Source organism: Roseobacter cerffii, from assembly GCF_054226325.1.
Genome location: NZ_CM135757.1, coordinates 2,024,274 through 2,244,454 on the forward strand (window position 1 = coordinate 2,024,274; position 220,181 = coordinate 2,244,454).

At 63.4% G+C, this 220,181-nt stretch carries 222 protein-coding genes, 5 tRNA genes and 1 pseudogene (2 of these 228 cut by a window edge); 125 read left to right on the plus strand and 103 right to left on the minus strand.

The annotated features are described in order from the left end of the window. The 5 genes in view from ccmB to ACVC7O_RS09740 are tightly spaced (at most 57 nt apart) and all read left to right on the plus strand, a layout consistent with a single transcriptional unit that may run on beyond the window. Positions 1-303: the 3' portion of a heme exporter protein CcmB gene (ccmB, locus tag ACVC7O_RS09720; RefSeq protein ID WP_458325888.1), read on the plus strand. Its footprint begins 354 nt before the window's first position; 303 of the gene's 657 nt are visible here — the last part of the coding sequence; its start codon lies beyond the left edge, outside the window; it ends in the stop codon at positions 301-303. A gap of 52 nt (positions 304-355) precedes the next feature. Further along, a complete protein-coding gene (locus ACVC7O_RS09725; RefSeq protein WP_458326065.1) occupies positions 356-1,123 on the plus strand; it encodes a heme ABC transporter permease in 768 nt (255 codons plus the stop codon). Then, positions 1,123-1,278, plus strand: a complete 156-nt coding sequence (gene ccmD, locus ACVC7O_RS09730; RefSeq protein ID WP_458326066.1) for a heme exporter protein CcmD — start codon at positions 1,123-1,125, stop codon at positions 1,276-1,278. The genes ACVC7O_RS09725 and ccmD overlap by 1 nt, the downstream gene beginning before the upstream one ends. Then, positions 1,271-1,813, plus strand: coding sequence for a DsbE family thiol:disulfide interchange protein (locus ACVC7O_RS09735; protein ID WP_458325889.1), 543 nt, complete (start codon positions 1,271-1,273; stop codon positions 1,811-1,813). Before ccmD ends, ACVC7O_RS09735 begins: the two co-directional genes overlap by 8 nt. A gap of 57 nt (positions 1,814-1,870) precedes the next feature. Further along, positions 1,871-2,491 carry a class I SAM-dependent DNA methyltransferase gene (locus ACVC7O_RS09740; RefSeq protein WP_458325890.1) on the plus strand — a complete coding sequence of 207 codons (621 nt, stop codon included), beginning with the start codon at positions 1,871-1,873 and terminating at the stop codon, positions 2,489-2,491. A 69-nt stretch (positions 2,492-2,560) separates the two neighbouring features. Here the strand turns inward: ACVC7O_RS09740 and acnA are convergent, their stop codons facing one another. Beyond that, positions 2,561-5,251 carry an aconitate hydratase AcnA gene (gene acnA / locus ACVC7O_RS09745; protein WP_458325891.1) on the minus strand — a complete coding sequence of 897 codons (2,691 nt, stop codon included), beginning with the start codon at positions 5,249-5,251 and terminating at the stop codon, positions 2,561-2,563. A gap of 227 nt (positions 5,252-5,478) precedes the next feature. On the opposite strand from acnA, the gene ACVC7O_RS09750 reads away from it, so the two are divergent. Further along, positions 5,479-6,174 (plus strand): DUF1223 domain-containing protein, encoded by a 696-nt coding sequence (locus ACVC7O_RS09750; protein ID WP_458325892.1) that lies wholly within the window; start codon positions 5,479-5,481, stop codon positions 6,172-6,174. A gap of 252 nt (positions 6,175-6,426) precedes the next feature. Here ACVC7O_RS09750 and ACVC7O_RS09755 read toward each other — a convergent pair whose 3' ends face one another. The 4 genes from ACVC7O_RS09755 to purB form a co-directional block, all read right to left on the minus strand. Next, complete coding sequence (locus ACVC7O_RS09755) at positions 6,427-7,491, minus strand: flagellar motor switch protein FliG (RefSeq protein ID WP_458326067.1); 1,065 nt, start codon at positions 7,489-7,491, stop codon at positions 6,427-6,429. A gap of 105 nt (positions 7,492-7,596) precedes the next feature. Beyond that, entirely contained in the window at positions 7,597-8,118 is a 522-nt protein-coding gene (locus tag ACVC7O_RS09760) for a tetratricopeptide repeat protein (RefSeq protein ID WP_458325893.1), read from the minus strand. A gap of 93 nt (positions 8,119-8,211) precedes the next feature. After that, positions 8,212-8,373: a carbohydrate-binding module family 14 protein gene (locus ACVC7O_RS09765; protein WP_458325894.1), complete on the minus strand. Its 162-nt coding sequence runs from the start codon at positions 8,371-8,373 to the stop codon at positions 8,212-8,214. A 96-nt stretch (positions 8,374-8,469) separates the two neighbouring features. Further along, complete coding sequence (gene purB, locus ACVC7O_RS09770; protein ID WP_458325895.1) at positions 8,470-9,774, minus strand: adenylosuccinate lyase; 1,305 nt, start codon at positions 9,772-9,774, stop codon at positions 8,470-8,472. Positions 9,775-9,877: 103 nt separating this feature from the next. Between purB and ACVC7O_RS09775 the strand changes: the two genes are divergently transcribed. Then, positions 9,878-10,288, plus strand: a complete 411-nt coding sequence (locus ACVC7O_RS09775; protein ID WP_458325896.1) for a DUF6314 family protein — start codon at positions 9,878-9,880, stop codon at positions 10,286-10,288. Positions 10,289-10,362: 74 nt separating this feature from the next. After that, a complete protein-coding gene (locus tag ACVC7O_RS09780) occupies positions 10,363-10,968 on the plus strand; it encodes a biotin transporter BioY (protein WP_458325897.1) in 606 nt (201 codons plus the stop codon). A gap of 120 nt (positions 10,969-11,088) precedes the next feature. Here the strand turns inward: ACVC7O_RS09780 and ACVC7O_RS09785 are convergent, their stop codons facing one another. Continuing rightward, the gene (locus ACVC7O_RS09785) at positions 11,089-12,324 is read right to left on the minus strand and encodes a bifunctional alpha/beta hydrolase/OsmC family protein (protein WP_458325898.1); all 1,236 of its coding nucleotides are present in this window, start codon (positions 12,322-12,324) and stop codon (positions 11,089-11,091) included. Positions 12,325-12,663: 339 nt separating this feature from the next. On the opposite strand from ACVC7O_RS09785, the gene ACVC7O_RS09790 reads away from it, so the two are divergent. Together ACVC7O_RS09790 and ACVC7O_RS09795 are read left to right on the plus strand one after the other, a co-directional pair. Further along, positions 12,664-13,464, plus strand: a complete 801-nt coding sequence (locus ACVC7O_RS09790) for a penicillin-binding transpeptidase domain-containing protein (protein ID WP_458325899.1) — start codon at positions 12,664-12,666, stop codon at positions 13,462-13,464. A gap of 150 nt (positions 13,465-13,614) precedes the next feature. After that, positions 13,615-14,109, plus strand: a complete 495-nt coding sequence (locus ACVC7O_RS09795) for a ClbS/DfsB family four-helix bundle protein (protein ID WP_458325900.1) — start codon at positions 13,615-13,617, stop codon at positions 14,107-14,109. Positions 14,110-14,118: 9 nt separating this feature from the next. Here ACVC7O_RS09795 and dddP read toward each other — a convergent pair whose 3' ends face one another. Then, positions 14,119-15,459 (minus strand): dimethylsulfonioproprionate lyase DddP, encoded by a 1,341-nt coding sequence (gene dddP, locus ACVC7O_RS09800; protein WP_458325901.1) that lies wholly within the window; start codon positions 15,457-15,459, stop codon positions 14,119-14,121. 128 nt (positions 15,460-15,587) lie between these two features. On the opposite strand from dddP, the gene ACVC7O_RS09805 reads away from it, so the two are divergent. Beyond that, positions 15,588-16,322, plus strand: coding sequence for a heme-dependent oxidative N-demethylase family protein (locus ACVC7O_RS09805; protein WP_458325902.1), 735 nt, complete (start codon positions 15,588-15,590; stop codon positions 16,320-16,322). Between the two features lie 17 nt (positions 16,323-16,339). On the opposite strand, the gene ACVC7O_RS09810 is transcribed toward ACVC7O_RS09805, so the two are convergent. From ACVC7O_RS09810 to ACVC7O_RS09825, 4 genes are all read right to left on the minus strand, one after another. Next, positions 16,340-16,783, minus strand: coding sequence for a glyoxalase superfamily protein (locus ACVC7O_RS09810; RefSeq protein ID WP_458325903.1), 444 nt, complete (start codon positions 16,781-16,783; stop codon positions 16,340-16,342). A 185-nt stretch (positions 16,784-16,968) separates the two neighbouring features. Beyond that, positions 16,969-17,892 (minus strand): alpha/beta hydrolase, encoded by a 924-nt coding sequence (locus tag ACVC7O_RS09815; RefSeq protein WP_458325904.1) that lies wholly within the window; start codon positions 17,890-17,892, stop codon positions 16,969-16,971. Between the two features lie 336 nt (positions 17,893-18,228). Continuing rightward, entirely contained in the window at positions 18,229-19,632 is a 1,404-nt protein-coding gene (gene glnA, locus ACVC7O_RS09820) for a type I glutamate--ammonia ligase (RefSeq protein ID WP_458325905.1), read from the minus strand. A 42-nt stretch (positions 19,633-19,674) separates the two neighbouring features. After that, the gene (locus tag ACVC7O_RS09825; RefSeq protein ID WP_263843478.1) at positions 19,675-20,013 is read right to left on the minus strand and encodes a P-II family nitrogen regulator; all 339 of its coding nucleotides are present in this window, start codon (positions 20,011-20,013) and stop codon (positions 19,675-19,677) included. A gap of 167 nt (positions 20,014-20,180) precedes the next feature. Between ACVC7O_RS09825 and ACVC7O_RS09830 the strand changes: the two genes are divergently transcribed. Continuing rightward, positions 20,181-21,707: an NAD(P)H-hydrate dehydratase gene (locus ACVC7O_RS09830; protein WP_458325906.1), complete on the plus strand. Its 1,527-nt coding sequence runs from the start codon at positions 20,181-20,183 to the stop codon at positions 21,705-21,707. On the opposite strand, the gene ACVC7O_RS09835 is transcribed toward ACVC7O_RS09830, so the two are convergent. Further along, on the minus strand, positions 21,704-22,219 hold the full coding sequence (locus ACVC7O_RS09835; protein WP_458325907.1) for a Hint domain-containing protein: 516 nt from the start codon (positions 22,217-22,219) through the stop codon (positions 21,704-21,706). The two genes, ACVC7O_RS09830 and ACVC7O_RS09835, sit on opposite strands and share 4 nt — an antisense overlap. A gap of 145 nt (positions 22,220-22,364) precedes the next feature. Between ACVC7O_RS09835 and ACVC7O_RS09840 the strand changes: the two genes are divergently transcribed. The 5 genes from ACVC7O_RS09840 (at position 22,365) to ACVC7O_RS09860 (ending at position 25,938) form a co-directional block, all read left to right on the plus strand. Next, positions 22,365-22,449: transfer RNA gene (locus ACVC7O_RS09840), tRNA-Leu, on the plus strand. Between the two features lie 121 nt (positions 22,450-22,570). Continuing rightward, a complete protein-coding gene (locus ACVC7O_RS09845; protein ID WP_458325908.1) occupies positions 22,571-23,062 on the plus strand; it encodes a type IV pili methyl-accepting chemotaxis transducer N-terminal domain-containing protein in 492 nt (163 codons plus the stop codon). Positions 23,063-23,156: 94 nt separating this feature from the next. After that, positions 23,157-24,032, plus strand: a complete 876-nt coding sequence (locus ACVC7O_RS09850) for a hypothetical protein (protein ID WP_458325909.1) — start codon at positions 23,157-23,159, stop codon at positions 24,030-24,032. A gap of 148 nt (positions 24,033-24,180) precedes the next feature. Beyond that, positions 24,181-25,512: a trigger factor gene (tig, locus tag ACVC7O_RS09855; protein ID WP_458325910.1), complete on the plus strand. Its 1,332-nt coding sequence runs from the start codon at positions 24,181-24,183 to the stop codon at positions 25,510-25,512. An 81-nt stretch (positions 25,513-25,593) separates the two neighbouring features. After that, positions 25,594-25,938, plus strand: coding sequence for a hypothetical protein (locus ACVC7O_RS09860; RefSeq protein ID WP_458325911.1), 345 nt, complete (start codon positions 25,594-25,596; stop codon positions 25,936-25,938). 3 nt (positions 25,939-25,941) lie between these two features. Here the strand turns inward: ACVC7O_RS09860 and ACVC7O_RS09865 are convergent, their stop codons facing one another. Together ACVC7O_RS09865 and ACVC7O_RS09870 are read right to left on the minus strand one after the other, a co-directional pair. After that, entirely contained in the window at positions 25,942-26,403 is a 462-nt protein-coding gene (locus ACVC7O_RS09865) for a transglycosylase SLT domain-containing protein (RefSeq protein ID WP_458325912.1), read from the minus strand. Positions 26,404-26,500: 97 nt separating this feature from the next. Further along, positions 26,501-27,013 (minus strand): AAA family ATPase, encoded by a 513-nt coding sequence (locus ACVC7O_RS09870; protein WP_458325913.1) that lies wholly within the window; start codon positions 27,011-27,013, stop codon positions 26,501-26,503. A 118-nt stretch (positions 27,014-27,131) separates the two neighbouring features. On the opposite strand from ACVC7O_RS09870, the gene ACVC7O_RS09875 reads away from it, so the two are divergent. Further along, on the plus strand, positions 27,132-27,290 hold the full coding sequence (locus ACVC7O_RS09875) for a hypothetical protein (RefSeq protein ID WP_458325914.1): 159 nt from the start codon (positions 27,132-27,134) through the stop codon (positions 27,288-27,290). Between the two features lie 74 nt (positions 27,291-27,364). Here ACVC7O_RS09875 and rplI read toward each other — a convergent pair whose 3' ends face one another. From rplI to rpsF, 3 genes are read right to left on the minus strand one after another with little or no spacing between them, the layout of a single operon-like run. Beyond that, positions 27,365-28,012, minus strand: a complete 648-nt coding sequence (rplI, locus tag ACVC7O_RS09880) for a 50S ribosomal protein L9 (protein ID WP_458325915.1) — start codon at positions 28,010-28,012, stop codon at positions 27,365-27,367. Between the two features lie 10 nt (positions 28,013-28,022). Then, positions 28,023-28,250: a 30S ribosomal protein S18 gene (gene rpsR, locus ACVC7O_RS09885; RefSeq protein ID WP_005982441.1), complete on the minus strand. Its 228-nt coding sequence runs from the start codon at positions 28,248-28,250 to the stop codon at positions 28,023-28,025. Between the two features lie 26 nt (positions 28,251-28,276). Further along, positions 28,277-28,636, minus strand: a complete 360-nt coding sequence (gene rpsF, locus ACVC7O_RS09890) for a 30S ribosomal protein S6 (RefSeq protein ID WP_458325916.1) — start codon at positions 28,634-28,636, stop codon at positions 28,277-28,279. A 270-nt stretch (positions 28,637-28,906) separates the two neighbouring features. On the opposite strand from rpsF, the gene ACVC7O_RS09895 reads away from it, so the two are divergent. Beyond that, the gene (locus ACVC7O_RS09895; RefSeq protein ID WP_458325917.1) at positions 28,907-29,395 is read left to right on the plus strand and encodes a hypothetical protein; all 489 of its coding nucleotides are present in this window, start codon (positions 28,907-28,909) and stop codon (positions 29,393-29,395) included. Between the two features lie 141 nt (positions 29,396-29,536). Next, positions 29,537-30,109 (plus strand): YceI family protein, encoded by a 573-nt coding sequence (locus tag ACVC7O_RS09900; RefSeq protein WP_458325918.1) that lies wholly within the window; start codon positions 29,537-29,539, stop codon positions 30,107-30,109. A 126-nt stretch (positions 30,110-30,235) separates the two neighbouring features. On the opposite strand, the gene ACVC7O_RS09905 is transcribed toward ACVC7O_RS09900, so the two are convergent. Then, positions 30,236-31,435, minus strand: a complete 1,200-nt coding sequence (locus tag ACVC7O_RS09905) for a cytochrome b/b6 domain-containing protein (protein WP_458325919.1) — start codon at positions 31,433-31,435, stop codon at positions 30,236-30,238. A 194-nt stretch (positions 31,436-31,629) separates the two neighbouring features. Here ACVC7O_RS09905 and fabD point away from each other — a divergent pair, with 194 nt between their 5' ends. The 9 genes from fabD to cysE all read left to right on the plus strand — a co-directional run bounded on the left by fabD (position 31,630) and on the right by cysE (position 40,948). Further along, positions 31,630-32,562: an ACP S-malonyltransferase gene (fabD, locus tag ACVC7O_RS09910; protein ID WP_458325920.1), complete on the plus strand. Its 933-nt coding sequence runs from the start codon at positions 31,630-31,632 to the stop codon at positions 32,560-32,562. 6 nt (positions 32,563-32,568) lie between these two features. Continuing rightward, a complete protein-coding gene (gene fabG / locus ACVC7O_RS09915; protein WP_458325921.1) occupies positions 32,569-33,306 on the plus strand; it encodes a 3-oxoacyl-[acyl-carrier-protein] reductase in 738 nt (245 codons plus the stop codon). 250 nt (positions 33,307-33,556) lie between these two features. Then, entirely contained in the window at positions 33,557-33,790 is a 234-nt protein-coding gene (locus tag ACVC7O_RS09920; protein ID WP_135505123.1) for an acyl carrier protein, read from the plus strand. 166 nt (positions 33,791-33,956) lie between these two features. Next, positions 33,957-34,490 (plus strand): GNAT family N-acetyltransferase, encoded by a 534-nt coding sequence (locus ACVC7O_RS09925; RefSeq protein ID WP_458325922.1) that lies wholly within the window; start codon positions 33,957-33,959, stop codon positions 34,488-34,490. A gap of 90 nt (positions 34,491-34,580) precedes the next feature. Further along, positions 34,581-35,840 carry a beta-ketoacyl-ACP synthase II gene (gene fabF / locus ACVC7O_RS09930; RefSeq protein WP_458325923.1) on the plus strand — a complete coding sequence of 420 codons (1,260 nt, stop codon included), beginning with the start codon at positions 34,581-34,583 and terminating at the stop codon, positions 35,838-35,840. Beyond that, positions 35,840-37,006, plus strand: a complete 1,167-nt coding sequence (gene mltG / locus ACVC7O_RS09935; RefSeq protein WP_458325924.1) for an endolytic transglycosylase MltG — start codon at positions 35,840-35,842, stop codon at positions 37,004-37,006. The genes fabF and mltG overlap by 1 nt, the downstream gene beginning before the upstream one ends. 282 nt (positions 37,007-37,288) lie before the next feature. Next, on the plus strand, positions 37,289-37,621 hold the full coding sequence (locus tag ACVC7O_RS09940) for a hypothetical protein (RefSeq protein ID WP_458325925.1): 333 nt from the start codon (positions 37,289-37,291) through the stop codon (positions 37,619-37,621). After that, a complete protein-coding gene (locus ACVC7O_RS09945; RefSeq protein WP_458325926.1) occupies positions 37,542-40,016 on the plus strand; it encodes a baseplate multidomain protein megatron in 2,475 nt (824 codons plus the stop codon). The genes ACVC7O_RS09940 and ACVC7O_RS09945 overlap by 80 nt, the downstream gene beginning before the upstream one ends. Before the next feature lie 122 nt (positions 40,017-40,138). Next, entirely contained in the window at positions 40,139-40,948 is an 810-nt protein-coding gene (gene cysE / locus ACVC7O_RS09950) for a serine O-acetyltransferase (RefSeq protein WP_458325927.1), read from the plus strand. Between the two features lie 66 nt (positions 40,949-41,014). Here the strand turns inward: cysE and ACVC7O_RS09955 are convergent, their stop codons facing one another. The 5 genes from ACVC7O_RS09955 to ACVC7O_RS09975 form a co-directional block, all read right to left on the minus strand. After that, positions 41,015-42,328, minus strand: a complete 1,314-nt coding sequence (locus ACVC7O_RS09955; protein ID WP_458325928.1) for a pyruvate dehydrogenase complex dihydrolipoamide acetyltransferase — start codon at positions 42,326-42,328, stop codon at positions 41,015-41,017. A 12-nt stretch (positions 42,329-42,340) separates the two neighbouring features. After that, the gene (locus ACVC7O_RS09960; protein WP_458325929.1) at positions 42,341-43,723 is read right to left on the minus strand and encodes a pyruvate dehydrogenase complex E1 component subunit beta; all 1,383 of its coding nucleotides are present in this window, start codon (positions 43,721-43,723) and stop codon (positions 42,341-42,343) included. Positions 43,724-43,726: 3 nt separating this feature from the next. Beyond that, the gene (gene pdhA, locus ACVC7O_RS09965) at positions 43,727-44,737 is read right to left on the minus strand and encodes a pyruvate dehydrogenase (acetyl-transferring) E1 component subunit alpha (protein ID WP_458325930.1); all 1,011 of its coding nucleotides are present in this window, start codon (positions 44,735-44,737) and stop codon (positions 43,727-43,729) included. Between the two features lie 149 nt (positions 44,738-44,886). After that, positions 44,887-45,186 (minus strand): FtsB family cell division protein, encoded by a 300-nt coding sequence (locus tag ACVC7O_RS09970; protein ID WP_458325931.1) that lies wholly within the window; start codon positions 45,184-45,186, stop codon positions 44,887-44,889. Positions 45,187-45,302: 116 nt separating this feature from the next. After that, the gene (locus tag ACVC7O_RS09975; RefSeq protein WP_458325932.1) at positions 45,303-46,490 is read right to left on the minus strand and encodes a phosphoglycerate kinase; all 1,188 of its coding nucleotides are present in this window, start codon (positions 46,488-46,490) and stop codon (positions 45,303-45,305) included. Positions 46,491-46,616: 126 nt separating this feature from the next. On the opposite strand from ACVC7O_RS09975, the gene ACVC7O_RS09980 reads away from it, so the two are divergent. Beyond that, a complete protein-coding gene (locus tag ACVC7O_RS09980) occupies positions 46,617-47,123 on the plus strand; it encodes a peptidylprolyl isomerase (RefSeq protein WP_458325933.1) in 507 nt (168 codons plus the stop codon). Continuing rightward, positions 47,116-47,661: a peptidylprolyl isomerase gene (locus ACVC7O_RS09985; protein WP_458325934.1), complete on the plus strand. Its 546-nt coding sequence runs from the start codon at positions 47,116-47,118 to the stop codon at positions 47,659-47,661. Before ACVC7O_RS09980 ends, ACVC7O_RS09985 begins: the two co-directional genes overlap by 8 nt. Positions 47,662-47,723: 62 nt before the next feature. On the opposite strand, the gene ACVC7O_RS09990 is transcribed toward ACVC7O_RS09985, so the two are convergent. From ACVC7O_RS09990 to ACVC7O_RS10010, 5 genes are all read right to left on the minus strand, one after another. Continuing rightward, on the minus strand, positions 47,724-48,185 hold the full coding sequence (locus ACVC7O_RS09990; RefSeq protein WP_458325935.1) for an N-acetyltransferase family protein: 462 nt from the start codon (positions 48,183-48,185) through the stop codon (positions 47,724-47,726). Between the two features lie 140 nt (positions 48,186-48,325). Beyond that, a complete protein-coding gene (locus ACVC7O_RS09995) occupies positions 48,326-48,829 on the minus strand; it encodes a bactofilin family protein (RefSeq protein ID WP_458325936.1) in 504 nt (167 codons plus the stop codon). Further along, positions 48,819-50,150 carry a DUF5930 domain-containing protein gene (locus tag ACVC7O_RS10000; RefSeq protein ID WP_458325937.1) on the minus strand — a complete coding sequence of 444 codons (1,332 nt, stop codon included), beginning with the start codon at positions 50,148-50,150 and terminating at the stop codon, positions 48,819-48,821. Before ACVC7O_RS10000 ends, ACVC7O_RS09995 begins: the two co-directional genes overlap by 11 nt. A 191-nt stretch (positions 50,151-50,341) precedes the next feature. Then, complete coding sequence (locus ACVC7O_RS10005; RefSeq protein WP_458325938.1) at positions 50,342-51,151, minus strand: ferritin-like domain-containing protein; 810 nt, start codon at positions 51,149-51,151, stop codon at positions 50,342-50,344. Next, entirely contained in the window at positions 51,148-51,609 is a 462-nt protein-coding gene (locus ACVC7O_RS10010) for a peroxiredoxin (protein WP_458325939.1), read from the minus strand. Before ACVC7O_RS10010 ends, ACVC7O_RS10005 begins: the two co-directional genes overlap by 4 nt. 124 nt (positions 51,610-51,733) lie before the next feature. On the opposite strand from ACVC7O_RS10010, the gene ACVC7O_RS10015 reads away from it, so the two are divergent. The 9 genes from ACVC7O_RS10015 to uvrA all read left to right on the plus strand — a co-directional run bounded on the left by ACVC7O_RS10015 (position 51,734) and on the right by uvrA (position 65,291). Further along, positions 51,734-55,075, plus strand: coding sequence for an AsmA-like C-terminal region-containing protein (locus ACVC7O_RS10015; protein ID WP_458325940.1), 3,342 nt, complete (start codon positions 51,734-51,736; stop codon positions 55,073-55,075). Positions 55,076-55,085: 10 nt separating this feature from the next. After that, on the plus strand, positions 55,086-56,135 hold the full coding sequence (gene queA, locus ACVC7O_RS10020; RefSeq protein WP_458325941.1) for a tRNA preQ1(34) S-adenosylmethionine ribosyltransferase-isomerase QueA: 1,050 nt from the start codon (positions 55,086-55,088) through the stop codon (positions 56,133-56,135). 107 nt (positions 56,136-56,242) lie between these two features. Further along, a complete protein-coding gene (locus ACVC7O_RS10025) occupies positions 56,243-57,508 on the plus strand; it encodes an MFS transporter (protein ID WP_458325942.1) in 1,266 nt (421 codons plus the stop codon). Positions 57,509-57,618: 110 nt separating this feature from the next. Continuing rightward, positions 57,619-58,203: a DUF924 family protein gene (locus ACVC7O_RS10030; protein ID WP_458326068.1), complete on the plus strand. Its 585-nt coding sequence runs from the start codon at positions 57,619-57,621 to the stop codon at positions 58,201-58,203. A 128-nt stretch (positions 58,204-58,331) separates the two neighbouring features. Further along, positions 58,332-59,729 carry a dihydrolipoyl dehydrogenase gene (lpdA, locus tag ACVC7O_RS10035; RefSeq protein ID WP_458325943.1) on the plus strand — a complete coding sequence of 466 codons (1,398 nt, stop codon included), beginning with the start codon at positions 58,332-58,334 and terminating at the stop codon, positions 59,727-59,729. Positions 59,730-59,768: 39 nt separating this feature from the next. Continuing rightward, complete coding sequence (locus tag ACVC7O_RS10040) at positions 59,769-60,290, plus strand: hypothetical protein (RefSeq protein ID WP_458325944.1); 522 nt, start codon at positions 59,769-59,771, stop codon at positions 60,288-60,290. 160 nt (positions 60,291-60,450) lie between these two features. Further along, positions 60,451-61,074: a PEP-CTERM sorting domain-containing protein gene (locus ACVC7O_RS10045; RefSeq protein ID WP_458325945.1), complete on the plus strand. Its 624-nt coding sequence runs from the start codon at positions 60,451-60,453 to the stop codon at positions 61,072-61,074. Positions 61,075-61,152: 78 nt separating this feature from the next. Then, positions 61,153-62,328, plus strand: a complete 1,176-nt coding sequence (locus ACVC7O_RS10050) for an MFS transporter (RefSeq protein ID WP_458325946.1) — start codon at positions 61,153-61,155, stop codon at positions 62,326-62,328. Between the two features lie 80 nt (positions 62,329-62,408). Then, positions 62,409-65,291, plus strand: a complete 2,883-nt coding sequence (uvrA, locus tag ACVC7O_RS10055; protein ID WP_458325947.1) for an excinuclease ABC subunit UvrA — start codon at positions 62,409-62,411, stop codon at positions 65,289-65,291. Positions 65,292-65,467: 176 nt separating this feature from the next. Here uvrA and ACVC7O_RS10060 read toward each other — a convergent pair whose 3' ends face one another. The 3 genes and pseudogenes from ACVC7O_RS10060 to ACVC7O_RS10070 all read right to left on the minus strand — a co-directional run. Next, positions 65,468-65,611: a hypothetical protein gene (locus tag ACVC7O_RS10060; RefSeq protein ID WP_458325948.1), complete on the minus strand. Its 144-nt coding sequence runs from the start codon at positions 65,609-65,611 to the stop codon at positions 65,468-65,470. 122 nt (positions 65,612-65,733) lie between these two features. Further along, positions 65,734-66,615, minus strand: a complete 882-nt coding sequence (gene mmsB, locus ACVC7O_RS10065; RefSeq protein WP_458326069.1) for a 3-hydroxyisobutyrate dehydrogenase — start codon at positions 66,613-66,615, stop codon at positions 65,734-65,736. 78 nt (positions 66,616-66,693) lie between these two features. Then, positions 66,694-67,656, minus strand: a pseudogene (locus ACVC7O_RS10070) (enoyl-CoA hydratase/isomerase family protein); the annotation flags it as partial. Between the two features lie 445 nt (positions 67,657-68,101). On the opposite strand from ACVC7O_RS10070, the gene ACVC7O_RS10075 reads away from it, so the two are divergent. After that, a complete protein-coding gene (locus ACVC7O_RS10075) occupies positions 68,102-68,824 on the plus strand; it encodes a VPLPA-CTERM sorting domain-containing protein (protein ID WP_458325949.1) in 723 nt (240 codons plus the stop codon). A gap of 59 nt (positions 68,825-68,883) precedes the next feature. Here ACVC7O_RS10075 and ACVC7O_RS10080 read toward each other — a convergent pair whose 3' ends face one another. Then, complete coding sequence (locus ACVC7O_RS10080) at positions 68,884-70,383, minus strand: CoA-acylating methylmalonate-semialdehyde dehydrogenase (protein ID WP_458325950.1); 1,500 nt, start codon at positions 70,381-70,383, stop codon at positions 68,884-68,886. A 167-nt stretch (positions 70,384-70,550) separates the two neighbouring features. On the opposite strand from ACVC7O_RS10080, the gene ACVC7O_RS10085 reads away from it, so the two are divergent. The 3 genes from ACVC7O_RS10085 (at position 70,551) to coaD (ending at position 72,520) form a co-directional block, all read left to right on the plus strand. Then, positions 70,551-71,447, plus strand: a complete 897-nt coding sequence (locus ACVC7O_RS10085) for a LysR family transcriptional regulator (RefSeq protein WP_458325951.1) — start codon at positions 70,551-70,553, stop codon at positions 71,445-71,447. Positions 71,448-71,505: 58 nt separating this feature from the next. Beyond that, on the plus strand, positions 71,506-71,940 hold the full coding sequence (locus ACVC7O_RS10090) for a CBS domain-containing protein (protein ID WP_458325952.1): 435 nt from the start codon (positions 71,506-71,508) through the stop codon (positions 71,938-71,940). 82 nt (positions 71,941-72,022) lie between these two features. Beyond that, a complete protein-coding gene (gene coaD / locus ACVC7O_RS10095; RefSeq protein ID WP_458325953.1) occupies positions 72,023-72,520 on the plus strand; it encodes a pantetheine-phosphate adenylyltransferase in 498 nt (165 codons plus the stop codon). Here the strand turns inward: coaD and gap (ACVC7O_RS10100) are convergent. From gap (ACVC7O_RS10100) to gap (ACVC7O_RS10110), 3 genes are all read right to left on the minus strand, one after another. After that, a complete protein-coding gene (gap, locus tag ACVC7O_RS10100) occupies positions 72,517-73,518 on the minus strand; it encodes a type I glyceraldehyde-3-phosphate dehydrogenase (RefSeq protein ID WP_458325954.1) in 1,002 nt (333 codons plus the stop codon). The genes coaD and gap (ACVC7O_RS10100) overlap by 4 nt on opposite strands. A gap of 55 nt (positions 73,519-73,573) precedes the next feature. Then, positions 73,574-73,717 carry a hypothetical protein gene (locus ACVC7O_RS10105; RefSeq protein ID WP_458325955.1) on the minus strand — a complete coding sequence of 48 codons (144 nt, stop codon included), beginning with the start codon at positions 73,715-73,717 and terminating at the stop codon, positions 73,574-73,576. Between the two features lie 92 nt (positions 73,718-73,809). Beyond that, positions 73,810-74,811: a type I glyceraldehyde-3-phosphate dehydrogenase gene (gene gap, locus ACVC7O_RS10110; protein WP_458325956.1), complete on the minus strand. Its 1,002-nt coding sequence runs from the start codon at positions 74,809-74,811 to the stop codon at positions 73,810-73,812. Positions 74,812-75,025: 214 nt separating this feature from the next. On the opposite strand from gap (ACVC7O_RS10110), the gene ACVC7O_RS10115 reads away from it, so the two are divergent. Continuing rightward, entirely contained in the window at positions 75,026-75,985 is a 960-nt protein-coding gene (locus tag ACVC7O_RS10115) for a DUF808 domain-containing protein (protein WP_458325957.1), read from the plus strand. Positions 75,986-76,032: 47 nt separating this feature from the next. Here ACVC7O_RS10115 and tkt read toward each other — a convergent pair whose 3' ends face one another. Next, entirely contained in the window at positions 76,033-78,051 is a 2,019-nt protein-coding gene (gene tkt / locus ACVC7O_RS10120) for a transketolase (protein WP_458325958.1), read from the minus strand. A 278-nt stretch (positions 78,052-78,329) separates the two neighbouring features. Here tkt and ACVC7O_RS10125 point away from each other — a divergent pair, with 278 nt between their 5' ends. From ACVC7O_RS10125 to ACVC7O_RS10135, 3 genes are all read left to right on the plus strand, one after another. Continuing rightward, positions 78,330-78,806, plus strand: a complete 477-nt coding sequence (locus tag ACVC7O_RS10125; protein ID WP_458325959.1) for a hypothetical protein — start codon at positions 78,330-78,332, stop codon at positions 78,804-78,806. Beyond that, positions 78,806-79,198, plus strand: coding sequence for a cell division protein ZapA (locus ACVC7O_RS10130; RefSeq protein ID WP_458325960.1), 393 nt, complete (start codon positions 78,806-78,808; stop codon positions 79,196-79,198). Before ACVC7O_RS10125 ends, ACVC7O_RS10130 begins: the two co-directional genes overlap by 1 nt. Positions 79,199-79,462: 264 nt before the next feature. Further along, complete coding sequence (locus ACVC7O_RS10135) at positions 79,463-79,840, plus strand: hypothetical protein (RefSeq protein ID WP_458325961.1); 378 nt, start codon at positions 79,463-79,465, stop codon at positions 79,838-79,840. Between the two features lie 59 nt (positions 79,841-79,899). Here ACVC7O_RS10135 and grxD read toward each other — a convergent pair whose 3' ends face one another. Together grxD and ACVC7O_RS10145 are read right to left on the minus strand one after the other, a co-directional pair. After that, positions 79,900-80,262, minus strand: coding sequence for a Grx4 family monothiol glutaredoxin (gene grxD, locus ACVC7O_RS10140; RefSeq protein WP_458325962.1), 363 nt, complete (start codon positions 80,260-80,262; stop codon positions 79,900-79,902). A gap of 61 nt (positions 80,263-80,323) precedes the next feature. After that, positions 80,324-80,560, minus strand: coding sequence for a BolA family protein (locus ACVC7O_RS10145; protein ID WP_458325963.1), 237 nt, complete (start codon positions 80,558-80,560; stop codon positions 80,324-80,326). Between the two features lie 161 nt (positions 80,561-80,721). Here ACVC7O_RS10145 and ACVC7O_RS10150 point away from each other — a divergent pair, with 161 nt between their 5' ends. Both ACVC7O_RS10150 and ACVC7O_RS10155 read left to right on the plus strand, forming a co-directional pair. Then, the gene (locus tag ACVC7O_RS10150; protein WP_458325964.1) at positions 80,722-81,690 is read left to right on the plus strand and encodes an XdhC family protein; all 969 of its coding nucleotides are present in this window, start codon (positions 80,722-80,724) and stop codon (positions 81,688-81,690) included. Further along, complete coding sequence (locus ACVC7O_RS10155) at positions 81,687-82,691, plus strand: molybdopterin-binding protein (RefSeq protein ID WP_458325965.1); 1,005 nt, start codon at positions 81,687-81,689, stop codon at positions 82,689-82,691. The genes ACVC7O_RS10150 and ACVC7O_RS10155 overlap by 4 nt, the downstream gene beginning before the upstream one ends. A gap of 18 nt (positions 82,692-82,709) precedes the next feature. Here ACVC7O_RS10155 and ACVC7O_RS10160 read toward each other — a convergent pair whose 3' ends face one another. Together ACVC7O_RS10160 and infC are read right to left on the minus strand one after the other, a co-directional pair. Further along, entirely contained in the window at positions 82,710-83,426 is a 717-nt protein-coding gene (locus ACVC7O_RS10160) for a DUF1868 domain-containing protein (RefSeq protein ID WP_458325966.1), read from the minus strand. 140 nt (positions 83,427-83,566) lie between these two features. Beyond that, on the minus strand, positions 83,567-84,061 hold the full coding sequence (gene infC, locus ACVC7O_RS10165; RefSeq protein ID WP_299674696.1) for a translation initiation factor IF-3: 495 nt from the start codon (positions 84,059-84,061) through the stop codon (positions 83,567-83,569). Between the two features lie 255 nt (positions 84,062-84,316). Here infC and ACVC7O_RS10170 point away from each other — a divergent pair, with 255 nt between their 5' ends. Next, positions 84,317-85,111 (plus strand): translation initiation factor 3, encoded by a 795-nt coding sequence (locus tag ACVC7O_RS10170; protein WP_458325967.1) that lies wholly within the window; start codon positions 84,317-84,319, stop codon positions 85,109-85,111. A gap of 57 nt (positions 85,112-85,168) precedes the next feature. On the opposite strand, the gene ACVC7O_RS10175 is transcribed toward ACVC7O_RS10170, so the two are convergent. From ACVC7O_RS10175 to cysG, 6 genes are all read right to left on the minus strand, one after another. Then, positions 85,169-86,017, minus strand: coding sequence for a ferredoxin--NADP reductase (locus ACVC7O_RS10175; RefSeq protein ID WP_458325968.1), 849 nt, complete (start codon positions 86,015-86,017; stop codon positions 85,169-85,171). A 69-nt stretch (positions 86,018-86,086) separates the two neighbouring features. After that, positions 86,087-86,488, minus strand: a complete 402-nt coding sequence (locus ACVC7O_RS10180; RefSeq protein WP_458325969.1) for a DUF934 domain-containing protein — start codon at positions 86,486-86,488, stop codon at positions 86,087-86,089. Continuing rightward, entirely contained in the window at positions 86,485-87,234 is a 750-nt protein-coding gene (locus ACVC7O_RS10185) for a phosphoadenylyl-sulfate reductase (protein ID WP_458325970.1), read from the minus strand. The genes ACVC7O_RS10180 and ACVC7O_RS10185 overlap by 4 nt, the downstream gene beginning before the upstream one ends. After that, positions 87,224-88,888: a nitrite/sulfite reductase gene (locus ACVC7O_RS10190; protein WP_458325971.1), complete on the minus strand. Its 1,665-nt coding sequence runs from the start codon at positions 88,886-88,888 to the stop codon at positions 87,224-87,226. Before ACVC7O_RS10190 ends, ACVC7O_RS10185 begins: the two co-directional genes overlap by 11 nt. After that, entirely contained in the window at positions 88,881-89,186 is a 306-nt protein-coding gene (locus ACVC7O_RS10195) for a DUF2849 domain-containing protein (protein ID WP_458325972.1), read from the minus strand. Before ACVC7O_RS10195 ends, ACVC7O_RS10190 begins: the two co-directional genes overlap by 8 nt. A 1-nt stretch (position 89,187) precedes the next feature. Beyond that, positions 89,188-90,621 carry a siroheme synthase CysG gene (cysG, locus tag ACVC7O_RS10200; protein WP_458325973.1) on the minus strand — a complete coding sequence of 478 codons (1,434 nt, stop codon included), beginning with the start codon at positions 90,619-90,621 and terminating at the stop codon, positions 89,188-89,190. A gap of 141 nt (positions 90,622-90,762) precedes the next feature. Between cysG and ACVC7O_RS10205 the strand changes: the two genes are divergently transcribed. Next, the gene (locus ACVC7O_RS10205; protein ID WP_458325974.1) at positions 90,763-91,230 is read left to right on the plus strand and encodes an Lrp/AsnC family transcriptional regulator; all 468 of its coding nucleotides are present in this window, start codon (positions 90,763-90,765) and stop codon (positions 91,228-91,230) included. A gap of 66 nt (positions 91,231-91,296) precedes the next feature. Here the strand turns inward: ACVC7O_RS10205 and ACVC7O_RS10210 are convergent, their stop codons facing one another. Then, entirely contained in the window at positions 91,297-92,478 is a 1,182-nt protein-coding gene (locus ACVC7O_RS10210; RefSeq protein WP_458325975.1) for a cytochrome P450, read from the minus strand. A 108-nt stretch (positions 92,479-92,586) separates the two neighbouring features. After that, positions 92,587-93,333, minus strand: coding sequence for a triose-phosphate isomerase (gene tpiA, locus ACVC7O_RS10215; RefSeq protein WP_458325976.1), 747 nt, complete (start codon positions 93,331-93,333; stop codon positions 92,587-92,589). Positions 93,334-93,458: 125 nt separating this feature from the next. Here tpiA and ACVC7O_RS10220 point away from each other — a divergent pair, with 125 nt between their 5' ends. Then, positions 93,459-94,364, plus strand: a complete 906-nt coding sequence (locus ACVC7O_RS10220) for an isopenicillin N synthase family dioxygenase (RefSeq protein ID WP_458325977.1) — start codon at positions 93,459-93,461, stop codon at positions 94,362-94,364. 99 nt (positions 94,365-94,463) lie between these two features. Continuing rightward, the gene (locus ACVC7O_RS10225) at positions 94,464-95,141 is read left to right on the plus strand and encodes a VPLPA-CTERM sorting domain-containing protein (RefSeq protein ID WP_458325978.1); all 678 of its coding nucleotides are present in this window, start codon (positions 94,464-94,466) and stop codon (positions 95,139-95,141) included. 26 nt (positions 95,142-95,167) lie between these two features. Here the strand turns inward: ACVC7O_RS10225 and ACVC7O_RS10230 are convergent, their stop codons facing one another. The 4 genes from ACVC7O_RS10230 to ACVC7O_RS10245 all read right to left on the minus strand — a co-directional run bounded on the left by ACVC7O_RS10230 (position 95,168) and on the right by ACVC7O_RS10245 (position 97,561). After that, positions 95,168-95,530: a HesB/IscA family protein gene (locus ACVC7O_RS10230; protein WP_458325979.1), complete on the minus strand. Its 363-nt coding sequence runs from the start codon at positions 95,528-95,530 to the stop codon at positions 95,168-95,170. Between the two features lie 24 nt (positions 95,531-95,554). Then, the gene (locus ACVC7O_RS10235) at positions 95,555-96,121 is read right to left on the minus strand and encodes a sugar O-acetyltransferase (protein WP_458325980.1); all 567 of its coding nucleotides are present in this window, start codon (positions 96,119-96,121) and stop codon (positions 95,555-95,557) included. Positions 96,122-96,129: 8 nt separating this feature from the next. Beyond that, a complete protein-coding gene (locus tag ACVC7O_RS10240) occupies positions 96,130-96,492 on the minus strand; it encodes an SUF system Fe-S cluster assembly protein (protein WP_458325981.1) in 363 nt (120 codons plus the stop codon). Between the two features lie 289 nt (positions 96,493-96,781). Continuing rightward, positions 96,782-97,561, minus strand: coding sequence for a bestrophin-like domain (locus ACVC7O_RS10245; protein WP_458325982.1), 780 nt, complete (start codon positions 97,559-97,561; stop codon positions 96,782-96,784). A 191-nt stretch (positions 97,562-97,752) separates the two neighbouring features. On the opposite strand from ACVC7O_RS10245, the gene ACVC7O_RS10250 reads away from it, so the two are divergent. Continuing rightward, positions 97,753-99,555 (plus strand): NAD(P)/FAD-dependent oxidoreductase, encoded by a 1,803-nt coding sequence (locus ACVC7O_RS10250; RefSeq protein ID WP_458325983.1) that lies wholly within the window; start codon positions 97,753-97,755, stop codon positions 99,553-99,555. Between the two features lie 140 nt (positions 99,556-99,695). On the opposite strand, the gene ACVC7O_RS10255 is transcribed toward ACVC7O_RS10250, so the two are convergent. Next, on the minus strand, positions 99,696-100,604 hold the full coding sequence (locus ACVC7O_RS10255) for a LysR family transcriptional regulator (RefSeq protein WP_458325984.1): 909 nt from the start codon (positions 100,602-100,604) through the stop codon (positions 99,696-99,698). A gap of 306 nt (positions 100,605-100,910) precedes the next feature. On the opposite strand from ACVC7O_RS10255, the gene ACVC7O_RS10260 reads away from it, so the two are divergent. After that, positions 100,911-101,330, plus strand: a complete 420-nt coding sequence (locus tag ACVC7O_RS10260) for a DUF6326 family protein (protein WP_458325985.1) — start codon at positions 100,911-100,913, stop codon at positions 101,328-101,330. Between the two features lie 2 nt (positions 101,331-101,332). Next, entirely contained in the window at positions 101,333-101,995 is a 663-nt protein-coding gene (locus ACVC7O_RS10265) for a class I SAM-dependent methyltransferase (RefSeq protein ID WP_458325986.1), read from the plus strand. Here the strand turns inward: ACVC7O_RS10265 and ACVC7O_RS10270 are convergent. Then, positions 101,989-102,708 (minus strand): helix-turn-helix transcriptional regulator, encoded by a 720-nt coding sequence (locus ACVC7O_RS10270; protein WP_458325987.1) that lies wholly within the window; start codon positions 102,706-102,708, stop codon positions 101,989-101,991. The genes ACVC7O_RS10265 and ACVC7O_RS10270 overlap by 7 nt on opposite strands. A gap of 107 nt (positions 102,709-102,815) precedes the next feature. Between ACVC7O_RS10270 and ACVC7O_RS10275 the strand changes: the two genes are divergently transcribed. Beyond that, positions 102,816-103,232, plus strand: a complete 417-nt coding sequence (locus tag ACVC7O_RS10275) for a GFA family protein (protein WP_458325988.1) — start codon at positions 102,816-102,818, stop codon at positions 103,230-103,232. After that, the gene (locus ACVC7O_RS10280; protein WP_458325989.1) at positions 103,229-103,663 is read left to right on the plus strand and encodes a VOC family protein; all 435 of its coding nucleotides are present in this window, start codon (positions 103,229-103,231) and stop codon (positions 103,661-103,663) included. The genes ACVC7O_RS10275 and ACVC7O_RS10280 overlap by 4 nt, the downstream gene beginning before the upstream one ends. Positions 103,664-103,734: 71 nt before the next feature. Here the strand turns inward: ACVC7O_RS10280 and rimK are convergent, their stop codons facing one another. From rimK to ACVC7O_RS10300, 4 genes are all read right to left on the minus strand, one after another. Further along, a complete protein-coding gene (gene rimK, locus ACVC7O_RS10285; protein ID WP_458325990.1) occupies positions 103,735-105,117 on the minus strand; it encodes a 30S ribosomal protein S6--L-glutamate ligase in 1,383 nt (460 codons plus the stop codon). A 142-nt stretch (positions 105,118-105,259) separates the two neighbouring features. Continuing rightward, entirely contained in the window at positions 105,260-105,535 is a 276-nt protein-coding gene (locus tag ACVC7O_RS10290; protein ID WP_458325991.1) for an NfeD family protein, read from the minus strand. Beyond that, entirely contained in the window at positions 105,532-106,428 is an 897-nt protein-coding gene (locus tag ACVC7O_RS10295) for an SPFH domain-containing protein (protein ID WP_458325992.1), read from the minus strand. The genes ACVC7O_RS10290 and ACVC7O_RS10295 overlap by 4 nt, the downstream gene beginning before the upstream one ends. A 54-nt stretch (positions 106,429-106,482) precedes the next feature. Next, positions 106,483-107,919 (minus strand): esterase/lipase family protein, encoded by a 1,437-nt coding sequence (locus ACVC7O_RS10300; protein ID WP_458325993.1) that lies wholly within the window; start codon positions 107,917-107,919, stop codon positions 106,483-106,485. A gap of 120 nt (positions 107,920-108,039) precedes the next feature. Here ACVC7O_RS10300 and tgt point away from each other — a divergent pair, with 120 nt between their 5' ends. The 12 genes from tgt (at position 108,040) to ACVC7O_RS10360 (ending at position 117,125) form a co-directional block, all read left to right on the plus strand. Beyond that, positions 108,040-109,164 carry a tRNA guanosine(34) transglycosylase Tgt gene (tgt, locus tag ACVC7O_RS10305; RefSeq protein ID WP_458325994.1) on the plus strand — a complete coding sequence of 375 codons (1,125 nt, stop codon included), beginning with the start codon at positions 108,040-108,042 and terminating at the stop codon, positions 109,162-109,164. Positions 109,165-109,267: 103 nt separating this feature from the next. Next, positions 109,268-109,954: a methyl-accepting chemotaxis protein gene (locus ACVC7O_RS10310; protein ID WP_458325995.1), complete on the plus strand. Its 687-nt coding sequence runs from the start codon at positions 109,268-109,270 to the stop codon at positions 109,952-109,954. Between the two features lie 198 nt (positions 109,955-110,152). Continuing rightward, positions 110,153-112,564 carry an endopeptidase La gene (gene lon / locus ACVC7O_RS10315; RefSeq protein ID WP_458325996.1) on the plus strand — a complete coding sequence of 804 codons (2,412 nt, stop codon included), beginning with the start codon at positions 110,153-110,155 and terminating at the stop codon, positions 112,562-112,564. 154 nt (positions 112,565-112,718) lie between these two features. Beyond that, entirely contained in the window at positions 112,719-113,132 is a 414-nt protein-coding gene (locus ACVC7O_RS10320; RefSeq protein WP_458325997.1) for an HU family DNA-binding protein, read from the plus strand. 55 nt (positions 113,133-113,187) lie between these two features. Continuing rightward, positions 113,188-113,262: transfer RNA gene (locus ACVC7O_RS10325), tRNA-Val, on the plus strand. A gap of 237 nt (positions 113,263-113,499) precedes the next feature. Beyond that, on the plus strand, positions 113,500-114,078 hold the full coding sequence (locus tag ACVC7O_RS10330; protein WP_458325998.1) for a histidine phosphatase family protein: 579 nt from the start codon (positions 113,500-113,502) through the stop codon (positions 114,076-114,078). A gap of 34 nt (positions 114,079-114,112) precedes the next feature. Beyond that, positions 114,113-114,188: transfer RNA gene (locus ACVC7O_RS10335), tRNA-Val, on the plus strand. Between the two features lie 159 nt (positions 114,189-114,347). Then, positions 114,348-114,647 carry a hypothetical protein gene (locus ACVC7O_RS10340; protein WP_458325999.1) on the plus strand — a complete coding sequence of 100 codons (300 nt, stop codon included), beginning with the start codon at positions 114,348-114,350 and terminating at the stop codon, positions 114,645-114,647. A gap of 256 nt (positions 114,648-114,903) precedes the next feature. Beyond that, positions 114,904-115,176, plus strand: coding sequence for a hypothetical protein (locus tag ACVC7O_RS10345; protein WP_458326000.1), 273 nt, complete (start codon positions 114,904-114,906; stop codon positions 115,174-115,176). 68 nt (positions 115,177-115,244) lie between these two features. After that, entirely contained in the window at positions 115,245-116,183 is a 939-nt protein-coding gene (locus ACVC7O_RS10350) for a pirin family protein (protein WP_458326001.1), read from the plus strand. 9 nt (positions 116,184-116,192) lie between these two features. After that, on the plus strand, positions 116,193-116,912 hold the full coding sequence (locus ACVC7O_RS10355) for an SGNH/GDSL hydrolase family protein (RefSeq protein ID WP_458326002.1): 720 nt from the start codon (positions 116,193-116,195) through the stop codon (positions 116,910-116,912). A 136-nt stretch (positions 116,913-117,048) separates the two neighbouring features. Continuing rightward, positions 117,049-117,125: transfer RNA gene (locus ACVC7O_RS10360), tRNA-Asp, on the plus strand. 63 nt (positions 117,126-117,188) lie between these two features. On the opposite strand, the gene ACVC7O_RS10365 is transcribed toward ACVC7O_RS10360, so the two are convergent. Both ACVC7O_RS10365 and ACVC7O_RS10370 read right to left on the minus strand, forming a co-directional pair. Then, positions 117,189-118,001 carry an alpha/beta fold hydrolase gene (locus ACVC7O_RS10365; RefSeq protein WP_458326070.1) on the minus strand — a complete coding sequence of 271 codons (813 nt, stop codon included), beginning with the start codon at positions 117,999-118,001 and terminating at the stop codon, positions 117,189-117,191. A gap of 112 nt (positions 118,002-118,113) precedes the next feature. After that, on the minus strand, positions 118,114-119,484 hold the full coding sequence (locus tag ACVC7O_RS10370) for a M20/M25/M40 family metallo-hydrolase (protein ID WP_458326003.1): 1,371 nt from the start codon (positions 119,482-119,484) through the stop codon (positions 118,114-118,116). A gap of 225 nt (positions 119,485-119,709) precedes the next feature. Here ACVC7O_RS10370 and hemA point away from each other — a divergent pair, with 225 nt between their 5' ends. The 3 genes from hemA to ispG all read left to right on the plus strand — a co-directional run bounded on the left by hemA (position 119,710) and on the right by ispG (position 123,523). Beyond that, a complete protein-coding gene (gene hemA / locus ACVC7O_RS10375; protein WP_458326004.1) occupies positions 119,710-120,933 on the plus strand; it encodes a 5-aminolevulinate synthase in 1,224 nt (407 codons plus the stop codon). 130 nt (positions 120,934-121,063) lie between these two features. After that, positions 121,064-122,305 carry a helix-turn-helix domain-containing protein gene (locus ACVC7O_RS10380; protein WP_458326005.1) on the plus strand — a complete coding sequence of 414 codons (1,242 nt, stop codon included), beginning with the start codon at positions 121,064-121,066 and terminating at the stop codon, positions 122,303-122,305. 87 nt (positions 122,306-122,392) lie between these two features. Further along, on the plus strand, positions 122,393-123,523 hold the full coding sequence (gene ispG / locus ACVC7O_RS10385; RefSeq protein ID WP_458326006.1) for a flavodoxin-dependent (E)-4-hydroxy-3-methylbut-2-enyl-diphosphate synthase: 1,131 nt from the start codon (positions 122,393-122,395) through the stop codon (positions 123,521-123,523). A gap of 21 nt (positions 123,524-123,544) precedes the next feature. Here ispG and ACVC7O_RS10390 read toward each other — a convergent pair whose 3' ends face one another. Then, positions 123,545-124,288: a DsbA family protein gene (locus ACVC7O_RS10390; RefSeq protein ID WP_458326007.1), complete on the minus strand. Its 744-nt coding sequence runs from the start codon at positions 124,286-124,288 to the stop codon at positions 123,545-123,547. A 3-nt stretch (positions 124,289-124,291) separates the two neighbouring features. Beyond that, positions 124,292-125,647, minus strand: coding sequence for a M48 family metalloprotease (locus tag ACVC7O_RS10395; RefSeq protein WP_458326008.1), 1,356 nt, complete (start codon positions 125,645-125,647; stop codon positions 124,292-124,294). Here ACVC7O_RS10395 and ACVC7O_RS10400 point away from each other — a divergent pair. From ACVC7O_RS10400 to ACVC7O_RS10420, 5 genes are all read left to right on the plus strand, one after another. Then, a complete protein-coding gene (locus ACVC7O_RS10400) occupies positions 125,646-126,788 on the plus strand; it encodes a pyridoxal phosphate-dependent aminotransferase (RefSeq protein WP_458326009.1) in 1,143 nt (380 codons plus the stop codon). The two genes, ACVC7O_RS10395 and ACVC7O_RS10400, sit on opposite strands and share 2 nt — an antisense overlap. A gap of 66 nt (positions 126,789-126,854) precedes the next feature. After that, on the plus strand, positions 126,855-128,072 hold the full coding sequence (locus ACVC7O_RS10405) for an N-acetylmuramoyl-L-alanine amidase (RefSeq protein ID WP_458326010.1): 1,218 nt from the start codon (positions 126,855-126,857) through the stop codon (positions 128,070-128,072). Between the two features lie 118 nt (positions 128,073-128,190). Next, positions 128,191-130,746, plus strand: coding sequence for a penicillin-binding protein 1A (locus tag ACVC7O_RS10410; protein WP_458326071.1), 2,556 nt, complete (start codon positions 128,191-128,193; stop codon positions 130,744-130,746). Between the two features lie 80 nt (positions 130,747-130,826). After that, on the plus strand, positions 130,827-131,951 hold the full coding sequence (gene prfB, locus ACVC7O_RS10415; protein ID WP_458326011.1) for a peptide chain release factor 2: 1,125 nt from the start codon (positions 130,827-130,829) through the stop codon (positions 131,949-131,951). 67 nt (positions 131,952-132,018) lie between these two features. Further along, positions 132,019-132,804 carry a DUF2189 domain-containing protein gene (locus ACVC7O_RS10420; RefSeq protein ID WP_458326012.1) on the plus strand — a complete coding sequence of 262 codons (786 nt, stop codon included), beginning with the start codon at positions 132,019-132,021 and terminating at the stop codon, positions 132,802-132,804. Here the strand turns inward: ACVC7O_RS10420 and ACVC7O_RS10425 are convergent. The 3 genes from ACVC7O_RS10425 to ACVC7O_RS10435 all read right to left on the minus strand — a co-directional run bounded on the left by ACVC7O_RS10425 (position 132,801) and on the right by ACVC7O_RS10435 (position 135,084). Continuing rightward, positions 132,801-133,019, minus strand: a complete 219-nt coding sequence (locus tag ACVC7O_RS10425; RefSeq protein WP_458326013.1) for a hypothetical protein — start codon at positions 133,017-133,019, stop codon at positions 132,801-132,803. The two genes, ACVC7O_RS10420 and ACVC7O_RS10425, sit on opposite strands and share 4 nt — an antisense overlap. Further along, positions 133,016-134,176 carry an aromatic ring-hydroxylating oxygenase subunit alpha gene (locus ACVC7O_RS10430; protein WP_458326014.1) on the minus strand — a complete coding sequence of 387 codons (1,161 nt, stop codon included), beginning with the start codon at positions 134,174-134,176 and terminating at the stop codon, positions 133,016-133,018. The genes ACVC7O_RS10425 and ACVC7O_RS10430 overlap by 4 nt, the downstream gene beginning before the upstream one ends. Before the next feature lie 110 nt (positions 134,177-134,286). After that, entirely contained in the window at positions 134,287-135,084 is a 798-nt protein-coding gene (locus ACVC7O_RS10435) for a helix-turn-helix domain-containing protein (protein ID WP_458322077.1), read from the minus strand. Positions 135,085-135,318: 234 nt separating this feature from the next. Between ACVC7O_RS10435 and ACVC7O_RS10440 the strand changes: the two genes are divergently transcribed. Further along, positions 135,319-135,663 (plus strand): hypothetical protein, encoded by a 345-nt coding sequence (locus ACVC7O_RS10440; RefSeq protein ID WP_458322078.1) that lies wholly within the window; start codon positions 135,319-135,321, stop codon positions 135,661-135,663. A gap of 6 nt (positions 135,664-135,669) precedes the next feature. Here ACVC7O_RS10440 and ilvN read toward each other — a convergent pair whose 3' ends face one another. From ilvN to ACVC7O_RS10470, 6 genes are all read right to left on the minus strand, one after another. Beyond that, positions 135,670-136,230, minus strand: coding sequence for an acetolactate synthase small subunit (gene ilvN, locus ACVC7O_RS10445; RefSeq protein ID WP_458322079.1), 561 nt, complete (start codon positions 136,228-136,230; stop codon positions 135,670-135,672). A gap of 24 nt (positions 136,231-136,254) precedes the next feature. Then, positions 136,255-136,905, minus strand: coding sequence for a hypothetical protein (locus ACVC7O_RS10450; protein WP_458322080.1), 651 nt, complete (start codon positions 136,903-136,905; stop codon positions 136,255-136,257). Further along, the gene (locus tag ACVC7O_RS10455) at positions 136,902-138,653 is read right to left on the minus strand and encodes an acetolactate synthase 3 large subunit (RefSeq protein WP_458322081.1); all 1,752 of its coding nucleotides are present in this window, start codon (positions 138,651-138,653) and stop codon (positions 136,902-136,904) included. The genes ACVC7O_RS10450 and ACVC7O_RS10455 overlap by 4 nt, the downstream gene beginning before the upstream one ends. 322 nt (positions 138,654-138,975) lie before the next feature. Then, entirely contained in the window at positions 138,976-139,698 is a 723-nt protein-coding gene (locus ACVC7O_RS10460) for a methyl-accepting chemotaxis protein (protein WP_458322082.1), read from the minus strand. Positions 139,699-139,751: 53 nt separating this feature from the next. Beyond that, on the minus strand, positions 139,752-140,402 hold the full coding sequence (locus ACVC7O_RS10465; protein WP_458322083.1) for a response regulator transcription factor: 651 nt from the start codon (positions 140,400-140,402) through the stop codon (positions 139,752-139,754). Continuing rightward, positions 140,399-141,820: a cache domain-containing protein gene (locus ACVC7O_RS10470; RefSeq protein ID WP_458322084.1), complete on the minus strand. Its 1,422-nt coding sequence runs from the start codon at positions 141,818-141,820 to the stop codon at positions 140,399-140,401. Before ACVC7O_RS10470 ends, ACVC7O_RS10465 begins: the two co-directional genes overlap by 4 nt. 251 nt (positions 141,821-142,071) lie before the next feature. On the opposite strand from ACVC7O_RS10470, the gene ACVC7O_RS10475 reads away from it, so the two are divergent. The 3 genes from ACVC7O_RS10475 to ACVC7O_RS10485 all read left to right on the plus strand — a co-directional run bounded on the left by ACVC7O_RS10475 (position 142,072) and on the right by ACVC7O_RS10485 (position 146,615). Then, a complete protein-coding gene (locus ACVC7O_RS10475; RefSeq protein WP_458322085.1) occupies positions 142,072-143,160 on the plus strand; it encodes a TRAP transporter substrate-binding protein in 1,089 nt (362 codons plus the stop codon). Between the two features lie 125 nt (positions 143,161-143,285). Continuing rightward, positions 143,286-144,218, plus strand: a complete 933-nt coding sequence (locus ACVC7O_RS10480) for a TRAP transporter small permease subunit (RefSeq protein ID WP_458322086.1) — start codon at positions 143,286-143,288, stop codon at positions 144,216-144,218. A 42-nt stretch (positions 144,219-144,260) separates the two neighbouring features. Further along, complete coding sequence (locus ACVC7O_RS10485) at positions 144,261-146,615, plus strand: TRAP transporter large permease (protein WP_458322087.1); 2,355 nt, start codon at positions 144,261-144,263, stop codon at positions 146,613-146,615. 67 nt (positions 146,616-146,682) lie between these two features. Here ACVC7O_RS10485 and ACVC7O_RS10490 read toward each other — a convergent pair whose 3' ends face one another. The 4 genes from ACVC7O_RS10490 to ACVC7O_RS10505 form a co-directional block, all read right to left on the minus strand. After that, positions 146,683-148,095, minus strand: a complete 1,413-nt coding sequence (locus tag ACVC7O_RS10490; RefSeq protein WP_458322088.1) for an alpha/beta hydrolase family protein — start codon at positions 148,093-148,095, stop codon at positions 146,683-146,685. Between the two features lie 145 nt (positions 148,096-148,240). Then, positions 148,241-149,059 carry an arginyltransferase gene (locus ACVC7O_RS10495; RefSeq protein ID WP_458322089.1) on the minus strand — a complete coding sequence of 273 codons (819 nt, stop codon included), beginning with the start codon at positions 149,057-149,059 and terminating at the stop codon, positions 148,241-148,243. 68 nt (positions 149,060-149,127) lie between these two features. Next, positions 149,128-149,565 (minus strand): RDD family protein, encoded by a 438-nt coding sequence (locus ACVC7O_RS10500; protein WP_458322090.1) that lies wholly within the window; start codon positions 149,563-149,565, stop codon positions 149,128-149,130. A gap of 69 nt (positions 149,566-149,634) precedes the next feature. After that, positions 149,635-150,051 carry a DUF2852 domain-containing protein gene (locus tag ACVC7O_RS10505; protein WP_458322091.1) on the minus strand — a complete coding sequence of 139 codons (417 nt, stop codon included), beginning with the start codon at positions 150,049-150,051 and terminating at the stop codon, positions 149,635-149,637. 274 nt (positions 150,052-150,325) lie between these two features. Here ACVC7O_RS10505 and ACVC7O_RS10510 point away from each other — a divergent pair, with 274 nt between their 5' ends. The 5 genes from ACVC7O_RS10510 (at position 150,326) to ACVC7O_RS10530 (ending at position 155,954) form a co-directional block, all read left to right on the plus strand. Further along, positions 150,326-153,103, plus strand: coding sequence for a [protein-PII] uridylyltransferase family protein (locus tag ACVC7O_RS10510; RefSeq protein WP_458322092.1), 2,778 nt, complete (start codon positions 150,326-150,328; stop codon positions 153,101-153,103). After that, entirely contained in the window at positions 153,100-153,369 is a 270-nt protein-coding gene (locus tag ACVC7O_RS10515; protein WP_458322093.1) for a hypothetical protein, read from the plus strand. The genes ACVC7O_RS10510 and ACVC7O_RS10515 overlap by 4 nt, the downstream gene beginning before the upstream one ends. Positions 153,370-153,495: 126 nt before the next feature. Next, positions 153,496-154,149 carry a DUF6778 family protein gene (locus ACVC7O_RS10520; protein ID WP_458322094.1) on the plus strand — a complete coding sequence of 218 codons (654 nt, stop codon included), beginning with the start codon at positions 153,496-153,498 and terminating at the stop codon, positions 154,147-154,149. Positions 154,150-154,188: 39 nt separating this feature from the next. Further along, positions 154,189-155,406 (plus strand): RSP_2647 family RNA methyltransferase, encoded by a 1,218-nt coding sequence (locus ACVC7O_RS10525; RefSeq protein WP_458322095.1) that lies wholly within the window; start codon positions 154,189-154,191, stop codon positions 155,404-155,406. Between the two features lie 5 nt (positions 155,407-155,411). Beyond that, positions 155,412-155,954, plus strand: coding sequence for an RSP_2648 family PIN domain-containing protein (locus tag ACVC7O_RS10530; RefSeq protein ID WP_458322096.1), 543 nt, complete (start codon positions 155,412-155,414; stop codon positions 155,952-155,954). A gap of 9 nt (positions 155,955-155,963) precedes the next feature. On the opposite strand, the gene ACVC7O_RS10535 is transcribed toward ACVC7O_RS10530, so the two are convergent. The 6 genes from ACVC7O_RS10535 to ACVC7O_RS10560 all read right to left on the minus strand — a co-directional run bounded on the left by ACVC7O_RS10535 (position 155,964) and on the right by ACVC7O_RS10560 (position 160,909). Then, a complete protein-coding gene (locus ACVC7O_RS10535) occupies positions 155,964-156,653 on the minus strand; it encodes a M48 family metalloprotease (RefSeq protein WP_458322097.1) in 690 nt (229 codons plus the stop codon). A gap of 88 nt (positions 156,654-156,741) precedes the next feature. Further along, positions 156,742-157,929 carry a vWA domain-containing protein gene (locus tag ACVC7O_RS10540; RefSeq protein ID WP_458322098.1) on the minus strand — a complete coding sequence of 396 codons (1,188 nt, stop codon included), beginning with the start codon at positions 157,927-157,929 and terminating at the stop codon, positions 156,742-156,744. A gap of 11 nt (positions 157,930-157,940) precedes the next feature. Further along, on the minus strand, positions 157,941-158,108 hold the full coding sequence (locus ACVC7O_RS10545) for an apolipoprotein acyltransferase (RefSeq protein WP_458322099.1): 168 nt from the start codon (positions 158,106-158,108) through the stop codon (positions 157,941-157,943). Between the two features lie 47 nt (positions 158,109-158,155). Next, positions 158,156-159,520 (minus strand): DUF2927 domain-containing protein, encoded by a 1,365-nt coding sequence (locus ACVC7O_RS10550; RefSeq protein WP_458322100.1) that lies wholly within the window; start codon positions 159,518-159,520, stop codon positions 158,156-158,158. Then, positions 159,517-159,972 carry an N-acetyltransferase family protein gene (locus ACVC7O_RS10555; protein WP_458322101.1) on the minus strand — a complete coding sequence of 152 codons (456 nt, stop codon included), beginning with the start codon at positions 159,970-159,972 and terminating at the stop codon, positions 159,517-159,519. The genes ACVC7O_RS10550 and ACVC7O_RS10555 overlap by 4 nt, the downstream gene beginning before the upstream one ends. A gap of 97 nt (positions 159,973-160,069) precedes the next feature. Then, the gene (locus ACVC7O_RS10560; protein ID WP_458322102.1) at positions 160,070-160,909 is read right to left on the minus strand and encodes an AAA family ATPase; all 840 of its coding nucleotides are present in this window, start codon (positions 160,907-160,909) and stop codon (positions 160,070-160,072) included. 168 nt (positions 160,910-161,077) lie between these two features. On the opposite strand from ACVC7O_RS10560, the gene dksA reads away from it, so the two are divergent. Beyond that, positions 161,078-161,500: an RNA polymerase-binding protein DksA gene (gene dksA, locus ACVC7O_RS10565; RefSeq protein WP_159976436.1), complete on the plus strand. Its 423-nt coding sequence runs from the start codon at positions 161,078-161,080 to the stop codon at positions 161,498-161,500. 76 nt (positions 161,501-161,576) lie between these two features. Further along, positions 161,577-162,725, plus strand: a complete 1,149-nt coding sequence (locus ACVC7O_RS10570) for an FAD-dependent monooxygenase (RefSeq protein ID WP_458322103.1) — start codon at positions 161,577-161,579, stop codon at positions 162,723-162,725. Positions 162,726-162,797: 72 nt separating this feature from the next. Here ACVC7O_RS10570 and ACVC7O_RS10575 read toward each other — a convergent pair whose 3' ends face one another. Continuing rightward, positions 162,798-163,853, minus strand: a complete 1,056-nt coding sequence (locus tag ACVC7O_RS10575; RefSeq protein WP_458322104.1) for an ornithine cyclodeaminase — start codon at positions 163,851-163,853, stop codon at positions 162,798-162,800. Positions 163,854-163,884: 31 nt separating this feature from the next. Continuing rightward, entirely contained in the window at positions 163,885-164,805 is a 921-nt protein-coding gene (gene rocF, locus ACVC7O_RS10580) for an arginase (RefSeq protein ID WP_458322105.1), read from the minus strand. A 110-nt stretch (positions 164,806-164,915) separates the two neighbouring features. Here rocF and ACVC7O_RS10585 point away from each other — a divergent pair, with 110 nt between their 5' ends. Then, entirely contained in the window at positions 164,916-165,341 is a 426-nt protein-coding gene (locus ACVC7O_RS10585; protein WP_458322106.1) for an Lrp/AsnC family transcriptional regulator, read from the plus strand. On the opposite strand, the gene ACVC7O_RS10590 is transcribed toward ACVC7O_RS10585, so the two are convergent. Beyond that, positions 165,338-165,796 (minus strand): disulfide bond formation protein B, encoded by a 459-nt coding sequence (locus ACVC7O_RS10590; protein WP_458322107.1) that lies wholly within the window; start codon positions 165,794-165,796, stop codon positions 165,338-165,340. The genes ACVC7O_RS10585 and ACVC7O_RS10590 overlap by 4 nt on opposite strands. Further along, entirely contained in the window at positions 165,793-166,371 is a 579-nt protein-coding gene (locus ACVC7O_RS10595; protein ID WP_458322108.1) for a YqaA family protein, read from the minus strand. The genes ACVC7O_RS10590 and ACVC7O_RS10595 overlap by 4 nt, the downstream gene beginning before the upstream one ends. Positions 166,372-166,499: 128 nt before the next feature. Here ACVC7O_RS10595 and ACVC7O_RS10600 point away from each other — a divergent pair. Both ACVC7O_RS10600 and ACVC7O_RS10605 read left to right on the plus strand, forming a co-directional pair. After that, positions 166,500-166,583 (plus strand) — tRNA-Leu (locus ACVC7O_RS10600). Positions 166,584-167,164: 581 nt separating this feature from the next. Further along, entirely contained in the window at positions 167,165-169,759 is a 2,595-nt protein-coding gene (locus ACVC7O_RS10605; protein WP_458322109.1) for a Hint domain-containing protein, read from the plus strand. Between the two features lie 5 nt (positions 169,760-169,764). Here the strand turns inward: ACVC7O_RS10605 and ACVC7O_RS10610 are convergent, their stop codons facing one another. From ACVC7O_RS10610 to ACVC7O_RS10630, 5 genes are all read right to left on the minus strand, one after another. Continuing rightward, the gene (locus ACVC7O_RS10610; protein ID WP_458322110.1) at positions 169,765-170,397 is read right to left on the minus strand and encodes a nucleotidyltransferase family protein; all 633 of its coding nucleotides are present in this window, start codon (positions 170,395-170,397) and stop codon (positions 169,765-169,767) included. 41 nt (positions 170,398-170,438) lie between these two features. Then, the gene (locus ACVC7O_RS10615; RefSeq protein ID WP_458322111.1) at positions 170,439-172,856 is read right to left on the minus strand and encodes a GcvT family protein; all 2,418 of its coding nucleotides are present in this window, start codon (positions 172,854-172,856) and stop codon (positions 170,439-170,441) included. 311 nt (positions 172,857-173,167) lie between these two features. Next, a complete protein-coding gene (locus ACVC7O_RS10620; protein WP_458322112.1) occupies positions 173,168-173,623 on the minus strand; it encodes a carboxymuconolactone decarboxylase family protein in 456 nt (151 codons plus the stop codon). Positions 173,624-173,636: 13 nt separating this feature from the next. Then, positions 173,637-174,140 carry an RrF2 family transcriptional regulator gene (locus ACVC7O_RS10625; RefSeq protein WP_458322113.1) on the minus strand — a complete coding sequence of 168 codons (504 nt, stop codon included), beginning with the start codon at positions 174,138-174,140 and terminating at the stop codon, positions 173,637-173,639. A gap of 76 nt (positions 174,141-174,216) precedes the next feature. Then, on the minus strand, positions 174,217-175,230 hold the full coding sequence (locus ACVC7O_RS10630; RefSeq protein ID WP_458322114.1) for a LacI family DNA-binding transcriptional regulator: 1,014 nt from the start codon (positions 175,228-175,230) through the stop codon (positions 174,217-174,219). Between the two features lie 85 nt (positions 175,231-175,315). Between ACVC7O_RS10630 and ACVC7O_RS10635 the strand changes: the two genes are divergently transcribed. The 5 genes from ACVC7O_RS10635 (at position 175,316) to ACVC7O_RS10655 (ending at position 181,315) form a co-directional block, all read left to right on the plus strand. Further along, entirely contained in the window at positions 175,316-176,866 is a 1,551-nt protein-coding gene (locus ACVC7O_RS10635; protein WP_458322115.1) for a tripartite tricarboxylate transporter permease, read from the plus strand. Then, positions 176,863-177,327, plus strand: coding sequence for a tripartite tricarboxylate transporter TctB family protein (locus ACVC7O_RS10640; protein ID WP_458322116.1), 465 nt, complete (start codon positions 176,863-176,865; stop codon positions 177,325-177,327). Before ACVC7O_RS10635 ends, ACVC7O_RS10640 begins: the two co-directional genes overlap by 4 nt. 41 nt (positions 177,328-177,368) lie before the next feature. Continuing rightward, positions 177,369-178,331 carry a Bug family tripartite tricarboxylate transporter substrate binding protein gene (locus ACVC7O_RS10645; protein WP_458322117.1) on the plus strand — a complete coding sequence of 321 codons (963 nt, stop codon included), beginning with the start codon at positions 177,369-177,371 and terminating at the stop codon, positions 178,329-178,331. A 93-nt stretch (positions 178,332-178,424) separates the two neighbouring features. Next, positions 178,425-179,828 carry an acylating sulfoacetaldehyde dehydrogenase gene (gene sauS / locus ACVC7O_RS10650; protein ID WP_458322118.1) on the plus strand — a complete coding sequence of 468 codons (1,404 nt, stop codon included), beginning with the start codon at positions 178,425-178,427 and terminating at the stop codon, positions 179,826-179,828. Continuing rightward, positions 179,825-181,315: an AMP-binding protein gene (locus tag ACVC7O_RS10655; RefSeq protein ID WP_458322119.1), complete on the plus strand. Its 1,491-nt coding sequence runs from the start codon at positions 179,825-179,827 to the stop codon at positions 181,313-181,315. The genes sauS and ACVC7O_RS10655 overlap by 4 nt, the downstream gene beginning before the upstream one ends. Before the next feature lie 20 nt (positions 181,316-181,335). On the opposite strand, the gene ACVC7O_RS10660 is transcribed toward ACVC7O_RS10655, so the two are convergent. Continuing rightward, entirely contained in the window at positions 181,336-181,743 is a 408-nt protein-coding gene (locus ACVC7O_RS10660; RefSeq protein WP_458322120.1) for a RidA family protein, read from the minus strand. 285 nt (positions 181,744-182,028) lie between these two features. Here ACVC7O_RS10660 and ACVC7O_RS10665 point away from each other — a divergent pair, with 285 nt between their 5' ends. The 5 genes from ACVC7O_RS10665 (at position 182,029) to ACVC7O_RS10685 (ending at position 186,880) form a co-directional block, all read left to right on the plus strand. Continuing rightward, a complete protein-coding gene (locus ACVC7O_RS10665) occupies positions 182,029-184,449 on the plus strand; it encodes a GcvT family protein (RefSeq protein ID WP_458322121.1) in 2,421 nt (806 codons plus the stop codon). Between the two features lie 196 nt (positions 184,450-184,645). Next, positions 184,646-184,960 carry an ArsR/SmtB family transcription factor gene (locus ACVC7O_RS10670; RefSeq protein WP_458322122.1) on the plus strand — a complete coding sequence of 105 codons (315 nt, stop codon included), beginning with the start codon at positions 184,646-184,648 and terminating at the stop codon, positions 184,958-184,960. Next, entirely contained in the window at positions 184,957-185,274 is a 318-nt protein-coding gene (locus ACVC7O_RS10675) for an SRPBCC family protein (RefSeq protein ID WP_458322123.1), read from the plus strand. Before ACVC7O_RS10670 ends, ACVC7O_RS10675 begins: the two co-directional genes overlap by 4 nt. Before the next feature lie 42 nt (positions 185,275-185,316). Further along, positions 185,317-185,919 (plus strand): ATP-dependent Clp protease proteolytic subunit, encoded by a 603-nt coding sequence (locus ACVC7O_RS10680; protein WP_458322124.1) that lies wholly within the window; start codon positions 185,317-185,319, stop codon positions 185,917-185,919. Positions 185,920-186,070: 151 nt separating this feature from the next. Continuing rightward, positions 186,071-186,880 carry a hypothetical protein gene (locus ACVC7O_RS10685; RefSeq protein ID WP_458322125.1) on the plus strand — a complete coding sequence of 270 codons (810 nt, stop codon included), beginning with the start codon at positions 186,071-186,073 and terminating at the stop codon, positions 186,878-186,880. Between the two features lie 141 nt (positions 186,881-187,021). Here the strand turns inward: ACVC7O_RS10685 and ACVC7O_RS10690 are convergent, their stop codons facing one another. Continuing rightward, positions 187,022-188,341, minus strand: a complete 1,320-nt coding sequence (locus ACVC7O_RS10690) for an HlyC/CorC family transporter (RefSeq protein WP_458322126.1) — start codon at positions 188,339-188,341, stop codon at positions 187,022-187,024. Between the two features lie 75 nt (positions 188,342-188,416). Here ACVC7O_RS10690 and ACVC7O_RS10695 point away from each other — a divergent pair, with 75 nt between their 5' ends. Continuing rightward, positions 188,417-189,232 (plus strand): metallophosphoesterase family protein, encoded by an 816-nt coding sequence (locus ACVC7O_RS10695; protein ID WP_458322127.1) that lies wholly within the window; start codon positions 188,417-188,419, stop codon positions 189,230-189,232. Here the strand turns inward: ACVC7O_RS10695 and ACVC7O_RS10700 are convergent. Genes ACVC7O_RS10700 through ACVC7O_RS10710 form a run of 3 tightly spaced genes read right to left on the minus strand, consistent with a single transcriptional unit; the run spans position 189,169 to position 191,805 of the window. Continuing rightward, entirely contained in the window at positions 189,169-190,140 is a 972-nt protein-coding gene (locus ACVC7O_RS10700; protein WP_458322128.1) for a site-specific tyrosine recombinase XerD, read from the minus strand. The genes ACVC7O_RS10695 and ACVC7O_RS10700 overlap by 64 nt on opposite strands. Next, entirely contained in the window at positions 190,137-191,666 is a 1,530-nt protein-coding gene (locus tag ACVC7O_RS10705) for a hypothetical protein (protein WP_458322129.1), read from the minus strand. The genes ACVC7O_RS10700 and ACVC7O_RS10705 overlap by 4 nt, the downstream gene beginning before the upstream one ends. Beyond that, positions 191,656-191,805: a hypothetical protein gene (locus ACVC7O_RS10710; RefSeq protein WP_458322130.1), complete on the minus strand. Its 150-nt coding sequence runs from the start codon at positions 191,803-191,805 to the stop codon at positions 191,656-191,658. The genes ACVC7O_RS10705 and ACVC7O_RS10710 overlap by 11 nt, the downstream gene beginning before the upstream one ends. An 81-nt stretch (positions 191,806-191,886) precedes the next feature. Here ACVC7O_RS10710 and ACVC7O_RS10715 point away from each other — a divergent pair, with 81 nt between their 5' ends. After that, on the plus strand, positions 191,887-192,480 hold the full coding sequence (locus ACVC7O_RS10715; RefSeq protein ID WP_458322131.1) for a shikimate kinase: 594 nt from the start codon (positions 191,887-191,889) through the stop codon (positions 192,478-192,480). Further along, positions 192,473-193,588 carry a 3-dehydroquinate synthase gene (aroB, locus tag ACVC7O_RS10720; RefSeq protein WP_458322132.1) on the plus strand — a complete coding sequence of 372 codons (1,116 nt, stop codon included), beginning with the start codon at positions 192,473-192,475 and terminating at the stop codon, positions 193,586-193,588. The genes ACVC7O_RS10715 and aroB overlap by 8 nt, the downstream gene beginning before the upstream one ends. A 277-nt stretch (positions 193,589-193,865) precedes the next feature. Here aroB and ACVC7O_RS10725 read toward each other — a convergent pair whose 3' ends face one another. Together ACVC7O_RS10725 and ssb are read right to left on the minus strand one after the other, a co-directional pair. After that, on the minus strand, positions 193,866-194,312 hold the full coding sequence (locus ACVC7O_RS10725) for a GNAT family N-acetyltransferase (RefSeq protein ID WP_458322133.1): 447 nt from the start codon (positions 194,310-194,312) through the stop codon (positions 193,866-193,868). After that, positions 194,296-194,781 (minus strand): single-stranded DNA-binding protein, encoded by a 486-nt coding sequence (ssb, locus tag ACVC7O_RS10730; protein ID WP_458322134.1) that lies wholly within the window; start codon positions 194,779-194,781, stop codon positions 194,296-194,298. The genes ACVC7O_RS10725 and ssb overlap by 17 nt, the downstream gene beginning before the upstream one ends. Positions 194,782-194,971: 190 nt before the next feature. On the opposite strand from ssb, the gene ACVC7O_RS10735 reads away from it, so the two are divergent. The 3 genes from ACVC7O_RS10735 to ACVC7O_RS10745 all read left to right on the plus strand — a co-directional run bounded on the left by ACVC7O_RS10735 (position 194,972) and on the right by ACVC7O_RS10745 (position 196,903). Further along, the gene (locus ACVC7O_RS10735) at positions 194,972-195,583 is read left to right on the plus strand and encodes a lytic transglycosylase domain-containing protein (RefSeq protein ID WP_458326072.1); all 612 of its coding nucleotides are present in this window, start codon (positions 194,972-194,974) and stop codon (positions 195,581-195,583) included. A 133-nt stretch (positions 195,584-195,716) separates the two neighbouring features. Further along, positions 195,717-196,145, plus strand: a complete 429-nt coding sequence (locus ACVC7O_RS10740; protein WP_458322135.1) for a hypothetical protein — start codon at positions 195,717-195,719, stop codon at positions 196,143-196,145. A 248-nt stretch (positions 196,146-196,393) separates the two neighbouring features. After that, a complete protein-coding gene (locus tag ACVC7O_RS10745; protein WP_458322136.1) occupies positions 196,394-196,903 on the plus strand; it encodes a hypothetical protein in 510 nt (169 codons plus the stop codon). Between the two features lie 127 nt (positions 196,904-197,030). Here the strand turns inward: ACVC7O_RS10745 and ACVC7O_RS10750 are convergent, their stop codons facing one another. The 5 genes from ACVC7O_RS10750 to miaA form a co-directional block, all read right to left on the minus strand. Continuing rightward, on the minus strand, positions 197,031-199,121 hold the full coding sequence (locus ACVC7O_RS10750) for a dipeptide ABC transporter ATP-binding protein (RefSeq protein WP_458326073.1): 2,091 nt from the start codon (positions 199,119-199,121) through the stop codon (positions 197,031-197,033). A 93-nt stretch (positions 199,122-199,214) separates the two neighbouring features. Beyond that, a complete protein-coding gene (locus tag ACVC7O_RS10755) occupies positions 199,215-200,432 on the minus strand; it encodes an ABC transporter permease (RefSeq protein WP_458322137.1) in 1,218 nt (405 codons plus the stop codon). A 13-nt stretch (positions 200,433-200,445) separates the two neighbouring features. Next, positions 200,446-201,489 (minus strand): ABC transporter permease, encoded by a 1,044-nt coding sequence (locus tag ACVC7O_RS10760; RefSeq protein ID WP_458322138.1) that lies wholly within the window; start codon positions 201,487-201,489, stop codon positions 200,446-200,448. Between the two features lie 202 nt (positions 201,490-201,691). After that, positions 201,692-202,498, minus strand: coding sequence for an AraC family transcriptional regulator (locus ACVC7O_RS10765; protein WP_458322139.1), 807 nt, complete (start codon positions 202,496-202,498; stop codon positions 201,692-201,694). Between the two features lie 99 nt (positions 202,499-202,597). Continuing rightward, positions 202,598-203,485 (minus strand): tRNA (adenosine(37)-N6)-dimethylallyltransferase MiaA, encoded by an 888-nt coding sequence (gene miaA, locus ACVC7O_RS10770; RefSeq protein WP_458322140.1) that lies wholly within the window; start codon positions 203,483-203,485, stop codon positions 202,598-202,600. Between the two features lie 93 nt (positions 203,486-203,578). Here miaA and pyrH point away from each other — a divergent pair, with 93 nt between their 5' ends. From pyrH to lpxB, 13 genes are all read left to right on the plus strand, one after another. Next, positions 203,579-204,307: a UMP kinase gene (gene pyrH / locus ACVC7O_RS10775; RefSeq protein ID WP_458322141.1), complete on the plus strand. Its 729-nt coding sequence runs from the start codon at positions 203,579-203,581 to the stop codon at positions 204,305-204,307. Positions 204,308-204,451: 144 nt separating this feature from the next. Next, a complete protein-coding gene (gene frr, locus ACVC7O_RS10780) occupies positions 204,452-205,015 on the plus strand; it encodes a ribosome recycling factor (protein ID WP_458322142.1) in 564 nt (187 codons plus the stop codon). 140 nt (positions 205,016-205,155) lie between these two features. Then, a complete protein-coding gene (gene uppS / locus ACVC7O_RS10785; RefSeq protein ID WP_458322143.1) occupies positions 205,156-205,896 on the plus strand; it encodes a polyprenyl diphosphate synthase in 741 nt (246 codons plus the stop codon). A 67-nt stretch (positions 205,897-205,963) separates the two neighbouring features. Next, positions 205,964-206,698 (plus strand): phosphatidate cytidylyltransferase, encoded by a 735-nt coding sequence (locus ACVC7O_RS10790; RefSeq protein ID WP_458326074.1) that lies wholly within the window; start codon positions 205,964-205,966, stop codon positions 206,696-206,698. 2 nt (positions 206,699-206,700) lie between these two features. Then, complete coding sequence (gene dxr / locus ACVC7O_RS10795; RefSeq protein ID WP_458322144.1) at positions 206,701-207,873, plus strand: 1-deoxy-D-xylulose-5-phosphate reductoisomerase; 1,173 nt, start codon at positions 206,701-206,703, stop codon at positions 207,871-207,873. 3 nt (positions 207,874-207,876) lie between these two features. Beyond that, complete coding sequence (rseP, locus tag ACVC7O_RS10800) at positions 207,877-209,229, plus strand: RIP metalloprotease RseP (RefSeq protein WP_458322145.1); 1,353 nt, start codon at positions 207,877-207,879, stop codon at positions 209,227-209,229. A 96-nt stretch (positions 209,230-209,325) separates the two neighbouring features. Continuing rightward, on the plus strand, positions 209,326-209,457 hold the full coding sequence (locus ACVC7O_RS10805; RefSeq protein ID WP_458322146.1) for a hypothetical protein: 132 nt from the start codon (positions 209,326-209,328) through the stop codon (positions 209,455-209,457). Positions 209,458-209,615: 158 nt separating this feature from the next. Then, positions 209,616-211,973: an outer membrane protein assembly factor BamA gene (gene bamA, locus ACVC7O_RS10810; protein WP_458322147.1), complete on the plus strand. Its 2,358-nt coding sequence runs from the start codon at positions 209,616-209,618 to the stop codon at positions 211,971-211,973. A gap of 4 nt (positions 211,974-211,977) precedes the next feature. Next, positions 211,978-212,535 (plus strand): OmpH family outer membrane protein, encoded by a 558-nt coding sequence (locus tag ACVC7O_RS10815; RefSeq protein WP_458322148.1) that lies wholly within the window; start codon positions 211,978-211,980, stop codon positions 212,533-212,535. A gap of 81 nt (positions 212,536-212,616) precedes the next feature. Next, complete coding sequence (gene fabZ, locus ACVC7O_RS10820) at positions 212,617-213,087, plus strand: 3-hydroxyacyl-ACP dehydratase FabZ (RefSeq protein WP_458322149.1); 471 nt, start codon at positions 212,617-212,619, stop codon at positions 213,085-213,087. A 5-nt stretch (positions 213,088-213,092) separates the two neighbouring features. Beyond that, the gene (gene lpxA / locus ACVC7O_RS10825; protein ID WP_458322150.1) at positions 213,093-213,875 is read left to right on the plus strand and encodes an acyl-ACP--UDP-N-acetylglucosamine O-acyltransferase; all 783 of its coding nucleotides are present in this window, start codon (positions 213,093-213,095) and stop codon (positions 213,873-213,875) included. Beyond that, entirely contained in the window at positions 213,875-214,666 is a 792-nt protein-coding gene (locus tag ACVC7O_RS10830; RefSeq protein WP_458322151.1) for an LpxI family protein, read from the plus strand. The genes lpxA and ACVC7O_RS10830 overlap by 1 nt, the downstream gene beginning before the upstream one ends. Then, complete coding sequence (gene lpxB / locus ACVC7O_RS10835; protein ID WP_458326075.1) at positions 214,666-215,835, plus strand: lipid-A-disaccharide synthase; 1,170 nt, start codon at positions 214,666-214,668, stop codon at positions 215,833-215,835. Before ACVC7O_RS10830 ends, lpxB begins: the two co-directional genes overlap by 1 nt. Positions 215,836-215,901: 66 nt before the next feature. On the opposite strand, the gene mnmA is transcribed toward lpxB, so the two are convergent. After that, positions 215,902-217,044, minus strand: coding sequence for a tRNA 2-thiouridine(34) synthase MnmA (gene mnmA / locus ACVC7O_RS10840; protein WP_458322152.1), 1,143 nt, complete (start codon positions 217,042-217,044; stop codon positions 215,902-215,904). 125 nt (positions 217,045-217,169) lie between these two features. Here mnmA and sciP point away from each other — a divergent pair, with 125 nt between their 5' ends. The 3 genes from sciP to ligA form a co-directional block, all read left to right on the plus strand. Beyond that, on the plus strand, positions 217,170-217,448 hold the full coding sequence (gene sciP, locus ACVC7O_RS10845; protein ID WP_458322153.1) for a CtrA inhibitor SciP: 279 nt from the start codon (positions 217,170-217,172) through the stop codon (positions 217,446-217,448). Positions 217,449-217,546: 98 nt separating this feature from the next. Further along, a complete protein-coding gene (gene ctrA, locus ACVC7O_RS10850; RefSeq protein WP_458322154.1) occupies positions 217,547-218,266 on the plus strand; it encodes a response regulator transcription factor CtrA in 720 nt (239 codons plus the stop codon). 118 nt (positions 218,267-218,384) lie between these two features. Beyond that, positions 218,385-220,181, plus strand: the 5' portion of a protein-coding gene (gene ligA / locus ACVC7O_RS10855) for an NAD-dependent DNA ligase LigA (protein ID WP_458322155.1). The gene runs 342 nt beyond the window's last position; 1,797 of the gene's 2,139 nt are visible here — the first part of the coding sequence; its start codon is at positions 218,385-218,387; its stop codon lies beyond the right edge, outside the window.

Consider the following 220,181-nt stretch of genomic DNA (forward strand, 5'->3'; position numbering starts at 1 on the left):
CTGCCGGGGCCGGGGTATTTCTGGCTGGTGATCTCGCTCGCGCTTGGCACCCCGGCGCTGTCGGTGATCGGAACATTCGGGGCCGCATTGACCGTGGGGGTCAAACGCGGCGGGCTGCTGATGTCGCTGCTGGTGCTGCCGCTCTACGTGCCGACGCTGATCTTTGGCGCCGAGGTTGCGCGGCGCGGCGCGGAAGGCATGCAGACCACGACACCGCTCCTGATGCTCGCGGGCATCACCGCCGGGGTCATCGCGATCATGCCCTTTGCGTCCGCGGCGGCCCTGCGGGTGAACTTGCGGTGAGCGGGACCATTTGCCCATTGAGCGCGCGCGCGCAAGGGCTTACATCTGGCTCATGTCGATGACCGAAGAGACCCCTGCGCCCAAGCGCCCGTCCGGCTTCTGGAGCTATGCCAATCCGGTGAAATTCCTCGGCCTGAGCGAACGCATCCTGCCCGCGCTCTGGTGGTTGTCGGGGCTCTGCCTGGTTGTCGGGCTGATCTGGGGCTTTTTCTTCACGCCGGATGATTTCCGGCAGGGGTCCACCGTCAAGATCATCTACCTGCATGTGCCCTCGGCGCTGATGGCGATCAACGCGTGGTTCATGATGCTGGTCGCCTCGCTCATCTGGATCGTGCGGCGCCACCACGTGAGCGCGCTGGCTGCCAAGGCCGCGGCCCCGGTCGGCGTGGTGATGACGCTGATCGCGCTCTTTACCGGTGCAGTCTGGGGCCAGCCGATGTGGGGCACCTGGTGGGCCTGGGACCCGCGGCTTACGTCCTTCCTGATCCTGTTTCTGTTCTACCTCGGCTATATCGCGCTCTGGGAGGCCATCGAGGACCCTGACACCGCCGCTGATCTGACGTCGGTGCTCTGCCTCGTGGGGTCCGTCTTTGCGGTGCTGTCGCGCTATGCGGTGAACTTCTGGAACCAGGGTCTGCACCAGGGCGCGTCGCTGAGCCTCGATAAGGAAGAGAACGTGGCGGATGTGTTTTACTTCCCGCTGCTGGTCTGCATCGCGGGCTTCGTGCTGATCTTCCTGGCGCTTGTGCTCTACCGCACGGGCACGGAAATCCGCCTGCGCCGAACGCGGGCGCTCCAGGCGCGGGAGGCACGGTTGTGATGCCGGACCTGGGCAAATATGCGGATGCGGTGCTGTCGGCCTATGGGGTGTCGCTGCTGCTGCTCGTCGTGTTGATCGTCTGGACCCTGCGGCAGGGGCGCCGCGCACGCCGGGCGCTGCAGGAGGTCGAGCAGAGGAGCAAGCGCGATGCCTAAAATCTCGCCCCTGATGATCGCGCCGCCGCTGATCTTTGCAGGCTTCGTGGCGCTGGCGGGCATCGGGATGTTCCGCGACAACCCCAACGATCTGCCGTCGACCATGATCGGCCAGCCTGCGCCTGCGATCACGACCGATACGCTGGGCGACTACCCCGGTGTGACGCCTGAGGCGATGGCGACGGGGCAGGTGACGCTGGTGAATTTCTGGGCGAGCTGGTGCCCGCCCTGCCATGCCGAGCACCCCAAGCTGCTCGAGATGGCAGGCGAGGGGATGCCGATCATCGGGGTGAATTTCAAGGACCAGGCGCGCAACGCGTCAAGCTATCTCGACGACGATGGCAACCCGTTTGCCGCCGTGGCCTTCGACCCGCAGGGCCGCACCGCCATCGACTGGGGCGTGACGGCACCACCCGAGACCTTCATTCTGGATGCAGAGGGCACCGTGCTCTTCCGCTTTGCGGGGCCGCTCATTGGCAGCGATTATGAGCAGCGGTTCTTGCCGCAGCTTGAGCAGGCGCTGTCGGCGCAGTGATCCCTTAGGCGGCGGTGGGTACGCCGGGCGATGGCAGGGGGCGTGAGGGAGTGACGCATGTCCGCAGATGCCGACCGGATCATTGGTCTCTACCGTCGTCATGCGAACGTCTGGGCGGACCAGCGCACGGCACGCTTTCCTGAACGCAGGTGGCTCGAGCGGTTTGTGCGCCTTCTGCCTGAGGGCGCGGCGGTCCTTGATTTGGGCTGCGGGTCCGGCAGGCCAATCGGTCACTATCTGGTGGATCACGGCTGTGTGCTGACGGGGGTCGACGCGTCACCGGAGTTGATCGGGATTGCGCAGGCAAGCCTGCCGGAGGCCGACCTGATCACCGCGGATATGCGGGATCTGGATTTGGGCAGGCGGTTCGATGGCATCCTGGCCTGGAACAGCAGCTTTCATCTGACGCCCGAGGATCAGCGCGCGATGTTGCCCGTCTTCGCACGGCATGCAGCCGAAGGGGCGGTGCTGACCTTCACCAGCGGGCCGCGCGCGGGCGTGGCCATGGGGCGGTTTGAGGGGGAGGCGCTCTATCATGCGAGCCTCGCCAGTGACGACTATCGCGAGTTGCTGGAGACACACGATTTCGAGGTGCTGGATCATGTCGCTGAGGATCCTGAGAATGGCGGGCTGACCATCTGGCTGGCCCGCTATCGGCACGCGCCCGGGGCGCCGTGAGACGGTCGCGTACCAAAGACAAAGGCCCCGGAAACCATCCGGGGCCTTTTCAGACGATGTAGGGGGTGATCAGGCTGCTTCTTGCGCGAGGTTTCGCAGCACGTAGTGCAGCACGCCGCCATGCTCGATGTATTCAATCTCGATGGCCGTATCGATCCGGCATTTCAGCGTGATCTCTTTCACCGAGCCATCCGCCATGGTGATGGTGCAGGGCACCTCTTGCAGCGGCTGGATGGTGTCGAGCCCGTGGATCGAGACGGTTTCCTCGCCGGTCAGACCCAGCGACTTGCGGGTGTCGCCGCCGGTGAACTCGAAGGGGATCACGCCCATGCCGACGAGGTTGGAGCGGTGGATGCGCTCGAAGCTCTCAGCGATCACGGCCTTCACGCCCAGAAGTGCGGTGCCCTTCGCGGCCCAGTCGCGGGAAGAGCCCGCGCCGTATTGCTCGCCACCGAAGATCACCAGCGGTGTGCCCTGATCCTGATAGGCCATCGCGGCGTCGAAAATCGACGTCTGATTGCCGTCGGGGCCCTTGGTGTAGCCGCCTTCGACACCATCCAGCATCTCGTTCTTGATGCGGATGTTGGCGAAGGTGCCGCGCATCATCACCTCGTGGTTGCCCCGGCGCGAGCCGTAGGAGTTGAACTCCCGCTGCGGCACCTGCCGTTCGATCAGGTACTGGCCAGCGGGTGTGGTGTCCTTGAAGGAGCCGGCGGGCGAGATGTGGTCGGTGGTGATCATGTCCCCGAGCATCGCCAGCACCTTGGCGCCTTCGATGTTGGTGATCACGCCCGGCTCCTTGCCCATACCTTGGAAATAGGGCGGGTTCTGCACGTAAGTCGAGGCAGCGGGCCAGTCGTAGGTCTTGCTGTCGGTTGTCTCGACACCCTGCCACTTGTCATCGCCTTTGAAGACGTCGGCATATTTGGTCAGGAAGGCCTCGCGCGTCACGGTCGCCTCGACCAGCTCGGCGATTTCCTGACTGGAGGGCCAGATGTCTTTGAGGAAGACGTCGTTGCCGTCCTGGTCTTGCCCCAGCGGCTCGGACGTGAGGTCGATGTCCAGCGTACCGGCCAGCGCGTAGGCCACGACGAGCGGGGGCGAGGCGAGGTAGTTGGCGCGCACGTCCGGGCTGATCCGACCTTCGAAGTTGCGGTTGCCCGAGAGCACAGAGGTCGCGACCAGATCGCCCTCGGCGATGGCGTCCGACAGCTCTTTCTGGATCGGGCCGGAGTTGCCGATGCAGGTGGTGCAGCCGTAGCCCACGAGGTTGAAGCCAATTTTGTCCAGGTCCTCCTGAAGGCCTGCAGCTTCCAGATAGGCGCTGACCACCTGGGACCCCGGCGCGAGCGAGGTCTTCACCCACGGCTTGCGGTCGAGACCCAGAGCGGCGGCCTTGCGCGCGACGAGCCCCGCGCCGATCATCACGTAGGGGTTCGAGGTGTTGGTGCAGGAGGTGATCGAGGCAATCACGACCTTGCCGCTTTCCATCGTGTAGTCTTCGCCCGCGACGGCGACTTCCTTGCCCATGGGGCGCTTGAAGGTCTCGTCCATCTCTTTGGTGAAGGCCGCCTTGGCCTGATCGAGCGCCACATAATCTTGCGGACGCTTCGGACCGGAGATCGCCGGGACGATGGTGTTCATGTCGAGATGCAGCGTGTCGGTGTAGATCGGGCTGTAACCCGCGCCGCGCCAGAACCCGTTCTCCTTCGCGTAGGCCTCGACCAGCGCGATGCGATCCTCATCACGGCCTGTATTCCGCAGGTAGCGCAGGGTCTCATTGTCAATCGGGAAGAAGCCGCAGGTGGCGCCGTACTCGGGGGCCATGTTCGCAATGGTCGCGCGGTCGGCCAGCGGCAGGCGGTCGAGCCCTTCGCCGTAGAATTCCACGAATTTGCCGACCACGCCCTTGGCGCGCAGCATTTCAACAACCTTCAGCACGAGATCGGTGCCGGTGGTGCCTTCCATCAAGGTGCCGGTGAGTTCGAACCCGATGACTTCAGGGATCAGCATCGAGATAGGCTGGCCCAGCATCGCGGCTTCGGCCTCGATCCCGCCGACACCCCAACCCAGAACGGCGGCGCCGTTGACCATGGTGGTGTGGCTGTCGGTACCCACAAGCGTGTCGGGGTAGGCGACTTCAGCGCCAGTCTGGTCGGTGTCCGTCCAGACCGTCTGCGCCAGATACTCCAGGTTCACCTGGTGGCAGATGCCGGTGCCGGGGGGCACCACGCGGAAGTTGTTGAACGCTTTCTGACCCCATTTCAGGAAGGTATACCGCTCCATGTTGCGCTCATACTCGCGGTCGACGTTCATCTGGAAGGCGCGGGGGTTGCCGAACTCGTCGATCATGACCGAGTGGTCGATGACCAGATCAACCGGGTTCAGCGGGTTGATCTTCTCGGGATCGCCGCCCAGGGCCACGATGCCGTCGCGCATGGCGGCGAGATCGACCACCGCGGGCACACCGGTGAAGTCCTGCATCAGCACGCGGGCCGGGCGGTAGGCGATCTCGCGCGGGTTCTTGCCCCCCTGCGCGCCCCATTCCGCGAAGGCCTTGATGTCATCGGTGGTCACGGTCTTGCCGTCCTCGAACCGCAGCATGTTCTCCAGCACCACTTTCAGCACCGCGGGCAGGTTGGCGAAATCGCCAAGCCCGGCCTCGGTGGCGGCGGGGATGGAGTAATAGTCAACGCTCTGGGCGCCGGCGGAGAGGGTTTTGCGGGTTTTGGAGGTGTCGTGACCAACGGTAATGGGCATAGCAGAGGTCCTCTGGCTGTGGCTGGATCATCTTTGGATTGCGCGTTGAATGCCCTATGAAACAGGCCAGTTCAACTCAAATCAACGGGTTTGGTCAAAAATTGTATACCATTGTGTACCGTTTCAGGGAGATTTGGCTCGCAATCTCTCAAGAAACCTTGATTGGTCATTACAAAGGCGACTCTCTAGGGTGCGTGAGGGGCCCAGATGGCCGGAGAAGGAATCACATGAAACGTTTGTCACAGGCGGCCGCCGCGCTCTGGTTGATGGCCGCGCCGGTCTTTGCGCAGGAAAGCCCGGTGGTTGTCGAGCTCTTTACCTCGCAGGGGTGTTCGTCCTGCCCGCCAGCCGATGAGCTGATGCACGCGCTGGCCGAGCGGGACGACGTGATCGCCCTCGCGCTTCATGTGGATTACTGGGACTACATCGGGTGGAAGGACGAGTTTGCCGACCCGCGCAATGCCGAGCGCCAGCGCGCTTATGCCCGCACCGCCGGGCGGCGGTCGATTTACACGCCCGAGATGATCGTGAATGGGCTCACCGATATCGTGGGCGCGCGACCGATGGAAATCTCCAAGGCAATTTCTGAGCATAAGGAAAAAGCACCTGTGGTGGCGCTGAGCCTGTCACGTCAGGGGGATGAGGTGGTGATCGACGCCAAGCTGTTGTCGAGCGCCAAGGGCGCGATGGTGGTGCAGATGCTGCGCTATGTCCCGGAGCGCGAGGCGCGGATCACGCGCGGTGAGAATGCCGGGCGGACAATCACCTATGCCAATGTGACACAGGATTGGAAGGTTCTGCGAGAGTGGGACGGCCGCGCGCCCTTGAAGATGGCCGCGCAAGCACCGGGGAAAGAGCCGGTTGTGGTGCTGGTGCAGGCGTCGAGAATGGGGCCGATCCTCGCGGCGGGTGAGCTCAAGTAGCAGTGGCCGAACCGCGGCGCGTTTGCATCACCTTTGAGGGCGTTTTGCCTATCGGCCTCGGATCCTCACAAGATCTGGCACTTCGCATCTAGTGCCCTCGGTCGACCGTTGCACAACAGTCCGGTTGCGGAGGCTGCTTTCAGATAGATAGCACTGCGAGGTCCGCCAGAGAGGCTAGGCGCGGAGCCATCGGCTCCGCATAGGTATGGCGTGCGAGATAAATGCGATCCTGTGTGGAGCCGACGCGCTGCCCTAGTCTTCGTCGCCGTCCTGAACAACAAGCAGAAGGTCGCCAGCGGCTTCCATCTCGCGGATCTTCGTGACGATCTCTGCTGTGGCCTCTTCGTACTCCGCCGCCTTGACCTTCTCGCGCTCGCCGACTTCCTCGCGCAGCTGATCCGCCATCCGCCCCGACATGTTCTCGAGGATGAAATCGGCGCTCTCCTGCATGCCTGCGGCTTCGGCGCCCGCCAGCGCGGTGATGAGCAGGTCCTGCTCCAGCTCGCGGATGACCCGCGGAATGTCGCGCGGTGCGATCCGCTTGGGGATGTTTGCGAAGGTGAAAATCGCCTTGCGCACCAGATCGGCAAATCCCGCGTCCGTCTCGTCCAGCCCTTCCAGCACATCGTCACGGGTGACGGAGGCGGTTGAGTTGAGGATCGCGCCGACACGCTCCACCGGACCATCATCAAAGGCCTTCAACGGTTCGGCATCGAGCTGCGCCGCCAGCGACAGACCGATCCGGTCCACCGCATCGGGGGTGACGGCGCTGGTCTGTGAGACCGCATAGGTGATGCGGCGCGCCTTGGGCCCCGGCAGCTTGCCCAGAAGCTCGGCCGCGCGCGGCACATCGATCTTGGAGAGCAGCACGGCGGCCACTTCGATGCTCTCATTCTCAAGCACCGGCAGAAGCTTTTCGCTGCTCATGTCGCGCAGCCGGGCCCAGGGGTCGCCGTATTGGCGCACACCGGCTTCCTTGCGCAGGCGCGCTGCTGTCTGCTTGGATATCCGCCCATCCAGCGAGTCCAGCGCGCCTGCGATCCCACCAGGGAAAGACAATCCGATACTGTCGAGTTCATCCGCAAATTCCGCCACCACGCTCGATAGGGTGGTGCGGTCGACCAGGCGCATCGCGCCCATCTGCTTGGTCAGCTGTGCCTGCAGGTCCTCTGGCAGTTCCTCAAGCGGGATATCCGCGCCCTCGTTCAACAACAGCCGGACCACGATGGCCGCCTTGGCCTTCCGGCTGAGATTTGACGGGGTCTGAGGTTGCGCATCCGTCCCCGGCAGGGCCGGGAACGGGGCCATCGGAACCATGTCTGTCATGTTTACTCACCTGTCTTTGGTCTTGTTTTGTTCTGCCAGACAATGGTTAAAGATTGACTGAGAACAAACCAAAAACACGATGAGTCGGGCGCGCAATCAGTAGTTGTAGGTTGTGCCCGTGGCGATGGCGTTTTGCAGCGACGCTTCGGACCAGGTGCCCGCACCGCCGTTGGCACGGATTGCGCGCAGCTGTTCGACCGCGCCCACCATGTCACCCGCGGCGACAAGACCCTGGCCCATGTAAGACCGCGCCAGGATGTTGCGGGGGTTTTCGGCGATGGCCTGTTCATAGAACATGTTGGCGAGCTCGAGATTGCCAAGCTTGCGGTGCGTAAAGCCCATGTAGGTCAGGCGGCCCATGTGGTCTTCGGGCAGCGCCTGGGTCAGCGTCTGGGCATCATCGTAGCGGCCCGCATAGGCCAGTTGCCGCACGGTGAGATAAATCTCTTCGGTCTTGAGGCTGCTTTCCTGCGCATTCACGCAGCTTTTGGTCTTCTTGTCATAGACCTTGGCGCCTTCGCAGCTCACCGCAGGTTTGGGGGGCGGGGCGTCATTGTCACCGCCATTGGCAAAGGCGACGGTGGGGATCAAAAGGGCTGCACTGAATAGAATACGCATGAATGCTCCTTGCTTTGCATTAAACCTAATACGGGGAATACAGAGCAGCCGATGCGTTTATGCGATCACGAGCGCGTGATCGCATAATTTTTTTCAGGTCGTGGTCGCGACGCAGGAATTGGTTGTGCTGTCATAGACTGTGCCAGCGGCGCAGGACATGGTTACTTCCTGCTTGCCATAATTACAGCCAGTGGCGAATGCCAGCGCCGGTACAAAGGTGAGGGCCACCGCGGCGGCCAAGGTCTTGATCGTCATTGCGGGTCTCCTTCTTGTGATGCACTCCAAGGTAGCAGCGCATGACCTTGGGTCAACAAAAAGCACGCTGGTGGCAGGCTCGGTCGGGGCGACTGCCTAGTCCTTGAACACCCGGGCAAAGATCGTATCGACATGTTTCGTGTGATAGCCGAGATCAAACTTCTCTTCGATCTCCGCGGGGCTGAGCGCCGCTGTCACATCCGGGTCGGCGAGCAATTCCTCTTTGAAATCCGTGCGATGCTCCCAGACCTTGAGCGCGTTGCGCTGCACGAAGGTATAGGCATCCTCGCGGCTCACACCGGCCTGGGTCAGGGCCAGGAGCACGCGCTGGCTCATCACCAGACCCGGGAATTTGTTCATGTTCTCCAGCATGTTGTCGGGGAAGATCAGCATCTTGTCGATCACACCGGTCAGCCGGGCAAGCGCGAAATCGAGCGTGATGGTCGCATCTGGCCCGATCATCCGCTCGACCGAGCTGTGCGAGATGTCGCGCTCGTGCCAGAGCGCCACGTTTTCCATCGCCGGAACCACGGCGGAGCGGACCATGCGGGCCAAGCCGGTGAGGTTTTCGGTCAGCACCGGGTTTTTCTTATGCGGCATGGCCGAGGAGCCCTTTTGCCCCATGGAGAAGAACTCCGCGCCTTCCAGCACCTCGGTGCGCTGCATGTGGCGGATTTCCGTTGCGATGTTCTCGATGGAACTGGCCACGACACCGAGGGCGGCGAAGAAGGCTGCGTGCCGGTCGCGCGGTATGACCTGGGTGGAGATCGGCTCCGGTTCCAGCCCCATCTGTGTGCAAACATGATCTTCAACCGCCGGGTCGATGTTGGCGAAGGTGCCGACCGCACCAGAGATGGCGCCGGTGGCAATCTCGTAGCGGGCCTTTTCAAGGCGGTTCAGGTTGCGATCCATCTCGGCATAGAAGCGCGCGAAGGTCAGGCCCATGGTTGTGGGTTCGGCGTGGATGCCATGGCTGCGCCCGATGCGCACGGTGTCCTTATGCTCATAGGCGCGACGCTTCAGGGCGGCGAGCAGGGCCTTGGTGTCGTCGATCAGGATGTCAGCGGCGCGGGTCAGCTGAACGTTGAAGCACGTATCCAGCACGTCCGAGGATGTCATGCCCTGATGCACAAAGCGGGCTTCCTCGCTGCCCACATGTTCGGCCAGATGGGTCAGGAAGGCGATCACGTCATGCTTGGTCACGGCCTCGATCTCGTCGATGCGGGCCACGTCAAACTCAACGTCCTTGGCTTTCCAGACGGCCTCGGCATTCTCGCGCGGGATCACGCCCAGATCGGCCATTGCGTCACAGGCATGGGCCTCGATCTCGAACCAGATGCGGAACTTCGTCTCCGGCGACCAGATGGCAACCATGTCGGGGCGGGAGTAGCGGGGGATCATCAGCGCACCTTTTCGCATTTGTATCGGCTTGGCTGCGCTCATAGACTGCGCGGGTTAGAGCTACAAGGCGGGAGCCCGGTGAATTATGTGCGAGACGGGCCGCATGACAGATGAGACGCTGCGCCGCTTGGACGACTTCGAAGGGGCATGGCATTTGGAGCGGCAGATCCGCCATGGAGCAGGCGCACAGGCCCGGTTTCGCGGTCGGGCCGTTTGGACACCTGTTGCGGACGGGCTGAGCTATCGTGAGACGGGGGTTTTGCAGATGCCCGGCCAGGCACCGATGCAGGCGGAGCGCCGGTATCTGTGGCGCGACGGTCTGGCAGTCTATTTTGACGATGGCCGGTTCTTTCATCAGGTGCCTGCCGAGGGCGGGACGGCGCGGCACTGGTGTGATCCGGACAGCTATGTGGTGCAGTATGACTTTTCGGATTGGCCCGTGTTTTCAACGGCCTGGGAGGTCAGCGGGCCGAAGAAGGCTTACGTGATGACCAGCCGGTATCAGCGCTGTTAGCGCAACAGGGCTTGAACCGGGCGCGGCGCTGCGGCATTGAAGGGCCAAGACAGTCCAAAAGGAGACAGACCCTCATGCAACTGACCGCCTCTCATTCTGTTCTGGCAGATCATCTTGGCCCAAGGGCAGGCACCGCGCGGCGCATCAAGCAGGCGGTTCTCGTTGTCCTGGGCATCGCGCTCCTGACGGTTGCGGCCAACATCAAGGTGCCCGTGCCGGGTTCGCCGGTGTTGATGAACATGGGCACCTTTGCGGTGCTGACGATTGGGGCCGCCTATGGCGCGCGCCTCGGGCTGACGACGATCCTGGGCTACATGATCGTGGGCGCGCTGGGATATGACGTGTTCCAGAGCTCGACTGCGGATCTCAACGGCATCGAGTACATGATGGGCGGCACGGGCGGCTATCTGGTTGGCTACGTGATGGCGACGGTGCTGTTGGGCGCGCTGGCGCAGCGCGGCTGGGACCGGTCGATGGTGTGGATGGCGGTTGCAATGCTGCTGGGCAACATCCTGCTCTATGTGCCGGGTCTGTTGTGGCTGGGGCAGCTTTATGGCTGGGACAAGCCGATCCTCGAATGGGGTCTGACCCCCTTCCTGCTGGGCGATGCGATCAAGCTGGCGCTGGCGGCGCTGATCCTCCCGGCGATCTGGAAGCTGGTGGGCAGCGCGCGCAGCTAGCCCACTGACATATAAGTTAAAATGCGAGGCGCGACCCGATGGGCCGCGCCTCATTCCTTTTCCAGGGACCTGTTGGGGGCGTGAGCCCCGGAGCCCAATGTCGCGGCGGCTTTGAGGCGTCTAGACGGTTGCCGGGACACCGTCCTCGACCAGTTCGGTGATCACAGTCGAGCTGCGCTCGAGCGTGCGGTGCACAGGACATTTGTCGGCGATTTCAAGTAGCCGGGCGCGCTGTTCGCCGTTAAGCGGGCCGGTGAGAGTGATCCGGCGTTTCCAGGTGTCGATCTTCTCGCCGACGGCGGTTTCGGCGTCCTGCGCGTGGACCTTGTTGTGGCTCACATCGACCGAGACATGGGTGAGCGGCCAGCCCTTGCGGCGGGCGTACATGCGCAGGGTCATCGAGGTGCAGGCGCCGAGGCCCGCGGAGAGAAAACCGTATGGACTCAACCCCTTATTGGTCCCGCCATAGGCCAGGGGTTCGTCAGCCAGCAGGTGGTGACCGTCCGAGGAGGTGATGTCGGTGAGGTAGCCATCGGGGTCGGCCTCGGAGACGCGCAGCACGCCTTCGGGCGCACCGGGCGGCGGTGCGGGCGGGGCGAGGGCAATATAGCGGCGCGCCCAGGTGGCGATCACGTCGGCGGCGTATTCGGCATCCTCGGCGCGGGTGACCAGATGGTCGGCGCTGTCGAGGGTCACGAAGCTCTTGGGATGCTTGGCGGCGAGGAAAATCTCGCCCGCATTGTCGATCGAGACGATCTCGTCGCGGGGGGCGTGCAGCACCAGCAGAGCTGCGTGCAGGGCGCCGATGGCAGGGGCGAGCGCCTCTTCAGTCACATCCTCGACAAAGCGCTTGCCGATGCGGAACGGGCGCCCGCCGAGCGAGACCTCGGCGACGCCGGTCTCGTTGATCTCGTCCAGCGCATCGGCGAAATTGTGGGTGACATGACCGGGATCAAAGGGCGCGCCAATGGTGGCCACAGCCTTGATATTGCTGAGTTTTGCGCCCGCCTTTAGCACGGCGGCACCGCCCAGAGAATGGCCGATCATGAGCGCAGGCGCCATGCCGCGCTTGGTCAGATAGGTGTTGGCGGCCAGCAGGTCATCCACATTGGAGGTGAAGGAGGTGTTGGCGAACTCACCCTTGGAATGGCCAAGGCCGGTGAAATCGAACCGCAGCACCGCGATCCCCATGGAGGACAGACGGGCGGCGATCCGGCGGGCGGCGGGGATGTCCTTGCCGCAGGTGAAGCAATGAGCAAAGAGCGCTGTCGCCAGATGCGGGCCGTCGGGCAGATCCAGCCGTGCGGCAAGCTCCGAGCCATCGTGGCCGGGGAAGGTGATCCGTTCTGTGGGCATGGCAGCGCTCCTTTATGGCCTCCAGAGTGGGGCGGGCGGGCGACCCATGCAAGAGGTGTGACAGGAGGATCACGGGGAGGTGACGGATTGCGCGTCGGAGAGGGCAAAACACCGACGTTTTGGAGGCAGTTGCCGCAGAGGACGGATGCGCCATGAAAACAAGGGATCTGCGGGCTCTGTATCACGTCGGTAAAACGTCGGTATCACGTCGGTGCGCAGCGCACGGGGCGGAAAGCTGCCGGTAAGGTTTTGGCGCCCCCGAAACCGCTTTCACGCCGCCTGCGGGCGACGTAAGCCGGAGCTCTCACGAGCAATCAAAAATACAGGAGACATGAGGCAATGACCCTATGGAAATGGGTGGCTATCTGTGCGCTGCTTGCAGGCAGGCTGGCGGCGCAACCCACTGATATCGCAGACTATGTGACCGAAGCAGGCGGTGAGACGACCAGCACCGTGATGGTGGTGCAGCGACTGTCGGACGGGCATCTGTGGAGCAGCAACCCGGCGCGTGCGGCGGAGCGATTCCAGCCCGCCTCCACCTCGAAGATCCCGCACACGCTGATCGCGCTGGAGACCGGCTTTGCCGCGCCCCAGACGGTGTTCACCTGGGATGGTAAAGAGCGGTTCATCGAGTCCTGGAACCAGGATCAGACGCTGACCCGCGCGTTCCAGCGCTCGGCCGTCTGGGTCTATCAGAGCATCACGCGGCAGCTGGGCGGCGCGGTCATGACCGATTGGCTGACGGCGTTTGAGTATGGCAACGCGGACATCGGTGGATCGGGGGACCTGGAGACCTATTGGCTGCGCGGGCCGCTGGCGATCAGCGCCGAGGAGCAGATCGGCTTTCTGGCGCGGCTGGCGCGCGGTGAGTTGCCGCTGTCGGAGCAGACCTATGGGCAGGCGCGCGAGATCATGAGGGCCGAGCAGCAGGGCGACGCGACGCTTTACGCCAAGACCGGGTACAACCTGCGCCGGGGTAAAGAGGACCTGGGCTGGTACGTGGGCTGGATCGAGACCGGCGCGGAAACCTATGTCTTTGCGCTGAACATGGACCTGCCTGGGTTCGATGCAGCGCCCGAGCGGCAGCGCCTGGCCCGCCATGTGCTTGACCGGCTGGAGCTGTTTCCGACAACCGAGTAGGGCGCCCGAGAAACATTGGACCGCGGGCAATGGGGAGATCGCCCGCGGTCCCCAAGGCTGACGGTGAGCGCCTTGGCGGCCCGGGGTTGATACAGGTCAACGACCCGCCGCGCTGAAACGCGTCTGGTGGCGCCAAAGGAAAGGTTTCCCATGGCCGACACCTCAAAATCCGAGTTGCTTGCGATCACCGAAAAGGACTTTGCAAAGCTCAGGACACTGATCGGCTCGATCACCGCCGAGACCGCGCTGCGCAAGCGCGAGGAGGACACGTCGATCAAGGATGTCATCGCGCATCGGGCACATTGGATCACGCTGTTCCTGGGCTGGTATGCGGATGGGCGCGCGGGCAAGACGGTACATTTCCCGGCAGAAGGCTACAAGTGGAACCAGCTGAAGCAGTACAACGCCGATTTGCGCCAGCGCCAGGCGCATCTGGACTGGCCCGGGGCGGTGGCCTTGCTGGAAGAGCAGCACCGCGCGCTTGTCGATTTCATCGAGGCGCGCTCGGAGGCAGAGCTCTATGGCGGGCCGATGCAGGGCGCGCGCAATGCCTGGACGCCGGGCCGGTGGGCGGAAGCGGCGGGGCCCAGCCATTATCGTTCGGCGGCGAAGTACCTGCGCGCCTGTCTCAGGGCCGATGGCTGATCTGGCGGCTCAGGCGCCCATCAGCGCCGCATCAAAGGGATAGCGGGTGAGGTTTTCATAGCCATCCTCGGTGATCAGCACCTGATCTTCGAGCTTGATCGAGAAATCACCGCCCACTTCGCCCACCAGCACCTCGACACAGAGGGTCATGCCCGGTTCCAGCGGATAGTCATAAGCCCCGGGCACCGCCTTGTCGGGGTAGGCGACCATGGGCCATTCGTCACAGAGGCCCACGCCATGCATGAGGCAGCTGTATTTCTGCTGCTGGTATTTGGCGTCGAGCACATGGGTGTTGGCGGTCAGTTCCGGGATGGTCACGCCGGGCTTCAGCATCTGCATGTTGGTCTGGATATGCTCGACGCTGTGCTGCATCGCATAGATCATGTCGGGGCGCGGTTTTTCATCGCCGATCCACCAGCTGCGCGAGATGTCGGTGCAAATGCCGTAGGCGCCCACAAGGTCGGTGTCGAAGGAGATGATCTCGTTTTTCTGGCAGACGCGGGGGCCGCATTCCTGGAACCAGGGGTTGGTGCGGGGGCCGGAGGCGAGCAGGCGGGTTTCGATCCACTCGCCGCCGCGCTTGATGTTTTCGGCGTGCAGCACGGCCCAGATGTCATCCTCGCAGGTTGTGCCGTCGCCGACGTTGGCGCGGGCGAAGTCCTCCATCGCGTACATCGCCGCTTCGCAGGCGTGCACGGCGCAGCGCATGGCCAGGATTTCATCGGGGCCTTTCACGGCGCGGGACTTCTCGGTCACCTCTTCGCCGTCCATCACTTCGAGCCCCAGCGCCTCGAGGCTGCGCAGCCCGTGCACCATGATCTTGTCCACGGCGAGGCGGGTATGCCCGGGGGCGTGAGTGTCAATCAGGTCGCGCACTTCGGCGGCGAAAACATCCGCCTGGGTATGGGTGCGGTCGCCGGTGGCGAAGTAGAACATCGACGCGCCTGAGCGTTGTTCTTGTACCAGCGGGTTGAATTTCGACAGGAAGGGCGAGTTCTTGTAGTCCCACATCACCATGTAGCCATCGGCGCAGAGCAGCACCGCGCGGAAGGGGTTGTGGGTGTTCCAGAGCTGCATGTTGGTGCTGTCGGTGGCGTAGCGGATGTTGAGCGGGTCGAACATGAGCAGACCACCATAGCCACGCTCGACGACATGCCGGGTGAGCCGCGCGTGGCGGTGGGCGCGCATCGCGGGCAGGTCGGGCAAGGCGAGGCCCGCCGCCTCCCATTCGGCGAAGGCGAGCTGGGTCGGGCCGATCTCGATGCGGTTTTGATCGTTGGGCGTGCCATCGCCCAGAAGCGAGCCGCGGGTCGGGTCGATCTTGCGGGTCTCGCTGAAGTGCTGGTTCATCGCGGGTCATCCTGTCGCTGCCGTATGGTCAGATTGCGCGCGATTCGCCGCGCGCGGATGCTTGTCTGCGACATGGGCGCGGGTCGTTTTTTGCGGACGGGGCCGGGATTGGCGGCTAAGGCTTTGCCATGGTTGAGATTTTGCAGAAGGCGATTCCCGACGACATGCGGCAGGCGCGGGGTTTGCCGGGGGTGCAGCCGCTGGCGGAGCCGTGGCTGCGGGTGGATGACGCCTATGCCACGCAGATGGCACACCGCCGCGCGCTGATTGCCGACCGCCGGGCGGAGGTCTATTGGCAGGACGCCGAGGCAGAGGCGGCGGCAGCGGAGGTCCTGGCAGAGGCGCTGGGGCTGTTGCCGGGATTGGGGTTCGAGGTCGCGGGGCGGGAGTGCCGGTGCCCCGATGGGTTGGTGGTTGATCTGGAGGCGGATGCGCCGCTGGTGGTGCTGGGCCATCTGGTGCAGGAGGATATCTGCCTGATGGCGAAGCGCGGGTCGGAGCATGTGCTTGTCGCGGCCTGTCTGTGTTTCCCGGCGAGCTGGCGGCTGAGCGAGAAGGTGGGGCGGCCGCTGGTGGGTATTCACGCGCCCGTCGAGGAGTACGACGAGGGCGTCGCGCGGCGGGTGCAGCGGCTCTTTGACGGGGTGCAGGTGGGGCGCCCGCTCTGGCGGTTCAACCGACTGTGGTACGACGATCCGGAGTTGTTCCAGCCGCGCTCGGCCATGGCGCCGCGACGGATTGCATCCGGGGCTGCGGAAGCGCCCTATCAGCGCGCGGAACGGCAGTGCATCACGCGTATGCCGCAGAGCGGGGCGGTGGTGTTTTCGATCCACACCTATGTGGTGAGACTCGGGCGCCCCTGAAGGCGGCGCCCGGAAGATCAGCTGCGCGCCCAGTGGTCGTGCAGCACCATCTGCGGCACGCCGTCCGAGGTTTTCTGCGGGCTGCGGCCCCGCGCATCGAGCGTGCAGCTGATCTGGCGTCGCAGGCAGGAAAACTGCTCGGAGCGGGCCACATCCACGGCCTCGTCAAGCCGCAGTGTCAGCCGCCAATGGGTGCTGCCGCGCTGTTGTGCTGCCTTGACGACCGCACGGAAGGGGTGCCCGAGATAGCGGCCCGTGACCCGCTGGCCGATCTGCCACGCGGGCGTCGGGGTGTCGCCTGCACGGGCGCAAAGGGTGTTCCAGTCGCGCGCGCCCCATTGGTGGGCGACGGCCTCGAGCGCGGCGGCATGCGTGAGCGTATGCCCGGCCTCGGCCAGTTTGGCCCGCAACCGCCGGGCCTGGGCCTTCAGCGCGTCGCGGGAGGGAAGTGCGATGTCCATCATCATCTCCATCAGGTCGCGGGACGGTCAGGGTGTTCGCATTGCCAGGCCGAGTAGCGACCTCTTGAGATCGACGGTCAGGACAGATGTCCGTGGCTTCACCAGATGCGAACGGCAGGTGCACGGGACCTGGCGGGGCGTTTACGCGCCGTTTCGCATTCTGGCAAGAGGTTTTTCGCGGATGCTCAGCTGATCAGCGCGAGGTCTTCCTCGCCCACATCCTGCCGGGTGGCGAGGCTGCCGGGGGCTTTGCCTGCAAAGGTCTGGGCGAGGTCCGAATAGAAGGCGCTGCTGTCGAACCACCAGCGGTGCGAGCGGGCCTTGCCGCGTTTGCCCGGCGGCACGTCGCGCAGGTATTGCGGGGTGGCGTTCACATCGATGTGGGTCTTTTCGGTGATCGTGGGCAGCCCGTCGCGGCCCACGCGTTTGCGGAAGCCGTCGGTGAAGGCCGAGATTGGCAGGACGCGGTCGCCTTCGCTGTAGTAATTGGTGAAGCGGCGCGCGCGGTGGGCGAGCAGCAGCGCGCCCCAGGCGCCCTTGCCGAGCCAGTTGCGCGCCACATCGCCCGACAGGAACGCCACCTCATTGGCGCGCCAGGTGCCGGCGCCGGGCCCGGCGGCATCGTCGAAGTTGGAAAAGCCGCGCAGGATCACATAGGCGCCCATGGAATGTGCGAGCAGGTTGATCTTGGGCCGCGGCGACATCGCAAGCAGCGGCAGCAGCCCGTCGCGCACGAGGAACTGAGCGGTGTCCTTCACGCGGTTGCGGTCCTGATCGTAAGAGAAGACCTTGCCATCGCTGGGCCAGTCATAGCCGATGACGGCGCCGCGATAGCCCTGGGCGCGCAGGCCCTTCTTGACCTTGTCGAGGCGGCGCAGCATGTCGATCTGGTCGGTGTTGAAGCCGTGCACGTAGATGGTGATCTCGTTCGAGCTGGCCTCCTGTTTCACCGCGCGCAGCCAGTCGGACTGGTTGATGGCGCCGCCGATCCAGCGGCCCTTGCTGTCGGGGCCCTTGGTGATCTGGACAAAACGGGTCAGCGCCGCGGGGTTGTTGGTGAATTTCTTCTTGGCGGCATTGTAGGTGCGGCGGGTGAAAAACAGCGTCATGAAAATGTCTCCGGCAAAATGCATCGTTGAAATGCGGCGATCATGCACCAAAAACGGGAAAACGCAAAATGTTGGGTGATTGATCTGTCATCCGGCGGAGCGCGCCCCGTCCGGCGAGGCCGGACGGGGCGCGCGTTCTCTTCTATTCGACGCCCGCGAGGCGCGGGCGTGCGCCGGCGGCGGGCGGGGTGCGATGTGGTGAGGGTTGGGGGGCTGAGAGGCATGAAAAAAGGCGCGGAAGGTGTCCGCGCCTTTTCGCATTTGATCCACCGGGCCGGCCGCAAGTTTTTTGCAAAAACTCGCTTTCCCGGCTCAGTTGCTAGAGGCCCTTGGCCTCTAGCAACTGTAATACATCCCGAACTCAACTGGGTGGGGGGTGTGCTCGTAAGTTTCGATCTCTTCCATCTTGAGTTCGATGTAGCCTTCGATCTGGTCCTTGGTGAAGACGTCTCCGGCGAGCAGGAAGTCCATATCCGCTTCCAGCTCTTCGACGGCCTCGCGCAAGGAGCCGCAGACGGTCGGGATGCCTTCGAGCTCTTCGGCGGGCAGATCGTAGAGGTTCTTGTCCATCGCCTCGCCCGGGTCGATCTTGTTCTTGATGCCGTCGAGACCGGCCATCAGGAGGGCTGCGAAGCAGAGGTAGGGGTTCGCCGAGGGATCGGGGAAGCGGGCCTCGACGCGCTTGGCTTTCGGGCTTTCGGTCCACGGGATCCGCACGCAGCCCGAGCGGTTGCGGGCGGAGTAGGCGCGCAGAACCGGGGCCTCAAAGCCCGGGATCAGGCGCTTGTAGGAGTTGGTGGAGGGGTTGGTGAAGGCGTTCAGCGCCTTGGCGTGCTTGAGGATGCCGCCGATGTACCACAACGCCTCGTCCGAGAGGTCGGCGTATTTGTCGCCCGCAAAGAGCGGCTTGCCGTCCTTCCAGATCGACATGTTGCAGTGCATGCCGGTGCCGTTGTCGCCGTAGATCGGCTTGGGCATGAAGGTGGCGGATTTGCCATAGGCGTGCGCCACGTTGTGAATCACGTATTTGTACTTCTGCAGCTCATCGGCCTGTTTGGTCAGGCTGTCGAAGATCAGGCCCAGCTCGTGCTGGCAGGAGGCCACTTCGTGGTGGTGCTTGTCGACCTTCATGCCGAGGCGCTTCATGGTCGAGAGCATTTCGGAGCGCAGGTCCTGGCTCTCGTCGGTGGGGTTCACCGGGAAGTAACCGCCCTTGACGCCTGGGCGGTGGCCCATGTTGCCCATCTCGTAATCGGTGTCGGTGTTCCAGGATGCGTCAATCGCATCAACTTCATAGGACACCTTGTTGATTTCGTTCGAGAACTTGACGTTGTCGAAGAGGAAGAATTCCGCCTCGGGGCCGAAGTAGGCCACGTCGCCAATGCCCGAGGATTTCAGGTAGGCCTCGGCCTTTTCGGCGGTCGAGCGCGGGTCGCGTTCGTAGGATTCGCCGGTGTCGGGCTCGACGATGGAGCAGTGCAGACACACGGTTTTTTCGGCGTAAAAGGGATCGACATAGGCGCTGTCCACATCGGGCATCAGCTTCATGTCGGAGGCTTCGATGGATTTCCAACCGGCGATGGAGGAGCCGTCGAACATGAAGCCTTCCTCAAGGAAATCCTCGTCCACCTGGTCGGACATCACTGTCACGTGCTGCAGCTTGCCGCGCGGGTCCGTGAAGCGGATGTCGACGTAGGCCACGTCCTCATCCTTGATCATCTTAAGCAGTTCAGAGCTCATTCTCGTATATCCCTCTTGGTTGGAATGATGTGTTGTGCGCGCTCAGAGCGCGTCGGAACCGGTTTCGCCGGTGCGGATGCGGATCGACTGCTCCACCGGTGTCACGAAGATCTTGCCATCGCCGATCTTCTCGGTCTTGGCGGCGCCGACGATGGCGTCGATGGCCGCATCGACCATATCATCGTCAAGCACGATCTCGATTTTCACCTTGGGCAGGAAATCAACCACATATTCCGCGCCGCGATAGAGTTCGGTGTGACCTTTCTGGCGGCCGAACCCTTTGACTTCGATCACGGAGAGGCCCTGGACACCGACTTCCTGCAAGGCCTCTTTGACTTCGTCGAGTTTGAACGGTTTGATCACCGCTTCGATCTTCTTCATGGGGGCCTCCCTCGCCGTGGTTCTTCAGGGTTCAGATCATTTCGCACTGGTGCGGTCCATGGATCGGCGTAAACTGCTTTTGGTCCGCTGCAAATTTGGCAAACATGCGCTCAATTTGCAGGCAAAACGCACAAAAAGTAATCACAAATGAATCGAGAGGCGGAAAAATGGCTGAAATCCTGACGGCAGCCGAGATGCGCGCGCTCGAAAAAGCGGCCATGGCATCGGGTGCCGTGAGTGGTCTGGAGCTGATGGAGCGGGCCGGTCAGGGGGTCTGCGATGCGGTGTTTGCGCAGTGGCCGGAGCTGCGTGACGGGGTGCATCGGGCGGTGGTGCTCTGCGGGCCGGGCAACAACGGGGGCGACGGCTTCGTGATCGCGCGGTTGCTCGCCGCGCGCGGTTGGGCGGTCGAGGTTTTCCTGCTTGGAGAGGGCGCGCGTCTGCCTCCCGATGCGCAGGCCAATCATGATCGCTGGCAGGAGGGTCATGGGGTGGCGCCTCTGGGGCCGGGCTGTGTCACGGGCGGCGTCGATCTGCTGGTTGATGCGCTCTTCGGCACGGGGCTGACCCGGGCGGTCGCGCTCGATGTGCCGGGGCTTTTTGCCGCTGGCGCAGCGGTGGCTCGGCGTGTGGCGGTGGATATCCCGAGCGGTCTTTGTGCGGACAGCGGGCGCGTGCTGGGGCAGGCACTGCCTGCTGATCTGACGGTGAGCTTTCAGACGGCCAAGCGTGGGCATCATCTGGCGGAGGCGCCGGATCTCTGCGGTGCGCTGGCGGTGGTGGACATCGGGCTGGGGCCGTGGCTCGACGGTGCAGAGGAGGCGGGGCTGTTCGGCCGGCCGCCTGCGCGTCTGATCGAGGTGTCGCGCGACGGGCTGGCCAAGCGCCGCGGGCACAAGTTTGCGCATGGACATGCCTTTGTCGTCTCCGGTGGCGCGGGGCGGACAGGGGCGGCCCGGCTGGCAGCGCGCGGCGCGCTGCGGATCGGTGCGGGGCTGGTGACGCTGGGCGTGCCGCCCAATGCGCAGATGGAGGTGGCCCAGCAGATCACGGCGCTGATGCTGCGGCGAGTGGCGGAGGCGGATGCGCTGAGCGAGGTGCTGGCGGACCGCCGCATCACCGCCCTCTGCCTCGGCCCAGGGCTGGGGCTCGACGCGCGTGCCGCGACGCTGATCGCGGCGGCGCTGGAGGCCGGGACGCCTGTCGTGCTGGATGCCGATGCCTGCACGTTGATCGGGCGCGACGCCTCTCTCTTTGCAGCGCTGCATGAGCGCTGTGTGCTGACCCCGCATGGCGGAGAATTTGCGCGGCTCTTTCCCGAGCGTGCCGCCATGTTGGAGGCGGCGCCTGAGCGCGGCCCGGCTTACTCGAAAATCGATGCGGCGGTCGCGGCGGCGCGGCAGGCGGGCTGCTGTGTCGTCTTCAAGGGCGCGGATACCGTGGTGGCCGCGCCGGATGGGACGGCCTTTGTCAACTCGCCGGAGGCGGCAACCGCCTGGCTGGCGACCGCAGGCTCGGGTGATGTGCTGGCAGGCTTCATCACCGGCCTGCTGGCGCGCGGCTTTGTGCCCCAAGAGGCGGCGACGACCGGGGTCGCGCTCCATGCAGCCTGCGCGCGGCGGTTTGGCCCCGGCCTCATCGCGGAGGACCTGCCAGAGATGCTGCCGGCGGTGTTTCGAGAGATGGGGCTTTAGCGCGCGGGGCGGGCGACCGTGTCCATATCGGCATCGGCGGTGCCGAGATCGAGCCCATCGGCGAAGAGGATTTGCGGCGCGGTGCAATAGAGCCGGTAGAGCGTCACAAGCTGTTGGCCCACATCGCGCACGAATTCGCCATCGATGAGTTGGCGCGCCTGCAACAGGGCTGTACGTTGCCCGCTGAGCGCAGACGCACGCCAGTCGCGCAGAAAGACCATCTGATCGGCGGTGAGCAGGGCGTCGCGATCCGTCCGGCTGTGCCCAAGCGAGCCCGCGATCACGTAAACGGCAGGCACCAGCGCGCTCACCACGTCGATCTGGATGACGGGCATTGCGCCTGCGCGGGTCAGGACATGGTCACCGACGCGCAGGGCATCCACGCTGAGCTCGCCCTTCAGGGTGAGCACCTGCGCGCCCGAGATGAGCCCGGCAAACCCCGGTTGCTCAGCGCTGCTGCGAAGGCTGCTGCGCGTGGCGGCGGCGGGGCGCCCGACCGTTCTCGGCTTCATTAACCCGTCTCCTTGAAGTGACCTCGCCCCGAGTGAACACAGATTTTGATAACGTCTTCTTAAAATCTTCGATGAATTTTGCACTCGCGCTGCCGTGGCGGGTTTGCTAAGCAGCCCGCGGACCGGGGTGCGATCCGGTCATCGTGCGGGTGTGGCGGAATTGGTAGACGCACCAGATTTAGGTTCTGGCGCCGCAAGGCGTGGGGGTTCAAGTCCCTTCACCCGCACCATCCTTCTGGTTTTGAACGGAATTCTCTTCAAAACGCGCGCGTCGGGCGGGTGTCGCTTAACGCATTGTTAACGTGCTGACCCATAGCAGAAAGAGGTTTTGACGCCCGAGAGGTGAGCGGTATGCTTGGGTCCATTCTAGAGAAATGTGCGGCACTGCTCTTGGTTCTCGCGGTCTCCGCGCCGATGACGTTCGGTACAGTGCCTGCGGTGTCTGCCGAGATCACCGCTGAGAGCAATGCCAATACCCGGATGAACTATGCTGGGCGTCAGCGGATGCTGACCCAGAAGGTCTCGAAGGAAGTCTGTTTCAAGATGATCGGGCTGAAAAACCTGGGCGCGCGCGAGCTGGTCGAGGCCACCGTGCAGGACTTCGATAAGGCGATTGCGATGCTGCTCTCCGGTTCGGAGGAGGCGGGCATCCTTCCACCGCCGAACCGCGCGGTCAGACAGCAGTTGGAGCGGGCGCGGGGCGCCTGGCAAGACTTCAAGGAACTGGTGACGCAGATCGAGGATGATCCGAACGTCGATCATGATACGCGGGTCAAGCTGGCGAACATGAGTGACCATGTGCTCAAGGAAATGCATCGGGCGGTCACCCTTTACGTGCAATAGGGCGCCGTGCGACGACCCGTCAAAAGCATCTGGCGGATACCAGCCCTTAACCTTCGGCCGCTAGGGTCGCCGCATCACGGTGTGAAGGTGTTGAATGCGGGCTCTGTTCTATCTGCTGCGGCTGGCTGTGCTCTGCACGCTCGGGCTGAGCGGGACCATGGCGGCGGGCGATCAGCACGTTCAGCATTTGGATGCGCTGGCGCGGATTAAGGTGGCGGCGGAGCAGCGCACGCTGGTGCAGACCATGGCCAAGTCCACCTGCTTTCTGATGGCGGATGTCATGCCACAGGCGCAGGCGGAGCAGGCCTTCATCGCCTCGATGATGTTTGATGACAATGCCGCCGCTCTGCGCAATGGGCAGGCCGAGGGCATCACCGATCCGGAGGCGGATCCGCAGATCCTGGGGCATCTCGATCAGCTGGACGAGCTGTGGCGGGTGTTTGCACCGGCCTCGCGGCAGGTGATGTCGGGCGATTTCCACGCGGTGCCGGTGCAGCAGCTGATCTCGCTCGACCCGGTGGTTTCGAGCACCCTCGAGACGCTGGTGGTGGACGTGGCGCAGACCCACCGCGCCCGGATGGTGACCCGCCAGGATATGATCAGCACGGTGACGCATGCCGCAGGTCAGAGCATGCTGGTGCGCAAGGCCGTGAAGGAGCTGTGCTACATCGGCATTGACCTCACGCCCGGGCGCATGCGGACCGCGCTCCGCACCTCGATCGACAGCTTCGAGACCATTCTGGCCGCGATGGAGCTGGGCGATTTCGATCTGGAAATCGCCGACCCGCCCAGCCTCGCCGCGATCAAGCAGGTGATGGAGATGAAGGATCTGTGGGCGCGGCTGCGCCCCTTGCTGGAGCAGGGGCTGCAGGCGGAGGTGGTGGCGGGACAGACCCTTGTGGAGGCCGCAGCACTCGGTGATGAGATGGTCGGGTTGACCGACGGTATGGTCGTGCTCTACCTCGAATAGGGCGCGGCGCGGTGGTGCTGGCGCGGTTTTTCCCGAGAGCCTGGGCCCCAAGCCCTATTGGGCCTTGCACCGGTCCCGACACACCAATAGAAGGGCGCAAATTTCATGCCCGCGCCCGCCCGGCGCGCCACATTTCTATGGAGCACACATGCAGGTCACCGAGACGCTGAATGAAGGTCTGAAACGCAGCTATGCCATCACGGTCACCGCGGCCGAGCTGGACGAGAAGGTCAACGAGAAGCTGGCCGAAGCGCAGCCCGACGTGGAGATGAAGGGCTTTCGCAAGGGCAAGGTGCCGATGGCGTTGTTGAAGAAACAGTTCGGCCAGCGGGTGATGGGCGAAGCGATGCAGGAGAGCATCGACGGCGCGATGTCCGATCACTTCGAGAAATCCGGTGACCGCCCGGCGCTGCAGCCCGAGGTCAAGATGACTAATGAGGATTGGAAAGAGGGCGACGACGTCGAGGTCTCGATGTCTTACGAGGCGCTGCCGGAGATCCCCGAGGTCGACTATGGCAAGATCAAGCTTGAGAAGCTGGTGGTGAAGGCCGAGGACGCGGCCGTCGACGAGGCGCTGGCGAACCTCGCCGAGACCGCGCAGGACTTCAAGGCGCGCAAGAAGGGCGCCAAGGCGAAGGACGGCGACCAGGTGGTGATGGACTTCGTCGGCAAGGTTGACGGCGAGGCCTTCGAGGGCGGCTCGGCCGAGGATTATCCGCTGGTGCTGGGCTCCAACTCCTTCATCCCCGGCTTTGAAGAGCAGCTGGTGGGCGTGAAGGCGGGCGAAGAGAAAGCCGTGAGCGTGACCTTCCCCGAAGATTACCAGGCGGAGAACCTGAAGGGCAAGGAGGCGACCTTCGACTGTACCATCAAGGAGGTCAAGGAGCCTGTTGCGGCCGAGATCAATGACGAACTAGCGAAGAAATTCGGCGCCGATGATCTCGACGCTCTGAAAGGTCAGATTTCCGAGCGGCTGGAAGCGGAATACGCCGGGGCCGCGCGCGCGGTGATGAAGCGCGGGCTGCTCGATGCGCTTGACGGGCTGGTGTCGTTCGACCTGCCGCCTTCGCTGGTCGAGGCGGAAGCCAAACAGATCGCGCATCAGCTCTGGCACGAGGACAACCCGGATGTGGAAGGCCACGACCACCCGGAGATCGAAACGACGGACGAGCACACCACGCTGGCCACCCGCCGCGTGCGTCTGGGCCTGTTGCTGGCCGAGATCGGCCAGAAGGCCGAGGTCGAGGTGACGGATGCGGAGATGACCCAGGCGATCATGGCGCAGGCGCGCCAGTACCCGGGGCAGGAGCGTCAGTTCTTCGAATTCGTGCAGCAAAACCAGCAGATGCAGCAGCAGCTGCGCGCGCCGCTTTTCGAGGACAAGGTCGTGGACCACGTCTTCGAGCAGGCGACGATCAAGGAGAAAGAGGTCTCCAAGGACGATCTGCAGAAGGCCGTCGAGGCGCTGGAAGACGAATAAGCCGCCCTGGTGGTGGTGTTGAGAGGGCCGCGCCGTGAGGCAGCGGCCCTTTGTTCTGCGCATGACGGGTGAGGGGAGCGGATGACGGGAAGGCGTCTGCTCGGTGTGGCACTTGCGGCGGTCCTGATTGGCGCAACCGCTCTTGGGTTGCCGAATGCGCTCGGCAACCTGTTTCTCACAGTAACCAGCGCGGCGTTTTACATTCCGGCGCAGAGCAGTCTGTGGCGGTTTCGGGCGACCGTGATGAACGAAGGGTCAGGCGACTGGTGGCTCTACGGCGAGGATGCTGCGCATTACTATGCCGTCTCAGACGACGATCATTTCACCTATGTCTATCTGCCGAAGGACGAGGCCCCGGCGTCGATGGACCCGCGTGACACGGCCACTTGGGGGGCCGCGGTGCAACGGGTCGAGGTCGCGCGCTGAGCCTCAGCCCGGGCGCAGGCCGGTTTCGACCAGCATGCCGCGCCGCTTGGCCTCGTAGTAATAGCCGCGCGCGTACCACATAATGGCGGTGTCGTGATCGCCATCCGACAGCAGCCAGGCGCCGCGCAGGTATCTCAGCGCGTATTTCAGGTTGGTCTCGGCATCGAGCAAATCATCGGGCTGGCCGCGAAAGCCCTTGGTGCGCGCGGTCTCGGGCAGGATCTGCAGCAGACCGTAGTAGGGCCCGTTGCGCGCCCAGGGGCGGTGGGTGCTTTCGCGGATGGCGAGCTTGTGCACCAGTGGGCGCGGCAGCTCGTAGAGGTCGGCGTATTGGTTGATGAGCCGCCGCAGCTCGGGCGTCTCGTTGGGGTAGAGCGGCGGGTCGAAATGGGCAGGTTCGCGCGCGCCGCAAGCGGTGAGCAAGCTTGCGCTGAGGCAAAGCAGGGCGGTGCGGCGGGTGAACATCGGGCGGCTCCTTGGCTGTTGGTGGGCGGATATTGACCGCCCGAGAGATGAGGGCAAGGGGAGAAAGCCGCGTGGGCGACGGCGTGCTGATCCCGCGTCAGGCGAGCTGGTCCAGAACGAAATTGGCGCGCGCCTCCGGTGCCGTTTTGGGCAGCAGAACGGTGTCGTAGCCGAGGGCGCGCAGGGCGGTGCTGAGCCGGTCGTATTCGGCACAGGCCGCGCCATAGCCGTGCTGGCGCGCGGCATCCTGGCGGTAAATCTCGGGCCACGGCGGCGTGAGAAAGACGGTGCCGTGATAGACGGGTGGACCTGGCAGATGCGCGGCCACGGGCGCGCCGGTGCAGTGAGCCAGCGCCACGGCAGCATCGATCACACCCCGGTCGAAAAAGACCCAGACGTCCTGTGCCTGCATGCGGGTGAGGTCCTGCCGGGCCATGTGCAGGGCGGCGGTCGCAAAGCCCGCCATGTCGTCGAGCGGTGCGGGGCCGCCCGCGGCGATCACCCGGCGGCCGGGTTCGGGCACCACCGGATATCCGCGTGCGCCAAGCGCGGTGAGCAGCGTGGATTTGCCGCCACCGGAACAGCCTGAAATGAGCACAAAACGGGACATGAGACCTTTCAGGGTGCCGGGTGACCCGACGTCGCCCGGGGAGAGTTGATATGGGTCAAGTCTCGCGATGCGGGACCGCGTTAGGCAGGGGCCATCACGCATCAGGAAAGATATGACGATGAAGAGACTGAGACAAACTCTGCTTGTGCTGGGCCTGCTGGGGGTGGCGGCTTGCACACAGCCCGGCACCTATCCGGTGAGCGGTGAGACCTGCGGGCCCGAAGACCCGGTGCTGGAGCTCGATGCCGCGGATTGCGGGACGCCCGGGCTGATGTGATCCCGGTTGGAGCGCAAGAAAAAAGGCCGGTTGCAGATGCGACCGGCCTTTTTGCTGTGTCTGGAGCCGCGCGATCAGCTGCGCCCGGCTGTGTCTTCCTGATCACCGGAGGCGGGCTCTTCCTCGCTCTCTTCGGCCACGGCCTCGGCGAGGTCCGCATCGTCGGAGGTGGCTGCACCGATGTCGTCGAAGAGCTCGGCGATTTCGAACTCGGCGGCGGCTTCTTCTTCGGCGGCCAGCTCCTGGATGGATTTGCCGGAGGCTTGCAGCTCGGCTTCTTCCTCGGAGCGGGCGACGTTCAGCTCGATGGTGGCATCCACTTCGGGGTGCAGCACCACGGTCACGCTGTGCAGGCCAAGTTCCTTGATCGGCTGCAGGACGACCTGCTTGCGATCCACGGAGAAGCCCGCTTCGGTTGCAGCATCGGCGGCGTCCCGGGTGGTGACGGAGCCATAAAGCGAGCCCGCGTCGGAGGCGGAGCGAATCACGATGAACTGCTGCCCATCGAGTTTCTCGGCCAGCGCTTCGGCTTCTTTCTTGGTTTCCAGGTTGCGCGCTTCAAGCTGGGCTTTCTGCTGCTCGAAGGCTTCGATGTTGGCCTTGGAGGCCGACAGCGCCTTGCCTTGCGGCAGCAGGAAGTTGCGGGCGTAGCCGGGTTTCACATCGACGACTTCGCCCATCTGGCCCAGTTTCGCGACGCGTTCGAGAAGGATAACTTGCATGGTCAGCTCCTTACTTCACGGCGTAGGGCAGAAGGGCCAGGAAGCGGGCGCGTTTGATGGCACGGGCCAGTTCGCGTTGCTTCTTGGCGGAGACTGCGGTGATACGGCTGGGCACGATCTTGCCACGCTCAGAGATGTAGCGCTGCAGCAGACGTGTGTCCTTGTAGTCGATCTTGGGCGCGTTGTCGCCCGAGAAGGGGCAGACCTTGCGGCGGCGGAAAAATGGTTTAGCGGCCATGGGTTATGTCCTTGTCCTAAAGCTGATCAACGGCGTTCGCGGCGCTCACCGCGGTCACGATCATCGCGTTTCTGCATCTGCACCGACGGCAGCTCGGCGTGCTCATCGACCTTGATGGTCAGCACGCGCATCACGTCGTCATGCAGGCGCATCAGGCGTTCCATCTCCTGCACGGCAGGCGCGGGGGCGTCCGAGCGCAGGAAGGCATAGTGGCCCTTGCGGTTTTTGTTGATCTTGTAGGCCATCGTCTTGACGCCCCAGTACTCGTGATCCACGAGATTGCCGCCGTTGTCCGACAGTACGGCGCCAAAATGTTCGATCAGCCCTTCGGCTTGCGTGTTGGACAGGTCCTGACGCGCGATCATGACATGCTCATACAAAGGCATGTGTGGTCCTCATTTCTATCAAGGCGCATTTCAAAGGTGGGGCCAGTTGCCCTTTTGCGGCCCCGCCACGAGAGACTGCGCGGTTCATGTGTTTGCAAAAGGAAGCGTCCGTATACACGCTTTGGCCCATGGCGCAAGTGGGCAGGGCGCGGGCGCGGTTCTGCAAAGTGGAGCGGTGTTTCACGAAATGGCCCAGCGGCTGCCTGAAAGCCGTCTTATTTGCGTCTTGATTGCGCGATTTCCTCACCGTTAACCAAGAGAGGACGTGACATGTCTAGCACAGTTGATCCGGTGAATTTCGAGACCATCGCGCCGCAGCCGGTGCGGACCGCAGACGGCAGCCGCATGGTGATGCGCGGCGTGCAGGGCGTGGTCGGTGCTGCGCTGATCCTGACGGCCCTGGGGCTGTGGGTGGCGCCGGGCGCGAGCTGGGATCATGAGTTGATGTTGCTGAAGCTGCTGGCCTCTGCGGTTGGCGGGATGGCGGGCATTGCGCTTTTGCAGGGCTTCGTGCGCCCGGCTCCGCCGAAGGTGGAGGTCGACACCATCCGCCATGAGGTGCGGCTGGTGCGGACCCGCGGCAAGGATCGGTTCGTGCTGGACCGCTGCACCTTTCAGGACCTGACGCGGGTGGAGAACACCGGCACATATGTGAAGCTCTGGGGCAAGAAGGACGCGCTTCTGGCCGAAGTCGCGGCGAGCGACCGGGTCGCGCATCGCAGCCTGGTGACCGCGCTGCGGGTGGCGGGCAAGCTCTGATCCCGGCGGGGACCTGCCGAAACGAAAGATGACTGCGCGCTGTTCGTCAGCGCGCAGAATTTGTTCGGGCCTGTGGAATTGTCAGCGCGCCAGAAAGACCCACATAACCTTCATGTTTTCAACAAACTGGAGGTTCCCTCGATGAAATCGCTTGTTCTGGCCGCCGCGCTGGCCGCATCCGCCGGCATGGCATCGGCTGCGGCCGAGAAATACGTACTGGATTCCAGCCACAGCCAAGTTCTGTTCAGCTACAACCACTTGGGCTATTCCACGACCTTCGGCATGTTCTCGGGTTTTGAAGGCGAGATCATGTTCGACCAGGAGGACCCCACCGCCTCGTCCGTGACCGTGTCGATGCCTGTAAAAAGCATGTTCACCGGCTGGGAGAAGCGCGAGGAGCACTTCTTTTCGGAAGATTTCTTCGGGGCCGAGGATGGAGACCTGATCACGTTCACGTCAACGGCGATCGAAGTGACCGGTGAAGACACCGCGCAGATCACCGGTGATCTGACCATGAATGATGTGACCAAATCGGTTGTGCTGGACGCGGTGCTGAACCAGACCGGCACGCATCCCATGGCCAACAAGGAATGGGCCGGGTTCGATGCCACCACGACGCTGCTGCGCTCGGACTTCGGGCTGGGCGCCATTGCACCTGCGGTGAGCGACGAGGTGGAGGTGCGCATCTCCATCGAGGCCAGCAAGGCGGAGTAAGCCCCGCGCGTCATTTGATGAAAGAGCCGCGTCCTGCTGTCAGGGCGCGGCTCTTTTCATGTTGGATGCTCCATGTGTGGCGGGCCGTGTGCCGATGAGTATTTCTGGAAGGGTGAAGGGGCGGGGTCAGCCGCCCTGGGCCGCGGTGAGCGAGATGGTGACGCCGACGGAGAAGCCGACGGAGGATTCGTCGGTCTGGCTTTCGCCGATGCCGTAGTTTCGCCGGTCGAGCGTGGTGTCGGCGGTCACGGTGGCCACGCCATCGGTGATCTGCAGATCGAAGGGGAAGGAGACTGGCACGGATTGGTCCTTGATGGTCAGCGTGCCCTCGGCGCGGTCGCCGTCGGGGCTGCGGATCAGCTCGGCGGTGTAGCGGGCGGTGGGAAAGGCCTCGGCGTTGAAGTAATCAGCTCCCAGGGCCTGGCCGGTAACCGAGCCGAGCGTCAGTGAGCCGATGGAGATGGTGACATCGACGCTGCCGGCGGGGCCTTCGGTGACGCTGTCATCGAAAGTGATGGCGGCGGTCCAGTCGGCGAAGCTGCCGGTGACGTCGGAGCCCAGCTGCTTGACGGTGATCGCGATCTCGCCCTCTTGCACGGCCCATTCGGATTGGACCGCTTCGAGCTCGGCGGCGGCGACGGCGGTGGTGTGTTTCTCATAGAGCCCGAGCGCGTTGCCGACGCCGAGCGCGCCCGCCCAGATCACCAGCGCGCTGATCAGCGGCAGGGCCACGTGGTGTGGGGTGAGTGGGGCGGTGATCGCAGGTTTGCCGGGCAGCATGCGCAGCAGCGTTGCGTCCTTGTCGATCACGTGGTGTTTGATGGCACCGGCGAAGTGCAGGATGATCGAGGCCGCGAGCACCCGTTCGAAGACGATGTGCAGCCCGGCCGCCGTGGAGGCGAGGCTTTCGGATTTCGGCACGAAGGGCAGGTTCTGCCCCAGCGGCCACCAGATCGGCGCAAAGCCGTCGGTGGCGGCGTGGTGGATCCAGCCCGAGAGCGGCACCAGCAGCAGCGAGCCGTAGAGCAGCCAGTGCACGGTTTCGGCGGCCAGGCTTTCGAGCTTGCGGTCGGGGTGCAGGAGTGTCGGCTTCGGTTGACTGAACGCCCAGAGGATGCGGGCGAGGGCGACGAAGAAGACCGTGACGCCAAGGGTCTTGTGCAGCGAGAAGAGCCAGGCCTTTTGCGCCAGCTGTTCGGAGGTCTCGTAGGGCAGCCAGTTGGCGTAGATGCCAAGCGGGATCAACGTGAGGATCAGCAGGGCGGTGAGCCAGTGAAAGGTCTTGGTGACCCCGCCGTAATGTGTGCTGGTGTTCGACAGCGCCATGCGCAACCTCCGGAACTTCTTTTGTGTCGCTCTTAGATTAGAGGTCCGGGCCCGCACGACAATGGGGCGGGATGCACAGGGTGTGCGCGAGCGTGCGCAGGAGGCTGCCGGTCGCTTTCGGGCGCCGGGGCCGTTGCGCCCCTGGCGCGGGCAGGCTAAGCCGGGGTTCAAGAACCAGAAACGGGGGGCACATCATGAGCACGGCATTTGTATTTCCGGGGCAGGGCGCGCAGACCATCGGCATGGGCCGGGCGCTGGCCGAGGCCTATCCGGCAGCGCAAGCGGTCTTCGACGAGGTGGATGAGGCCTTGGGCGAAAAGCTGAGCGCGCTGATCTGGGAGGGCGAGATCGAGACGCTGACCATGACGGAGAATGCGCAGCCCGCGCTGATGGCCACATCGATGGCAGCGCTGCGGGCGCTGGAGGCGGAGGGGCTGGGCCTCGACCGCGCGAGCCATGTGGCGGGGCATTCGCTGGGTGAGTATTCGGCGCTGGCCGCGGCGGGTGCGGTTTCGGTGGCCGATGCGGCGCGGCTCTTGCGGACCCGCGGGTTGGCGATGCAGCAGGCGGTGCCCGTGGGTCAGGGCGCCATGGCCGCGGTGCTGGGGCTCGATTTTGACACGGTGACCAGGGTGGCGGAGAACGCTGCCGAAGGTCAGATCTGCCAGGTGGCGAATGAGAACGATCCGGCGCAGAATGTGGTCTCGGGTGACAAAGCGGCGGTGGAGCGGGCCTGTGTTCTGGCCAAGGAGGCGGGTGCCAAGCGAGCCTTGATGCTGCCGGTGTCGGCTCCGTTTCATTGTGCGCTGATGGAGCCTGCGGCGGAGAAGATGGCGGAGGCGCTGGAGGGCGTGGAAATGGCTGCGCCGCAGGTGCCGCTGGTGGCCAATGTGACGGCAGAGGCGGTGAGTGACCCGGCAGAGATCAAGGCGCTGCTGATCCAACAGGTCACCGGGCAGGTGCGCTGGAAGACCTCTGTCGAATGGATGGCGGCAAACGGTGTGACGGCGTTCTGGGAGATCGGGGCAGGCAAGGCGCTGACCGGCATGATCCGGCGCATCGCCAAGGAGGCAGGCGCGCGCAACGTAGGCACGCCCGAGGATATCAAGGCAATTTTGGAAGGCTGAGAGCATATGTTTGATCTGACGGGAAAGAGTGCGCTGATCACCGGCGCATCAGGCGGGATTGGCGCCGAGATTGCGCGGCTGCTGCATGGCGCGGGGGCGACCGTGGGCTTGTCGGGCACGCGGGTGGAGCCCTTGGAGGCGCTGGCCGGAGAGCTGGGAGAACGGGCGCATGTGCTGCCCTGCAACCTGAGCGATATGGAGGCGGTCGAGGCGCTGCCCAAGCAGGCGGCGGAGGCCATGGGCAGCGTCGATATCCTGATCAACAACGCGGGGATCACCCGCGACAATCTCTTCATGCGGATGTCGGACGAGGAATGGCAGTCGGTGCTGGATGTGAACCTCACCGCGACCTTCAAGCTCTGCAAAGGTGTGATGCGCGGGATGATGAAGGCGCGCTGGGGCCGGATCGTGAATATTTCCTCCGTGGTGGGGGCGACGGGCAATCCGGGGCAAGCGAATTACGCGGCGTCGAAGGCGGGCATGGTCGGTATGTCCAAGAGCCTTGCCTATGAGGTGGCGAGCCGCGGGATCACCGTGAACGCGGTGGCGCCCGGGTTTATAGAGACGGCGATGACCGACAAGCTGAGCGATGATCAAAAGTCTGGAATCATGGGACAAATTCCTGCCGGACGCATGGGGACGCCCGCGGAAATCAGCGCCGCGGTGCTCTATCTGGCGAGCCCCGAGGCGGCCTATGTGACAGGCACCACCTTGCATGTGAACGGCGGTATGGCCATGTTGTAGGTCAAATTCGCAGCCCCCAAGCTTGCCATGCACAATGCCTTGCCATCTGTGTCGCTTATGCTAAAGGGGGCGCAGTTTTTGACCCCGTATGCGGTGATTTGCATATGGATCCATCTGAGGCGGCACAGCGACAGGCGTGTTGACCCGGACAGAGCCGCCCCTTTGGGGCACAGGCCCGTTCTCTCCCGTATCACGGGAGGTGCAGGCAACCGAAAGGGGCCAGACCGGCCCGAATGAATGAGGGACTATTATGAGCGACATCGCAGATCGCGTGAAGAAAATCGTTGTGGAGCACCTGGGTGTTGAAGAGGACAAAGTGACCGAAAACGCTTCGTTTATCGACGACCTGGGCGCAGACAGCCTCGACACTGTTGAGCTGGTGATGGCTTTTGAAGAAGAGTTCGGCATCGAGATCCCCGATGACGCGGCAGAGACCATTCAGACGTTTGGCGACGCGGTGAAGTTCATCAGCGAAGCCTCCTGAACGGGCGCCGGGCCCGCCCCGGCTGGGATAGAAAGAGGGCGTCTTTCCGCAAGGAGAGGCGCCTTTTGCTTGGGCGGGTTCTCTCAGGGGTTGAATTGCGGGGGCGTCTTGCGCAAATCTGTGCCCAGAGGGCGCCAAGCCCCGATCCGAGAGCAGAGGCTGCGAGATGTCGCGCACCATACCCACCATCAACACGCATCGCCTGACGTTGCGCGGGATGCGCCCCGAGGACTTCAGGCGCTATGCCGAGATCTGGGCGATGCCGGAGGTCGTGCAGCATATCAACGGTGAGCCCTGGCCGAAGTCGAAAGCCTGGGATGCGTTTCTGCGCAATGCGGGGCATTGGCAGATCACCGGGTTCGGGCAATGGGCGATCCACCGCCACCGGGCGCCGGAGATGTCGGGACAGGTGGGGTTTTTCTATGCCAAGCGCGATCTGGGGGAGGATTTCGACAGCTACCCCGAAGCGGGCTGGGTGCTGTGCCCGGACGCGCATGGGCAGGGTCTGGGCATGGAGGCGGCGCGGGCCGCGCACGACTGGTTTGACCGGGTGGTGACCGGGCATCTGGTCTGCATGATTGCGCCTGAGCACACAGCCTCGCTGCGGATCGCGGAGGCGATGGGCTATGAGGTCATGCGGGATGCCACTTACGCGGACAGCGCCGTGCGGTTGCTGGCGCGCAAGGGGCCGCCGCAGTAGGTCCGATACCGTTCGGCCGGGCGCGAGTGCTCTTGCATCAAAACCGCCGCGCACTGTATGGGGAGGGACGAATTTGGAAGGGGCATTGCGATGCGCAGAGTAGTTGTCACGGGGCTGGGTCTGGTGACCCCATTGGCGGATGGCGTCGAGGCGAGCTGGTCGCGGATTCTGGACGGGCAGTCCGGTGCCGGGCCGATCACACAGTTCGATCCGGCGCGCGTGATCACGCAATATGCCTGCGAGGTGCCGCGCGGCGATGGCTCGGACGGCACGTTCAATGCCGACGCCTATATGGAGCCGAAAGATCAGCGCAAGGTGGACACCTTTATCCTCTTTGGGATGGCTGCCGCACAGCAGGCCGTGGAGGATGCGGGCTGGCAGCCGGAGGATCTGGAGAGCTTGGAGCGCACCGGTGTGCTGATCGGCTCGGGCATTGGCGGGCTGAACTCGATTGCCAACACCGCGATCATGATGAACGAGAAGGGCCCGCGCCGCGTGTCGCCCTTCTTTGTACCGGGCGCGCTGATCAACCTGATCTCGGGTCAGGTGTCGATCAAATACGGGTTCAAGGGACCGAACCATTCAGTGGTGACGGCCTGTTCCACGGGCGCCCATGCGATCGGCGATGCGAGCCGTCTCATTCAGCACGGCGATGCGGATGTGATGATCGCAGGCGGCGCCGAGGCCGCGATCTGCGAGATTGGTATTGCCGGGTTCAACGCCTGTAAGGCGCTGAGCACCAAACGCGGCGATGACCCGCAAAAGGCCAGCCGACCCTATGACGAGGACCGTGATGGCTTCGTCATGGGCGAGGGGGCGGGCATCGTGGTGCTGGAAGAGTATGAGCATGCGAAGGCGCGGGGTGCCAAGATCTACGCCGAGATCCTGGGCTATGGGCTGTCGGGCGACGCCTATCACATCACGGCGCCGTCGGAGGATGGTGAAGGTGGTGAGCGGTCCATGCGCGCGGCGCTGAAGAACGCCGGGCTGGAGCCGAAGGATGTGGACTATATCAATGCGCATGGCACCTCGACCATGGCGGACACCATCGAGTTGGGGGCTGTGGAGCGGTTGATGGGCGAGCATGCGGGTGCGGTGACGATGTCCTCGACGAAATCAGCCACCGGGCATTTGCTGGGGGCGGCGGGGGCGATCGAGGCAATCTTCTCGATCCTCGCGATCCGGGATCAGGTGGCGCCGCCGACGATCAACCTCGACAACCCGGCGGTTGAGACTGCTATCGACCTGGCGCCCAATGCCAAGCGGGAGCGCGAGGTCAATGTGGCCCTGTCGAACTCCTTTGGCTTTGGCGGCACCAATGCGAGCGTCATCTTTGGGAAAGTGAGCTGATGTGGCGGCATATCGCCTCTAATGCAGTGACCATGCTGATCGTGCTGCTGTTCCTGATGGGCGGCGTGATCCTGTGGGGGCGGGGCCAGTACCAGGCCGCGGGGCCGCTGGAAGAGGCGATCTGTCTGCAGGTGGAACGCGGCACCAACATGCGGCGGGTCAGCGTCAACCTGGAAGACCAGGGAGCGGTGACCTCGTCGACGATTTTCCGCATGGGGGCGGATTATGCCGAGAAGACGAGCCAGTTGAAGGCGGGCAGCTATCTGGTCGACCCGGGCGCGTCGATGGAAGAGATCGTGGACATTGTGACGCGCGGCGGCGCGAGCACCTGTGGCACAGAGGTGGTCTACCGGATCGGGGTGAACCGTCTGGGCGTGCAGGTGCGGGAGCTGGACCCGAGCACCAACGCATTTGAGCAGCGCGCGATCTTCACGCCTGCCGAGGACGAAACCCCGGAGATTTACACGGAGAAGAAGGCCGAAGCCGATACGCGGTTCCGCGTGGCGCTCGCCGAAGGTGTGACCAGCTGGCAGGTGGTGGAGAGCCTGAAGGCGATGGATGTACTGGAAGGCGCGGTTGAGGAACTGCCGCCCGAGGGCTCGCTGGCACCAGACAGCTATGAGGTGCAGCCGGGGGATGATCGCGCGGAGATCATTGCGCGGATGCAGGAGGCGCAGGAGCTGCGCGTGGCGCAGGCCTGGTTGAACCGGAACGAGGATTTGCCGATCGAGACGCCAGAGGAGCTCTTGGTGCTGGCCTCGATCATCGAGAAGGAAACCGGGGTGGCGGATGAGCGCGGGCAGGTGGCCAGCGTCTTCGTGAACCGGCTGAACCGGGGCATGCGGCTGCAGACCGACCCGACGGTGATTTACGGCGTGACCGAAGGCAAGGGCGTGCTGGGGCGCGGGCTACGGCAGAGTGAGCTGCGGGCGGCGACGCCGTGGAATACTTATGTGATCGAAGGCTTGCCGCCTACGCCGATTGCGAACCCTGGGACGGCGAGCCTGGAGGCCGCGGCGCGGCCCCTCGAGACGCCCTATGTGTTCTTTGTGGCCGACGGGACAGGTGGCCACGCCTTTGCCGAGACATTGGACGAGCACAATCGGAATGTCGCGAAGTGGCGGGAGATCGAAGCCGAGCGCGCCAATCAATCCTCGGGCAATTGAGGCGGGCGGGGCGGCGGCCTGAAAGCCCGCCGGACCTGTTGGTTTTGCGGGGCTTGCGCCGTTTGACCGGTGCGCCTGTGGCGCGTGCAGCGCCGAAATCGTTAATGGCACCGTACGGTGGGTCGCTCTTAACAATTTGATTTTTCTTGACTTTGCGTGCGGTCACACGTATAACTTGTGACATGCTAGAAGAAGTGGGCGAACGATCCCGGGCTTGGCCCGACGGGTCGTTTTTTCGTTTCTCTCGTGCGGAGACTACGCGCATGAGAGGTAGAAACCTGAATGACCTTAATCACCCCGGAGCACGTAGAGTCGCAGACCGAAGACCTTTTGAACTCGGTCCTCGGTTCCATCAGAGATCTGCGAAAAGAACTGGAAGACCTGAGAGAACGGGTCCGCACATCTGATGGTGCAGTGACGGCGCAGAGCACCAAGACAGTGACGCAAGCCGCGACGCTGCTGGAGACCTGCCAGAAAGTGGAGAACCGCCTTGTCGAATGTCGAAGCAAACATGCCGGGATCGCCCAAGGGGGCTATGCCCTCGATCTCGAAAAAGCACGGGCTACGATTGGGCGCAAGCTGGATCGGCTCCGCATCACGCGACCTGCAGGATGAATTTCTGAATGACCTGGATGAGGGAGAGCTTCTGGCTCTCCCTTTTTTGTTCGAGTTCTGGGCCATGGAGCATCAGTTGCCGCCGGAGGGAGACTGGCGGTCTTGGGTGATCATGGGCGGACGCGGTGCGGGGAAGACGCGCGCGGGTGCGGAATGGGTGCGGGCGCAGGTTGAAGGCGCGCGGCCAATGGATGAGGGGCGGGCGCATCGGGTTGCGCTTGTGGGGGAGACCGTGGACCAGGTCCGCGAAGTGATGATTTTTGGCGACAGCGGCATCCTTGCCTGTTCGCCGCCCGACCGGCGCCCGACCTGGGAAGCCGGGCGGAAACGGCTGGTCTGGCCCAATGGGGCGATTGCCACCGTGCATTCGGCCTATGACCCCGAGGGGTTGCGGGGGCCGCAGTTTGATGCGGCCTGGGTCGATGAAATCGGCTGTGCCTCCGTCGACAAGGGCACGAACCAGCCCAATAAGTTTCTCGACATGAAGTCGTCAGAGAGCAGCTTGCCGAACTTCTCGAACGGTGCGCGGGATGACTTCATCCAGGCGCAATACCTGCGTGCGCTTGCGTCGTTCTGGGGGGACACTGAGAAGAACCCGACCTCGGCGGTCTATGGCGGCCCGATGGTTGATATGAGCCGGGCCTTTGTCTGGGCCTGGGATGCGCGGCCTTACCCATACTTCCCCAACAACGCGGCCCTCTGGAGTGATGCGGAGAACTACGCGCGGGGCCATTGGATCAATGGCCGGACCTCCGCGCGGTCGCTGGCCTCGGTGGTGGCCGAGATTTGCCGCAAGGCGGGTGTCACGAACTACGACACCAGCCGTCTCTATGGAACCGTCCGTGGTTATCTCGTCAATGATGTGAACGATGCGCGGGCGTCGTTGCAGCCGCTGATGCTGCGCTACTCCTTCGATGCCGTCGAGCGAGATGGCGAGTTGGTGTTCCGGATGCGCAACGGCCAGAACCCGCTACAGCTGAACCGCGAGGTGCTTGCGCTCAGTGAGGAGCTCGACGGTGTTATCGAGCAATCGCGGTCGTCTCAGGCCGACATGGCGGGCCGCGTGCGGCTGCGCTTTGTGCAGGCAGATGCGGAGTTCGACGTGCTGGCAGAAGAAGCTGTGCTGGCCGATGAGCGGACGCATTCCGTGTCCACCTCAGAGATTCCCATCGCGCTGACCCGTGGTGAAGGCCGGCAAACCGCAGAGCGCTGGCTCACCGAAGCACGTATTGCGCGGGATGCAATCCGTTTTGCGCTGCCGCCGTCCTGCCTCACCATGGGTGCAGGGGACGTCATTGAGCTGCAGGGCGATCAGGCGGAAGGCCGGGCGCTCTACCGGATCGACCGGGTCGAGCAGGGCGCGTTGCAGATCGTTGAAGCGGTGCGTATCGAGCCCGATGTCTATACCTCTGCCGAGATGATTGACGACGTGCCCAGCCCGCGGCCTTTCGTGCCGCCGGTGCCGGTGACGCCGCTCTTTCTCGATCTGCCGCTGATCACTGGCGATGAAATTCCGCATGCTCCGCATGTGGCGGTGACAGCGCAACCCTGGCAGGGATCGGTTGCCGTCTACCGCTCGCCGAGCGACAGCGATTTCCGCCTGGTGAGCCAACTCTCGGCGCGTTCTATCGTCGGGACCACGCAATCGCCGATGGTAGCCGCGGCCTCTGGGCGACTGGACCGGGGCGCCCCTCTCGAGGTCAAGCTGATCAGCGGGACACTCAGTTCCGTCGAGCTTCAGTCGATGCTCAGCGGTGCGAATCTTGCGGCGATTGGCGATGGCAGCCCGGACAACTGGGAGGTCTTTCAGTTCGCCAATGCTACGTTGGTGGACAAGCAGACCTATCATCTGAGCGCCCGGCTGCGTGGGCAGCTCGGCAGTGACGGTCTGATGCCGGATGTCTGGCCGGAAGGATCGTGGTTTGTGCTGTTGAACGGGTTCCCCGAACAGATTGACCTCGGTCGCAACCTGCGCCGGGTGTCACAGACCTATCGCATTGGCCCGGCGCGCCGCCCCGTGGACGATCTCTCTTACGTTCAGGAGGTGCAGGCCTTCAATGGCAACGGTGAGCGTCCCTACGCACCGGTTCATCTGCGCACGACTCGCGCGACGAATGGCGATGTCACGGTGACCTGGGTGCGACGCACACGGCAAGACGGCGATGGGTGGGACGTGCCGGATGTCCCCTTGGGCGAGGAAAGCGAAGCCTATTCCGTCCGGGTACTGCAAGGTGAGACAGTCGTGCGAGAGGTCACGGTTGCTGCACCTCAGTGGCAGTACACTGTTGCAGATCAGCTGGCCGACGGTGCGACGGGGGAGGTCGAGCTGGAGGTGTCGCAAATCTCAGCAGCCTATGGACCGGGGCTGCCCGGGAGGATCAGCATGGCGCTTTGAGCGCCTCAAGCTGGCCATTTTGCCGTCATTCCGATCCGGAATACTGCCCATCACAGGTTTGCGTTTGGCCTTGGCACCCTAAATGAAGTACAAAGGGGGCCAACCTTAGAAGGACAGGTGTGATGGCTGAACGTAAACCGAATATCACCCCGGTTGATCCTGCCTGGGATCAAATCTGTGCCGAAGCGCGGCAGGCCGCTCTCGACGAGCCGCTGATGGGCGGCTTTCTGCACGCCTGTATCCTGCATCACAAGAACATTGAGAAGGCGCTGTCCTACCGGATTGCGGCCAAGCTTGCCTCGAACGAGATGTCGATGGTGGTCGTGCGTGAAATGGTGGAAGACGCCTATGCGAACGATCCGTCGCTGGTTCAGGCCGCCCGCGCCGATCTGGTCGCCATCTATGAGCGTGACCCAGCCTGCCACCGGCTGCTGCAGCCGATCCTCTATTTCAAGGGGTATCAGGCGATGCAGGCCTACCGGGTCGGGCATCACCTGTGGATGCAAGGCAAGCGTGATCTGGCCTATTTCGTGCAGATGCGTGTTTCGGAGATTTTTGGCGTCGATATCCACCCGGCAGCCAGCATTGGCAAGGGCATCATGATCGACCACGCGCATTCCATTGTGATCGGCGAGACAGCGGTGGTGGGTGATAACGTCTCCATGCTGCATTCGGTAACGCTGGGCGGGACGGGCAAGGAAGAAGAAGACCGCCATCCGAAGATCGGCAATGGCGTGCTGATCGGCGCTGGCGCGAAGGTGCTCGGCAACATCAAGGTGGGTGATTGCAGCCGGATCGCGGCGGGCTCGGTCGTTCTGGAAGAAGTGCCGTCCTGCAAGACGGTCGCCGGTATTCCCGCGCGGATTGTCGGCGAAGCTGGATGCGATCAGCCGTCGATCTCCATGAACCACATGCTTGGGCCGGACGTCTGAGCCACTCAGAAAACAAGAAAAGTCGGGAGCGCTGCCCCCGGCTTTTTTCGTTTCAGGGCCAGATGATCAGGCGAGCATCGTCATCGGGTTTTCAAGGTTTTCCTTGATCGCCTGCAAGAGCTGCGCGCCCAGGGCCCCGTCGATCACCCGGTGATCGACAGACAGCGTCACGGACATGACGGTCGCGACCGACAATTCCCCATCCTTCCCGACAACCGGCTTTTTCACACCCGCGCCTACTGCGAGGATCGCGCCATGGGGCGGGTTGATCACCGCATCGAAGTTGTCGATGCCGAACATTCCGAGGTTCGAAATCGCAAAGCTGCCGCCCTGATATTCATGCGGCGCCAGCTTGCGATCGCGGGCGCGGGTCGCGAGGTCTTTCATTTCGGCGGAGAGTGCGGAGAGCGATTTCATCTCTGCGTCTTTCAGCACTGGGGTGAAAAGGCCGCCTTCGATAGCGACCGCGACAGCCACATCCGACGGTTTCAGCTTCAGCATCCGATCCCCGGCCCAGACGGCATTGGCATCGGGCACGGACTGCAGAGCCAGCGCGCAAGCCTTGATGATGAAGTCATTGACCGAGAGTTTCACGCCTCGGGCTTCAAGCTGCTTGTTCAACTGGCCCCGGAAGGCCAGCAGCGCGTCGAGCTCGATGTCACGGCGCAGGTAGAAATGCGGGATGGATTGCTTGGCCTCGGTCAGGCGGCTGGCGATGGTCTTGCGCATGCCATCGAGGCTGACCTCCTCGTAGTCGCGGCCTTCGTACATCGCCATCACCGTGCTTGCGCTTGGTCCGCTCGCGGCGGGCGCAGGGGCGGCCGGGGCTGCGGCCGCGGGCGCGCTTGCGGCTGCCTTGGGAGCAGCCGACGCGTTCTCCACATCCGCTTTCACGATCCGGCCGTGCGGACCGGAGCCTTTGATGGCCTCGAGATCGAGCCCCTTGTCCTTCGCGATCCGGCGCGCGAGCGGCGAGGCGAAGATGCGGCTGCCGCCCGCGCCTTTCGGTGCTGGCGCGGCGGAGGGGGTAGGGGCGGGCGCCTCGGAGCCTCCGCTGGAGGCCGCCTCGTTACCCGCGTCAGCCGCAGGCGCGGCCTCCGGCGCGGGTGCCGATGTGTCGATATCATCCGCGCTTTCGCCCTCTTCGAGCAGGATCGCGATGGCGGTGTTGACCTTCACGCCTTCACTGCCTTCCGTGACGAGGATCTTGCCAATGGTGCCCTCATCCACGGCTTCGAATTCCATCGTCGCCTTGTCGGTTTCGATCTCGGCCATGATGTCACCGGAGGAGACCGTATCGCCCTCCTTCACGTGCCATTTGGCCAGCGTGCCCTCTTCCATGGTCGGGCTGAGGGCGGGCATGAGAATTTCTGTCGGCATCTTGCGCGCTCCTTAGCTGTAGGTGACTTGTTTCACGGCGGCGATCACCTCATCGGTGGTGACCAGCGCCAGTTTCTCGAGGTTGGCGGCATAGGGCATGGGCACATCCTTGCCGGTGCAGTTGATCACAGGCGCGTCGAGGTAGTCGAAGGCCTCCTGCATGATCACCGAGGTGATGTAATTTCCGACGGAGCCTTGCGGCCAGCCTTCCTCGACCGTGACGCAGCGGTTGGTCTTCATCACCGATTTGAGGATGCTGCCGGTGTCCATCGGGCGCAGGGTGCGCAGATCGATGACCTCGGCGGAGATGCCGTCTTCGGCGAGCTTGTCGGCGGCTTCAAGCGCGTATTGCATGCCGATGCCAAAGCTCACGATGGTCACATCCGAGCCTTCCCGCCAGACTCGCGCTTTTCCGAACGGGACCGTATAGTCATCGAGCTCTGGCACATCAAAGCTGCGGCCATAGAGGATTTCGTTTTCTAGGAAAATGACCGGGTTGGGATCGCGGATCGCGGTTTTCATCAGGCCTTTGTAGTCGGATGCCGAGTAGGGCATCGCAACCTTCAGACCCGGGATCTGCATGTACCAGGCGGCGTAGTCCTGGGAGTGCTGGGCGCCGACGCGGGCGGCAGCACCGTTGGGGCCGCGGAAGACCATGGGCGCACCCATCTGCCCGCCGGACATATAGAGCGTCTTGGCGGCGGAGTTGATGATCTGGTCAATCGCCTGCATGGCGAAGTTGAAGGTCATGAACTCGACGATGGGGCGCAGCCCGCCAAAGGCGGCGCCGGTTGCGATGCCGGCAAAGCCGTGTTCAGTGATCGGCGTGTCAATCACGCGCTTGGCGCCAAACTCGTCGAGCATGCCCTGGCTGATCTTATAGGCGCCCTGGTATTCGGCGACCTCTTCGCCCATCAGGAAGACGCTGTCGTCGCGGCGCATCTCTTCCGCCATGCCATCACGCAAAGCCTCCCGCACAGTTTGCTGTTTCAGCGTGGTGCCTTCGGGCCAGTCGGGCGAGGTGTCTGTTTCGGGAGCCGATGGAGCGGGGGCGGGCGCCTCGGGGGCCGCAGGGGCCGCCTCGTTGCCCGCGTCAGCGGCGGGTGCCGCCTCCGGCGCAGCGGCTGATGTGTCGATATCATCCGCGCTTTCACCCTCTTCGAGTAGCACGGCGATGGCGGTGTTCACTTTCACCCCTTCGGTCCCTTCCGCGACGAGAATTTTGCCGACGATGCCTTCATCGACGGCCTCGAATTCCATGGTCGCCTTGTCGGTCTCAATCTCGGCCATGATGTCACCGGAGGAGACGGTGTCGCCTTCCTTCACAAGCCATTTGGCAAGCGTGCCTTCTTCCATTGTCGGCGAGAGCGCGGGCATGAGAATTTCGGTTGCCATGGATCAAGCCTCCTGCGGGACTTCGGTTGCATAGATATCGGTCCAGAGCTCTTCGACAGCCGGCTCCGGGGAAGTCTTGGCGAATTCGGCGCTCTCGTTCACGATGTCCTTGATCTCCTTGTCGATGGCCTTGAGATCGTCTTCGGACGCATGCTTGCCGGTCAGCAGCAGCGAGCGGACCTGCTCGATGGGGTCGCGCTCATCGCGCATCTTCTGCACTTCTTCGCGGGTGCGATACTTCGCCGGGTCTGACATGGAATGGCCGCGATAGCGATAGGTCTTGATCTCGAGAATGTAAGGGCCTTTGCCCGCGCGGCAGTGCGCGACGGCCTTCTGCCCGGCCTCCTTGACGGCCAGCACGTCCATGCCGTCGACCTCTTCACCGGGGATGCCGTAAGCCGCCCCGCGCTCCCAGTAGCTGGGCGACATGGTGGACCGTTTTGTCGAGGTGCCCATGGCGTACTGGTTGTTTTCAATAACAAAAATGCACGGCAGCATCCACAGCTCAGCCATATTGTAGGACTCGTAGACTTGGCCTTGGTTGGCCGCGCCATCCCCGAAATAGGTAAAGGTCACCCGGTCGTTGCCCTTATATTTGTCCGAGAAGGCGAGGCCGGCGCCCAGTGGCACCTGCGCCGCGACGATCCCGTGACCGCCGTAGAAATGCTTCTCTTTAGAGAACATATGCATGGAGCCGCCCTTGCCCTTGGAATAGCCACCCTCGCGGCCCGTGAGCTCCGCCATCACGCCGTTCGGGTCCATTCCGCAGGCCAGCATGTGACCGTGATCGCGATAGGAGGTGATGCGCTTGTCGCCCTCTTCGGCGGCGGCCTCCAGACCGACCACAACCGCTTCCTGCCCGATGTAGAGGTGACAGAACCCGCCAATCAGACCCATGCCGTAAAGCTGACCCGCCTTCTCTTCAAAGCGTCGGATCAGAAGCATATCGCGGTAGTAGGCCTTGAGCTCCTCCGCAGATACATTGGGTTTTTTGGTGGATTTTCGCGGTGCCATCTGAGCGGTTCTCCCTCGTCACGCCCGGTTCCGGGCAGATAGTTTAGCGTTAAACTATCTCTTATCGGATTCGAGGGCGGAATGCGAGAGGCAATCTGACGCGTGGTCAGCTACATCATAGAGCGTTTTGTTTTTATGGAAAAATCGGCCTAGCGGATGACGATTTCATCGGCGCGGATCATGCCCAGAACCGAGCGCGCCTGCTCGTCCAGCAGATCGAGGTCGAGGAAATCATCTGACAAACGTTGCGTCAGGTTCTCCATCCGCGCGACCTCGGTCTGTACCATTTGCAACTGCTTCTGCAGCGCGTCCGCTTCGGCGGTGATCTCGGCCCGACGGAAGAGGCCAAAGTCGCCTTGCACGGCGGCGAAGGTGAAATAGGTGGCGAGGCCCAACGCAAGGGCGAAGAACACGAATGTGCCAACGGCGGGTCGAGGGGAACGGGTCATCTGCACTGCCTTTTGGTCGCCTCTTTGCGGGCGTGATCAGACTATGGCACAGCGAAAGGCACAAGGGAATCCCCTTTGTCACATTTCCGTTGAAAAACAGGTGGTTTGCCGCTGGTCTACGCAGTCAGAGCCACCACTCCGGGCAATTCCTTGCCCTCCATCCATTCCAGAAAGGCGCCCCCGGCGGTGGAGATATAGGTGAAGGCTTCCGCCGCTCCGGCGGCATTCAGCGCCGCCACCGTGTCGCCGCCGCCCGCAACTGACACTAAACCTCCGGCGTCCGTCAGCCGCGCGGCTTCAATCGCGGCGGCATTGGTCGCCTGGTCGAAAGGAGCAATCTCGAAGGCGCCCAGGGGGCCGTTCCAGATCAGCGTTTTCAGCCCGCCGAAGGCCTCGACCACCGCCGCGACACTCTCAGGCCCCGCATCCAGCACCATCTGGTCTCCGTCCAGCACCGTCTCGGGCCCCAGCGCAATGACCGCGTGATCCGCGCCCGCCTTGAACGCCCGCGCAACGAGGCCATCGACCGGCAACAGGATGCGGCAGCCGGTGCTCTCAGCCTCGGCCATGATCGCCTTGGCGGTGTCGATAAAATCGGGCTCCTGCAGCGAGGCGCCAAGCTGTGCGCCTTGCGCGGCCAGAAACGTATTCGCCATGCCGCCGCCGATCACCAGCACATCGAGCTTACTCACCAGGTTCTCGAGCAGCGCAATCTTGGTCGAGACCTTCGCGCCGCCAACCACCGCACCCACCGGGCGCGTCGGCGTCGAGAGCGCACCTTCCAGAGCTGACAGCTCCGCCTGCATCAGCCGCCCGGCGCAGGAGGGCAACAGATGCGCCACCCCGGTGGTCGAGGCATGGGCCCGGTGCGCCGCAGAGAAAGCGTCATTGCAGAAGACATCGCCCAGCGAGGCGAGAAACTGCGCCATCTGCGGATCGTTTGCCTCTTCCATTGGGCTGAACCGCGTGTTCTCGACCAGCACGACCGATCCGCTAGGCAGGGCGGCCAGCGCCTCCGCATCCGGGCGTTCGACAAAGGTCACCTGCTGCCCCAGCGCGGCTTCCAGCGCGGGCAGGGTCACCCGCAGCGACATCTCGGGCACGACCTTGCCCTTGGGCCGTCCGAAATGCGCCAGCAGGATGGGCAGGCCGCCGCCCGCGAGGATGTCCTTCACCGTCGGCACGATGCGGTCGATCCGCGTGGTGTCCGTGACCCGCCCGTCTTCGACCGGCACGTTGATATCGACCCGCACCAGCACCCGCTTGCCCGCAAGCTCCATGTCGTCCAGCGTCTTCCAGCCCATCACCCGCTCCTTCGTTTTCGGTCGCGCCTTTGTGTTGCGCGTATCACCGCCTGCGTCAATGACCCGCTTGGCATTCAGGGCACCACCAATTAGGAAGTGCGCAACCAAAGAGACAAGGAGCGCCTGATGGCCGAGATCAAAGACCCCGAGAACACCATCCTGATGGAGCTGAAAGGTGGCACCGTGACCATCGAGCTGCTGCCCGATGTGGCGCCGAAACATGTGGAACGGATGAAGGAGCTCGCGCGCGCGGGCGAGTATGACAATGTCGCCTTCCACCGGGTGATCGAAGGGTTCATGGCGCAGACCGGCGATGTGCAGCACGGCGACATGGAAGATGGGTTCAACCTCAGCCGGGCGGGCACCGGCGGCTCCGACCTGCCGAATGTCCCAGCGGAGTTCTCCAAGGTGCCGCATGCGCGTGGCAGCCTGGGCGCCGCCCGCTCGCAAAACCCGGACAGCGCCAACAGCCAGTTCTTCATCAACTTCAAGGACAACGATTTCCTCAACGGCCAGTACACCGTGTACGGCCAGGTGATCGAAGGCATGGAACATGTGGACGCAATCACGCGCGGCGAGCCGCCTGCCGAGCCCGACCGGATGATCTCGGTCAAGGTGGCCGCGGATGTATAAGGCCGCCGTCGCCGCCCTGATGCTCGCCACGCCCGCCGCGGCGACGGGCATTGAAATCACCGTCGCGGGCGAGGCCAACGGCACCATCACCATCGACCTGCTCGAAGACGTGGCCCCGGGTCACGTGGAGCGCATCACCGCGCTTGCGGAAAGCGGCGCCTATGATGGGGTGGTGTTCCACCGGGTCATCGAAGGCTTCATGGCCCAAACCGGCGATGTGGAGTTCGGCAAGTCGGGTGGCGACATGCGCCGCGCGGGCATGGGCGGATCGGATCAACCGGACCTCGCCGCCGAGTTCTCCGACGTGCCCTTCGACCGTGGCGTTGTCGGCATGGCCCGCGCCCAGAGCCCGGACAGCGCCAACAGCCAGTTCTTCATCATGTTCGCCGAAGGCTATTTCCTCAACGGCCAATACACCGTTGTGGGCCGGGTGACCGAAGGGCTCGACGTGCTCGACGCCATCAAGCTCGGCACCGGTGCCAATGGCGCCGTGATTGGCGCGCCGGACGTGATGCAGACGGTCACGGTCACCGACTAGGAACTACTTCGCTTCGGGCCGGCAGCGGTCGGCCCGAAGCCATCAGCCGCTGACCGGCGCGCTCACACGACCTCGAAACACTTGCAGATTTTGCCCTCGGGCGTGCGGTAGGTGCGGAACCCGATCGCCTCGTAATAGGCGAGCCCCTCCGCATTGTCCGCACCGATGGTCGCGTCAATCTTCTTGAGCCCCGCCTCGACGGCAGCTGCACGGGTGACGGCGAAGAGCGCGCGGCCCACGCCGCGCCGCGCCGCGCTCGCCTTCACATGGGTCCCGATAATACCCCAGCCGGGCGTGACGCCCCAGGGGTTGGTCTCGGTCGCATGTGACAGGATCTGAATACCAAGGATCTCGCCGTTGTCGTCTTCGGCAACCGAGCACCGAATGCCATCGGGACCATTGATATAGTGATCGCGGACAAAGGCTTCGTCGTGGGGCCGGGTGCGTTTGCCCAAGGCCTTCAACTCCTCGAGAAGCGCGCTGATCTCGGCGGCGTCCTCCAAAACGGCGTCTCTGACTTTCATGGGCCCTCGGTCCGATCCATGTCACTGCGGATGTGCGCCACGAACTCCACCCCATCCGGCGGTCCGCTCGCGCATCATCGTGCTCAGGAAAAGAAAAGGCGCCGCAGGGCGACGCCTTCCCGCAGTCTCTCGCGCCGGTCTTAGGACGCGGGGTTCGCCTTCGCGGCGGGTGCGGATTTCGCGCCGGGGCTCAGCGGATCGTCCTGCCGCTGGACCGAGCCTTCGAAATGTGCACCGCTCTCGATGGCGATGGTCTTGTGGATGATGTCACCCTCGACGCGCGCCGTCGATGTCAGGCGCACCTTCAGGCCGCGCACGCGGCCCACGATGCGGCCATTCACGACCACGTCGTCGGCGATCACCTCGCCCTTGATGGTCGCGGTCTCGCCGATGGTCAGCAGATGCGCGCGGATGTCGCCTTCGACGGTGCCTTCCACCTGGATATCACCGGTTGTCTTCATGTTGCCCGTGACGTGCAGGTCCGAGGACAGCACGGAGGCTGGCGGCTTGGCCTTCGGGGGCGCCGCCTTGTACTCGGTCGCCGGGGCCGGGGAGGCCGGGGCAGACGAGGACGCTGCCGGTTTTGCTGTGTCCGTCTCTGCCTGCTTCTGGCCCGGTTCGTTGATTTTGCTCTTAGAAAACATCTCTTGCAGCCTTGATATAGATCATTGGGTTTACAGCTTTCCCACCGACACGCACTTCATAGTGCAGGTGCACGCCGGTCACCCGTCCGCTTGCACCCATATCACCGATATGATCCCCGCGCGAGACCCTTTGCCCAACTTTGACGCGAATTTTTGACAGATGCGCATAGCGCGTCTCGATGCCAAAGTCGTGCTGGATTTTGATCAGCCGTCCATAGCCCGACTGCCAACCGGCGTAGATGACAACACCATCGGCGGTGGCATGCAGGTCGGTCCCCACAGGGGCTGCGAAATCGACACCTTTGTGCATGCGCCGCCCGCCGGTCTTCGGGTCGCGCCGGAAGCCATAGTCACTGGTAAAGCGGAAGGAGTCTAACACGGGCAGGGCAAAGGGCGCGCGCTCCGCCGCAATCCGGTAGAGGTTCAGCTCATCCATCTGTTCCAAGATGCGATTGGCCCGCAGGAAATCGGGCGACAGCTCCTCCCCACGGCTCGAGAAGGACAGCGGCGTGAGCGGGCCGCCCTGGCCGGAATAGCCGCTGCGCACCCGGTCGAGAATCCGCTCGGGCGCCATGCCCGCGGCCTTGAACATCTTGTCGAGCGGCTCGACCGAGACGGTCATCGCCTCTTCGAGCTGCCGGAAAATCTGGTCGTTGTTCTCTTTCATCAGCGCTATTTCCAGCGCCAACTCGTCGGCGTGATCCAGCGCGTCCTGGGCATCGGCCACCACCTGATCGCGCTCGGCTGCGGTGCGGGCGAGGGCATCGGCCAGGAAGTCCACCGGCACGCCCGTGTCCTTGGAGGCGAGCAGCGTCGCAGTGCCGTCCTCGGCCGCATCGCTCTGCAGGGCGGCCAGTGCCGTGCGGGCGGCCTCGCGCTCTTCCATCGTGGTGCGCAGCGTGGTCTGCACCACTTCGAGCCCGGTTTCCATCTCGTGCCGCCGGGTCTCCGAGGCCAGAAGCTGCGACTGCATCACCGAAATCTGATCAAGCGCCGCGTTGAACCGCTCCTGTGCGGCGAGCGCCTCGGCGGCGCGCTGGTCGCGCTGCGCCGACAGATCGTTGAGCCGAACCTGATAGGTCGCCTGATCCCGCTTGGCCTGTTCGCGGAAATTGCCCGCGCCAATGCTGTCCATGAGCAGGATCGCCGTGGCGATGATCGACCAGGCCACCAGCAGCGCGGCACCGGAAAAAGCGATGAGCTGGGTCTCAGAGCGGAGGCGGATAAATCGTGTGTCGGTGTCGGATTTCAGAAAGACGCGGCGTTCCGGGAAATAGTGCTCCAGGAGCCCATGGATTTTGATTGCCAAACGTGTCCGCACGAAGCCGTCCCTCTGCTCGTCTCCCCCGATGCGCGCCCTTTCTCCCGAGGGGCAGCACCACACCTGAAAGTGCTTAATGAGCGGGCACACGCGGGGCAAGCAGGATTAACCGTCGATCCACAACTCGCCGTTGAATTGTTGTAAATCGGCAAAAACCTGCTGGTTTTTGGGGATTTTTCGCGGTTTTGGGCTCAAACCTGCTCGGCCAGCGGCCAGTAGAAGTCCGGCGGTATCCCGGCCTCGGCGCGCTTCTCTTCATTGAAGGGTGGCTTCAATGCGCCGTGGAAATAGGTCCGCACCAGCGCGTGGAACCGCTCTTTCGGGTCCTCTTCGTGGCGCCCGCACAGAAAGTGAAACCACTTCGAGCCATAAGCCACATGACTGACTTCCTCGGCGTAAATCGTCTCCAACGCGGCCACCGCGTCCTCTGCCTTGGCCTTGCGGAAAATCTCGATCATGCCCGGCGTCACATCGAGCCCGCGCGCCTCCAACACCATGGGCACAACCGCCAGGCGGCCCATGAAATCCTCGACCGTATCCTCGGCGGCGCGCCACATGCCCGCATGGGCGGGCAGCGCCCCATAATGACTGCCCAGTGCTTCAAGACAGTCGCACATCAGGTTGAAATGTTTGGATTCTTCGTCCGCCGCCTTTACCCAGTCGTCATAGAACCCCATGGGCATCTTCACATGCGCAAAGCGCGCGATGATGTCCCAATGCAGGTCGACGGCATTGAGCTCGATATGCGCCACCGCATGCAGCAGCGCGATGCGCCCCTCCGGCGTGCCGGGGCGACGGCGGGGCACATCGCGCGGGCTCAAAAGCTCCGGCGCCTCAGGCCGGGCAGGGTGCAAAGGTGGGTCGGCGCGTCCGATCTCGGGCGTCTCGCCTCGCTCGCGCGCCGCCTGCCATTCAGCGGCAAACCGGCGCGACAGCGCGGTCTTTTCGCGGCCGTCGGCGGTGCGCAACACCGCCTCGGCCATCTGGGCCAGCGGCGTCACAGCGCCTGCACCGCCTCCAGCACCTCATCCACATGGCCCGGCACCTTCACCTTTGGCCAGATGCGCGCAATCGTGCCATCGGCGGCAATCAGGAAGGTCGAGCGCTCGATCCCCATGAACTTCTTGCCGTACATGCTCTTTTCCTTCCAGACGCCATAGTCCTCGCAGGCCGAGCCATGCTCGTCAGACAGAAGCGGCACCGTCAGCTCCTTCTTGGCCACGAACTTGTCATGGCTCGCCATGCTGTCCTTCGAGATCCCGAACACCTTCGCGCCCGCCGCCTCAAACGCCGCCTTGCTCTCCGAAAAGCCCACGCTCTCCTTGGTGCAGCCCGGCGTGTTGTCGCGGGGGTAGAAGAACAGAACCACGGGCGACCCCTTCAGGCCGGACAGGGTCACATCGTCGCCATCGGTGCTCGGCAGGGTGAAATCGGGGGCAGGGTTGGAAATCTCTGGCATGACACTCTCGTGGGTTTAAAGGTTTGCTTTCCAGTGACATATTAGAACGGTGGGGACCACAGGAAAGGCCCTGCACACCGATTAACCTTTCGAGTTTTCCACGCGCCGAAAGCACCCCTTCGATTTGGACACGGACCCCGCAGATAAGCCGAGAAAGCGCCTCAAGAAGCGGTATGTCCTGCCGCCTCTGGCGCTCATCGTGCTGCTGGTGGCGGCGGTGGCCGGGGCGGTCTTCTGGGTCAAGGACCGCGACATCATCGTGCCCGATTGGGCGCGCAGCCAGATCGAACAGCGCCTGGCGGTCGCCGTGCCCGACGCGCGCATCGCCTTTGGAGAAATGCTGCTGATCGTCGATGAAGGCTGGCGCCCGCGCGCACGGGTGCGCGACGTCCGGGTCTCGACGCCCGACGGCACCGAAATCGTCGCCTTCTCCGAGATGCGCGCCAGCCTGTCGATGACCGGGCTGCTGAAACAGCAGCTGGAACTGAAATCGGTCGACATCAGCGGCGTGTTCCTGACCTTGCGCCGGGGCGCGCAGGGGGTGACGCTCTCGGGCGGCATCGGCGGCCAGGCCGCATCCCGCGCGGCCCCCAACCTCGCCCAGCTTGTGGCGGATCTCGACGATCTCTTGCTGCGCCCCGGCCTTGCCCGCCTTCGCAGCGCCAATCTTCAAGGGCTGACCCTGCGCTATGAGGACGAGCGCGCCAACCGCGCCTGGACAATCGATGGCGGGCGCCTGTCGCTCGACCGCTCCGGCGCCGATCTCACGCTCAGCGTCGATCTTGCGGTGCTGGACGGTGACGCCGATGTGGCCACGGTCACCGCCAGCTATGCCGGGCAGATCGGCGCGCTCGCCTCCGATTTCGGCGTGACCTTCGCCAATGTGGATGCCGAGGATGTGGCGGTTCAGGGTCCGGCCTTCGGCTGGCTGCAGGCGCTTGATGCGCCGATCTCGGGGTCCCTGCGCGGCGGGGTCAATGAAGACGCGAGCTTCGATCCGCTCAACGCGACCTTCCAGATTGGCGCCGGTGTGATCCAGCCCACGCCTGAATCCCGCGCCATCCCGATCAACAGCGCGCGCAGCTACTTCACCTACACGCCCGCCACCCGCACATTGCTTTTCAATGAGCTGTCGGTGGACAGCAAATGGATCAGCGGGCGCCTCGACGGCACCGCACGGCTCGCCGATGATGGCCGCGGCCGCATCGAGGATCTGGTGGGCCAGCTGCGCCTGACCGATCTGCAGATCAACCCCGCTGATTTCTATGAAGAGCCCGTTCGCCTCGCCGAGGCCGAGCTCGATTTCCGCCTCACCCCGCAGCCCTTCGCCCTGCAGCTCGGACGCCTGCAGGTGATCGACCAGGGCCATGTGCTGACCGCCAATGGCACGCTCACCGCGGACGCCCGCGGCTGGGACATCGCGGTCGACGCGCAGATGGACGGCTATGACCCCGACCGGCTGATGGAGCTCTGGCCCGAACAGGTGGTGCCCAAGACCCGCCGCTGGCTGAGCGAAAACCTCTTTGCCGGCGCGCTGCATGACATCGCCGCCGCCCTGCGCTGGCAAGCGGGCGCCGAGCCCGAAACTTACATAGGCTTCGACTTCGACCAGGCCGACGTGCGCTTTCTCAAAGAGATGCCGCATATCCGCGGCGCCAAGGGCCACGCCTCCCTCCTTAAGGACCGCTTTGTGCTGGTCGTCGACGAGGGCGATGTCGAAGCGCCCGCAGGGGGCGCGGTCGATCTCGCGGGCTCCTCCTTCATCATCCCCGATGTGAAGGCCAAGGAGGGCACGCCGGGCGTGATCCGGCTGTTGACAGAATCCTCTGTGACCGCGGCGCTCTCGATGCTCGATCAGCCGCCGCTCAACGTGATGACAAAGGCGGACTTGCCGGTGCAACTGGCCTCCGGGCGCGCCGAGATGGCGGGCACGCTGGCCCTGCCGCTGGTCAAGGATCTGCCCGTGGAGGCGGTGGAGTTCGACGTCACCGGCCAGATCGCCGATGTGCGCAGCACTGAACTCATCAAGGACCGGGTGCTGAGCGCGCCGCTGCTCGACCTCGTGGCCTCCGATGAGGCGGTGGAGGTGGCGGGCCAGGGTGATCTCGATGGCGTGCCCTTCGATGTGGTCTGGGCGCAGCCGCTGAACAGCCCCGGCGCGCCGGGACGCGTGACCGGGCAGATCGAGATCTCGCCCGAGGCGCTCGATGCGCTGAAAATCGGCCTGCCGCCGGAATATGTCAGCGGCCAGGGCAGCGCGGAGATCGAGATCACGCTGGTGAAGGACACGCCGCCCGCGCTGGAGCTGACCTCCGATCTGCGCGGCGTCGGCCTTTCCATCCCGCCCATCGGCTGGGCCAAGGGGGCTGAGACAGCCGCCAGCTTCGCGCTGTCGGGGCAGCTCTCGGATGTGCCCGTGGTCGAACGTATCGCGCTCACCGCGCCGGGGCTCACCGCTGTCGGCGATGTCACGCTGAACGGGCCAGGCGATCTCGACCGGGTGCGGCTCTCGCAGCTGCGCGTCGGTGGCTGGCTGGACGCGCAGGTCGATCTCATCGGTCGCGGCGCGGGCGTGCCCGTAGGCGTCGCGCTGCGCGGGGGCACGCTCGATCTGCGGCGCGCGGATATTCCCGATGGCGCGGCCAGCGGCGAGACCGCACCGCTGACGGTCGCGCTTGACCGGCTGCAGGTGACGGATGCCATCGCGATCACCGCGGTGCGCGGCGAATTCACCACCGGCGCGGGGCTTGATGGCACCTTCTCGGGCCGCATCAACGGCGCCGCGCAGGTCTCGGGCCGGATGATCCCGCAAGGCAGCCGCAGCGCGATCCGCCTCACCGCCGCAGATGCGGGGGCCGTCTTTGCCTCGGCCAATGTGGTCCAACAGGTGCGCGGCGGCGCCTTCGAGTTGGTCCTCTTACCCGTCGGCACCGGCGGCGCGTTCGATGGTAAGCTCCGGGTCCAGAACACCAGCGTCGTCGAGGCCCCCGCCATGGCGGCGCTGCTGAACGCGGTCAGCATCGTCGGTCTCTTCAATATCGAAGGCAGCGACAGCCTGTTCTTCTCGGATGTAAACGCCGATTTCCGCCTCGCCCCGCGCCGCATCACCTTGCGCGAAGGCAGTGCCGTGGGCCCTTCCATGGGCCTCTCCATGGACGGCATCTATGCCACCGACACAGGGCAATTGCAGATGCAGGGGGTGATCACCCCCGTCTATATTCTCAACGGCATCGGCAGCATTTTCACCCGTCCGGGCGAGGGGCTCTTTGCCTTCAACTACTCCATCGGCGGCACCGTGCGCGACCCGGACGTCTTCGTGAACCCGCTCACGGCCCTCACCCCGGGCGGCATCCGCGACCTGTTCCGCGCGCCCCGACCGGATGTGCCACTGGCCGAAGGCGAAGACCCGCCGCCGCCCGCGCCCGAACGCGAAAGACCCACTTTCACCCGCGGCGAAGATCGCTAAAAGGCGCTTCATGAAACTGAGTGATTTCGACTTCGGTTTGCCCGAGCGGCTGATCGCGACCCGCCCTGCGGTGCCGCGCAGCTCGGCGCGCCTGCTGGTGGCGCACGGCGATGCGCTCACCGACGCGGTCGTCTCCGGTATCACCCACTTTCTCCGCCCTGGCGACCGGCTGGTCCTGAACGACACGCGCGTGATCCCCGCGCGGCTCACCGGTCTGCGCCACCGGTTGAGCGTGCAGGGCGAGACACAGGCCAAGATCGAAGTCACCCTGCTGGAGCCGCGTGCCGATGGCACCTGGGCCGCGCTGATCAAGCCGCTGAAGAAGCTGAAACCGGGCGAAGAGGTGATCTTCAGCGCCGATCTGCGCGCGACGTTGCAGGGCGTGAAAGACGGGCAGGGGTATCTCGCCTTCAACCTCAGCGGTGACGACTTCGACGCGGCGCTCAACGCCGCAGGTGCGATGCCGCTGCCGCCTTACATCGCCGCCAAACGCCCGGCGGATGCGCAGGACCTGACCGACTACCAGACCGTCTTCGCCCGCAAAAGCGGCGCGGTGGCGGCCCCCACCGCCTCGCTGCATTTCGACGCGGCACTGCTGCAGCGCATCGCCGATCATGGTGTCGACTTTACCCATGTCACGCTGCACGTGGGCGCGGGCACCTTCCTGCCCGTGAAGGTCGATGATGTGACCGCCCACAAGATGCACGCCGAATGGGGGCAAGTGAGCGCCGCAGCCGCCGCCGAGATCACGGGCACCAAAGCCGCAGGCGGGCGGGTGATCCCGGTGGGCACCACCGCGCTGCGCCTGATCGAGACCGCCGCCCGCGACGGTGAGATCAGGGCGTGGGAGGGCGACACCGATATCTTCATCTACCCCGGCTTCAACTTTCAGGTCACCGACGCCCTGATGACCAACTTCCACCTGCCGAAGTCGACGCTGATGATGCTCGTCTCCGCGCTCATGGGGCCGGACACCGTGCGCCGCATTTACGATCACGCCATCGCGCAGGAGTATCGTTTTTTCTCCTACGGCGATGCATCGCTCTTGTTCCCGGAGTAGGCCCATGTGCCCAAAGCGACTCCCGACGTCGCGCATGAGCGTGACGGGCCCCGCAGCCTGCGGCAAGCAGGGCCTGTCACGCCACCCCAGCCCACCGGGAGGGAGATATGCTTCAGGTTCTGTCTAGCGCTTGGGCGCTCTTGCTGGGCATGTCCCTGCTGATGGTCGGCAACGGCATGCAGGGCACGTTGCTGGGCATCCGGGGTGAGATCGAGGGCTTCTCGACCTTCGAGATGTCGATCGTGATGTCCGCCTATTTCCTCGGCTTCCTTGGTGGGTCGCGCATGGCGCCGGGCATGATCCGCCGCGTCGGCCACGTGCGCGTCTTCGCAGCGCTGGCCTCGCTGATCTCGGCGGTGATGATCCTCTATCCCACGGTGACCGAGGTTTGGCTCTGGACGCTGGGCCGCGTGCTCATCGGGTTCTGCTTCTCCGCCGTCTACGTGACCGCCGAAAGCTGGCTCAACAACGCCGCCACCAATGAAAACCGCGGCCAGGCGCTCTCGCTCTACATGATCGTGCAGACAGCGGGCATCGTGCTCAGCCAGGCGCTGCTGCTCACCGCCGATCCATCCGGATACGTATTGTTTGTGATCCCCTCGATCCTGGTCTCCATCGCGATCACGCCAATCCTGCTGTCGATCAGCCCGACCCCCGCCTTCGAGACCACCAAGCCCATGAGCCTGCGCGAACTCGCCGGTTACTCGCCGCTGGGCTGCGTGGGCATGTTCCTGCTGGGTGGCGTCTTCTCGGCGCAATTCGGCATGGCCTCGGTCTATGGCGCCAAGGCGGGGCTGACCGTCGCGCAGATCTCCACCTTCGTGGCGATGTTCTTCGTCGGTGCCGTCCTGCTTCAGTACCCCATCGGATGGATCTCCGACCGGATGGACCGGCGCTTCCTGATCCTGATCGTCTCGGCCATCGGGGTGGGGGGCTCATTCCTCGGCATGGTGCTGGGCGGCCAGTTCACGCTGCTCCTAGTCTCGGCCTTCGTCGTCGGCGGCATGTCGAACCCGCTCTACTCGCTGCTCATCGCCCACACCAACGACTTCCTCCAGCATGAAGATATGGCTGCCGCATCGGGCGGGCTCATCTTCATCAACGGGCTCGGGGCGATCCTCGGCCCGATCATCACCGGCTACATGATGGACATCGTGGGCCCGGGGGGCTTCTACCTTTTCACCGGCATTCTCTTCGCCGCCCTTGTGCTCTATGCCGCCTATCGCTCCACCGTGCGCAAGTCCATTCCGGTGGACGAGACCGGCGCTTACGTCGCCGTGGCGCCGTCCTACACGCCGGTGGCCATGGAATATGCCCAAGAATACGCCATCGAAGCTGACCTGAGTGAGGAAAATGCCGCAGATACCCGCTGATTTTGCAAGTGACGGTTGAATATGTCGGAATGATGCAAAATGTGACTATGAGAACCCTGTAAATCGAACGTAACATATCCACATGGTGTGTTGATAAGGAGTGTAGAGTGATGGTTGGCCCTGAAGAGATACTGAGCTTCTGGCTGGATGAGATTGGCACCGAGGGCTGGTACAAGCAGTCCGACGCGCTGGATACCGCGATCCGGAACCGGTTCGAAGAGACCTGGCAGGCCGCCTGCGAAGGCCGCTTCTCGCTCTGGCTCACATACCCCTCCGGTGCGCTGGCCTACATCATCCTGATGGACCAATTCTCCCGCAACATGTTCCGCGGCACGGCCAAGGCATTCGCCAGCGACAAGGTGGCGCTTGCGGCGGCGAAATCCGCCATCGACAAGAACTGGGATCTCAAGATCGACGAGCCCGCACGGCAGTTCTTCTACCTGCCGCTGATGCACTCCGAGAACCTCTGCGACCAGGACCGCTGTGTGCGCCTGATGTGCGAGCGGATGCCCGAGCACGGGCGCGAGAACCTGCTGCATGCCCAGGCGCATCGCGCCGTGATCCGGGCCTACGGCCGCTTCCCCTTCCGGAACGATGCTCTGGCGCGCACGCCAACAGCCGCCGAGGTCGAGTTCACGGCCAGTGGCGGCTATGGCGCGATCGTCCGCAATCTGGAGCTGGCCAAAGCGGCCTGACACTCCGCCACTCAAAAGCATGACGTCATTGCGGAGCGCGCATATGTCGCGCTCCTCTTCGTGTTGCTGCGCTGCCGGATATAGTTTAACGGTAAACTATATTTGGGGCTTATCTGCGAGGAGATGTCATGGCTGCGAAATCCTTTGATCTGATTGTGATTGGTGCGGGCCCGGGCGGCTATGTGGCCGCGATCCGTGGCGCCCAGCTCGGCATGTCCGTCGCGATCATCGAACGAGAGCATCTGGGCGGCATCTGCCTCAACTGGGGCTGCATCCCGACGAAGGCGATGCTGCGCTCCTCCGAAGTCTTCCACCTCATGCACCGCGCCAAGGAGTTCGGGCTCAAGGCCGACAACGTTGGCTATGATCTCGACGCCGTCGTCAAACGCTCGCGTCAGGTGGCGGGGCAGCTCTCGGGCGGTATCGGCCATCTGATGAAGAAGAACAAGGTGACCGTCGTGATGGGCGAGGCCACGATCCCCGCCAAGGGCAAGGTCACGGTGAAGACCGAAAAGGGCAGCGAAGAGCTCACCGCCAAGAACATCGTGCTCGCCACCGGCGCGCGGGCGCGCGAACTACCGGGCCTGGAAGCGGATGGCGATCTGGTCTGGACCTACAAGCACGCGCTGCAACCCAAGCACATGCCGAAGAAGCTGCTGGTCATCGGCTCCGGCGCCATCGGCATCGAATTCGCCAGCTTCTACAATACCCTCGGCGCCGACACGACCGTGGTCGAGGTGATGGACCGGGTGCTGCCCGTGGAAGACGCCGAAATCTCCGCCTTCGCGAAGAAAAGCTTCGAGAAGCAGGGCATGAAAATCATGCAGAAGGCCATGGTCAAGCAGCTTGATCGCGGCAAGGGCAAGGTGACCGCCCATATCGAAACGGGCGGCAAGACAGAGAAACACGAATTCGACACCGTCATTTCCGCCGTTGGTATCGTCGGCAACGTGGAAGGCCTCGGGCTCGAAGCGCTCGGCGTCAAGATCGACCGCACCCATGTGGTCACCGATGAGTTCTGCCGCACGGGCGTCGACGGGCTCTATGCCATCGGCGACATCGCCGGTGCCCCGTGGCTCGCGCACAAAGCGTCACACGAAGGTGTCATGGTCGCCGAGCTGATCGCGGGCCATAACGACGTGCACCCCGTGAAGCCCGAGAGCATCGCGGGTTGCACCTACTGCCACCCGCAGGTCGCCTCTGTCGGCTATTCCGAAGCCAAGGCCAAGGAGTTGGGCTACGAGATCAAGGTGGGCCGCTTCCCCTTCATCGGCAACGGCAAGGCCATCGCGCTTGGCGAGCAGGAAGGCATGATCAAGACGGTCTTTGACGCCAAAACGGGCGAGCTTCTGGGCGCCCATATGGTCGGCGCCGAGGTGACCGAGCTCATTCAGGGCTATGTGGTCGGCCGCCAGCTCGAGACCACCGAAGAAGACCTGATGAACACCGTCTTCCCGCACCCGACGCTCAGCGAAATGATGCACGAATCCGTGCTCGACGCCTACGGGCGCGTCATCCATATGTAGATGCGCCGGGCTGTGTTCAGGACGGGAAGCGACAATAGGGTGATCGGCGCGACGGTCGCAAAACGCATGATTGCGATCTGCTGTCTGATGTGCAGCCAGCTTGTTGCGATGACCGGGGCCCTGCACGCTCAGCAGGTGAGCCCAACCGCAGTCTATGGGAATTGGGCGGTGTTTGTGGACGGTGAGAACCGGTCTAAGACCTGTTGGGCGGCGAGCTTCCTCTATGAGGATCTAGAGGCGGCTCAGGAGTACATCTTGGCTGTCACGCAATTCCCTCATCAGGCCAATCCGCAAATATCCATCTTTTCGAACAAACGCATGTCGCGTTCGGTGGGCATCTTCCTCAACGTGGCGGGGCGTGACTATCGGATGAGATCGGACGGCACTAACGCCTGGGTATCGAAGAGGCAGGAAAATTCTGTCGTGGGGAAACTCTTGGAAGCTGCAAATAGTGGAGGCTTGGTGCGTGCTGGGAGCAAGGGCTTCGGATCGGTCGAGGTCAATATGACCGGTTTTTCCGACGCGCTTGGCCTTGTCTTGTCAGAGTGTGGTCGCCGATAGAGCATCGGCTTCACCCGTTCGGGGACTGCCTCGAAACAGTATCCTGCGTTTTTGCAACAGCGTCCTGCGGCGATACGGGTTGTGGCACGGGCCATCTGAACTCATGTTGCGGCCGCCGGTCCGTCGGGCCGGCGCACCTCCTACAGATAGGACCTCCGGTATGAGTATTTCACGTTTCGTCACCGCGCTCTATTTCAGCATCTGGGCCGCATCGGGTCAGGCCGCCTCCATCACATGGACATTTGATATCGAGCTTGAGAACAGCGGCTCCGCGGTCGGCAGCTTTGTTTGGGACAGCGAGGCCAACAGCGTTGCGGCCTGGAACATCAGCGTCTCGGAAGGTTTGGCCTCGGCCAACTCTGGGCCCCTGCCGGGCCAAATCTTCAGTAGCGCCAGCGCCGGGCATGTGGTCAATGCCTACACGCAAAGAGGTTACAGCTTTCTCAACTTTGAAACCGACGATCAGACCTACTGGTTCGGACCTGACAGGCCGCGGCACTTTCGGCTTGGCTTTGGCTACAGCGGATTTGGTGTGCTCGACACGCCCGTGGCGGAGCTTGAGCTGATTGGCGATACCCTCAACATGTTCTCGGCTGCTCCGACTGGCGTTCTCGACTGCGGGGCCTGCTCGCCCTCCCGGAGCGGCAGGCCAGGCTCGGTGATCAGTGCCGAGCCGACGCCCGACCTGACGCCCGTGCCGCTGCCAGGTGCGCTGCCGCTGGCCCTGATGGGCATTGCGACCTTTGGCGCCCTGCACAGGCGGACCCGGCGCGCCCAGGCTTAGAAATACTAAGCTGGACGACCTCCGCCGGCTTCGTCATACCTAGGCAGACCGGGATGGTCCCGGCGGAGATCTTCTCACATGCCGTCCCGTGACACGGAACCGAAAACCCCTTGGGGTCTCGTCCTTGCGCTGTGGGGCGCGGGGCTTGGGGCCGCCGCGCAATACGGCAAGTTCAGCGCGATTTTCGACCAGCTGCCCGTCGTTTACCCGGAGGCGGGGGCCGCGCTGGGGTTGATCGTGTCGGTGGTCGGCTTCCTCGGCATCTTTCTTGGCGTCGCGGCGGGCGTGATGGTCGCCCGCATCCGCTACCGCCGCGCGCTCCTCTGGGCGCTCTGGATCGGCGCCGCGCTCTCGCTCTTTCAGGCGCTCTTGCCGCCGCTGCCCTGGATGCTGCTCAGCCGCGGGCTTGAAGGGCTCTCGCACCTCGCCATCGTCGTCGCCACACCGACGCTCATCGCCCAGATCTGCGCGCCCAAAGACCGCGGCCTCGCGCTCACCCTCTGGGGCACCTTCTTCGGCGTCGCCTTCACCATACTCGCCTGGGCCGGGCTGCCGCTCGTGGCCTGGCAGGGCATCCCGGCACTGCTTGCCGCCCATGGCCTCTACATGGCCGGTTTCGCGCTGCTGCTCGCGTACCGCCTCAAGGCGCTGGAGATCGATACTGACGCCCCGGCGCTCTCGCTCGGCAAGGTCCTGCGCGACCACGTCGAGATCTATCGCTCGCCCTACATCTCGGCACCCGCCATCGGCTGGCTGTTCTATACGTTCTGCTTCGTCTCGATCCTGACCGTTCTGCCCGCCTACATCGCCCCCGAGGTCCGCGCCTTCGTGATGGGTGCCATGCCGCTTGTGAGCATCGCCTCGTCGATGACCCTGGGCGTCTTCCTCCTGCGCTTCGTCCCTGCGATCAACGTCATCCTGATCGGCTTTGCGGGCAGCATCCTCGCGATGATCGGGCTCTGGCTCGCCCCCGGCGCCCCCACCGCCTGCCTTGCGCTCGCCGCCACGATGGGTCTGATCCAGGGCGCCAGCTTTGCCGCCGTGCCCCAGCTCAACCGCACCGCCGACACCCAGGCCCGCGCCAACGGCGCTTTGGCCCAGACCGGCAACATCGGCAACACCCTTGGCACCCCGATCATGGCCATCACCGCAGGCAGCCTCGGCTATGCCGGGCTGCCGCTTCTCGCGGGGCTAGCCTTCGTGCTCGGCGCCTGCGCGCATCTCGCTCTTGCCAGGAAACGTCAGCAGGCGTGAAGTTCCCGCTTCGTTCTCATTTTTTCATTGGCACTCCCGGCCATTCCGCCTATGTCTAGCACGTTGAACGGGGGTGGCTGATGGCCGAGTTGAAACACATCGAAGTGCGCGGTGCGCGCGAGCACAATCTCAAGAGCATCGACGTGGACATCCCGCGCGACAAACTCGTTGTGATTACAGGGCTTTCCGGCTCGGGCAAGTCCTCGCTCGCCTTCGATACGATCTATGCCGAGGGCCAGCGCCGCTATGTCGAATCGCTCAGCGCCTACGCGCGGCAGTTCCTCGACATGATGCAGAAGCCGGATGTGGATCATATCGCCGGATTGTCGCCCGCGATCTCCATTGAGCAGAAAACCACCTCGAAGAACCCGCGCTCCACCGTCGGCACGGTGACCGAGATCTACGACTACATGCGGCTGCTCTTCGCCCGCGTCGGCACGCCGTACTCGCCCGCCACCGGCAAGCCCATCGAGGCGCAGCAGGTGCAGGACATGGTCGACCGGATAATGGCGATGGAGGAGGGGACGCGCGCCTATCTCCTCGCCCCGATCATCCGCGATCGCAAGGGCGAGTACCGCAAGGAATTCCTCGAGCTGCGCAAGCAGGGCTTCCAGCGCGTGAAGGTTGACGGGTCTTTCTACGACCTCGACGAACCACCCACACTCGACAAGAAATTCCGCCATGACATCGACGTGGTGGTCGACCGCATCGTCGTCCGCGAAGGGCTTGAGACGCGGCTTGCGGACTCACTGCGCACCGCGCTCGACCTCGCCGATGGCATCGCGATCTTGGAGACCGCGCCCAGCGAGGGTGACCCGGAACGCACCACCTTCTCGGAAAAATTCGCCTGCCCGGTCAGCGGCTTCACCATCCCCGAGATCGAGCCGCGCCTGTTCTCCTTCAACGCACCCTTCGGCGCCTGCCCGGAGTGCGACGGCCTCGGGGTCGAGCTCTTCTTCGACGAACGGCTCGTTGTGCCGGATCAGAACCTGAAAATCGCCGATGGCGCGCTGGCCCCCTGGCGCAAGGGGAAGTCCCCATACTTCCTGCAAACCATTGAAGCTATTGCGAAACACTACAAGTTCAAGCAATCGACCAAGTGGAAGGACCTGCCGGAAAAGGTCCAGCAGGTCTTCCTCTACGGCTCGGGCGAGGAAGAAATCGCCTTCCGCTATGACGAGGGTGGCCGCGTCTATCAGGTGACCCGCACCTTCGAAGGCGTGATCCCGAACATGGAGCGCCGCTACCGCGAGACCGACAGCAACTGGATCCGCGAGGAATTCGAGCGCTACCAGAACAACCGCCCCTGCGGCGCCTGCGGCGGCTACCGGCTGCGCGACGAGGCGCTGGCGGTGAAGCTTGGCCCCTCCGACGATGCGGAGAAGCTGCTGCACGTGGGGCAGGTGGTTGAAATGTCGATTCGCGAAGCTTTCGACTGGTGCGAGACGGTGCCCGAGCATCTGACCGCGCAGAAGAACGAGATCGCCCGCGCCATCCTCAAGGAAATTCGCGAGCGCCTCGGGTTCCTCAACAATGTGGGCCTCGAATATCTCACGCTCAGCCGCAACGCGGGCACGCTCTCGGGCGGCGAAAGCCAGCGCATCCGGCTCGCCTCGCAGATCGGCTCAGGGCTAACGGGCGTGCTCTACGTGCTCGACGAACCCTCCATCGGGCTGCACCAGCGCGATAATGATCGGCTGCTGCTGACGCTGAAGAACCTGCGCGATCAAGGCAACACGGTGATTGTGGTAGAACATGACGAAGAGGCAATCCGCGAGGCCGATTACGTCTTCGACATCGGCCCGGGTGCCGGTGTGCACGGTGGCGAAGTGGTGGCCCATGGGACCCCCCGCAAGATCGCCGCGTCGAAGAAATCCATCACCGGGCAATACCTCACCGGTGTCCGCGAAATCGCCATTCCCGCGGAACGGCGCGCGGGCAAGAAAAAGGCGATCCAGGTTGTGGGCGCCACCGGCAACAACCTGCAGAATGTGACCGTCGACTACCCGCTGGGCAAATTCGTCTGCGTGACAGGCGTGTCGGGCGGTGGCAAGTCGACCCTGACCATCGAGACACTGTTCAAGACCGCCTCCATGCGCCTCAACGGCGCGCGGCAGACGCCCGCGCCCTGTGAAACGATCAAGGGCTTGGAGCATCTCGACAAGGTCATCGACATCGACCAGCGCCCCATCGGGCGCACCCCGCGCTCCAACCCCGCCACCTACACCGGCGCCTTCACGCCCATCCGTGACTGGTTCGCAGGGCTGCCCGAAGCGAAGGCGCGCGGCTACAAGCCGGGGCGGTTCAGCTTCAACGTGAAGGGTGGGCGCTGCGAGGCCTGTCAGGGCGACGGTGTGATCAAGATCGAGATGCACTTCCTGCCCGACGTCTACGTGGAATGCGAGACCTGCAAGGGCAAGCGCTACAACCGCGAGACGCTGGAGATCAAGTTCAAGGGCAAGAGCATCGCGGATGTGCTCGACATGACCGTGGAGGACGCGCAGGAATTCTTCTCCGCCGTGCCCTCGATCCGCGAGAAGATGGATGCGCTGATGCGCGTTGGCCTCGGCTATATCAAGGTGGGCCAACAGGCCACGACCCTCTCGGGGGGCGAAGCACAGCGAGTGAAGCTGTCAAAGGAGCTCTCAAAGCGCTCGACCGGTCGCACCCTCTATATCCTCGACGAGCCGACCACGGGTCTGCACTTCGAAGACGTCCGCAAACTGCTCGAAGTGCTGCACGAGTTGGTCGATCAGGGGAACTCCGTGATCGTGATCGAGCACAACCTAGATGTTGTGAAAACGGCGGACCATATCATCGACATTGGCCCCGAGGGCGGCGACGGTGGTGGCCAGATCGTGGCGACCGGTACACCGGAAGAAGTGGCGGAGATCGCCGAGAGCTACACGGGAAAATATCTCAAACCGATGCTGTCGCACGCCAAACGCGTAGCGGCCGAATAAGAGCGCCGAGGCCCCGCCGGGCCGCGCGTGCTGCGCACGCCCGGCCCGGCGGGGCTCCCCAGCTCAACCGTTAACGCGGGGCTTACGGCCCGTGCGCTGCGCACCGACGTGATACCGACGTAAAACCGACGCGATACAGACAGGGTACCGACAGCAGACTCATCTCCGCTGCGGTGTCAGTCCAGTGCCGCGCCAATCAGGACCAGCACCGCGACACCAGCGACCGCAAAAACCCATCCGGGCGCGGTCAGGGTCATGTCGGTTTTCAGCTTTTCGATTATCGTGTTGATGGAGGTGGGGGTGCTCTTCTCATCTTGCATGGGGCATCTCCTAAATCTGACGGTTATACTCAGAATTTGGGTGTGCCATGGGCCGCGCGCAATATAGACCCCCGGCATTTTTGCCGGCAACGATCCTCATGGGCGGAGAGATGCCGAGCCCGTTAGTCCCGGGTCTTGGCCGCAAATCTGGGCAGCATCGCCGAGAAATCCTGGCCGAGGCCATCTTCCTCCTCGACGAACTGCCGGTACAACTCCAGGGCCCGCGCGCCCATAGGTGTGTCCGCACCAACGGCCTCGGCCGCCTGTTGCGAAAGGCCCAGGTCTTTCAACATCAACTCCGCCGCAAATCCCGGTTGATACCCGTTGTCCGCGGGACTTTGCGGGCCTACGCCGGGCGCCGGGCAATACGCATTCATCGACCACGAATACCCGGATGAGGTGCTCGCCACGTCGAACATCTTCTGGCGGTTGAGGCCCAATTTGTCAGCCAGAGCAAAGGCTTCACAGGTCGCGATCATCGTCGCCCCGAGGATCATGTTGTTACAGATCTTCGCCGCCTGTCCGGCGCCGGGCGCGCCACAGTGCACCGCTTTCTGTCCCATGATCTCAAAAAGCGGCCGGGCTTTCGCAAAACCCGCGTCAGAGCCGCCCGCCATGAAAGTCAACGTCCCTGCCGCCGCGCCACCGATCCCACCGGAGACCGGCGCGTCGACACAGAGCAGCCCGAGATCTGCAGCCTGATCCGCAACCGCCCGGGCACTCTCCACGTCCACCGTCGAGCAGTCCAGCAACAGCGCTCCCTTGGCCATCGCGGGCAGGATCTCGGCCGCCACCGACCGCAGGATATCGCCATTTGGCAGCATGGTGATCACGATGTCCGCACCCTGCGCCGCGGCGGTCGCGGTCTCGGCCATTGCCACGCCTTCGGCTTCCGTGACAACGGTGTCAAAGCCCGTGACCGCACAGCCCGCCTTGGCGAGGTTCGCCGCCATCGGTGAGCCCATATTGCCCAGCCCGACAAATCCGACCTTGAGTGTCTGCATGCTGTTCTCCTCCAGCGTCAACGCGTTTTTTCCCAGTGGCATCAGCATCTTGCTGACCGCGACGGCGGGGACGCTCTGGTCGGCGTATTGCCAGGCTGGGCGTCGATCCTTGTCGATGATCGCGGCACGGATGCCTTCCAGAAAATCCCCATGCTCCATCGCCCGGTAGGTATAGCGATACTCGAGCTCAAGGGCCTTGGCGATGCTCAGCGACGGCCCGCGCAGCCGGTGCACCATCTCGATCGTGCAGGCCATCGACAGCGGGCTGTTGCGCCCCATTTGTTTCAGCGCCGTGGCGGCAAAGTCGCTGTCATCAGTCCTGAGACTGTTGAGAATATCGGCGAGTTGCTCGCCACCGAAGTGTCTATCAACATCGTCCTGCATGTCCTCCAGCGTGCTTTCGGGGGGCGCGGTGGCCGCATCCGTGAGGCAATCGACCGAGGCGCCCGCCTCGAGGGCCGCGATCAACTGCGGCCATCTCTCCTCATCGATGTAGAGATCGGCGAACCCGGCATAGATCGCATCTGCCGCCGACATGCGGGCCGCGGTGGTCCCGAGATACTCGCCCAACCTGCCGGGGGCCAATGCGAGCATCAGCGATCCGCCTACATCCGGGACAAGGCCGATGCCGCATTCCGGCATGGCGATCTGGCTGCTCTGCCCGACGATCCGGTGGGACCCGTGACAGCCAATGCCCACGCCACCGCCCATGGTGAACCCCTGCAAGAAGGAGACAACCGGCTTGGGATAGTCGAAAATCTTGGCGTTCAGCCGATATTCATCCGCCCAGAAACGCCGTCCGTAGTCAAAATCGCCTGCGGTGCCGGTATGGTACATCTCGGCGATATCACCGCCTGCGCAAAAGGCGCGGTCTCCCTCGGCATCGATGACCACCTGCGTCACATCCGGGTTGCTTCGCCAGTCATCGAGGGCCTGCTCGATGGCGAGACACATCTCGTAGGTCAGCGCGTTCAACGCACTCGGACGGGTAAGGGTAATGCGGCCCGCAGCGCCCGTGTGTCGGATCAGGATATCGGTCATGCTTTCCCCGCGCTGAAGCTTCGCCTTGTGTGTATCGCTTGGCCCGAAGCCGCTTTCAAGCGGCAGTATATGCCTTGGTCGAGGGTCAGGGCCCTTGTGGTGCAGCCGATTCGAGGCACAAGATTCCCGTCAATAGATATTATCGCCATGCGAGAACAGACTGTTTCCATTCAAGATATTAGGGGGAATTGTCGGGTTAGTCTTTGCAAGGAAGCAGTGATTGTTTACAAATTGTGCAAGTCAAATACATTAGGTTTTCACCTTAATGCAATGAAATATAATATTATATTTCGAAATCCAGATATGAGGCACAACGCAGGGTAGCAATTTACTGTTCTCGATTATTCCTTTGCGGCGGAACTTCGCTCACGTTATAAGAATTTTAATAAAGAGTGAGCGTGTGCCCGACGTCGGACCGCGCCAAGACTTTAAAAGGTGTATTGGAATGCTCTTCAAGAAAATTGCTTTGGCAGCCACGTTCTCTGCCCTCTCTGCGGCGGCGACTTACGCGGCGCCGGTTCACGCCTATTTCAACCTCGTCGGCCACGCGGGTCTGCAAGCGACAGGCGAAAGCCTCGAATTCACGAACGGCGATCTGACCCTCTCCGCGACGGGGCACCTGATGAACGAGGATGGCTCCATCGGCGATGTGCGTCGCATCGGACAGTACGGGTACGAATACTACTGGAACCGGCACACCCGCTCCTGGCACGTCAAGGGCGGTGGCCTTGGTGTCACAACCGGATGGGGCGACTCGCACCAGGTGGACAGCCACTCGCATGACGAAGTGATCAAGCTGTCGTTCAACAAGACTGTGACAATCGAGCGTCTGTATTTCAGCCTGGTAGACAGCGACGATGACTTCTCGTTCTCTATGGTCGATGGCGAGGACGCAGGTGCGTTCTATCAGAACGTTGACATCACCGGGCATGGCTACGGTTACTACGACTTCAACAGCGAATGGACCGGCACGATGTTCGGCATCGGTGCCGCTGATCGGATTTGTCACAAGTGGGGCAAGGCCTATGACTGTGACAACTGGGACAACTTCAAGCTCAAGGGCGTGAAGGTCTCCTATGAAGACATCTCGCCCGTGCCTCTGCCGGCGGCGGGCTGGATGCTCATTGCTGCCTTGGGTGGCATGGGCTTGATGCGCCGGCGCAAGTAATTCAAATCGCGTAAAACTTTACACGGTCAGGGGCGGCTCATCGAGCCGCCCCTATTCGTTTATTCCATCGGCTTGAAGTTGAACTCGCCGCCTTCCTTGATGCCCGAGGGCCAGCGCGAGGTGACCGTCTTGGTCCGCGTGTAGAACTTGAAAGCGTCCGGCCCGTGCTGGTTCAGGTCGCCAAAGACCGATTTCTTCCAGCCGCCGAATGTGTGATAGGCCAGCGGCACCGGGATCGGCACATTCACCCCGATCATGCCCACGTTCACGCGGTTCGCGAAGTCCCGCGCCGCGTCGCCATCCCGGGTGAAGATCGCGGTGCCGTTGCCGTATTCATGGTCCATGGCGAGCCCGAGCGCTTCCTCATAGCTCTGCGCGCGCACGGTGGAGAGCACGGGACCAAAGATCTCGGTTGTGTAGATGTCCATGTCCTTGGTGACATTGTCGAAGAGATGCGGGCCGATGAAGAACCCGTCTTCATAGCCCTGCAGGCTGAAATCACGCCCATCGACCACGAGCTTGGCGCCCTGGTTGATACCGGTTTGCACCAGGCGCTCGATATTGGCCTTGGCGGCGGCGGTCACCACGGGGCCATAGTCAATGTCGTTGCCCGCCGTATAGGGGCCGACTTTCAGCTTTTCGATCCGGGGCACCAGCTTTTCGATGAGCCGGTCGGCGGTCTCATCGCCTACGGGCACCGCCACCGAGATCGCCATACACCGCTCGCCTGCAGCGCCATAGCCCGCGCCGACCAGCGCGTCCGCGGCTTGATCCATATCCGCATCGGGCATGACGATCATGTGGTTCTTGGCACCGCCGAAACACTGTACACGCTTGCCCTGCGCGCAGCCGGTGCCATAGATGTACTCGGCAATCGGGGTGGAGCCCACAAAGCCGATGGATTGGATCGTCTGGTCATAGAGGATCGCATCCACCGCTTCTTTGTCGCCATTCACGACCTGCAACACGCCTTTCGGCAGCCCGGCCTCTTCCATGAGTTCTGCGAGCATCAGCGGGACCGACGGGTCCCGCTCGGAGGGCTTGAGGATAAAGGCGTTGCCGCAGGCGATGGCGGGCGCAAACATCCACATGGGGATCATGGCGGGGAAGTTGAACGGGGTGATTCCGGCGGTCACGCCCAGGGCCTGGCGCATGGAATACATGTCGATGCCGGGGCCCGCGCTGTCGGTGTATTCGCCTTTCAGAAGCTGCGGCGCGCCGATGCAGTATTCCACCACCTCAAGGCCCCGCTGCACGTCACCGGCGGCGTCCGGCAGGGTCTTGCCGTGCTCGCGGCTAAGCGCTTCGGCTAGCTTGTCCATGTCGCGGTTCAGCAGATCAACGAACTTCATCAGCACCCGCGCGCGGCGTTGTGGGTTCACGGCCGCCCAGGCGGGTTGAGCGGCAGCGGCATAGGCCACTGCCTGTTCGACTTCGGCCTTGGAGGCGAGCGGGCATTTGGCCTGCACTTCGCCGGTGGCGGGGTTCATCACGTCAGCAAAGCGGCCCGAGGTGCCCTTGACGTGTTCGCCGTTGAGGTAATGGGTGAGTTCTTGCATCAGGGTCCTCCGCGATGATCGCACACGGGCGGGATGCGTGGCCCGGGCACAGCTGTGATTGCGCGCAGCATAGTCTTGCAAAAAGCAGCCTGAAAGGGGGAAGGTGGCAAAGTCATTTTGTGTTTTTGCAAAGCCAGCTGACCTGCGGGCGCTGAAAGGATGGGCGGATGGAGGCAAACTGGGACGATCTGCGGCTGTTTCTCGCCGTGGCGCGCGAGCAGTCGCTCTCTGGCGCGGGGAAGATCCTGCGGCTTGATCCCGCCACCCTGGGCCGCCGGATGCAGCGGCTGGAGCGTGCGCTGCAGGCCACGCTGTTTGCGAAGTCGCCGCAGGGCTATGCGCTGACCGATGCGGGGCAGTCGCTCTTTGCGCGGGCTGAGACGGCTGAGCGGGCGATGCGCAACGCGGTTGCCGAACTGCCTGCCGCCTCGGAAGCGCTGAGCGGGCAAATCCGGATCGGTGCGCCGGATGGCTGCGCCAACTATCTGCTGCCACAGGTCTGTGCGGCGATCTGCGATGACAACCCGGACCTCGACGTGCAGATCGTCGCCTTGCCCCGCGTGTTCAACCTCTCGCGGCGCGAGGCGGACATGGCCATTGCGGTGAGCGCGCCGACCGCCGGGCGCCTCGTGGTGCAGAAAATCACCGACTACCGCCTGCATCTCGCCGCGTCCGAGACCTACCTAGCTGCGCATCCACCGATCGCAGGTCTGGACGACCTGCACGGCCATCGCGTCGTTGGCTACATCCCGGACATGATCTTTGATCGCGAGCTGGATTATCTGAGCGATCTGGGGATCGCCCGTGTGCCCTTGGCGTCGAATTCGGTCTCGGTTCAGATCAACTGGATTCGGCAGGGCGGTGGGATCGGCATCGCCCATGATTTCTCCGTTCCGGCGATGCCTGGAGTACGGCGCATCTTGACCGATCGGCTGAGCCTTGCCCGAGCATTTTACCTCATTCGGCACGCCGATGACCGGCGTAACCTCAGGTTGAGACGCTTTGCGCAGGCACTCACCGCTGGTTTGCGCGCAGAAGTTGCACGGCTGGAAGCGTTGGCTTGACTTGGCGCAGCTTTGCGGAGACGCTGGAGTGACACAACACGGCTTGAGGAGGTGTGGCATGTTGGTGTCTCAAATTCTAAAAACCAAGGCTTTACATGACATTGTGACAGTGTCGCCGACCACACTGGTGGCGGAAGCCGCGAAGGTCCTGTCCGAAAAACGGATCGGCACCGTGGTTGTGTCGCGCGATGGAAATTCCCCTGATGGCATCCTGTCAGAGCGGGATATCGTGCGCGAGATCGGGGCGCGTGGGGCAGGGTGCCTGTCGCATTCGGTCGATACGCTGATGACGACCAAGCTGGTCACCTGCGGCAGCGATGATGCCGCCGATCATGTCCTGCAGAAGATGACCGATGGCCGGTTTCGCCATATGCCGGTTGTGGAAGGCGGCAAGCTGGTGGGTGTGATCTCGCTGGGTGATGTGGTCAAGGCCAAGCTGATGGAGCTGGCGATGGAGAAGGACGCGCTGGAAGGCATGATTATGGGCCACTGAGCCCACCACAGCGCGTTAACGACTTGCAATCGCCCGCCTGAAGTGGTCGGTTGGCCGCAATATCCACGACAGGAGAGCCCACATGCGCGTTGGACTCTATCCAGGCACCTTCGACCCGATCACCCTGGGCCATATCGACATCATCCGACGCGCCGCAGTCCTGCTTGACCGTCTTGTCGTGGGCGTGGCCATCAATCGCGACAAGGGGCCCCTTTTTGATCTCGAAGCCCGGGTGGCGCTGATTGAGGCGGAATGCGCGGAGCTTGCCGACCAGACGGGCATCGAGATCGTCGTGCACCCTTTTGAGAACCTGCTCATTGATTGCGCCCGCGACGTGGGCGCCCAGATCATCGTGCGCGGGCTGCGGGCTGTCGCGGATTTCGAATATGAATATCAGATGGTGGGCATGAACCGGCAGTTGGACGACACCATCGAGACGGTCTTCCTGATGGCCGAGGCCGAGCATCAGGCCATCGCCAGCAAGCTGGTGAAAGAGATTGCGCGGCTGGACGGGGATATCAGCAAGTTCGTCACCCCGCAGGTGCGCACCGCGCTGCTGACCCGGCTCGGCAAGACCTAGGCAAACCGCCCCATCCGCGCCGCGACCTCGATCAGGCGGTTTGAGAAGCCCCATTCGTTGTCATACCACGCCAGGACCCGCACCCAGGTGCCGTCCTGCACGCGCGTCTGGTCTTCGGCGAACATGGCGCTGTGCGGGTCCCGTTTGAAGTCTGATGACACCAGTTTGCGCGCCGTGGTTGATACGATGCCATTGAGGGGGCCCTCAGCTGCCGCCCGGAAGGCGGCATTCACAGTCTCGGGGTCGGTCTCTGTTGCGACCTCCACCGAAAGGTCGATGCAGGAGACATTCGGAACCGGCACACGGATCGCCTGACCGGTGATGCGGCCTGCGAGTTCGGGCAGCACCTCGCCCAGCGTTTGCGCTGCGCCGGTGGTTGTGGGCACCATCGACACCGCCGCTGCGCGGGCGCGGTAGAGATCGGCGTGGGGCGCATCGTGCAGGCTCTGACTGCTGGTGTAGCAATGCACAGTGGTCATCATGCCGCGCTTGATCGTGAAGGCCTCATGCAGGATCTGAGCAATCGGCACGAGGCAGTTGGTGGTGCAGGATCCGTTCGAGATGAAAAAATCCTCCGCCGTAATCAGGTGATCGTTCACGCCAGTGATGATCGTCTTTGCGGCGCCCTTGGCCGGGGCGGAGAGCAGCACGCGACGCGCCCCACGTGACAGGTGTTTTTGTGCGCGCACCGGATCGGTGAAGCGCCCGCTGCATTCCAGCACAATGTCCACATCGGGCCAGGTGATGGCGCCGGGGTCCTGAATGTCAGTCATGCGGATCGGCCCGCGCCCAAGGTCCAGCCCCGCTTTGGAGTAACTCAGCGGGCTTCGGAATGCCCCATGGATGGAATCGAACTCGAAGAGATGCGCCAGCGTCTCGGCGGGCGCCGGATCGTTGATCGCGACGACCTGCATGTCCGTGCGTTCGCTCTCCATCAGAGCGCGCAATACCGTCCGCCCGATGCGGCCAAATCCGTTAATCCCAAGCCTGAGTGCCATCGTTGTTCTTTCACTTGTCGGGGAGCGCGGAGGCGGCGCGCTCACCCGGGATGCCTTATCTCCAGAAGGAGAGCCATTCGATCAGATCAAAGAGTTTTTTGCCGACAAAGACAACATGCTCGGTCCCGAACAGCAGCATGTCCACCATCACAAAGCCGATGATGAGCACGCCCAGGACAAGCGCGATGCGATTTGTCATTGAAAGCCTTCTCCGCCCGATGCTCAACCAGGGCCGCGGCCCCGACGCGCATGGTATGACAGCCTGTTTCGGGGCCCGCAAGCCGCGAGAGACTAGCCGAGGCGGCCCATGCTGACGGCGACATCGGCCATACGTGCCGAGAAGGCCCATTCATTGTCATACCACGCCAGAACCCGCACCGTGCGCCCGCCGACCACCTTGGTCTGTTCAGGTGCGATGATGCAGCTGTGCTCGGTGTGGTTGAAGTCGATGGAGACCTTCGCTTCGGGGTCATAGCCCATGACGCGGGACATCGGCCCGTTGGCAGCGGCCTCAAGGGCGGCGTTGACCTCCTCGACCGTGACATCGCGCGGGGCTTCGAAGGTCAGATCCACCGCCGAGACATTCGGCGTGGGCACGCGCATCGCGGTGCCATCGAGCTTGCCCGCCAGATTGGGCAGAACCTCGCCAAGCGCCTTCGCGGCCCCGGTTGAGGTCGGGATGATCGCCATCGCTGCCGCACGGGCGCGGTAGAGATCATCATGGCGGCGGTCCAGCGTGGGCTGGTCGCCGGTGTAGGAGTGGATGGTGGTCATGATCCCGCGCTCGATGCCGATGGCCTCATCCAGGGCCTTGGCCATCGGCGCAAGGCAGTTGGTGGTGCAGGAGCCGTTGGACACCACCGCGTCGCTGGGCAACAGGTCGCGGTGGTTCACGCCGTAGACGATGGTCCGGTCGACGCGCTTGGCGGGGGCCGAGATCAGCACGCGCTTGGCACCACGGTCGATATGGGTCTTGGCTTTGTCGCCGTCGTTGAACTTGCCGGTGCATTCCAGCACCACGTCGACGCCGGCCCAATCGAGATCGTTCATGTCATAGGTCGACATCATGCGGATCGGCCCGCGCCCCAGATCGAGGGAGTTGGCGCCCACCACCACGTTGCCGGGGAAGCGGCCATGGATTGAGTCGTATTTGATGAGATGAGCGGAGGTTTCCAGCGGGCCGGTCGCGTTGATCGCAACCACGTCGATGTCGTTTCGTCCGGATGTTGCGATATGCGCCAATGTGCAGCGCCCGATGCGTCCGAATCCGTTAATACCGACTTTGATGGTCATGATCACTCTCCAAACCCAACATATGCTGCCTCTATACCCGGAATCGCTGCACCGCGGAATGGTTAAAACGACGTGTTTTCCGCGTGTTAGCGTTAAACCTTGGCAACAGTCTGTTGCGACGCGATCCTGTTAGCGCGACCATCTCCGCATTGCCAAACGGGAACCATCGCTCTACCTCTGCGTTGCATCGGCAGTCTGTGGAGAGGACATCGGGATGAGCGGGTTACTTGCGTTGCTGGACGATGTGGCGGCCATTGCCAAGGTCGCGGCCGCCTCGGTGGACGATGTGGTGGGGCAGGCGGCCAAGGCGGGCTCGAAGGTCGCGGGGGTCGTGATCGATGATGCCGCCGTGACGCCGAAGTATGTGACCGGCTTCGAGGCAGACCGCGAGTTGCCGATCATCTGGAAAATCACCAAGGGCTCGCTTTTCAACAAGCTCATTGTTCTGATGCCTGCGCTGTTGTTGTTGAACGCCTTTGCGCCCTGGGTGATCACCCCGCTGCTGATGCTCGGCGGGGCGTATCTGTGTTTCGAAGGCGCCGAGAAGGTCTTTCACTGGCTCTTTCCCCATGGCGATGCGCATGTGGAGAAGGACATGTCGGTCGGCGACCCGCTGCATCTGGAGGAGACGCGGGTGAAGGGCGCAATCAAGACGGATTTCATCCTGTCCGCGGAGATCATGACGATCATCCTATCGAACATTGAGGCCGACAGCTTCTGGTTCGAGGCGGCGACGCTGGCCTTTGCGGGTGTGGCTGTGACCGCCTTTGTCTATGGCGCCGTCGCGCTCATCGTGAAGATGGATGATGTCGGCGTGTGGTTTGCGGCAAATGGGCGGACGGATGCAGGCCAGGCGCTTGGGGCCGCCCTCGTGAAGGGGATGCCGAAGCTTCTGAAGCTGCTGACCATCGTCGGCACCGCCGCCATGCTCTGGGTCGGTGGGTCGATCATCATCCACGGGCTGGATGTGCTGGGCTTTTCGTGGCTTTACGACACGATCCATGACATCGCGGTCGCAGTCTCTCCAGGCTCAGGCTTCGGCGAATGGCTGGTGACGGCGATCTTTGACGGGATCTTCGGGCTCGTGCTCGGCATGCTGCTGATCCCGGTGGTGACACGGGTGATCGCACCGCTCGTTGCCGCCGTCAGCGGTAAAGAGAGGGTGCCGCATTAGGGTGGGTGGCCTGAAAGTCCACCCCACCTGCCTGCGCAGCCGCGCGTTTATTTGATCAGCGATTTCGCTTTCGCGGCCACGGCCTCGGCAGTGATGCCGAATTCTTCATAGAGTTTTGCAGCGGGTGCCGAGGCGCCGAAATCGTGCATGCCGACAAAGCCGGATTTCTCGCGCCGTCCACGCTCGCCAAAGAGCCAGCGGTCCCATCCGAAGCGGATGCCCGCCTCAACCGCAACGCGGACGGGACCGCCCGGCAGGACGCGTTTGCGATAGCTCTCGTCCTGCTCTTCGAAAAGTTCCCAGCAGGGCATGGACACAACCCGTGTGCCGATGCCCTCGGCCTGCAACAGGTCCCGCGCGGCCAAGGCAATCTCGACCTCGGAGCCAGTGGCGAGCAGGATCGCCTGGCGCTTGCCCTCCGCGTCGGCCAGCACATAGGCGCCCTGAGCGGTCAGGTTCTTCGTCTTGTGCTCGGTCCGTACGGTACTGAGCCCCTGGCGGGTCAGCGACAGGACCGAGGGCGTTTCTTTCGACGTCAGCGCAAGTTCCCAGGCCTCGGCGGTCTCGATGGTATCGGCGGGGCGGAACACATAGGTGTTAGGCGTCGCCCGGCTGATCGCCAGATGCTCGACCGGCTGGTGCGTCGGGCCGTCTTCGCCCAGACCGATGCTGTCGTGGGTCATGACGAAAACCGTGGGGATTTTCATCAGCGCCGCCAGCCGCATCGACGGGCGCGCGTAATCGGTGAAACACATGAAGGTGCCGCCGTAAGGGCGCATCCCGCCGTGCAAGGCCATGCCGTTCATGGCAGCGGCCATCCCGTGCTCGCGCACTCCCCAGTAGACATAGCGCCCGCCGCGGCTCTCCACATCGAAGACTCCCAGATCGGCGGTCTTGGTATTGTTCGAACCGGTGAGATCGGCCGAGCCACCCACGGTTTCCGGCATCACCGGGTTGATGACCTCCAGCACCTTTTCCGAGCTCGCGCGCGTGGCGATCTTCGGCGCGCTTTCCGACATCTGTTTCTTAAACGCCTTGATCACGGCGCTGAGCTTTTTCGGCGCCTCCAGCGCATAGGCGCGGTTGAAGGTCTCGCGCTTGCCGCGGGGCAGGGTGTCGAACCGCTCTTCCCAGGCACGGCGGGTCTCGGCTCCCCGCGCGCCAATCGCCTCCCAGGCCGATTTCACATCTCCCGGGACCTCGAAGGGCCCGGTCTTCCAGCCATAGGCCTCTTTCGCGGCGATCAGCTGGTCGCCGTCGGTGAGCGCGCCGTGCCCCTTGGAGGTATCCTGCGCGGCATGGCCCAAAGCGATATGCGTCTTGCAGGCAATCATCGTGGGCTTGTTGCCCTTCTTGGCCTGTGTCAGGGCGGCATCGATCGCCTCGGGGTCATGGCCGTCGATCTCGAGCACGGCCCAGCCTGCGGATTTGAACCGCCCCACCTGATCGGTCTGATCGGAGAGAGTCACCGGCCCGTCGATGGTGATGTTGTTGTTGTCCCAGAGCACGATCAGCTTGCTCAGCTTGTGCCGCCCGGCCAGCGTGATCGCCTCCTGGCTCACGCCTTCCATCAAACAGCCGTCACCCGCGATGACATAGGTGTGGTGATCGACCACTTTCTTGCCGTAAGTCGCGCGCTGGATTTCCTCGGCCATGGCGAAGCCGACGGAATTGGCGATGCCCTGACCCAGCGGGCCCGTGGTCGTCTCGATCCCTGCGGCGTGGCCGTATTCCGGGTGACCCGCGGTGCGTGAGCCCCATTGGCGGAAATTCTTGATCTCCTCCAGCGTCATGTCCTCGTACCCGGTGAGGTAGAGCAGCGCATAGATCAGCATGGAGCCGTGACCCGCCGACAGGATGAACCGGTCGCGGTCGGGCCATGTCGGTTGCGCGGGGTCGAACTTGAGATGCTTCTCAAACAGCACCGTCGCCACGTCGGCCATGCCCATAGGCATGCCGGAGTGCCCGGAGTTGGCCGCGGCCACGGCGTCCAGCGTCAGGGCGCGGATGGCGGTGGCCTTGGCCCAGTGATCAGGGTGTGCGGCGGCGAGAGCTTTGAGATCCACGAAGAAGGTATCCTTTGTCCGTCAGGCAGCCCTTACCGGGCTTTGGAGTACTGGTCTGGCCAGCGCTTGCAGGCTGCATATCAGCCACTTCGCAAAGATCAAGGGCGGGTGGCGCCTTTGCGAAACGAAGTGCTTCAACAGCGGCGGCCAAGCGCTTGATCCCAAAGCAGAGCCCATTTGTTGCGTCCGATGATTAGAGTTACTCTTGGTCAAATCCGGTGCGATTCGGGCGTCTTTTCAGGCGAATAACGTACCGGGTGCGAAAAAACGAGGTGGGTATGAGCGAAATCGAAGACTTGCACAGCCGGATTATGGCCGCGATGGATCGTGTGGCCCGCGGGCTCGATACCCTCGGGACGGGCGGCGGCGATGATGTCGACGCCCTGACACAAGCGCTGGAAGACGAAAAGACCGCTAACGCGCAGCTCAACGAGCGTATTCGCGTGCTGGGCGAGCGCCAGGATCAGGCGCTTGAAGGGCTGCAGGCGAAGGCGGCCGAGGCCGAAGAGCGGTTGAAAAGCTTCGATCTCGAGCTCCAACGGTTGCGCCGGGCAAACGGTCAGCTGGCCGAGGCTTGCGAAGCTCTGCGGGCGGCCAACGCGGAAGGCGTGGGCGAGCCACATCTGATCAACACGGCGATGATGGCCGAGCTCGAAGCGCTGCGCGCGGCGCGCGCTGCCGAGATCGCCGAAGCCGATGAAATCATCGCGGCGCTCACCCCGCTGCTTGAGCCGACACCCGAGGAGGCGAGCTGATGCCAGAAGTGACGATCATGATCGGCGGACGCCAGTTCGATGTCGCCTGCCAGGCGGGTGAGGAGCACTATCTGCACACGGCCGCCAAGATGCTGGACGACGAGGCACAGGTGCTCGCGGACCAGGTGGGGCGGATGCCCGAGGCGCGCATGCTGCTGATGGCGGGGCTGATGCTGGCCGACAAGACGGCGAGCGTCGAAGACCGGGTGGCCGAGGTGCAGGCCAAGCTGACCGCCTGTGAGGCGGAGCTGGCCAATCTGCGCGAAACCCGGGCCCAGCCCGAGCGCGTGGAGGTGCCGGTGGTGCCGCAAGCCGTGAGCGACACGCTGGCCGAGCTCGCGGCCCGCGCCGAAGCGCTGGCGGCGTCGGTCGAGGAAAAGACCAAGGCCTAGACGCCTCGAAATCGCAGGACCGGGCCCGTGCAGGTTTGCGCGGGCTTTTTTGCGCGACCAAGCCCCGACTGGACGGCGCCAAGGCCGAAAGGTCCCTTGCATCGATGCAGGAAGGTCTTGCGGCTGTTCGGCTTCCGGAGACCCACGCGTTTGATATCCAGCTCCTGCGTTGCCCTGGCCGACATCGGCAGCCAGCGGTTTTGCCGACAGGTGGAGCTTCCGACCCTTCGAGGGGCGCGACGAATAGCGAGTAAAGGATGTAAGATGTTGAATTTGATAAAGCAGCTCAACGCGCTGAGCTGCGCCGTGGCCTTGACGGCCTGCACGACGACCCAAAGCCCCGTGCCCATTCGGTCAGACCCGGTCTATGACAAGCTGGGCAATGCGCTCTGTACGGCGGAGGGTGCGCCCGCCACCCACGCCACGGCTGCAGGCGCGCGGCCTTGCGCCCCCGGCGATGACGGGTGCGTGGGGTCGGTGACCGTGGATGGAGATGTGATCCCCTGCCGCCCGCGAGGCGACTGTTCGTACATCTCTGTGACCGTGCCTTGCGTGGAAGGCGGTGGGCGGGATGACGCATCCTCGAGCAACACGTCGGATGGTGGTCGCGACCCATCTTCCCCAACCGCGGCCCCGATCTGACCGGACAGCAAAAAGGGGCCACGCGGCCCCTTTTTAAGTCTGCAATGGAAAAGACGATATTAGCCGTTGGCTTCGCGGATTTTGTCGGCGGCGTCCTTGTCGAACTGCACACCGTTCTCCTCCAGCAGCGTGTCGAGCTCGCCGGAGAGCGTCATCTCGGTGATGATGTCACAGCCCCCCACAAATTCGCCTTTCACATAGAGCTGCGGGATCGTCGGCCAATCCGAGAAATCCTTGATGCCCTGGCGGACCCCTTCATCGGCCAGCACGTTCACATCGGAGAACTCCACGCCCATGTAGTTCAGCACGCCAGCGACCCGGCTGGAGAACCCGCATTGCGGCATCTCCTTGGTCCCTTTCATGAAGAGCACCACGTCGCTGCCGGAAATGGTCTCTTGAATTTGGCTGTTCACGTCTGACATGTCTCTTCCTTCGTGCTGGGGGCGCGGCTCTCGCTTGAGTGCACCACGATATGGGGGTGTTCTATTCCGGTGCTCGCGTGGTGAGCGCCAGCGCGTGCAACTCGCCATTCGAGCCGTCCATCTTGCCCTTGAGGGCCGCATAGACGGCGCGTTGCTGCTGAACGCGGTTCTTGCCGCGGAAACTCTCATCGATCACCATCGCCGACATATGCACGCCGTCATTGCCCTGGACCTCGATGGTGGCATCGGGGAAGCTGGCACGCAGCAGGTCTTCGATTTCTTGGGCGTGCATCGGCATGCGGCGGCTCCGTTCTTCGGTCTTCCCTCAGATGTAAGGGGCAGGGGGAGCGGGGACAAGATGCCAAATGGTCCATCCTGACAATCGCCCCGGGTAGCGGCCACTTTTGGGCAGACAAGCGGTGAGCGATCAGGAATAGTTGCGCCGCAAGGAGGAGCACCATGGAGGTTTTCGAGAATGCGCCGGAGCAGGCGCTGGCCTGGCACGAGGCGGGCCGCGGTGCAGTTCTGGCCACGGTGGTCGAGACCTGGGGCTCGGCGCCACGCCGGGTGGGCGCGCAGTTGGTGATCGCTGGGGATGGCGAGATGCAGGGGTCCGTCTCGGGCGGCTGCGTCGAAGGCGCCGTGGTGCTCGAGGCAACGGATGCGCTCGAGAAAGGCGAGCAGCGCCTGTTGGAGTACGGCGTCAGCGATGGCGATGCTTTCGCGGTGGGGCTTGCTTGTGGCGGCACGATTCGCATTCTGGTCGAGCCTGTCGGGCCGGTGCTGCCGGTCGAGGTGCTGCGCGACCTGATGGAGGCCCGTGCGGCACGCCAGCCCGTTGCCTATGAAGCCAACCTGGCGACCGGTGAGCGGCGTCTGGTGCGTGAGGACCATGCGGAACGGTTCGCAATGGACCGCTCGGGGTTCGAGGCGGATGGGGAGGTCTTCGTGGCGATCCACAACCCGCCGCTGCGGCTGGTCATTGTCGGCGCGGTGCATATCGCCCAGGCGCTGGTGCCGATGGCGCGGATCGCGGGTTATGATCCCTACATCGTTGACCCGCGCGCCGCCTTTGGCTCGGAGGCGCGATTTCCGGGCGAGCGGATCGTGCCGGATTGGCCAGACGAGGCGCTTGAGGCGATTGGCGTCGACAGCCGCACCGCCGTCGTGCTGCTGACCCATGATCCGAAACTGGATGATCCGGCACTGATGATCGCGCTGAACTCCGAGGCGTTCTACATCGGCGCTCTGGGATCGAAACGGACCCATGCCTCCCGTCAGGAGCGGCTGACCGAGGCGGGGATCACGGCTGACCAGATGGCGCGCATTCGTGGGCCCATCGGGCTCGACATCGGCGCCTCCGGCCCGCCCGAGATTGCCGTCGCGATCCTGTCCGAAATGACGCGTGTGCTGAGGCGCGGGGCGTGAAATTCGGCCCGGTTCCCAGCGCGGAGGCAGAGGGTGCGATCCTGGCCCATTCGGTGTCTCTGAACGGCGCCGGGCGGCTGCGAAAGGGGCGCCTTCTGGCGGCAGAGGATGTCGCAGCGCTTGCCGAGGCTGGCGTCAATGACGTCATCGTCGCGCGCTTGGAGGACGGCGATGTGATCGAGAACGAGGCCGCGCGCCAGCTCGCGGCGGCGCTCGTGCCAGATCCGACGGGCCAGCACCTGCATGTGACGGAGCCCTTCACCGGGCGGGTCAATCTGCTCGCCGAAGGGCCGGGGGTGGTGGTTCTGGATGTCGCGGCCTTGGAGGCGGTGAACCGGGTGCATCCGATGATCACGCTCGCGACGGTGCCGCCTTACCAGCAGATGGCCGCCCGGGGCATGGTCGCGACGATCAAGATCATCTCCTATGCGGTGCCGAAGGAGGACTTGGAGAGGGCCTGTGCCTTGGCCCGAGCCGCAATTCGCCTTGCACCGCCCGTCGTCGACGCGGTTCGGCTGATCATCACCGAAATTCCAGGTGGCGCGGGCTCCAAGGGGCAAAAGGCGATTGCGGATCGGGTGGCCGCCTTTGGTCTACCGCTGGAACCGCCTGCAGTGGTGCCGCATGATGACACGGCCCTGGCGGCGGCGCTGGGTGACGGGAGCACTGGCTTGACCCTTATTCTGACCGGCTCGGCGACCTCCGACATAGATGATGTGGCGCCTACCGCTGTGCGTCGCGCGGGTGGCGATGTGACACGGTTCGGGATGCCGGTGGACCCTGGCAACCTGTTGTTTCTGGGGCATCTGAACGCGCAGCCGGTCATCGGTTTGCCGGGTTGCGCGCGCTCTCCCGCGCTGAATGGTGCCGACTGGGTCTTGGCGCGCGTGATCTGCGGCATTGAGGTGAGCGACGATGATATCGCCGGGATGGGCGTAGGCGGTCTGCTCAAGGAGATTCCGACGCGGCCGCAACCTCGTGCTGGTCGGAAGGCGCGGTAAGGCCGCGTCAGAGACCGGTCAACCCGCCGGCGCGGGCTCCAGCACCAAAACCTCCGGAAAGGCCGTCATATCGGCGAATGTGCAAAAGGCCGGGGACCGCAGTGGGATCTGCGGTGCTGCAGCGACGAGGTCCTTCAGGATCGCCGCGGTTTCGACGGACCACTGCTCGGCAACCGCATCAGGAATCCAGTCAATCGGATAAGCGAAGGTCATGTGAAAGCGGTAGTCGTCGTGGTCGTCATGCCGATAGCCAAACGGCGCGGTCAATGCGTCCCGCCAGGCGCGCATGCAGGCGGTGTCTTCCAGCGTTGCACCGTCCAGGCTGAGCCCGGTGGGATGCAGATCAACAGCCCGCACCGCGAAACCAGGCAGCGGCGCGAAGTCTTGCAGCTTTTCGCGGACCGCCTCGGTCACGCTCTCAATCGGTGCGTTGCGGTCGAGCCCCGCGGGCCAGCCATCTGCTGTCCGGCGCGTCTCGATCGCGCCTTCGAAAAGCGTCATGTGCAGGCTGTCGACGGGCGTGTAGAGAAACCGATCCGCGCCCGGCAGCGCCTGCATGCGTGCCCGCGCCTCGAGGACAGCCTGATGCGCCGGGGCGCTGTGATCAAGATGGCAGACCACGGTGTTTCCAGCCTCAGGCAAAAAACGCTCCGCGCTGTAGCGCTGACCCAACCGCTGTGGCGGTGCAGGGTTCCGGCCTTCCGTAAACTTCACAATGTTTTCGGAAATCCCCATCAGTCCGTCTTCTCCCGAGTCACTGCAGTTGACGCTCCATACCATGGGATGTGTGACATGTGGTGCGTCAATTGACTGGCACGAACAAAAACGCCCTGTCGGATAGATAGGGCGCTGGTTGTTTCGTGGCTATCAGCGCGTCATTTCGGCAGCGGGCCGATCAGCATGACCATCTGCCGGCCTTCCATCTTGGGGAAGTTCTCGACGCGGCCCTTGTCTTTGGTGTCCTCGGCCACGCGTTCCAGCAGCTCGCGTCCGAGGTTCTGGTGCGCCATCTCGCGCCCACGGAACCGCAGCGTGACCTTCACCTTGTCGCCGTTCTCGAGGAACTTGAAGACGTTGCGCATCTTCACGTCATAGTCATTCGTATCCGTATTGGGCCGGAACTTGACCTCTTTGATCTCGATGACCTTCTGTTTCTTGCGCGCTTCGCTCTCGCGTTTTTGCTGTTCGTACTTGAACTTGCCGAAGTCCATGATCTTGCACACAGGCGGATTTGCGTTGGGCGAAATCTCGACCAGGTCCAATCCCGCATCATCGGCCATCGCGAGCGCACGGTCGGGCGAAACAACGCCGACATTCTCGCCGTCAGCGCCGATCAGGCGGATTTCAGGGCTGCGGATTTTTTCGTTCACGCGCGGGCCGGTGTCTCTCTGTGGCGGCGCGTTATGGGGTCTGCGAGCGATGATGGTCGTCCTTGAATTGTTGATAAATATGGGAGTTTAAGTTAACTGCCGCGGGGGCCTTCTTCAAGCCGCAAAATAGGCCGGAATGGGCCGATTGGAACGGTTTTCCCCCTTGATGGTTTTACCAGAGATGCGCAACTGCCATTACCGCACATAAGCGCGGCGTCTTGCCGGGCCCTGCGCGCCATAAAAAGGAAAACTGTGATGCGAAATCTGATCTGGATCCTCCTGGCTGCCGTGATCATCGGGGGTGGGTATCTGCTCTACTCGGGGCAGAATCCGGCCGACATCGTACAGCAATCAACAGAGACCATAGAGGAAGCTGAACCGCTGCAAGCCGCGGAAGAGGCGATTGGCGATGCCGCCGATGTCGCGAATGAGGCCGCCAGCGCGGTAGCCGATGCCGCGAGTGATGCGGTTGAGACAGCGACGGAAGCGGCAACCGACGCGGCGGAAGGTGCTGCAAACCTTGTGGAAGATGCGGCGTCTGCGACGGCAGAGGCAGCCAGCGATGCGGTGGATGCGGTAACCGGTGCGGCGGACGAGGCCACCGATGCAGCGGCGTCCGCGGTTGAGACGGCGGAGGAGACCGCTGCGGAGGCCGTTGAAGGTACCGCCGACGCGGTGGATACGGCTGTGACGGATGCGGCGCAGGCGACCGAAGAGACCGCCGAGGCTGCGGACACTGCGACAGAGACGGCGGTGACAGACGCGGCGACTGCGACGGACGAGGCGGCAACCAGCGCGGAAGAGACGGTCGCAGCGGCCACGGAAGGGGAGTCCTCGGATGCTGCAACCGCTCTCGACGAGGCGAAAGCAGACGAAGAGCTGACGGTCGAAGGGTTCGACTTCGCCAAAGTGTCGGAAATGATCGAAAACTCCGATCTTGCCACGTCGCAGAAACTGGTCCTGACCAATGCGGTCCGCGAAGCCCAGAACAATCCCGAAGTCCTGAAGGCAGCGCTTGAACAGCTGCGCACGGCCTTGGGCGTCGAATAAACGAAAACGCCCGGGTATTTCTGCTCCCGGGCGTCTATCGATCATGTATTGTGGGGATCAGCCAACGAAGGCTTTTTCCACGACGTAATGCTTGGGTTCGGAATTGGCGCCTTCTTCCAGCCCGAAGCCTTCTAGAATCTCTTTCAGATCGGTGTTCAGCCCCATCGAACCGCAGACCATCGCGCGGTCGGTCTCGGGAGAGATGCCGTCAATTCCCAGATCTGCAAAGACCGTTCCGTCTTTCAGAAGCGTTGTGATCCGGCCCATCTTCGGGCTCTCTTCCCGGGTCGTGGTCGGGTAATAGGTGAGCTTGGCCAGGTTCTCTTCGCCAAGCAGCTCCAACATCAGCTCGTCCTTGCGTAGGTTCTCGATCAGCTGACGACCGTATTCCAACTCGGCCACGTCACGGCAGGTATGCGTGATGATCACCTGCTCATAGTCTTCATAGGTCTGCGGGTCGCGCAGCAGCGAGGCGAAGGGCGCAAAGCCGGTGCCAGTGGCGAAGAACCAGATCCGCTTGCCGGGCAACAACGCATCATGCACCAGCGTGCCGACGGGTTTGGGCCGCAGGATGATCTCGTCCCCCGGCTGGATGTGTTGCAGCTTGGAGGTCAGCGGACCATCCTGCACCTTGATCGAGTAGAATTCCAGCTCCTCATCCCAGGACGGCGAGGCAATGGAGTAGGCGCGCAGCAGGGGTTTCTGCTTGCCGGTTTCGGGATGCGGATCACCCATCAGGCCGATCATCACGAATTCGCCCGACCGGAACCGCAAGGACGCGGGCCGCGTCACACGGAAGGAGAACAGACGGTCCGTCCAGTGCCGAACCGAGGTCACGGTCTGCGCGTCGGGTAGCGTGGGGACTTTGATGGCGGATGCTTCGGTCACGGGGGTCTGCTCGGTCATGAATGTGTCAACGCAGGCTTACACCTGCGGCTCCTTTTTAGAAAGAGGTGTTGTGCGGGAAAGCGTCAATCAGCCGCGCAAGCGGGCTTGATAGTTGTGCTGTTGCCAGTTGGCGCGGAATTGCCACTGGTCTTCGGGTTGGCGTGCGGCCAATTCATCCGATATTTCGACCTCGTCAAACCCGGCGCGCCGGGCCATGGCGTATTGATCGGCCAGCACGTGACCCTTGGCACGGAGCCGACCCTTGAAGCCGCGCAGCCGCAGCTGTTTGGCGATGGTAAAGCCGCGCCCATCGGCAGACGATGGAAAGTCCACGCGGATCATCTGCAACCCGTCGCAGAGCGGGATCGTCGCCGGATCGGTGTCGGACGGCACGTCGAGTGCGCTGGCGTCATTGGCCGCGTCGAGCGTGATGAAGGGTTCGGTCCAGTCGTCGGCGCAAAAGCCGGTGTCGGTCACAAGGGTGGTCATGAGGGGGCTCCTGTGCGGATCAGTCGGCCATTCACGAAATGAATGCCACATTCGTCTTTGTCGGTGTCGCGCCAGCGCCCTGCGCGGGGGTCTTCGCCAGCGGAAACGGGAGAGGTGCAGGGCGCACATCCGATGGAGGGGTAGCCTTTGGCCACCAACGGATGCCGCGGCAGGCGATTCTCAGCGATATAGTCGGCCACATCGCCGGGTTGCCAATAGGCCAGCGGGTTGACCTTGATGCGTCCTGTGCCGGGCTCGACCTCGAAGAACTCCAGGTCGGCGCGACGGCCTGACTGGAATCGCTTGCGACCGGTGATCCAGCCGCCATGCTGTTCCAGCGCGCGCTGCAGCGGTTCTGTCTTGCGCAGGGCGCAGCAAGCATCGGTGTCGCGCTTGTGCAGAGTGCCATCCGGATCCCGTTGCGTCAGCTGCGCGCTTCGTATGATCCGCAGGTTGCGCAGGCCCAGTCGTTCCGCGACCTCCTGCTGATAAACCAGCGTTTCGGCAAAGAGCATCTCTGTGTCGATGAAGATCACCGGGGCGTCCCTGTCCACCATCGCGGTCAGGTGCAAGAGGGCAACCGACTCCGCGCCAAAGCTCGAGACCAGCGCAAGATCTGGTACCGCGTCGAACGCCGCGCGCAGTACATCCGTCGCACTGTGGTGACGCAGCCCGTCGTTCAGGCGCGCCACCACAGCGCTCAGGGTGTCATCCTCGACCTGGGGAGCCGGGTGATCAAGCGGCATTGGCCTGTGCCTCAGGGTAGAGGGCGGCTTTGAACGGGGCCAGACCAAGGCGGCGATAGGTTTGCAGGAAGGTCTCGGCGGGCTCATCGCGCAGCTCGAGGTACGCCAGCACCAGCCGTTCAATGGCTGGGATGATCTCATCGGCGGAGAACCCAGGGCCTGCGCGCTCGCCGATGCTCGCATCTTCTGTGCCATCGCCGCCGAGCGTGATCTGGTAGTTCTCCACCCCAGCGCGGTCGAGGCCGAGGATACCGATGTGACCCACGTGGTGATGTCCGCAGGCGTTGATGCAGCCCGAGATCTTGATCTTCAGCGGACCCACGTCGTGCTCCAGCTTCAGCGCGTCAAAGCGGGTCGCGATCTCCTGTGCAATCGGGATCGAGCGGGCCGTGGCGAGCGCGCAATAGTCCATGCCGGGGCAGGCGATGATGTCCGAGATCAGGCCAACGTTTGCGGTGCCGAGACCCTCCGCCTTTAGCGCGGAGTAGATCGAGGGCAGATCGCTCTTATGCACATGTGGCAGGATCACGTTCTGTTCATGGCTGATGCGCAGTTCATCATGGCCGTAGCGCTTGGCCAGATCCGCCATCAGGCGCATCTGGGCTGAGGTGGCATCGCCCGGTGTCGCGCCATGGGCCTTGAGGCTGATCGTCACGATCGCATAGCCGGGCGCGCGGTGCTCGGTCAGGTTGGTGTCGGACCAGGCGCGGAAGGCCGGGTAGTGCTGCCGCGCGTCGTGATAGGCCGTCTCCGGCGCGCTCTTGAATTCGGGCGCTGCGAAGTCCGCCTCGATCCCGGCCAGCAGCTGTTGGTCGACGCCGGTGAACTGCGGGCGGATCAGGGCATAGCGCTCTTCGACGCGGGCTCTGAAATCGTCGAGCCCGTTTTTATGCACGGTGATCTTGATGCGCGCCTTGTATTTGTTGTCGCGGCGGCCCAGCAGGTTGTAGACGCTTACGATGGCTTCGAGATAGGGCAGCAGGTCTTCGCGCGGCAGGAAGTCGCGGATCACCTTGCCAATCATCGGCGTGCGGCCGAGGCCACCGCCAACGATGACTTCAAAACCGATCTCGCCATCGCGCTCGACCATGCGCAGGCCGATGTCGTGGGCCTTGGTCACGGCGCGGTCGTTGGGCGAGCCGGTGACAGCGACCTTGAATTTGCGCGGCAGGAACTGGAACTCCGGGTGGTCGGTGGACCACTGGCGAATGAGTTCAGCCACCGGGCGCGGGTCAGCCAGCTCATCGGCTGCGGCACCGGCGAAATGGTCAGCGGTCACGTTGCGGATGGTGTTGCCTGAGGTCTGGATCGCGTGCATCTGCACCTCACCCAAAGCATCCAGCATATCCGGCACGTCGCGCAGTTGCGGCCAGTTGTACTGGATGTTCTGGCGCGTGGTGAAATGGCCATAGCCCTTGTCCCACTTGTCCGCGATATCCGCGAGCACATGCATCTGGCGGCTCGACAGCGTGCCATAGGGGATCGCCACACGCAGCATATAGGCGTGCAGCTGCAGATAGAGACCATTCATCAGGCGCAGCGGCTTGAATTCATCCTCGGTCAGCGAGCCGTCGATGCGACGCTCCACCTGGGCGCGGAACTGTGCGTTGCGTTCCTTGATGAAGGCGGTGTCGAAGTCTGTGTAATTATACATTGCTCAGTGCCTCTTGTTTGCCATGGGCATAGTTGGACGGGCCCTTGGCGCGGAAGTCTTCGCGGAAATGGGTAGGGGCAGGCGCATCACCGGAGGTGTCGACGTCAGCGAGATAGGCGCCCACGACCAGATCGACCTGTTGTGCCGCCTCGATCAGGCGCAGGTCGGCGTCGGCCTCATCGGTCAGCACCTCGGCGTCTGCAAGCTGGCGGCTCCAACCCGTCTCGGTCTGGTAGATCACGTCCCCCTCGAGCAGGGCGTTTGCGGTCACGACTTTCGGAGTGAATGGCTTCGGCATGTCAAAGGGCCTCCTGTGCCAGGGTGTCACGTCGGTGCGGCGTCGGTATCGTGTCGGTCTCGCGTCGGTGCAGCGCGTCGGTGGCGGCGCGCTGGCTGAGGCCGTAGACCATCAGCGCGGGGCCGGACATCTCGGCGGCGGAAAGCGCGCTTGGCAGCACGTCGAGCGTCGTTTCCAGAATCCGCTGATCGGGGCGAGACGCGTTTTCGATCACGGTGACGGGTGTATGCCGGTCCGCGCCATGCATGATCAGGCGGCCCTGGATGAAGCGCGCGGATTTCTTGCCCATGTAAATGGCGGCGACCTCACCGGGGCGCGCAAGCATGGCCCAGTCATGATCCGCGAAGCCTTTCATGTCGTGGCCTGTCAGCAGGCGGACCGAAGAGTTACGCCCGCGCTTGGTCAGGCTCTGGCCGATCTCGGCAACCGCCGCCGAGGCCGCGGTGATGCCCGGAACGATGCTCCAGGCGAGTTGATGCGTGTCGAGCGCGTCGATCTCTTCGTCGAGGCGGCCAAAGACGGTGGCATCGCCGGATTTCAGACGTACAACCTGCGCACCCTTCTGTGCGTGCTCGACGATCAGATCGTTGATGGTCGCCTGCGGGGTGGAGGGGCCATAAGCCTCTTTGCCCACGTCGATCATGACGGCCTCGCGGCGTGCGAGTTCGAGGATCGGCTGGCTGATCAAGCGATCATAGATCACCACATCCGCCTCATCGAGCAGGCGACGCGCCTTCATGGTCAGAAGGTCCGGATCGCCCGGGCCGCCGCCCACGAAGTGCACATGGCCGGGCCGCTCTTTGCGGACCAGATGATCGGTGAGCAGGCTGTCCAGCGCGCCTTTGACGGCGGTCTCGCCGCCCTTGATCGCGGTCGGACCCGCCGTCAAGTAATAGTCACGCCAGAAATCGCGGCGCGCGCGACCGAAGGGCAGCGCTTCGGCGGCTTTGCGAAAAGCCTTGCCGATGCGGGCAAGGGGGCCGAGGGCTGCGGGCAGGCGTTCTTCGAGGTCGGCCTTGATCGCCCGGGCGAGCACCGGGGCCGCGCCTTCGGTGCCGATGGCGATGGTCACCGGGTCGCGGTCGACAATGGCCGGGGTAATGAACTGGCTGTCTTCGAGGTTGTCGACCACATTGACAAGCGCACCGTCGGCCCGCGCGATGGCAGAGGTGCGCGCGTCTTCCGCATCGTCTTCGTCTGCCGCGTAAAAGAGGGCCGCGCAGAGAGTATCACCAGGCTGCATGGCGCGGCGGATGAGAGACAGCTTGCCGCTCTTGGCCCAGCCCACGATCTCGGGCGCAGGATCGGCGCTGAAGACGGTGATGTGGCCAGCGGTTTTCAGGAGCAGGCGCAGTTTCGCCAGCGCAGCCTCGCCGCCACCGGAAAGCACGATACGGCGCCCTTCGACGCGCAGGAAGATCGGGAAATGGTCCATGGGGCAGGGCCTTTCGAAATTTCTTATGCTCAATATAGGAAAAAGTTCCGCCTATTCGCTAGGTCATGCTGTTGATAAGGACGGGTGTTCTGTTCTACCTCGAAACTGGAACAATCGACCATGATAGAGGGGCAGGCCAGAATGAGCGTCCGGATTGACGAGATGGACAGGAAAATCCTTGGTGAGCTGCAGCGCGACGCAAGCCAGTCACTGGACGAAATCGCCGCAAAAGTGGGCTCATCGAAGACGCCAGTGTGGAACCGGATTCGCAAGATGCGCGAGGGCGGTGTGATCGGTCAGCAGACCGTGATGCTGGATGCGGATGCATTGGGGTTCGAGGCCTGTTTCTTTGTGCTGATCCGCACGTCGGAGCATGAGGCGGAGTGGCAGGCGGCGTTTCTCAAAGCCTTGCGCGACCGCCCGGAGGTGCAGGAGGCGCATCGGCTTGCGGGAGATATCGACTACATTCTTAAAGTGCGGGTGAAGAATGCGCGCGCCTATGACGCCTTCTATCAGGCGCTGATTTCAGAGGTCCGTGTGCACAACGTAACGGCCCTGCTGTCGATGGAGGAGATCAAGTCCACGACGATGTTGCCACTGTGGACGTGATCCAAAGGCGCGGCTGCGCCGCATTCTCCTTCCGGGCACGGCCGCCGGATCAAAGGGCTTTGCGGATCAGACGGTGACGCACAGGCGCTCGAGCCCGTGAAAGTGGTAGGTGTTGGCGTAGCGCGGAGTCTCGGCCAGTTTCAGATGGGGTGCGTGCTCAAAGAGGCGTTGCAGACCCATCTGAAGCTCTAGCCGGGCCAGCGGGGCGCCGACGCAGAAGTGCAGACCACCGCCGAAAGCGGCATGGGCGGCGGGCGGACGGAACGGATCGAACCGGTCGGGTGCATCGAAACGCGTCGGGTCACGGCCCGCCGCGCCCAGCATCAATGCCACCTGGCTGCCCTTTTGCAGCGTGTGACTGCCGACCGCGATATCCTCGTAGGCGTATCGCGTGAACATATGCAGCGGTGGATCGAAGCGCAGTACCTCTTCTACCGTCTGCTCGATGGCATCAGGCCCCAACGCCGCCGCCGGCGTCTGATGTTCCAACAGCGCTTTGACCGCGTTGCCAAGGGTGTGAACGGTCGCCTCGTGCCCGGCATTCAGCAGCAGGATACAGGTGCTGATCATCTCGGCATGGGAGAGTTTGTCGCCATCCTCTTCGGCGGCGATCAAATGGGTGATCAGATCATCGCGGGGGTCGGAGCGGCGCTTCTCGATGTAGCTGGTCAGGAAGATGCTGAACTCTGCCGTGGCGGTGTTTGCGGCAACCTCGGTCTCGTATGTCCGACCGGCTTGGTACATGGCGACCATCGTGTTGGACCACTGCAGAAGCTGGTCGGACATCTCTTCGGGCACCCCCAGAAGGCGCGCAATGACGCGGACGGGCAGGGCGGTGCAGAACGCCGGGATGAGATCAACAGGGCCATCCGGCAAGGCTGTGAGCAGATCGGTGCAGATCTCATTGATGTCCGGCGCCAGCGCTTTGACGCGCCGAGACGTGAAGGCGCGCAACACAAGCCCGCGCAGACGGGTGTGGGTGGGCGGTTCCATGTCGAGCATCGAACAGCGCTCGACCGCGTCCCACTGTTCCAGATGGGCCGGGACGGGCTGCCTTTGGTCCTCTGGCACAGCGCGGCCGAGGCGCCGGTCGCGCAGCAGGGCGTTTACAGTAGCGGCATCAAACACCGCCATCATGCCGTAGTCTTCCCAGTACTGCACCGGATCCTCGGCCAGAACACGCGCGTAGAGGCGATAGGGATCCTGTACGAAGTCCGGATCGAGCGGGGATTGGATGAGCGTTTTCATGTCACTTTTGTTGGCGCGCGTCTCGTTCCAGCGCGGCCACTGGCCGACAGGCCAAATCCGCCTTTGCCGCAAGTCAGTGCACGCTTGCGTTGCTGCCGGATCAGAGTATCAGCTTGCCGCCAACGCTTCGATAATCGGCGAAAAGTCCTCGGCTCTCAAGCTTGCCCCGCCCACAAGTGCGCCGTCGACGTCATCGAGTGCGAAGATGTCGGCGGCGTTGCCCGGCTTGACAGAGCCGCCATAGAGCAGGCGGATATCCTCGGCGTCGTCGCCAAACCGCCCGCGCAGTTCGGCGCGCATCAGCGCGTGCACGTCCGCGATCTGCTCCATGGTCGGGATCTTGCCGGTGCCGATGGCCCAGATTGGCTCGTAGGCGACAACCAGAGAGGCGGCGGTGCTGCCGTCCGGAACGGAGCCTTCCAGCTGCGTCTTGATCACATCGAGCGCCTCGCCCGCTTCACGCTGTGCCAGGCTTTCACCGATGCAGACGATCGCGGTGAGACCGGCCTCCTGGGCCGCGCGGGCCTTCGCGGCCACCTGCGCATCGGTCTCTCCATAGGCCTCGCGCCGCTCGGAGTGGCCGACAATGACGTGGGTGGCACCGATCTCGGCGATCATCCCGGCGGAGTGATCGCCGGTGTGGGCGCCCGTGGTTTCGGCATGGCAGTCCTGTGCACCAATGAAAATTGGGCTGCCGGCCGTGTTCTGCAGCGCATGGGTCAGCAGCGGCGCAGGCGGGCAGAGCAGTACATCGCACGGACATTCCGGGTGCTTCAGCTTGAGCGCGCCGATCATGTCGAGCCCGGGGATCGAGCCGTTCATCTTCCAATTGCCTGCTGCCAGTTTGCGCCGCATGAAACCCTCCTGAAGTTGATGTGCCCTTTGGTAACAGGGGGCGGGCACGGCGGCAATCGGCCAGCCTGCTTGTGTGGGCGCATGGGTCGTGGCATGGCTCGCAATAAGCAGGGATGGAGGGTGGAATGATCCCCAAACTGGACGCCGAGAAGCTTGCAGGCGGCGACGCGGACGCGCTGGAGGTTTTGCGTCACGCGGCGACTGAGATCGGGTTTTTCACGGTGCACAACACCGGGATTTCGGCGGCGCGTATGCACCAGGTCCTCGATCTTTACCGCGCCTTCTTCCAATTACCGGAGGCAGAGAAGGCTCGGGTCGATATGGCGCGGACCGGCGCCAACCGGGGCTGGGGCGCATCGAGATCAGAGCAGGTCGATCCGGCGGCCAACCCCGACTACAAACAGGTCTTCGACTGCGGGGTGACGCTGCCCGAGGGGGACCCACGCAGTTTAATGCCGGTCTATGCACCAAACCGTTGGCCCGACGCGCCCGCGGGTTTTCAAGCGGAAATCGAGGCGTATTATCGCGAGGCATCAGAGGTGGCGATGCAAATCCTGCGCGCGATCGCACGGGCCATCGGGGCGTCGGATACCTATTTCGACGAGGCTTTTGAGACGCCGATGGCCTTATTGCGCGGCAACTACTATCCCGCGCGCCCGGTCTGGGCGACAGAGCGCGATTTTGGCATTGCGATGCACACCGACTATGGCTGCCTGACCTTGCTGGCTACGGATGGCGGGCCAGGGTTGGAGGTGCGCAGGCGGGGTGGCGGTTGGACTCCGGTCGCAGCACCTCCGGGCGCGTTCGTGATCAACTTCGGCGAGATGATGGACATGTGGACCGCCGGGCAGGTGCGCGCCACGCCGCACCGGGTAATCGGCACGGATGCCGAACGCCTTTCGGTCCCGCTGTTCTTCAACCCGTCTTACGACACCAACGTGGCCCCGATGGGGTCGGGTGACACGGTGCTGGCCGGAGACCACCTGACCCGCCGCTTCACCGAGACTTACCGCCATTTGCAACGCGGCTGACAGCCTGTGTTCGGCGGCAGTTTGCCAGCCTCTGCACAGCTCTGACAAATTGAAGCAGAATGTGCTATCCTAGAAACATTGCTTTCAGGAGATTTGATCATGAAGACGTTTTTGCTCGCCGCAGCTCTGAGCTGCTTTTGTGCCCCTGTTTTTGCCGCCTCTGCGGTTTTCGAGGGGTTCGATGCCGGTCCCGGTGCCTGGGAGCCCAACACCATCGAGACCAACACAACCTGGCTCAACTTCGGCGGAAATCCGGACGGCGCGCTCACCACGAATAACTTCGGCGCGGGGGTGTCTTTCGGCGTTGCGGGGGCGAAGGCCGAAGGGGGCGCGTACAGCGGTGCCTTACCGGACGGGGTATGGACGGCGTCGGTAGACCTCTTCTATTTCAACACGCCGATCACCGAAGCGCGGCTCCGCTGGCGATACCGCGATGCGAGTTTCAACGGCTGGTACATCCCGATTGAGCAGAGCACGTTCGACCAGGTCTGGACCACCTATGATGTGACATTCGACACCACCTGGAGCGATGCGACGGCGCTTACCAATGGCTGGGTTCAGGAGACATCCTCCGTGCCTTTCGCCACGCTGTGGGACGACATCTACTGGAGCGAAGTCCGGCTTCTGGGGCCATCCATCCCGGGGTTGTCGGCGTCCATCGACAACTACAGCCTGCAGCCGGCTGCGGTGCCGCTGCCTGCTGGTTTGCTCTTGATGGGCACGGCCATGATGGGGCTCGCGGCGCTGCGGCGCCGACGGGCGTATGATCCGAACTGATCCGGTGATAGGCGGCGGGGTAAAGCTTACTTCGCCGCAATCGCCGTGTCGAACTTGATCGACTCGCCGCAGCCGCAGGCTTCCGTCACATTTGGGTTGCGAAACTTGAACCCGCTCTCCAGCAGAGAGGTTTCGTAGTCGATCTCGGTGCCGAAGAGGAACATCTGCGCCATCGGCGCAATCATCACGCGCGCACCGTCCTGTTCGACCACTTCGTCGTTCGGGTCGGTTTCTTCGACATACTCCATGGTGTATTCCATGCCCGCGCAGCCGCCCTTTTTCACGCCAATGCGCAAACCCGCATGGCCTGCCGAGGACATGAGCTTTGAGACCTGCGCCGCGGCCTTGGGGGTGAGTGTGACGGCTTGCTTGCCGGGAATGCCAAACATCGCAATGCTCCTTTGTCGACCAATTTAGTCAGTCGTGTGCTTCGGGACAAGCGGGCGTGCGGGATTTCCGGCAACTGTCGTGCCTGCGGGCACGTCCCGGGTCACCACAGCGCCAGCACCGATGACGGCATCGTCGCCCACGGTGATACCCGGCAGGATCAGCGCACCGCCTCCGATCCAGACATTTCGCCCGATTTTAACGGGTTGGCCGAACTCGAGGCCGGCATCGCGCGTGGCCGCGTCGCGCGGGTGATCCGCGGTCAGGATTTGTGTCATCGGTCCGATCTGCGTCATATCGCCGATCCGGATCGGGCAGACGTCCAGCAGGACACAGCCGTAGTTGAGGAACACATCATCGCCCAGGTGAATGTTGTAGCCGTAGTCGACATGGAAGGGCGCGCGGATGGCGCAACCTGAGCCTCGACTTCCAAGCCATTGATCAAGAATAGTTTTGCGGTCATCCGTATCAGAAACGATCGTGCCGTTGTAGCGGCGCTGCAGGTCCTGACTTGCGGCGCGCTCGCGTACCAGTTCCCCATCGCCGGGGCGATAGAGCTCTCCCGCGATCATCTTCTGTTTTTCGCTTGTCATGTAGAGGCTTACATAAAGCCCAGTTCGAGCCGCGCCTCGTCTGACATCATGTCCATGCCCCAGGGCGGTTCCCACACCAGCTCGACATTGACGTGTTTGACTCCAGGCAGCGGCTCGACCGCATCGGCGACCCAACCGGGCATTTCACCCGCCACGGGGCAGCCCGGTGCGGTCAGCGACATCTTGATGGCCACTTCGTTTTCATCATTGATGTCAATGGTATAGATCAGACCCAGCTCGTAGATATTGACCGGGATCTCCGGGTCATAGACCGTCCGGCAGGCTTCGACGATCGGCTCGTAGAGCGGATGATCGGTCGAGGAGGGCGCAATCAGCGGCGCGCCTTCAAGCTGTTCGGATGCGTTGGTCATCGAGGGCCTCTCTCGTTTTCTTAGCATTTAAATAAGGATTGGCGGCAGCGGAGTAAAGAGCCGCTTCACAGAGGGTTACCGCAGCGCGCGCGCAACAGCCTTGTCCTTGATCCGGCGCAGGCGCCGGTGATCTGCGGAAGCGCCAATGTTTTAGGGAGAAACCGACGTCGGTATCACGTCGGTAAAACGTCGGTATTGTGTCGGTGCGCGACGTCGGTATTCGGGCGCGACGGTGCAAGTCGCCCGCACGATGACCGCGGGGTTAACCCCGCGGTCGGTGCGGGTGCGCTCAAGGCGTCCGCATGGCGATGGCGATGGCCAGCAGCGGCGACTGATCTACCTGGATGAGCCCGCGCCGTGGGCGGTCGAGGTCGATGATCACGAAGACGAGCGAGACGATCAGCACCGGCATGACCAGCGCGGTCGCCGAGATCTTCGTGCGGCTGACGCCTGACCCATAGCCCAGCAACCCGCCCGAGAGCAGGAAGGTCGCGTAGAGCAGCAGCAAGACCAATTCCGGTACGTGCCGCTCGATCGCGGCGTCGCGGGCCGACAACTCGTCAATCATGTCGTTCAGCGCAGTGGTGAAGGCGACCGTGGCCGGGGAGGGCGCCGATTGCACGATCTCAGCGGCAACCGTCCACAGCTGTGCAAAGGCCGCCTCGGCGGCGGCAATTTGGGCGTCGCGCGCCGCCGCCTCCGATGCGGGGATCGTGGCCGAGGTGGCGCGTTCGGCCACATAGGTTTGCAGAATGGGTTTCACTGCATCGGGGTTGGGCAGCAGGTCGCTGCGCAGCCAGGCGGTGCCGATGGCGTTCGCCTCGGCCACCACCGCCGCCGAGCGCGCGTCATGGCGGCTGAGTGCGACGCTGAAGGTGAAACCCAGCAGCAGGCCGAGGATGCCCAGCAGCGAGGCCTGTGTCGCCGTGATCTGCCCTGTCTCCGCCTCGTCCCGGGACGGGCGGCGTTTGCCGATCCGGCGCCCCAGATACATCGCGCCAAACATTCCGGTCATCAGCCCCAGCACGATCCAGAGGGTGGCGATGTCGTACATAATCTCTTGCTCCATGGTCCCCGGTCTCACTCCCACCTGCGCGGCGCGTTGTGAACGAGGGGAACGTTGGCGAAAACCGCGAGAGGGTGCAAGGCGGCGGAGGCAGGATGCATCGGAAAGCTGCCAGCTTCGCGTTCTGCGCGAAGAAACTCTATCGCAATGGGTCGGAGTGGGGTTACCCTACGTCATCTAACGGGAGGTAGATGATGCTGGACTCAACGATAAACGATCAAGTCACGGAGTTTCTGGACCGCTTTGGAGGGGCGCTGGAGGCGGGGGATATCGACGCGGTGGTGGAGATGTTCCAGGCCGACAGCTATTGGCGTGACCTGGTCAGTTTCACCTGGAACATCAGGACCATGGAAGGCCCTGACCAGGTGCGCGACATGCTGGAGGCGCAACTTTCCAGCACCAAGCCGACGGGGTGGCGCATCGCCGATGGCGAGTTGCCGACGGAGGACGGCGGCATCGTGACCGCGTGGATCAGCTTTGAGACGGCGGTGGCGCGGGGCTATGGGCTTGTGCGGCTGAAGGACGGGCTGATCTGGACCTTGCTGACCACGATGGTGGAGCTGAAGGGCCATGAGGAGCCTTTGGGCTATGAGCGGCCACTGGGCGCCAAGCATGGCGCGGGCAAGCATCGCAAGACCTGGGCCGAGGAGATCGCGGAGGAGCGCGCGACGCTGGGCTATAGCGAGCAGCCCTATACGGTGATCATCGGCGGCGGGCAGGGCGGTATCGCTCTGGGCGCGCGGCTGCGGCAGCTGGGCGTGCCGACGATTATTGTGGAGAAGAACGACAAGCCAGGAGACTCATGGCGGAACCGCTACAAGTCGCTCTGCCTGCATGATCCGGTCTGGTACGACCATCTGCCCTATCTGCCGTTCCCGCCGAACTGGCCCGTCTTTGCGCCGAAGGACAAGATCGGCGACTGGCTGGAGATGTATACGAAGATCATGGAGCTGAACTATTGGACCCGCGCGACCGTGCAGAAGGCCGAGTGGGATGCGGAGGCGGAGACATGGATCGTCAAGGTGGATCGCGGTGGCGAAGAGGTGGTGTTGCGGCCCAAGCAGCTGGTCTTCGCCACCGGCATGTCTGGCAAGGCGAATGTGCCGGACTTCCCAGGCATGGAGACCTTCAAGGGGGATCAGCATCACTCTTCGAAACACCCCGGTCCGGATGCCTACAAAGGCAAGAAGGCAGTGGTCATCGGGTCGAACAACTCGGCCCATGACATCTGTGCAGCACTTTGGGAGAACGACGTGGATGTAACCATGGTGCAGCGCTCGACCACGCATATCGTGCGCTCCGATCCGCTGATGGAGATCGGTCTGGGCGATCTTTACTCCGAGCGCGCCGTCGAGGCCGGGGTCACGCATCACAAGGCGGACCTGATCTTTGCCTCGCTGCCCTACAAGATCCTGCATGAGTTCCAGATCCCCGTGTACGAGAAGATCAAGGAGGTGGACGCAGAGTTCTATGCCGGGCTCGAGAAGGCGGGCTTCCAGCTCGACTGGGGGGCCGATGGCTCGGGGCTCTTCATGAAGTACCTGCGGCGTGGGTCGGGGTACTACATTGATGTGGGTGCGAGCCAGTTGATCATCGACGGCAAGATCAAGCTGAAGGCCGGGCAGGTCACGGAAGTGGTCGAAGATGGCGTGATCCTCGACGATGGCAGCAAGCTGGAGGCGGATGTGATCGTCTATGCCACGGGTTATGGGTCGATGAACGGCTGGGTGGCCGACCTGATCGACCAGGAGACCGCTGATCGCGTTGGCAAGGTTTGGGGGCTTGGCTCGGACACGCCGAAGGACCCGGGGCCCTGGGAGGGCGAGCAGCGCAACATGTGGAAGCCGACCCAAGTGCAGAACCTCTGGATGCACGGCGGCAACCTGCATCAGTCGCGGCATTACTCGCAGTTCTTGTCGCTGCAGATCAAGGCGCGGATGGAGGGCATCGACACGCCGGTCTACGGGTTGCAGGAGGTGCATCACAGCGGGCGCTAGGATCACAGCGGCGGCCCTGCGGGGCCGCCGTTTTGTCCTGTGGAGGTCATTGGGGGGCGGTTGCTCGTGTCCTGTGCCGGTGCGGCCCAGGTGTCTGGTGTTTTTCAGCGCGACATCGGGACGGGCTGTTCGCGGCGTGATCAGGTGAAGATCAGCTTGTCCATGTCCCGGAATCCGCGACCGAGCTGGTCGAACACGATGCGGATGCGCCGGCTGGTCTGCAATTCCCGATGCGTGACCAGCCAGATCGGGAACTGAAAGGGCGGCAGCTCGGGGAGCACGCGCTCGATGTCGGGGTCGGGATCGCACAGCACATCGGGCAGGACGGTGATGCCAAGACCGGCCCGCAACAGCTCCCAGACCACGACGCCGCTGTCGCTGGAGAGAACGAAATTCTCCGGCCGCAGCGGAATGCCGAGGTTGTGCATGGGCGCGATCAACCGCTGGGGGTCCGGGTTGCCAACAAAGGCATGATCTGCCGCCTCTCGGGGCGTGCGCGGGCGCCCGGCGCGGTCGAGGTAGGCTTTCGACGCGTAGAGACCCGCCCGAAAATCGCCGACATGGCGCGCGATCAGGTCTGGCTGATCCGGGCGGACGTGGCGGATGGCGATGTCGGCGTCGCGCTGTAGGAGGTTCTGGATGTTGTTCGACGCGATGATATTGACGCGGATGCCGGGATTGCTGTCGCGGATCGGGGCCAGCAACCCCGGAAGAGTATGAGCCGAGAGCAGATCGGTTGCCGTGACGTTGACCACGCCGGACACCTCCTCTGATCGGGCGGTTGCGGACAGGGAGATCAGCGTTGCCGCATCGGCCATGGCGCGCACGTGATCGAGCAGATCGCGCCCTGCCTCGGTCAGCTGGGGCCGCCGGGCGGCGCGCTCCAGAAGCGTGACCCCAAGCTGCTCTTCGAGATCGGACACCTGCCGCCCGATTGTCGGCTGCGTGGTCTTGAGGGCGCGGGCGGCGGCGCTGAACGAGCCCTCTTCGGCAGTGGCGAGGAAGGCGCGGACCTGGTTCCAGTCAAAGGATATTGCGTCCCAGTTCATGCGCCTGCGTATACCTGATGTAAGGATTTAGGCAATTACCCAGGCGCATGCGCATAGCTAAATGGCCGCACGACATGCGAGGCCAATGATGCACACCACCTTTTTCAACCATCGATATGTACCCGTCGGAGACCCGACGGGGCCGTTCCAAATGCCCGCTCCGACTGCCGGGATGCACCTCGTGCCGGCAGCGTGTCAGACCATGCGCGCCTGGCCTCACCGCTTTGACGCCCGATGCTCCGGTCCTTTCACCCCCCTTAATTATGACCGCGCCTGATCGCGCGTAGTTTCCCAAGAGACAGACCCATGCGTGAGATAGATCCCCACAGCAAGCTCTCGGCCCTTTGGCTTTTCATCCTGCTCAACATCATCTTTCGGGACCTGCACCAATTCGTCATGCCCGGATTTCTTCAGACCATCATGACTGGGCGGTTCAACGGTATGGAGATCACCGAAGAGCTGATGCTGCTCGGCGGGATCGTGGTGTCCGTTCCGATCAGCATGGTCTTGCTTTCAATCTTCCTGTCTCGCCGGATTTTGCGGCCCCTGAGCGTGGTGGCCGCACTCGTCACCACGGTCACGATGGTACCGCCCGCGCCGATGGACCTCGACGATCTCTATCATTTCAGCCTGCAGATGATGGCGATGTTTGCGATCCTTTGGACTGCCTGGAACTGGCCAGCGGACAAGGGCAGAGCCCCCGGGGCTCAGACCGGACAGGTATGATCATGACCATCTTTGCCGCTCCGACGGGTGATCTCGTCTCGATCTATGATCAAATGGCACCGTCCTATGATGCCTCGCATGATCGCTGGCTCAGATATGCGGGCGGCGAGGCGCAGGCGGCGCTGGAGGCGGTGGTCCGGGTGTCGATGACGCCGCAGGCGCGACTTCTGGACGCGGGCTGCGGGACCGGGGCGTTTGCGCGCAGGCTGCTCGCGGAAGGTCATGCCGCGGAAAACCTGACGCTTCTGGATCCCTCCGAGGCCATGCTGCGCCGATGCGGTGACATGCCCTGCGAGGCGGTGCGGGGCCGACTGGAGGATATCCCCTTTCAAGACGACGCCTTCGACATCGTCCTTTGCGCCTGGGCGCTGGAGACCGTGGGGCAGCGCCCCCGCGCCATTCGTGAAATGTGCCGCGTCCTGCGGCCGGGCGGGCTCCTGTGCCTCGCCTTTTGCGCTCAGAAGCCGCCACGCGGCCCGCTGGGCTGGATCGTCAGCCAGGCGCTGTCACTGCGGGGACGCGGACGCTTCCTGGCGGTTGAGGGCGTGCGGTCCCTGATCGAAGCGCAGGACGGGTTTCAAACGCGTGTGGTGCCCCTGGCCGGACCTGCCGCCGTGGTGGTGGCGCGAAAGGCGGCCCCGCGGTCGGCGGGCCCGTCCTATTGATCGGGCGGATCGGGGGCGTCGGCAAACCTGCGGCGCTCGATCTCCATCGCGGCACGCCACTCGGCCTTCAACAGGTCCATCCGGCGGGGAATTTTTGCGTCGAGGATGTCGGCGCGCAAAATGCGCTCGGTGCGAAAGTACCGAAACCCCTGTCGCAGCTCGCACCAGGCCGCCACGATCCGGCCGCTGTCTCTGTAGCCAAGCAGGATCGGCCATATGACACGCTCCGTTTCCGCCTCTCGCGTGTCACGGTAGACCAGCCAGATCTTCCGCCTGTGGCGTATGGCCCGGCGCACATCGGCGGCGCCCAGCGGCTCGACAGGCGGTCTGACAGGCGCGACGCTGACGGCGGGGTCGACGAATGCGGTCTGAAACTCCGCAGGCGCCACGGCCTCGATCTTGGCGATGAGTTTTTCAGCGGCCAGCGCCAGCTCAGGCTCGCCGCGCGACTGGACCCATTGCGCGCCAAGCACCGCAGCCTCGATCTCGTCCGATGAGAGCATGAGCGGCGGCATGTGAAAACCGGCCTCGAGGATATACCCGACGCCGGCCTCGCCCTGGATCGGGACCCCTTGCGCCATCAGGGCGGCCACATCGCGGTAGACGGTGCGCTTGGTCACGCCGAGCTCGGTGCCGATGACCTGCGCCGACAGGGGGCCGCGTGCCCGGCGGAGAATCTCGATGATTTCAAAAAGCCTGTCGCCGCGCCGCATGGGGTCTCCTTTCTCGCAAGCCTAATATGCTGACATGATGCTGACAACGCGCTGTCAGCAGGGGTGCGGTAGTGAGGTGGAAACCCTCGAAAAGGAAAGGACCGACCATGGAGATTACCGGAAGCTGCGTCTGCGGAGCGGTGCGCTTTGTCATCGATGGACCTGCCAGCGGCATGGGCACATGTCACTGTTCGCGGTGCCGCAAGCTGGGCACGTCCACCATCGTTTTTGTCAGCCGCGCCCAGTTCAGATTATTGGACGGGCAGGCGCATATCGAGACCGTGACGCCGGACGCGCCCTTCACCTATCTGCGCTCGTTCTGCCGCACATGCGGCACGTCGCTTGGGGAGCCCTTGTCGCCCGATGCCTCCTTCCCGATCAATGCACAGTGTCTCGACGATGATCCGGGTGTGCGGAACACCTTTCATGAGTTTACGGAGGATCAACCCGCCTGGGCTGTTGGTCTTTATGCGGCTGAACGCTGCCAGGACACGGCGATGGCAGACAAGGAAGGTGCGGCGTGAGACTGGTCTTTGCTTGTGTGCTGTTGCTGCTCATGCCTCTGAGCGCGCAATCGGCGGATCGCCAGCCGGAGGGCGACCCGCTGGCGATGGGCGCCTATGTTCCCACCGATGACATTGCGCGTGCCGAAGCCTTCTATCGCAGGGTTCTGGACCGCGCGCCGGTGATTGCGCTGGAGGACTTCGTGGCCTTTGACGTGGCAGGCGGGTGGTTCGCGATCGTGTCCCGAGCGCGCTATGCGCCCGGGGCTGTCGCGGGCAGCGGTGCGGTGCCCTATCTGCAATCGCGCGACCTGGAGGCTGTGCGTGCCCGAGTCGCAGAGGCGACCGGGGCGCCCGCGCCGGAGATCATCGTCGAGCCGGGAATTGAGCTGCTCAAGGTGCTCGATCCAGACGGTCAGCTGGTCGAGTTCTTTCGGCTGACCGGCGGGTGATGCTGGGCTGCTGCGCCGTCCTCGGTCCCGGTGCCGCTGATGTCGCCTGGTCTGACGGACCCCTGATGAGATCAGGCCCGCGCGCGTTTGCGGGCGGGCTGGGGTTTCACACGGGCTTCGATTTCGTCGTAGAGCTTGCCGACGATATCTTTGCCCGTCGCCGTCTCGATGCCTTCGAAGCCGGGGGAGGAGTTCACCTCCAGAACTTTCGGGCCGGATTCGGAGCGCAGAAGGTCGACGCCCGCCTTGCCGAGGCCGAAGGCGCGGGCGGCGCGCACGGCGGTCTCGCGTTCCTCTTTGGTGATACGCACCACTTTGGCCGAGCCGCCGCGGTGCAGGTTCGAGCGGAAATCGCCCTCCGCGCCAGTGCGTTTCATGGCCGCGACGACCTTGCCCGCGATCACGAGGCAGCGAATGTCCTCGCCTGCGGCTTCCTTGACGAAATCCTGCACGAGGAAGTTGGCCTTGAGGCCGCGGAAGGCGTCGATGACGCTCTCGGCTGCCTTCTTGGTTTCGGCGAGGACCACGCCTTTGCCTTGCGTGGATTCCAGCAGTTTCACGATCAGGGGTGCTGTGCCGACGAGGCCCATGAGGTTCGAGGTGTCTTTCGGCGAGGCGGCAAAAGCGGTCGTGGGCATGCCGATCTTCTTCGACGCGAGGATCTGGTGCGCGTGCAGCTTGTCGCGGCTGGCGGTAATTCCAGCGGAGCCATTCACGCAATATGTGCCGATGGTCTCGAACTGGCGGATAATCGCGGTGCCGTAGGAGGTGATCGAGGCGCCGATGCGCGGGATCACCGCGTCATAGCGCGGCAGGCGCTTGCCGTCGTAATGCACCTCGGGCGCCATGGCGTTGATGGCCATGTAGCAGCGGGTGGTGTTGATCACCTCGACCGTGTGGCCGCGCGCCTCGCCAACCTCGACGAGGCGGCGGGTGGAGTAATTGTCCTCGCGGCTGAGCACGGCGATGCGCAGGGCGCGTTTGGGCGCGCGGCGCTTGAGGGCCGCGGTGTGGTAGTCGTCGTAGCTGAGCTCGGGCTGCAGGTGCTTTTCGGTCGGCGAGATCGAGATGTGATCGGAGAGCGCCTGGCGCCCCAGCAACATGCGCGAGGACATCGACGCGCGGTTGGTGAGCGTGATCTCGATGGGCCAGCTCTGCTCGCCGACGGTGAGGGTGGAGGAGATCACGAAGCGCTGCTCGGCCTCGCCATTCGACGAGGTGACCTCGCGGCGGTCCACCAAGGGGGCGGAGCAGGTGATGGCCATATCGGCGCGGCCTGCGATGGGGTGCACGTTGAAGCGGACTTTGGGGTGCTTGGCAGGGCCGAAGACCTCAATATCGTGGGCGTGTAGGGCGGAGGTGCGCGCGCCGGTGTCGACCTTGGCCTTGATCGCGGGCAGGCCCAGATCAGGCAGCGACACCCACTCCTCCCATCCGAATGTGAGCTTTTCCATGACATCCCCCGGTCTGCTTTTGCTCTTGGGGTAGCAGGAGCCTTGGGTGATCTCAACCGGATGGCTGCAGCGGCCGCGGTGGACCGCCTCCGGCGGGAGTATTTCTGGAAGGGTGAAGACGCGGGCGCGCTGTTATGGGACTTTAGTTGTCGTTAACGTCGTGGTGGACGATCTTGGCGCCTGAGGACTGCTTCCGGAACGCCATGCGCAGCCCGATCCAGGCCAGCAGGGAGAGGCCTGCGAAGATGGCGAGCAGGGCGGGTGCGGTGAGACCTGGCGCGATGAAAATCACCGCGACCATCGCCAGCGCGCCGAGGGCGAAGCCGAGGAAGATGAAGCCCGGCACCAGGACTTCGATGACCGCGAGGGCCAGCGCAGCGGCGGTCCAGACCCACCAGAGGTTCAGCAGATCATTCATGTGCCGCGGCCCTTGAGCATCTTGAAGGCGTCGCCGAAGGCATCAATAGCCTGCGTGGGAACGACGATGGTCTGTTTGCCGTCGCCCGCGCCGAGCGCGTTCAGCGATTCCACCTGTTTCAGGGCGATCTGATACTGCGCGGCTTCGAGGCCGTTTTCGTTGATCGCCTGCGCGACGACCTGTGTGGCGTAGGCTTCCGCATCGGCGAGGATCCGGCGCGCCTTGGCGGTTTGTTCCGAGGCGTAGAGTTCGGCATCGGCGGCGAGTTCCACGGCGCGTTTGGAGCCTTCGGCCTCGGTCACCTGCGCCCGGCGGGCGCGTTCGGCGTTGAGCTGCTGCAACATGGCGTCGCGGGTGGCCTGATCGAGGTTCACGTCCAGGATCTCGGCCCGCGTTACCTCTATGCCCCAGTCATCCACGGCGTCCTCGACCGACGCCTTGATGGTCGAGATCAGCTGCGCACGGTTCGCCTGCACATCGTCGAGGTCCATCTTGCCGATTTCGGCCCGCACGATCCCCGCGACGGTGGTGGCAATCGCCGCATCGACATCGCGGATGCGGTAGACGGTGCGCTCGGGCTCGGTGATGCGGTAGAAGACGGAGGTTTCGACCTGGACCAGCACGTTGTCCTTGGTGATCGCGTCCTGGCTGGCGTTGGGCAGCTGGCGCTCGAGGATCGAGATCTCATGCGCCACGCGGTCGATGAAAGGCACGATGAGGTTGATGCCAGGCCCCAGCACCGAGCGCAGCCGGCCGAAGCGTTCGATCACGTATTTCTCGGATTGCGGGACGATCTTGACCGCCTTCACGATCAGGACGATGAAGAGGGCGGCCAGCAGAAGGAAAACGAGAGAGCTTTCGATCAGCGAGATGATCAGGGTTTCGATGTCCAAGGGGCGGTCCTTTTATAGTGCGCCTCACGTATTTGTGAGCACGCGGCTGTCGCGTCAAGCGTTTGGCGGCCTGAACTCCGTCATCTGACCGTCCGGGGCCGAGACGCTTGGTTGGGCGCTGCGGTCACTGATCCAGCGCTGGATCGTGTAGAGCGCACCTGGGTTAAGATAACTTTGACTGTGTTGCAGCGTAGGGCGCTTTGTGGCCTTCGATGGGTCTGCCTGCGTGTCGAGCTCGCGCGCGATCACCATGGTCCAACTGCCTACGGGCGCAGGTTCGGCGAAGACGTCGACGTAGGTGTTCGCGAGCGCCATCTCGCGGCCCGTGGCCATGGCAAGCAGCGAGAGCAGCGCAAGCACCGGCGCCAGCACGAGGCCGATGACAAAAACGGCGGGGGCGATCACGAGCGCCTGTGAGCCCGAGGCAAAAGCATAGATGAGAAACCGCAGGACGGCAGCGGCCAGGAGCAGAAGTCTGATCGCCACGGCGGTATCGCTCGGGTCGACCGAACCCATCGCAGACATGCCGAATGTAGCGGCGACGATGACTATACTGCTCCACAGAAATCTCGAGCGATGGCGTTGGAGCCTCGCCCGGGCCTCTTCGACCCGTTGATCTGCCGCGGCCAGCAGAGCGAGGGGCACCTCCAGCATCACGTTGGTGGCTCGGCTGATCAGGTTGGCGGCGGCGATGCCCATCGAGGCTTCATCGGCAATGGTGCGCAGGAGAAGGACGTTTCTAGGGGGCAGTCGGGCTGTTTGCGTCTCGTTCATCAAATCTTGTGCGATGCGGCGCGCAGCGCGCGACACGGCCACTGCCACCAGCACCGAGAGGACCACTGCGCCCAGAAGAGACAGGAGGCTCCAGCCGACCGAAGCCGGCGGGCCGAGCCACACATTCAGGGCGCGCAGGGAAAACATGCTGAGAAAGAAGGGCGCCAGCAGGCTGCAGAATTCGAGGATCGGAAGCGCGGGTCGTGGGCGCAGAACCAGAAAAGGGGTCGACAGGCAGATGAGCTGGCAGCGTGCGCGTAGATCGGCGCTGCGCGACAGGGCTTGCATTGCGATATTGCCGCCGTGGCTGTGCGCGACGACCAGATGCCGCCGGTCCGGGTGGCGCTTCAACGAGCGGGCCACGGCCTGCTGCAGGTCGTCGGAGGCGGCACGGCGGGCGGCGACCGAATTGCGACCGGACCAGAGGATGTTGTGAAATGCCACTGGCCCGCCGACGCCACGCGCGACAGCGTCGCGGAGCGGCGAGCCCGGCTGCGTCCAGGCGGCACCTCTGGCAAAGGTCCCGTGGACCAGGAAGACCGAAGCATCGGCGTCGGTTGGTGGCCTTTCTTCCGCGATGCCCGTTCGCATCTTTCTGGTGTGCCAGGCGCGGCGGACCAGGCGCACAGCTTGTACGATCAGCACCACAGCAATGGCAATCACATAGGGGGTGCCCAGAAATATCGGCCCCCAGACGTGCGGCGGAAGGTCGCTCATGTGAACATCACGCACAGCCTTATCGAATTTGGCCGCCATTCTGCGACCGAAGCCCGTTTGCCGCAACGGGTTTGATCTTCCGGGCTTGGAATGGCGCGGGATTTGCGCCAAAGGGGCGGGATGAATTTTTCCTTTGATCTTCACGCCACCGATGGCAAGGCCCGGACCGGAGTGATCTCGACCCCGCGGGGGGAGATCCGCACGCCCGCTTTCATGCCGGTGGGCACGGCGGCGACGGTGAAGGCGATGATGCCGGAGAGCGTTCGGGAGACGGGCGCAGATGTTTTGCTGGGCAACACTTATCACCTGATGCTGCGGCCCACGGCGGAGCGGATTGACCGGCTGGGCGGGCTGCACAGGTTCATGAGCTGGGAGCGGCCGATCCTCACGGATTCCGGTGGGTTTCAGGTGATGAGCCTGGCGGATCTGCGTAAGCTCACCGAACGGGGCGTGACCTTCAAGAGCCATATCGACGGCTCCAAACATGAGATCACGCCGGAACGCTCGATGGAGATTCAGAGGCTTCTGGGCTCGGATATTGTCATGTGTTTCGATGAATGTCCGGCACTGCCTGCGGATCGCGACACAATTGCCGAGAGCATGCGGCTGTCGATGCGGTGGGCGCAGCGCTCGCGGGACGCCTTTGGGGACCGCCCGGGACATGCGCTCTTCGGGATCCAGCAGGGCGGGCTGGAGGAGGATTTCCGGGCTGAAAGCGCCGCGGCGCTGCGAGAGATCGGCTTTGACGGCTACGCGGTGGGCGGGCTGGCCGTGGGCGAGGGGCAGGCGGCGATGTTCGGCTGCCTCGATTTCGCGGCGGATCAACTGCCCGTCGACAAGCCCCGCTATCTGATGGGCGTGGGCAAGCCCGATGACATCGTGGGCGCGGTGAAACGCGGCATCGACATGATGGATTGCGTGTTGCCATCGCGCTCGGGGCGCACGGGGCAGGTCTTCACGCAGCGCGGGGTGGTCAACATCAAGAACGCGCGCCACGCGGATGATCCGCGCCCGCTGGATGAAGCGTGCCGCTGCCCCGCCTGCCGGAGCTATAGCCGGGCCTACCTGCACCATGTGTTCCGCAGCCAGGAGATCATCTCATCGATGCTGCTGACCTGGCACAATCTGACCTACTACCAGGATCTGATGCAGGGCATGCGCGACGCGATCTCGGCAGGGCAGTTTGCGGCCTGGGAGGCGGCCTTTCACGCAGGCCGCGCCGAAGGCGATATCGACCCGCTCTGAGGCGGGCATTTTCGACGAATTTTTTACGCCTGATCTGCTTGGATTAAGACAAGCTTAACCTGCGCGCGCCTACATCGGGCACACGAAGAGTTGGAGGTGCCCGATGTCATCAAAACCCGAAGCCAAGACCCCCGAGGGCGAGATGACACGCGAACGCATCGCACAGATGGTCCAGTCGCAGATCGCACCGCTGCCCGTGGCGGCCATGCAGGTGTTTGTGCATCATCTTGAGGCCGAGTCCGACGACGCAGGTCACGTCACCCCTGCGGAATTCGCCGATGCCATCAACAAGATCCAGATCGGCGGCCGCGCCTTGCAGACCGTGGTCTCGGAGCATCTGACCCCGCAGGACATTGCCTTGCCGGAGCCGCTGGCAGAACAGCTGTCTCATGTGAGCAAGGCGGTTGACGAGTTGATGCGGATTGCGGCGCGCTGCACGGTCACTGCTGACGAGATTCGCGGCTTTCAGCCGGTGGGCGACATGTATGCGCTGTGCTGCACGCGGGTGGCCCAGGGCGTGCGCCAGTTCAGTGACGATTTCGGCGCCTTCTTCCTTGATCTCAATGACAAGGGGCGCGCGGATGTGAGCGATCACACCAGTGCGATCGCCATGGAAATCGGCAAAATCGGTCGGGTGATCAACATGGTCGCTACCAACGCCTCGATCGAGGCAGCTCGCGTGGGCGACGCGGGCAAAGGGTTCACAGTGATCGCGGATGAGGTGAAAACACTCTCATCGCGGGTATCGTCGCTCTCGGTGTCCCTGACGGACAATCAGAACCCGAATTAAGGGCGCTCTGAGAGGCCAAAAGGGGCGATTGAAGGCTTGTGCTTCAGGCGTTCTCTGGCCATGCTGTAGCAAGCCGAAACAACGGTAAGGTTGATTTGTGGGTCAGGGCGCCCCACCTTTGTCATCCGACCCCGGAGATGGTCGAGCGTTGCTGCAGATGCGGGACCAGAACCATCTTGCCAAGAACAAGGATAGAGCATGCAAGAGCCTCTGAACGCCTCTTACCCGGTATTGCCGTTGCGCGATATCGTGGTTTTCCCCCACATGATTGTGCCTCTCTTCGTCGGACGCGAGAAATCGGTTCGCGCACTGGAAGAGGTCATGTCGGACGACAAGCAGATCCTGCTGTCGAGCCAGATCGACCCCGGCGTGGACGATCCCGACAGCGATGGCATCTACAAGGCCGGTGTGCTGGCCAATGTGCTGCAACTGCTGAAACTGCCCGACGGCACCGTGAAGGTGCTGGTCGAGGGGCAGGCGCGGGTGCGCATCACCGAATACCTTGAAAACGACAGCTTCTTCGAGGCCCGCGCCGAGTATCTGACTGAGATGCCGGGCGATCTCGCCACGACCGAAGCGCTGTTGCGCACCGTCTCTGACGAGTTTGAACGCTATGCCAAGGTGAAGAAAAACGTTCCAGAAGAGGCGCTTGCAGCGGTCGGTGAAAGCACCGAACCGGCGAAGCTCGCCGATCTGGTAGCGGGGCACCTCGGTATCGAAGTGCATCAGAAGCAGGACCTGCTGGAGACGCTAAGCGTGAGCGAGCGGCTGGAAAAGGTCTATGGCCTGATGCAGGGCGAGATGTCGGTGCTGCAGGTCGAGAAGAAGATCAAGACCCGCGTGAAGAGCCAGATGGAGCGCACGCAGCGCGAGTATTATCTGAACGAACAGATGAAGGCGATTCAGCAGGAGCTGGGCGACGGCGAGGACGGCAAGAACGAGGTTGCCGAGCTCGAAGCGCGCATTGCCGAGACCAAGTTGAGTAAGGAAGCCAAGGAAAAGGCCGAGGCCGAGATCAAGAAGCTCAAGAACATGAGCCCGATGTCGGCGGAAGCGACCGTGGTGCGCAATTACCTCGACTGGATGCTGTCGATCCCGTGGGGCGTGAAGTCGCGCGTGAAGAAAGACCTTGGCCGCGCGCAGAAGGTGCTGGACGACGATCACTATGGTCTCGAAAAAGTGAAGGAGCGCATTGTCGAGTATCTCGCGGTGCAGCAGCGGTCGTCGAAGCTGAAAGGCCCGATCATGTGCCTGGTCGGCCCACCCGGCGTGGGCAAGACCTCACTCGGCAAGTCTGTGGCGAAGGCGACGGGGCGCGAGTTTATCCGCATCAGCCTGGGCGGTGTGCGCGATGAGAGCGAGATCCGGGGGCACCGGCGCACCTATATTGGCTCGATGCCCGGCAAGATCATCCAGGCGTTGAAGAAGGCGAAGACGACGAACCCTCTCATCCTGCTCGACGAGATCGACAAGATGGGGCAGGATTTCCGGGGCGACCCGGCGTCGGCGATGCTGGAAGTGCTTGATCCGGAGCAAAACTCCACCTTCGTGGACCACTATCTTGAGGTCGAATATGACCTCTCGAACGTGATGTTCCTGACCACGTCCAACAGCTACAACATGCCCGGGCCGCTGCTCGACCGGATGGAGATCATCCCGCTGGCGGGCTACACCGAGGATGAAAAGCGCGAGATCGCCAAGCAGCACCTGGTGCCGAAGCAGATCAAGAACCACGGGTTGAAGGCCAAGGAATTCGCGCTGGAGGATTCCGCGATCACAGAAATGATCCGCACCTACACGCGGGAAGCAGGTGTGCGGAACCTCGAGCGCGAGATCGCGAAAGTGGCGCGGAAGTCGCTGACCAAGATCATCAAGAAGGAGGCCGAGGAGGTCACCGTCACGGATGAGAACATCGACGACTTCCTGGGCGTGAAGAAGTATCGCTATGGTCTGGCCGAGAAAGAGGATCAGATCGGCGTTGTGACTGGTCTGGCTTACACATCGGTCGGCGGCGAGCTTCTGAGCATCGAGGCGCTGCGTCTGCCGGGCAAGGGCCGGATGAAGACCACCGGCAAGCTGGGTGACGTGATGAAGGAGTCGATTGATGCGGCCTCATCCTATGTGCGCTCGATCAGCCCGCAGATCGGGGTGAAACCGCCGCAGTTCGACAAGATCGACATCCACGTGCACGTGCCGGATGGCGCGACGCCCAAGGATGGGCCAAGCGCAGGGCTGGCGATGGTAACCTCGATTGTCTCGGTGCTCACCAAGATCCCGGTGCGCAAGGACATTGCGATGACGGGCGAGGTGTCCTTGCGCGGCAATGCGATGCCGATTGGTGGCTTGAAGGAGAAGCTGCTCGCGGCGTTGCGGGGCGGCATCACGACCGTGCTGATCCCAGAAGAGAACGCGAAGGACCTGCCGGAGATCCCGGACAACGTGAAGGACGGGCTGGAGATCATCCCGGTGACCCATGTCTCGGATGTTCTGAAGCATGCGCTCGTGCGCACACCTGACCCGATCGAATGGGATCAGGAAGCGGAGGAGGCCGCGGCAGCAGCGGCTTTGGCGGGCTCGTCTGATGCGAGTGATGCTGCGACGGCGCACTGATCTGGCGATATGTTGAAAAGAACGCGGTCCCTCGAGGCCGCGTTTTTTGGTTCGGGGGGGGACCAGTGGCTTCGGAAACGCGAACCGTTTCGTCTGTTTCCGAATTGGAAACAGCGGTGACAGTATACAAAGAAGAGCAGGGAAGAGAGGCCTCATGAGCATAGCCAAGCGCCCGACGGGCAAGACCAGCGCGCGCAACGCTTCGTCCCGCCGGAAAGCGACACCCAAGCCGACGCCGGCGATGGAGGAAGGTGCGGGTGAGAGCGCTGCGTCGGAATCGGCGGGCGAATTCGCGGGTGCTCTGCGCAAGAAGGAGTTGATTGATCGCATCGTTGCGCGGACAGGGGTGAAGAAGAGCGCGGCAAGGCCTGTGGTCGAGGCTGTGCTGGCGGAGTTGGGCGAGACACTGGCCGCAGGGCGCAGCCTGGTTTTGCCGCCTCTGGGGCGCCTGAAAGTGACCCGCGAGAAGGCGCAGCCAAACGGGCGGGTCATGGTTGTTCGAATGCGGCAGAGCATGCCGCCCCTGAAAGCCGTCTTGCCACCGCCGAAGACGCCCTCCGAGCGCTGAAATTTCTCTGCGACCTCTTGCATGGGCGCGCGGATTTGGGTAGGTCAGCCGACACGGGTGATTAGCTCAGTGGTAGAGCGCTTCGTTCACATCGAAGATGTCAGGAGTTCAAATCTCTTATCACCCACCATTCTCCTTTTGACCGATGCCCGCGGCGCAATCGCTCTAATAGTGCGCCGACCGGATGCCGCGTTGTGAGGGCAAGGTGTGTTGATCGACAGGAGCGCCCACCGCCGTGGAGCTCGAACGCTGCGGTTGAAGTCACACGCCGGGCCTTCTGTCAGGCCAGCCATTCTTGTGCCGTGACAACGCCGAGCGGTCGTGGCACATGCTGTCGGACGACCCTCGAGCAAGCGACACGGCAGCCATGTTTCCGCCTCTCTACATCCTGCGTCATGGACAGACCGAATGGAATGCGCAGCATCGCATCCAGGGCGGGCTCGATTCGCCTCTGACCGCGTTGGGGCGAGCGCAGGCGCAGACGCAGCGGGAGCTTTTGCGAGACGAGATGCTCGATCGGTTTCAGGCGCTGTGCAGTCCACAGGGCCGCGCGTTTCAGACCGCCGCCATTGCCTTGGAAGGCCTTTTCAGCAGCATCTCAACCGATGCGCGGCTGGCAGAGATCGGAGTGGGCGCATGGGAAGGACTGCCGCGCACCGAACTCGTGATCGACGGCGTGGTCGATGAAAGTGAGGAAAGCGCGCTCGATCTTTACAATCGTGCGCCGGGCGGTGAGGGATTTGTGGCGCTTCATGCACGCTGCAAGGCGTTTCTGGAAGAACTCTCCGGGCCGTCGGTTCTGGTGACCCACGGCATCACCTCGCGGATGCTGCGGCTCATCGTCCTTGATCAGGATATCTGTGAAATCGGCATGTTGCCAGGTGGCCAAGGGGTGATCTACCACCTCGAAAACGGCACGATGCGCCAGCTTTCAATAGGGGCTTGAAGCGGTCGATGACATTGGCTACATGCACCGGAGCGGGTCGTTAGCTCAGTTGGTAGAGCGCTTCGTTTACACCGAAGATGTCGGGAGTTCGAGCCTCTCACGACCCACCATTTTCACCGCCTGCCTCAGAACTCACGCGCGCTTAGGTCAACATCGCCGCCAAAAAACGGTGCGCGGCTGCCACAAACTGTGCCTTGCCAAGACCCCTGGCCTGTGATCCATCCTAAACGAACACGAAAAAGTGTTTGGGATCAGGAAGGGGCACACGTATGTGCGTGAGAAAGGCGAGCAAGCCGCGAAAACGCGTGGCCGTGCAGCAAACGGACGCAGCGGTTGAAACGCTGATCAGCCATTTGCGGAGTTTGCCAGTTTCTGATCGCTCGAGCCGAGCCCTCGGCGTTGCCTCGCGCCTGATCGAATTCGCGGCCTTTGAACTCGCGGGTCGACAGTCGGCCGATGATGTCGCCGACCTGATCAACTGCGCAGCCCAAATGGATTTCGCCTCCAATGACGTTCAGATCACGTCGGTGGCCGAGCCAGTCCGCATGCCTCAACGGCGCCTGCAGTAGCGAAGCGCACAAGTTTTATTTGCCTCAGGTTTTAAAACAGTTTTCCCAAACTACCTTGGGTTGACAGATGCCTATCCTTTAAGGGACAGTGCAGGTGGTGTTTTGGGGAAATGAACTGGGATCAAGGCGCAGCAAAGGGCCCGTATATGGGCCGGGAGAGTGAAATGCGACCCCAACCGGGTCCATTGGGTCGAGGTGAAATCTGACGCGCTGAAGTGTGGTATTGCGTCGGAGCATATTTGAAAGCGGACACGACATGACCGTGCCCACGGATGACATTCCCGCTGAGGTTGTGGACCTGTCGACGGCTTTCGCCGCCCTGGATACGTTGCCCAATCGCGAGAAGGTCCGCTATGCGATGCAGATCGCCGCGCAGTACCTTGAATACGCCGCCTTCGAGATGGCGCTGGAGCAGAGCGCGGGCGATGTGTCCGAGATCATCCACATGGCCGCGCGGCTGGATCAGGCGGCGCGACGGATCGATCAGACTGCGATGGGCGCGCCGGGCCAGGATATGCGCAAAATCTGATCGCCTGGTAATTGCATCCGTGCGCCCGCAGGCTACTCTTTTTGCTGATAGCCAAAGGAGGACGCGCGATGAGTTGGAACCCCGCCCTGGACCCCGATTGCCCCACCGGAGACATGGTTGACGCGATTGAGACCGTCATCGTGCCGCGCGCGCGCGATCTGGGTGGTTTCGAAGTGCGCCGGGCTTTGCCCGCGCCCAAACGTCAGATGGTGGGCCCCTTCATCTTCTTCGACCAGATGGGTCCGGCGGAATTCGTGACCGGCAAGGGCATTGATGTCCGTCCGCATCCGCACATCGGCCTCGCCACGGTGACATATCTTTACAAGGGCAAGATTCACCACCGCGACAGTCTTGGCACGGACCAGTGGATCGAACCCGGCGCGGTGAACTGGATGGTGGCGGGGCATGGCATCACCCATTCCGAACGCACGGATGGTGAGATCCGCAAGCGCCCGCATGATCTCTTTGGCATTCAGACCTGGGTGGCCTTGCCCGAGGCGGCGGAAGATGAGGCCGCCGCCTTTGAACATGCGCCGAAAGACACGCTGCCGTTTCTGGAGGGCGAGGGTAAAGAGGTGCGGTTGATCCTCGGCACAGCCTATGGCGAGGAGGCGCCCGTGAAGGTCTATTCCGAGACTTTTTATGCGGATGCGGTGTTGCAGCCAGGGGCGCGCATTCCCTTGCCGGATGATCATGAGGACCGCGGCGTCTATGTGGTCTCGGGCGCGATCACCGTCGCGGGCGATACTTTCGACTCCGGTCAGATGATGGTGTTCCGCCCCGGAGACCGGATCACCCTGACGGCGGGCGAGGAGGGCGCGCGGCTGATGCTGCTGGGCGGCGCGACGCTGGAGGGTCCGCGGCACATCTGGTGGAATTTCGTGGCCTCGTCGAAGGATCGGATCGATGCGGCCAAGGAGGCCTGGCGTGCGGGCGACTGGGCGCATGGGCGGTTCCAGCTGCCGCCGGGCGATGACGAGGAATTCATTCCACTGCCCGATCGCTAGGGCGCGCGTATGATCTGGCCGCGGCTGCAACAGGTGGCTCTGGCACCGGTTCTGGGCGTGCAGGCGTTGCAGGTGGTCCGGCGGACGCCGCGCCTGCCGGAGGCCGCAGGCCCGCGCAGTGGCGTCGCCGGGCAGGGGCCGGAGCTCCGCCTGCTGATCCTTGGCGATTCTTCGGCGGCGGGCGTGGGGGTCGAGACCCAATCGGCGGCCTTGAGTGGCCATTTGGTGCAGGCGCTCAGCACAGAGTACCGGGTATCCTGGTCGCTGATTGCCCAAACAGGGTGGACCACGGGCAGGCTCCGCGAGGTCGTGCGACACCGTGCGCTCAAGCCCTTTGACATCGCGGTGACCGCTTTGGGTGTGAATGACACAACCCGTCTGATCAGTCCTCACCGCTGGCTTGAACACACAGCCGAACTCCACGACGTGGTCCGGGCCAGATTTTCGGTGGGGCGGATCTATGCCACCACGGTCCCGCCGTTGGAGCACTTTCGCGCGTTGCCGCGCCCTCTGAACACCGTGCTCGGGCGACATGCGGCGCGGCTGCGCAGCGCGCTCGAGGGAATGGCGGCGGCGACCGAAGAGCTCCGTCTCATCGCGCCGGATTGGGGGCTCGACCCCAGACTGATGGCAGCGGATGGCTTCCACCCCGGGCCGGAAATCTACCGAATCTGGGGCGCGTTCGCCGGGCAGCTCATTCTCGATGACCTGCGTGCCGAGCCGCTCTGAGCGCATCGGCGTTGGCTGCAAGGACACCCGTCCATTTTGGCAAAAAATTCTCGCACTCGACACGGTACCCGCTTGACGCGCCTGATGCGCCCGCCTAAGAGGTCCCAACGCGCAGCAAGACGCGCGGATGCAGTGGGCGGTTGTAGCTCAGTTGGTTAGAGTACCGGCCTGTCACGCCGGGGGTCGCGGGTTCGAGCCCCGTCAACCGCGCCACCGCTGCTTCAAAGGGACCTTCGGGTCCCTTTTTGCGTTTTCAGGCCTGTGGGATCGGGCGGGTCAGGCGATATCCGACAGGAAGCGCTGAAGGGCTTTGGCGGTCTCGGTTGGCGATTGATCGATGAAGAAATGTCCGCCGGGGATTGCCGCACTGCGCATGTCGCTGAGGCGCTCGGCCCAGGTGGCGGGGACGTCGTAGGCGTTGGCCATGGCGCCCGCCGCGCCATAGAGGACGAGCGCGGGACAGGCGACGTAGCGGTCGAGGTCCGCCGCGTCGAGGTCGAAGTCGTGATGCAGCGCGGCGCGGTAATCGGCGCACATGCCGCGGATGGTGTCGGGGTCGCGCCAGGCAGTGCGATAGGCAGCGAGCGCCTCGGGCGCGAAGTCTGACAGTTTGGCCGCACCCCAGCCCAGCAGGCAGCTTTCGAAGTAGGCGTCTGGGTCATGCGCGATCATGGTTTCGGGGAACGGGTAGGGCTGGGCGAGGAAGAACCAGTGATAGTAGGCGGTGGCGACCTGCCGGGTGAGTTCATCCAAGAGAAGATGCGTCGGCACGATGTCCATGACGGTCAGGCTCTGCACATGTTCCGCTGCGTCCAGCACCAGCCGGTGTGCGACGCGCCCGCCACGGTCATGGCCCGCCAAGTGAAACCGCGTAAACCCGAGATGCTGCATCAGCGCCAGTTGATCAGCCGCCATCTGCCGGAAGCTGTAGGCCTCTGTGCCTTCCGGTTTGCTGCTGGCGCCATAGCCACGCAAGTCAGGGGTGATCACGGTGAACTGCTGCGCGAGTTCAGGGGCAACCGCGTGCCACATCATATGGGTCTGTGGAAAGCCGTGCAGCAGCAGGAGCGGGGGGCCGCTGCCGCACATCCGGTAGCAGATGCGCTGCCTGTTCACCTCCGCTATGAGCGGATCCGCCCAGTCCGTCACGAGCACCGCCCTCCGAGCAGGCAGGTGGGGTGGGCTTTAGGCCGCCCCTGCCTCACGTCAGCGCCGCGAGGATGCGCGCCCAGCTGCGGATACCTTTGTGAAAGCTCTCCACATCGTATTTCTCGTTCGGCGAATGCAGCGCGTCGTCATCCTTGCCAAAGCCGATCAGCATCGGCGTCGTGCCAAGGATCTCCTGAAAATGCCCCGCAATCGGAATGGACCCACCACAGCCCACATAGGCTGCGGGCACCTGCCATTCGTCGCTGAGCGCCTTGCGCGCGGCTTCAAAGCTTGGGTCGCTGGTTTCCGTCATCGATGCAGCCCCGGCGCCGTGATCGCTGAACGTCACCTCGCAGTCTTCGGGCAGCATCCCGCGCACCATCTCGCGGAAGCTCTCGCGGATCGCCAAAGGATCCTGGGTGCCGACCAGGCGGAAGCTGATCTTCGCATGCGCCTCTGCGGGCAGCACCGTCTTGAAGCCGTCACCGGTGTAGCCGCCCCAGATGCCATTAACCTCGCAGGTGGGGCGCGACCAGACCATCTCGAGCGGCGTGCGGTCCTGCTCGCCCGCCGGTTTCGACAGGCCCACGTCCCCGAGGAAGCTGGCGTGATCAAAAGCCAGCCGCTGCCACTGCGCCTCGATCTCGTCGGGCAATTCCGGCACCCCGTTGTAGAAACCCGGCACCGTGATCCGCCCCTGATCGTCATGCAGTGAGGCGATCACCTGGGACATCACGCGAATGGGATTGATCGCAACCCCGCCGTACATGCCGGAGTGCAGGTCGATGTCCGGGCCTTTGATCGTGAGCTCTTCGCCCAGAAGCCCGCGAAGCATGGTCACGATGGCGGGTGTCTTGCTCTCGAAAAGGCCGGTGTCGCAGATCAACGCAAGATCGGATGTCAGCTCCTCCGCGTTCTCCTGCATGAAAGGCACCAGCGAGGGCGAGCCGCTCTCTTCCTCACCTTCGAGGAAAAACGTGAGTTTGCAGGGCAGGGTGCCGTGCACCGCTTTCCACGCGCGGCAGGCCTCGATGAAGGTCATCAGTTGGCCCTTGTCATCCGAGGACCCGCGCCCCCGGATCACCTCGCCTTTCGGCGTTTGCTCGACGCGCGGATCGAAGGGGTCATTGTCCCAAAGCTCAAGCGGATCAACCGGTTGCACATCGTAGTGACCATAGAACAGCAGGTGTGGGCCGTCGCCCTCCAGATGTCCGACAACCATCGGGTGACCCGGTGTGAGGCGCTTTTCTGTTGCAATGCCGAGGCTGTTGAGATCCTCCACCAGCCAGTCTGCGGCGCGGTCGCAGTCGGCCTTGTAGGCGGGGTCGGTGGAGATCGACGGAATGCGCAGCAGCGCCATCAGCCGGTCCATGGCGGCGGGCAGATCGGCATCGATGCGGGACAGGACAGCGTCAAGAGACATGGGCAAGCTCCTTTGATTTGAGTGGACCGTATCAGCGGGGATCGCAGGAGCAAGCGGGAAGCGTGTGAAGCAGTTCACACAGGCATAAGACCAATTGATGTATGTCAAAGCTGCGACATGGTGCGCACCCTAAGGTTATTGAACCTCAAGCGTGGGGCCTATATTCAAGCTTAGAAAGATTCCAAAGGCATCACACGGCCCGGGATCGGATGAAGGAGAGACCGGGTGAGCTACGACGACAAGCTGGATCAGGCGATTGCCCGTCTGCACGATGAAGGCCGCTATCGGACCTTTATCGATATCGAGCGCCACAACGGTCACTTTCCCCATGCCACACGCACCCGTCCGGACGGCAGCACGCAGGACGTGACCGTCTGGTGCGGCAACGATTATCTCGGCATGGGCCAGCACCCGGTTGTGCTGGAGGCGATGCACGAAGCGCTCGATGCCACCGGCGCGGGCTCGGGCGGCACGCGCAACATCTCGGGCACGACTGTCTATCACAAGCGCCTTGAAGCGGAGCTTGCGGACCTGCACGGCAAAGAGGCCGCGCTGCTCTTCACCTCGGCCTACATCGCAAATGACGCAACGTTGTCGACGCTGCCGAAGCTCTTTCCGGGGCTGATCATTTACTCGGATGCGTTGAATCACGCCTCAATGATCGAAGGTGTGCGCCGCAACGGCGGGGCCAAGCGTATCTTCCGGCACAATGACGTGGCGCATCTGCGCGAGCTGCTTGAAGCGGATGATCCGGCAGCGCCCAAGGTCATCGCTTTCGAGTCGATCTACTCGATGGATGGCGACTTTGGACCCATCGAAGCGATCTGTGATCTGGCGGATGAATTTGGCGCGCTGACCTACATCGACGAGGTCCATGCCGTGGGCATGTATGGCCCGCGCGGGGCTGGCGTCGCCGAGCGCGACCGGTTGATGCATCGGCTCGACATCATCAACGGCACGCTCGCCAAGGCCTTTGGCGTGATGGGTGGCTACATCGCGGCATCTGCAAAAATGTGCGATGCGATAAGGTCTTACGCGCCGGGGTTCATCTTCACCACGTCGCTGCCGCCGGCGGTGGCCGCTGGCGCAGCCGCTTCAGTTGCCTTCCTCAAACGGTCGCCGGAGCTACGCGAACAGCACCAGACCCAGGCGAAAATCCTTAAGCTGCGGCTGAAAGGATTGGGCTTGCCCATCATCGATCACGGCAGCCATATCGTGCCCGTGATGGTCGGCGACCCGGTCCATACCAAGATGCTCAGCGACATGCTGCTCGAAGAGCACGGCATCTACGTGCAACCCATCAACTACCCCACCGTGCCGCGCGGGACCGAGCGTCTGCGCTTCACACCGTCGCCCGTTCACGGCCCCAAAGAGATCGATGCGCTGGTGCACGCAATGGACGGACTTTGGTCACATTGTGCGCTAAATCGTGCCCAAGACGTCGGCTAGTCTGACGCTGCATGATTTTGTAGTTGTCTTGTGTTAACCTAACATAAACAAGAGGTCAGGTACGAATCGTGGGGACGATTCACAGTCTGACACACGCGTTAGGCAGGCACGGGGAAAATGGGGCAGACGTATGATTGGGCGCAAGCACTCTGAGAGTGTTGAAGAGGAAGTCGAACGCAAAGGGTTCGATGATTTCGAATTGCGTCTCGGCGATGTGATGCGCGGTGAACGCGCCACGATGGGCAAATCTCTCCTCGACGTACAACGCGAGCTGCGGATCAAGGCGGCCTATATCGCGGCGATCGAGAACTGTGACCCCGACGCCTTCGATACCCCCGGATTTATTGCTGGTTATGTGCGGTCCTACGCGCGCTATCTTGGAATGAACCCGGACGAGGCGTTTGAGACGTTCTGTGCTGAAAGCGGCTTCACGGTGGCGCATGGGATGTCCTCGAAGGCCTCGGTGGTCAAAAAGACCGGGCGGGAGGTCTCCGCGGGTCGGTCGCTCGACAACGACATGTTCAACCGCCCGGGCACGCCTTTTGTGCCGACCCGTGAAGGGTTCTTCTCGGGCATCGAACCGAGTGCGATTGGCTCCTCGCTGGTGCTCATGGCGCTGATCGGAGCCATTGGGTTTGGCGGCTACTCGGTGTTGCAGGAGGTGCAGCGCGTTCAGGTCGCTCCTGTTGAGCAGACGCCGATTGTGCTCTCCGACCTCGACCCGCTGGACGGTGTCTTGGCCGCCGCACCGGATGGTGCAAGCTCCGCTGCCCCGGGCGTGATGGAGCAGCCGCGCGCCGAGGCACTGGACCGCCTCTACCGTCCGCAGGCGCTGGATGTGCCGGTTCTGGTCGCGCGCGATGCGCCTATCTCGACGATTGATCCTGGCTCGATCGGAAATTTTGCCAACCTGCGCGTTGACGAAGACGTCCCACCCCAGCGGCTGAGCCTTGCCGATGAACTCGACGCGGAAGTCGCGGCAGCGATGGACACAGCGGTGCCCGTGCCGCAAGTGGTGGAAGAGATCGGGCCGGCTCTGCGCATGGTGGCCGTACGTCCCTCCTGGGTCCGGGTGAGCGCTGCAGATGGGACTGTGATCTTCGAGACCATCATGGAGCCCGGCGAGACATGGGATGCGCCGGTGTCAGAAGCCCCGCCGACCTTGCGCACTGGCGAAAGTGGCGCGATCTACTTTGCGCTGAGCGGCGAGTATTATGGTCCGGTTGGCGAAACGGGGACGATCACCTCAAAGCTGCCTCTCGACGTGGACAGCTTGAAGGCGCGTTACACTGTGGCTGATCTGGCGGCGGACGAAGCCCTTGCGACCACGGTTGTGGAACTGCAGACGCCTCTCGGCGCGGTGGCCGAGTAACACCAACCCGCACCAAAACCTCCCATTGCGACCACGGGCCTGACTGTCTATTTTGAGAGATAAGAGTGTTTCGCAAAGGACAGGCTGATGTCGTTGAACCATGTGCGCCCTTGGCGCAACATCTACCGTCGGGCATCGCGTCAAATCATGGTCGGCTCGGTGCCGGTTGGCGGCGACGCTCCGATCACCGTCCAGACGATGACGAACACGCTGACTACAGATGTCACAGCCACCATCGCGCAGGTACAGGCCGCGGCGGATGCGGGCGCCGACATCGTTCGGATTTCTGTGCCTGATGAGGCATCCTCGAAAGCCTTGAAGGAGATTGTGCCAGAGGTCTCCGTGCCAATCGTCGCTGATATCCATTTCCACTACAAACGGGGCATTGAGGCCGCGGAGGCCGGTGCCGCCTGCCTGCGGATCAACCCGGGCAACATCGGCGACGAAAAACGCGTGAAAGAGGTTATCAAGGCGGCACGGGATCACAACTGCTCCATCCGCATTGGCGTGAACGCCGGTAGTCTCGAGAAGCACCTGCTCGACAAATATGGCGAGCCTTGCCCGGATGCGATGGTTGAGTCTGGGCTCGACCACATCAAGATCCTGCAGGACAATGATTTCCACGAGTTCAAGATCAGCTGCAAGGCTTCGGATGTCTTCATGGCTGCCGCCGCCTATCAGCAACTGGCCGAGGCCACCGATGCGCCGATCCACCTCGGTATCACCGAGGCGGGGGGGCTGACCTCGGGCACGATCAAATCGGCCATTGGACTCGGCAATCTGCTCTGGATGGGGATCGGCGACACGATCCGGGTGAGCCTCTCGGCTGAGCCGGTCGAAGAGGTGAAGGTCGGCTATGAGATCCTGAAATCACTTGGCCTGCGCCACCGAGGTGTAAACATCATAAGCTGTCCGAGCTGCGCCCGTCAGGGCTTTGATGTAATCAAGACGGTCGAAAAGCTTGAGAGACGGCTTGAGCACATCAAGACCCCTATGAGCCTGAGTATCATCGGCTGCGTCGTAAATGGCCCGGGTGAAGCGCTGATGACAGATGTGGGGTTTACCGGCGGCGGCGCCGGGTCGGGCATGGTTTACCTCGCGGGGAAGCAGAGCCACAAGCTCAACAACGATGAGATGATCGATCACATTGTCGAGCAGGTGGAGCGCAAGGCTGCGGAGCTGGACGCCGAAGCCCGCGTGGCAAGCGCGGCTGAATAGGCCGCGCTGCGGGCGGGCGCCTCAGAGCTCGCGCTTCTCTTCGACAAGCGCCCGCATCTGGTCGTAGGGCAGGAAGCCCCGCAGCATCTCATCATGCATGACAAAGGTCGGTGTGCCGGTGATCTGCAACTGTTGCGCCAACGCACGGGTCTTGCGGATCTCTTCGGTCACCGCTTCATCTTCCATCCGCGCCTCGATGGCCTCGGCATCGAGTCCGTAGGTCTCAGACAGTCGGCGCAGCGCGGGCAGGGTGATGTCTCCGTTGAATTCCATAAGTGCGTCATGAAGTGATTTATAGGCCTCGTCGCCCTCAAGCTGCCGCGTGGCGATAGCAAAGCGCGAGGCCAGCAGGGACTGCTCGCCCAAGATCGGGAATTCCTTCACGATAAACCGAATGTTGCCGTCGGATTCCAGCAACTTTTCGACCTCACCATAGGCGCGTTTGCAGAAACCGCAGCGATAATCCATGAATTCGACCAGCGTGATGTCCCCATCCGGGTTGCCACCCACGAAGGAAAACCCATCGTTGAAAATTGCATCCGCGTGGTCGGAGACGAGCGTCAGATCAGCCTGCGCCTGCGCCTCGGCCTGTCGGTTTTCAAGTGCCTGCACTGCTTCCATGATCACCTCGGGGTTGTCCATGAGATAGGCGCGCACTTCGGAGCGGAACAGGGTGCGTTCCTCCTCGGTCATGCTCTGCAGGTCCAAGGCGGAGGCGGGCAGCGCAAGCGCCAGCAGGGCGGGCAGGGTCAGGCGGGTGAGCATTTCTTATCTCCGTTTTGCGGCGCGTTCGGATGCAATCAACACATCCTGCGCGCGTTGCCAAGAGCCGCTGCCGTTGGGCAGCAGCCCAACGGCGCGTTTTGCGTGGATGCCGGCGTCTTCCAGCCGACCTGTCAGGGCATAGCGTTCTGCCGTAACCAGCGCGGCCATGCCGGTCTGTCCGGATTTGGCATAAGCCACGGACAGATCGCGCAGCATGGAGCCGTCGCGGAAATCGATTGTGCGGGCCTTTTCAAGCACCTGGCGCGCCTGGCTGACCTCGCCGTTTGCCAGAAGGGCGCCGCCGTAGCCGGACAGAAGCAGCGCATCGTTGGGCGCCAGTTGCACGGCACGGCCGTAGGCTGCCGCAGCCGCTGAGAAGTTGCGTGTCTCGAGCAGGATTTGCCCGCGCTGGTCGTGCAGGAAGGGATCATTTGGGCGCTTTGCGATGGCGGCGTCGATAGCGCGCAGGGCCTGCTTGGTGCGCGACTGGCGGTGCTCGGCAATTGCCTCGCGTAGCAGCCGCACATCCGCATAGGGCGTCTCTTTCAAGCGGCGCAGCGTCCATTTCGGCGACCGCGTATAGGCGCTGAGCTTGCCCTTGACGCGCGCGAACCAATAGGCGGCGTCGGCATTGGGCTCGCCCGTATTGCCATAGGCGGCAACGAACCCTTCAACGGCGCGGAACCGATCCCGCGAGAGCGGGTGGCTGCGCAGATACGGGTCCTGGCGGCTTTCGGACAGCACCTCCTGGCCGCGGAAAATATTGAGCACATCCGCCATGCCCTGCGGATCGACGCCAGCGGCCTTCATATAGCGAATACCAGACTGATCTGCGGCGGCCTCTTCGGCGCGGGTGTGTTTGAAGAACCGTGCCTGCGCGGAGGTCTGGGTGCCAAGCGCAATGCCACCTGCGGCACTGCCCGCACCCGCCGCTGCGGCAGCGACGGCCAGGGCAACCCCAAGGCCCGAGGCGGTGCGCGCACTCGAAAGGTTGGTCATGCGCCGGGTGATATGGCCGTTCGCGATATGCGCGGCCTCATGGGCCAGAACCGCCTGCAGCATCGGGGCCGATGTCATCTGGTTGATCAGCCCGTAGTGCACGAAAATCGCGTCATTGCTGACCACGAAGGCATTCAGCGAGCTTTCGTTGACGACCAGCACCTTGACGCGCGCGGGGTTGAGACCGGCGGCGCTGAGGATCGGTGTGGCCAGCTGTTTCAACCCGTATTCCAGATCGGCATCACGCAGCAGGCTCTGGGCCTGAAGGGGCGCCGCCATCAGCCAGATCAACAGCGCCGGGATTGACGCGAGCCGGAAGACAAGGTGAAAGACCATAACGCGAGACTGGAGGGATTTCATGCGTAGTTCAAGGCGATCCGTGGTCGATCCCTTCATTGTGATGGATGTGATGGAGGCGGCGCGGCGTCTGGAGGATGCGGGCCGTGATGTCATCCACATGGAGGTGGGTCAGCCAGGCACGGGTGCGCCGAAAGCGGCGACCACAGCGCTCGCCGGGGCGATGGAGACGGGTGCGCTTGGCTATACCGTCGCTTTGGGTCTGCCAGCGCTGCGCGCCCGGATCGCCCGGATGTACGGGGAGTGGTATGACGTTGATCTCGACCCAAGTCGTGTGGTCATCACGCCCGGTTCCTCCGGCGGATTTCTGCTCAGTTTTACCGCACTTTTCGATACCGGCGACAAGGTGGGCATCGGCGCGCCGGGCTATCCGAGCTACCGCCAGATATTGCGCGCGATGGATTTGCGGCCGGTGGACATTCCAACGCGGTTTGACAATCGATATCAGCCCGTGCCCGCTGATTTGGAAGGCCTTGACCTTGCCGGCCTTCTGGTGGCCTCCCCGGCCAACCCTACGGGCACGATGCTGGATGCGCCCGCCATACGCGCTCTGATCGAGGCGGCGCAGGCGCAGGAGGCGTCCTTTATCTCGGATGAGATTTATCACGGCATCGAATATGAGGCCAAAGCGGTGACCGCGCTGCAGATCACCGACGATGCTTATGTGATCAATTCCTTTTCGAAGTATTTCTCCATGACCGGCTGGCGTGTTGGCTGGATGGTGGTTCCTGAAGATCATGTGCGCATCGTTGAGCGCATCGCGCAGAATATGTTCATCTGTGCGCCGCATGCCAGCCAGGTTGCCGCCTTGGCGGCGATGGATGCGGAGGACGAATTGCAGGCCAATCTCGACGTCTACCGTGCGAACCGTGCCTTGATGCTGAGGGGGCTGCCCGAGGCCGGGTTCACCAAGATCGCGCCACCCGATGGGGCGTTTTACGTCTATGCCGATGTGTCGGATCTGACGCAGGACAGCCGGGCCTTCGCCGCGGATATCCTCGAGCAGGCAGGCGTCGCGGTCACGCCGGGGCTCGACTTCGATCAGGCGCGCGGTCACAGCACGTTGCGGTTCTCCTATGCGCGCAGCACCGCCGATATCGAGGAGGGGCTGCAGCGGCTCAAGGATTTCATGGCGAGACGCTGATCGGGGTTTCACAGCACCGGTCAGCTTTGATAGACTGCGCAAAAATCACAAGGGGCAGAGCAGCCCATGATCCGGTCGATCCTTTCCGCGGCAGCGAGCGCGCTGCTTGGTCTGTCTTGCGCGATGGCGCAGGACCTCTCGGCTGTCGCGCGCGTGGATGCCACGCAAAGCGGCCTGACGGCGGGGTGGTTCGGCCACTCTGAGCTCGCCCTGCACCTCAGCCAAGGGGTCCCTTTCCGGGTTTTCACGCTCGACGCGCCGCCTCGGCTGGTCATGGACTTCCGCGAGGTGGATTGGTCCGGTGTCCGGGCCGAGGATTTGGTGCAGGAAGACGGCCCGTTTGCGGATGTGCGGTTCGGGAACTTCCAGCCGGGTTGGTCTCGGCTGGTGGCTGACCTGTCGGGGCCGTTTGTGCCGCAAGACATTGGCCTGACGGTGGATGACAATACGGGCCGTGCTGTGCTGCGGATGCGCTTTGACCCGGTTGCGCCTGAGGTGTTTGCCGCCAAGGCGGGCGCACCGGAGGATGCGCTCTGGCCCGATCCGGTGCCGCAAGACGCCATCGCACCGGTGGCGGATGACCGCTTTGTCGTTGCGATTGATCCCGGGCACGGCGGTGTCGATCCGGGTGCGGAGCGCGAGGAGATCAACGAAAAGGAGCTGATGCTCAAGATCGCGCTGGAGTTGCGCGAGGCGCTATTGCGGGCGGGCGATGTGGACGTGGTGCTGACCCGGGAAAGCGACGTGTTTGTCTCGTTGGAGGGCCGAGTGGCGATTGCGCACCGGGCCGGTGCGGACCTTTTCTTGTCGCTGCACGCCGATGCGCTGAGCCAGGGGGGCGCGCAGGGGGCCACGATCTACACGCTGTCGGATGAGGCGAGCGACACGGCGACGGCGCATCTCGCAGCGCGGCACAACCGCGCGGATATCATTGCGGGCACGGACCTCACAGGCTCCGACGACGAGGTGGCCAGCGTGCTGCTGGACCTCGCGCGGCAGGAGACCGAGCCGCGCTCGAAAGCCCTGGCGCAGGCGCTAGTCACCGGGCTGACGGAAGCGGGCGGGCCGATGAATCGGCGCCCCTTGCGAAACGCCGGCTTTTCGGTGCTGAAGTCCGCGGATATCCCCTCGGTGCTGGTCGAGGTCGGGTTCCTGTCGAGCGCGCGCGATCTCGACAACCTGCGCGACCCGGAGTGGCGCGCGCGCATGGTCGGCGGCATGGTGCGTTCGATCCTCGCCTGGCGCGATGCGGATGAGGCGCGGCGCCCGCTGGTGCGGCAGTGACGATGTGCTCGGCGAGACAGGCGTGTTTCGGCCAGTGTCGAAAGCTTTCGTGTTTTGACGGCGCCGGGCGGGCTCCTTATATGTGGGTCATGTATCTCACAATGGGCGTATCCTGACGGTGTTTCGGTTTATCCTCTCCTTCTTCGGCGGCATTTTCACGATGGTGACCATGGCGATTGCCATGGTGGCGCTGACCGTGGGTGCGGTGTTCTGGATGTACGGGCGCGATCTGCCGAGCCACGAGTCGCTCGCGCAATACGCGCCGCCGACGATCAGCCGGATCTATTCGGGTCAGGGCCAGATCATCGATGAATTCGCCAAGGAGCGCAGGCTCTTTGCGCCTGCCGAGACGATCCCCGACCTGGTGAAACAGGCGTTCATCTCGGCGGAAGACAAGAATTTCTACCAGCACGAAGGCTATGATCTGCGCGGGATCGCGGCGGCGGCTTATGACGCGGTGATGTCGCGCGGCCAGGACGTGCGCGGCGCCTCCACGATCACGCAGCAGGTGATGAAGAACTTCCTGCTGTCGGGCGACCGGCAGGCCGAGCGCAAGATCAAGGAGATCATCCTAGCCGCGCGCCTGGAAGAGACGCTGACGAAGGAGCAGATCCTCGAGCTCTATCTCAACGAGATTTTCCTCGGCCAGAATTCCTATGGCGTTGCGGCGGCGAGCCAGACCTATTTCAACAAGCCCTTGAGCGATCTGGAGCCGCACGAGGCGGCCTTCCTTGCGTCTTTGCCGAAAGCGCCCAGTGATTATCATCCGGTGCGGCAGAAGGACCGGCTGCTAGCGCGCCGGAATTTCGTGCTGAAGGAGATGATGGAGAACGGCTATATCGACGAGCAGACCTTGCTGGCCGAGCTCAACGCGCCGTTGCGCTCTGTTCAGAATGGCGACTTTGAAAGCTTCAAGGCCGAGCTGCCGCCCCGCGACTATTTCACCGATGAGATCCGCCGACAGCTGACGGAAGACTTTGGCGAAGGCGAGTTTTTCACCGGTGGTCTGACTGTGCGCGCGACCATCGATCAGGAGATGCAGCCGATCGCCGCCGAGGCGTTGCGGCGCGAGTTGGAACGCTATGACCGCGGGCGCGGCATCTGGCGCGAAGCGCGGATCAAGATTGATCCGGCGCAGCTCGAAACCGAGGAAAGCTGGCGCGCGGCGCTTGCGGCCACCGAGATGGCACGGGACATCGAGCTCGACGGGCCGTGGTACCCAGCGGTTGTGCTTGAGGTCGGCAGCAATGATGCCCGCATCGGCATCGAAGGCGTGACCGAGGATGAGGATGGGCACTTCATCGCGGCGCAGGATGTGACCTGGGCGCGCAAACGCACGCAGGACGGCACGCTTGGCAACAAGGCGCAGGTGGCGGGTGATCTTGTGGAGGTCGGCGACGTGGTGCATGTGCGCGCGATCACCTCCGATGAAGATGGCACCTTCGTGCGCTGGTCGCTGCGGCAGGTGCCAGAAGTGCAGGGCGGCTTTGTCGCGATGGACGTGAACACCGGCCGGGTGATCGCCATGCAGGGCGGCTTCTCCTACCAGTCGAGTGTCTTCAACCGTGCGACACAGGCGAAGCGGCAGCCGGGCTCGAGCTTCAAACCTTTTGTCTATGCCGCGGCGCTCGACAGCGGATACTCCCCCGCGACCATCGTTGTGGATGCGCCGATCGAGGTGAACACGCCGCAGGGGCTCTGGCGCCCGCGCAACTCGACACGCGAGTTTTACGGGCCCACGCCGTTGCGGACGGGCATTGAAAAGTCGCGGAACCTGATGACGATCCGGCTGGCGCAGCAGATCGGCATGGATGTGGTGGCGGACTATGCCGAGCGCTTCGGCGTCTATGATCGCATGGGCACCTTCCTTGCCAACTCGCTCGGCTCGGAAGAGACGACGCTTTACCAGATGGTTGCCGCTTACGCGATGTTCGCCAATGGCGGCGAGCGGCTGCAGCCGACGCTGGTGGACCGGGTGCAGGACCGCTATGGCAAGACGATTTACCGGCATGACGACCGTCTCTGCTATGACTGCGAACTGGCGAGCCTCGATGCCGGGCTGGCGCCGAATGTGATTTCGAACCGCGAACGGGTCATGGACCCGATCACCGCCTATCAGCTCACCTCGATGATGCGCGGCGTGGTGGATCGCGGCACGGCGGCGCGCACGGTGAACCTGCCGGTGCCGACCGCGGGCAAGACCGGGACCACCAATGACGCCAAGGACGTGTGGTTCGTGGGTTTCACCAGCAACATCGTGGCGGGCTGCTACATTGGCTATGACCAGCCGCGCAGCCTTGGGCGCGGGGCGGCGGGTGGCAGCATGTGCGGCCCGGTGTTCCAGACCTTCATGGAGGAGGCCACGCAGAAGTATGGCGGCGGGCCCTTCGAAGTGCCGCCCGGTGGACGCTTCATCAAGATCGACCGGTTCACCGGCGCGCGGCTCGGGCCAGACGCTCAGGGTGAGGCGGTGGTGGCCGAGTACTTCCGCGAAGGCGAGCAGCCGATCTTTGGCATCACCTACGACGGTGGCTTTGCGATGGGGCAGAACCTGCCGCTCTTTGAAGAGGTGGGCGCGCGACAGACCGAGCAAGTGACAACGTCGACCGGCGAAACGGCCACTGTGGGGCCCAAGGCGGACTTTGGCACGCTCAGCTCGGGCGGGCTTTATTAGCGCAGGCGCTTGGGCTCCCTTGCCGCTGGCGGGGGGCTGGTTTATCACCTCCGGTACACCTCTGTTCGAAGGCAAGTCCCATGCGCGCTGACGCACAAAATACCGTTGAAAAGATCGAAAAATCACTGGAGCTGCTGGCGCAGCGGCTGGATGTGGAAACGGCCGCGTTCCGGTTGGAGGAGTTCAACGCGCGGGTCGAGGACCCGAACCTTTGGGACAACCCCGAGGCCGCGCAGAAGCTGATGCGGGAGCGGCAGACGCTCGTCGACGCAATGGAAACCTACGAGAGCATCAAGCAAGACCTCACTGACAATATCGAGCTGATCGAGCTCGGTGAGATGGAAGAGGACGAGGAGGTTGTGAGCGACGCCGAAGCGGCGTTGAAGGCGTTGGAAGAGAAGGCGGCGCAAAAGGAGCTTGAGGCGCTGCTCGATGGCGAGGCGGACGGCAACGATACCTTCCTGGAAGTGAACGCAGGTGCAGGTGGCACCGAGAGCTGTGACTGGGCCTCGATGCTGGCGCGCATGTATGTCCGCTGGGCAGAGAAGAAGGGCTACAAGGTCGAGTTGCAGGCCGAGAGCGCGGGTGACGAGGCTGGTATCAAGTCGGCCACCTATAAAATCAGCGGCCAGAATGCGTATGGCTGGTTGAAGTCGGAAAGCGGTGTGCACCGCCTCGTGCGTATTTCGCCGTTCGATTCGGCGGCTAAGCGGCACACCTCGTTCACCTCCGTCTGGGTCTACCCGGTGGTGGATGACAACATCGACATCGAGGTGAACCCTGCCGACATCCGCATCGACACCTACCGCTCATCTGGGGCGGGTGGGCAGCACGTGAACACGACTGACTCGGCGGTTCGGATCACCCACCATCCAACCGGCATCGTGGTGACCAGCTCCGAGAAATCGCAGCACCAGAACCGCGATATCGCGATGAAGGCGCTGAAATCGCGGCTCTATCAGCTGGAGCTCGACCGGCGCAACGCCGCGATCAACGAGGCGCATGAAAACAAGGGCGACGCGGGCTGGGGCAACCAGATTCGATCCTATGTCCTCCAGCCTTACCAGATGGTGAAAGACCTGCGCACAAACTTTGAAACATCGGACACCAAGGGTGTGCTCGACGGCGACCTTGATGGGCTCATGGCGGCGACGCTCGCGCTTGACGTCTCCGGTAAGACACGGGCCGAAGCCCAAAGCGGTTGATCCTGATCACCGCAGGCGGTCTCCGGTCATGCTATAATCGCGCGTGAGAGGAGAGGGAGGATTCGCCATGGCATCAGATGCCACCGCCGAGATGAACCTGGGCGCGCCCGACTTGCGTGCGGCCCGGTTCCAGGACCTGAAAGAAGCGTTGCGTCGCGGGGCGGGGGATTTTCGCCGCCATCCGTTCTATGGGCTGACATTCGCGAGCTTCTACATCGTTGCCGGATGGGTGATGGTGGCAATCACGATGGCGACGGGCCACACCTTCTGGCTGGTGCTCGCCGCGATTGGCTTTCCGCTGCTGGGGCCGTTCGCGGCTGTGGGGCTCTACGAGGTGTCGCGCCGTCTTGATCTCGGGCTGCCGGTGCCGCCGGGCGCCGTCTTTGGCGTCATCTGGCAACAGCGCCTGCGGCAACTGCCCTCGCTCTGCACGATGATGGTGGTCATCTTCATGTTCTGGTTCTTCCTGGGCCACATGATCTTTGCGCTTTTCCTTGGTCTCAGTACGATGACAAATATTTCAACATCTTACGAGGTTTTCCTCACCCTGAACGGGGTGAGCATGCTGGCCTTTGGGACGCTCGTTGGTGGGGTTTTCGCGCTGCTGATCTATGCGATGTCGGTGATTGGGCTGCCTTTGTTGCTCGACCGCGAGATTGATTTCATCACGGCAATGATCACCAGCATCGGTGTGGTGCGGCAGTCGCCAGCGGTGATGCTGAGTTGGGCCGCATTGATCGCCGTCTTGAGCTTTGCAGCCCTTTTGCCAGGGTTTTTGGGGCTCTGGATTGTCCTGCCCTGGCTCGGCCATGCGTCCTGGCACCTGTATCGGCTTTTGATAACAACGCCTTAGCGGGCCGGCTCGCGCCCAAGGGCAACCAGTGCCTGTCGCAGGGTCTCGGCCTGCGCCGCGCCGATGTCGAGCGCGAAGACATAGGCATGTGTCAGGTAAAAAGCGCGCGCATCGTCGCTCTCAGCCAAATCGGCGGCCTCGGAGTAGAGTTGCACAAGCGCCGTCCGATCATCCGCCTCATGCGCAGCCAGCAGCCGCGCGTCGAGGTCGCTCATTCTGCGGCCTGACGCGGGGTCCGATGTCTGAGCACGCGGTCTGCGACCCAAGCGTGGAAGAGATGCGTCGGTCCGTCCATCGCAGGAGAGAACCGCCCGCCGTCAAATGAGACCGCATGGCGCCCGCGCTGCATGCCCTCGACGACGAAGACATCCTCGACAAAGACCTCTTTCCACTGCGCCGCGTTGCGCTCTCGCAAGGCGTCGTCAGTCTCAGGGGACGCGTAGAAGAGATGCACATGTTCGCGTGTGTTTTCGGGGCCTTGCGGTTCGAGAACGATGGCAAAGGCATGATCGCGATGTACCCCGAGCAGCACGTTGGGAAAGGCGGTGATGTATTCCGCTGCGGTGTCCCACTTGCTGCTGAGCCCATCGAAATCCGGGAAAACCTGACTGTCGGGCCCCTTGAGCTGGCGATAGACCAGCGTGCCCTGACCCGAGAACACGCCTTCGTTTTCTATGTGGTAATGGTCTTCAAGGCGAGAGTAGCTGTTCAGGCCGGGGTGCACCCAAGGCAGGTGATAGCTTTCGCAGTAGTTTTCGACCGCCAGCTTCCAGTTGCAGGCGACATCGAGGGCGAAGCGGCTGTCGGCCCCGCCGTGATAAAGCGGCTTGTCGAACTCGGCCCAGCGGGCCAGTAGGTCGGCGTTAGCCTCCTCAAAGGTGGGTGCGGTTCCGGAGACGTTGATCCAGACGACGCCCATCCAGACATGGCTACGCACTTCGACAAGGCCGAGCAGCGCGCGGTCGATCCCTTCATGCTGGTTGTAGCCGGGCCCGCCCACATGCGGGGTGCTAACGAGGCGGCCATCGGTGGCATAGCACCAGCTGTGATAGGGGCATCGGATCGCACCTTCGATCTTGCGGGGCTCCGACACGAGGATCATGCCGCGATGGCGACAGATGTTCTGGAACACGCGCACCTGGTCTTGGCGGTCGCGAATGAGCAGAAGCGGCATGCCGAGGAAGTTCAGCGGGACGGCATCCCCGATCTCGGGCACATCCGCCGCGACCGCAAGCCCCGACCAGTTGTCATAGAGTAGCGCGTGTTTCTCCTCGTCAAAAACGGCAGGGTCGGTGTAATGCGCATTGGGCAGCCCATTGGCTTCGGCAATCGGGCGGCGGACGTTCGATAGATCGGTCGGGGCGTGATCCATGACAACTCTCCTGCGATGATGCAGTGAGGATATGTCAAACCGCGTCAGCAGCGCGGCTCAAAACGACCCGAGTTTTCTCCCGGCGACATGACGCACAGGGCGCGCGCAGATCAGCGGAAGGGGTCGTTTGGTTGCAACAGCCGTTGATGAAATGGCATCAAATCGTCGAGTTGGCAGAACCCGGCCTTGCGCGCGCAGGGAAGAACCCGATCCGGCGATGTGCCCAAGTATTCATAGACAAGGCGGGTCATGCGGGTGCCTGACGAGCTTTCGCGAACGGTCCGCGCCACATAGCCGACCCAGAAGTTGTTCTGGAAGGAGGTCACCCGACTGAGATAGTTGAACGAGGCTGTCATCGCGTTGCGGCGGGCTACGGTGGCGGCGAAGCCATCCTCGATATGCATGATGAAGCCGCGGTATTCGCGGGCGCGGGCGTCGGCGGGAATGCCCTGCATGGCCATGGCGATCTTGGGCTCGAAGCCGCGCAAGAAGGTGTTGTCGCCGTCGCGCTTGATCAAGACGATGCCGCGGACATACTGATCGTTGCGCACGAAGCTGCGGCGGGCGAATTGATAGAACCCGCTGGGCAGTTCGTCTTCCGAGATGGGATGCACGGTCGGGCCCATGAAGTCGCGCAGATATTCGCTGGAGATCGGTCCGGTGCCCGGCGCGATCTGGTCGACGGGCTCGAGCAGGACCCGGGCATCGACCGAAAAGAACTCGCATATGCGCGCCAGCACATCCGGGCGCGGGAAACTCTCGCCGCTGAGATAGCGATTGAATTGGGTCCGATTGATTCCGAGGTCTCGGGACAACGCCGAAATCGACGTGTAGTCAGATGCCAGCCTGCGCAGGTTGGACCCGAACATGCTGCGCAGCTGCGCTGGTGATCTGGCGCTCAAAGACATCCGTCTCCCTCAGCCTCATCTGCGGCTCAGCATACGCGCTGGTATGCGGCGAGCCCTAACTATTTCAGGTTGAATTGCGGTTTTGATGCTATTTAGCGTCAGTTGCAGTTCGTATTTGTGTCAACCTTAGATCAGGGCGACACAAATTCCAAGCGTACGGTGCTCATTTTATCATGTGCTGCGGCGTTAACTTCTTGGTACCAATATAGTGCAGGCAGAAGGATTGGATGTGACATGATTGGCGTTGTTCTCTGGAGCGACGCATCGGACCGCAAAGCGGTGATTTGGTGCGAAGATCAAGGTGATTTGGCTTTTTTGAATTCAGCAGACGACGTTTTTCAGTCGGACGCATTTTTCGACGCCGGGGATGTGGTGCAGTTCGACATGGAGGTGCAGGCCTCCATGCGACGGGCGCACAATCCGAGATTGGTTTTGGAGCAGGCAGGTGTTGGCCTGCCGGAAGCGCTCCGCCAGAGCGCGTCTTCGGTCGCACGGATGACCAGCTCGGCGAAGGTCATCCCCTTCGAGCCGCGTGCCGGTCGCGTACCGCAGCCCGAGTTGCGGGTCTCCGAAGCCTAAGGGCGCTTACTCGCCGCGGGAGAGCGCGGCCACGCCTGTCCGCGCCACGTCCGTCAGGCCCAACGGGCGCATGAGATCCGCAAAGGCGTCGATCTTGTCCGGCGCGCCGGTGATCTCGAAGATGAAGCTTTCCAGGGTACTGTCGACAACGCTCGCGCGAAAGATATCCGCCAGGCGCAGCGCCTCGACCCGCTTGTCCCCCTGACCAACCACCTTGAACATGGCGAGTTCACGCTCGACGCTGGCACCTTCGACGGTGAGGTCATGGACGTCGTGCACAGAGACGATCCGGCCAAGCTGAGCTTTGATCTGCTCGATCACCTGCGGTGTGCCCGAGGTCACGATTGTGATCCGGCTGAGGTGCCCGGTGTGATCGACCTCGGCGACGGTCAAGCTGTCGATGTTGTAGCCGCGTCCGGAGAAGAGCCCGATCACACGGGCCAGGACCCCCGGTTCGTTTTCCACGAGGACCGCCAAGGTGTGCCGCTCGACCACGTCCGAGAAAGTGGGCCGCAGGTTGTAGGCGGAGTGGCTGGAGGAGCCCTTCTTGATCTTCAAAGCTGACATGATGGCGTCTTTTTCTGTTTCGAGTTAGCGGTAAATGGCGAAAATGCTGCAATCGAAGAACCCGGCCTTCTCGAGTTCAACATCGACGCGGACTTCAACAGCGTCGTCGGCTCGGCGTGCGCGCGAGTCCTTTGCGTCGGCCTCACACTGCCGCAGCGCTGCATTCCTCGCCTCGGATTGCGCGTTGTAATTCCAGCTGTACCCAAGATCAGACGCCCGGTTCGCAGCCACCACCAGGTAGCCGCCGGGGTTTGTCTCAAGCTTCGCATCTTCGATTTGACGACGCAGGCGTTGGGGCAGAGCCCCTTTGGCCGCGGGGGTGACAGGTTCGAGCGTTGCGTAGAGAACGCAATTGCCACGGGTCACCGTATCGCACCCGATCTTTGCCAGCTGCTTGGCATCTTCCAGTGTAAGGATTCCGGCGTGCCAGCTCCATCCTCGGCCGTTGGGCAACACATACATGGCGCCAAAGGCGTTCGGTTCGCCTTGAAACTTGCCAAACGCAGTTTGAGCATTTGCGCTGAGCGCAATGCGGGAGTGGCGGACCAGTTTCGGATCGTCGATGAACGAGATTTGGGACGCCGGTGCGACGGAAGGTGATGCATCCGGCACCGGCGCGCAGGCCGCAATCGCGCACAACATGGTCAGCGCGGCGATGAGCCGTTTTGCGATCACACCAACACGCTCCCCTTGCTGTCGATCACGCCTTGCGTTTCGGCCTCGCCGAGCAGCATCTCGTTGTGGGCTTTGCCCGATGGGATCATGGGGAAGCAGTTCTCGTGCTTCTCGACCAGACAGTCGAAGATCACCGGGCCGTCGTGGGTGATCATCTCCATGATGGCATCATCGAGGTCAGCGGGGTCGGAGCAGAGGATGCCCTTGGCGCCAAAGGCCTCGGCCAGCTTCACGAAGTCGGGCAGGGCGTCGGACCAGCTGTGGGAATAGCGCTCGCCGTGCAGGAGTTCCTGCCACTGGCGCACCATGCCGAGGCGTTCGTTGTTCAGGATGAACTGCTTCACGGGCAGGCGATATTGCACCGCGGTGCCCATCTCCTGCATGTTCATCAGCCAGCTTGCCTCGCCCGCGACGTTTATCACAAGCGCGTCGGGGTGCGCCATCTGCACACCGATGGAGGCGGGGAAGCCGTAGCCCATCGTGCCCAGACCGCCTGAGGTCATCCAGCGGTTGGGGTCCTCGAAGCCGAGATACTGCGCGGCCCACATCTGGTGCTGGCCCACTTCGGTGCAGATATAGCGGTCGTGCTTCTTCGTAAGCTCCTCAAGCCGCACCAGCGCGTGTTGCGGTTTGATCGTTTTGCCCTTCTGCGTGAACTTCAGGCAATCGACTTTCTTCCATTCCTCGATCTGCGCCCACCATTTGGCCAGCGCTTCGGAATTCGTCTTGCGGCCTCGCGATTTCCACACCTTCAGAATGTCTTCGAGCACGTGCCCGACATCACCCACAATCGGGATGTCAGTCTTGATCACCTTGTTGATCGAAGAGGGGTCGATGTCGATATGCGCCTTGATCGACTTCGGGCTGAAGGCATCGATGCGCCCGGTGATCCGGTCATCGAAGCGGGCGCCGATGTTGATCAACAGATCGCAGTCGTGCATCGCCATATTGGCCTGGTAGAGCCCGTGCATACCGAGCATGCCCAGCCAGTTTTGACCGGAGGCGGGATAGCAGCCAAGCCCCATCAGCGTTGAGGTGATCGGGAAGCCGGTGGCTTTGACCAATTCGCGCAACAGTTGGCTGGCGGCCGGGCCCGAGTTGATCACGCCGCCACCGGTATAGAAGATCGGCTTCTTCGCCTTCTCCATGGCCGCCACGAGCTCGGTGATCTCTTCCATGTCACCTTTCAGCTTGGGCTGGTAATGCGAGACCGAGGGTTTTGGCGATTGGTACGTACCAGTTGCGAACTGCACGTCCTTCGGGATGTCGACCAGAACCGGGCCGGGACGGCCCTGGGTAGCCACGTGGAAGGCCTCGTGGATCACGCCCGAGAGCGCGTCGGTTTCTTTCACCAGCCAGTTGTGCTTCGTACAGGGCCGCGTGATCCCGACAGTGTCCGCCTCTTGGAACGCATCCGAACCGATCATGAAGGTCGGCACCTGGCCCGTGAGCACGATGATCGGGATCGAATCCATCAGGGCGTCGGTCAGCCCCGTCACCGCATTCGTGGCGCCCGGGCCAGAAGTCACGAGGACCACGCCGGGCTTGCCGGTGGCGCGCGCATAGCCTTCCGCGGCATGCACCGCGCCCTGTTCGTGGCGCACGAGGATGTGGCGGATCGCGTTCTGCTGAAAGATCTCGTCGTAAATCGGTAGTACGGCGCCTCCGGGATAGCCAAAGACGGTGTCCACACCCTGATCGATCAAGGCTTGGACAATCATTTTTGCTCCGGACATCTGCCGTGTCATATGTCTTTCTCCGTGGTGGCCGCTCTTCGGCCTTTGCTACCGTTTGCGCATAAAAAAGCCCCCGATCTTGGCGGGGGCGCATGGGTCAGAAGATGGTCTACCGTTACCGGCCCATGCGCGTGTGTCCTACAATGACGACTAGGCGTGTCATATCAGAAAGCTCCTTCGTGCTGCCGGGACATTAGAAGTGGCCTGTAGGGCCGTCAAGGACCTATTGCGCAAAAAAATATGTCGCAGCGGCAACTTTTTGCGCCACATCCTTTCGCCAGATGCGTGACTGGCGAAATTTTGCGAAATTTGGGTGTCTTGGCAGGGGTCTGGCTCAGGAGCTTTCGATGCTTTCGATGTCCTGTCGGGCGGAGAAGGTCAGTTCCTGCACCTCTTCTGCGAGCACCTTGAACTCCTGCGCGATGATCGCGAGGCCCTTGCCCGCTTCCCCGGCACGGGAGGCTTCGACGGAGGCGTTGATCGACATCGACCGCACATATTTTCCGATCCGCTCCAACCGGCTGAGGCCCTCGCCGAGACGCGTTGCGGACTGCATGGCGCGCTCCAACTGCAAGGCACGCCCATCCTCGATGTAGGTCCAGATATGCTCGGTCAGCGCAGTGACAGCGTCAAAGAAATCGCCTTGTGCATAGGCTACATAGGTGTCGAGAGTGGTGGAGTGCGCGCCGTCCTCGCTCAGCGCCGCGTCGCGCAGGCTGTCGGTCATATCGGCCATGCGGCTGATCAGAGCCATGTGGCTGGTCTGATCCTGCGCGATGGTCGCCAACCAGCTGCTGAGCTCTTCGGGCAGGTCCGAGAACGTGCTTTGCCCGCGCAGGACGTCATAGGTCTGGCGCAGTTTCTCCGCCTGGGCGCTGGCATCTGCCTCAAGTGCTACGCGTTGATCGTCGGTGCGGTCCGTGGCCAATTGGCTGACGGTCAACGCCATGCGCATCACCAGGGCGCGCATCGTCGCGACACGGTCAATGGCGGTGCGATAGGGCAGGGTGTCGATGGTCGCCGCGTCCGGCGCCGTGATCTCGGCTTGTGCGTTCATGCCTCCGATCTAGACCGGGTATGATTAACAAAGCTTGAACGGCGATGGGCAGATCAGAAGCGCGCGCCGGTGCCCTGCAAAACGCCATGCTCGAGCGCGTAGCGGGTGAGCCCGGCTGTGCTTGAAATCCCCAGCTTGCGCTTGATGTTCTTGCGGTGCGTTTCGACCGTGCGCACCGAGATGTCGAGCGCGATGGCGACCTCCTTGTTCGACTTGCCTTGCGCCAGTTGCAGCAGGATGGTCTGTTCGCGACCGGTCAAAGCCTCGCGCGCGTCATTCTGCTTGGGCTCAAGCGAGCCGCGGGCGCCGGTGCAGAGGTAGCGCTCGCCCGCCATCACCACGTCGATGGCCTGCTTGATCTCGTCCGTGGGCACATCCTTGAGCACATAGCCCACGGCACCATGGCTGAGCGCGGATGAGATGTACTCGGGGCTGTCATGCATGGAGAGGACGAGCACCCGGGTCCCCGGGCGTTGCTCGAGAATAATCTCGGTCGCCGCCAGCCCGCCCATATCGGGCATGTTTAGATCCATCAGGATCACGTCCGGGTCCAACTGAGGCACCTGGGCAATCGCGTCGCGCGCCGTGTTGCAGGTGCCGACCACATGGATGTCACCATAGCTTTCGAGGATCGATTGAACGCCCTCGGCAACCATCGGGTGGTCGTCGACGATGAGGATCTTGATCGGTGTCGGGTCGGTCATGCGGGTACTTTGGGTCGGTCCGAGGTTTCGCGTTCAGGGGGCAGGAGGTGCGACAGCGGGACGGTGACTTCGATGATCGTGCCCCCGCCACCACGCGGCTTCGACAGGCGCAGACGCCCCTCAAGCTGTTCGACACGTTCCTGCATGTTGCGCAGACCGAGCCCGCCGGTGGGGCCATCATCAGGCAGGCCGCGGCCATTGTCCTCGATCCGCAGGGTCGCGCCCTTCTTGTGGCCACGCAGGTCGATCTTCACATGGCTGGCCTGGGCATGCCGTTCGACATTGGTCAGCGCCTCTTGGGCGATGCGGTACATGGCGATTTTGGCCTCGCCATCGAGCCGGTTGCGGAAGACCACTGTCTGAAAGCTGACATCGATGCCGGTGCGCTCCTGGAAATCCTCTGCCAGCGCCTTGATGGCCGGGCCGAGCCCGAGATCGTCGAGCACACCTGGGCGCAAATCACGGCTGATCCGGCGCACTTCCGAAATGGCCTCGCCGAGCGTCTCGATGCCCTTCTTGAGCGGGTCTCCGGCACTGGGGTCGTCGCGGTCGAACTTGCGGCGCGCCGTATCAAGCGCATAGCGGACGCCCACAAGCAGCTGGCTGATCCCGTCATGCAGCTCGCGCGCGACGCGCCCGCGTTCCTCTTCCTGCGCATCGAGCACGCGTTGCGTCAGCTTCTTGAGCTTCGCATCGGCCAGGCGGCGTTCACGAATGTTGAGGCCCATTCCAGTCAAGAAAACGGCGAGCAGGGCGGCCAGGGTGATGATGCCGATGTAGAGAAACGTCTGCTGCACCCGTGCCTCGACGTCTGCGCGTGCCGAGGCGACCGTGGACAGCACATCGTCGATGAACACGCCGGTGCCCACCGCCCACCGCCAGCTGGGGAAGCTGGTCACATAGGTGATCATGCGGGCCTCTTCGCCGGTTGAGGGCTTGGGCCAGAGATAGCTGTGATACCCGGCCCCCGAGCGCGCGATTTCAATGATCTCATCGACGATCGGGGTGCCTTCGCTGTCGGTAAGGCCGGACCAGTTGCGATTGATCATCTCGGTCTGGCGCGGGCTGACAAGGTTGGTGCCGTCGTAGTCATAGACAAAGAAGAAGCCGTCGGTGCCGTAGATCATCGCCGAAAGGATCTGGGCCACGCGGTCCTGCGCCTCCTGATCGTCGGGGGCGGCGTTGCCGTATATGAAGTAGAACCCGTTGCGCGCCTGCGTCACGTAATTGGCGAGCTCTGCCTTCTTGGCCTCGAGCAGCTGGGTCTCAAGCGCCTTGATTTCCCGCTCGGCCAGCGTGCGCGATTGATAGGCCACCAGCACAGCAATCGCCGCCACCGCCGCAATCAGCGGGACCGTGGCCACCAGCGACAGTTTTTGCGCATAGCTGGGGCGAAAAAGAGCGCCGATCCGTTTCATGGCAGACTGGTTACGTGGAAAACGCTGCGAATCAAAGTCTGATCGGAGGCGCCCGCGCTGCCTAAACATCGGGCGCAGAACCCGGCACCTTCAAAATCGGCCAAAAAATATGACCAAAACGCGTCAAATGCCGCCGATCTACGCAGTAGTAGGTATTTCATTTGGAATCCGCCTCGCTAGTGTGGCCACACTCGAAACAGCCCGGGCGAACTTCCGCGCCACGGGCGACATATCTGGGAGGAGTATCCAAAATGGACCGTCGTTCATTTCTGAAGACATCTGCATTGGGCGGGTCTGCCGCCGCGGCCACGACGCTGGCCGCACCCGCGATTGCCCAAGGCAACCGCGTTCTGACAATGGTCACATCCTGGCCCCGTGGGTTTGCCGTGCTGGACGACGCTGCGACCTACTTCGAAGAGATGGTGGGGGCGATGTCCGACGGCACGCTGACCATCGACAAGAAAGCGCCGGGCGAGCTTGTGGGCGCGTTCGAAGTCTTTGACGCCGTCTCCTCCGGTCAGGCCGACCTCTATCACTCCGCGGACTACTACTTCATCGGTCAGCACCCGGGTTATGCGTACTTCACGGCTGTTCCGTTCGGCGGCACCGCGCAGGAAGTCACCAACTGGTACCACCACGGTGGTGGCCACGAGTTGCACACCGAGCTGGGTGAAATCTTTAATCTGAAGTCCTTTATCGCCGGTAACTCGGGCTCGCAGTCCGGTGGCTGGTTCCGTTCCGAGATCAACTCGGCAGCTGACTTCAACGGCCTGAAGTTCCGCATGCCCGGTCTCGGCGGCAAGGTGCTGGGCGAGCTGGGTGCTTCGGTCCAGAACATCCCCGGTGGCGAGCTTTACCAGGCCCTGTCGTCCGGCGCCCTGGACGGTCTGGAGTGGGTTGGTCCCTTCGCGGACGAGCGCGCGGGCTTCCAGGAAGTGGCGAAAGTCTACTACACCGCCGGGTTCCACGAGCCGGGCTCGGCGCTGGCAGCGGGCGTCAACCTCGACGTCTGGAATGACCTGTCGCCGGCGCATCAGGCGATCATCTCCAACGCGGCGATGGCCACAACGCACACCCAGCTGGCCGAAACGCTGGCCAACAACGGCGCAGCTCTCGCGCGTCTGCAAGCGCAGGGCGTGAAAACGCTGCAGTTCCCGGACGATGTCTGGGATGCCTTCGGCGCCGCTTCCAAGACCGTCATGGACGAGAACATGGGCGACGAGCTCTTTGCGAAGATCCGTGGGTCGTTCGAAGAGTCGCTGGCGCAAAGCTCCGACTGGCTGCTCAAGTCCGACGGCTTCTACGTCGCACAGCGCAACCGCGTGCTGGCCAACGGCTGATCACACGATCAAGATATGGGAGGGGCTGCTGCGGCGGCCCCTTTCACCACGAGAGGCGGACGAGCCTCAGATCTGGGCGAGACCCTGCGGCGTGATAAGAGGCGCGCGGCACGGGAGGGGGACATATGGAAAACGACGCAAGCGAAGCCGCAGGCTCACTCTCCATCATTTTTGACGGGATACTCTGGTTTTTCGTCAACATCGGCTTGGCCGTCTACAATTTCTTTTATGCGATCACGCACCCGTCGCTCTGGCTCGACTGGTCGAACAAGGAAGCCATCATGCGCTTCGTCTACTATGGCGGATCGGTTGAGTTCTTCTTTGTGGTCTTCACCGCCTTCCTGATCTTTTTTGCCGTCGGCCTCTGGCGCAACAGCTTCATGTGGGGCTGCGTGCGCGTTCTCGAAGGCTTCGCCAATACCGTGGGCCGCTTCTTTGCCTGGGCGGGGCTGTTGATGGTGATCCAGCAGATCATCATCGTCTTTATGCAGCGGATCTTCACGCGGCCCGATATCTCTATCGGCTTCGGCATCCCGCTGCAATTCGACATCAGCTGGTTCGCGGAAGAGCTGAAGCTTTACAACGCCATGGTCGTCTGCCTCTGCATGGCCTACACCTTTGTGCAAGGCGGGCACGTGCGCGTCGACCTCGTCTATTCCGCGGTCGCCTTCCGGACCAAGAAGGTGATCGACATGTTCGGCGCTGTCTTCTTCATGATGCCCGTTGCGGTCATGATCTGGCTTTACGGCTGGTTCTTCCTCTGGCGTCACCTGATCGTGCCCAACCCTTCCGCCTCCGACACGCTCGACCGGTTGCTGATGAAGTCGCGCGCCCTGCGTTGGAACGTCGAGACCATCGGCTTCAGCCCCAATGGCTTCAACGGCTACTTCCTCTTCAAGATCCTGCTTTGCGCCTTCACGGCGATGCTGTTCCTGCAGGCGGTTTCGATGTTTTTCCGCTCGTATTTGGAGTGGAAAGAGGGCCCGGAGAGCGAGAACAAATACCTCGACCGCGACAGCCTGGGCGAAGGCGAAGAAGCCTATGAGGGCACACACTAACGGACGCCGCGACACACGCAGCGCAGCAAGGGACTTTAGGACATGTTTTTCGGTCTAGACGGCGTCGAAGTTGGCCTGATCATCGTTTTCATCTGCCTCTTTGGTGGCATCCTTTCGGGCTTCCCGGTGGCGTTTGCGATTGCCGGGGCGGGCGTCATCTCCTTCGGGATCATCGCCGCACTCGATAGCGCGGGGTTGCTGATCCACCAGGCCATCGACACGGGCAGCCAGGTCTACCGGGACCTCGTGAACTCGGGCGTCAAGGCGGATACGATATCCGTTTTCCGATACCCGGAACTGCCGCGGATCGAAGAGCCGGTGTTCCCGCAAGGATGGGAAGTGGCGCTCGACCGTAATGTGTCCTTCGTCGTGAACCGCATGAACGAACGGGTGCTTGCCGGTCAATCCATCGAGACGCTGCTCGCGGTGCTGATGTTTGTGCTGATGGGCATCACACTGGAACGCTCCAAGATCGCGAATGATCTGCTGACCACTATGGCGCGCGTCTTCGGCCCGCTGCCCGGCGGTTTGGCGGTCTCCATCGTGGTCGTGGGCGCTTTCCTCGCTGCATCGACCGGGATCGTGGGCGCGACAGTGGTCACCATGGGGCTGTTGGCGTTGCCGACGATGTTGCGCAACGGCTATTCGTCTGAGCTCTCGACAGGTGTCATCGCCGCCTCCGGAACCTTGGGGCAAATAATCCCGCCCTCCATCGTGATCGTCCTGCTCGGCACGCTGGCGGGTGATCTCTATTCCGCCGCGCAGGAACGACGCGCGACGGTCGCGGGCTGCACCGACGCGCTGACCTATTTGGGCGAGCCGGCCGTGCTGTCGGTGGGCACGCTTTTCCAGGCGGCGCTGCTGCCTGGGATCATGCTCGCGCTGCTCTACGCGCTTTACGCCTTCGGCTATGCGCTCCTGAACCCCGACAAGGCGCCCGCCGTCGAGATGGGCAGCACCAATGCCGAACCGGTGACCCGGAACGAAGCGTTCACCTGGTTCCTCGGCGCACCGCTCGCGATCATCATCGGTGCAATCCTGCTTGGCAATCTCAACATCATCGGTGATCAGTCCACGACGGTGTCGCGCTTCTCCGACATTGGCGAAGGCGCATCGCTGCGGACCAACGTGAGCCCCGACTGCCAGGCCTCGATGATCGAGTTGCACGGGCAGGCGGCCTGGGACGCGGCGGTGGCCGAACAGACCGCGATCAACGAGGCCGGGGGCGTGCAAGCCTCGCAAGCGCTCTCAGAAGAGGAACTGGCCGCCGCACGTGCCGCCAAGATCGCCAATGCAGCGCCCATCGGGACCGGTATCGCCATCATTCTCGTGCTGACATCGCTGTTCCTGACCACGGCGCGCGGGGTGTCGCCTTCGGCGTCACCACAGCCACTGATCGTGGGGGCCGTGGGGGCGGTGCTGATGCTGCTGGTCGATATCGTGCTGGTTGGTCCAGCGACGAGTTCGGGTGCCACGGTTTTGCTGATGGCCTTGCCTTTTGCCGCGCTCATGTATGGCGTGGTGCATGCGACGAAGATCTGCGCGCAAAATGAGTTGATCCGCGTTGTCTTCCCGCCGCTGGTGCTCATCGTGGCGGTGCTGGGTTCGATCCTAGGTGGGATCACCAACCCGACACCGGCGGCAGCATTGGGGGCAGGGGGCGCGATCATGCTCGCCGCCTATCGCAAGCTCAAGGATCAGGACCGCACACCCAAGGTGATCATCTGGTCCACGCTTGCCATCATCGTCTGCATTCTCGTCGGCATCAATTTTGACCTGCGCATCAACAACGGCAACGTGGGCTTTGAAAGCTGGTTTGCCTTCTTCGTGGCCTATGCCGCCTACCTCTATGCGCTCTTTGGCCTGCTGTTCTCCTGCTGGGTGCTCTACACCTCCGGTGTTTTGAGCCCGGTCGTGCGCGAGACGGCGAAGGTGACCAGCATGGTCTTTACCATCCTCATCGGCTCGCAGCTGTTGAACCTCGTGGTGATTTCCTTCGGCGGTGAACACTATATTCAACAGTTCCTTAAGAGCTTCGACGATGAGTTCAAGGTCTTCCTGATCGTGATGGTCGTGCTCTTCGTGCTGGGCTTCGTGCTCGACTTCCTCGAGATCATCTACATCGTGATCCCGATCGTGGGTCCGGTGATTTATGGTGGCAGTTTTGATCCGAAATGGGTGACGATCATGATCGCGGTGAACCTGCAGACCTCTTTCCTGACGCCGCCGTTCGGCTTTGCGCTTTTCTATCTCAGGGGGGTCGCGCCGAAGGAAGTGACCACGGGCCATATCTACCGCGGCATCATCCCCTTCGTGTTGATCCAGGTCGCCGGTCTTGCGCTGCTCTGGACCTTCCCGGGCATCGTGACGCTGATCCCGGACCTGATCCCCAACTGACCAGCGCGACCGTGCGATGTAAAAGGGGCCGACGGGCCCCTTTTTGCTGTCTGAGATGTGGGCGGGCTCAGCTGGTGCGGCGCCGCGCGCGCCGTAGCGCGCCAAGACCACCCACTGCACAGGCCAGCATCCACGCCGATGCAGGCAGCGGAACAGGCGTTGGGTTTGCCGTCAGCACCTCGTACCGCAAGCCATCCGCCGTGCCTTCGGCGAAACCCTTCCAATAGGTGTGATCGTCCCGGAAGCTGCCGTCTTCGTTGACTGACCAGACGCCGTCGCTGCCGATATCGAGCAGATCCAGATAGGCGGCCTTGTCCGTGTCGCCCTTCAGTTCAAGATCCATCCAGGAGGTCAGGAAGTGCTGGCCCACATTGTTCATTAAGACCGAGTCCCAGACCGCATCGGCGTAGTGCTCCGAGACGTTGAAACCCAGTCTCTCGTTGAAATAGAAACTCTCCTCTGGTGCGGGAATCGGTGCCACGGTGTTGTGTCCGCCACCGTCGAAGGTCAGCAGCGCGCGGTCGACGCCCGTGGCCCCTTCCCAGATGGCGCGCACGCCCTCTTCGTAGAGCGAGGTGGCATCTTCCGAGCCAGCGATGAAAAGCATCGGGATCTCGATCCCTGCCAGACCGTCCGCGTCCCAGAATCCGGTGTTCATGCCCCAGGGGCCGATGGCCACGGCGGTCTTGATGCGCGGATCGGGCAGGGCGTCGTGCGTCTCGCTGCCCTCCTGGTGGATGCCCAGGGTGCCTCGCGGGCCACCCCAGGGGTAGCCCACCGAGGTTTCCGTCACACCGCCGCCCGCAGTCACGATGGCACCATAGCCACCCATCGAATAGCCGATGAGCCCGGTGTTGTCGGCATCAATGAGACCGGCGAAATCGGAGCCTGCGTCCTGGTTCAGCTTCGCCATCTGATCGAGCACGAAGAGCTGATCGAGCGGGCGGTTCACCAATGTGGAACCAAAGGCCGATTGGTCGCGATAGGTCGAGTCCGTATGGTCGATGGAGGCGACCACATATCCTTTGGAAGCGAGGTTCTCGGCCAGATGCGACATCAGGAAACGGTTGCCGGGGTAGCCGTGGCTGAGCATCAACAGCGGGAAGGGCTCGCCGCTTTCGGCGGGCGCCGCATCTCGCATCGCCCGGCCTTCCAGCGTCACCTCGGTGGTGCCATCGCGCAGGAAGGCTTTGAACGTGGTCTCTCCCGTCGCGTCTTCAGCCGCCGGATACCACATCTCGACCGTCAGCGGCCGATCGTAGCGGGGCAGGTTGCCCGGCGCTCCAACACCGCCAGCAACGGAAACGATGTCGATCTGGTCCGGGTTAACGAACTCAAGCTGACGCACGCCCACGGGCAGATCACCGTAAGCAGCCAGATCCGGCGCGTCAGGTGACTGACCATCGATCCTGTTTTGCGCAGCCAGCGGGGTGGCAGCCGCGGTTGCAAACAGCGCTGTCGTCAGGGCGAAACGTTTCATTGAATGTCCTCTTCCGTTGTTTTTGTGAGCGGTAGCACCGATACACCCGCAGGCTGTGCGGGGTGTCACTCGTTACAAAAACCAGAAGTTTACGACGGTATGGTGAAGGGCTGGACGGTAGGCACCGCAGACTGTCGGATGCGCTTTAACGCGTCGGGCGCGTGTCGGGCAGGTGAATATTCGCGACCTGCTCTGCGATCGGATCGGTGGAAAGCGGATGGGTGTCAGCCGAGAATGCGGCCGGGTCCTTCATCTTCTGCCATCGACCACCGATATAGACCTCGAGACCGGAGAACTTGGACTTGTAGCCCATCTTCTGGCTGCCGGGGACCCAATAGCCGAGGTAGACGTAAGGAAGCCCGGCTTCCTCGGCGATCTTGATGTGATCGAGGATCATATATGTGCCCAGCGAACGCTTGGGCTCATCGGGGGCGTAGAAGGAATAGACCATGCTCAGACCATCGGCGAGCACATCCGTGAGGCTCACACCGATCAGCGCGCTTGTATCCTTATGCGTGTACTCGACCACACGGCTGCGGATCGGCGTTTCCTCGATCATCGCGGCAAATTCGAAGACATCCATATCGGCCATTCCGCCTTCCGCGTGACGGCTGTCGAGGTAGGTCCGGAATAGCTCGTATTGCTCCTCGGAGGCCCAGGGCGAGGTGGCCCTGCGCGAAAGGTCTGCGTTGCGATTTGCCGTGCGGCGCTGGCTGCGCGAGGCCCGGAATGCCGAGATATCGATGCGCGCGCTCAGACAGGCAGAGCATTCGGCACAGGACGGGCGGTAGAGCACGTTCTGCGAGCGCCGGAAACCTTGCTGTGACAGGCTGTCATTGAGCTTGTCGGCGTTCTCGCCCTGCAAGGCCGTGAACAGCTTGCGCTCCATCCGCCCGTCCAGATACGGACAGGGCTGGGGGGCAGTCACATAGAACTGCGGTGCGATGGGCAAGGTGTGGCGCATGGGATTCCAAGGTTTTACAACCTGAAGATAACAAGACCCGCGCCAGCCGCCAAGCCGAAGTTTGCCGATCAGATCCGCTGCGCGCGGCGGTTCACCATCACCGTGCCCAGCACGTGATCAGTGAGGCCCTGGCCGCGTTCGGTTGTGGCCATCATGACGATGGAAATCAGCTGCAGCGGGGCTGCGGCACAGCTCACCGAATAGCCCAGCGTATGGGCAAAGGCCGTGCTTGCGTCGAGCCGCTCACCGTCCGGTTTGCGCAGCTCGATGGCAAAGAGCCGCATGCCCCAGGTGGCCGATCCATTGGCCAGCGTGACCATGCGGTAGACAAAGCCCACCACCAGGAAAAGCAGTGGGAAAAAGAAGATCGCGGTGAAAAAGGTGAAGGGCAAGATCACCAGGCAGGCGATGATGGTCAGTATCGCATCGACCGCCCAGGCCATCAGGCGCTTGAGCGGGACATCTTTATAGAAATCAGGCTGCGCCTGCGGGTCGGGGGTGGCCATCTGTCGGGTGCCTTGATCTTGGTATCGTTTGAAAGGGGATGTGCCGGGGGTGTCCCGGCACGCTCCGTCTTAGGCTTCGGCGGTGCTGTCGCCGTTTTTCTCTGCGCGGTCGTTCATGAACTGATCGAACTCCGCCTTATCCTTTGCCTCACGCAGGCGCTCAAGGAAAGCCTCGAACTGCTGCTGTTCATCTTCCAGCCGACGCAGCGTGTCTGCCTTGTAGGCGTCGAAGGCCGAGTTACCGCTGGGACGCATGGCGCGCATGCCATGGCGCATGGAGGTCGATTTACGGCTGCAGGATGTGAACATGCGTTTGCTCCAGATCATGTAGAAGAGAAGGGCGAGGCCGATCGGCCAGAAGAAAACGAAACCAAGGACCATGGCCGCGATCCACGCGCCCTTCCCTTTGGAATCAAGCCAGTTCTCGGTGCGGGTGAACCAACCAGGCTGGCTGGGCAGGGGGGTGACTTGAGTGGCGGTGGTCATCGAAGTGCCTTTCTGTTTCGGGTTGTGGGATCCTCGGTTGGGCCGGGATGTGAATGTCTTTCACATTGCATAGATTGGCATGATGTGAGGTCTGCGCAAGGGTAAATGTGAATGTTTTTTACATTTTTCAGGAAAGTGATTAAAAATCAGAAGTTTAAGATCTACACTTTCGATGTTCAGTAGTGTCCTTTGCGCTCCGCAGACGGCATTTGAGGACCCCAAAGCGTCCAAACATGGCTTTGACCCCGCCGTCATCTGTGGCTAAGCCATGCCCATGAGCTTAGCCGCACAGTTGACGCGATGCCCGCGCGCGTTTGATCCCGAGCGGGGGGATGAAGCCGTTGCCGCGCTCCCGGATATTGCGCCGGAGCTAAGGCAGCTTGTGCGCGGCGCGGCGGGGTCCAGCCCTTACCTGCTGTCGCTGTTGCAGAAGGAGGCTGTGTGGCTGCCCGACGCCTTAACACGACCCGATGAGGCCTTGGCTGAGGAGATCGCCCGCGCCCGCACGCTGGGCGACGAAGGTCTGGCCGAGGGGCTCCGGCGCGCCAAGCGGCGGGTGGCTGCGCTCACGGCGCTCGCTGACCTTGGAGGGGCCTGGCCTCTCGCGCGTGTCACCGGCGCGCTTACGGAGTTTGCCGATGCAGCCTGCCAGGCCGCCCTGCGTGCGGGCATCGCAACCCAAATCAGGCGCGGCAAGCTGCCCGGTGCGAGCGAGGCCGATCTGGACGATGCGGCAGGCATGTGCGTACTGGCCATGGGCAAAATGGGAGCGGGCGAGCTCAATTACTCATCGGACATCGATCTGATCTGCCTCTTTGACGAAACGCGCTTCGACCCGGATGACTTCTACGATGCGCGCGCCAGTTTCGTGCGGGCCACCCGGGCAATGACAGCCACGCTCAGCGAGATCACGAATGATGGATACGTCTTTCGGACCGATCTGCGGTTGCGGCCTGACCCGGCTGTCACACCTGTCTGTATCGCGATGGAGGCGGCCGAGCGCTACTATGAAAGCCTCGGTCGGACATGGGAGCGCGCGGCCTACATCAAGGCGCGGGTCGCGGCTGGGGATCAGGGTGCGGGGCAACGCTTCCTGGACGATCTGTCCCCCTTCGTCTGGCGGCGGCATCTCGACTTTGCGGCGATACAGGACGCGCATGATATGCGGCTCGCAATTCGGGAGCACAAAGGGCTGGGCGGTCCGATCACGCTGCCCGGACATAACATGAAGCTGGGGCGCGGTGGCATTCGCGAGATCGAGTTCTTCACCCAGACGCGCCAGCTGATCGCGGGCGGGCGTGATCCGGACCTGCGCAGAAGAGGGACGGTGGAGGGCTTGGCCGCGCTGGCAGCCAAGGGGTGGGTGCCGTCGGAGACGGCTGACATGCTGGCGGACCACTATGTTGCGCATCGCACTGTCGAGCACCGCCTGCAGATGGTGCATGACGCCCAGACCCACAGCTTGCCGCGCAGTGAGGAAGGCTTCGACCGGCTGGCCTGCATGATGGATTGCGACCGCAGCGCCTTGGAGGCCGAGCTGAGGGAGCGTCTGCAAACCGTGCACGATACGATGGAGCAGTTCTTTGCGCCGTCAAAGCCCGCATCGACTGCCACCGGGGACGTGGAGAGTGATCTGATCTCGCGGTGGCCGAGCTATCCAGCTCTGCGCAGCGAACGCAGCCGCGCGATCTTTGAGCGGCTGCGACCGGACTTGCTCGCCCGTCTTGCACAGTCGGCGCGACCTGAAGAGGCCCTGCTTGCGTTCGATGGGTTCCTGTCGGGCCTTCCCGCAGGTGTGCAGCTGTTCTCCCTGCTCGAGGCCAACCCGCATCTGACCGATCTGCTGCTCGACATCACCGGAACCTCGCCAGAACTGGCGCAGTACCTGTCGCGCAACGCCGGGGTGTTCGATGCGGTGATCGCGGGTGACTTCTTTACCGATTGGCCGGACGAAGGCGGGTTGGCTGCGCTGTTGCAGGCGCGGCTCGCTGCGGAAGCAGACTATGAAACCCGGCTCGACGCCATACGGCGGTGGGCCAAGGAGTGGCACTTCCGCGTCGGTGTGCATCTGCTCCGTGGGTTGATTGACGCCGAAACAGCCGCGCGCCAATACGCCGATCTGGCCCGCGCTGTGCTCGTGGTCCTGTGGCCTCTGGTAACGGCCCAATTCGCGACGCGACACGGCCCGCCGCCGGGCCGAGGGGCCGTGGTGCTTGGCATGGGCTCGCTTGGCGCCGGGCGGCTGAACGCCGGTTCAGACCTCGATCTCATCGTGATCTACGACCCGCTCGATGCCGAGGCCTCCGACGGCGCCAAACCCATGTCGACCCGGCCGTACTACGCCCGGTTGACGCAGGCGCTGATCACCGCGCTGACCGCCCCGATGTCGCAGGGACGTCTCTATGAAGTGGATATGCGTCTGCGCCCGTCGGGCAACCAGGGCCCGGTGGCGACCAGTTGGCCGGCCTTCCAGAGCTACCAGACCGAGCAGGCCTGGGTGTGGGAACACCTCGCCTTGACCCGCGCGTCGGTTGTGGCGGGCCCTGCGGATCTCGCCGCGGATGTCGAGGCGTTTCGGCGAGCACTTCTGGGCAAGCCCCGCGCCAGAGACAAGACCCTCACCGAGGTGGCGGAGATGCGCGACCGCATTCGGGCCGCCAAAGCGCCCGCGGGGCTTTGGGATGCGAAACTGGGGCCGGGGCGCCTGCAGGAGATCGAATTGCTCGCGCAGGCAGGTGCCTTGCTGCAAGGCGACACCAGCGGGCAGACCGAGGCAGGCCTGCGCGCCGCTGTCGCTGCCGGGCTGATGGATGACGCATCGGGACGGGCTCTGGCGGAGCACTACGCTTTTTACTCGCGGTTGCATCAGGCCGCGCGGCTTCTGTCGGATCAGCCGCTGGATGCGGAGGCATTGGGTCCTGCCGGGCGCGCCTTTCTGTTGCGGACGCTGGAGGAGGAGCAGATGGGTGATCTGGAGCAAAGGCTGGCCGCGGACTATGTTGCGTCGGCCAAGCGTGTCGATGCAGCCCTCATGGCAGGAGCGGTGGGATGAAAGGCGATGCGAATGATCCCAAGGGGTTGATCCTCGAGGCCTATCGCATTGACGGGATACAAAAAAGCGAATGCCGCACGATCTTCCTCGACTGGGCGCTCAGCCTGTCGCTGGAGCAGGACACCGGCACCGTCCTCAAGGCATTGCTGGCGCAATATGGGGCCAACCACCCGGATCACCCGATGACTGAGGTCATGACCGAAGGGCTGGCCGGGATGGCGAGCCCAAGGCGGCGTGGTGGATGGCGCTCACGCCCGCGAAACTGACGAATTTGGCAGGCATTCGCGTCAGTTTTACCTAAAATTCGTCACAATTCAGCCTCAGTCGACCTGTAAACACTTCGCTAACCTTACACAGGCAGGCAGAAGTCGCCCCCGAGTGTGGAGACACTTATGACACTGATAAAGACATGTGCGGCGCTGGGGCTGGCCGCGCTGATCGCCGGCTGCGCAACCACTGATACCGCGAGCCGCAATACCCCGTTCACAACCGGGTCCGAGGCGGGCGCTGCGTCATTCCAGGCGCAGGTTCAGCCGCTGAATGTGCGCGCCGTGAATGTCGTTGTCCCCCAGACACTGCAGGTGTCCGAGGCCAACAGCTATTACCCGTCGGGTGATATCGTCTGGCGCGGCGATGCGCCGGGTGACCGCCACGCGCAGGTCAAGGCGATCTTTGACGAGGCCATGGGGCGGGGCACCGCAACAATGGTCAAGGGCGCGCCGGTGGTGCTGGACGTGCAGGTGCTGCGCTTTCACGCTCTAACGGAAAAGACCCGCTATACCATCGGCGGGGTGCACTCCATCCGCTTCAACCTCGCCGTGCGCGATGCAGAAACCGGGCTGCTGCTCGGCGAACCGCGCACAGTCAAGGCGGACCTTAAGGGGTTCGGCGGCCAGCAGGCGATCGACGCCGAACGCCAAGGCCAGACCCAGAAGGTGCGGATCACCGACCACCTCGCGCGGGTTATCGCAACCGAACTAGCGGTGAGCGGTGGCTACACCAACCAGCGGCTTGGGCTGGTCCAGGCGATCAACAACACGTTCTGATCTTTCCCACCTGGGCAGAAAAGATTAGAGGAGGGCGCTATGACAGCGCCCTTTTCTACGTCCGACCTCGACGCTCTTCCGGTTGTCCGGTTGAAACCCAAAGCCAATGCGCGTGCCATCCGGCGCGGGTATCCTTGGGTCTATGCCAATGAGTTGGTGACCGACCGGCGCACCAAGGCGCTGCCGCCTGGTGCGCTGGCTGTGTTGCAGGATGACAAGCGGCAACCGATGGGGATCGTGGGGGTCAATCCGCGGTCCAAGATCATCGCGCGCATGCTGGATCCGCGAGCCACCGCTGTGATTGATCAGACATGGTTCGAGGTGCGTCTGGCCAAGGCACTGGCCTTGCGGGCGCAGTTGTTCGATGCGCCGTTCTACCGTCTGGTCCATGCGGAAGCTGACGGGTTGCCGGGCGTGGTGATGGACAGGTTTGGCGATCTCTGCGTGATCCAACCGAACGCGGCCTGGGCCGAGCGCTGTCTCGCGCCATTGACGGCCGCGCTGCAATCGGTGCTGCAGGTGCAGGTTGTTCTCAAAAACGCATCCGGGCGTACCCGCGGCCTCGAAGGGCTGGATGATAAATCCATGGTTGTGGTTGGCACCGCGCCCGACGCACCCATCCCGGTGCCGATGAACGGCGCGACCTATATGGCCGACGTCACTGGTGGGCAGAAAACCGGGCTGTTTTTCGACCAACGCCCGAACCATGCCTTTGCCGCAGGCCTGTCGCGAGGTGCGCGGGTGCTCGATGTGTTTAGCCATGTGGGTGGCTTCTCGCTCGCGGCCTTGGCGGCGGGGGCTGAGAGCGCGCTGGCGGTCGACGGGGCGCAGCCTGCGCTTGATCTGGCGCAGGCCGGGGCCGCGGCGATGGGTGCCGAGGACCGGTTCGCAACCCGGCAGGGCGATGCGTTTGAGGTGCTCACCGCGCTGGCTGCCGAGGGCGCGGAATTTGACGTGGTCATCTGCGACCCACCGGCCTTTGCACCCTCGCGCGCGGCATTGGACGCAGGGCTGCGCGCGTATGAGCGGATCGCCCGGCTGGCCACGCCCCTGGTCGCGGAAAACGGCATTCTGGGCCTGTGCTCCTGTTCCCATGCCGCCGATCTTGCGGCCTTCCGCGCAGCGAGCCTGCGGGGCATCGGGCGTGCCGGACGCCGCGCGGCTCTGATCCATACCGGGTTCGCGGGCCCCGATCACCCGCAATTGCCGCAGCTGGCCGAAAGTGGCTATCTCAAATCGCTGTTTTTCCGGGTCTGACGCCCATGAAAATCACTATCGACGCCTGCGTGCTCTATCCAACGATCATGCGCGAAATGGTCCTGGGCGTTGCCGCGACGGGCGCCTTTCAGCCGGTCTGGTCGGCGCGTATTCTGGAAGAGTGGGCGCGCGCGGCGCGCAAGCTCGGCCCGGATGGCGAGGCACAGGCCCGTGCGGAGATCGCGGTGCTGCGCAGCCATTGGCCAGAAGCCGAAACGGTGGCTGCGCCGCAACTTGACGCCCGGTTGTGGTTGCCGGATGCAGGTGACATCCATGTGCTCGCAACAGCGGTATCCACATCAAGTGATGCGATCATGACTTTGAACGCAAAGGACTTCCCGAAAGGCATCCTGGCCGAAGACGGCGTGCAGCGTCTGGCGCCCGATGACTATCTGCATGGGCTCTGGTGCGCAGAACCAGGGCCGGTTGAAGAGGTCGCAGACCGCGTTTTTTCGGAGGCGCAGCGGCTGTCCGGTCAAGCCTGGGACATGCGGGGATTGTTGAAGAAGGCGCGGCTGCCCCGGCTGGCCAAGGCTCTTGCGCGATAGGCGGGTGCGCTAGTCGCCCGGCACCCATTTTGCTTCTAGCGCCTTCAGCGCCGCAATGCGGTCTTCCGTCTTCGGGTGGCTCATCAGCCAGGCCGGGACTGCCCCACCGTTTTGCTGGGTCAGCGCGTTGAGCTTCTGAAAGAGGCTGATCTGTGGGCCCACGCCAATCCCGGCCTTGGTCAGCAGCGCCGCGGCATAGGCATCGGCCTCATATTCGTCAGAACGAGACAGGCGCGCAGCAAGCAGGCTCGTCAGCATCCCGGCGATCCAAACACCGATGCCTGGAATGAAGCGGCTCAGCACCATCGCCAGCGCGGTGCGCAGGGCGTTCTGGCCGGAGAAATCGATCATCCGCCGACGCGAATGGCCAAGCGCCACATGCCCCATTTCATGCGCGATCACGCTTGCCATTTCCTCACCCGTGACCTCGCCTGTGCGAAACCTGTTGTAAAAGCCGCGTGTGATGAAGATGCGCCCGTCCGGGGCCGCCAACCCGTTCACCGGATCAATCTCGTAGATGTGCACTCGAATGCGCGGCAGTTCCAGCGCTGCAGCCATCCGGTCCATCAGCGCTTTCAGTCGCGGATCAGCCAGTTCGGTGGATTGCGCATCAAGCTGCTTCGCGGTCCGCCAGGCGGAGAAGCGATACATGACCAGCCCGTAGAGGATGGCCAGCAGGATGGGCGTAAACTTGATCATGGTGGAGATATGGGGCCCCGGAGGAGGGGCGGCAAGTTCAAGTTTCTTCGGACAGGCACAAATTCAGCGATGTAGGCACCGGTCCGGGTTAGCGGCTGAGGACCTTCATGCCGCGCTCAATGCCCGACAGCGTCATCGGCACCATCGCCTCCTGCCCCAGCAGCTCCTGAATCATCGAGATCGACTGGGTGTAAGGCCAGTATTTCTCGGGCACCGGGTTGATCCAAAGTGTTGCAGGCCATTGCTCGCGCAGACGCGTGAGCCAAGTGGCGCCGCTTTCCGCGTTCCAATGCTCGTTGGCACCACCGGGATAGGCGATCTCGTACGGTGACATCGAGGCATCTCCTACGAAGATGCATTTGTAGTCGGGCCCGTAGGTGCGCAGCACCTCATGGGTGGGGATCTGTGCGTCCCAGCGGCGGCGGTTATCGCGCCAGAGCCCCTCATAGATGCAATTGTGGAAGTAGTAATATTCCATATGCTTGAACTCGGCGCGTGCGGCGGAGAAAAGCTCCTCCACCACCTTCACATGCGGGTCCATGGAGCCGCCGACGTCAAGAAACAGCAAGACCTTGACCGCGTTGCGCCGCTCGGGCCTCGTTTTCACATCGAGATAACCATGCTCCGCTGTCGCGCGGATGGTGCCGTTCAGGTCCAGCTCTTCGTCAGCCCCGTCCCGGGCCCAGCGGCGCAACCGCTTCAGCGCCACCTTGATGTTGCGGGTGCCGAGCTCCACCGTGTCGTCGAGGTTGCGGAACTCGCGTTTGTCCCAGACCTTGGTCGCGCGCTGATGGCGCGAGCGGTCCTGGCCGATGCGCACGCCTTCGGGGTTGTAGCCATAGGCGCCGAAGGGCGAGGTGCCAGCGGTGCCGATCCACTTGTTGCCGCCCTGGTGGCGACCTTTCTGCTCCTCAAGCCGCTGTTTGAGCGTTTCCATCAGCTTGTCGAATCCACCCAAGGCGTCGATCTCCGCCTTTTCCTCGGCGCTAAGATGCTTTTCAGCCATCTTCTCGAGCCAGTCGCGCGGGATATCGACAGCCTCCAGCACATCCTCGGTGGATATCTGCTCCAGCCCCGAGAAGGCGGTGGCAAAGGCGCGGTCAAACTTGTCGATGTTGCGCTCATCTTTGACCAGCGTCAGGCGCGCGAGGTAGTAGAACGCCTCCACATCATAGGTGGCGAGCCCCGCCTGCAGCCCCTCGAGAAACGACAGGAATTCCCGCAGCGAGACGGGGACGGCATTCTTGCGCAGGGCGTCGAAGAAAGGCAGGAACATCGCCGGCGAGCTTACAACAGCATCCGGTCCAGCACCACTGTGAGGATCATGCCGACGATCATGAAGGCCATGGCATAACCAGCCGCGTATTGGGCTATGTCCTTCTTGTTGCCCTTGCGCCGGGCGGCGGTCAGCCCGCCGATGAGAGCGCCCAATAGTGCGGCAGCGATTACGATCATTCAGGTCCCCGTTCTGTCTGTGCGGTCCGACCCTCGGTGCTGGGTGGTCAGGCCGGGGGCGGGCCCGGGACCAATTCAGCGATCTCTCGCTGCTTGGCCCGGACCGCCCAATCTGGGCCGAACCCGTAGCGTGCCCACCCCAAACTGTCCAGACGCACCGCACGTGCTTCGCTCTCCCGCCCCAGCAGGCTCAGCGCCTCGGCTTGCATCAGCTGCAGCGTGGCCAGCAGGGCTGCGTTTTGCGATTGCCGCGCAGGCTGCAAATGCGGCTCAATCAAGCGCAGCGCACCCCGGCCATCACCATCGACGAGCGCATAGGCCGCAAGCTGTGTGGCGACATAGGCGCGGTGCAGCTGGGTTGCTCGCGACCGGGCATAGAATTGATCGGATGTGCGATACTGCTGCTGCGCGGCGATGGGATCGACGCTTTGCAGCGCGCGGCCGAGCGCATAGTGGGCAAAGGCGCGGCGGTTGTCGGTCCAGCCCTGGTCCTGCGCAATTGCGACCGCCGTTCCTGCGGCGGACCGGCGTGCGTCGCGATTGGTGCCGGGGCCAAGCGCGGTTTGAATGGCCGTGCGCCAGCTCTGCGGGGTGGGGGCGGCGCGCGGGCGCGGACCGGTCTGGCCCGCAGGGTTCAGCCGGGCAAAAATCGCGGGCAGCCGCCGCGCGACCTCAACCCGGGACATGCCCGACTGCAGTTCTGGTGCGTAGGTGGCGCGCAGGATCAGCATGTCGAAATTCGTCAGCACCGTATGCACATTGTCGTCGTTGAAGACCGAGTTGGGCAGCCGGTAGAGATCGTTCAGCGGACCCAGGGCCTGGGCCAGCTCTTCATGCAGGCAGTCGCGGGTTTCCTGCGGGCTGGCGTCGCGGGGCAGGAAGATCGCGATGCGCTCGCGCGTCTCGAGCAGCGCCCAGTTGGTGCGCGGGTTTCGGCGGGCGCCGCGATACTCCTGCAGCGATCCCACGTTGGGCACGACAAAGCAGGCGGCCTGCGGCAGCACACGACGGATCTCGGCGCGCGAGACGGCTTCGATCGTGATGTTCGCGTCGGTCCGGGTGGTGGTGGTGATGCTCAGGCCCGCCTCTGTCCGCAGCCGCGCCAGCAGCGCGCCGAGGTCGCCGGCCAGCGTGGGCGGCGGTGCGCCGGTGACCCGCAGGCTGATCGGGCCCTCGAACCGCGTGAGCACGGGCAGCGTCCGCCCGCTTTCCAACTGGAATGAGAGATCGAGGAAATCCTGGATCAAATCCGCATTGGCGAGCGGCGGGCGGGCCACCTGCGCGCGCCCGAAGGTTTTCATCGGGGGCAGGGTGCTTTCGGCGATGACGGCCCGTGACGGTGTGCTGCCTTGCGTGATGGGCACGCAGGCGTTGAGCAGCATGACCAGTGGCAGGATGATCCGGCGCTTCATTGCCGGATGTACTTGATAAAGGGTGTCTTCACACCGATCCGGTCATAGAGCTGCCGCGCGGTGGCGTTGAAATCCTGCGTGAGCCAATAGACCCCCGGCGCGCCTTCGGCATCTGCGGCGGCATAGACAGCTTCGATAAGTGCCCGGCCAATGCCCACGCCGCGGACGTCATGGGCCGCGTAGAGGTCCTGGAGATAGCAGACGTTTTCCTCGGACCAGCCGTGGCGGTGAAATAGATAATGAGTGAGCCCCACAAGTCGCCCGGCCTGCTCGGCCACGAGGCAGCTATAGTCCTGCGGGTCATCTCCGAGAAGACGTGCGAAATAAAGATCGAAAATATGCGGTGGGCGCGCTGTTTCGTAGAAGGCGAGATACGCCGTCCAGAGCTCTGCCCATTCTGCCTTGTCGGCCGCACGCAACGGGCGCACGACGACGGTGTTCGGGTCTGTCATTTGTCTGCCTGCCTAAAGCTCACGCCCGCGATCTTAGCGCCGCGGATCATTAACTTTTACTCTGCAGCGAAGGCAGGGTTCTGTCAAATGCGCTGTGTCACCGCCCGCTGCGGGCCAGGAAGGCCAGACGCTCGAACAGATGCACATCCTGCTCGTTCTTCAGCAAGGCGCCGTGCAGTTTTGGCAAGGCGTTGGCACCGGAGGTCTTCAGGTCGTCGGCGGTCAGGTCTTCGGCGAGTAGCAGCTTGAGCCAGTCCAGCACCTCGGACGTCGACGGCTTCTTCTTCAACCCGGCCTGATCCCGAATTTCATAGAATTGCGTTAGCGCCGTGGTCAGCAAGGCGTCCTTGATACCGGGGAAATGCACCTCGACGATCTGGCGCAGGGTCTCCATCTCCGGAAAGCGGATATAGTGGAAAAAGCAGCGGCGCAGGAAAGCATCGGGCAGCTCCTTTTCATTGTTGGAGGTGATGATCACGATGGGGCGATGCCGCGCGCGGATGGTCTCGCCGGTCTCGTAGACGAAGAACTCCATCTTATCGAGCTCCTGCAACAGGTCGTTTGGAAACTCGATATCCGCCTTGTCGATCTCATCAATCAGCAGGACCACCTTCTGGTCCGCCTCGAACGCCTCCCACAGCTTGCCCTTGCGGATGTAGTTGGCGACATCATGCACCCGTTCATCGCCGAGCTGGCTGTCGCGCAGGCGGCTGACGGCGTCATACTCGTAAAGGCCCTGTTGTGCACGGGTTGTGGACTTGATGTTCCACTCAATCATCGGCAGATCAAGCGACGCGCTCACCTGGCGCGCGAGTTCCGTCTTGCCCGTGCCGGGTTCGCCCTTGACGAGAAGGGGCCGCTCCAGCGTCACCGCCGCGTTAACCGCGATCGTCAGATCGTCCGTTGCGATGTAGTCGGCGGTGCCTTGGAATTTCATGTTCTGTCAACCCCTTGTGACGCGCTGAGTTGTGATGCTTTTAGCCGTATTTCTTCCGGATTGTGTAGTGACAATCGAAAGGACGTGCGGTAGATCGTGGCGCACGGGGGCACTTGGCCTAGGGACAAGTAGCGAATGACAGACGTTAGCCATGTTGAGGGGAAGCCAATGAAACAGGAACTGTTTCTGCCGGATGATTATCGTCCGGCCGAGGATGAGCCGTTCATGAATGAACGCCAGGTGGAATACTTCCGCCGCAAGCTGCTGAATTGGCGTGCCGAACTTCTGGCCGGCAGCCGCGATACCATCGAAGGGCTGCAGGACGGGACCCGCAATATTCCCGACGTAGCGGACCGCGCCTCTGAAGAGACCGACCGCGCGCTGGAACTGCGCACCCGGGACCGCCAGCGCAAGCTGGTGAGCAAGATCGACGGGGCACTTCGCCGGATCGAAGAGGGCGAGTTTGGCTATTGTTCCGTCACCGGCGAGCCGATTTCGCTGAAGCGCCTCGATGCGCGGCCTATTGCGACGATGAGCCTCGAAGCGCAGGAGCGTCATGAGCGCCGCGAGAAGGTCCACCGCGACGATTGATCCGGTGGAAATCCGGGTGATCGACCGTAAAAGCGTCGAAGCGTAGGCTTCGGCGTTTTTGTTTTGAGGGTCTGCAATGATCAGGAATGCGATTGTTGTTGGAGCGGGCATCGGCGGGTTGGCCTGCGCCACCGCGCTCGCGCGGCGCGGTGTTGCCGTAACGCTCTATGAGCGTACGCCTGAAATTCGTGAAGTTGGCGCCGGGCTGCAGATCAGCCCCAACGGCCTGGCCGTGCTGCGCGCGCTTGGTCTGGAAAACGCTTTGCTACGCCGGGGCGCGGTGATGGCGCAGGCTGTGGTTCTGTCAGACTACAAGGCGGGTGCCCAGGTCGCACGGCTTGACCTGACCCGCCTGCGCGATCAGCGATACCTCTTCGTTCACCGGCACGACTTGGTCACTGTCTTGGCGCAGGCCGCGCGGGAGGCCAATGTGACGCTGCACCTCGGGCAGGAGGTACACCAGATCTTGCCCGGGCCTATGCCACATCTCACGCTGGCCAGCGGCGAAGACATGCGGGCGGAGGTGGTGATCTGTGCAGATGGCATCCATTCGGTGGGGAGGCCCGTGGTTTCGCCTGGGGCGGAGGCAGAGTTCACAGGCCAGGTGGCCTGGCGCGCGACCGTGCCGGCTCAAGGTGCGAGGCCGGAGGCACGCGTGACCATGGGGCCGGGGCGGCATGTGGTCAGCTATCCTCTGCGCGGCGGCAGCCTGATGAACCTCGTTGCTGTACAGGAGCGAGAGGCGTGGGCCGCGGAGGGGTGGCATCATAGTGACGATCCGGACGCCCTGCGTGCGGCCTTCTCAGATTTCGGCGGGCCTGTGGCCGAGATGCTGGCGCAGGTCGAGCAGGTGAGCCTCTGGGGGCTGTTTCGGCATCCTGTGGCCGATTGCTGGATGCGCGAGAACGTGGCCCTGCTCGGCGACGCGGCGCATCCGACGCTGCCCTTTCTCGCACAGGGCGCGAACCTTGCGCTTGAGGACGCCTGGGTCCTGGCCTCTCGCCTCGCAGCGGGGACGGCTGAGGCGCAGTATCAGACCCTGCGCCGGGCCCGTGCGGTGAAGGTGATCGATGCCGCGAGTGCCAATGCGTGGAAGTACCATCTGCGCGAGGGTCCGGCGCGGCGGTTGGCGCATCTTGGCCTGTCGCTGGGCAGCAGGATCGCACCGGGCCTCATGATGCGCCAGTTCGACTGGCTCTATGGTCACGACGTCACAGAGGGATAATCTGCTGATCCAGCGGAGCGCGGCTGCGCCGCGCATGCTTTTCTATTTGGTTTTGGGTGACCCCAAAACGGCTCAGCTCGGACGTGAGCGCTGCAACATTCCAAAGAGATCGCGCGGATCGTCCGGGTCGGCCAGCATGTCGAGCGCATCGTAGAGCCCGGTGGATTTCAGCTGATCGCGGATGTAGCGCAGAGCGGAAAAGTCCTCGATTGCGAAGCCAACGGAATCAAAAAGCGTGATCTGCTCGTCCGACCGGCGGCCCGGTGCTTGGCCGGTTAGGACCTGCCAGATTTCGGTGACCGGGTGATCGTCTTCAAGCTGTTGGATTTCACCTTCGATGCGGGTCTGCTCAGGGTATTCCACGAAGATATCCGACCGGGTCAGAATCGCCGGGGCAAGCTCGGTCTTGCCGGGGCAATCGCCGCCGATGGCGTTGATATGCACGCCCGAGCCGATCATGTTGTCGGTCAAGATTGTCGCATATTGCTTGTCGGCGGTGCAGGTGGTGATGATCTGGGCGCCGAGAATGGCATCCTCCGCTGTGCTGCAGGGGGTGACAGTCACACCCATGCCCGCCAGGTTGTCTGCGCATTTCCGGGTGGCCGCAGCGTCGATATCGAAGAGCCGGACCTCGTTGAGCCCGCAGATGGCTTTCATCGCCAATGTCTGGAACTCGGACTGCGCACCATTGCCGATCATCGCCATGACTGCGCTGTTTCTTGGGGCCAGCGTCCGCGCCACCAGCGCCGAGGTGGCGGCGGTGCGCATCGCGGTGAGCAGCGTCATCTCGCTCAGCAGCACCGGATAGCCGGAGGCCACATCGGCGAGCAGCCCAAAGGCCGTGACCGTCTGCAGCCCTTCGGCGGTGTTCTTGGGATGCCCGTTGACATACTTGAAGCCGTAGACCTCGCCATCGGAGGTTGGCATCAGCTCGATCACCCCTTCGGCGGAATGGCTGGCCACACGCGGCGTCTTGTCGAAGAGCTGCCAGCGCTTGAAATCCGCCTCGATATAGTCGGCCAGCCCACGCAGCATGTCTTCGATGCCGATCCGGTGGATCAGCTGCATCATATGATCGACGGAGACGAAAGGCACGAGCGCCTTGTCGGAGGGTGTGAGAACGGTCATTGCAGTGTCCTTTTTGTCAGCACGCGGCGGATCAATACGCGCGGGTGGGGCGGTCGAAGACCCGGCGTCCGAGGGCCGAGGCGGCGAGATCGACCATCACCTGCGCGGTCCGCCCGCGTTCATCGAGGAAGGGGTTGAGCTCGACCAGATCGAGCGAGGTCATCAATCCGCTGTCGTGCAGCATCTCCATGACCAGATGCGCTTCGCGGATGGTCGCGCCGCCCGGCACGGTGGTGCCCACCGCCGGTGCGACGCTGGGGTCGAGGAAATCCACATCGAGCGAGACATGCAGCATGCCGCCTGCCGCCGCGACCCGGTCGAGAAAGCGGGCGAGGGGCTTTGCAATCCCGGTCTCGTCAATCTCGCGCATGTCCACGCGCTGAATGTCCGTGTCCTGAAGTGCCGCGCGCTCGGCACTATCGACCGAGCGCAGGCCGATGATGGCGATGTTGTCCTGCGGAAGCGGCGTCGCGATGGGAGGGAACCCCTCGAAATCAGGGCGGCCTGTGACGTACCCCAAAGGCGTGCCATGCAGATTGCCGCTGTCGGTGGTGGCGGGCGTGTGGAAATCGCTGTGCGCGTCGAGCCAGAGCACGAAGAGGGGCCGCTCCTGCGCCTCGGCGTGGCGCATGGCGCCCAAGACCGTCCCCAACGCCAGCGCGTGATCGCCGCCCATGAAGATCGGCAGACCGTCTTGCAAACCGGTCTCTGCCGCATCGGCCAAGGCCGTGGTCCAGGCAATCGTCTCCTCGAGCGCATGCAGACGCGCATGAGGTTCGGGTGTGAAGGTCGCGGGCGCCACATTGCCCCGATCTTCAACCTCATGCCCCAGCCCTTCCAGCGCTTCGGCCAATCCTGCGGTGCGGTAGGCGTCGGGGCCCATGAGGCAACCGCGGCGGCGCTTGCCGCAATCCATCGGCGCGCCGTAGAGAAGGCAGGTGTTCGGGGTCATCGAGGGCTCCATGAGGCGAGGTTTCGTGCAAGATACTGATCGCTTCGTGCGATGGACAACTGGCCATTTCGATCATATCGTTCGCCAAACGATCATTCTGGGTGCTCACAATGGACGATATGGACAAGTGTCTGATCAGCGCGCTGCGCCACAATGCACGCGCATCGCTCTCTGATCTCGCCGTCGAACTGGGCCTGACCCGCGCGACGGTGCGCACCCGGCTGGCCAGGCTGCAGGAGCGGGGCGACATCCTGGGATTCACGGTGGTGATGAAGGAGGACACGCTCAGCGACCCGGTGCGCGGGTTGATGATGATTGCTATCGAGGGCCGGGGCACGGACCGTATCCTGCGGCATCTGTCCGGCATGCCGGAGGTGCGCCGGGTCTATTCGACCAACGGGCGGTGGGATGTGATCGTGGAGATCGGGACGGACACGTTGGAGCGGTTCGACCAGGTGCTGTTTCAGGTGCGCAGGCTGGACGGGGTCACCGCGAGCGAAACCAGCCTGCTGCTGAGCACCCGCAAGGACAGCTAGGTGCGGCGCAGCGCCAGCAGCCAGATCGCAGCGAGGCCGAGCGAGAGAAGCGCGTTCCATCCCGCCATGCTGAGCCCCAGCATCTGCCACGCGATCTCATCACAGCGCACCAGCGGCGCAGCCATGATCTGGTCCATCAGGTCATCGGTGCTCATACCCTGAACCGGGCCCGCGGAACAGCTGGTGGGGCCTTCCCACCAGCCTTGCTCGACCCCCACGTGAAAGGCGCCAACCGCTGCGGTTGCGAGGGCGGCCAGCACACCCAGAAGAGCGATGCCTGCATGGCGCACCCGCAGCGCGATCAGCCCCAGCAGGATCGCAATGACATGTGGATAGCGCTGCCAGATACACAGCTTGCAGGGCGGCAGGCCGCCCAGATGCTGGAAGGCGAAGGCGCCGATAAGCAGCGCAGCTGACCCGAGGGCCGCGGCGGATATCAGCGCAGCGCGCGTCACAGGAACTTGAGCGCCGCGAAGCCACCGACGAGCAGGACGATGAAGAGCGTGAACATCAGCCCCAGGCGCTTTTCAATGAAATCACGGATCGGCGCACCGAATTTCCAAAGCAGGAAGGCGACGATGAAGAACCGCAGGCCGCGTGCAAGGATCGAGGTGGCGATGAAGGTTCCCAGCGGCATCGAGGTCCAGCCGGACATGATCGTGATCACCTTGTAGGGGAAGGGTGTGACGCCCGCGGTTAGAACCGCCCAGAAGCCGAAGTCGTTGAAACGGCTGTTGAAGGCCTCCATCGCCTCTGCCTTGCCCAAGGTCTGGAGAATGGGTTGCCCGATCGCCTCGAAAGCAAAGGCCCCGATGGCATAACCGAGAACGCCGCCCAGAACCGAGGCCACCAGGCACACGCCCGCGATCAGCCAGGCGCGCGAGGGGCGAGCAATGATCATCGGGATCATCAGCACATCCGGTGGGATCGGAAAGACGGAGCTTTCGATGAAGCTGACGAAGGCCAGCACCCAGAGCGCGTGCGGGTGATCGACTTTGCTCAATGTCCAATCGTAGAGGCTGCGCAACATGGCCTGCGACCTTCCGTTTGTTTTGCCTTGCAAGACCATGGGATCGCGGTCGGGTCAAGCAGGGCTGCAGGGTCGGGTGGCAAAATCCTCTTGCCCGCAGAGCACCCACGCGGTAAGCCGCCCGTGTTGCCCAAGTGGCGGAATGGTAGACGCAGGGGATTCAAAATCCCCCGCCTTCGGGCGTGCCGGTTCGAGTCCGGCCTTGGGTACCACCTCGCAGGCCTTTGCGATGGCTGGTGGTGGGCGCGGCAACGGCGCCCGATTCTTGAGCATTCCTAAACTCACGCCTGCATAAGCCAGGCTGATTTCGCGAATATGTTGAAATTGTGGCGGAAAAATGTCGGCCGACCGGCAGTTTTTCTCTACCCGCATAGCGGGTTGCACTGTTGCGCAGATGGAAACGGGGCTGCGGGCCTGCGGGCCCGTCCTGGTGTGACGCGTCTGTCCAATCCGCTCTAATCATTCGACTTTGCATAAAACGTGCTCGCGTCGACTGCGAAACAATCTTGCGTTGCCGTCCACGCGCTCGAGATCGGCAAGACGCGGCGCTGCATGCAACTGCCTCATTTTGGGGCGTTTTCTGACAAATTCCCCTTTGTGAGAACGTCGTGCGCCGATAAAAAAGTGGTCATGCTTTTTCCAGATGTGCCTTGGGAGCAGTTCATCGGCGTGGAGACCAAGCAGACCGTGACGCTGGCACGGTGCGACCTCTGAGGTGTCGCAAGGGGGGAGACGGTACGATTTTCAGCCTGCCGGGCGCGCCTGGTTCGGGGGGCCGGTATAAGGGACGATTATGGCGCAGAGCACCACCGATCCGAACGCGGCGTATCTCGTCGGTTTCTGGGATTTTCTGTCCCCGCGCGAGACGTCGGACACCGGTCTGGCCGACGGTATTGCGCAGAACGGATCGCCATTTGGGGATGCAGGGGCAGAGCACGGTCGGCTGAGCCTCGACGGGCGGGGCGACTATTTCACGACCCGGGGCGCCGATGCGCCGTTTGACCTGAGCGAAGGGACGGTCTCGGTTCGGTTCACCCAAGGCGACCAGCCAGCAAATGCCCGTGACATTCTGATCAGCCGGGGCGAGTTTGCCGACCGGCGCGAGGATGGTCATTTCTCGATCGGCGTGACGGGCGAGGGGCAGGTTTTTGTGCGCCATTTCAGCGATGGTGAACGGCTGGCGCTGACCACGCAAACCTGCCTGTTCTCCAGCGGCGATGAGGTGGCGGTGACCTACGCGTGGTCCTCGGCCAGTGGCGGCACGCTGCGGGTCGAGAACCTGACCACCGGACAGACCCAGAGCCTCGCCTTCGAGCAAACAGGGCTGACGCTTGTCACCACAGACGAAGGGGGCGAGAACTTTACCTTCGGCGCGCGCGAGGTCCGCGAAGGGCAATTCTCGAAGTTCTTCGAAGGTGAGATCGACTTTGTTGCGATCTACGACCGCGATATCCTCGCCTCCCAGGCAACGACCGATGGCATCGTGTCAGGCACCGAGGACGCGGAGCTGATTGATCTCGACTATTCGGGCGACCTCGAGGGTGACCGGATCGATGCCGGAGACGCGGTGCTGCCCGGCGAAGCGCCCGATGATGACATCGTCGATGCGGGCGCGGGCAACGACACGGTGTTCTCCGGTGCGGGAGGCGACGATATCTACGCCGGGCCGGGGTCCGATGTGGTCGACGGTGGCGCAGGCGACGATCTGATCTATGGCGATCGCACGCTTGATGGGGCCGCGCCGACCGAGCCTGACACCGACACCGAGCGGCAGGTGTTCAAATGGAGCCTGGCGCCGGACCCAAACGACGCGGACCCGATTGAGAACAACGACCGCCTTGAAACCGGCTTTGTCCAGAACACAGGGCTGATCAATGTGACCTACACACCGCTCGATGTGGAGGGTGGGCGCAGCAGCTTTGACAGTGACAGTCAAATCACCGACGGGGTGGACGCCGATGGCGCGCCGATCAACGACCGCAGCGCGCTGTCGAGTCTGATACGCATCGAGGACGAAGCGCTGGCCTATGCGCTCGACTTCGACAGCCCGGTCACGAATATCAGCTTTCGGATCAATGACATCGACGGCGATGGTGTGGTGAAGGTCACGGCCCTTGGCCCCGATGGGCAGGAGGTTCCGGTGACCCTGACCGCGGGGGAAGAGGTCACGCTGATCGACACCGGTGGGGCAGTGGGGGCCGACACGGCCGACAGCAATGGCGGCTATGACAGCATCACGAACCCGGCATATTCGGTGCTGGTTGGGATCGATGGCCCAATCAGCCAGATCGTCATCGAGCACAGCCAGGACGGTGAAAACGACAGCGGCATCAACGTCACGGATGTCTACTTCGACGCGCCTGTCATTCTGGACGATGACAGCCTCTCGGGCGGGGACGGTAACGATACGATCTTTGGCGAAGCGGGCGATGACACGCTCTCGGGCGGCGACGATAATGACCGCCTCTTCGGGGGCGCCGGTGATGATGACCTGAGCGGGGACGCTGGTGACGACCTGCTGAGCGGTGGGCCGGAGGGCGGCGAGGACACGCTCTCGGGCGGTGCGGACCGTGACCGGTTTATCGACGTGGGCGCCGGGGATGTGATCGACGGCGGCTCCGGCGGTGATGACTTCGATACACTCGACCTGACCGGCTCGCAGGGCGATGGCAGCTTTGTGCTGCGCTACACCTCGGGTGATCGCGAGGACGGTGTGGTCGAGTACTTCGACGCCGATGGCAATGCCACCGGTCAGCTTGTCTTCGAAGACATTGAGAACATCCTCGGCGCCACCACGCCCATCTGTTTCACGCCCGGCACCTTGATCGCGACACCGCTGGGGCAGCGCCCGGTTGAGGATCTGCGGCCCGGTGACCCGGTGATCACGCGGGACAACGGGATCCAGACGATTTGCTGGAAAGGTACCCGCGGGCTCACAGGGGCCGAGCTGGCGCGCTATCCGCACCTCAGACCGATCCTGATCCGCAAAGGTGCCTTGGGGCCCGGGCGTCCAGCCCGCGATATGATGCTCAGCCCCAACCACAGGGTCTTGGTTTCAAACGACAAAACGCTGCTCTACTTCGAAGAACGCGAGGTTCTCGTTGCGGCGAAACATCTGGTTGGTCTCGCGGGTGTGGAGACCGCGGCTGCGCCGTGGACGACCTATATTCACATCATGTTCGAGCAGCATGAGGTCGTTCTGTCGGACGGGACCTGGACCGAGAGTTTTCAGCCGGGGGACTTCAGCCTCGGTGGCTTGGGCCATGCGCAGCGCAGCGAGTTGGAGTATCTCTTCCCGGCGCTGAAGACACCCGTCGGGATCGCGTCTTACCAGGCGGCGCGGCGGTCTCTCAAACGCTATGAGGCCAAGCTGCTGGCGGGCGCCTGACCCGGTCAGGTCTGTTCCGATTGCCCACGTTCCGCGCGCCACGCCGCCCAGTCTTCCGGGGTGTCGAGATCGCGTCGGGCGCGTTGGCCGGGCAATGGGATCAGCTTCACATGTTCGCCCGCTTGCGAAACCACGTCGCGCCCCCCGCCGTCGCCGCTTAACTTGGCGAAAGCGGGAAAGAGCGTGGCCGCAAAGACAATCGGATGGCCGGGCTTTCCGGCCTCTGTGGCACCGCGCCAAATCTGGATATCAGATTTCAGATCAATGGCCTGAAGGACGTCGTTCAAGTCGTCCCGCGTCAACTCAGGCAGATCCGCGAGCAGGAGCATCGCGGCAGGTGCATCTGGCGGCAACGCGGCAAAGGCGGTGCGCAGACTGGCGTTCATCCCCTCCTTAGCGTCCGGCACCGGCACCCGGTTCACGGCCAGCGCATCGAGGCATTGGTAGCGCGGGTGCGGTGCTGGCGGCAAGGCCACGAGGACGGGAGCGGAGGTGACGGAGCAGGCCAGCTCTGCCTGTCGTCGCAGTAGCGGCACCCCGTCGATCTCTTCGAGCAGCTTATCCGCACCCCGCATGCGGCGCGATTGGCCAGCGGCCAAGACGATAACGGGAAGATCGCGCGCGGTGTCGGGGGTCATCCCCCGTGATAGCGCAAAAGCCGCGGGGCGGAAAGCGACGCTCAGCCGCGCATGCGACTGCCATCGGGATCGAAGAGCGGCGCGGCCAGCATACGGGCGGGGCGCATCTGGCCGAGAATTTCGATCTCCACATCCGGAGCGCCATCCGCGCGATCAGCGGACAGGAAGCCCAGGGCGACCGACGTCTGCGCATGGTGTGAATAGCCGCCGGAGGTGCAGAAGCCGACCACCTTGCCGTCGAGCCAGATGGGCTCATAACCCTGGACGTCAGCGTCATCCGCATCGACCTCAAAGGCCACCAGCTTGCGCGTCGGGCCTGCGTCTCGCTCCGCTTCGGCGGCGGCGCGCCCAATGAAATCATCGTTCTTTTTGAAGGAGATAAAGCGGTCGAGCCCGGTTTCTGCCGCTGTGTAGTCGGGCGAGAATTCGGCCATCCAGCTGCCAAAGAACTTGTCAAGCCGCAGCGACATCATCGCGCGCATGCCGAAGGGCGTCATGCCGAATGGCCGACCGGCGGTCCAGAGCGTGGACCAGAGCGCGCGCTGGCTCATCGGATCACAATAGATCTCATAGCCGAGATCGCCGGTGTAGCTGACGCGCTGCACGATGCAGTCGGCCATCCCGACGGTGAGCCGCCGGACATCGAGGAAGGCCATGTCGGAGATATCGGCGCGCGTACAGGCGCTGAGCACATCGCGCGCCTTCGGTCCGGCGATCTGAAAGCCTGTGCGCTTATCGCTGATATTTTCGAGGGTTACGCCCTCTTCTGCATGTTGCAGGAACCAACGCCAGTGGAAGGCCTGCGCGCCGTAGGAGGCGGTGAGCTGGAATTCTTCGTCGCCGAGGCAGGAAATGGTGAAGTCCCCGATCAGGCGGCCCTTGGGCGAGAGCATCGGCGTGAGGCTCAGCCGTCCGGGCGCGGGCACGCGACCGGCCATGATGCGGTTCAGCCAAGTGCGGGCGCGGGGGCCTGTAACGCGGTACTTTCCGAAGTTCTGAACCTCATTGATTCCAACGGCTTCACGGACGGCTTTCACCTCGCGTGCGGTGGCGGCGAAGGCATCGGAGCGGCGGAAGGACGGGGTCTCGTAAGTGGGTTCATCGCCTTGGGCGAAGTAGTTCGCGACCTCCAACCCGTATTGCTGGCCCCAGACCGCGCTGAGCCCCGAGAAGATGTCATACATGGGTGTCGTGCGGTTTGGGCGCGCCGCGGGCAGCTCTTCGTTCGGGTAGGCAACGGAGAACCTTTTCTGATAGTTTTCAATGACTTTCGGCAAGGTGTAGCCCGGGGTGATCCAGTCGCCGAAGCGGGCGACGTCCATCGCCATGGTGTCGCGCTCGGTCTCGCCCTCGACCATCCATTGCGCGAGCATCAGGCCCACGCCGCCGCCTTGGCTGAACCCGGCCATGACACCGCAGGCGGACCAGTAGTTGCGCATGCCCGGCACGGGGCCGACGAGCGGGTTGCCGTCGGGGGCGAAGGTGAAGGGGCCGTGGATCACGTTCTTGACGCCCGCACGCTCCAGATCGGGGAAGCGTTTGTATGCAAAATCAATGCTTTGCTCGATCTTGTCGAAGTCATTGGGCAGCAGGTCCTGCCCGAAGTCCCACGACGTGCCATCGACCGCCCAAGGACGGCAGGGCTGTTCGTAGAACCCGATGCAGAGGCCCTTGCCCTCTTGCCGCAGGTAGCTTTCGCCCGCTGGGTCCATCACATGCGGATGCTCCTTGCCGTCAGCGCTCATCTCGGCGATCAAGGGCACCTCTTCGGTGACGAGATACTGGTGCTCCATAGGGTGCAGGGGGAAGTAGATCCCGGCCATGGCGCCGACCTCGCGGGCCCATAATCCTCCAGCGTTTACAATGTGTTCCGCGTGAATGGTGCCCTTGTCTGTGACCACGTCCCAGGTGCCGTCGGGGCGCTGGTTGGTCTCGCGCACCATGCAGTGGGTCTCGATCGTGGCCCCGCCCATGCGTGCGGCCTTGGCATAGGCGTGGGTGGTGCCGGAGGGGTCGAGGTGGCCGTCGAGCGGGTCGTAGAGCGCGCCGAGGATGCCATCGGTGTTCGTTACGGGGGCGATCTGTTTGATCTCTTCCGGCCCGACGATCTCGGTCTCGAGCCCCATGAAGCGGTGCTTGGCCCGTTCGGCCAGCAGCATGTCGAAGCGGTCCTGATTGTCGGCGAGCGTCACGCCGCCCACGTGATGCAGCCCGCAGGACATGCCGGTGATCTCTTCCAACTCCTTGTAAAGATTGATGGTATATCCCTGGAGGGCGGCCATGTTGGTGTCGCCGTTGAGCGTATGGAAGCCGCCTGCGGCGTGCCAGGTGGAGCCGGAGGTGAGCTCGGAGCGTTCCAGCAGCATCACATCCGACCAGCCGAGTTTCGTCAGGTGATAGAGCACGGAGCAGCCGACAACGCCGCCTCCAATAATGGCGACACGGGTGGTGGTTTGCATGCGCGGCCTCCGCTGGGTTGCTGCGGGCACTGTCAGAATCTCCAGGCGAAGGGGCTGTTTCAGAAACGACAGATTTTGCCGGTTTCGGAGAGCGGTGCAAAAGGTTAACGGGTCGGGCGCGCAACGGGTTTGGCGTGGGCCGACGGTGAGGCACGCGACTCACCTGTTAATGCAGCCTCATATGGCAAAACCCGCGTCGGTATCACGTCGGTATAACGTCGGTATTTTGTCGGTGCGCGCGTCGGTCTTGGCGGGGTTAACAGAGCGCGCGCGCCGGTTCCTTGCCAAAGCGTGACCGGCGCGCGCGGGGATCAGGCGGCGCGATCCAGAGGGTGCTGCATCCGGAAGCCGACGGCGAGTCGGTTCCAGGTGTTGATGGTGCAGATCGCCACGCTGTAGTTGGTGACCTCGGCATCCGTGAAGTGCGCGCGCATCGCCTCATAGGCCGCATCGGGCGCGCCCGTCTGCGCGACATTGGTCAGCGCATCGGTCCAGGCGAGCAGGGCGCGTTCGCGCGGGGTGTAGACGGCGGCTTCTTCCCAGACACCGACGAGCGCGATCCATTGCTCGGAGAGCTGGTCCTTGCGGGCCTCCTTGGTGTGCATGTCGACGCAATAGGCGCAGCCGTTGATCAGCGAGGCGCGCAGCTTCAGCAGGTGCAGCAGGCGCGGCTCGAGCCCGGCCGCGCCGGTCACGTAGTGTTCGAGCCCGTAGACGGCTTTCACGGCGTCGGGGGCGGCGGTCATGTAATCGAGGCGTTGGGTCATCGCTTTGGTCCTTTCAGGGTTTGGGATGGCGCATATGGGTGTCGAAGAAGGCGCAGCCGCGGGCGGCGATGGTGCCTTCGGTATCGGCCTTGGCGAGGTCGGCCAGAAGGTCGGCGAGGGTCACGCCGCGCAGCTCGGCACGATAGGCGCGCTCGGCCCGCAGCATGGCGGCGTTGATCTGGCAGGGGGCCTTGAACGCCGAGGCGGGCAGCGGGTCGGGCCCGTTCTGGCGGATTTCCTTGCAGCGGAAGGCGGGCTCGGGCCCTTCAACGGCGAGCACCACGTCGAGCAGGGTGATCTGATCAGGCCGCCGCGCGAGGCGGTAGCCGCCGCGGGGGCCCGGCTCGGTGTTGAGCAGCCCCGCCTTGGAGAGGGCTTGGAGGTGCTTCAGCAGGTAGCTCGTCGAGACCCCGTGGAAATCGGCCATGGCCTTCGCTGACAGCAGGCCGCCCTCGGGCAACGCGGCCAACAGCGTGGCGCAATGCAGGGCCTGTTCAATGCCGTCACTGAGTTTCATTCGGGCGCTCCATTCGAATCATGGATATTTCTTATCCATGATAAGCGCGATGTCAATGCGGGGTCGTGCGTCGGTGTTAGGGGCCAGCGGTGGTGTCGCGGATCATCAGCTCGGGGATGACACGCTCGCCGGTGACGGCGATGCCCGGCTCGGTGATGCTCTGCGCGATGAGCGCGGCGGCACGGGCGCCGATCTGCCGCGCGGGAATGCGCACGGTGGTGAGCGCAGGCTCGAAATCGCGTGAGCCCTTAAAGTCGCCGATCCCGGTGAGCGAGACCTCGCCCGGCACCGCGATCCGCAGGCGGGAGAGGGCGTGGGCGGCGCCCCAGGCAAGCACGTCGTTGCCGCAAATGAGGGCCGTGGGCGCGGTCTCGAGCGACATCAGATACAGCGTCGCGTCCTTGGCGGCGCTGACGCTGTAGGGCGCCTCGATCTGCAGCGCCTCGGGGATGGTCACGCCCTGCGCGGCGAGCGCGGATTGCACACCGTCGAGCCGCCTGGCCGCGCGATCGTTACCCGCGAGCGGGGGGAAGAGGGCTGCGACGCGGCGGTGCCCCAGCGCGCCGATATGGGTGCCGACGAGGCGGCCCGCCTCCAGATTGTCGGCGCCGATGCAGGGAAACGCGGCGTCCTCAGCATGGTTCCACAGCAGCACGGAGGGGATGCCCTGGCGTTTGAGCAGATCGGTGGTTTCGGCCTCGTGTTCGATGCCGATGAGCGCCATCCCGTCGACCCGGTGTTCGAGCATCTTGCGGGTGAGCTGGTATTCGCGCTGCAGATCATAGCCGTGGGAGGCGAGCAGGATCGTGAAGCCCAGCTCTTCGATGGCGTCGGAGAAGCTCTGCACGAGTTCGGCAAAGATCGCGTGGTCGATGGTGGGCACGATGAGGCCCACCGTGCCGCTGCGGATGCCGTGGATCGTCTGGGCGGCGCGGTTGCGGATATAGCCGAGGCGGCGCACGGCGGCGTCGATCTTTTTGCGAGTCGCGGGCTTCACGAGATCGGGGTGATTGAAGCTGCGCGAGACCGTGGAGGGTGAGACCCGGGCGGCCTTGGCAACGGCGATGATATCGGCTTTTTTCTCACTCATAAGAATACTTTGCGGGACGCTCTTCATAGAAGAATGAAAACATTTGCAAAACTATTTTCATCACCTAGGCTTACCAGTCAAGCCAATGAGCGAGCGGGAGGTCGCGTTGGAATTTCTGGCCTACATGGGCGACGTGTTCACGCCGATCAATTTCGGGCTGTTGCTGCTCGGGACGATTGGCGGGCTGATCCTGGGGGCGACGCCGGGGCTGTCGCCGACGATGGCGGTGGCGCTGCTCATCCCGTTTACCTTCCGGCTGGATCCGGCGCAGGGGCTCATTCTGCTGGGGGCGGCGTATACCTCCACTGTGGCGGGCGGTGCGGTGAGTGCGATCCTGCTGAAGATTCCCGGGGCGCCTGCGAATATCGCGACGACGCTGGATGGCCACACGATGGCGCGCAAGGGGCAGGGCGCGCGGGCGCTGCAGCTGTCGTTTCTCGCCTCGGCGGTGGGCGGTGTGTTCGGGGTGCTGCTGCTTATTTTCCTCACGCCGGTCCTGGCGCAATGGGCGCTGGCCTTCGGGCCGTCGCATCTCTTCTGGCTGGCGATCCTCGGGGTCACGGTGATCGGGTCGCTTGACTCCAGTTCGGTGGTGAAGGGGTTGCTGGCGGGGTGCATCGGGCTGTGGCTGGCGACGATCGGGTTTGACGACATCATGGGGGCGCAGCGGTTTATCTTTCACCCTGCCGTCTCGGGCGGGATCAATGTGATCCCGGCGCTGATCGGGCTCTTTGCGATCCCGCAGGTGATCACGATGTTTGCCAAGGGGCGGCAGCGGCTGGATGCGGAGGTGATGACGGTGCAGCGGCATCCGATTGGCCAGGCGGTGCGCGAGGTGGCGCGGCGCGGGCGGGCGCTGTCCATCGGGACGCTCACGGGGTCGGTGATCGGGCTCATTCCGGGCGTGGGCGGGCAGATCGCGGGGCTGGTGGCTTATGATCAGTCTAAGAAGCTGAGCCCGGAGCGCGACAAGTTCGGCACCGGGCACAGCGAAGGGGTGATTGCGGCGGAGAGTGCGAATAATGCGATGGTGGGGCCGTCGCTGGTGCCGCTGCTGACCCTGTCGATCCCCGGTTCGCCCACGGCGGCGGTGCTGCTGGGCGGGTTGCTGATCCACGGGATTTTCCCCGGCAGCGATCTTTTCGACAATCACCCGCAGGTGGCCTGGACCTTCATCAATTCGATGCTGATCGGGCAGATCCTGATGTGCCTTTTCGGGCTTTACGTTGCCGGGCTGGCGGCGCGGGTGGCGCAGGTGCCCAATGCGGTGATGGCTGCCGTGGTGCTGGGGCTTGCGGTCTTTGGCAGCTATTCGGTGCAGAATTCCATGGGCGACGTCTATGTGATGATGGCGCTGGGGACGGGGATGTATTTCCTCGAGCGGTTCGGGTTTTCGGCGGCCCCGCTGGTGCTGGGGCTGATCCTGGGGCCGATTGCGGAGGCGAATTTCATCCAAGGCAGCATGATCGCCAATGCCACCTCGAGCGTGGGGGCGTATTTCTTCACCGGGGCGCTAAACCTGGCGTTGATCGGCGCGGTGGTGGCGTCCATCGCCTATTCGGCGTGGATGGAGCTGCGCAACCGGCGGTATACCACCAAGGATGATGCAGTGAAGAAAGAGGAGGCGTTGTCATGACGGATTTGCCGCGCAGCCAGCATATCATTGCGAGCGGGTGTGTGGCCGGGGTCGGGATCGCGGTGGCCTATCTGAGCTACACGCAGGAGCCCGCAGCGGCGTTTCTCTTTCCGCGGATCATCTCGACGGTCTTCCTGGTGCTCGCACTCTGGACCTTTGGCAAGGCGGTGCTGGGGCGCACGAAGGTGGGCAACGGGCTCGACCGCGCGGCGATGTTGAACATCCTGCCGGGGCTCATTGTGGCGCTGGTCTTTGTCTATTGGGCGGCGGAGGGGCTGGGGTTCTATACCGCCTCGACGGCGGCCTTTTTCATTCTGGTCTCGCTCTATGATCCGGCCCCGCATGGGGAGGTGAAGAGCTGGATCAAACGTGGGCTTGTGACGGCGGGGTTTCTTGCCGTCATGTACGGTCTTTTCGCGGCGCTTCTGGGCGTCTTCACACCGCGAGAGATCCTTTTCTGAACCGCCTAAGCGGCAGAGCAATCTTTGGGAGGAGAGACATGATGAAGAAGATACTTGCAGCGGCCGGACTGGCTGCGATGACCTGTGCGGGCCCTGTGGTGGCGGAGGAGGCCTATCCGGAGCGGCCCATCATGATGATGGTGAGCTATGGTGCCGGTGGCGCCACGGATTTTCAGGCGCGCATCGTGACCATGACGGCGGGCAATGAGGATGCGCTGGGGATGCCCATTGCCATCATCAACAAGCCGGGCGCCGGGGGCCGTGTGGGCTGGAACTGGTTTGCGACGCAGGCCGAGGCTGATGGCTATACGTTGGGGGCCTACAACATTCCGCATTTCATCGCGCAGTCGATCGAGGGCGGGGTGGAGTATTCCGCCGACAGTTTCGAGCCGATTGCAAACTGGGGGGCGGATCCGGCGGTCTTCGTTGTCGGGGCGGACAGTGAATTTGGCTCGATGGAAGATGTTGTAAACTACGCCAAGGAGAACCCGGGCAAGCTGACGTTTTCGGGCGCGGGGCTCTTCGTGGGGCATCACATTGCGGCCTTGCAGCTGGAGAAGGCGGCGGGCGTGAAGCTGGCCTATATCCCCAACAACAAAGGCGGGGCCGGGGCCATGAAGGCGGTGATTGCGGGCGAAGTGCTCGGGGGTGTGAACAACCTCTCGGACGCGTTCCGGGCGCAGGAAGCGGGCAATGTGAAGATCCTCGGCGTCTTTGATCTGGAGCGAAATGCGTTCCTGCCCGATGTGCCGACGATGCAGGAGCAGGGTTTTGACATCGACAATGCGAGCGTGAACTTCCGCGGGGTGATGGTGCCCAAAGGCACGCCGCAGCCCATCATCGACAAGCTGGCTGCCACCGTGCCGGAGATGTTCCGCAATGGCCGCGTAGAAGGCAAGATGAAGGCGGGCGGCTCGCCCATGCATGTGATGACCCGGGATGAGGTGCTGGAGATGTGGGCCGCGCGGGAAGAGACGTTGAAGGAGCTGTTGGCCGGGTTGTGAGCGAGGGGTTTCGCCGCCTTTGGCGGCGACCCGCGGGAGGGGCGCTGCCCCTCCCGCACCCTCCCCGGAGTATTTCTGGAAGGATGAAGGCGCATGATCTCTCTTGACCCGATTGTGGAGCTTGATGCGGTGATCGCGCGGGCGCGCGCCGCGCAGGTGCGTTTTGCGACAGGTGGCAGCCAGGCGCGGTATGATCGGGCGGCGCAGGCGGCTGGCTGGGCGATCATGGAGCCGGGGCGGAACCGGGAGCTTGCGGAACTCGCGGTGGAGACGACGGGGCTGGGCAATGTGGCCGACAAGATCACCAAGAACCATCGCAAGACGCTGGGCCTCTTGCGCGACATCGCAGGCGTCCGGACCTTCGGGGTGATCAGCGATGACCCGGAGACGGGCATCACCGAGGTGGCGCGGCCACTGGGCGTGATCGGGGCGATTGTGCCCTCGACCAACCCGGCGGCGACGCCTGCGAACAACATCATCAATGCGCTGAAATGCGGCAATGCGATTGTGGTCGCGCCCTCGCCGAAGGGGGTGGCCTCTTGCGCGCGGCTGATCGCGTTCATTCATGTGGAGTTTGCCAAGATCGGGGAGGACCCGGATCTGGTGCAGATGGTGCCTGCACCCGGCTCGAAGGAGAAGACGCAGCGGCTGATGGAAGCCTGCGACACCGTGATTGCCACCGGCAGTCAGAACAATGTGATGCGCGCGCAGACCTGCGGGACGCCCGCGGTGGCCGTGGGCGCTGGGAATGTCACGGTGATCGTCGATGAGACGGCGGATCTGGCGGCGGCTGCGGAGAAGATCCGCGCCTCGAAGTGTTTCGACAATGCGACCTCCTGTTCCTCGGAGAATGCGGTTGTGGTGGTGGACGCGGTCTATGACGGGTTTGTCGCGGCGATGGCGCAGGCCGGTGGGGCCCTGGTGGACGATGAAGCGGGGATTGTCGCGCGGCTCTGGCCCGGGGGGCATCTGAACCGCGCGGTGATTGCGCAGGATGCGGCGCCGATGATTGCCGCACTTGGGCTGGAGGGGCAGGTGCCGGAGGGCACGGAGTATATTGCCGTGCCAACCACGGGCATCGGGCCGGAGCATCCCTTGAGTGGGGAGAAGTTGAGCCGAGTCTTGGCGCTCTATCGGGCGGCGGATTTCGAGGAGGCGGTGGCGGTCACGCAGGCGGTGCAGCGCCATCAGGGGGCGGGGCATTCGGTGGGGATTCATACGGGCGAGGATGCCCGGGCGCTGCATCTGGCGCAGGTGATGCCGACGAGCCGGGTGATCGTGAACCAGGCGCATACTTTTGCGACCGGCGGGGCGTTCACCAATGGGATGCCGTTTTCACTGAGCATGGGCTGCGGGGCCTGGGGTGGCAATGCGACCCATGAGAACCTGCACTGGCGGCATTTCCTGCAGAGCACCAAGGTGGTGCGGGAAATCCCGGCGCGCGAGCCGTCGCTGGAGGAGGTTTTCGGCAGCTATTGGCAAGAGGCCGGTCGGTGAAACTGGACCGGGACAGGCCGCCGGAGGGCACGGTGCGCGACTGGCTGGAGGCGCGGGCCGCAGCCGGTGGCACGGCGGTGGTGTTTCCGGAGACCGGGGCGGCCATGGGGTGGGTGGAGCTGCGCGATGCGGCGCGCGAGCTGGCGCTTGGGTTGACGGCGCGGGGGCTCGCGAAAGGAGAGAGCTTTGCGGTGGTCGCCCCGAATGGGGCGGAGAGCATCACGGCGCTTTTTGCCGCGCTTTATGGCGGGTTCCGCGCGACGATGATCAACCTGGCCGCCGGGCAGGAGGCGATTGGCTATGCGCTGGCGCATTCGGAGGCGCGGTTCGCTTACGTGCATGCGGACTGTCAAGCGCTGTTTGATGCGGCGAACGCCAGTGGGGTCGCGCCCGTCGCGTTGGACCTGGAGGGGGAGGCGGTGCTCTGTGATCTGGTGCCGGAGGATCACGCGCTGCTGATGTATACCTCGGGCACCACCGGGCGGCCCAAGGGTGTTGTGCACACCCATGCGAGCCTGCTGGCGGGGGGCTGGACCACGGCGATTGCGCATAATCTGGGGCCGGAGGATCGCGGGTTCTGCGTGCTGCCGATCTATCACATCAACGGGCTTTGCGTGACGGTGATGGGCGGCCTGGTCTCGGGCGGATCGCTGGCGATGGTGTCGCGCTTCTCGGCCTCGGGCTTCTGGGTGCAGGCAGAGCAAGGTGCGGTCACCTGGTTCTCGGTGGTGCCGACGATCATTTCGCATCTGCTGCATGGGGAGGCCACGCCGACGGCGGCCTGCGCCGCACGGCTGCGCTTCGGGCGCTCGGCCTCCTCGGCGCTGGCGGTGGAGACGCAGGCGGCCTTCGAGGCGCGGTTTTCGGTGCCGATCATCGAGACCATGGGGCTGACCGAGACCGCGGCGCAGATCCTGTCGAACCCGCTGCCGCCGCGACCGCGCAAGATCGGCTCGCCCGGTGTGGCCTTTGGCTGCGCCGTCGATATCCAGGATCAGGACGGGGGCAGTGTGCCGTGCGGGCGCGAGGGCGAGATTGTCGTGCGCGGGCCGAATGTGCTGTTGGAGTATCTCAAGAACCCCGAGGCAACGGCGGCCACGTTTCGCGACGGGTGGCTGCGGACGGGCGATCTGGGGCGGATGGATGCGGATGGCTATGTCTTCGTGACGGGGCGGCTGAAGGAGCTGATCATCAAGGGCGGCGAGAATATCGCGCCGCGCGAGGTGGACGAGGCGCTTTACGCGCACCCCGATGTGATCGAGGCGGCAGCCTTCGCGCGGCCCTGTGGCAGCTATGGCGAGCGGGTCGAGGCCGCCGTGCGGGTGCGCGACGGCTCGGACCTGAGTGCGGCGATGCTGATCGAGATCTGCGAGACCCGGCTGGGGCGGTTCAAATCGCCGGATGTGGTGCATTTCCTCGATGAGCTGCCGAAGGGGCCCTCGGGCAAGATCCAGCGGCTGAAGCTGGCGGAGATGATCCCGATTTAGCCGCCGCCTTTCGCGGATGCTCAGTCGGGCACCCGGACAACCATCTCGATTTCGATGTGCAGATCAGCGCCCGCCAGCGCGGTGACGCCGACACCGGTCAGGCTGGGCTGGGCGCCGTCCAGAAACCTGAGGATCTGTGTCATCGCGATCTCCTGCGTTTCGGAGGTCAGCTCGGTCATGTAGATGCGCATCTGCGCGATGTCTTGTGGGGTCGCGGCGAGCGCGTCGAGGGCAGCTTGCAAATGTCTGATGACACCGGCGGTCTGTTCCGCGAGCGAAGCCGGGGCCGTGCTACCGTCTTCGGGCCAGGCCACCTGGCCTGAGACGAAGGCCAGCGGTCCGGGGGGCACGATGGAGATTTGCGCGTAGCCGATCTTGCTGGCATCCGGGAGCGTTTCGGGATTCATGCGGGTGAGAGCGGGGGCCATGGCGTGGTCCTTTCCTGTATGGGGAGCCATCAGAATATAGTCACGCGTGCCTGTGCTTGAATGCCGGGCGCGGACTTTGGGCGGGGTTTCTCCGACGGCGCCACAGGTCATGCGGCGCGGCAGACCGCGCGTCATTCAGGCGTCACAGCGATGACACCGCGTAGAGCTGTCCGCGTGATGATCCGACCTTGTCCGCGCGCGACGAAATATGTCGCGGCTGCGCAATCCGGGGGCAGCGGGCTGCGGCAGGGTGGGCGGCAGTTGAGGCACCAAAGGACCCATCTCATGCGCACCCATGCCCAGGCCGTTGTCATCGGAGGCGGCGTGATTGGCTGCTCGATCCTCTATCATCTGACCAAGCTGGGGTGGCGGGACGTGGTGCTGCTGGAGCGCGATGAGCTGACATCCGGGTCGACGTGGCATGCGGCGGCGAATATTCACGGGCTGCACGACAGCACCAATATCAGCCGCATCCAGCATTACACGATGACTCTGTACAACGATCTGGAGGCCGAGACGGGGCAGAGCTGTGGCGTGTTCCAGCCCGGCTCACTTTATCTGGCGCAGACCGAGGCGCGGGAGCACCAGCTGCGGCTGCAGGCGGCAAAGGCCAAGCTCTACGGCATGAACTTCCACGAGGTGTCCCGCGACGAGGCGGAGCGGCTGCATCCGCTGGTCGATTATGATGGCATTCGCTGCATCATGTGGGAGCCCGATGGCGGCAATGTGGACCCGTCGGGCGTGACCAATGCTTACGCGGCGGGCGCGCGGCAGAACGGGGCGGAGATCATCCGGTTCTGCCCGGTGACGGCAACCGAACAACAGGCGGATGGCAGCTGGATCGTGCGCACGCCGAAAGGGGACATTGCGACCGACTGGGTGGTGAATGCCGCCGGACTCTGGGGGCGCGAGGTGGCGGCATTGGCGGGGGTGACGCTGCCGTTGCAGCCAACGGAGCATCAGTATTTCGTGACCGAGACCATTGCCGAGATCGACGCGCTCGACCGGCGCTTGCCCTCAGTCGCGGACCGGGATGGCGAGTATTACCTGCGGCAAGAGGGCAAGGGCTTGCTGGTCGGCGCCTATGAGAAGGACGTGCGCTTCTGGGCCGAGCAGGGCACGCCGCAGGGGTTTGGGCATGAGCTTTTTGCCGACGATCTGGAGCGGATCGAGGAGAACATGCTGCGGGCCATCGCGCGGGTGCCTGCCGTTGGAGAGGCCGGCATCAAGCGGGTGATCAACGGGCCGATGATCTGGTCGCCGGATTCGAATGTGCTCTTCGGGCCGGTGCCGGAGCTCAAGAATTACTTCTGCTGCAACGGGATCATCCCGGGGTTTTCGCAATCGGGGGGCATGGGGCTGCTGGCCGCCGACTGGATCGTCACCGGCGAGACGCGGTACGACATGTTCGCCTGGGATGTGGCGCGGTTTGGGGAGTGGGCGGATGCGGCCTTTGCCAAGGCGCGCGTGGGCGATCAATATGCAAACCGGTTCAAGATCCACTTCCCGGGCGAAGAGCGCGCGGCGGGGCGGCCCGTACGCACCCGTCTGGTGTATGAGGCACAGAAGGCGGCGGGCGCGGTCTTTGGGCTGAACTATGGCTGGGAACATCCGCTGTGGTATGGTTCGGAGCCCGGGCAGACAGAGACGGAAGGGTTCACGCGGCAGAACTGGTTTGAGCCGGTGGGCACGGAGTGCCGGATGCTGCGGGAGCGGGCCGGGATCATCGATATCTCGAATTTCGCGAAGTACCGCTGTGCCGGGCCGGGGGCGGAGGGCTGGCTGAACGCCCTCTTTGCCAACCGGATGCCGCAGGCCGTGGGGCGGTCGTGTCTCACTCCGCTGATCGGCAAGCGTGGCGGGATCGCGGGCGATTTCACCGTCACCCGGACGGGTGAAGACGAATTCTGGGTGATCGGGTCTGGCATGGCCGAGCGCTATCACCAGCGGTTCTTCAAGGAGGTGCCACTGCCTGAAGGAACGGTCTTCGAGAGCCGGACGGAGGCTATGTGCGGGTTCAACGTGGCGGGCCCTCGCTCGCGCGAGATGCTGCAGCGGTTGTCCAATGCGTCTCTGGCGACGGAGGATTTTCCCTTCATGGCCAGCCGCCGGATCGAGATCGGCGGGGTGCAGGTACTGGCGCTGCGGGTGAGCTTTACCGGCGATCTGGGCTGGGAGCTGCACTGCGATGAAGCGGACCAGGCGCGGCTGTGGGAAGTGCTGGTTGAAGCGGGTAAGGCGGTAGGCGCGGGGCCGGTGGGCAGCCGGGCGTTGATGTCGTTGCGCATCGAGAAGGGCTATGGCTCGTGGTCGCGCGAGTATTCGCCGGAATACTGGCCGCAGGAGGTGGGGCTCGACCGGCTCTGCAAGACGGAGAAGGCGTTTCTCAACAGCGAGGCGGTGGCCGAGACACTGGCGAAACCTGCGCGCGAGCGGTTGGTGCTGTTGGCGCTGGATGGCGCCGAGACCGATGCGTCCAATGCGGATGCGACCGGCGGCGAGCCAATCTTCAAGGACGGCAAGGGGATCGGGCGCGTGACCTCCGGCGCCTACGGCTATTCGGTGGGCATGAGCCTTGCGTTGGGCTTTGTAAAGGATGCGGACCCGGGCGATGCGGTGGAGGTGATGGTGCTGGGCCGGCCGCACAAGGCGGTGATCCTGGAGGCGCCGCCGTTTGATCCGGAGGGCGCGCGGCTGCGGGCTTGAGAGCGCATGGCAATAGCCTGACAGGGCAGTTCGAATTGGGCGGCGCCCGACCCTGGGTATGCGAGAAGCGCCCTCCCGTGGGGAGGGTCAGGCGCTGCCCGGCGGTACCCACCGGGCGAAACATCCAAGTGGGCGAAGTAGATCTTCTAGTCTGCGCTCTCTTGCTAATCACATAAGTATGTGCTTATGTGATTCCATGGAACAGGACGATATCTTCAAGGCGCTGGCCGACCCCACGCGGCGGCGCATCTTTGACAAGCTGTCGGCGGGGGCGATGAACGCCAGCGCGCTGCGCGAGGGGATCGCGATCAGCCAGCCGGCGATGTCGCAGCATCTGTCAGTGCTGCGCGGCGCGGGGTTGGTGCGCGAGGAGCGGCAGGGGCGCTACGTGAACTATGAGGTGAACCCCGAGGGTCTGGCGCAGATCGCGCTCTGGCTTGGCAAATACCGCGCCTATTGGCCCGCCCGGATTGGCGCGCTGCGCGATCTTCTGAAGGATATGGATCAATGAATGACGAGACCGAGCTTGTGCAGGATTATGACCTTGATGCGCCGCCTGAGAAGGTGCGCCGCGCGGTGAGCATCCCGGAGTTTCGGGAACAATGGTTGCCCAGCGAGGATCTGGCCGACACGGCGCCGGACGAGGCCGATGGGCGCATCAGCTATGACATGAAGGAGCAGGCACCCTTGCCGGACAGCCGGGTGAGTTTCGAGATCACGCCCAATGAGCAGGGCGGCACGCGGCTGCGGGTAATCCACCGGATGATCGAGGTGCCACCGAGCGTCGCAAACACCAACGGGCGGGGCCTGAAAATGGCAGCCTGAGGCCTTAACCAACTGAAAATATGTAAAAAAGGAGCTTCGCCGATGCGCGATGTCATGCAACTCGTCCCTATGGTTGTCGAACAGTCGAGCCACGGTGAGCGGTCGTTCGACATCTATTCCCGTCTGCTGCGCGAGCGGATCATCTTCATGAACGGGGAGGTGAATGACCAGATTTCAGCACTGGTCTGCGCGCAGCTGCTGTTTCTGGAGGCGGACAATCCGGACAAGCCCATTCACATGTATATCAACTCGCCCGGCGGTGTGGTGAGCAGCGGGCTGGCGATGTATGACACGATGCAATACATCCGCGCGCCGGTGCATACGCTCTGCATGGGCACGGCCTGGTCGATGGGCTCGTTCCTGCTGATGGCGGGGGCGGCGGGGCATCGCGCGGCGCTGCCGAATGCGAATGTGATGATCCACCAGCCCGCGGGCGGGTATCAGGGCAAGGCCACCGACATCCTGATCCACGCGGAAGAGACGCGGAAGACCAAGGAGCGGCTGATCAAGCTTTACGCCAAGCACTGCAAGAAGGGCGCGAAGGCCTTTGAGGCGGGCATGGACCGGGACAACTTCATGACCCCGGAGGAGGCGCTGGAGTGGGGGTTGATCGACGAGATCCTGGAGGAGCGGGAGGTGGCCTGAGACCGCGCGTGGTTCTCTCAATTTTTAACTGACAAACCCGGCTTATCCCGGGTGAGAATCTTCGATTGGTCAGGGGGTGTTGTTCTCCGTTACTGCTGAGGCATGCGCGCGCGAGACGCCCGCGTCACGGTAATCAGTAAAGGAGTGACCCATGCAGAATGAAGACAGCAGCGGTTTTCAGGTCGAGGCCGATCCGGTTGAGAAGACTTGGGACTATGTGGTGACGACCATCAAGCCTGACGGCACACCCGCAGTGGCGAGCGATGATGATGACGTAGACATTCCTGACACCATCCTTTGGTATCTCGCGGGTGGCAATGTCGTGAGGACCACCGATGGTGATGACATGGCCCGGGTCGAGGCTGATCCAACGCCAGCGGTTGTCTATGACATGGCCCCGCTCAAGACCGTGGTGCTGAGTTCGGATGAGGACGGCACGCTGCTGCGCGACACGACCGGATCCCGCGAAGGCGGTGGCCTTTGCGACATCTTGGTGCGCGACGATGACGATGACAGCGGTGCGGCCATTGGGCTGAAGTGGGTTGTCTCAAGCGATGAAGGCCCGGCGGGGCCGGTGCATCGGGACCGGGTCGACAGCTATGACCACGAGACCCTCGAGGATATCGTCGAACCGGGAGGGCCGTCGGCACCCGACGGCGAAGGGCTGCCGGATATCGTCGTACACGACGATGATGACGACAGCGCGGCCGCCGACGCCTTTGAATGGGTGATGGCCGAGGATGACGACGTGGCGGGTCCGGTGCACCGGGACCGGGTCGACAGCTATGATCATGAGACTCTTGAGGATATCGTTGAAACAAGCGGGCCGTCTGCGACTGATCCCGGCGTTTTCATATCGTGGGTGCCCCCGAAAGTTGGCGTCGACACGATCAGTGATTTCACCGATGACACCATCATCGAGGTGGCGCCGACGTCGGAAGCGTGGATCGATCTGGCCTGATATGCCCTAAGGCGCGCGCGGGCAGGCCAGAGTGGCTTGGCGCCGGGTGCGCCACCACGGCCTCCCTGTCCAAGACCTGCGTTACTGAAGGCAACGGGTCCGCGCGCGCCGCCTAAGGCGAAAACCCATGTCCGACGGTCTCTAGAGGCGGTCGGCCAGTGGGCGGATTTTCAGCTCGGTGATGCGGTTGCCGTCGCGGGCGATGACCTCGAAGCGGAAGCCGTGGAAGGAGAAGACCTGGCCCGTGGTCGGGATCATCTGCGCCTCGTGGATCACCAAGCCGGCGACGGTGTTGGCCTCCTCGTCGGGCAGGTTCCAGTCGGTGGCGCGGTTGAGATCGCGGATCGTCATCGCGCCATCGACGGAGAACTGGCCATCCGGGCTCGGCGTCACGATCCCATCGTCGCCGGGGTCGAATTCGTCGGTGATCTCGCCCACGATCTCTTCGAGGATGTCCTCAAGCGTGATCAACCCTTGCAGCGAGCCGTATTCATCCACGACCAGCGCAAAATGCGTGTGGCGGCGCAGGAACTGGCGCATCTGCTCGTCGAGCGTGGAGGTTTCGGGCACGAAGTAGGGCTCCATCGCCACGTCCGTAATCTTGAAGTCGCGCAGCTTGCTGGCGTCCCCGTCCGGGCCGCCGATGATCTTGTACATGGCGCGCAGCAGATCCTTGGCGTGGATCACGCCGATGATGTTCTCCTGATCATCGAGGTAGAGCGGCAGGCGCGTATGGCTGGAGGTGAGACATTGTTCGAGGATGTCCTGCGGCGCGTCCTCGGCGTTGATCATCTCGATGCCGGAGCGGTGCAGCATGATCTCCTCCACCACACGGTCGCCCAGATCGAGCGCGCCGAGGATACGGTCGCGGTCTTCCTTTTCCACCACGCCTTCGGAGTGGCCGAGGTGCAGCGCGCCCGCAATCTCCTCGCGCACGGCGAGGATGTTGCTGTCGGGGTCGATCTTCACGCCGAAGACGCGCAGCACGCCGCGCACCAGCAACCGCACGGCGGCGACGATGGGGGAAAAGACCCGCACCACAATGGAAATGGGCCCCGAGACCATGGAGGCGGCGCTCTCGGAATTGGTGATCGCATAGGTCTTGGGCAGCACCTCGGCGAAGATCAGCACCAACAGGGTCATCACCAGGGTTGCCAGCGCCACACCGCTTTCACCGAAGGCGCGGGTGAAGATCGCCGTGGCCAGAGAGGCCGCGAGAATGTTCACGAGGTTGTTGCCCAGCAGCACCGAGCCGATCAGGCGTTCGTTGTCCTCGGTGATGCGCAGCGCGCGCTGCGCCCCCTTGGAGCCCTTGTCGGCCTGCGCGCGCAGCTTGCCGCGCGAGGCGGCGGTGAGCGCAGTTTCCGAGCCCGAAAAGAAGCCCGACAGGACCAGGAGGAAGATGATCACGCCCGATGTCAGCCAGAATGCGCCATCAAGCGTTGCAGTCGCCGTTTCCATTTGGAATGTTACCTTACGATGAGATTGCAATGGTTATGGGCATGAGACCTGCCTCATTCAAGTCGGGAGAGTGGGATGCTGCGTGATCTTGGGGTGATCAACGGGCCGGTGTTGCTCTTTGGCGGGCCTTATTCGAATGCGCAGGCGACGCGGGCGCTGTTGGGCGAGGCGGTGACGCGCGGTCTGGCGGGCGGGCAGCTGATCTGCACGGGGGATATCGTCGCCTATGGCGCCGCACCACAGATCTGTGTGGAGCTGATCCGGCAGAGCGGAGCGGCGGTGGTCGCGGGCAACTGCGAGAAACAGATCGGCGCGGGCGCGCTGGAATGCGGCTGTGGCTTCGAAGAGGGCAGCACCTGCGACATGCTGAGCCTTGGCTGGTATCCTTACGCGCGGGCCCATGTGGATGAGGCGGCGCGGGCCTGGATGCGCGCCTGTCCGGATATCGTGAGCTTTCGCCATCAGGGCGCACGCTATGCGGTGATCCATGGCGGTGTGACCGATGTGGCGCGGTTTGTCTGGCCGAATGACGATGCCGCGGTTTTCGCGCAGGAGTGGGATGCGATCGAGGAGCAAATCGGCCCGGTCGATCACGTGATTGCCGGGCACTGCGGGCTGGCCTTTATCCGCGAGACCCAGCGCGGGTTGTGGTTGAACCCCGGGGTGATCGGGCTGCCACCGCATGACGGGCGGCAGCAGACGCGGTTCGGGCTGCTCGATGGTGGCGAGATGCGCATTCACCGGCTGCGCTATGACGCGGAGGCGGCGGCGGCGGAGATGCAGCGGGCGGGGTTGACGCAAGGCTATGACGCGGGGCTGTTGAGCGGCTACTGGCCGTCGGAGGACATCTTGCCCGAGGATTTGCGCGCGCCGTCCTTGGCCAGCGGATGATGGGTCAGCACCAGCTCTGACAGGCGCGCTTCGAGCACATGTGTGTAAATCTCGGTGGTGGCCACATCGGCGTGGCCCAAGAGCGTCTGGATCGAGCGCAGATCGGCGCCATTGGCCAGCAGATGCGTGGCAAATGCGTGGCGCAGCGTGTGCGGGGTCACCTTGGAGGGCGAGACGCCTGCGGTCACCGCGAATTCCTTGATCAGCAGGTAGAAGCGGTGGCGGGTGAGGTGGCCCGCGGCGCTGTGCGAGACAAAGAGATACTTGGAGGCGGGTTTGCCCTCGGAGCGGCGGGTGTCTTCCATCGCATCGCGTACCTGCAGCCAGTCGGCCAGCGCTTCGCGCGCAGGGGGCGAGAGCGGGACCATCCGCTCCTTGCCGCCCTTGCCCCGGATGAGCAGCATGCGCGGGTCGCCGCGGGCGGCGCTGACGGGCAGGCTGACCAGTTCGGAGACGCGCATGCCGGTGGCATAGAGCAGCTCCATCAGGCAGGTGTTGCGCGCGCGGTCGCGTTTGGAGCGGCCCGAGGCGCGGGCGGCTTCGAGCAGACGGTCAACCTCCTCCTCGGAGAGGGTCTTGGGCAGGCGCTTGTCGCGGCCCGGGCCCGCGATCTGGATCGCGGGGTTTTCGGTGCGCCAGCCTTCCTCGAAAGCGAAGCGGTAGAGCTGTTTGATCGCCGACAGCCGCCGCGCGCGGGTGGCGCGGGACAGGCCCTGATTGTCACAGTCGATCAGGTAGGTCTCGACATCCGCCTTTTGCACCGCTTCGAAATCGGTGTCGCGGTGGGCCAGCCAGGCCTCAAAATCCTGCAGGTCGCGGCCATAGGCCAGCAGCGTGTTGCGGGCGGCGCCCAGCTCGGCGGCCTGAGCTTCCAGAAATGCGGAGATCCAATTGGCACGCGCGCTCATCCGAACCGCTCCAACAGCAGGATTTGCAGGCTGGCGCGGCGCATGGTGTCGTCAAAGCCGAGCGCGCGCAGGGTGCCAAGCGCCTGGGTGAGTGCGCGGGGGCTGCCCGCAGCACCCTCTTCCAGCAGGACCAGCGTGTCGAGGATCACCGCGCCAAGTGCGCCAGTCTGCGCCTGGGCCATGAGGTCGGTGCGCGCGGCCCCGGGTGCAAAAGCGTCGCGGATCGCGCGGGTGATGGTGTCGTCGGCGGGCAGCCCGGTCGGGTCCCCGATGGCCACCGCTTTCAGCAAGGCGCGGTCCGAGGCCTGCGCGGCCGCGGCGTAATCGGGGGAGAGCAGGGCGAGGGTGTCTGCCAGCTCGGCCGCGGGGCCTTGCAGCGGGATGCGGCTCAGACGATGCGTGAAGAGCCCGGCGAAGGGGATCTCGAGGCCCGCCTCCTGCATCGCCTCCCAGGCGCCGGGCAGGGTCTTGATCACCGCGGCGGGCGAACCGGTGCCGAGCGCGGTGTCAAACTGCTGGACCGCGCGCACCCGGTCCCAGACCCCGCCCGAGGCGGCGGGCTGCCGGTCGGAATAGAGCCCCAGCAGACGGTTGCCGGGCAGCGCGCCGGTCTCGGCGAGCCGTTCGGCGGCTTCGAGCTGGGCCTTCCAACCGGCGAGATCGCGCAGATCAGCCACCGCATAGGCGCGCGGTAGGGCGCGCGTAGGCAGCGGCTCGCCAATGGATTCGTGCAGGCGGAAGAGCAGCGGCGTGATGGCGCGGGCCGGGCGCAGGGGCCGGGCGCCCTCGAAGGCCTCGGGATGCAGGAACCGGTCGAGCAGCGCGACCTCGGGCGGGCTCATCTGCCCCAGCGCCCGGCCCGTGTCGAAGAGCAGGGCGGCGGTCGCCCAATCGCCCTGCCGCGCGGCGCAGAAGATGCGCGCGGCCAGACCGGGGGCGAGATGCGGCTGGGCGGCGAGGATATTGCAGGCGAGCCACTCCTCGCCCGTCAGCAGCGCGAGGTCCATATAGGCGCTGAAATGCGCCATGTCGCGGGTGACAGCGGCCTGTTCGATCAGCGCAAGTGCTGGATCGAGCGCGCCGTAGCGTTGCAGAGTGGCGACGCGGGCGAGGGTGAAAATGTCTTCTTGCTCGGCGTCCTGGCCCGGGGCCTCGGCCTCGGTCAGCAGGGCGGTGAAGAGAAGCGCCTGCGCGGCGGGCAGGCGGAAATCCGGTAGCGAGGTGAGCTGGCGGCTGAGCGCGTCCGGGTCGCTCGCCTTCCAAAGGTCCTGCGGCAGGCCGGTCACATCGCCCGGCACCAGCCCGATGATGCGCGGCGCCTCCTCATCCAGCGGTTTGACATCGACCACGGGCGCCACACCGGAGGAGGTCACCGGCGGCTCGCCCCCTGGCATCGCGACGGAAGTCATGGCGGGCTGGCCCGGGTTCTGCTGGACCCAATCGATCACCGAAAGCGGGGCTTCCTGCGCGGTGAGCGCGCCCGCCGTCGTCAGCGCCCAGAGGTATGCAAGCGGCCTAGTTCGCATCCAGCGTCACGGGCACGCGCACCTCATCCTGCGGAGCAGAGAAATCGGCCCCGAAAAACGGGCCTACATAGGCGTACCCCACCAGTCCGATGCCTCCCACGACGAGGAGGAAGACCAAAAGCTTGAAGATGCGAAACATCGTTTGACTGCCTTGTTTGCCTGCCTGTTTTTCTAAACTTATATATGGCCTTTTGAGCAATATCACGTCATTCAGAGAAATATGAGCGAATTTCAGCAATCCGTGACCGAAGGGAACCACACGGCGGTTTTTATGTTGAAAAAGACCGTGGTGATGGTGGGCATGATGGGCGCGGGAAAAACGGCGGTGGGCCGGGCGCTGGCGCAGCTTTTGCAGGTGCCGTTTCTCGATTCGGATCAGGAGATCGAGGCCGCGGCGAACATGACGGTGCCTGAGATTTTCGCGCGCGATGGCGAGCCGTTTTTTCGCGCTCGCGAGACCGAAGTGATCTCGCGGTTGCTGGGGGGCAACCCCTGTATTCTGTCGACCGGGGGCGGTGCGTTTCTGTCGCCGGTGAACCGGGCGAATATCTCGCAAAGCGGTGTGGCGGTCTGGCTGGATGCGGATCTGGAGCTGTTGTGGAGCCGGGTCAAGCACCGCGACACGCGCCCTCTGCTGCGCACCGCCGACCCCAAGGCCACGCTGACCGAGCTTTATGCCAAGCGGGTGCCGGACTATGCCAAGGCGGATCTGCGGGTGCCCTGTGCGCCGCCGGTGGCGATCGAGAAGATGGCGCAGCGTGTGGCCGATGTGCTGGTGACGCGGCCCGATGTGCTGGAGCGCGATGATGCGTGAAACAGTACGAGTGGAGCTGCCAGGCCGCGCCTATGACGTGCGGATCGGACCGGGCCTGATCGCCCAGGCGGGCGCCGAGATCGCGCCGCTGCTGTCGCGGCCAAAGGTCAGCATTCTGACCGATGAGACCGTCGCAGCCTTGCATCTGGAGGCGTTGACGGCAGGGCTTGGCGCCGAAGGCATCGCGGCGGAGGCGCTGGCGCTGCCCGCGGGGGAGGCCACGAAGTCCTGGGGGCCGTTGCAGGAGAGTGTTGGCTGGCTGCTCGACCAGCAGGTGGAGCGCGGCGATGTGGTCGTGGCCTTTGGCGGCGGTGTCATTGGCGATCTGGCGGGGTTTGCCGCGGCGATCCTGCGACGCGGGGTGCGCTTTGTGCAGATCCCAACCTCGCTGCTGGCGCAGGTGGACAGTTCGGTCGGCGGCAAGACGGGGATCAACGCGACGCAAGGCAAGAACCTGATCGGCGCGTTTCACCAGCCGTCGCTGGTGCTGGCGGATACGGCGGTGCTGGGCACGCTGGAGGCGCGCGATTTTCTCGCCGGCTACGGCGAGGTGGTGAAATACGGGTTGCTCGGCGATGCGGCGTTTTTCGAGTGGCTGGAGGCGCAGGGCCCGGCGTTGGCAGCGGGCGATATGGCCGCACGGGTCGAGGCGGTGCGCCGCTCGGTGCAGATGAAGGCGGATATCGTCACGCGGGATGAGACCGAGCAGGGGGACCGGGCGCTTCTGAACCTCGGGCACACCTTCGGCCATGCGCTGGAGGCGGCGACGGGCTATTCCGACCGGCTGCTGCATGGCGAGGGTGTGGCGATTGGCTGTGCGCTGGCATTTGAGCTGTCGTCGCGAATGGGGCTGTGCAGCCAGGAAGACCCGAGCCGGGTGCGGGCGCATCTGAAGGCGATGGGGATGAAGACGGATCTGGCCGATATCCCCGGTGATCTGCCGGATGCGGAGGCGCTGGTGGGGCTGATGGCGCAGGATAAGAAGGTGGTGCAGGGCACGCTGCGGTTCATTCTGGCGCGCGGGATTGGCGAGGCGTTCATCACCTCGGAGGTGCCGGGGGAGATGGTGCGCGGGGTGCTGGAGGATGGTCTGGCGGCGGCGGTTTAGGCTTGCGACGGCACAGCTGTTCCGTGTTTCATGACTTGAGCGCGCGCCCTTGAGATGTCTCGCCCGGCGGCACCGCCGAGCATCGGGTGCCATGTCGCGGCTTGGTCCGAGCGACAATGGCGACACCTCCCCCCGGAGCGCCATTTTGCGACGTCGCGGTTAGCAGCACGTATGTCTTGGTGTCGGGGCGGTCCACCGTGATACCCCCGGAAACGTCCTTCAGGTCGGACGATGCCCTTAGCGCTGTGGTGCGGACTTGGTAAAACAGCATGGAAGCCTAGTCCCAGCGCATCACCATGCCGTGCTTGTCTTCGCAATCGAACCCCAGCGCCTCGTAGAACCCGCGCGCCCCGCGCTTCTGGCCGGTGAGCAGCATGATCTTGTAGACTTTCTGCGCGCGGGCGTGGTCGATTGCGGATTGCATCACGCGCCGACCCACACCGCGCATGCGCCAATCTCCGGCGGTCGCGACGTTTTCGATGAGCGCATAGGGCCGCCCGTCCCAGGTGACATTGGGCAGGATGTGCAGCGTGACCATGCCGACCACCCTGTCACCCGATAGCGCGCCGTGGATCGTCGTGCCCGGATGCGCGAGCACGGCCATGACGTCATGGGCGCGGGCCGTCTTGGGGCCAACGGTCAATTCATTGTAGAGCGCCGTGAGCCCATCCGCGTCCTGCTGCGTCAACAGGCGGATGGTCAGGGCATCAGAAGGGGATTTCATCATCCAGATCGCGGGACGGGGCCGGGCTCGAGGAGCCGCCGCCATAGCTGTCACCGCCGCGGTCGTCATAGCCCATGGAGCCGCCACCGCCGCCGCCGCCCATGCTGCCGCCGCCATCCCGGCCGTCGAGCATCGTCAGCTCGGAACGGTAGGGGCGCAGCACAACTTCCGTGGAGTAGCGATCCTGCCCGGACTGGTCCTGCCACTTGCGGGTCTCGAGCTGGCCCTCGATATAGACCTTGGAGCCTTTGCGCAGATATTGCTCGGCCACCCGCGCCAGCGGTTCGGAGAAGATGGCCACCGAATGCCACTCGGTCTTTTCGCGCCGCTCGCCGGTGTTGCGGTCCTTCCAGGTCTCGGAGGTGGCAATGCGCAGGTTGCAGACCTTGCCGCCGTTCTGGAAGCTGCGCACCTCGGGGTCGCGCCCCAGATTGCCGATGAGAATTACCTTGTTCACAGAGCCGGCCATCGCGTCCCCCTTTGTTTCATGTGCTGTCGAGCGGCAGCGGAACCGCCTGGCGAATCCCGATCCGTACAATTTGACTCAACCTACACTGACCGCAAGGGGCTTACCACGTCCTTAAAACCCATGGTTGAACTGCATGTCAGATCGCGCAAAAGGCTGGAATGGCGCCGCAATTCGGGGTATCCCGCTGGGCATGGGTGATCGGGGTACATCACGGGGACACTGGCTGGGCAGCGCGCTGCTGATTGTGGCGTTTGCCGTGACCAGCGTGCCGGTGGCCGCACAGACCCTGTCGAGCAAGAGCCGCACCAAGCTCTTTGCCGCACAGAAGAAAATCCTCGATACCCGCGCCGCGAGCCAATACAACAGCTCGGTCCGTCTGAAGCCGCCCACCGTGTTTACGCCCAGCAAATGGGCAACGCCGGAGTATAGCGGCAAGTACCGCGGGCAGTATCTGCAGATGGCCAAGGACGCGGCGCGTAAGCATGGCATTCCGGAGAACCTGTTCCTGCGTCTGGTGCAGCAGGAATCGAACTGGAACCCGCGTGCAAAGTCGCACAAGGGTGCGCTGGGGCTGGCGCAGCTGATGCCGCAGACGGCGCGCAGCCTGCGGGTCGACCCGATGGATCCGCAGCAGAACCTCGAAGGTGGCGCGCGCTACCTCAAGGAGCAGTACCGCACCTTTGGCACCTGGCGGCTGGCGCTGGCCGCCTATAATGCGGGGCCGGGTGCGGTGAAGAAATACGGCGGTGTGCCCCCCTTCCGCGAAACGCAGAACTACGTGAAAGTGATCGGCGGCAGCTGATCCGACCGCAGATTTTTCCCACCAATTTGATTTAACACCCATTCTGGCCGCAAACCGGCCATGGGTTTCACAATCGCTCCCCCGGCCTGTCATAGTGCCGCCCGATTTTGCCCGCAGCTTGAGGCAAACAGAGATGGGGATCACGGCCATGGCGACAACCGGCTTTCACGCACGTATCGAACGGATCAACCGCGCGCATCAGGGCCTTGCGCCCGCGCGCGACAAGGCTCCGATCCGGGCGTTACGGTCACAACCGGTGCCGAAGACGATCCAACGCAAGGCGCAGCGGCGGCTGCGCATCTTTGACCACTTCCAGCCCATTGCCTTGGGCTCAGTGCTGGGCGCGATTGCGGCGGTGATGCTGACCGGGCTGACCTCGGAGAACTCGCCCTGGGGGCCGGGCACGGAGCTGAACGAGGTGATGTTCCTGCCGTCGCTCGGCGGTCTGGCCCTGGCACCGCTGTTGATGCTGGCCTCGCTGTTTCTGGCCAGCAAACGGCCCGGATTTGCGCTGTTTTCGCTCAGCTACCTGACCGGTTTGATCGTCACGATGATGATCTGAGCAAGTCTCAGAATTTTTCTTGACGGTGATCCGGCGCCTTTCCGCTGATGGCGGAGAGCAGCCTAACGCTCTGAAAAATATAAAGTAAGTTGAGGTGGTGGCGGTCAATCCCCGCCATCGTTGCGTCTGCATCGCGCCTCTTTTCCAAAGATCCCGGGAACCAATTCCGCCCGGCTTCGGTTCTGGCCATATCGCAGCGGTGCACATCGTACCGCATGCACTTGAAGGAACTGAAAGGAGCATTTCTGATGTTCGATTTTGTGAAAAAGACAACCGCCGCCGCCGCCGTGAGCTTTGCCGCATTGGCCGCCTCTGGGGCCATCGCCACCGCCGGTGTGCATGACATTGACGTGCAGGCGAAGATTGAAGCCCCGCAGGGAAGCAATGCGCTCGACCTCTACCCGACCATTGCCGAGGATCTGGAGCGCGCGCTGATCGAGCGGATCGATGCGCTAAGCAACGATCCCTCCGACCCGACCCTGACCGTGAAGATCAAGCGCGTGAGCCTGGACGATGACACCATCCTGCCGGACTCCGCTGAGTTCAACGAGCTGGAGGGCTTTCTGAGCTTCCAGGGTGGCAGCCGCGAGGTGGTCGAGACCATTCGCCTGTCGGCGCACACCGATGAGAGCGCTGTGCCCGCCGGTGCGGTGGTGATCCCTCCGAGCACCGATGACTTCTATAACGCGATGCTGACCACCTTTGCCGATCGCGTTGTCGAGATGCTGCCCGAAGAAGACATTAACACAGGTAGCTAACCCATTGAGGCGGCGGGCAGTCCCGCCGCCTTACCCCGTTGCACTGTGATGCCGCCGCCCCGTGGCACAAAGTGCTGGCGGCGCAGGTTTTCTTCCCCCCGCCCTGCGCCGCCACTTTCTTCCCGTTTTACTCCGCCGCGACGCCAACCTCGATCACAGGCTCCATTTCCGCGAGCTTGTCGTCACTGAGGTGGCACTTGATCTGGTGATTGCCTTGGAGCGTGCGTACAGGGGGCACTTCCTTTTCACACAACCCGCCCGGCACCTCCGACTTCCAGCGGCAGCGCGTCTGGAACGGGCAACCCGACGGTGGGTTCATCGCAGAGGGAATGTCGCCTTCCAGCACGATGTGCTTCTTGGTCACCGAGGTGTCGGCGATGGGCACAGCCGAAAGCAACGCTTCGGTATAGGGGTGATAGGGCGGTGCAAAGACCTGGTCGGTGGTGCCAAGCTCCACCACATGGCCGAGATACATCACCATGACCCGGTCGCTGAGATAGCGCACGATGGAGAGGTCGTGGGAGATAAAGAGCAACGTGGTCTTGTGCTCGCGCTGGATCTCCATCAGCAGGTCGGTCACTGCCGCTTGAACCGACACGTCGAGCGCCGAGACGGGCTCGTCCGCCACCACGATGCGCGCGTCGCCTGCAAAGGCACGGGCAATGCCGACGCGCTGTTTCTGCCCGCCCGAGAGCTGGCGTGGCATGCGGTCGGCAAAGGCGCGGGGCAGTTTCACCAGATCGAGCAGTTTTAGCATGCGCTCCTTGCGCTCTGCATCATTGGCGCCGATGCCGAAGATTTCCAGCGCGCGGATGATCTGGCGCCCCACGGTCATCGAGGGGTTGAGCGTGTCGAAGGGGTTCTGGAAGACCATCTGCACTTCGGAGACGGTCTTGGTGTCGCGCGCCTCGATGGGCGTGTCCTGGATCGGGCGGTTGCCGAGCAGAATCTCACCCTCGGTCGCCGTCTCCAACCCCATGAGCACCTTGGCAAAGGTGGACTTGCCACAGCCGGATTCGCCCACGATGGCGAGCGTCTCGCTTTCCCGCGCCTCGAAACTGAGCGTCTCGTTGGCCTTGACGACCTTCTTGTTGCCGCCCCCGAAGATCGCATTCGCCGCGACCTCGTAGTATTTCTTGAGGTTGTCCATCTTCAGGACCACATCGCCGACCTCGCCCTTGGTCTTCACGTCGCCAAGGTTGGGCGGCGCAGCCCAGTCAATCTCCTGGAACTTCAGACAGCGCGTCTCGTGCCGCGCGTCTGCATCGACCTGCGCCATGGGGATGAACCCCTGATCGCAGCGGCCTTCCTCGAAATAGTCGCAGCGCGGCCCGAAGTTGCAGCCCTTGGGCCGCTCATGCGGCAGGGGGAAGTTCCCCGGAATGGCCACCAGCGGGCGCGCGTTCTTGTCCGCACCGGGCAGGGGGATCGAGCGGAAGAGGGCCTGCGTGTAGGGATGCTGCATCTTGTCGAAGACATCCGCGATGGAGCCGCGCTCGACCGCCTCGCCGGAATACATCACGCAGATGCGGTCGCAGGTCTCGAGCACCAACCCGAGATTGTGCGAGATGAAGAGCATCGAGGTGCCGTACTTCTTGCCCAGATCCTTCACCAGCTCGACCACGGCGGCCTCGACCGTCACGTCCAGCGCGGTTGTGGGCTCATCGAGGATCAAGAGCGACGGCTCCGACATCAGCGCCATGGCGATCACGATGCGTTGCTGCTGCCCGCCCGAAAGCTGGTGCGGGAAGGAATTCAGCATGCGCTTGGGGTCGGGCAGCTTCACATCCGTGACCACTTGCAGGGCACGCGCGTAGGCGTCTTTCTCGGACATGCCCTGGTGGATCATCGGCACTTCCATCAGCTGCTTGCCGATCTTCATCGCCGGGTTCAGGGAGGCCATTGGCTCCTGATAGATCATCGCGATCTCACTGCCGCGAATGTCGCGCAGATCGTCCGGGCTCATCTCGCTCAGATCACGGCCCTTGAACTTGATCGACCCGCCAACGATGCGCCCGTTCTTGCCCAGATCCTGCATCACGCCCAAGGCGACGGTGGACTTGCCGCAGCCGCTCTCGCCCACCAGACCCACGGCCTCGCCCGGCGCCACCTTGACCGAGAAATCCATCACGGCGGGGATCTCCCGCAGCCGGGTGAAAAACGAAATCGACAGTTTGTTGATCTCGAGAATGGGCCCGTCATAGCTGTCTTTGACCATCATCGTCTCCGTCATCCGGGCGAGGGCCCAACCCCTTCACCCTTCCAGAAATACTCCGGGGGTCCGGGGGCTGGCCCCCGGTCCGCCCGTTCATCAATCGCGCAAGCTCTCCTCGCGCAGACCATCCGCCAGCAGATTGAGCCCCAGCACCAGCGTCAGCAGCGCCAGCGCCGGTGCAATCGCAGCATGCGGATAGAGCGCCAGCAACCGGCGGCCCGCATTGATCGTGCTGCCCCAGTCCGGGCTTTCGGATTCCAGCCCGAGGCCAAAGAAGCCGAGGGTGCCCAAAAGGATCGTCGTATAGCCAATCCGCAAGCAGAAATCGACGATCAGCGGCCCGCGCGCGTTGGGCAGGATCTCCCAGAGCATGATGTACCAGGGCCCTTCACCACGGGTTTGAGCGGCGGCCACATAGTCGCGTGTCTTGATGTCGAGCGCCAAGCCCCGCACGATCCGGAAGACCGTGGGCGAGTTCACGAAGACCACCGAGACAAACACCACCAGAATGCCCGGATCGATGTCGAAGAGATCGAGGAAGGGGGGCAGGCCGGGGATCGCATAGGTGGGTGTTGCCACCACCGAGCCGTCGGTCGAGACCAGCGAGAGGTAAATCCAGCCCAGCCCCCCGAGCACCGCAATCAGCAGCGGCGTGCGTACCGACGGCTGCGTGTAATAGCGCGAGTTCAACAGGATGCAGACAAAGATCAGCGGGAAGACAAAAAGGAACAGCGCCATATAGTTCGGAATGCCGGTCAACACGATCTCCGGCGTCACCAGCAGGTAGAACAGCAGGATCACAGGGAAGGCGAGGATCAGGTTCGCCAGGAACGACAGGATCGTGTCGAGACGTCCGCCATAATAGCCTGCGGGCAGGCCCAGCGTGATGCCGACCATGAAGGCAAAGAGCGTGGCGACAGGTGCGATCTGCACCACCACCCAGGCGCCCTTGATCAATCGGCTGAACACATCGCGGGCGAGGTTGTCGCCGCCCAGCAAGAACCAGGCGTATTCGCCTTCTTCAGCCCCGCGCATCGGCGTGCCGGGCGCCTTGTTCTTCATGCCCGAGACCTGGCTCAGCGGGTCGTGGGTGACCAGCATATCGAGCGGGCCGCCGTAGACGCCGACAAAGACCCAGAACATAACAAGACCAAAGCCGATCATGCCCACGGTGCTGTCAAAGAGCTTGCCGTAAAGGCCGAGGCGGCGCTTGTAGGTGATCGAGACCACGAAGAGCACGATCAGCGAGATCCAGACCGGACCGAGCTGCAGGAACATGCGGGCGAGGATGCTGCCCCAGGAAAGTTCTTCCATGACCAGCCCTCCCTTACGCGATCCGGATACGTGGGTTGAGGTAGACATAGCCGATATCGGATATCAGCTGGGTCACCAGCACCACGATCACTGAGACAACCGAAACCGCGAGCAGCAGTTCGATGTCATTGTTGGACGCCGCCTGCACCAGCAGCCAGCCGAAGCCCTTGTAGTTAAAGAGCGTCTCGACGATGACCACACCGTTCAGCAGCCATGGGAACTGCAGCATGATCACCGTGAAGGGGGCGATCAGCGCGTTCCGCAGCGCGTGTTTCAGCACGATGTCGGAGAACTTCACGCCCTTAAGCCGGGCGGTGCGGATGTATTGCGCGGTCATCACCTCGGTCATCGAGGCCCGAGTCATTCGGGCGATATAGCCCATGCCGTAGAGCGCGATGGTGATGACCGGCAGGGTGAAGTTCTCAAAGGTGACGTTCTCCATGGCGCTGGTCGCCGATCCCTTGAACCACTTCAATCCCACCGCGGAAGAGGCGAAGATTGCAATGAAAATCACCCCCGAAACATATTCGGGGGTGGCGGTTGAGGCGATGGAGAAGGTGGAGAGCGAGCGGTCGAGCTTGGAGCCCTCGCGCATGCCCGCCAGGACGCCGACGATCAGCGCCATGGGCACCATCACCAGCATCACGAAGAGCATCAGCTTCCCCGTGAGCCCCAGCCGGGTGGCGACAATCGAGCCGACCTCATCCTTGAAGACAGTGGAAAAGCCCCAGTCGCCCTGCAGCACGCCGCAAAAGCTGCGCCGCTCCTCCTCGGGCGTGCCCGCGTTGAAGCATTTGCCGGTGATCTCGCCCTCGGCCTCGTGGGTCCAGCCGGGCAGCACGCCCAACCATTGGCCGAATTTGACCGGCATCGGCTGCAGATAGCCATTCTTGTCGAGGTAACTGGCGACGGCCTCATCCGACATCCGGAAATTGCCCTGGGTCTTGGCGAGCTTTTCCAGATTCGGGTAGAGATTCGTCAGCCAGAAGACGATGAACGTCAGGCACAGCGCCGTCAGTATCATGACGCCCAGGCGTCTGAGTATGAATAGTCCCATTGGTCCCCGTTGTCAGGCTGGGCCCGTTGGTCGTGCCCGGTTTTCGGCCGCGATTTTCTGCGGTCAGTTTATCTTGTGAATCTATGAGGCATGAGTTGGGGGGAGGCGTCAATGGAAGCTTGCGCCGGAAACTTGCACATTTGCGACATCATTGGCGTCGCAAACCGATGCTGCAGTTGCGACATGCGGTGACGCGCCCGGATCAGGCCGCCTTGAGCGTGGTCGCGGAGGCCTTGCGCAGGGCCGTGGGCGTGGCCTTGGTGTGCTGCTGCATGAAGCGGGTGAAATAGGCCGCACTGCCAAAGCCGAGGTGCCGGGCGATGTCCTGCGCGGGCACATCCGTTTCGGCCAGCAGGCAGCGCGCCTCGTGCAGCACCCGTTCGGTGAGCAGTTCGGCGGCGGTCTTGCCGGTGGCGGCCTTGCAGGCGCGCGACAGATGCGTCGGCGTCACTCCGAGCGCTGCTGCGTGATCCGACATGGTCATGGGCGCGGCGAAATGCGCATTGATATGCGCGCAATAGGCGCCGCAGAGCCGGGCGGCTGCGTTGCGCCGTTTGGGCGCGTGCTCTTCGAGCGCCAACTGGCGCTGGACCCAGACCGAGATCAGCGCGCCGAAGGCATCCATCGATTGCGTGCAGAGCGGGCGCCCGCTGGCCTGTTCGCGGCTGGCCGCTTCGATCAGCCCGTTGAGTTCATTCATTGCGCCCGCATCGCGGATGCGCAGCAGGCGCGGGATCTGCGGCATCAGCAGGTCGGTCTCGCCCGGGATCATGACCACCTGGCCGATGGCCTGGCGCCCGAGCTCGAGCGCGAAGAGGTGGCAGGCGGGGATGATCAGCGCGTTGTGGGTGCCGACGCCGCGGCGCTGGCCGTCCATCAGCACGCGGCCCTGGCCACGGGTCACCCAGATCAGCAGATGGTCGGAGCGGTCATGCGGTAGCGCGAGGCGCCAATCCTGACCCTGGCTCAGCTGTGATAGCGATAATATCGTTGGTCGGTTCGATGACATCGGCAGCCCCCGTTTCGATCGACGGTATTTTAGATAAATTACCGTAATCTTAACGCCAGAGCAGGTCACGGAGGCTGCGCCCCATGGGCAGAATCCGGCCTATTCGGGCGCGACGGGCTGCCAGCGCGCCATCTTCGAGCGAAACCAGGTGCGCTGGCGTTTTGCGAACTGGCGGGTCGCGATGATGGCGCGGTCGCGGGCCTCGTCCAGTGTGATTTCGCCGCGCAGATGCGCGATGAGTTCGGGCGCGCCAATGGCCCGGTGGGCAGGTAGGTTTGGATCATAGTCCGGCAGCACCGCGCGGGCCTCGTTAAGCGCCCCTTGGGCGAGCATCTGGTCGAACCGCCGCGCGATGCGATCGAGCAGCCAGTCTTTCGGGACATCAAACACAAGGGGTTCGGCGGCGGTCTCGGGTAGGGCGGGGGCGGCAGTCTCGGCCTGCCAGCTGCGCAAGCTGCGGCCGGTCGCGCGCTGGACCTCCCAGGCGCGCTGGACCCGGGCGCGGTTGGCGGTGTCGATCTGGGCCGTCGTTTCGGTGTCGAGATCCGCGAGCATTGCCTCCCGTGACAGCGCGTCGGCCTCGGCGCGGATTTCGGGTGGCGTGGCGGGAATATCGGCCAGACCTTGGGTGAGCGCGGTGAAGTAGAGCCCGGTGCCGCCGACGATGATGGGCCGGGCGCCTTCCAGCAGCGGAACAACCTCGCGCAGCCAGTGACCGGCGGAGTAGGGCGCATCGGCCGCGATGTGGCCATAGAGGTAATGCGGTGCGCGCGCGATCTCCTCGTCCGAGGGCCGGGCAGTGACGATGCGCCAGCAGTCGTAGACCTGGCTCGCGTCCGCATTCACGATCACGCCGCCATGCTGCGCGGCGATCTCAAGCGCCAGCGCGGATTTGCCCGATGCGGTGGGTCCGGCGATCAGCACGGGCCGTTCGCGCGATAGCCCCGCGATCAGGCGCTCCGTACCAGTCATCGGGCCTGCGGCCATTTTCTTGCCATCCTGCGCGGGGGTGCATTGAAGTCCGCCTGCTTTTCCGACATTTTGCGCGCGAACAAAACCCCACATAGCAGGAGCCGCTTCATGTCCGACGCCGAGCCGCAGGCCAAATTCAAACGGGTGATGCTGAAAATCTCGGGTGAGGCGCTGATGGGGGATCAGGGGTTCGGGCTGAACCCGCCGACGGTGGAGCGGATCGCCAAGGAAGTGCAATCGGTGCATGAGCTGGGCGTCGAGATCTGCATGGTGATCGGTGGCGGCAACATCTTTCGCGGGCTGCAGGGCTCCGCACAGGGGATGGAGCGGACCACGGCGGATTATATGGGGATGCTGGCCACGGTGATGAATGCGCTGGCGATGCAATCGGCGCTGGAGGGCTTGGGCATCCATACGCGGGTCATTTCCGCCATCACCATGAACGAGGTGGCGGAGCCCTATATTCGCCGCCGTGCGGTGCGGCACCTGGAGAAGAAGCGGGTCTGCATCTTTGCCGCCGGGACGGGCAACCCCTATTTCACCACCGATACGGCGGCGACCCTGCGCGCCAACGAGATGTCGTGCCAGGCGATCTTCAAGGGCACGAAGGTCGACGGGGTTTACGACAAGGACCCGGCCAAGCACGCAGACGCAAAACGCTTTGAGCAGGTCAGCTATGACGATGTGCTGGCCAAGCGGCTGGGGGTGATGGATGCCTCTGCCATCGCGCTCGCGCGGGACAACAACCTGCCGATCATCGTCTTTTCGCTCGACGAGCCCGGCGGCTTCCGCGGCATTCTGGCGGGCGAGGGCACCTATACGCGGGTGCAGGGCTGACCGACAAAGGCGCGGAGTGCGGTGACACAAATGCTCCGCAACTCCTTCTGGCCTTTCGACAGTTTCCTGATTTATACACGTGCGCAAACGTGACGGCCCGCGCTGAGGTGGGGGCCCGGCAAAAGACTTGTGGCAGGAAGAATTATGTCTGACGATTTTATGCTGGATACCGACGATCTGGAGCGGCGTATGGATGGGGCCATGGCCAATCTGCGCACCGAGTTCGCAAGCTTGCGCACCGGCCGCGCCTCGGCCTCGATGCTGGAGCCGGTGATGGTGGATGCCTATGGCTCGATGACCCCGATCAACCAGGTGGGCACCGTGAACGTGCCCGAGCCGCGCATGGTCACCATCAATGTCTGGGACAAGGGCCTGGTGGGCAAGGTGGAGAAGGCGATCCGCGAAAGCGGCCTTGGCATCAACCCGCAGCTCAATGGCACCATCATCATGCTGCCCATTCCGGAGCTGAACGAGGAGCGGCGGCGCGAGCTGACCAAGGTCGCGGGCCAATATGCGGAGAATGCACGGGTGTCGGTGCGCAACATCCGGCGCGACGGGATGGATCAGATCAAGAAGGCCAAGGGTGACGGGATGTCGGAGGACGACCAGAAGCTCTGGGAGGGAGAAGTGCAGGAGATCACAGACCGCTATATCAAATCGGTGGATGATCTGCTCGAGACCAAACAAGGCGAGATCATGCAGGTCTGATCGCATTTGCGAGGACCTCGACGCGATCCCTGATGCGATACATGCGCGTCAACAAACTCTGGTAGAGCGCCCGGGAGCGGGCGCATCTTCCCCCCTCGGAGCCGCCTGACGGTCAGGCGCGCACCCCACAGGAGACCATTATGGCGGGCATGCCCCAACCCCAAGTCGACCTGATCCCGGGATGTCCGCGTCATGTGGCGATCATCATGGATGGCAATGGCCGCTGGGCCACACAGCGCGGGCGGCCCCGGCTCTATGGTCATCATGCTGGCGCGCGGCGCGTGCGTGAGATTGTCGAGTGCTGTCCGCAGATCGGTGTCGATTACCTGACGATCTTCGCCTTCTCGACCGAGAACTGGAAGCGCACGCAGGTCGAAGTTGCGGGGCTGATGAGCCTTTTTCGGCGCTATATTATCAAGGAAACGCGGGCGCTGGTGGAATCGGGCGTGCGGGTGCGGTTCATCGGAGACCGGGTGCGGCTCGACAAGAAGCTGATCGAGATGATGAGCGATCTTGAGACCGCCACGCAGCAGAACACGCGGGTGCATCTGACCATCGCCATCAACTATGGCGGGCGGGACGAGGTGGCGCGGGCCACCAAGCGGCTGGCGGCGGATGTGGCCGAGGGCAAGCTCAACCCCGATGACGTGGATGAGGAAACGCTGCCGCGTTATCTCGACACCCATGTGTTGCCGGACCCGGATCTGGTGATCCGCACCAGCGGAGAGGCGCGGATTTCGAACTTTCTGCTCTGGCAGTCGGCCTATTCCGAATATGAGTTCATTGACACGCTCTGGCCCGATTTCACCCGGGATGAATTCCAGCACCTTTGCGCGGCCTTCGGCGGCCGCGATCGCCGCTATGGCGGCGTGAAAGGGTAAGCGGCGCGTGGCCGAGGTGGGGGAGAAGTGGTCGGACCTGGCGACGCGCATGGGTTCGGGCGCGGCCATGGTGGTGCTGGGCCTTGCAGGGGTTTGGGCCGGGGGGCATGTCTTTCACGTGATGGTGGCCGCGATCTGCGGGATCATGGTCTGGGAACTGGCTGCGATGATTCGCGCCCCGGCCAACGCGCCGCTGCAGCTCGGGGCGCTGGCTGGCGCTGCGCTTTTACTTGCGAGCTATCTGCCTGCGGGCTTTGCGCTGCCGATCCTGCTCGCGTCGGCGCTGGTCGGGTTTGGCCAGCTCAGCCAGTTCCGCACGATCTACATGGTGTTCACGGTGATGGTGCTGCTCGCCGGGTTCGGCATGATGGCGGTGCGCGACACGCTGGGTTTCAACTGGATGCTCTGGATGGTGCTCGTGGTGGTGGCGACCGATGTGGTGGGCTATTTCGCCGGGCGCATGATCGGTGGGCCGAAGTTCTGGCCGCGCGTGAGCCCCAAGAAAACCTGGGCCGGCACCGGGTTTGGCTGGGTTGGTGCCGCCATCGTCGGTGCGTTTTTCATGGCCAACACCGGCGCCGGGCCGCAGCTCATCGGGATTTCGGTGGCTGTTTCGATGGCCAGCCAGATGGGCGACATCGCGGAGAGCGCGATCAAACGGCGGGTTGGTGTGAAGGACAGCTCGAACCTCATTCCCGGCCACGGCGGGCTGCTCGACCGGTTTGACGGGATGCTGGGCGCGGCGATCTTCCTGCTGATCATCGGGGGGCCGCTCATCGGCTCCACCGTCATGCTGCGATAGCCATGCGCCGGGTCAGCATCTTCGGCGCCACCGGCTCCATCGGTCAGAACACCATCGATTTGATTGCGCGCGCGCCGGACGATTATCAGGTCGTGGCCCTGACGGGCGCCAGTAACATCGCGCAGCTGGCGACGGATGCGCGGCGGCTGAAAGCCGAGATCGCCGTGACCGCGCAGGATCATTTGCTCGAAGATCTGCGCGCGGCCCTGGAGGGCAGCGGTATCAAGGCCGCAGCAGGCACGGCGGCAATTGCCGAAGCGGCCAGCCGCCCGGCGGACTGGGTGATGTCGGCGATCGTGGGCGCGGCAGGGCTGGCCCCGGGGCTTGCAGCACTGGAACAAGGCAGCACGCTGGCGCTGGCCAATAAGGAATCGCTTGTCTGTGCAGGGCAGCTGATGCTCTCGACGGCCAAGGCGCAGGGCGCGCGGCTCTTGCCGGTGGACAGCGAGCATTCGGCGGTCTTTCAGGCGCTGGTTGGTGAAGATATGGCCGCGGTGGAGCGGGTGATCATCACCGCCAGCGGTGGCGCGTTCCGCGACTGGCCCATCGAGGACCTGGCAAAAGCCACGCTGGCCGAAGCTTCCAACCATCCGAACTGGGACATGGGCCAGCGGATCACCATCGATTCCGCATCCATGTTTAACAAGGCGATGGAACTGATTGAAACACGTGAGTTTTTTGGCGTCGCGCCCGCGCAGATTGAGGTGCTGGTGCATCCCGAATCCATGATCCACGCCATGGTCGGATTCCGTGACGGCGCACTGATGGCGCATGTGGGCCCGCCGGACATGCGCCACGCCATCGGCTATGCGTTACACTGGCCCGAGCGGCGCGATCTGCCGGTGGAGCGGCTCGACCTGGCGCAGATCGGCCAGCTCAGTTTTCGTGCGCCCTGCGAGACGCGCTGGCCCGCGTTGCGGCTGGCGCGCGAGGTGATGGAGACCGGCGGCTTGGCCGGTGCGGTCTTCAATGCGGCCAAGGAAAGCGCGCTCGATGCCTTCATCGCTGAAGAGATCGGCTTTAACGAGATGGCCATCATTGTCGAAGAGGTTCTGACGCAGATGTCAGCGACACCCGGTCATATTGATGCCACCATGACCCTTGATAACGTGGCCGAAGTCGACCATGTGGCACGACAGACGGCGCGTGCGGTCATTCACAGCAGAGCAGGGTAGATCTTGGATATTTTCGCGTTGATCCCGCAGTTTGGCGGGTTGGTCTGGACCATCGCGGCCTTTGTGCTGGCGCTCTCGGTGATCGTGGCGATCCATGAGTATGGCCATTACATCGTTGGCCGGTGGTCGGGCATCCACGCGGATGTCTTCTCGGTTGGCTTCGGCCCGGTGCTCTGGTCGCGGGTGGATCGGCGCGGCACGCAGTGGCAGATCGCAGCTCTGCCGTTCGGCGGCTACGTGAAGTTCGCGGGCGATGCGAATGCCGCCTCGGGCAAGGATGAAGAGGCGATGGCCGAGGCGGAAGCGGACCCTGAGCGCCTCCGGGCGACGATGCATGGGGCGCCGCTCTGGGCCCGGGCGGCCACTGTTGCGGCAGGGCCAATCTTCAATTTCGTGCTGTCCATCATTGTGTTTGCCGCGGTGGTGGCGACCAGCGGCGTGTCGCGCGACCCGTTGACAGTGGGCGAGTTGCGGGCGTTGCCGGTGGCGGACCGCGGGCTCGAAGTTGGCGACGAGGTGATCGGCGTGAACGGCGCCACCATCCCGAGCGCAGAGGATGCAGAGGCCTATTCCGCTTTTATCGAAGCGCTGCCGCAGGAGCCGATGCTTGATTATCTGATCCGGCGCGATGGCGATGAGGCTGTGGTGCCGGGGGCGTATCTGCTGCCGCCGCTTGTCTCGGCGGTGAGCCCGCAGAGTGCGGCCATGGGCGCGGGTCTGGAAGTGGATGATGTGATCATCGCGGTGGATGGCGACCCGATCTTCGCCTTTGACCAGTTGAAAGAGCGCGTGGAGGGGGGCAATGGCGCGCCACTGGCGCTGCGCGTCTGGCGCGGCGGCGACGAGATTGACGTGACGCTGACCCCCAAACGGGTCGATGAGCCGCAGCCGGGCGGCGGGTTTGCCACCCATTGGCGGATCGGCATTGCAGGCGGTCTGGCCTTTGAGCCCGCGACGGAAACGCCGGGCATCGGCGAGGCGCTGGCCAGCGGTGTGCGCCAGACCGGGCGGATCATCGAAGGCTCGCTGAGCGGGTTGGGTCATATGATCACCGGTGCAATCAGCACCTGTAATCTGAGCGGCCCGATTGGCATCGCACAGACCTCAGGGGCGATGGCCAGCCAAGGCGCGCAGTCTTTCATCTGGTTCATCGCGGTGCTGAGCACGGCGGTGGGACTGCTCAATCTCTTCCCGGTGCCGGCGCTCGATGGCGGGCACCTAGTGTTCTACGCCTATGAGGCGGTGGCGGGCAAACCGCCCAGCGACCGGGCGCTGCGGGTGTTGATGAGCATCGGTCTCGCGACGGTGCTGACGCTGATGATCTTCGCGCTGGCCAACGATATCTTCTGTCCCTGACCGAGAGCGCGGGCAATTGCCCAAGTTTTGCCACATTTGATCCAACTGAGGCCGCAATTCGCCGGTACGTAGGAGGTATCGAAACGGAGAAACGCAATGCGAGCGATTCACAACAGCTATCGTGGCCTGAGCCTTCTGATGGATCTCAACTGGGATCGTGTGCTCTATCTGGGCATGATCACGCTGTCGCTCTGCGCTGGTGCATGGATCAGCGCCGCCTTCGGCTGATCAGGGTTTCGACCTTCACATTGCGCGTCGCCGGGCCGGGATGTTTCGGCACAAAAGCGCGCATGTAGTGATCTGACACTTTCTGACCACATGGTTTTGACAAGACGTGCCTTTGCCGGTACTCAGATGGTCATAAATCTCTGAGGACGGGGCAGGTCATGAACTGGGGTTATCGGGGCAGAAGCCCGCGCGCTTTCGGGCGCAGCATTTCCGTAAAGGGCATGCTGCGCGGCTTTGCGTTTTTTCTGGCATTTTCAGCACTTTGGATCGCGCAGCAAACGCCGGTTCAGGCGCAGCAATTCACGCTCAGCAACATCACGGTGGACGGTAACCTGCGGGTTGGCGATGCGGCGATCCTGACACGGGCCGGAATCGCGCCCGGGCAGACGGTGAGCGCAGCCGAGCTGAACGCGGCCCTGCAGCGGCTGGTGGAATCCGGGCTTTTCGAGGATGTGGATTTTGCGCCCAGCGGCACTAGCCTGCGCATCACCGTTGTCGAATTTCCGACGATCAACCGCATCAGTTTCGAAGGCAACCGGCGCATTGATGACGACGCGCTGGCGGCTGCGATCAACTCGAACGAGCGGCGCGTCTTCAACCCCGCGCAGGCGGAGCGGGACGCCGAGCTCATCGCCGATGCCTATGCCATTGAAGGGCGGCTTTCGGCGAGGGTGACGCCCACGATCATCCGCCGCTCTGACAACCGCGTTGATCTGGTCTTCGAGATTTTCGAAGGTGACAACATCGAAATCGAGCGGCTGAGTTTTGTGGGCAACCGCGAATTCTCGGACCGGCGGTTGCGCCGGGTGCTCGACACCAAACAAGCCGGGTTCTTCCGGGCGTTCGTCCGGGCGGACTCGCTCATTGAAGACCGCATCGAGTTTGACCGCCAGTTGCTGCGCGACTTCTACCTGTCGCGGGGGTACATCGATTTTCGCGTGAATTCGGTGAACGCACAGCTGACCGAAGAGCGTGATGGCTATTTCCTAGTGTTCAACGTGCAGGAAGGCCAGCGCTTCCGCTTTGGCGAGATCACGGTGACAAGCAATGTGCCAGGTGCGGATTCGGACGTGTATCTGGACATCGCGAAGATCAGACCCGGCGTGATCTATTCCCCGACGCTGATCGAAAACGACATCGCCCGGATGGAGCGGCAGGCGCTGCGCGACGGTGTGGATTTCCTGCGGGTTGAGCCTCGGGTGACGCGAGATGACCGCAACCTGGCTCTCAACATCGAATATGTGCTGACCCGCGGCCCGCGCGTCTTTGTCGAGCGGATCGATATCGAGGGCAATACCACCACGCTCGACCAGGTGATCCGGCGGCAATTCCGCAGCGTCGAGGGTGACCCCTTCAACCCGCGCGAAATCCGTGAAGCGGCGGAGCGTATTCGTGCGCTGGGGTATTTCGAGACGGCGGAAGTGAACGCCCGCGAAGGCTCGACCCCGGATCAGGTGGTCGTGGATGTGGACGTGGAAGAGGCGCCGACCGGCTCCTTCAGCTTCGGTGCGTCCTTTTCGAACAACGATGGTCTGGGCTTTGCGATCCGCTTTGCGGAAGAGAACTTCCTGGGCCGGGGCCAGCGGCTGAGCATCAGCGTGTCGACGGCGGAGGATTCCGAACGTTACGGCATCAACTTCCAGGAGCCTGCGTTCCTGGGCCGTGATTTGACCTTTGGCCTGCGCGCCGATCTGGCAAACACCGACAGTTCCTTCACGACCTATGACACCGAGCGCATTCTGCTGCAGCCGTCGCTGACCTTCCCCGTCGGGGACAACACGCGCCTGCAGCTGCGGTACACCATCGAGCAATCGGAGATGACGGCGCGCGAAACGCCCGAGAACGGCGTGGTGATCGGCAACGAGATCGCGGTGGGCGAGCAGACCAGCAGCTCCATCGGGTATGAGTTCACTTATGACACGCGCATTGGCGGGCTTGATCCGAACTCCGGCTACCTGCTGCAATTCTCGCAGGACTTCGCAGGTCTGGGTGGCGATACGCAGTACATCCAGACGGTGGCGCGGGCGATCGGTGAGACGCGTGTCTTCAACGAAGAGGTGACCTTGCGCGCCTCGCTGGAAGGCGGCGCACTGACCTGGAGCGACGGGACCAACCGCGCGGTCGACCGCTTCCTCAACAACACCAATATCATCCGCGGCTTCGAGCCCGGTGGTATCGGGCCACGTGACCTCTCGGTGAGCGGGGAGGACCCGCTGGGCGGCAACCTCTATGTGGCAGCACGGTTCGAAGCGGAGTTTCCGCTGGGTCTGCCCGAGGAGTATGGGATCACCGGCGGTCTGTTCTATGATGTCGGCAACTTCTGGGATCTGAGCGATGTGAACACCACCGGCGGCACGATTGTCGGCGAGGGGGGATCGTTCCGGCATGTGATCGGCTTTGCGATCCTTTGGGACACGCCCGTCGGCCCGCTGCGGTTCAACTTCACGGATGCGATTCGAAAAGAGGACTTCGACCGCGATCAGACCTTCGAGTTGACGCTGAGCACGACCTTCTGAGCCGGTGAGACGGCTCGCCGCCAGCCTCGCGCTTGTTCTCGCAGCCTGGCTTGTGCCGGGGGAGGCGGGCGCGCAGCAACAGCGGATCGGGCCGGTTCAGAGCCCGATCCTGACCATCGATTCCGACAGGCTGTTTTCCGACAGTGACTTCGGCCAGCAGACCGTCGCGGAGTTCGAAGCGCGGGGCGCCGAGCTTGCAGCCGAGAACCGGCGCATCGAAGACGAGCTCGAAGCCGAGGAGCAGGCGCTGACCGAACAGCGCGCGACGATGGAGGCGGGCGAGTTCCGCGTCCTGGCGGATGCCTTCGATGAAAAGGTGCAGAGCACACGGCGCACGCAGGATGCCAAGACCCGCTCGCTCAGCCAGGATTTCGAGAAGCGGCGCAATGTCTTTCTCAATGCCGCCGCCCCGGTGCTCGAAGGGTTGATGCGCGAGGCGGGGGCCGTTGTGATCATGGACAAGCGCGCGCTCTTTCTCAGCTCCAACGCGATCGACATCACCGATATCGCCACCGAGCGGCTGAATGCGGTGCTGGGCGATGGGACCGAACCGCTGGAATAGCGTGCAGTCGCCAAGCTTGCTCCGCTGCCCTTGAGTTGTTAGGCAGAGGGTCAAGCCCTTGAGGACAAAAGGACAGCAGAGATGACGACCCCCGAGACAGGCCCCCCCACACATGCAGATATCCAACTGATCCAGCGGATTATCCCGCACCGCTATCCTTTCCTGCTGGTGGATAAGGTGGTCGAGATCGACGGGACATCCTCGGCCAAGGGCCTCAAGAACGTCACCATGAACGAGCCGCATTTCCAGGGGCATTTCCCCGGGCTGCCGATCATGCCGGGGGTGACGATCATCGAGGCCATGGCGCAGACGGCGGCGGTGATGGTGGGTGTCTCGCTGGAGATGGCAGACCAGAACATGAAGGTCTATTTCATGGCCATCGACAAGGCCAAGTTTCGCCGCAAGGTGGTCCCCGGTGATGTGCTGGAAATGCGCGTCGAGACCCTGCGCGGTAAGCCCGGTGGCAAGGTCTGGCGCTTTGGTGGGGTCGCATCGGTTGACGGTGAGATGGCGGCCGAATGCGAGTTCACCGCGATGATGGATCTGGGATAGCGCCGATGAGCAACATTCACCCCAGCGCGGTGATCGAAGAGGGCGCGCAGATCGATCCCACGGCGACCGTAGGCCCTTTCTGCTGTGTCGGGCCGCAGGTCACACTGGGGCCGGGAGTGCAGCTCAAGAGCCATGTGGTGGTCACCGGGCAGACCCGGATCGGCGACGGCACGGTGATCTTTCCGTTCTCGGTGATCGGTGAAATCCCGCAAGATCTGAAGTTCAAGGGCGAGGCGACGGAGCTGATCGTCGGAAAGCGCAACCGCATCCGCGAGCATGTGACCATGAACTGCGGCACCGAAGGCGGTGGCGGGGTGACGCGCGTCGGCGATGACAATCTCTTCATGGCGGGCTGCCACATCGCGCATGATGCGATGATCGGCAACAACTGCGTTATCGTCAATTCTGTTGCCATAGCAGGGCATTGCATCATCGAGGACGATGTGATCGTGGGTGGCCTGTCGGGGGTACACCAGTTTGTGCGCATCGGGCGCGGAGCGATCATCGGAGCGGTGACGATGGTGACGAACGATGTCATTCCATACGGTCTCGTACAGGCCCCACGCGGCGAGCTCGACGGGCTGAACCTTGTGGGGCTGAAGCGGCGTGGCGTCGCGCGCTCGGACATCACGGCGCTGCGGGCGGCCTTCCAGATGCTGGCGCAGGGGGAGGGGACCTTCCACGACAGGGCGCGTCGGTTGAAGGATGAGACCACCAGCGATTATGTGCTCGAGATCGTGGATTTCATCCTTGCCGAAAGCGACCGTCACTTCCTGACGCCGGGCTGATGCTGGCGTTGGTGGCAGGACGCGGCGGCTTGCCCGCCCGCATCGCGCGCAGCGTGCCAGAGACGCCGCTGGTCTGTGTGTTGACCGGATTCGAACCCGACGAGTTGGACGCAGACCTGACCTTTCGGCTGGAGCAGATCGGGAGCCTGCTGGCAGAGTTGCAGGCGCGCGGGGTCTCGGAGGTCTGTTTTTGCGGCGGCATCGAACGCCCGCAGGTCGACCCCGGCGCGATTGACGCGGCCACGATGCCACTGGTTCCGACGCTGATGAAGGCGATTGGGTCCGGGGATGACGGCGCGCTGAGCGCGGTGATCGGGATCTTCGAAGAGAAGGGGTTCACCGTGCGGGCTGCGCATGACCTGGTGCCTGATCTGTTGGTGGGTGCGGGCGTGTTGAGCACGGCACAGCCTGATGATCAGATGACCTCGGACATGGCGCGGGGCAGCGAAGTGCTGGCCGCCCTGGCACCGTTGGACGTGGGGCAGGGCTGCGTGGTGGGCGCCGGGCAGATCTGGGGGATCGAGACGCTCGGCGGGACCGACCATATGTTGAAAACGCTGCCGGAGCGGGCCGCACAGGCACGTGCGATTCTCGTGAAAGGCCCCAAACGCGGCCAGGACCTGCGTGTGGACATGCCCACCATCGGGCCCGAGACGGTGGCCGCCTTGGTGTCAGCCGGGCTGGCGGGCCTCGTCGTGGAGGCGGGTGGCGTGATCCTTCTGGAGCCTGAAGCAACGGTGGCGGCCGCAGACGCGGCGGAGCTGGTGCTTTGGGCGCGCGCGCCGGACTGATGCGGGTCTTCATCATCGCGGGCGAGCCCTCGGGCGATCGTTTGGGCGGCGCGCTGATGGCGGGGTTGAAGGCGCTTCAGCCCGATGTGCAGTTCGACGGAATCGGCGGCGCCGAGATGCAGGCGCAGGGGCTTGTCAGCCGCTTTCCCATGGAAGAATTGAGCGTTATGGGGATCGCCGAGATCCTGCCGAAGTACCGCGCGCTGATGGCGCGGATCAACGAGACGGCGCAGACTGTGATCGAGACCGCGCCCGATGTGATGATCACCATTGACAGCCCGGATTTTTCCCTGCGCGTGGCCAAGCGCGTGAAGGCGGCGCGCGAGATTCGCACGGTGCATTACGTGGCGCCAACCGTCTGGGTCTGGCGACCGAAGCGCGCGCAGAAGATGGCGAAGGTGATCGACCATGTGCTGGCGCTTTTCCCGTTCGAGCCGCCCCTGATGACCCTGGACGGGATGGTCGGCGATTTCGTTGGCCACCCGGTGGTGGCCGAGCCGCAGGCCTCCGAAGCCGAAGCGCAAGCGTTTCGCGCGGCACAGGGGATCGGTGACGCACCGCTGTTGTTGGTCCTACCAGGGTCGCGGCGCGGCGAAGTGGAGCGGTTGGGCGACATTTTCGGGCAGGCGATTGCGCCGGTTCTGGCGCGGCACCCTGATCTGAGGGTCGTGGTGCCCGCCGCGGGGCCGGTGGCGGAGCTTGTGCTGGAGAAGGTGCGGAGCTGGCCTGTTGAGCCGATTGTGCTCGACCCGCGTGAGACGGACCTCGACACAGCGGGGCAGGTCAAGCGGGCGGCCTTCCGGGCAGCCGATGTGGCGCTGGCAGCCTCGGGCACGGTATCGCTGGAGCTGGCGGCGGCGCGGACACCGATGGTGATTGCTTACAAGATGAACTGGCTGTCCTTCCATATCATCAAGGCGATGGCCTTGGTGGATACCGTGACGTTGGTCAATCTGGTGTCGGACACGCGGGTGGTGCCAGATTTCCTCGGGCCGGACTGTACGCCGGAAAAAATCGGGGCGGGCTTGCTTGAGGTCATGACTGCGCCCGAAGCGCAACAATCGGCGATGGAGGTCACAATGCAGCGCTTGGGCGAAGGTGGCGACGACCCGGGCCTGCGGGCTGCGCGGGCAGTGCTGTCGCGTCTCTCTGAGAAAAGGACAGGCTGACGCCTGACGGGATGCGTTTGGCCCGTTTGAGGGCCAAACAGGCGCCACGTGCGTGGCGCGGGCGCCTCAGCCCTTGTGAATCCAGCCGCCGCCGTAGATGCGCGTGCTCTCCGGGTCATAGAACACACAGGCCTGTCCGGGCGAGACGCCTTCTTCCGGGGTGATCAACTCGACAGTGGCTTCCGTCGCACTGATCGGGCGCAGGATCGCTTCGGTGGGCGGGCGGGTCGAGCGGACCTTGACCGCGAGCGGCCAGGCCTCGCGGGAGGTGAAGGGGGCATCGCCAAGCCAGTTGATCTCGCGCACGGGCACCGTGCGGGTGGCCAGCATCTCTTTCGGCCCGACAATCACCTGTTTGGCGTTGGGATCGAGTTTGACCACGTAGAGCGGCTCGGACAGCCCGCCGATGCCCAGCCCGCGCCGTTGACCGATGGTGTAGTTGATCACGCCATCATGAGCACCAAGAACCCGACCATCTGCGTGCACGATCTCGCCGGGGTCGGCGGCTTCGGGGCGCAGTTTGCGGATCACCGAGGCGTAGTCGCCGTTCGGCACGAAGCAGATGTCCTGGCTGTCGGGCTTGTCCGCGACCGCGAGATCGTATTTCGCCGCAAGCGCGCGGGTCTCTGCCTTGGAGGCGAGATGGCCGAGCGGAAAGCGCAGGAAATCAAGCTGTTCCGGGGTGGTCGAGAACAGGAAATAGCTTTGATCGCGCGCGGCATCGGCGGCAGCGTGCAACTCAGCGCCGTGTGCCCCCATTTTGCGCTGGATGTAGTGGCCCGTGGCCATGCAATCCGCGTCGAGGTCCTTGGCCGTCTCCAGCAGATCCTTGAACTTCACACGCTCGTTGCAGCGGATGCAGGGAACCGGCGTTGCGCCACCGAGATAGCTGTCGGCGAACTCGTCAATCACCGCATCCTTAAAAATGTTCTCATAATCCAGAACGTAGTGTGGGAAGCCCATGGTCTCGGCCACGCGCCGCGCATCGTGGATATCGAGCCCGGCGCAGCAGGCGCCTTTCTTGGCCAGCGCCGCCCCATGGTCGTAGAGCTGCAGCGTCACACCGACCACATCATAGCCTTCTTCGGCCAGCATAGCAGCGACAACAGAGCTATCGACGCCGCCGGACATGGCGACAACCACCCGCGTGTCAGCGGGCGCCTTGGGAATCCCCAGGGAATTCAGCGGGGCGGTGTGGTCGAGCGGCATTGGAAGCGTCTCCGGGGTTCGACGAAAATATAGGAAAATCCTAATTACTCTCAAGAGGGCGCTTCATCGGTCTTTAAGGCCCGCGCGTCAAGGTCTGCCCGACTGAGTTGTAACGGGTATGAGTGATGTATCTAAAGAAAGTGGATGGGCCGAGATCGGTGACACTGGCCGATGGCAGTGTGATGACACAAGCCGATCTTCCGCCGGCAAATACAAAACGTTGGGTGGCATCCCGCAAGGCTGCGGTGGTGCGCGGAGTCGCCTATGGGTTGATCACGCAGAGCGATGCGCTCAAGCGGTATCAGATCAGTGAAGACGAGTTTCACGAGTGGGTAAAGGCGGTTTCGGAGCATGGTGAGGATGCTCTGAAAGCCACAGCGCTACAAAGATATAGACAACCTTAAGTTGTTAAGGTAAGTTTATCGCAGACGGTAACGTGTGATTAACCTTTTTTGTTCACGGTTAATTCCGACGAAAACGTACACCCGATGCGGAGAAAATCATGCGCGTACTGCTTGTGGAAGACGACCCCACGACCTCGAAAAGCATCGAACTGATGCTCACTCACGCCAATCTGAACGTCTATGCGACGGATCTGGGAGAGGAAGGGATCGATCTCGCCAAGCTTTATGATTACGATCTGATCCTGCTTGATCTTGATCTGCCCGACATGAATGGCCATGAGGTGCTGCGGCAGCTGCGCCTGTCGCGAATCGAGACGCCGATCCTGATCCTCTCCGGTGCGGACGACACCGAGAACAAGATCAAGGGCTTTGGCTTTGGTGCCGATGATTACCTGACCAAGCCGTTCCACCGGGAAGAGCTGGTGGCGCGCATCCACGCGATCATTCGCCGCTCGAAAGGGCATTCGCAGTCGGTCATCGACACCGGTCTGATCTCGGTCAATCTGGATGCCAAGACCGTCAGCGCAGACAACAAGCCAGTGCATCTGACAGGCAAAGAATACCAGATGCTCGAGCTGCTGTCGCTGCGCAAGGGCACGACGCTGACTAAGGAGATGTTCCTCAACCATCTCTACGGTGGCATGGACGAGCCGGAACTGAAGATCATCGACGTCTTCATCTGCAAACTCCGGAAGAAGCTGAGCACAGCCACCGGCGGTGAAAACTATATCGAGACGGTCTGGGGCCGCGGCTACGTGCTGCGCGATCCGGAACCCAGCCAGGCAGATGACCCACAACGCCTTGCCATAGGCGCCTGACGAGCAGCAGCGATGTGGTCCGGCCCAGGGGGCTGGCGCCGGACCAGAGCAACCACCACCTTCCGCGAAATGAACTGGACCTGATCCGGACCTGCGCATATCTAGTCAGATGGGCGACATGGAAAAGGGGCAGGTCTTGGCGTCTGTACAAGATATCGACGAATTGACCGAGGCGGAGGCGACCGCGGAGCTCGCCCGCTTGTTCGAGCTTTTGGCCAAGGCAAACACCGCCTATCACAGCGATGATGATCCAGACATATCGGATGCCGACTACGACGCGCTGAAGCAGCGCAATGCCGCGATTGAAGCGCGGTTTCCGCATCTGAAGCGCGACGACAGCCCGTCCGATCAGGTCGGGGCGGCGCCGGCGGATGGGTTCTCCAAGGTCACCCACGCCGTCGCGATGCTGTCGCTGTCCAACGGGTTCGATGGCGCGGATATCGCTGATTTCGACACACGCATTCGCCGGTACCTGGGCCTTAGCGACGACACCAAGCTGATGTACACCGCAGAACCGAAGATCGACGGGCTATCTCTGTCTCTGCGCTATGAAGGGGGCAAGCTGGTCCAGGCCGCGACCCGCGGCGACGGTCGTATCGGCGAAAATGTGACCGCAAATGCGCGCACCATCTCAGATATCCCGACGGAGATTTCCGGGGCGCCTGATGTGCTCGAAGTGCGCGGCGAGGTGTACATGTCGCATCCGGACTTCGAAGCGTTGAATAAGCGACAGGCGGAGACCGGCAGGAAGACCTTCGCCAATCCACGCAACGCCGCTGCTGGGTCTTTGCGCCAGTTGGATGCGGACATCACGCGCGCACGGCCGCTCCGCTTTTTTGCTTATGCCTGGGGCGCGCTGTCGGCCCCACTGGCGGAAACCCAGATGGGCGCAATCGAGCGCCTGTCGGATATGGGGTTTCGAACCAATCCGCTGGCCCGACGATGCGACGGCCCTGAAGAGCTGATCGCCCATTACGCGGTGATCGAGGCACAACGCGCGACGCTGGGCTATGACATCGACGGGGTGGTCTACAAGGTCGATGACCTGGCGCTGCAGGAGCGTCTGGGCTTTCGATCAACGACGCCACGCTGGGCCATTGCGCACAAATTTCCCGCGGAACTGGCCTGGACGCGGCTGGATTCGATCGACATTCAGGTGGGGCGCACCGGCGCGCTGTCGCCGGTTGCGCGGCTGCATCCGGTCACCGTCGGCGGCGTCGTCGTCTCCAACGCCACACTGCACAACGAAGATTACATCGCGGGACGTGACAACAAGGGCGCCGAGATTCGCGGCGGTAAAGATATCCGCGAGGGCGACTGGGTGCAGGTCTACCGCGCAGGAGATGTGATCCCGAAAGTCGCGGATGTGGACCTCTCGAAGCGGCCAAAGGATGCGCGGCCTTACGTCTTCCCCACCCGTTGCCCCGAGTGTAACAGCGAGGCCCTGCGCGAGCCGGGCGATGCGGTGCGGCGCTGCACCGGCGGTCTGATCTGTCCTGCGCAGGCGGTGGAGAAGCTCAAACACTTTGTCTCGAGGGCGGCGTTCGACATCGAAGGTCTTGGTGCCAAGCAGGTCGAACAATTCTATGCAGACGCCTGGATCAAGGAGCCCGCCGACATCTTCACGCTGCGCGGTCGCTATGGTTCTGGCGTGCAACAGCTCAAGAATCGCGAAGGATGGGGCGAGAAGTCTGCAACGAACCTCTTCGATGCCATTGACGATAAACGTAAAATCCCGCTGTCTCGTCTGATCTTTTCACTTGGCATTCGACATGTCGGCGAAGCGGCATCCAACATGATTGCGCTGCACTATTCCGAGTGGGATGCGTTTGACGCCGCAATGCACGCAGCACAGGATACGGATGCTGCGGCCTGGCACGACCTTATAGATATCGACGGTGTGGGTGTGGTGATG

What these genes read in the sequence shown, in the direction of transcription:
- ACVC7O_RS09725 (WP_458326065.1), top strand. Translation starts at nt 356, where the DNA reads ATGTCGATGACCGAAGAGACCCCTGCGCCCAAGCGCCCGTCCGGCTTC.
- ccmD (WP_458326066.1), top strand. Translation starts at nt 1,123, where the DNA reads ATGCCGGACCTGGGCAAATATGCGGATGCGGTGCTGTCGGCCTATGGG.
- ACVC7O_RS09735 (WP_458325889.1), top strand. Translation starts at nt 1,271, where the DNA reads ATGCCTAAAATCTCGCCCCTGATGATCGCGCCGCCGCTGATCTTTGCA.
- ACVC7O_RS09740 (WP_458325890.1), top strand. Translation starts at nt 1,871, where the DNA reads ATGTCCGCAGATGCCGACCGGATCATTGGTCTCTACCGTCGTCATGCG.
- acnA (WP_458325891.1), bottom strand. Translation starts at nt 5,251, where the DNA reads ATGCCCATTACCGTTGGTCACGACACCTCCAAAACCCGCAAAACCCTC.
- ACVC7O_RS09750 (WP_458325892.1), top strand. Translation starts at nt 5,479, where the DNA reads ATGAAACGTTTGTCACAGGCGGCCGCCGCGCTCTGGTTGATGGCCGCG.
- ACVC7O_RS09755 (WP_458326067.1), bottom strand. Translation starts at nt 7,491, where the DNA reads ATGGTTCCGATGGCCCCGTTCCCGGCCCTGCCGGGGACGGATGCGCAA.
- ACVC7O_RS09760 (WP_458325893.1), bottom strand. Translation starts at nt 8,118, where the DNA reads ATGCGTATTCTATTCAGTGCAGCCCTTTTGATCCCCACCGTCGCCTTT.
- ACVC7O_RS09765 (WP_458325894.1), bottom strand. Translation starts at nt 8,373, where the DNA reads ATGACGATCAAGACCTTGGCCGCCGCGGTGGCCCTCACCTTTGTACCG.
- purB (WP_458325895.1), bottom strand. Translation starts at nt 9,774, where the DNA reads ATGATCCCCCGCTACTCCCGCCCCGACATGGTTGCCATCTGGTCGCCG.
- ACVC7O_RS09775 (WP_458325896.1), top strand. Translation starts at nt 9,878, where the DNA reads ATGACAGATGAGACGCTGCGCCGCTTGGACGACTTCGAAGGGGCATGG.
- ACVC7O_RS09780 (WP_458325897.1), top strand. Translation starts at nt 10,363, where the DNA reads ATGCAACTGACCGCCTCTCATTCTGTTCTGGCAGATCATCTTGGCCCA.
- ACVC7O_RS09785 (WP_458325898.1), bottom strand. Translation starts at nt 12,324, where the DNA reads ATGCCCACAGAACGGATCACCTTCCCCGGCCACGATGGCTCGGAGCTT.
- ACVC7O_RS09790 (WP_458325899.1), top strand. Translation starts at nt 12,664, where the DNA reads ATGACCCTATGGAAATGGGTGGCTATCTGTGCGCTGCTTGCAGGCAGG.
- ACVC7O_RS09795 (WP_458325900.1), top strand. Translation starts at nt 13,615, where the DNA reads ATGGCCGACACCTCAAAATCCGAGTTGCTTGCGATCACCGAAAAGGAC.
- dddP (WP_458325901.1), bottom strand. Translation starts at nt 15,459, where the DNA reads ATGAACCAGCACTTCAGCGAGACCCGCAAGATCGACCCGACCCGCGGC.
- ACVC7O_RS09805 (WP_458325902.1), top strand. Translation starts at nt 15,588, where the DNA reads ATGGTTGAGATTTTGCAGAAGGCGATTCCCGACGACATGCGGCAGGCG.
- ACVC7O_RS09810 (WP_458325903.1), bottom strand. Translation starts at nt 16,783, where the DNA reads ATGGACATCGCACTTCCCTCCCGCGACGCGCTGAAGGCCCAGGCCCGG.
- ACVC7O_RS09815 (WP_458325904.1), bottom strand. Translation starts at nt 17,892, where the DNA reads ATGACGCTGTTTTTCACCCGCCGCACCTACAATGCCGCCAAGAAGAAA.
- glnA (WP_458325905.1), bottom strand. Translation starts at nt 19,632, where the DNA reads ATGAGCTCTGAACTGCTTAAGATGATCAAGGATGAGGACGTGGCCTAC.
- ACVC7O_RS09825 (WP_263843478.1), bottom strand. Translation starts at nt 20,013, where the DNA reads ATGAAGAAGATCGAAGCGGTGATCAAACCGTTCAAACTCGACGAAGTC.
- ACVC7O_RS09830 (WP_458325906.1), top strand. Translation starts at nt 20,181, where the DNA reads ATGGCTGAAATCCTGACGGCAGCCGAGATGCGCGCGCTCGAAAAAGCG.
- ACVC7O_RS09835 (WP_458325907.1), bottom strand. Translation starts at nt 22,219, where the DNA reads ATGAAGCCGAGAACGGTCGGGCGCCCCGCCGCCGCCACGCGCAGCAGC.
- ACVC7O_RS09845 (WP_458325908.1), top strand. Translation starts at nt 22,571, where the DNA reads ATGCTTGGGTCCATTCTAGAGAAATGTGCGGCACTGCTCTTGGTTCTC.
- ACVC7O_RS09850 (WP_458325909.1), top strand. Translation starts at nt 23,157, where the DNA reads ATGCGGGCTCTGTTCTATCTGCTGCGGCTGGCTGTGCTCTGCACGCTC.
- tig (WP_458325910.1), top strand. Translation starts at nt 24,181, where the DNA reads ATGCAGGTCACCGAGACGCTGAATGAAGGTCTGAAACGCAGCTATGCC.
- ACVC7O_RS09860 (WP_458325911.1), top strand. Translation starts at nt 25,594, where the DNA reads ATGACGGGAAGGCGTCTGCTCGGTGTGGCACTTGCGGCGGTCCTGATT.
- ACVC7O_RS09865 (WP_458325912.1), bottom strand. Translation starts at nt 26,403, where the DNA reads ATGTTCACCCGCCGCACCGCCCTGCTTTGCCTCAGCGCAAGCTTGCTC.
- ACVC7O_RS09870 (WP_458325913.1), bottom strand. Translation starts at nt 27,013, where the DNA reads ATGTCCCGTTTTGTGCTCATTTCAGGCTGTTCCGGTGGCGGCAAATCC.
- ACVC7O_RS09875 (WP_458325914.1), top strand. Translation starts at nt 27,132, where the DNA reads ATGAAGAGACTGAGACAAACTCTGCTTGTGCTGGGCCTGCTGGGGGTG.
- rplI (WP_458325915.1), bottom strand. Translation starts at nt 28,012, where the DNA reads ATGCAAGTTATCCTTCTCGAACGCGTCGCGAAACTGGGCCAGATGGGC.
- rpsR (WP_005982441.1), bottom strand. Translation starts at nt 28,250, where the DNA reads ATGGCCGCTAAACCATTTTTCCGCCGCCGCAAGGTCTGCCCCTTCTCG.
- rpsF (WP_458325916.1), bottom strand. Translation starts at nt 28,636, where the DNA reads ATGCCTTTGTATGAGCATGTCATGATCGCGCGTCAGGACCTGTCCAAC.
- ACVC7O_RS09895 (WP_458325917.1), top strand. Translation starts at nt 28,907, where the DNA reads ATGTCTAGCACAGTTGATCCGGTGAATTTCGAGACCATCGCGCCGCAG.
- ACVC7O_RS09900 (WP_458325918.1), top strand. Translation starts at nt 29,537, where the DNA reads ATGAAATCGCTTGTTCTGGCCGCCGCGCTGGCCGCATCCGCCGGCATG.
- ACVC7O_RS09905 (WP_458325919.1), bottom strand. Translation starts at nt 31,435, where the DNA reads ATGGCGCTGTCGAACACCAGCACACATTACGGCGGGGTCACCAAGACC.
- fabD (WP_458325920.1), top strand. Translation starts at nt 31,630, where the DNA reads ATGAGCACGGCATTTGTATTTCCGGGGCAGGGCGCGCAGACCATCGGC.
- fabG (WP_458325921.1), top strand. Translation starts at nt 32,569, where the DNA reads ATGTTTGATCTGACGGGAAAGAGTGCGCTGATCACCGGCGCATCAGGC.
- ACVC7O_RS09920 (WP_135505123.1), top strand. Translation starts at nt 33,557, where the DNA reads ATGAGCGACATCGCAGATCGCGTGAAGAAAATCGTTGTGGAGCACCTG.
- ACVC7O_RS09925 (WP_458325922.1), top strand. Translation starts at nt 33,957, where the DNA reads ATGTCGCGCACCATACCCACCATCAACACGCATCGCCTGACGTTGCGC.
- fabF (WP_458325923.1), top strand. Translation starts at nt 34,581, where the DNA reads ATGCGCAGAGTAGTTGTCACGGGGCTGGGTCTGGTGACCCCATTGGCG.
- mltG (WP_458325924.1), top strand. Translation starts at nt 35,840, where the DNA reads ATGTGGCGGCATATCGCCTCTAATGCAGTGACCATGCTGATCGTGCTG.
- ACVC7O_RS09940 (WP_458325925.1), top strand. Translation starts at nt 37,289, where the DNA reads ATGACCTTAATCACCCCGGAGCACGTAGAGTCGCAGACCGAAGACCTT.
- ACVC7O_RS09945 (WP_458325926.1), top strand. Translation starts at nt 37,542, where the DNA reads ATGCCCTCGATCTCGAAAAAGCACGGGCTACGATTGGGCGCAAGCTGG.
- cysE (WP_458325927.1), top strand. Translation starts at nt 40,139, where the DNA reads ATGGCTGAACGTAAACCGAATATCACCCCGGTTGATCCTGCCTGGGAT.
- ACVC7O_RS09955 (WP_458325928.1), bottom strand. Translation starts at nt 42,328, where the DNA reads ATGCCGACAGAAATTCTCATGCCCGCCCTCAGCCCGACCATGGAAGAG.
- ACVC7O_RS09960 (WP_458325929.1), bottom strand. Translation starts at nt 43,723, where the DNA reads ATGGCAACCGAAATTCTCATGCCCGCGCTCTCGCCGACAATGGAAGAA.
- pdhA (WP_458325930.1), bottom strand. Translation starts at nt 44,737, where the DNA reads ATGGCACCGCGAAAATCCACCAAAAAACCCAATGTATCTGCGGAGGAG.
- ACVC7O_RS09970 (WP_458325931.1), bottom strand. Translation starts at nt 45,186, where the DNA reads ATGACCCGTTCCCCTCGACCCGCCGTTGGCACATTCGTGTTCTTCGCC.
- ACVC7O_RS09975 (WP_458325932.1), bottom strand. Translation starts at nt 46,490, where the DNA reads ATGGGCTGGAAGACGCTGGACGACATGGAGCTTGCGGGCAAGCGGGTG.
- ACVC7O_RS09980 (WP_458325933.1), top strand. Translation starts at nt 46,617, where the DNA reads ATGGCCGAGATCAAAGACCCCGAGAACACCATCCTGATGGAGCTGAAA.
- ACVC7O_RS09985 (WP_458325934.1), top strand. Translation starts at nt 47,116, where the DNA reads ATGTATAAGGCCGCCGTCGCCGCCCTGATGCTCGCCACGCCCGCCGCG.
- ACVC7O_RS09990 (WP_458325935.1), bottom strand. Translation starts at nt 48,185, where the DNA reads ATGAAAGTCAGAGACGCCGTTTTGGAGGACGCCGCCGAGATCAGCGCG.
- ACVC7O_RS09995 (WP_458325936.1), bottom strand. Translation starts at nt 48,829, where the DNA reads ATGTTTTCTAAGAGCAAAATCAACGAACCGGGCCAGAAGCAGGCAGAG.
- ACVC7O_RS10010 (WP_458325939.1), bottom strand. Translation starts at nt 51,609, where the DNA reads ATGCCAGAGATTTCCAACCCTGCCCCCGATTTCACCCTGCCGAGCACC.
- queA (WP_458325941.1), top strand. Translation starts at nt 55,086, where the DNA reads ATGAAACTGAGTGATTTCGACTTCGGTTTGCCCGAGCGGCTGATCGCG.
- ACVC7O_RS10025 (WP_458325942.1), top strand. Translation starts at nt 56,243, where the DNA reads ATGCTTCAGGTTCTGTCTAGCGCTTGGGCGCTCTTGCTGGGCATGTCC.
- ACVC7O_RS10030 (WP_458326068.1), top strand. Translation starts at nt 57,619, where the DNA reads ATGGTTGGCCCTGAAGAGATACTGAGCTTCTGGCTGGATGAGATTGGC.
- lpdA (WP_458325943.1), top strand. Translation starts at nt 58,332, where the DNA reads ATGGCTGCGAAATCCTTTGATCTGATTGTGATTGGTGCGGGCCCGGGC.
- ACVC7O_RS10045 (WP_458325945.1), top strand. Translation starts at nt 60,451, where the DNA reads ATGAGTATTTCACGTTTCGTCACCGCGCTCTATTTCAGCATCTGGGCC.
- ACVC7O_RS10050 (WP_458325946.1), top strand. Translation starts at nt 61,153, where the DNA reads ATGCCGTCCCGTGACACGGAACCGAAAACCCCTTGGGGTCTCGTCCTT.
- uvrA (WP_458325947.1), top strand. Translation starts at nt 62,409, where the DNA reads ATGGCCGAGTTGAAACACATCGAAGTGCGCGGTGCGCGCGAGCACAAT.
- ACVC7O_RS10060 (WP_458325948.1), bottom strand. Translation starts at nt 65,611, where the DNA reads ATGCAAGATGAGAAGAGCACCCCCACCTCCATCAACACGATAATCGAA.
- mmsB (WP_458326069.1), bottom strand. Translation starts at nt 66,615, where the DNA reads ATGCAGACACTCAAGGTCGGATTTGTCGGGCTGGGCAATATGGGCTCA.
- ACVC7O_RS10075 (WP_458325949.1), top strand. Translation starts at nt 68,102, where the DNA reads ATGCTCTTCAAGAAAATTGCTTTGGCAGCCACGTTCTCTGCCCTCTCT.
- ACVC7O_RS10080 (WP_458325950.1), bottom strand. Translation starts at nt 70,383, where the DNA reads ATGCAAGAACTCACCCATTACCTCAACGGCGAACACGTCAAGGGCACC.
- ACVC7O_RS10085 (WP_458325951.1), top strand. Translation starts at nt 70,551, where the DNA reads ATGGAGGCAAACTGGGACGATCTGCGGCTGTTTCTCGCCGTGGCGCGC.
- ACVC7O_RS10090 (WP_458325952.1), top strand. Translation starts at nt 71,506, where the DNA reads ATGTTGGTGTCTCAAATTCTAAAAACCAAGGCTTTACATGACATTGTG.
- coaD (WP_458325953.1), top strand. Translation starts at nt 72,023, where the DNA reads ATGCGCGTTGGACTCTATCCAGGCACCTTCGACCCGATCACCCTGGGC.
- gap (WP_458325954.1), bottom strand. Translation starts at nt 73,518, where the DNA reads ATGGCACTCAGGCTTGGGATTAACGGATTTGGCCGCATCGGGCGGACG.
- ACVC7O_RS10105 (WP_458325955.1), bottom strand. Translation starts at nt 73,717, where the DNA reads ATGACAAATCGCATCGCGCTTGTCCTGGGCGTGCTCATCATCGGCTTT.
- gap (WP_458325956.1), bottom strand. Translation starts at nt 74,811, where the DNA reads ATGACCATCAAAGTCGGTATTAACGGATTCGGACGCATCGGGCGCTGC.
- ACVC7O_RS10115 (WP_458325957.1), top strand. Translation starts at nt 75,026, where the DNA reads ATGAGCGGGTTACTTGCGTTGCTGGACGATGTGGCGGCCATTGCCAAG.
- ACVC7O_RS10125 (WP_458325959.1), top strand. Translation starts at nt 78,330, where the DNA reads ATGAGCGAAATCGAAGACTTGCACAGCCGGATTATGGCCGCGATGGAT.
- ACVC7O_RS10130 (WP_458325960.1), top strand. Translation starts at nt 78,806, where the DNA reads ATGCCAGAAGTGACGATCATGATCGGCGGACGCCAGTTCGATGTCGCC.
- ACVC7O_RS10135 (WP_458325961.1), top strand. Translation starts at nt 79,463, where the DNA reads ATGTTGAATTTGATAAAGCAGCTCAACGCGCTGAGCTGCGCCGTGGCC.
- grxD (WP_458325962.1), bottom strand. Translation starts at nt 80,262, where the DNA reads ATGTCAGACGTGAACAGCCAAATTCAAGAGACCATTTCCGGCAGCGAC.
- ACVC7O_RS10145 (WP_458325963.1), bottom strand. Translation starts at nt 80,560, where the DNA reads ATGCCGATGCACGCCCAAGAAATCGAAGACCTGCTGCGTGCCAGCTTC.
- ACVC7O_RS10150 (WP_458325964.1), top strand. Translation starts at nt 80,722, where the DNA reads ATGGAGGTTTTCGAGAATGCGCCGGAGCAGGCGCTGGCCTGGCACGAG.
- ACVC7O_RS10160 (WP_458325966.1), bottom strand. Translation starts at nt 83,426, where the DNA reads ATGGGGATTTCCGAAAACATTGTGAAGTTTACGGAAGGCCGGAACCCT.
- ACVC7O_RS10170 (WP_458325967.1), top strand. Translation starts at nt 84,317, where the DNA reads ATGCGAAATCTGATCTGGATCCTCCTGGCTGCCGTGATCATCGGGGGT.
- ACVC7O_RS10175 (WP_458325968.1), bottom strand. Translation starts at nt 86,017, where the DNA reads ATGACCGAGCAGACCCCCGTGACCGAAGCATCCGCCATCAAAGTCCCC.
- ACVC7O_RS10180 (WP_458325969.1), bottom strand. Translation starts at nt 86,488, where the DNA reads ATGACCACCCTTGTGACCGACACCGGCTTTTGCGCCGACGACTGGACC.
- ACVC7O_RS10185 (WP_458325970.1), bottom strand. Translation starts at nt 87,234, where the DNA reads ATGCCGCTTGATCACCCGGCTCCCCAGGTCGAGGATGACACCCTGAGC.
- ACVC7O_RS10190 (WP_458325971.1), bottom strand. Translation starts at nt 88,888, where the DNA reads ATGTATAATTACACAGACTTCGACACCGCCTTCATCAAGGAACGCAAC.
- ACVC7O_RS10195 (WP_458325972.1), bottom strand. Translation starts at nt 89,186, where the DNA reads ATGCCGAAGCCATTCACTCCGAAAGTCGTGACCGCAAACGCCCTGCTC.
- cysG (WP_458325973.1), bottom strand. Translation starts at nt 90,621, where the DNA reads ATGGACCATTTCCCGATCTTCCTGCGCGTCGAAGGGCGCCGTATCGTG.
- ACVC7O_RS10205 (WP_458325974.1), top strand. Translation starts at nt 90,763, where the DNA reads ATGAGCGTCCGGATTGACGAGATGGACAGGAAAATCCTTGGTGAGCTG.
- ACVC7O_RS10210 (WP_458325975.1), bottom strand. Translation starts at nt 92,478, where the DNA reads ATGAAAACGCTCATCCAATCCCCGCTCGATCCGGACTTCGTACAGGAT.
- tpiA (WP_458325976.1), bottom strand. Translation starts at nt 93,333, where the DNA reads ATGCGGCGCAAACTGGCAGCAGGCAATTGGAAGATGAACGGCTCGATC.
- ACVC7O_RS10220 (WP_458325977.1), top strand. Translation starts at nt 93,459, where the DNA reads ATGATCCCCAAACTGGACGCCGAGAAGCTTGCAGGCGGCGACGCGGAC.
- ACVC7O_RS10225 (WP_458325978.1), top strand. Translation starts at nt 94,464, where the DNA reads ATGAAGACGTTTTTGCTCGCCGCAGCTCTGAGCTGCTTTTGTGCCCCT.
- ACVC7O_RS10230 (WP_458325979.1), bottom strand. Translation starts at nt 95,530, where the DNA reads ATGTTTGGCATTCCCGGCAAGCAAGCCGTCACACTCACCCCCAAGGCC.
- ACVC7O_RS10235 (WP_458325980.1), bottom strand. Translation starts at nt 96,121, where the DNA reads ATGACAAGCGAAAAACAGAAGATGATCGCGGGAGAGCTCTATCGCCCC.
- ACVC7O_RS10240 (WP_458325981.1), bottom strand. Translation starts at nt 96,492, where the DNA reads ATGACCAACGCATCCGAACAGCTTGAAGGCGCGCCGCTGATTGCGCCC.
- ACVC7O_RS10245 (WP_458325982.1), bottom strand. Translation starts at nt 97,561, where the DNA reads ATGGAGCAAGAGATTATGTACGACATCGCCACCCTCTGGATCGTGCTG.
- ACVC7O_RS10250 (WP_458325983.1), top strand. Translation starts at nt 97,753, where the DNA reads ATGCTGGACTCAACGATAAACGATCAAGTCACGGAGTTTCTGGACCGC.
- ACVC7O_RS10255 (WP_458325984.1), bottom strand. Translation starts at nt 100,604, where the DNA reads ATGAACTGGGACGCAATATCCTTTGACTGGAACCAGGTCCGCGCCTTC.
- ACVC7O_RS10260 (WP_458325985.1), top strand. Translation starts at nt 100,911, where the DNA reads ATGCGTGAGATAGATCCCCACAGCAAGCTCTCGGCCCTTTGGCTTTTC.
- ACVC7O_RS10265 (WP_458325986.1), top strand. Translation starts at nt 101,333, where the DNA reads ATGACCATCTTTGCCGCTCCGACGGGTGATCTCGTCTCGATCTATGAT.
- ACVC7O_RS10270 (WP_458325987.1), bottom strand. Translation starts at nt 102,708, where the DNA reads ATGCGGCGCGGCGACAGGCTTTTTGAAATCATCGAGATTCTCCGCCGG.
- ACVC7O_RS10275 (WP_458325988.1), top strand. Translation starts at nt 102,816, where the DNA reads ATGGAGATTACCGGAAGCTGCGTCTGCGGAGCGGTGCGCTTTGTCATC.
- rimK (WP_458325990.1), bottom strand. Translation starts at nt 105,117, where the DNA reads ATGGAAAAGCTCACATTCGGATGGGAGGAGTGGGTGTCGCTGCCTGAT.
- ACVC7O_RS10290 (WP_458325991.1), bottom strand. Translation starts at nt 105,535, where the DNA reads ATGAATGATCTGCTGAACCTCTGGTGGGTCTGGACCGCCGCTGCGCTG.
- ACVC7O_RS10300 (WP_458325993.1), bottom strand. Translation starts at nt 107,919, where the DNA reads ATGAGCGACCTTCCGCCGCACGTCTGGGGGCCGATATTTCTGGGCACC.
- tgt (WP_458325994.1), top strand. Translation starts at nt 108,040, where the DNA reads ATGAATTTTTCCTTTGATCTTCACGCCACCGATGGCAAGGCCCGGACC.
- ACVC7O_RS10310 (WP_458325995.1), top strand. Translation starts at nt 109,268, where the DNA reads ATGTCATCAAAACCCGAAGCCAAGACCCCCGAGGGCGAGATGACACGC.
- lon (WP_458325996.1), top strand. Translation starts at nt 110,153, where the DNA reads ATGCAAGAGCCTCTGAACGCCTCTTACCCGGTATTGCCGTTGCGCGAT.
- ACVC7O_RS10320 (WP_458325997.1), top strand. Translation starts at nt 112,719, where the DNA reads ATGAGCATAGCCAAGCGCCCGACGGGCAAGACCAGCGCGCGCAACGCT.
- ACVC7O_RS10330 (WP_458325998.1), top strand. Translation starts at nt 113,500, where the DNA reads ATGTTTCCGCCTCTCTACATCCTGCGTCATGGACAGACCGAATGGAAT.
- ACVC7O_RS10340 (WP_458325999.1), top strand. Translation starts at nt 114,348, where the DNA reads ATGTGCGTGAGAAAGGCGAGCAAGCCGCGAAAACGCGTGGCCGTGCAG.
- ACVC7O_RS10345 (WP_458326000.1), top strand. Translation starts at nt 114,904, where the DNA reads ATGACCGTGCCCACGGATGACATTCCCGCTGAGGTTGTGGACCTGTCG.
- ACVC7O_RS10350 (WP_458326001.1), top strand. Translation starts at nt 115,245, where the DNA reads ATGAGTTGGAACCCCGCCCTGGACCCCGATTGCCCCACCGGAGACATG.
- ACVC7O_RS10355 (WP_458326002.1), top strand. Translation starts at nt 116,193, where the DNA reads ATGATCTGGCCGCGGCTGCAACAGGTGGCTCTGGCACCGGTTCTGGGC.
- ACVC7O_RS10365 (WP_458326070.1), bottom strand. Translation starts at nt 118,001, where the DNA reads ATGTGCGGCAGCGGCCCCCCGCTCCTGCTGCTGCACGGCTTTCCACAG.
- ACVC7O_RS10370 (WP_458326003.1), bottom strand. Translation starts at nt 119,484, where the DNA reads ATGTCTCTTGACGCTGTCCTGTCCCGCATCGATGCCGATCTGCCCGCC.
- ACVC7O_RS10380 (WP_458326005.1), top strand. Translation starts at nt 121,064, where the DNA reads ATGATTGGGCGCAAGCACTCTGAGAGTGTTGAAGAGGAAGTCGAACGC.
- ispG (WP_458326006.1), top strand. Translation starts at nt 122,393, where the DNA reads ATGTCGTTGAACCATGTGCGCCCTTGGCGCAACATCTACCGTCGGGCA.
- ACVC7O_RS10390 (WP_458326007.1), bottom strand. Translation starts at nt 124,288, where the DNA reads ATGCTCACCCGCCTGACCCTGCCCGCCCTGCTGGCGCTTGCGCTGCCC.
- ACVC7O_RS10400 (WP_458326009.1), top strand. Translation starts at nt 125,646, where the DNA reads ATGCGTAGTTCAAGGCGATCCGTGGTCGATCCCTTCATTGTGATGGAT.
- ACVC7O_RS10395 (WP_458326008.1), bottom strand. Translation starts at nt 125,647, where the DNA reads ATGAAATCCCTCCAGTCTCGCGTTATGGTCTTTCACCTTGTCTTCCGG.
- ACVC7O_RS10405 (WP_458326010.1), top strand. Translation starts at nt 126,855, where the DNA reads ATGATCCGGTCGATCCTTTCCGCGGCAGCGAGCGCGCTGCTTGGTCTG.
- prfB (WP_458326011.1), top strand. Translation starts at nt 130,827, where the DNA reads ATGCGCGCTGACGCACAAAATACCGTTGAAAAGATCGAAAAATCACTG.
- ACVC7O_RS10420 (WP_458326012.1), top strand. Translation starts at nt 132,019, where the DNA reads ATGGCATCAGATGCCACCGCCGAGATGAACCTGGGCGCGCCCGACTTG.
- ACVC7O_RS10425 (WP_458326013.1), bottom strand. Translation starts at nt 133,019, where the DNA reads ATGAGCGACCTCGACGCGCGGCTGCTGGCTGCGCATGAGGCGGATGAT.
- ACVC7O_RS10430 (WP_458326014.1), bottom strand. Translation starts at nt 134,176, where the DNA reads ATGGATCACGCCCCGACCGATCTATCGAACGTCCGCCGCCCGATTGCC.
- ACVC7O_RS10435 (WP_458322077.1), bottom strand. Translation starts at nt 135,084, where the DNA reads ATGTCTTTGAGCGCCAGATCACCAGCGCAGCTGCGCAGCATGTTCGGG.
- ACVC7O_RS10440 (WP_458322078.1), top strand. Translation starts at nt 135,319, where the DNA reads ATGATTGGCGTTGTTCTCTGGAGCGACGCATCGGACCGCAAAGCGGTG.
- ilvN (WP_458322079.1), bottom strand. Translation starts at nt 136,230, where the DNA reads ATGTCAGCTTTGAAGATCAAGAAGGGCTCCTCCAGCCACTCCGCCTAC.
- ACVC7O_RS10455 (WP_458322081.1), bottom strand. Translation starts at nt 138,653, where the DNA reads ATGACACGGCAGATGTCCGGAGCAAAAATGATTGTCCAAGCCTTGATC.
- ACVC7O_RS10460 (WP_458322082.1), bottom strand. Translation starts at nt 139,698, where the DNA reads ATGAACGCACAAGCCGAGATCACGGCGCCGGACGCGGCGACCATCGAC.
- ACVC7O_RS10465 (WP_458322083.1), bottom strand. Translation starts at nt 140,402, where the DNA reads ATGACCGACCCGACACCGATCAAGATCCTCATCGTCGACGACCACCCG.
- ACVC7O_RS10470 (WP_458322084.1), bottom strand. Translation starts at nt 141,820, where the DNA reads ATGAAACGGATCGGCGCTCTTTTTCGCCCCAGCTATGCGCAAAAACTG.
- ACVC7O_RS10475 (WP_458322085.1), top strand. Translation starts at nt 142,072, where the DNA reads ATGGACCGTCGTTCATTTCTGAAGACATCTGCATTGGGCGGGTCTGCC.
- ACVC7O_RS10480 (WP_458322086.1), top strand. Translation starts at nt 143,286, where the DNA reads ATGGAAAACGACGCAAGCGAAGCCGCAGGCTCACTCTCCATCATTTTT.
- ACVC7O_RS10485 (WP_458322087.1), top strand. Translation starts at nt 144,261, where the DNA reads ATGTTTTTCGGTCTAGACGGCGTCGAAGTTGGCCTGATCATCGTTTTC.
- ACVC7O_RS10490 (WP_458322088.1), bottom strand. Translation starts at nt 148,095, where the DNA reads ATGAAACGTTTCGCCCTGACGACAGCGCTGTTTGCAACCGCGGCTGCC.
- ACVC7O_RS10495 (WP_458322089.1), bottom strand. Translation starts at nt 149,059, where the DNA reads ATGCGCCACACCTTGCCCATCGCACCGCAGTTCTATGTGACTGCCCCC.
- ACVC7O_RS10500 (WP_458322090.1), bottom strand. Translation starts at nt 149,565, where the DNA reads ATGGCCACCCCCGACCCGCAGGCGCAGCCTGATTTCTATAAAGATGTC.
- ACVC7O_RS10505 (WP_458322091.1), bottom strand. Translation starts at nt 150,051, where the DNA reads ATGACCACCGCCACTCAAGTCACCCCCCTGCCCAGCCAGCCTGGTTGG.
- ACVC7O_RS10510 (WP_458322092.1), top strand. Translation starts at nt 150,326, where the DNA reads ATGAGCTTAGCCGCACAGTTGACGCGATGCCCGCGCGCGTTTGATCCC.
- ACVC7O_RS10515 (WP_458322093.1), top strand. Translation starts at nt 153,100, where the DNA reads ATGAAAGGCGATGCGAATGATCCCAAGGGGTTGATCCTCGAGGCCTAT.
- ACVC7O_RS10520 (WP_458322094.1), top strand. Translation starts at nt 153,496, where the DNA reads ATGACACTGATAAAGACATGTGCGGCGCTGGGGCTGGCCGCGCTGATC.
- ACVC7O_RS10525 (WP_458322095.1), top strand. Translation starts at nt 154,189, where the DNA reads ATGACAGCGCCCTTTTCTACGTCCGACCTCGACGCTCTTCCGGTTGTC.
- ACVC7O_RS10530 (WP_458322096.1), top strand. Translation starts at nt 155,412, where the DNA reads ATGAAAATCACTATCGACGCCTGCGTGCTCTATCCAACGATCATGCGC.
- ACVC7O_RS10535 (WP_458322097.1), bottom strand. Translation starts at nt 156,653, where the DNA reads ATGATCAAGTTTACGCCCATCCTGCTGGCCATCCTCTACGGGCTGGTC.
- ACVC7O_RS10540 (WP_458322098.1), bottom strand. Translation starts at nt 157,929, where the DNA reads ATGTTCCTGCCTTTCTTCGACGCCCTGCGCAAGAATGCCGTCCCCGTC.
- ACVC7O_RS10545 (WP_458322099.1), bottom strand. Translation starts at nt 158,108, where the DNA reads ATGATCGTAATCGCTGCCGCACTATTGGGCGCTCTCATCGGCGGGCTG.
- ACVC7O_RS10550 (WP_458322100.1), bottom strand. Translation starts at nt 159,520, where the DNA reads ATGAAGCGCCGGATCATCCTGCCACTGGTCATGCTGCTCAACGCCTGC.
- ACVC7O_RS10555 (WP_458322101.1), bottom strand. Translation starts at nt 159,972, where the DNA reads ATGACAGACCCGAACACCGTCGTCGTGCGCCCGTTGCGTGCGGCCGAC.
- ACVC7O_RS10560 (WP_458322102.1), bottom strand. Translation starts at nt 160,909, where the DNA reads ATGAAATTCCAAGGCACCGCCGACTACATCGCAACGGACGATCTGACG.
- dksA (WP_159976436.1), top strand. Translation starts at nt 161,078, where the DNA reads ATGAAACAGGAACTGTTTCTGCCGGATGATTATCGTCCGGCCGAGGAT.
- ACVC7O_RS10570 (WP_458322103.1), top strand. Translation starts at nt 161,577, where the DNA reads ATGATCAGGAATGCGATTGTTGTTGGAGCGGGCATCGGCGGGTTGGCC.
- ACVC7O_RS10575 (WP_458322104.1), bottom strand. Translation starts at nt 163,853, where the DNA reads ATGACCGTTCTCACACCCTCCGACAAGGCGCTCGTGCCTTTCGTCTCC.
- rocF (WP_458322105.1), bottom strand. Translation starts at nt 164,805, where the DNA reads ATGACCCCGAACACCTGCCTTCTCTACGGCGCGCCGATGGATTGCGGC.
- ACVC7O_RS10585 (WP_458322106.1), top strand. Translation starts at nt 164,916, where the DNA reads ATGGACGATATGGACAAGTGTCTGATCAGCGCGCTGCGCCACAATGCA.
- ACVC7O_RS10595 (WP_458322108.1), bottom strand. Translation starts at nt 166,371, where the DNA reads ATGTTGCGCAGCCTCTACGATTGGACATTGAGCAAAGTCGATCACCCG.
- ACVC7O_RS10605 (WP_458322109.1), top strand. Translation starts at nt 167,165, where the DNA reads ATGGCGCAGAGCACCACCGATCCGAACGCGGCGTATCTCGTCGGTTTC.
- ACVC7O_RS10610 (WP_458322110.1), bottom strand. Translation starts at nt 170,397, where the DNA reads ATGACCCCCGACACCGCGCGCGATCTTCCCGTTATCGTCTTGGCCGCT.
- ACVC7O_RS10615 (WP_458322111.1), bottom strand. Translation starts at nt 172,856, where the DNA reads ATGCAAACCACCACCCGTGTCGCCATTATTGGAGGCGGCGTTGTCGGC.
- ACVC7O_RS10620 (WP_458322112.1), bottom strand. Translation starts at nt 173,623, where the DNA reads ATGACCCAACGCCTCGATTACATGACCGCCGCCCCCGACGCCGTGAAA.
- ACVC7O_RS10625 (WP_458322113.1), bottom strand. Translation starts at nt 174,140, where the DNA reads ATGAAACTCAGTGACGGCATTGAACAGGCCCTGCATTGCGCCACGCTG.
- ACVC7O_RS10630 (WP_458322114.1), bottom strand. Translation starts at nt 175,230, where the DNA reads ATGAGTGAGAAAAAAGCCGATATCATCGCCGTTGCCAAGGCCGCCCGG.
- ACVC7O_RS10635 (WP_458322115.1), top strand. Translation starts at nt 175,316, where the DNA reads ATGAGCGAGCGGGAGGTCGCGTTGGAATTTCTGGCCTACATGGGCGAC.
- ACVC7O_RS10640 (WP_458322116.1), top strand. Translation starts at nt 176,863, where the DNA reads ATGACGGATTTGCCGCGCAGCCAGCATATCATTGCGAGCGGGTGTGTG.
- ACVC7O_RS10645 (WP_458322117.1), top strand. Translation starts at nt 177,369, where the DNA reads ATGAAGAAGATACTTGCAGCGGCCGGACTGGCTGCGATGACCTGTGCG.
- sauS (WP_458322118.1), top strand. Translation starts at nt 178,425, where the DNA reads ATGATCTCTCTTGACCCGATTGTGGAGCTTGATGCGGTGATCGCGCGG.
- ACVC7O_RS10660 (WP_458322120.1), bottom strand. Translation starts at nt 181,743, where the DNA reads ATGGCCCCCGCTCTCACCCGCATGAATCCCGAAACGCTCCCGGATGCC.
- ACVC7O_RS10665 (WP_458322121.1), top strand. Translation starts at nt 182,029, where the DNA reads ATGCGCACCCATGCCCAGGCCGTTGTCATCGGAGGCGGCGTGATTGGC.
- ACVC7O_RS10670 (WP_458322122.1), top strand. Translation starts at nt 184,646, where the DNA reads ATGGAACAGGACGATATCTTCAAGGCGCTGGCCGACCCCACGCGGCGG.
- ACVC7O_RS10675 (WP_458322123.1), top strand. Translation starts at nt 184,957, where the DNA reads ATGAATGACGAGACCGAGCTTGTGCAGGATTATGACCTTGATGCGCCG.
- ACVC7O_RS10680 (WP_458322124.1), top strand. Translation starts at nt 185,317, where the DNA reads ATGCGCGATGTCATGCAACTCGTCCCTATGGTTGTCGAACAGTCGAGC.
- ACVC7O_RS10685 (WP_458322125.1), top strand. Translation starts at nt 186,071, where the DNA reads ATGCAGAATGAAGACAGCAGCGGTTTTCAGGTCGAGGCCGATCCGGTT.
- ACVC7O_RS10690 (WP_458322126.1), bottom strand. Translation starts at nt 188,341, where the DNA reads ATGGAAACGGCGACTGCAACGCTTGATGGCGCATTCTGGCTGACATCG.
- ACVC7O_RS10695 (WP_458322127.1), top strand. Translation starts at nt 188,417, where the DNA reads ATGCTGCGTGATCTTGGGGTGATCAACGGGCCGGTGTTGCTCTTTGGC.
- ACVC7O_RS10700 (WP_458322128.1), bottom strand. Translation starts at nt 190,140, where the DNA reads ATGAGCGCGCGTGCCAATTGGATCTCCGCATTTCTGGAAGCTCAGGCC.
- ACVC7O_RS10705 (WP_458322129.1), bottom strand. Translation starts at nt 191,666, where the DNA reads ATGCGAACTAGGCCGCTTGCATACCTCTGGGCGCTGACGACGGCGGGC.
- ACVC7O_RS10710 (WP_458322130.1), bottom strand. Translation starts at nt 191,805, where the DNA reads ATGTTTCGCATCTTCAAGCTTTTGGTCTTCCTCCTCGTCGTGGGAGGC.
- ACVC7O_RS10715 (WP_458322131.1), top strand. Translation starts at nt 191,887, where the DNA reads ATGAGCGAATTTCAGCAATCCGTGACCGAAGGGAACCACACGGCGGTT.
- aroB (WP_458322132.1), top strand. Translation starts at nt 192,473, where the DNA reads ATGCGTGAAACAGTACGAGTGGAGCTGCCAGGCCGCGCCTATGACGTG.
- ACVC7O_RS10725 (WP_458322133.1), bottom strand. Translation starts at nt 194,312, where the DNA reads ATGAAATCCCCTTCTGATGCCCTGACCATCCGCCTGTTGACGCAGCAG.
- ssb (WP_458322134.1), bottom strand. Translation starts at nt 194,781, where the DNA reads ATGGCCGGCTCTGTGAACAAGGTAATTCTCATCGGCAATCTGGGGCGC.
- ACVC7O_RS10735 (WP_458326072.1), top strand. Translation starts at nt 194,972, where the DNA reads ATGGGTGATCGGGGTACATCACGGGGACACTGGCTGGGCAGCGCGCTG.
- ACVC7O_RS10740 (WP_458322135.1), top strand. Translation starts at nt 195,717, where the DNA reads ATGGGGATCACGGCCATGGCGACAACCGGCTTTCACGCACGTATCGAA.
- ACVC7O_RS10745 (WP_458322136.1), top strand. Translation starts at nt 196,394, where the DNA reads ATGTTCGATTTTGTGAAAAAGACAACCGCCGCCGCCGCCGTGAGCTTT.
- ACVC7O_RS10750 (WP_458326073.1), bottom strand. Translation starts at nt 199,121, where the DNA reads ATGGTCAAAGACAGCTATGACGGGCCCATTCTCGAGATCAACAAACTG.
- ACVC7O_RS10755 (WP_458322137.1), bottom strand. Translation starts at nt 200,432, where the DNA reads ATGGAAGAACTTTCCTGGGGCAGCATCCTCGCCCGCATGTTCCTGCAG.
- ACVC7O_RS10760 (WP_458322138.1), bottom strand. Translation starts at nt 201,489, where the DNA reads ATGGGACTATTCATACTCAGACGCCTGGGCGTCATGATACTGACGGCG.
- ACVC7O_RS10765 (WP_458322139.1), bottom strand. Translation starts at nt 202,498, where the DNA reads ATGTCATCGAACCGACCAACGATATTATCGCTATCACAGCTGAGCCAG.
- miaA (WP_458322140.1), bottom strand. Translation starts at nt 203,485, where the DNA reads ATGGCCGCAGGCCCGATGACTGGTACGGAGCGCCTGATCGCGGGGCTA.
- pyrH (WP_458322141.1), top strand. Translation starts at nt 203,579, where the DNA reads ATGTCCGACGCCGAGCCGCAGGCCAAATTCAAACGGGTGATGCTGAAA.
- frr (WP_458322142.1), top strand. Translation starts at nt 204,452, where the DNA reads ATGTCTGACGATTTTATGCTGGATACCGACGATCTGGAGCGGCGTATG.
- uppS (WP_458322143.1), top strand. Translation starts at nt 205,156, where the DNA reads ATGGCGGGCATGCCCCAACCCCAAGTCGACCTGATCCCGGGATGTCCG.
- ACVC7O_RS10790 (WP_458326074.1), top strand. Translation starts at nt 205,964, where the DNA reads ATGGTGGTGCTGGGCCTTGCAGGGGTTTGGGCCGGGGGGCATGTCTTT.
- dxr (WP_458322144.1), top strand. Translation starts at nt 206,701, where the DNA reads ATGCGCCGGGTCAGCATCTTCGGCGCCACCGGCTCCATCGGTCAGAAC.
- ACVC7O_RS10805 (WP_458322146.1), top strand. Translation starts at nt 209,326, where the DNA reads ATGCGAGCGATTCACAACAGCTATCGTGGCCTGAGCCTTCTGATGGAT.
- bamA (WP_458322147.1), top strand. Translation starts at nt 209,616, where the DNA reads ATGAACTGGGGTTATCGGGGCAGAAGCCCGCGCGCTTTCGGGCGCAGC.
- fabZ (WP_458322149.1), top strand. Translation starts at nt 212,617, where the DNA reads ATGACGACCCCCGAGACAGGCCCCCCCACACATGCAGATATCCAACTG.
- lpxA (WP_458322150.1), top strand. Translation starts at nt 213,093, where the DNA reads ATGAGCAACATTCACCCCAGCGCGGTGATCGAAGAGGGCGCGCAGATC.
- ACVC7O_RS10830 (WP_458322151.1), top strand. Translation starts at nt 213,875, where the DNA reads ATGCTGGCGTTGGTGGCAGGACGCGGCGGCTTGCCCGCCCGCATCGCG.
- lpxB (WP_458326075.1), top strand. Translation starts at nt 214,666, where the DNA reads ATGCGGGTCTTCATCATCGCGGGCGAGCCCTCGGGCGATCGTTTGGGC.
- mnmA (WP_458322152.1), bottom strand. Translation starts at nt 217,044, where the DNA reads ATGCCGCTCGACCACACCGCCCCGCTGAATTCCCTGGGGATTCCCAAG.
- sciP (WP_458322153.1), top strand. Translation starts at nt 217,170, where the DNA reads ATGTATCTAAAGAAAGTGGATGGGCCGAGATCGGTGACACTGGCCGAT.
- ctrA (WP_458322154.1), top strand. Translation starts at nt 217,547, where the DNA reads ATGCGCGTACTGCTTGTGGAAGACGACCCCACGACCTCGAAAAGCATC.